We start from the raw sequence: 226,326 nt of genomic DNA, 5'->3' as shown, positions 1-226,326 counted from the left end.
CCTGCAGCTTGCCCTCGTTGTCGGCGCGCAGGTTCAGCTTCGTCACCATGCCGTTCATGGTGTAGATCATGCTGCCGAGCTGCGGGATGAAGAACGTGTTCATCACGCTCGACGACGTCAGCTGGAAATTCAGCTCGGCGCCCGCCGGTACGGTCAGCGTATTGACCGTGGCGATGCGCTGATCCGGATAGATGAACAGCCATTTCCAGTCGAGCGAGACGGCCTGGATCCGCACCGGGCTGCCGGTGCCTGGCACGGGCGCTGCGGGATCGAGCTGGTGCGAGCCGATCCAGGCGACGCCGCCGAGCAGGATGACGGTGAGCGCAGGGATCGCCCACACCACCATCTCGACGCGGCCGGAATAGACGAAGTCGGGCTGGAAACGCGCTTTCGGATTGGACGCGCGAAACCAGAACGCGAAGCCGAGGATCGCAACGATGGTCGGCACCACGATCACGAGCATGATGAAGACGGAATCGACCAGGATGGTGCTGTTGGCCGCAGCCACAGGCCCTTGCGGATCGAACAGATTCATCGGCGAGCCACTGGCGGTTGGGAAGCCCCGGGACAGAGCCTAGCGCGGGAAAGGCTCCGCAACAAACGCGATTGCCTGAAAACGGTTCCTGAACCGCAAAGGGTCAGCCATGCGCGATGGGCCGGGCGCAACATGCAATTCCACGTGATCTCAATGACATGAACGCAGAGGCGCGCCCTTCTCTCCGATTGGGGCGATTGCTAATCTGCACGAAAATACTGAATGAACAGACCGAGCCCCGGGAGTGAACCGAGATGCGCTTGAAGGACAAGGTTGCGATCGTCGTCGGCGCCGGCCAGAGCCCCGGCGAGGGCATGGGCAACGGCCGCGCCACCGCGCTTACCTTCGCGCGCGAGGGGGCCAAGGTCTTGTGCGTCGATCACCAGCTGGAATCGGCGCAGGAAACGGTTGCGATGATCACCGCGGAGCAGGGCACGGCCGCAGCCTTTAAGGCCGATGTGACCAAAGCCGCCGACATCAAAGCGATGGTCGCGGACGCGCAATCGCGCTGGGGCCGGATCGACGTGCTGCACAACAATGTTGGCGTCAGTCTCTCCGGCGGCGATGCCGAATTGCTGCAGCTGACCGAAGAGGCATTCGACCGCGTCGTCGCCATCAACCTGAAGAGCTGCATTCTCGCCGCGAAAGAGGTGATCCCGATCATGCGCGCGCAGAGAGGCGGCGCCATCATCAACATCTCCTCGATGGCCGCGATCACGACCTACCCTTATGTCGCCTACAAGGCGACGAAGTCGGCGATGATCGCCTTCACCGAACAGCTCGCCTACCAGAACGCCGAATACGGCATCCGCGCCAACGTCATCCTGCCCGGCCTGATGAACACGCCGATGGCGGTCGATACCCGCGCCCGCGAATGGCACAAGACCCGCGCCGAAGTCGAAGCCGAACGCGACAGCAAGGTGCCGCTGCGCAAGAAGATGGGCACCGGATGGGATGTCGCCAATGCCGCGCTGTTCCTGGCATCAGATGAAGCGAACTTCATTACGGGCGTGACGCTGCCGGTGGATGGCGGGGCGAGCGTGCGGCGGGGGTGAGTGCCAAAGAGACGCTGCACTTACCCTCCCCTGGAGGGGAGGGTCTGATCTTCCCCCGAAAAAGTGGAGGGGTTTAAGCGGCTTTTAGCTCCATCTCGATCGGGGCGATATATCCGATCGCGGAATGGAGCCGGGTGCGGTTGTAGAAGCCCTCGATGAAGGCGAAGATATCGCGCTGGGCCTCGGCGCGGGTCTGGTAGTCGCGATGGTGAACGAGCTCGGTCTTCAGGGTATGGAAGAAGCTCTCCATCGGGGCATTGTCGTAGCAATCGGCCTTGCGGCTCATCGATGCAACGATGCCGGCGCCCGTGAGAGCGTCGCGATAGGCGTGTGAGGCATACTGCACGCCGCGATCGGAGTGGTGGATCAATCCGGCCTGCGGCCGTTGCTGCTGGATGGCCATCGTCAACGCCGCGGATGCGAGTTCGACTTGCATGTGATCCCGCATGGCCCAGCCGACGATCTTTCGACTGAAGAGATCCATGACGGCCGCCAGATACAGCCAGCCCTCCGCGGTCGGGATGTAGGTGATATCGGCGAGCCAAACGCGGTTCGGGGCTTCCGCTGTGAAGTCGCGCGCGATCAGGTTCGGGGCGATCGGCAGGTCGTGACGGCTGTCGGTGGTGCGCACCCGGCGCGGCGGCGCCGTGATGGCGCGGATACCGTGCCGGCGCATCATCCGCTCGATCCGGCCGCGGCTGGCGCCACGGCCCTGCGTCCGCAGCACGGCATGGACGCGGGGACTGCCGTAGCGTCCGCTGCTGTCGTGATGGGCCTGCCGGATCGCAGCCAGCAGCGTGGCATTGGATTTGGTCCGCTGACTCGCCGGGCGATCGCGCCAGGCGTAATAGCCGGCCGGCGAGACCTCGAGCACGGCGCACATTAATCGTACCGGATAGGCGTCGCGATGGTCCTCGATGAAGCGGAAGCTCATGTCCGGGTTCCGGCAAAGATCGCGATCGACTTTTTTAAAATGTCGCGCTCCATGCGCAGCCGTTCGTTCTCCTGGCGCAACCGGGCGATCTCCGAAGCCTGGTCCGCCGACATCGGCGTCGCCTGCGTGGTGGGGCGCCACGCCGCCGATGCCGGCTGCTGCCCGGCCTTATCCACCCAGCGCCGCAGCACCGAGTCGCGCAGCCCGAGTTCCTTGCCTACCGACGTGATCGAGCGACCGCTCGACACCACCAGCTCAACGGCCTGGCGCTTGTACTCTTCGGTAAATGACCGACGTTGACGTTCCATTCGACACCTCCGGGCTCAATGAGCCTACTACAGATGTCCACTCATTCGGAGGAGGTTCAGTCGCCACGCATGAAGCGCAGCGCAATGCGTAGCGGGGTGGGGTGACGGTCTCTCCGCATCGAACCCTGCCCGAGTGGAGAGATCACCCCACCCCGCTCGCGCTGCGCGCGACTGGCCCTCCCTCCAGGGGAGAGTGCAGCGTCATTGCGGCACGCGCGTCACCCGCCAGATCGTGCCATTGCCGTCCTCCGACACCAGCAGCGATCCATCCTTCGCCACGGTCACTCCGACCGGCCGTCCCCACACCTCGGTATCGCTCACCACGAACCCCGTGACGAAATCCTCGTACTCCCCGGTCGGCTTGCCGCCCTTCATCTTGATGCGGATCACCTTGTAGCCGGTGCGCTTTGATCTGTTCCAGGAGCCATGCTGGGCGGCGAAGGCGTCGCCCTGGTACTCGGGCGGAAACTGCGTGCCCAGGTAGAAGGTCATGCCGAGCGAGGCCGAGTGCGGCTGGATCAGCACATCCGGCACCGTCACCTTGTCCTTGAGGTCCGGCCGCGCGCCGGCGTGGCGCGGGTCTTCGTTGCCTCCGATGTAGAACCAGGGCCAGCCGTAGAAACCGCCCTCCTTCACGCTGGTCACGTAATCGGGCACCAGATCGTCGCCGAGGCCGTCGCGCTCATTGGTCGAGCACCAGGGCAGACCGGTCTGCGGCTGGATCGCGAGGCCGACGCAGTTGCGGAGTCCGGTGGCGTAGATCTTCCGCTCCTTGCCGTCAGGATTGAACACCAGCACGGCGGCGCGCTCGGTCTCGCTGGCCCAGGCCGCGCCAAGCGGCTGCGCTTTTGACCACGCCTCCATCCCGCCCGGCGGCGTGCCCATGCCCTCTGCGACGTTGCTGAGCGAGCCGACCGACACCAGCATGCGCTTGTTGTCCGGCGTGAACACGATGTCGCGGGTGGAATGGCCGCCATCATGCGGCAGGCTTGCCACGATCGTTTCCGCCTTGCCGCGTGCCTTGAGATCGCCGGCCTGGTAGGGAAAGCGAACGACGCCGTCGGTGTTGGCGACATAGACCCATTGCGGGTTGTCGCCGTTCGGAAAAAAGGCGATGCCGAACGGCTGCCTCAGTCCGCTGGCAAACACGTCGTTGGTCACCTTGCCGCCATCGCCCGCGCGCAGCACGCGGATGTTGCCGGCCCGCGTCTCCGCGACAAAGACATCGCCATTCGGCGCGATCCGCACGACGCGTGGCGTGCGCAAGCCTTCGGCGAACAGCTCGATCTTGAATCCAGTCGGCACCTGGAGCGCAGCCTCGGGCGGACGCGGCACCACGCGCGCGGAGCTTGCAACCGACCGCGTCGCGCCGGGCCTGACCAGATCCTGTGGCCGGATCAACCTGACCGTGCCAGGCCTGTCGGCCCGCCAGTCGCCATAGGCGTCCTTGCCCTGCAGCACCGGCTCACCTCGTGCGCTGGTCGCAGCCGCGACCAGCAATCCCGCGGACAGCGCAACGAACCATAGTCTGTTCTTCACGTCTCCCTCCCGGCCTGCACGTCTCAAACGTCAATATGCGACAACCCGCAACCGTTCTGCGGCAGGTCATGCGCCTGCCGAATTCCACGTCAGCTCATGCCCGTACGATGGGCATCAGCCGCGGCCCATCGTACTGGAAAATGCGGCTGATCGGTGCGACACATTGGCGGGGCGCGACCGGCGGTTGTTCAAAGCTGCGGCATTGGTGTCGCGGCTGATGGGGTGATCATGTGGGGATCCGTCATATCGGAATGGACGAGCCTGCTGCTGCGCTGGCTGCACGTGGTTGCCGCGATCGCCTGGATCGGCAGTTCCTTCTATTTCATCGCCCTCGATCTCAGCCTCAGGCCCAAAAGCGACCTGCCTGATGGCGTGCAGGGCGAGGCCTGGCAGGTCCACGGCGGCGGCTTCTACCGGATCATGAAATATCTGGTCGCACCGAGCCAGATGCCGGACGAGCTGACCTGGTTCAAATGGGAGGCCTACACCACCTGGCTGTCCGGCTTCGCGCTGATGGTGGTGGTGTATTATCTCGAGGCCGATTTATTTCTGGTCGACAAGGCGATCCTCGACCTCACGCCATTCCAGGCCGGCCTGTTCAGCTTCTTTAGCCTCGCTCTGGCATGGCTGCTTTATGAGGCCGCGTGCCGCTCTGGGCTTGCGCAGCGCGAGCTGCCCTTCGCTATCGGCGGCTATTTGTTCCTGGTCGCGCTGACCTACGCCTTCACCCATGTGCTGAGCGGTCGTGGCGCCTTCAACCAGATCGGGGCGATCATCGGCACCATCATGGTCGCCAACGTCTTCGCGCTGATCATCCCGAACCAGAAGAAGATCGTGGCCAGCCTGATCGCGGGACAGGCGCCCGACCCGAAGCTCGGCAAGGCCAGCAAGGAACGCTCGGTCCACAACAACTATCTGACCTTGCCCGTGGTCGTGCTGATGATCAGCAACCACTATCCCCTGCTCTACGCCACGCGCTTCAACTGGATCATCGTCGCGATCATCCTGGCGCTCGGCCCCGTGATCCGCCATTTCTTCAACGCGCGGCATGCGGGGCGCAAATCGCCGTGGTGGGTGTGGGGCGTCGCAGCAATCGGCGTGATCGCGATCCTCTTCCTCTCCGCCGCCGGACCGCGCGACGTCAAGATCAGCGCGCTGCCGGCACAGCCGACGCTCGCCAATGTCGAGGAGATCGTGATGTCCCGCTGCAGCATGTGCCACGCGGCCGAGCCGGTCTGGGCCGGCATCGTCACTGCGCCGAAAGGCATATTGCTTGACGCGCCCGAGCACATCCATCGCAACATCCGCCTGATCGGGCGTGTCGCGGCCTGGTCCAATGCGATGCCGCCGGGCAATGTCACCGAGATGACCAGCGAGGAGCGCGCCATTCTCGCCGCCTATGTCGAGCAGGCGCATTGATGCCGTCCCGCGTCGGCACGGCATTTCGCGGAATGAAATTCCCGCATCTCCCACCGAATTGAAAATGACTCGACCGTCTATCCGGCGTAGACAGGAGCCGTGGCCGCCGCCGCGGCCAAAGTCAGTTGCATGCGCGGGGAAAGAACAGTGGCTCTCAAGAACGTCATCGGTATCGACCACGCCGTGGTCATGGTGAAGGATCTCGACCAGGCCGCCGAGAATTACCGGCAGCTCGGCTTCACCGTCTCCCCGCGCGGCACCCACAGCGTCCATATGGGCACCGGCAACTACACCATCATGTTCGACCCCGACTATATGGAGCTGCTCGGCGTGCTGGCTGCGACCGAGCTCAATGCCCCGGCGCGCGCCTTTCTCGACAAGCACGGCGAAGGCATCGAGCGCATCGCCTTCACCGCAATCGATTCCGCCGCCGGCGCCGAGGAGATCCGCGCACGCGGCCTGACGCCGATCGGCCCGACCGATTTCGAACGGCCGGTGACGCTGCCTGATGGCACGGTCTCGGCGGCGAGATTCCGTACCTTCATGTGGCCGACCGCGGAAGCGCCCGGCGGCGTGCGTATCTTCGCCTGCCAGCACAAGACTCGCGAGACGGTGTGGATTCCCGAATTGATGAAGCACGCCAATGCGACCAGGCGGATCAAGCAGACGCTGATCGCAACGCCCGAGCCTGCGAACGAGGCCGCGCATCTCGGCCGGCTGATCGACCGCGAGCCGAAAACGGATGCCGACGGCGCGGTCACCGTGCCCTCCGGCGGCGACCGTGCCGACTTCGTCTATCTGACGCTGGACCAACTCGGCAAACGCTATCCCGGCGTGCCGCTCGCTGGCCTCTCAGAGCGCGGCGGCGCGGCGCTGGTGCTCATCAGTGGCGATCTCGCGGCAACCGAGAAGGCGCTGGGATCAGTCGCTGTGCGCAGCGGAGCTGCGATTTGCGTGCCGCCGGCCAAGGCCAACGGCACCCTGCTCGCCTTCATTGCCGGCTGATTTGAACTAATTCTTTAACGCGTATTTACCCGGCGGCTCTAGGATTCCTGGCAGTCCAAAGCCGCCGGAGCCAAGCGCATGTTCAAAGAGGGATCGCCGATCGCCTATGACGCGCCGGCCGAACTGAAGAAGTGGCCGTCGCTGAAGGGGCAGAGGCAGAAGGACCGAGGCCCGCCCTATCTCGTCTACAACGGCACGCTCGCCGACTGTGTCCGCGAGCTGATGGGCAAGCCGATCAAAGGCATTTCGCTCTACGACATCATGACGAAGCCGCAACCGGCCTTCGACCAGACCGTGCTGTCGCCCGGCGATGCCGCCGAGATCGCGATGCGCAAGGATTTTCCGAAAGACTAATTCGAGGCGCGGCTGCCGGCCGTCTTGCCCTGCTGCCTCGAGGACGTATCCGTCGGCGCATCGAGGAAGACGACGGGTGTGCCGCGCTTCACGTTCTCGCCGAGCACACGCGCATCCCAATTGGTGAGCCTGATGCAGCCGTGAGACGCGGACTTACTGACCCTGTCGGGCTCTGCCGTTCCATGAATGCCGTAGCCCTGCGCCGACAGTCCGATCCAGTACGAACCCACCGGATTGTTCGGCCCCGGCTTGATGTCGAACGGCCTTTTGGATTTGACACTCTTGAACTTGTACTCGGGATTGTAGTGATAGGTCGGCTGCTCGTGGGTGCCGGTTACCTTCAGCGTCCCCATCGGCGTCGGACGATCCGGACTGCCGATTGTCGCCGGGTAAAACGCGATGAGACGACCGGAGCCGTCAAACGCCTTCAACGTCGCTCGCGTCTTGTCGATCTCGACCCGCGCAATGCGCGGAAGCTCCCGTTGCGCCGGAACGTTGGCCACGACGATCGTCTCGCCGGATTTGTCGAAAGCCTTCCTTGGATTGAGCGTCTTCAATAGCTCTTCGCTCATGTGGAATTTTTCCGCGAGCCCTTCGAGCGGACTGGTGTAGCTCAGCGCCTCCAGTGACTTCATCTCATCAAGCTTGGCCGGCAGCCTTTTTAGGAACGGCCCCTTCACGTCTGCGTCGGTGATCGTGTAGTTGACGACGACGGGACCTTCGCTCGCTGCGTTCAGCTGGTCCCACAGTTCCGGGGCAATCGTCTTGTCGAAAGCGATCCCGTTCTGCTCGGCGAACGCCTTCATCGCCTTCTGCGCGTTCTCGCCGAACTTGCCGTCGATCTGGCCGGGCGAGAATTGCGCACGATCGAGCAGGATCTGAAGCTTCGTCACCGAAGCGTTGAGCTTGTCGGTCGCCGGCTGCTTTTCGGGACGCGCAGCATCATTCACCGCCACTGCATCGAAATTGCCCGCGAGTGCCGGGCAGAAAAACCAGAGCGACATCACCGCGCCAAGCATCCATCGCATCATGATCGCTCGTCCCAATTCGCAAAGTGATCCGCAAAACCGCGGAGAGTTCTCTTTGGGAACACCGTAGTAACACCGACGGAACCCATGAGACCGCAGCTTTGCCGCAATCGCGCGGTTAAGAATTCCTTATTGCCGGCGCATCGCTGGCCGTTCATCCCACAGTTCGAGGTTGCCCCAGCAAATGCGATTTGTCGTCGCGGCTTGCGCCGCGTTCATGATTTTGTTGTGCGACCTCGATCCGCCGGCGTCCCGGCAAACATCAGCATCCGACGCCACTACTCTCCAGAACAATCATGCCTCGCCACTTGTTCCGGTGGTCGAACTCTTCCTCGCCAGCGTGCAGGCCATCGAGCTCGCGAATGCACACGCGGCCCTTGAGGAGAAAAGCGAGCCGCCGCGCGCGGCCGAAACCGTCGCCGAGGGTCCGGTTTCACCGACAGACCGATTCTGCCACGCGCTTCGCGAAGCCGCCGAAGCCAGCGGCATTCCGGTGCCGTTCTTCGCGCGCCTGATCTGGCAGGAGAGCCGCTTCAAGTCCAACGAGGTCAGCCACGCCGGCGCACAGGGCGTCGCGCAGTTCATGCCGGAAACGGCCGCCGAGGTCGGGCTCGATGATCCCTTCGATCCCATGGAGGCGCTGCCGGCATCGGCAAAATTCCTACGCAAGCTCCGTGACGATTTCGGCAATCTCGGCCTCGCCGCAGCCGCCTACAATGCAGGTCCCGGCCGCATCCAGAAGTGGCTTGCCAAGGAGAGCGAGCTGCCGCGCGAGACGCGCGACTATGTTCGCATCATCACCGGCACCAAGGCCGAGGACTGGACCGAGCGCGCGGAAGCGCTCGCAATCCGGATCGACTTGCCGCGCGAGGCGCCGTGCGAAGGCATCGGCAGCCTCTCGAAAGCCAGGGATGTCGCCTGGGTTCCGGTCAACCTGACGCCATCGGTCACGACCATCATCCGCAAAGCCGAACAGCTTGCCGCGCGACTGACGGCGAGCCGCGCCCGCAAGCGGTTCGCAACCATGCTCCGGAAGAACACTTCGGCGCACGGCAAGGCCCGCAGCATGATTGCAGCACGCGCGGCCGGCAAGAGCGCGAAGGCCCGCGCCATTCGCTTCGCATCGCGCGAACGGCCTTCCGGCTAGTTTTGGAGCCGCGCGAGCGCTAAAACGCTCCGTTCCACTTTCCCGGACAGGGGGGATGGACCCTGTGTCTGCACGGAACTTGCGATGCCATTGAAGAGTGCCGGGATCATCGCCTATCGGAAGCGCCGCAGGCTCGAGGTTCTCCTCGTTCATCCTGGAGGGCCGTTCTGGCGCAACAAGGATCTCGGCGCATGGTCGATCCCGAAGGGCGAATATGCGGACGAAGAAGATGGGGAAATCGCCGCGCGGCGGGAGTTTGCCGAAGAGCTTGGGCTTGAGCTGTCCGTGCCGCTGATCGCGCTTGGAGAGGTCAAGCAGCGCGGCGGCAAGCTCGTCACCGCGTTTGCTGCCGAGCTCGACATCGATACGAGCAGCCTTCGCAGCAACACCTTCGAGATCGAATGGCCGCCCCGCAGCGGCAAACGGCAGACCTTCCCGGAGGTCGACCGTGCCGAATGGTTCACGCTCAAAGAGGCGCAGGAGAGGATCAATGCAGGACAACGCCCGCTGCTTGATCGGCTACAGCGACTGGCCGGCGGCGAATAGGCGCGTCGCTTACACCGGCTTATCGCGAGCTTCGAAGGCAGCCGCGAACGAGGTGCGCTCCCTCTCCCGCTTGCGGGAGAGGGTTGGGGAGAGGGTGTCTCCACAACGGGACAATCCCCAAGAGGAAAGAGCCCTCACCCGGCGCTACGCGCCGACCTCTCCCGCAAGCGGGAGAGGTTAAGAAGAGCCAGCGGCGAGTAGGCGCGTCGCGATGACGGCTATTTCGAGCAAAGCAGACTTTCCTACTCCGCCTTGATGTTCGCGGCCGCCACGACCTCGGCAAGTTCCTTCGTCTCCTTCGCGATCTTGGCGGCGTACTCAGTCGAGCTGAGCACGCTGACCACGCCCTGCGAGCCGAGCTTCTCTTCAACCGCCGGATCCTTGGCAGCGGTGACGATCTCCCGGTGCAGCGTCTCCAGGATCGGTGCCGGTGTCGCCTTCGGCATGAAGAAGCCGACCCAGAACGAGATGTCGAAGCCGGGATAGCCGGCTTCCGCGACGGTGGGCACATCAGGCAGCGCCGGCAGCCGCTCGGCTGAGGACACCGCGAGTGCGCGCAGCTTGCCGGCCTTGACCAGCGGCACGGCGGAAAGCGGATCGAACACCGCCAGCACCTCTTGCGCGAGCAGGCCGACCTCGGACGCCGAACCGCCGCGATAAGGCACGTGGATCATCTTGATGCCGGCCTTCTGGCTGAGCAGCTCCATGGCGAGATGGGCGAGATTGCCGTTGCCGCCCGAACCGTAAGCGAGCGCGCCGGGGGCGGCCTTCGCGGCGGCGACGAGATCGGCTACGGTCTTGATGCCGGCGGTCTTGGGATTCTCCGGATTGACCACGAGCACCAGCGGCGCCGAGACTACGGTCGTGAGCGGCGCGAAGTCCTTCTCCGGATCGTAGCGGATATCTTTGAACAGCGTCTTGTTGAGCGTGATGGTGGACGAGTTGCAGGCGAGGATGGTGTAGCCGTCGCCTTCCGCACGCGCGACGCCTTCGGCGGCGATCATGCCATTGGCGCCGGCGCGGTTCTCGACCACGAAGGGCTGCCCGAGCTTGTTGCTTAAGCGATCGCCGATGATGCGCGCGACGACGTCGACCGGGCCGCCGGCGCTGAAGCCGACCATGATCTTGACCGGGCGCGCCGGATATTTCTGCGCGAGCGCCTGTGTCGTGACGCACAATCCGGCGACAATCGCCAACAGGCGAAGCGTTCGTTGCATTCGTTCCCTCCCCAGACCTCATCGCGCCGCTTGTGCATGCTTGTTGGTGCGACGCATTCGAAGGTCGATGATGAGCGGCGGCGCCGGAATTCGCAATCGCGTTTGCGCGTCGGCATTCCGCCGCGCGGCACGAAAGAGCAGCTCCGCAACAAAAAATGCGAAAACAACCCCATGCACAGTAGCCGACCGTTGTCGAAACAAGGACTTGGGCAGGACAAGGCGAATTTCTGGTATTGCGAATTCGAATTGACACGTCGGGCAAAACACCGGCATAATGGCATGATCGCAACAGCCGTGAGCGCCCAGGCCATTTCAGCCCTGCACGCCGCGAGCTGGTTGCGCGTAAGTCCTTCATCGACATCTGAAAATTGCAATCACCGCGCGGCACGCGCGCGACCGGCTTCGCGCCGCAAGCGCTCGCGCCCGCAAAGGACCTTAGGACATGACGTCAACTCCCCATCGCACCAGCACGTTACCGATCGCGGCAACGGATCGCAGCAGACCGACGCCCCGGATCAAGCTCACCCGGCGGCGCCTGGAGATCCAACATCCCGACCCGCAAGCCGGCGAGCGGCTGCTGGCTGAGGCGCTCGGCGCCGTCGATCGCGACGCGCTGCACGGCATCCTCCAACAATTGCTCAAGGCCAGCGTGATCGAGCAGAAGCCAAATGAGGCCAACCTCGCCTTCATGATCTCGATGATGACGAGCATCGCACCCAGGGATTCGGTCGAGACCATGCTGGTGGCGCAGATGGTGTCCGTCCACGTCGCGGCGATGCGCTCCGCCTGCCGCCTCGCCTTCACCGACCATCTGCAGCAGCAGGAAGGCGTCACCCGCGCATTGACCCGGCTGGCCCGCACTTTTGCAGCCCAGATCGAGGCCCTCAGCCGCCACCGCAGCAATGGCGAGCGCGCCATCACGGTGCAGAATGTGTCGGTGCAGGACGGCGGCAGCGCAATCGTGGGCAACGTCACGCAGCACGCGAACGTGATCGTGGCGGAGGCAAGCGCGACGGATAGGACTGCGAATGCAGAGAACGGCGCCAGCGCATGAGCCGCGATCACATCCGCAATACAGATGCCATGCAGTCGAGCCCACGCTGCGGCGCACGGACACGCAGCGGTACCGTCTGCCGCGCGCCGGCGAGGCAAGGCAAGGCCCGCTGCCGCATGCACGGCGGCGCACGGAGATCAGGCGCACCGAGGGGAAATCAGAATGCGCGGAAGCATGGCGCGTTCGCGCAGGACGGACTCGCGGCGCAGCGGGCGATCCGGGAGTTGCTGGGCGAGACAAGGAAGCTGCTGGCCGAGCTGAAGTCGGGCTAGCCCACCGAGGGGCGGTAGCGATTTTCAGAAATTCGACAACTCAATGATCCATCAACGGTCCATATGTTCCCATACGGTCCGTCTGTGAGCCATTGCATCGCGGCGTCGGAACTTCCCGCGCTGGCATCGCTTTGAATTCGACAAATGGAAGAATTCGCCATGACCTCCGAAACGGAACTGAAATTCCGCGTTGCGCCGCGAAACTTGTCGTCAGTGTTGCGGAAGGGCCGTTTGAGCGGGCGGCGCGGCGACCAGTGCGAACAGTCGCTCGCATCGACCTACTACGATACGACCAAGCATAAGCTCAAACGCCATGGCGTGACGTTGCGCGTCCGCAAGATCGAGGGCCGCTACGTGCAGACCGTGAAAGCCGGCGGCGCGGGCAGCGTGACGCGGGGCGAATGGGAGCACGAGGTTTCCGGTGCAAACCCCGACCTGAGCAAGACGAGGCATACGCCGCTCCAGGAGCTTGCGACCCGAAAGCTCCCTCGCAAGCTAAAGCCGGTCTTCCGGACCGACATTCATCGCATGGCGCAGGCGCGACGCGTCAGGAAGAGCCAGATTGAACTTGCGGTCGACCGCGGTCGCATCAGCGCCGGACGCCATTCGCGGCCGGTTGCCGAGCTGGAGCTGGAACTGAAGTCCGGCCATGTTGCAGACCTGTTCCGCCTTGCCCGCGATGTCGAGCGCAGAACTGGGGCAGAGCTCGATCTGCGCTCGAAGGCCGAGCGAGGTTATCTGCTCGTCGCGGGCAGTGGCGGCGGCGCGCAGCGCGCCGAGCCGATCGCGCTGAAGGCTGGGCTGTCGCCGCGCGAGGCCTTCCGGATCATCGCGCATTCGACGCTGCGTCACGTCACGGCGAATGCCGATCCGGTGCGTGACATGGACGCCGAAGGAGTCCATCAGATGCGCGTCGGCCTGCGGCGCCTGCGGGCGGCCATCTCGCTGTTCGCCGATATCTTGCCGCGCGCGAGCACTGCGCGGATCAAGGCCGAGCTGAAATGGCTCACGGGCGAACTGGCGCCTGCGCGTGAAATCGACGTGTTCCTGAACGAGAGCATCCGGCCGATCACCGAGCAGGACGTGCCGCGACGCGGCGCCCGCGCGATCCGCAAGAGGTTCTCCGGGCAACGACAGGCGGCATTCGAGCGCGCACGCGAGGCGGTGATGTCGGGGCGTTACCGCCGCCTGCTGATCGACGTGATCGAGTGGATCGAAGGCGGACGGCTTCACACCGATGACGATGGCGCGATCGCCGCCTACGCTGCGGAGATTCTCGATCGGCGCATCCGGAAGGCGCGCAAGCAGGGCAATCGACTGAACGATCTCGATCCGATGCAGCGTCACAAGCTGCGGATCAAGATCAAGAAGATTCGTTACGCCGTGGATTTCTTCGAGAGCCTCTACAGCGATGGCGACCAGAACGAGCTCGCAGCCCTGTCCGACCGGCTGAAGCAGATTCAATCCGCGCTGGGATCGCTGAACGACTTCATGGCGCATCGCGAGCTGGCGACGGAGGCCGCATTGACGGCGCCGCCTGCGCACCGCCGCGCCCAGGCTTTCGCAGCGGGCTTCATCGTCGGTGCGGAACGCAAGGCCGCGGACGGCCTGATGAAGGACGCAGCAAAGGAGCTGCATCGGTTGCGCCGGCTGCGCGCGGCGCCGAATGGACGAGCGTAGGAGAACCGACATGGGATCCGATGTGGCTTGGGTCGGCAATTGGCGAAATCAATTCGGCTCCATCTTGCGCATCACTGATGATGCGAACGGCCGCATCGCGGGGAATTTCGAGACCGCGCTCGAAGACAGCGGCTTTTACGGGCAAGCGGTGCCGGTCACCGGGTTTCACAGGGGCAATTGCATCGCCTTTGTCGCGGTAGGCTCGTCTGCGACGGGCGACCGGGCCGTCTCCTATACCGGACTGCTGCGTCACGGAAAGATGGAGACCGCCTGGTTCGTGGTCGCAGACCAGGCGCTGCGCGCGTCCAGGGAGGGCGAGCCGGCGAAGCTGAAACCGGTGAACTGGTGGCGCGCCGTGACCACGAACGTCGATACGTTCGAACGGAGCTACGGCCCATCATAAATCGTGTCCGCTTCGCTCTGCTTACGGCGCACAGCGGACTTTCTCGTGAATTCCAACCGCGTTGCGCGAAAACTCCCCGCCTACTGTCCGTCCACGGAGAAGGCGAGCAGCACGTTGCCGGGCGCGGTACCATAATTGGTGTAGCCCGAGTTGACGTAGAGGATGCCCCCGGCGATCACCGGTCCCGGTCCATCGAGCGAGCCGCCGTGTGCCGACACGCCGTTTACGGTCGCATAGTCCCGCATGGTGTCGACGTCCCAGATGATCTCGCCGCTCTTGGCGGCATAGGCCCGCAGGTGACCGTCCAGTCCGCCGGAGAACACCACACCAGGAATGGCGGTTACGGCAGCCGACTGCGCGGGGCTGCATCCCGGCCGATCACCGCAGCCCGGATGTGCCGTGTGCCAGACGATCTCGCCCGTCGCCTGGTTCATCGCATACAGCCCGCCGCCCTGACTTGGATCGAGCTTCATGGGTATCCCGAAGACCGATTTCTGCGCGCCGGCGGCGGCCGGGGGCACGGCCTTCATGCCGACATCCGACACCGCGACATAGACGTTCGCATCATCCGCAGCGGAGCCCCATTGCACGCCGCCGAGCGTGCTGCCGAGTCCAACCCGGCGCTGCCAGATGATGGCACCATCGCGGTCCGGATCGAGCGCGTACACCATGCCGGATTTCTGGCCGGCAATGAGCGCACGACGTCCGTCAGGTAGGTCGACCAGCATCGGAGAGGAGCCGAAATCGAAATCGGGACCCTTGGTGCCGGGGCAGTTAGCGCGATACTGGCTGCTGCACGCGACGTTGTAGGCATCACCCTCGGTCAGCTGCCGCGACCAGGCGAGCCGTCCGGTGCCCAGATCGAAGGCCACAAACGCGTCGGAGGTCGTGGAAGCCGGGTCCAGATAACTGTCGCCCGTCGTCGCATAGATCCGACTTGTCTTGAGGTCGACGGTCGGCGACGACCAGATGGCGCCGCCAGAGGGTCCGAAGAGTTGGACACCGATCTCGTTGAGGCGGATTGGCTGGGCCGGCGGGCTGACATAGCCGCGCCACAGCACCTCGCCGGTCCTGGCGTCGAGCGCGGCGATCAGACCGCGGAAGGTGCAGCAAGAATAGCGTGGATCGATCGCCAATACCTCTTCGACGGAGGAGACTGGCACATAAAGCACATTATTGGCCAATGTCGGCGCGCCCGTGATGACGGCCCCCGCATGCGCATCGACACGTCGCCTCCACAGCAGCTTTCCGCTCTCGGCATCGAGCGCATAAGTTTCACCGCGTTGATCGCCGAAATAGGCGGTCGTGCCCCGCTCATCCTCGCCGATGGTGATCGCGGTGCGTACGCCGAAGCCGGCGTCGAACACCCAGCGCTGGCAGCCAAGTCTGGCATCCAGCGCATAGACCTTGCCCCCCGCACTGCCCACGAAGACCCGGCCGCCCCAAACCGTCGGCTGCGCGTAGGCTCTGGTATCGCCGGGAAAGCCGAACGCCCATTTGAGCTTCAGACGCGGAACATCGTCGGGCGAAAGCTGGGCCATGGCAGCGGGTTGAAACCGGTGTTGAGCGATGTCGACGCCCCAGCCGTTCCAGCGCGGCAACGAAGCGTCCGCCAGCGCGGGGCCCCGCTCACCGCACGTGGAATCCGGCAGTGGTTGCTGCTGCTCCGGCGCTGTCCCGACGAGATAGCGAACGATGGCCTGAATTTCGCGTTGGCTCAGGTCGCGCCCCTGCTGGCTCATCATGCCGAACATCAAGGCAAAGCTCATCCGCTCAGGCCTGAATTGCCGCAGCGCGTTGGCGTCAGGCGCGCGTGTCACGCCACCCTCGTGGCACGATGCGCAGCGCGTGCGGTAGAGCGCCTCGCCACGCGAGTTTAGCGCCTCCTCCGCATGATCCGGAAGCACGCCAGTGAGCAATATGCCCACTCCAAGCAGGAGGTGTGCGGAGAGCGTGCATCCAGAGCGGCGCCTGGCCGTACCCGTCATTCTCGCCTCCCTCGCATAACTGGAGCGTGCTTCGGCAACAGAAGATCAGCGCGCGGTCGTCAACGCGTACCACGAATGAACAACCGAAGCGAGCTTGAGCGATCCAGGATTACCGGAGGGGGGTCATTCTCCCGATACGGTCCTGTCACGGGCCGCCCGCGCCGCGGCTTATCCGCTTGCGGCGGCGTCTGCCTCGCAGGCGCTTCGGGAAGCACCCGAAACGGCAGTTCTCGGGCGCAAACGGAACGTTGGCAGGAAGGGTGAGGGTCCGCAGGGAGCCAATTTCGGCGGATTCATCGGGACTTTAGGCGGATTGATGTCCGCGCTAGCGCGGCGTGATCTCATTGACGGCAGCAATCTGCAGCCCAGCCTCGTTCAGCGCTTCAGTGATCTGCTTGGCCAGCAGCTTGGCTTCTTCGGTTGCGATTTGGACGTCAGGATGTCCCTTGAAGAACGCGCAAACCGTCGTGGCGATGATGGTATTCACCTGGTGCGGATCATCCATTCTCTGCACGCGAAATTGCGAATGACGTCACCGGATCGCCAGTGCGTCAGCCTTCATCGCAATTCTCCTCTTCGACTTGATGACTTGAATTTATTCGAGGGTCGTGGGCGTATCCTTGGCATTACACTGCTGAACGGTCAGCTTCTCGATCTCCACTTCCTTCTCTATGGCCGTTAGAGAGTTGCCGATCTTGTCGACGATCCTGACCAGATCGGTACTGGAGATGCGAAGCCGCCTGCGTACGGACTTGACCTGCACTGCGTTCGTAAGATCGAGCGTTGTGCGAATGGGCCGTGGCGGTCTTGAGGACAGCATGAGTAGATCTCCTGACCGAGGTAAGAGCGACGATGTCTTTTTTGTTCCTATCGTCCGCTGACCGAAGGTCCCGAACGGCGATGAGTACGGAGAGGCGGCGATGGCAGCCGTCGCGGGCACCGCGGAGCGAGCTGCAAGAGGTTGAGATGGCCGACCTTATCCGCGCGGCGTAGCGCCATGGCCCGCTACCGCGCCGCGAACGGTTTCGAGGGTGGCGCGTTGCAACGCGGCTCGCCTCTCGGCAATGGCGTTGCTCAAGAGGTCGAGCACCAGCTCAAATGCCGCCAGCTCCTCTCCCTCGATAGCGCCGTCATCGTAGCACTCGAGCGTTTCAGCGATGATGGCGTCGGCCTCACGCTGCAGGGCCAGAAGTTCCTGATTGGATTCCGCGGTCCGCGCGCTGGACACCATGGCCAGGATTCTCTTGCGATGGCTGGTATTGTCCTCCCTTTCGTCGCGGTTCAAATAGCGGCGCAACCAGGCGCCGGCCGAGCCGATTCCGGAGAGAAGCAGGAGCCCGAACCAGAAGTAATCGCCATACCGGTCGAGGAAGGTGCGTTCATTGCCGTCAATGACGGCCGCCGCTCCCCGATGGACCTGCAGCTCGGTGTCCTTCTCGAGGTCCGGCTTGGTGATGTGCGCAGCGCCGGGTGCCAGCCGCGCAATCGTCTGGCGAACGGCAAAGAGCTGCCGGAAAAAGGCGGCGACCGTCGTTTCGGACAAGGTCTTTCTCGCCACGATGAGATGGCTGACGCTGACCGTCTCGACTTTGTCATCCGGCCAAGCTGGATCCGCATTGAAGACGCTGGGCGGAATCTCCTCGGATTCATAGCGGGGATGCTTCAGGGCGATCGCTTCCGATGTCTCGATGGCGAGAAACTTCGGCTCGCCGCGTGCCCGCGCCGTTGCGACGACGGCCTCCGCGGTAATTTTGCTGTCGAGCGGCCCGACCGCCATGAATGCGTCGAGGGTGTGATCGCGTGCCAGCTCCTGGATCTGCTCAGTGCCAAAGTGCGTCACCGCGACCTTGTCCGCCTGCACTCCGGCGGCGCTCAGGATGACGCGCAGCAACGCGGCGTTCGCCGCGGTCCGCCCGATCACGCCGACACGGCGCCCTGCGAGATCGGCGACCTCCTTGATTTTCGGCGGGCTCTTTCTTTTCGAGCCCTTGCCGGCAAGTCCAGACGGCGCCCACAGCACAACGAAGTTCTTGCGCAAGACGGCGACAGTCTGCGCCGCGGCGGGCATTTCCAGATCGCCCCGGCCGACGGCAAGGTCCGCCTTGCCGGCCCCAAGCAGGGCGAGAGACTCCACCGCCCCTTCGGTTTTGATCGGAGCCAGCCTGATCGTTCGGCTTTCGCTACCGAAGGCATCGGCCATCGCCTGAATGACTTTGTAGTCGTCGCTGCCCGGCGGTCCAACGGCGATCCTGAGAACGTCCGGCCGCAACGCATAATAGAGTGCACCCGCTGCGGCGCCAAAAACAAGAAATCCAACGGCGAGGACCAACAGTAAGGAATTGCTCCTTCTCCGCTCTCGGCGGGCCGCGTCACTGGTCGTCTGACTTGGACTCTCGGACGAGGACATTGCCGCTGCCGCCGCAGATCGAGGCGCCTCCCGCTTGGCAGGATACCACGTTTTCCCGAGCATAACGTCTTGGCGGCCGTCCTGGTTCACAACCGTCCGAGGCCTGAACGCCTGCCAAGCGCGCCGTCGTGACGGCCGGCACTCGGCAAGCGTCATGCTGATGGCCGGCTGCCTGCACCTGGTCATTCGCGCGGTGATCCAGAGAAGCCACATTCCGGAATGAGGGGGTCCCGCTGCCGCCATTGGCGCCCGCCCCGCGATCATGTACGCCGATCCGAAATCTTCTCGGGACGGGACGCCCATGACGACCGCTGCCACGAAAGACGCGGGAGATGGCACCCGCGCGCTGATCTTTGCGCTGCTCACGCTGGCCTGCGGGCACATGCTCTCGACCCTGCTGCGCACCATTCCGGCGGTCAGCCTCGACCTGATGGCGGCGGATTTCCATATCGAGCCGCAGGCGCTGGCCAGCCTCACCTCGGTCTATCCCTTCGCCTTTGCCGCGGCACAGATTCCGGTCGGCGCGGCGATGGATCGCTTCGGTGTGCGGCCGGTGGCGCTCAGCCTGCTCGCGGGAACCGTGATCGGCGCCATCGCGTCGGGGTTTGCGACCGGGCCTGCGAGCTTTGCGGTCGGGCAGGTGCTGCTCGGCGTTGCCACCTCGGGCATGCTGATGTGCCCGATGACTCTTGCCGCCAAGCAATTGTCGGCCGGCCGCTTCGGGCTATGGTCGGGCGCGATCCTCTCGATCGGCAATATCGGCATGCTGCTGTCGTCGAGCCCGCTCGCCTTCGTGGTCGACACTTGGGGCTGGCGCGCCGGGTTCTGGATCTCCGCAGCTGGCGGCATCGCGGTGGCGCTCGCCGTGTTCGCGCTGGTGCCGCACCAGGCGGCCGAGCACAAGGACGATTCCTCGCCGCTATCGCAGATGATCGAGGTGCTCCGGCTCGGACTGTCACGGCCCTTGCGCGGCCTGATCGCGCTGGCGCTGGTGTCGCTCGCGAGCTCGCTGGTGCTGCGCGGCCTGTGGGGCGGGCCGTGGCTGATGCAGGTCAAGGACCTGTCGCGGGTCGAGGCCGGCAACCAGCTCGGCGCGTTCACTCTGGCGATGATCGCCGGTCCTCTTTGCATCGGCATGATCGACCGCAGGCTGGGCCGCCGCCGCGCGCTGGTGGCGGCCTCGCATATGGTCGGGGCGCTGCTCCTGGCGCTGATGGCGTTGGGGGCGCCGCATTACGCGGTCTCCGTGCTGTTCGGCATGCCGATGATGCCGCCGCAATACGACCTCGTGCTGTTCGTGCTCATTGGCCTTGCGACCTCCGCGCAGCCGCTGCTGTTCGGCATGTCCCGGCAGCTGGTCGATGCGCAAACCGCGGGCAAGGCGCTCGCGGCCGTGAACCTCGCGTTCTTTCTCGGCGCGGCCTTGATGCAGTCGGTCACCGGTGCGGTGGCGGCACTCGCCGGGCTGCCGGCGGTGCTGCTGTTCATGGCTGCCGTGCTGGCATTCGGCGTGCTGATCTTCTTGGCTTACACCTCGCCAAGTCCATAAAGCGCGATGAGATCAGAATGAATCGTCATCGCGCTGTAGGTTATTTGTTTGAGCATGATCTTTTCGGAAAACCGCTGCACACTTTTCCGGATCGTGCTCTAGGATGACGCGCCCCGCCTGCCAAAGGAATCACTCATGCCCGTCGACACCAAGGCCGCCACCGACCGCCTCATGCGCTTCCTCTCCGTCGAGGGCGTGACGGGACAGGAGGCGGCGATCGGGCGAGAGCTCACGGCCGCGCTGAAGGAAAGCGGCGTGCCGGCGAAGGCGATCCGGCTCGACGATGCCAACACGCGCATTCCCGTGCCGACCGAGACCGGCAACCTCATCGTCGACCTGCCCGGCCGCGGCGCGCTGCACAACCAGCCGCGCATCATGTTCATGACCCACATGGACACCGTGCCGCTCTGCGCCGGCGCTAGACCCAAGAAATCGGGGCGCAAGATCGTCAACGAGGCCAAGACCGCGCTCGGCGGCGACAATCGCGCTGGCCGCGGAGCTCGAAAAGCAGAAGCTCGATCATCCGCCGATCACGCTCTTGTTCTGCGTGCGCGAGGAGAGCGGGCTCTATGGCGCGCGCCACGTCAAGCTCGACGAGCTCGGTGCGCCGGTGATGGCCTTCAACTATGACGGCGGCTTGGCCTCCAACGTCGTCATCGGCGCGGTCGGCGCCGACCGCTGGACCGTCGAGATCTTCGGCCGCGCCTCGCATGCCGGCGTGGCGCCGGAGCGCGGCATCTCCGCGACCATGATCATGGCGCTGGCGCTCGCCGAGGTGAAGGCGGGCGGCTGGTTCGGCAAGGTGGTGAAGGGCAAGCAGCAAGGCACCAGCAATGTCGGTCCCGTCACCGGCGGCGAGGGCCGCCCGGCGGGCGATGCCACCAATGTCGTCACCGACTACGTGCATGTGCGCGGCGAATGCCGCAGCCATGACGGGAAGTTCTTCAAGGAGATCACCAAGGCCTACAAGGCCGCGTTCGAGAAGGCCGCCAAGAAAGTCACCAACGCGCAAGGCAAATCCGGCAAGGTCAAGTTCAAGGCGCAGACCGACTATTATCCGTTCCGCATGAAGGAGAGCCTGCCCGTGGTCAAACGCGCGATCGCGGCGGTCTCTGCCGTGGGCGGTACTCCGAACGTCCGCGCCGCCAATGGCGGCCTGGATGCCAACTGGATGGTCCGCCACGGCATTCCGACCGTGACCTTCGGCGCCGGACAGAACGAGGCGCACACGATCGACGAGTGGATCAATCTCGACGAATATGACCGCGCCTGCGCGCTGGCGCTGCAGCTCGCGACGATGCGGTGACCCGCCCTGCACGGTGCGCGCTTGCCCGCCGGTGCGCACCGTCCTAGCCTGCAAAGAAAACGCAGGAAGGAACCATGGCGCGCATCGCAACGACCGAGACCGGATTCTACCGGGTCCCCCTCCCCATCACGCTCTCCGACTCCACCCATGGCGAGATCGCCGCGTTCGAGCTGATCACCTGCCGCATCCGTGATGCCGACGGCGCCGAGGGTGTCGGCTACACCTACACCGTCGGGCGCAATGGCGGCGCCGTCGCCGACATCCTCAAGCGCGAGATCCCCGTACTGATCGAGGGACGCGAGGCCGACGACACCGAAGCGATCTGGCATCACCTCTGGTGGGCGCTGCATTATGGCGGCCGCGGCGGGCCGGTGGTGCTGGCGCTGTCCGCGCTCGACATCGCGCTGTGGGACCTGAAGGCGCGACGCGCGAGGCTGCCGCTGTTCCGCCTGCTCGGCGGTTTCGACGCGGCCGTGCCGTGCTATGCCGGCGGCATCGACCTCGATCTCTCCGTCGACGCGCTGCTCAAGCAGACCGACGGCAATCTCGCCAAAGGATTTCGCGCCATCAAGATGAAGGTCGGCCGGCCCGACCTGAAATCCGACGTCGCGCGCGTCTCCGCGATGCGGCAGCATCTCGGCGATGGTTTTCCGCTGATGGCGGATGCCAACATGAAATGGACCGTCGAGGAGGCCATCCGTGCCGCCCGCGCTTTCGTTCCCTACGACCTCACCTGGCTCGAGGAGCCGATCATTCCCGATGACGTCGCAGGCCACGCACGGATCATGCAGGCCGGTGGCGTGCCGATCGCGGCCGGCGAGAATCTGCGTTCGCTGTGGGAGTTCAAGAACTACATCGCCAGTGGCGCGGTGTCCTATCCCGAACCCGACGTCACCAATTGCGGCGGCGTGAGTGCGTTCATGAAGATCGCGCGGCTGGCCGAAGCCTTCAACCTGCCGGTCACCAGCCACGGTGCGCACGACATCACCGTGCATCTGCTCGCGGCCTGCCCGAACCGCTCCTATCTGGAGGCGCATGGTTTCGGGCTGGACAAATATATCGAGCATCCGCTGGTGCTGAAGGACGGCATGGCGCTGGCGCCGGACCGGCCCGGCCACGGCATCGGTTTTGACTGGAACGGGCTGGCGAAGCTGGCGGGGTAGCGTTCAATCGTGGCCGCGAACGAGGTGCGCTCCCTCTCCCGCTTGCGGGCGCTACGCGCCGACCTCTCCCGCAAGCGGGAGAGGTAAGTGGGGCCGCGGCAAGATTGGGCTCATCGGCCGTCATCAGACTGATCGTTGCTGCACGCGTGCTATTCTCGTCTGCTGGATGCACAGGTCGCAGACTTCGATATGATAGCCGCAACCGACATCACCCAAGAGCTTCTATCTTGACACCCGAGCTGCACCAGAAACTGACCGCGTGGCGCCAGCACCTGCATGCGCATCCCGAATTGTCCCTCCAGGAGAAGGCCACCGCCGCCTTCGTGCAGGACCGGCTCACCGAGCTCGGCATTCCCTTCGTCTCAGGCATCGGCGGGCACGGCATCGTCGCGACCTTGATGCGCGGGCATGCGCAGAGGCGCGTCGGCCTGCGCGCCGACATGGATGCGCTGCCGATCACCGAGGACACCGGCCTGCCCTACGCCTCGACAACTCCCGGCGTGATGCATGCCTGCGGCCATGACGGGCACACCGCCTCGCTGCTCGGTGCGGCGGCGCTGCTCGCCGCCGACACCGATTGGAGCGGCACGGTCGATTTCATCTTCCAGCCGGCCGAAGAAGGCTTTGGCGGCTCGCGCGCGATGGTCGCGGCCGGGCTGTTCGACCGCTTCCCGATGGAGCGGGTGTTCGGCTTTCACAACTGGCCGGGCCTTGCCGCCGGCAGCATCGCGGTCCATGACGGCGTCGTCATGGCCTCCGGCGGGCGCATCACCATCACCATCGAGGGCCATGCCGGGCATGCCGGCATGCCGCATCTGACGCGCGATCCAGTGATGGCGGCCGGCCATTTGATCGTGGCGCTGCAATCGATCGTGGCGCGCGGCGTCGATCCGCTCGACACTGCCGTGCTCTCGCTGTGCATGATCGAAGGCGGCACCGCGCCGAACCAGATCGCCGGACGCGTCACGATCCGCGGCACGCTGCGGTATCACCGCGACGCGGTCAAGGACACCATCCTCGACGGGATCGAGCGCAGCTGCGCTGGCATCGCGACCAGCTTTGGCGTCAAGGTCACGCCGGAGATCGTCATGGGTGTCGGCGTGGTGGTCAACACACCGGCGGAAGCGGGCCTCGCCCGCATCGCCGCAGAGAAGGTGCAGGCTCCGGTGCGGCGCGACCTCGCGCCCAGCATGGCCGGTGAGGATTTTGCCCACTTTCTGCAGCAGCGGCCGGGCGCCTTTGTCTGGATCGGCAATGGCGAGTTACGCGACGGGGCCGAGCTGCACGGCCCGCGCTACGATTTCAACGACGCGATCCTGCCGGCGGCCTCCGGTTGGATGGCTGAGGTCGCCAAGACGGCGCTGGCCTCGAACTAGCTCACGAAATCTCGCGCGGCAGCTTCCAATCCGACCGCGGCTCGCAAACCTCGTCCACCCGCTTGACGTGATAGCCGGCCGGCAGAATCCGGCCACCTTCCTCGTCGGCGACCGGGACGTCGGTCACCAATCCCTCGATCAAGGCGGCTTCCCACACCTCTTTCTCGGTCGGAAAGGGACTGCCGATCTGCTTGTTGCCTTCGAACAGCGCGTACATCGGTTCCGGTCCTGCGTTGATCAAGAGCAACGTATCGGCCGCACGGACGTTCCCTTCCGGCAAATTGCAACGAATGGCACGTAAAAGATGGCGCGCGTTCTGATCGGCACCTCCGGCTGGCATTACGCCTCCTGGCGAGGCCCGTTCTTTCCCGAGGGCGTGACGCTGAAGGAGCAGCTGCGCTACTACGCCGGACAGTTCGACACCACCGAGCTGAACGGCGTGTTCTACCGCACGCCGACGCCGGAAGCGGTGAAAGGGTGGCGGGAGCAGACCGGCCGCGATTTCGTCTTCGCCTGGAAGGCGTCGAAATTCATCACGCACTGGAAGCGCCTGTCGGGCCGCTCCGTCAACAGCCTCGAGCTGCTGGAGGATCGCATCTCACGGCTGGGCCGCAAAGCCGGCCCGATCCTGTTCCAGCTCCCGCCGCAATTCGAGGCGGACGCCGACCGCCTCGCCGCCTTCTTCAAGCTGTTGTCCGGAAAACGGCGTTACAGCTTCGAATTCCGTCATCCGAGCTGGTATCAGCCGCGCATTCTGCGAATGCTGGCCGACGAGAACATCTCGCTGTGCCTGTCCGACCATCACGATGCGCCGGCACCATGGAAGCGCACGGCGGATTTCGTCTATGTGCGCGGACACGGGCCGAGCGGGCGTTATCACGGGCACTATACCAAAGCCACGCTCGCGCAATGGGCGCGGCGGATCAAATCGTGGAAGCGGCAGGGCTGCGACGTCTATGTCTATTTCGACAACGACCAGAAGAGCGCGGCACCGGCCGATGCACGGGCGCTGAAGCAGTTGCTGTAGCAGGCGGACGCCGGCTCGCCCCGCATAGCTCGACCTCTTGATTCCAGCCGTTGACGACGGGAACGGACACCCGCTGCCCCGCGCGTTCCGCGCCTCGCGGCGCGCCCCTGCGCTTGACGCACGGCGTCTTGAGAGGTCTAATAGGCATTGACAACAATTGTTCGCATTCCGAACATTTTGCAGAGCGGGCTCACAACACCGCGTCCGTCACCAGAGGAAACGTCAACGATGCAAGCCATCCTCAACGGCGAGAGCACGCTCATCGTCACGATGATCGTCGCCTATATCGCCTTCACGTCCTGGCTCACGCTGAAACTGCGCAGCCGAACCAGCGACCAGTTCATGACTGGCGCGCGCGCAATGCCGGCCGTCGTCGTCGGCGTGCTGATGATGTCCGAATTCGTTGGGGCCAAGTCGACCGTCGGCACGGCGCAGGAGACCTTCCAGTCGGGCATCGCGGCAGGCTGGGCCGTGCTCGGCGCCTCGATCGGCTTCTTGCTGTTCGGGCTGTTGATGGTGAAGAAGCTCTACAATTCCGGCGAATACACCATCTCGGCCGCGATTGCGCAGAAATACGGCAAGTCGACCATGCTCACGGTATCGGTGATCATGATCTACGCCCTGCTGCTGGTGAATGTCGGCAATTACGTCAGCGGAGCAGCCGCGATCGCCACGGCGCTGCATGTCAGCCTGCCGGTCGCGATGTGCATCATTGCTGTCGTCAGCACCTTCTACTACGTGTTCGGCGGCTTGAAGGGCGTCGCCTGGGTGACGATCCTGCACAGCGCCTTCAAGGTCGTCGGCATCCTCATCATCTTTGCGGTGGCGATGTCGCTGACCGGCGGGATTGCGCCGATGCAGGCCAAGCTGCCAGTGCACTATTTCAGCTGGGACGGCAAGATCGGCTTTGCGACCATCTTCGCCTGGACCTTCGGCACGGTCGGCGCGATCTTTTCGACGCAGTTCATTGTCCAGGCGATCTCCTCGACGCCGAGCGCCGACGACGCCCGTAAGGCGACCTTCTATGCCGCCGCGTTCTGCCTGCCGCTCGGCATCCTCCTCGCACTGATCGGTGTCGCCGCGAAATTCCTCTACCCTGATATGAACAGCCTCTACGCCCTGCCGGTGTTCCTCGAGAAGATGCCGCCGCTGGCCTCGGCCTTCGTGACCACCTCGCTCGTCGCCTCGATCTTCGTCAGCGTCTGCACGGTGGCGCTCGCGATCGCCTCGCTCGTGGTGCGCGACTTCTACGTTCCCTACTGGAAGCCGACGCCGGAGCGCGAGCTGAAGATGACCCGCGTATTCTCGGTGCTGATCGGCATCGTGCCGCTGGTCTTCGTCTTCTTCGTTCCGGAGATCCTCAAGCTGTCGTTCTTCACGCGCGCACTGCGGCTGTCGATCACGATGGTGGCGATGATGGGCTTCTATCTGCCGCTGTTTGCCAGCAACCGCGGCGCCACGGCCGGGCTGATCGGCGCGGCGGTGTCGACCACGGTCTGGTACCTGCTGGGCAACCCATTCGGCATCGACAACATGTACGTCGCCGCCGTGACGCCGTTGATCGTGATGGCGATCGAGCGCCTGGTGCTGGGCCGCTCGCCCACCGCCCCGGCGACGCCGCAGGCGGCGCAACCAAACGCCCTGTTGGAAAGGACCTCGACATGATCGCCGACATGGAGATCGTCGCCGATGGCGTCGTCCGCCCGATGGCCGGTGATCCCGAGCGGTTCGACGCCTTCATTCCCTCGCCTTGCGTGCAGAACCACGCCGCCAATCTTATGCCGCTCGCGGGCGGAGATCTGGCTTGCGTCTGGTTCGGCGGCACGCAGGAGGGTATGTCGGATATCTCCATCTACTTTTCACGCCTACCCCGTGGCGCGACACAGTGGTCGCCGCCTGAAAAGCTCTCCGATGACAAGGGACGTTCGGAGCAGAACCCGGTGCTGTTTCCCGCTCCCGACGGCACGCTGTGGCTGATGTGGACGGCTCAGCTCGCCGGAAACCAGGACACCGCGCTGATCCGCCGCCGTCTCTCGCGTAACAATGGCAAGAGCTGGGGCCCGATCGAGACGCTGTTCCCGGAGCAGCGCGGCCGCGGCACCTTCATCCGCCAGCCGCTCGTCGTGCTCGACAATGGCGACTGGCTGCTGCCCGTGTTCTATTGCCACAGCACGCCGGGCCGGAAATGGAACGGCGACGAGGACACCAGCGCGGTGAAGATCTCGTCGGATGCCGGCGCGACCTGGCGGGACGTCGACGTCCCCGGCAGCCGCGGCTGTGTGCATATGTGCATCGCGCGCCTCGACGACGGCTCGCTGCTCGCGCTGTATCGCAGCCGCTGGGCCGACAACATCTATCAGAGCAGGTCCGCGGATCACGGCCGCACCTGGTCAGCGCCGGTTGCGACCGCGCTTCCCAACAACAACTCATCTATCCAGTTTACGCGGCTCGTGAACGGCCATCTCGCACTCGTGTTCAACGACTCGAGCGCCAATGACGCAACCGGGCGTCGGCTCTCGCTCTATGACGAAATCGAAGATGATCTGCCACCGGTTCTCGCCGCCGACGGCAGCACGGCGAACGGTCGCACCGCATTCTGGGGCGCGCCGCGGGCACCGATGACGCTGGCGGTCTCGGCCGACGGTGGACGGAGCTGGACCAGGCGCAACGTCGAGACCGGCGACGGCTATTGCATGACCAACAATTCGCGCGAGCAAAGCAATCGCGAGCTATCCTACCCGACCGTCAAGCAGACCGCCGACGGCGCGCTCCACATGGCGTTCACCTTCCACCGCCGCGCCATCAAATATGTACGCGTGACCGAACCATGGGTGACGCGCGCCGCCCAGGGCTGAGATGGTGCACATGAGGCCTCACGCCCTCGTCACCGGCGCCAGCTCGGGGATCGGCGCTGCGATCGTCGAGCGGCTGCTGCGCGACGGTTGGCGCGTCACCGGGATCAGCCGCCGGCCCGGACTGTTCGAGCATCCGGCCTTCGATCATGTGTCGCTCGACCTTGCCGACGTCGGGGCCATCGCGGACGCCGTCGCGGGCATCACGCCGACCGCACTGGTTCATGCCGCCGGCATGCTTAGGGTCGGTCACCTCGGATTGCTCGACCACGAGGAGGGAGCGGCGATGTGGCGGCTGCATGTCGACGCCGCCGAGCGCCTCGCCGACGCGCTGGCACCGCGCCTGCCGAAAGGAGGGCGCATCGTCTTCATCGGCAGCCGAACCGCATCGGGTGCGTCCGGCCGCGGGCAATATGCCGCGACGAAGGCGGCGCTGATCGCGCTGGCCCGGTCTTGGGCAATCGAGCTCGCGCCGCGCGGCGTCACGGTCAACGTGGTTGCGCCGGCTGCGACCGAGACGCCGATGTTGAAGGATCCCTCGCGCGCTGATGTTGCACCAAAACTGCCGCCAATCGGCCGTTACATCCGCTCCGAGGAAGTTGCCGGCGCGGTCGCCTTCCTGCTCTCGGCGGAAGCCGCCGCCATCACCGGACAGCAGCTGGTCATCTGCGGCGGCAGCTCGCTTTGAATGCTCCGCCATCCCGGAGCTTGCACCGTGATAGCTAGATGATGCCGCCCTGCCGGAGCGCCGCGATCGCGGCCTCGTCGTAGCCGAGCTCAGTCAGGACGAGATCGGTGTGCTCGCCGAGCCTCGGCGAACGCGTTGCGATGTCGCCCGGCGTCTCCGACAGCCGCACGGCAGCGCGAGCGACCGGTGCGGGCTTCGGCAGGCCGGGATAATCGACGTCCTGCATGAAGCCGGCGGCACGGATGTGCGGATGGTCCAGCGCCTGTTGCGGGCTGAGGACAGGTCCGGTCGGGATCATCGCACGTCCCAGCGTGTCGACCGCCTCCTGCGTGGTGCGCTCGGCGCACCAGCGCGCCATCCGTTCGCTGATGATGGGGCCGTTGTTACCGCGGCTGATGTCGTCGGCAAAGCGCGGATCGTTCAGCCACTGCTCCTCCTCGCCCATCAGCCTCGCCCAACGCTTGAACAGCGGATGACCGGTGACCTGGCACAGCACCCAGCCGTCGTTGGTGCGGTAGATGTCGGCTGGAGCCGCGGTCTGGCCGAGATTGCCTGTCGGCACGCGGTTGACGTTGATGACCGCCTGCTCGATCAGCGTGGCATTGGTGAAGGACAAGGCGGTTGCGAGCAATGCGCCCTCGACGACCTGCCCGCGCCCGGATTTGCCGCGCTCGATCAGCGCGGCGAGCGTTCCGAACGCGCAGTGCAGCGCCGTACCGAAATCGACCCAGTTCACCGCGGCCCGATACGGCGGATCGCCCGCGCCCGTCATGTACACCGACCCCGACATGACCTGGCCGACGCCGTCGAAGCCGACGCGGTCGGACCAGGGCCCCGGCCCGCCGAACGCGGTCGCCGTGGTCAGGATGATGTCGGGCTTGACCGCCTTCAAGGATTCGTAGTCGAGCTTCATCGCGCGCAGGGTCTGCGGCGGCAGATTGGCGACGACCACGTCCGCGGTGGCAACCAGGCGGCGCATCACCTCCTGCCCCTCCGCCTTCATCGGATCGAGCGTGATGCACTTCTTGTTGCGGTTGACCTGGAGAAACAGCGCGCCTTCGCCATCTTCGCCCACCGGCGCCACGAAGCGATCCTCGCTGCCGTCGCGCTTTTCGACGCGAATGACCTCGGCGCCGAATTCGGCCAGCAAGGTCGCGCAATAGGGACCTGCGATATAGCGCCCGAAATCGAGAACGCGGACGCCGTCCAGAACTCCTCCCATCGATCCCTTCCCCAATGTTTTCGCCAGATTACAGGGACTGCACGCCGCAGCAAGGCGGCAATGGACATGATGCCCAGCCCGCGAGATGTGAACGGCGACCAGTTTCGGCGGACGGAAATTCTGCTCTAGTATGGCCCTAGATCCCCCAGCCGGAAGCACACATCCATGCCGCAGCCATTCGATCGATCAGCCGAAGATCTCGGGAATGCGATCCATTTCGAGCACGTCAACGTGCAGGTCCCGGATCAGCGCCTGGCGACCCTGTTTTACGTCACGGGGCTCGGGCTGACCCGCGATCCCTATCTGATGGTGTCCGACACCAACATGTGGATCAATGCCGGGCGAAGCCAGTTTCATTTGCCGAGCGGCAGGCCGCAAGTGCTGCGCGGCCATATCGGGCTGGTCATCGCGGGCCGCGAGGCGCTGCTGGCGCGGCTCGCATCGGTCGCGAAGAAGCTCGAGGGCACGGCCTTCGCATTCGCCGAGCGCAACGACCATGTCGAGGCGACCTGCCCGTGGGGCAACCGCCTGCGCTGCTACGAGCCGGACGCTGCGCGCTTCGGGCGCATCGCGCTCGGCATTCCCTATGTCGAGTTCGACGTGCCGGTGGGCTCCGCGGCCGGCATCTGCGCGTTCTATCCTGAAGTCATGGGCATGCCCGCCGACTTGCGGAACGGCGACGGCAAGGTTGCCGCGGTGAAGACGGGCCGCGACCAGCATCTGCTGTTCCGCGAGACCGATCGGCCGCAGGGCGACTATGACGGCCACCATGTGCAGATTTACATCACCGACTTCTCGGGCCCGTACCGCAAGCTGCTGGCGCGCGGCCTGATCTCCCGCGAGGACAATCAATACCAGTACCGGTTCTGCGACATCGTCGACCTCGATAGCAGCAAGCACCTCTTCACCGTCGAGCACGAGGTGCGCAGCGCCACCCATCCGATGTTCATGCGCCCGATGGTCAATCGCAATCCGGCGATCAACAACCGGAATTATGCGTACGGGCACGACGAGGCGGCCTGGGCAATGGGGCCGGACCAGTATGAGGGATAGGGAGCGCTGGCTGAACGTTTGAGCATGATCTCCGCGCAAACGCGTTCGGCGTTTGTCGCGAGGAAAACCGCTGCACACTTTGCACTAACGCTGCCCTTCGGGGCCGGATCATTCTAGCGTCCTAGCGTCAGTCGGCAGGATCAAATCCGACAGCATCCAATGAGGGCCGGCTGATCAATTCAGCTGGCACTCACGATTGGAAATTTCCGACGCGCCGCCAGGCGTTATAGGCCACCTCGCCCTTCCCAATAGGTGGGCATCCCATAATAGCGGTGAGTTCGCGTTTCCCAGTCTCGATCCTGCCAGGAGTCATCGCTGAACTCAGGCGCATCCTTCAGCTGTTGCTCGGTGATGTTGGTTCGAAAACCGTCAAGCGACGTATCAAATGTCAGAGCGCCCCAGGGAATGGGGTAGTGGCTGTGACCCAAGCCAACGAATCCGCCGAAGCTCATGACGGCATAAGCCACGCGGCCTGACACCTTGTCGATGATGAGGTGATCAACCTCACCGATATTCTTTCCATCTGCACCATACACCTTGGTTCCCTGAATATCTTCGCTCGAGATGCATTGATGATTCGGATGTGCTGTTGCGCGGGCCATGACCTTGTCTCCTTCACAAGTGGTTTTGTCGGCCTAACTCGGCCGCTCCGAGGGCGTTCCTGTCTTGGGAGAACATGTCGCAGCGCCGATCATCAACCTGTCGTCGCTGACACCGACTATGACAACCCAGCCCTGGTCGCTCCGGGGAGGCACACACATCTGGCGACAAGAGCCGGGGCGACAGGCCGACAAAGAAGCTACGAAAGGACGCCCAACGAGGACGGTGCAGGCACGCTCCACGTCGCGGGCTTCGTCGGTCTGCCACGACACTTTCGAGCGACAGCGCGCATCTCGCTGAGACCCGGACGGCCGGTCGCGCTCCGATGCGACTTCACTGCGTGACGAGGCCGCGCCAGACCCAGCAGCTCCCCAGCCAGGCCGATTTCGGGAGTGGTCTCAGGCGGGGCGGGCAATCTGGCTGGGGCGGGAGGGATCGAACCTCCGAATGGCGGAATCAAAATCCGCTGCCTTACCGCTTGGCTACGCCCCAACAGGTGACTGAGGGAACGACGGAAGATCGGGCTACCGCGGATTCCCCTCAGGTGCTGCCGGTCTATAGGGAGCGACGCGGCATTTCAACCGCCTGGAGGGCAAAATACCACACGGGCGGGCGACCCTCCCCTCCTCACTCTATATTATAGGCACGGCGATGGCCCCGCTCCCGGCCGGCGCGTCCCTCCCCGGCCATTGAGACCGCCCCCGTTTCATGGGAATACGGCGCCAATATTTGTCCACGGGAGTGAGCCATGACCTACCGCGCGCCGATCTCTGACATGCTGCTGTCGCTCAACCACGGCGCGGGCCTCAAGGCCGCCGTGGCGGCCGGCCATTACGGCGATTTCGACGCCGATATTGCCGCGGCGGTGCTGGAGGAAGCCGGCAAGTTCGCGTCCGACGTGCTGGCGCCGCTCAACAAGGTTGGCGACGAGCACGGCATCAAGCTGAGCGAGGGCAAGGTCACGACCGCGCCGGGCTGGCCGGACGCCTACAAGCGTTGGACCGAGGGCGGCTGGAACGCCGTCTCGGGCCCGGAAGGTTTTGGCGGCCAAGGCCTGCCACTTGCGATCAACGCCGCCTGCACCGAGATCTGGAGCGCCGCCAACCTCGCCTTCGGCCTCTGCCCGCTGCTGACGGCTTCCGCGATCGAGGCGCTGGAGGCGCATGGCCGCGACGAGCTGAAAAAGATCTATCTCGAGAAGCTCGTCTCCGGCGAGTGGACCGGCACGATGCAGCTCACCGAGGCGCAGGCCGGCTCCGACGTCGGCGCGCTGCGCACCCGCGCCGAGCGGCAGGCCGACGGCACCTATCGCATCAAGGGGACGAAGATCTTCATCACCTATGGCGAGCACGACATGACCGAAAACATCGTGCATTTCGTGCTGGCGCGCCTGCCTGACGCGCCCGCCGGCACCAAGGGGATCTCGCTGTTCCTCGTGCCGAAATTCATGGTCAATGCCGACGGCTCGCTGGGGCAGCGCAACGACATCTATGCGAGCGGCGTCGAGCACAAGCTCGGCATGCATGCTTCGCCGACCTGCACCATGACCATGGGCGATCATGGCGGCGCCATCGGCTTCCTGATCGGCGAAGAGAACCAGGGCATGCGCTGCATGTTCACGATGATGAACCAGGCCCGCCTCGGCGTCGGCCTCGAGGGCGTCGGTGTCGCTGATCGCGCCTATCAGCAGGCACTGTCCTACGCCCAAGAACGCAAGCAGGGCCGTGCGGTCGGCAACAAGGGCGACGGCTCGGATGCGATCTTCGTCCATCCCGACGTCAAGCGCATGCTGATGCGGATGCGGGCGCAGACCGCCGCGGCGCGCACCATCTGCTATGCGACCGCGGTCGCGATCGACGTTTCCACCCGCGCCAAGGACGCGAAGGTGCGTGCCGATGCGGCCGCACGCGCGGCGCTGCTGACGCCGATCGCCAAGGGCTATTCCACCGACATCGGCAATGAGGTCGCCTATCTCGGCGTGCAGGTGCATGGCGGCATGGGCTTCATCGAGGAGACCGGCGCTGCGCAGCACTATCGCGATGCCCGCATCACCGCGATCTACGAAGGCACCAACGGCATCCAGGCGATCGACCTCGTCACGCGCAAGCTCGCGGCCAATGGCGGTGCGGCGGTGTGGGCGCTGCTCGACGAACTCTCGGCTATCGTCAGCCAAGTCGAGGCCTCCAACGATCCCGCCTTCGGCACCACCGCCACCAAGCTGCGCGAGGCGGTGGAAGCGCTGACGCGCACCAGCAAATGGCTGTTGGAGCGCGTTGCGTCCGCGCCGAACGAGGCGCTTGCGGGAGCTACGCCCTATCTGCAGCAGTTCGGCGCCACGCTCGGCGGCTGCATGCTGGCCTCTGAGGCGCTCGCCGCCAAGGCCGACGGCACCACGGACGCCGCGCGCTACGTCTCGCTCGCCCGCTTCTTCGCCGAGAACATCACGGTGCAGGCGCCTTCGCTCGAGCGCACCGTGACGGAGAGTGCGGAGTCGGTCGCGGCGGCGGATGCGGTGCTGCTGTAGGCGCGAAGCACTGCCGCGTTTGGGATGGGAGATCTGACCTCCTCCCCGCTGTCATTCCCCGCGAATGCGGGGAATCCAGTACGCCGCGGCTTCTCGATAAGCGACTGACGCCACTGGGTACTGGATCGCCCGATCAAATCGGGGCGATGACACCGAATGTGTGGGACGAGCGTACCACACACGACCGGATTGCGCCGCGCTCCAGGCTACGAAGCTGCGACATCCGCCCTTCCCCCCGGCCGCCACAACACGACGGCCGCCGCGACGAGATCGAGCACCACGCACAGCGCGAACGCCGTCGTGTAATTGCCGGTAAAGCTCCGCACCAGGCCGACGATGCCGGGGCCGAAGGCGCTGACGATGCCGCTGATCGAGGTGCCGAGCCCCATCGCGGCCGCGAAGGCAGAAGCGCCGATCTCGCGCTGGATGATCAGAGGCGGGAACGTGATCATGTTGCCGATCGAGAAGCCATAGACGGCGCAGCACGCCAGCAGCACGGTCGGATTCGTGCTTTGGATCAGCACGAAGAGAGCCGCGGCCTGGCTCGTCATCGACGCCGCGCAGGCGAGCCGCGGATCGAGCCGGTCGACGAACAGGCCGAGCGACAGGCGGCCGATCACCGCCATCGCCGCCATGAGAGTGACGGCGAGGCCCGCGCTGGCGCGCCCGATCAGCGGCTCGAGAAACGTTACCTGATGGATGATGAAGCCCATCTGCGCCAGCAGCGCGATCGCGATCGGCAGCACCATGGTCCAGAACGCTGCGTTGGCGAGCAGCGCCTTGCGCGACTGGCCGGGTGCGGCCGCATCGCCACCGGACGGACGTCCGGCCGGTGCCAGCGAGGTCCCGGCGGGCCAACCGATGAACGTCACGACCACCGGCAGCACCAGCAGCACCATTGCGAACGTGACCGCCAGCATCGCGGAACGGAAGCCGATGCTGCCGGTCAGCGACAGCAGCAACGGGACGAGGACGATGCCGCCGCAGGTCGCACCGTTGAAGGCGAGGCTGAGCGCGAGCCCGCGGCGCCGCTCGAACCAGGAGTTCAGCACGGTCGCGATCACCACGGTGCCCATGCCGGTCCAGCCGACCGACATCAGCGCATAGGCCAGATAGAGCTGCCAGGGCGTCTGCATCAGCGCCAGCAGCACGGTCGAAGCACCGAGCGCCGACAGGCCGCACAGGATCAGCGCGCGCAATCCGATGCGGGCGAGCAGATCGTCGGTGAAGATGACGAGGACGGAGGTCAGGAGGAACGAAAAGGTGCTGGCCGCGGAGACCAGCGTGCCCGGCCAGCCATGGGCGCGCTGCAGCTCGGCGAGATAGACGCCTTGGCCGTAGAGGCCGAAGCCGAACATGAAGAAAGCCATCAGGAAGCAGGCCAGCACCACGCGCCAGCCGCGGTAGTGCAGCGAGGATTCGTCGACACCAGTTTTGGCAATCATCAATCGAGCAATCAGTCAAAGCAAACGGTGCAATGTGCGATCGTGCCCCACAACCAGCGGTTTTTCAATTGAAACATTGTAGCCATTTGTTGCAACGCGCAATAGCGAGACCCCACCGATGCGGCGGGCGCCATGTACCTGCGTCACAAGATCGGCATCGAAAAGCTTGAGCCAGCGCATTGGCACGCCTGCAAGATGATGTAGGCTGACGTTTCGTGAGTCACGCCAAAAGCAAGCGCCGCGGCGACCGCAGGGGGCTCTCATGCCGAATGGCAATATCGTCGTCACCGAAGAGCGTGGAACGCGCGTGATCACCCTGCGTCGTCCAAGCAAGAAGAACGCGATCACGCAGGACATGTATCGGGAGATGAGTCACGCGATCGACACCGCGCAGAACAACTCCGACATTCGCTGCATGATCATCACCGGCGGCTCCGGCGTGTTCACCGCCGGCGACGACATCGAAGATTTCCTGAAGGCCGACGCCTCGCAGCCCGAGATGCTGTCGAATGGCGCCAAGTTTCTCTATTCGCTCGCCCTCAATGCCAAGCCGATCATCGCCGCCGTGGACGGCGCCTCGATCGGCATGGGCACCGTGATGCTGTTCCACTGCGACTATGTGCTCGCCTCGAACGCTGCGACCTTCTCCGCACCTTATATCCATCTCGGGCTCGTACCAGTGGGTGCGGCCAGCCTGCTGATGCCGAACACGATGGGCTACCAGCGCGCCTTCGCGATGCTGGTGATGGGGCGGACTTTTTCCGCCGCGGAGGCGCACGCCGCAGGCTTCGTCAACACCGTGGTCTCGCCGGGACACACCGAGGTCGAGGCGCGCAAGGTGGCGCGCGAGATCTGCCGCTTGCCGGCCGAGGCGGTCGCGACATCGCGCCGACTGCTGCGCGCCCCGCCCGAGGAGCTCACCCGCCGCATCGACCAGGAAGGCCATCTGTTCGGCGAGCGGCTGAAGTCGGAGGAAGCGGTGGCGGCGTTCAATGCGTTCGCGAACCGGAAGAAGCGGTGAAGTGAGCACGCTGCTGCCACCCTCCCCTGGAGGTCACCCCGCCCCGGTTCGCATTTCATGCGAACCGACCCGCCCCCTCAAGGGGCGGGTGGGAGTGCGCGGCAGTCGCCGCACGCAACAGAAGGCTTCGTGAAATCTTCGCGCCGAACGTCTAATCTGGTTCCATGCGACATCTTATCCGCCTGACCGCCTTCGCGCTCGCCCTTACCTTTGCCCTCCGCGCCTCGGCCCAGACCGCCGCGCCGGTCGAGCTGCGCATTCTTGCGGTCAACGATTTCCACGGCAATCTGCGTCCGCCGCCGGGCGGCATTCGCGTCGGAGATCCCGAGGATAGAGCCAAGAAGGTGATGGTGGCGGCCGGTGGCGCCGAATACATGGCGACGCTGGTGAAGCAGCTGCGCGAAGGACACAGGAACACAATCTTCGTCGCTGCCGGCGACCTGATCGGCGCGAGCCCATTCCTGTCGGCGATGTTTCACGACGAGCCTTCGATCGAGTCGCTCTCGATGATGGGTCTTGCGATCACCTCGGTCGGCAATCACGAATTCGACGAGGGCAAGACCGAGCTCTTGCGGATGCAGAACGGCGGCTGCCATCCGGTCGACGGCTGCCAGGGGCCGCATCCCTTCACGGGCGCCAAATTCCGCTATCTCGCGGCCTCGACCATCGAGACCGCGACCGGCAAAAGCGTGCTGCCGCCGTTTGAGATCAGGGAGTTCGACGGCATCTCCGTCGGCTTCATCGGACTGACGTTGAAAGGCACCGCCGGCATCGTCTCGCCCGCCGGCATTTCCGGTCTCGAATTCCGCGACGAAGCCGAGACGGTGAATGCGCTCGTGCCGCAATTGAAGGCGCGCGGGGTGGAAGCGATCGTCGTGCTGATCCACGAAGGCGGCGAGCCTGCCGGCGACTACAACGAATGTCCCGGCATCTCGGGCCCGATCGTCGACATCGTCAAGAAGTTCGATCGCGCCGTCGACGTCGTCGTCAGCGGTCACACCCATCGCGCCTATGTCTGCAATATCGATGGACGGCTCGTCACCAGCGGCGACAAATTCGGCACGCTGGTCACCGCGATCGACCTCAAGCTCGATCCCGCAAGCCGCGACATCGTCAGCGCCAGAGCCGAGAACGTCATCGTCGCCAATGCCTCGCTGCCTAAGGATGCCGAGCAGACCGCATTGATCGAGGCCTACGACAAGCTGTCGGCGCCGATCGCGAACCGGCCGGCCGGATCGGTGACGCAGACGCTGTCGCGCATTCCGAACGAGGCCGGCGAAAGCGCGCTCGGCGACATCATTGCGGATGCGCAATTGCTTGCAACCCGCGATGCCAAGGACGGCGGCGCCGTGATCGCGCTCACCAATCCCGGCGGCATCCGCACCGACATCGTTCCCAAGGAGAACGGCGCGATAACATTTGGCGATGTCTTCGCCAGCCAGCCGTTCCGCAACCGTCTCGTCACCATGACGCTCACAGGCCGCCAGCTCAAGGACTTGCTGGAACAGCAATGGCTCGACCCGAAGCGGCCGCGGATCCTGCAGGTGTCGAACGGATTCAGCTATGCCTGGGATGCGGCGAAACCATTCGGCGAGCGCGTAATGCCGGAGAAGATGACGCTCAGCGGCAGGCCGATCGAAGCTGGAAGCGGCTACCGCGTCACCCTCAACGACTACCTCGCCGTCGGCGGCGACGGCTTTACCGTCGCCAAACAGGGCTCGGCGCCGCAATATGGCGGCTACGACGCCGACGCGCTGTTCGCGTTCTTCCGGGCGCACGGGCCGATCGGTCCGCTACCGCCCACCCGCATCCTGCGGGTGAATTGATCCGGATCAAACGGGCCGGCGCGGGACGACCCTTTGCCATTGCCGTCCAAACGCCTAGATTGGGTTTTGCATTGCGTTTTGGCGCCGGATGCGCCAAGCGACGTCAAGAGCCGTTTTCTGTGAGGCCGACCTGATGAGCACGCTCCTTCTCTCCCACAAGGCCTGCCTCGACCACGTCACGCCGCCGGGACATCCTGAGAGGCCGGATCGTCTGCGCGCGGTGGAGGAAGCGCTGTCGCACGAGCGTTTCCAGTTTCTGGCGCGCGACCAGGCGCCGGAGGGCGATCTCGATCTCGTCACGCTGTGCCACAACGAGCACTACGTCACCGAGCTGCGCCACATCGCGCCGACCAGCGGCCAAGTCTATCTCGATGGCGACACCTCGATGTCGCCAGGCACCTGGGAAGCGGTGATGCGCGGCGTCGGCGGCGCGGTCGCGGCCACCGAAGCGGTGATGGCCGGCGAACATCGCAACGCCTTCGTCGCGGTGCGCCCGCCCGGACATCACGCCGAGATCGGCAAGCCGATGGGCTTCTGCTTCTTCGACAATGTCGCAATCGCGGCGCGCCATGCGCAGCGCAAATTCGGCATCAAGCGCGCGGCCATCGTCGATATCGACGTGCATCACGGCAACGGCACGCAGGACATCTTCTGGTCGGACCCGACTGTGATGTACTGCTCGACGCACCAGATGCCGCTGTTTCCGGGCACCGGCGCCAAGAGCGAGCGCGGCGACCACGACACCATCGTCAATGCGCCGCTCGCGTCCGAGGACGGCGGGCCGGAATTCCGCAACGCGTTCGAAAATCTGATCCTGCCGCAGCTGGAAAAATTCAGCCCCGAGCTCCTCATCATCTCCGCCGGTTTCGACGCGCATTATCGCGACCCGCTGGCCTCGCTGAACCTGCGCGCCGAGGACTATGCCTGGGTGACGCGCAAGCTGATGGACCTCGCCGACAAGACCGCAGGGGGCCGCATTGTTTCGGTACTCGAGGGCGGCTATGACCTGCAAGGACTGAAAGAATCTGTTACGGCGCATGTCGGCGCCCTGATGGGCGCGTGACGGACCCGCCACATTAAGCCCGCAAAATTCTGCTTTTGCTCATGTGAAGCGAATCGGGCAATCGGAAACGGATATGGCCGAAAATACCCAAATCGACGTCTCCAGGCTCACCTTCGAGCGCGCGATCGAGGAACTCGAGACGATCGTGAAGCGGCTCGAAGACGGCAAGGTGCCGCTCGAGGAATCCGTGACGATCTATGAGCGCGGCGAGGCCCTGAAGCGCCGCTGCGAGGACCTGCTGCGTCAGGCCGAGGCCCGCGTCGACAAGATCACCACCGATGCCAGCGGCCAGGCCACCGGCACCGCACCGCTCGACGTCCAGTAAGCCAAGTTCCCCCCTTCGGTTTCTGACCGCGCTTGTCCCTTTAACAGGGCACAGGGAGCGCTGCCGGCTGCATTTTTCATGATCGCACGGCGCCGTCCCTCGAAGCGTGACGGTTCCATGGGGTGGGAGCTGGTCGGGGTCGTTCCGGATCGAGGCCTTCCGAGGGACGAAAAAGATCTGATTCTGGCAAAAAAGTCCGCCAAGAAACCGGACGAGCCCGGAACCCCTCGTCACGGGCCGCAGTTAACCAAGCCGGCCCGCCGGTTGCACCTGCATACCCCCAATCGGCCCGGCGGGTTGGCTTTGGCCCAAGCTTTGGTGTAAAGCTGCGCGGAGTGTGGCTTTTTGTAAGCCTTGCGTGGGCAATGATTACCGACGACAAGCGCTTCAAACTGCTGATGAAATTGGCTGGGACGGGCGAAGCCGATCTAAGTGACAGGGATCACAGAGACTGAACCGGAGCGCACTTAAGCTTACCTAAGCTTGAAGACGGGGCCTGGCCCCATGCAGGTGGCTCCGACGGTTTGGGGACTCGCGCTGCGCCGATATTGAGCAAACCCATCGCGCACCGGAACCTTCCGGCGCTGACAAATTGGAAATGGCCGTGAACGCATACAGTAAAACGCCGCTTCTCGACACCATCCGGACGCCGGAAGACCTGCGCAAGCTCAAGATCGAGCAGGTTCGCCAAGTCGCCGACGAGCTGCGGCAGGAGACCATCGATGCTGTCTCGGTGACCGGCGGTCACTTCGGCGCGGGTCTCGGCGTGGTCGAGCTCACCACCGCGATCCATTACGTCTTCGACACGCCGCGCGATCGGCTGATCTGGGACGTCGGCCATCAAGCCTATCCGCACAAGATCCTCACCGGCCGGCGCGACCGCATCCGCACCCTGCGCACCGGCGGCGGCCTGTCCGGCTTCACCAAGCGCAGCGAGAGTGACTACGATCCGTTCGGCGCGGCGCATTCCTCGACCTCGATCTCGGCCGGCCTCGGCATGGCCGTGGCGCGCGATCTCTCCGGCGGCAAGAACAACGTTATCGCCGTGATCGGTGACGGCGCGATGTCGGCGGGCATGGCCTACGAGGCCATGAACAATGCGGGTGCGATGAACTCGCGCCTAATCGTCGTCCTCAACGACAACGACATGTCGATCGCGCCGCCGGTCGGCGCCATGAGCGCCTATCTGTCGCGGCTCTACTCCGGCAAGACCTATCGCACGCTGCGCGATGCGGCCAAGCAGATCAACAAGCGCCTGCCCAAGATCCTCGCCAACCGCGCCAACCGCGTCGAAGAATACTCCCGCGGCTTCATGATGGATGGCGGCACGCTGTTCGAGGAGCTCGGCTTCTATTATGTCGGCCCGATCGACGGCCACAATCTCGACCACCTGCTGCCCGTGCTGAAGAACGTGCGCGACATGGAGGAAGGCCCGATCCTGGTCCACGTCGTGACCCAGAAGGGCAAGGGCTACGGCCCGGCGGAAGCATCCGCCGACAAGTATCATGCGGTGGTCAAATTCGATGTCGCCACCGGCACCCAGGCGAAAGCAAAACCGAACGCGCCGGCCTACCAGAACGTGTTCGGCCAGAGCCTCGTCAAGGAAGCGCAGAAGGACGACAAGATCGTCGCCATCACCGCGGCCATGCCGTCGGGCACCGGCGTCGACATCTTCAACAAGGCGTTCCCCGACCGCACCTTCGACGTCGGCATCGCCGAGCAGCACGCGGTGACGTTCGCCGCCGGTCTTGCGACCGAAGGCTACAAGCCGTTCTGCGCGATCTACTCGACCTTCCTGCAGCGCGGCTATGACCAGATCGTGCATGACGTCGCGATCCAGAACCTGCCCGTCCGCTTCGCCATCGACCGCGCGGGCCTGGTCGGCGCCGACGGCGCGACCCATGCCGGCTCATTCGACAACGCCTATCTCGGCTGCCTGCCGAACATGGTGATCATGGCGGCGGCGGACGAGGCCGAGCTCGTGCACATGGTGGCGACCCAGGTCGCGATCGACGACCGTCCGAGCTCGCTGCGCTATCCGCGCGGCGAAGGCCGCGGCATCGACATGCCCGAGGTTGGCATTCCGCTCGAAATCGGCAAGGGCCGCATGATCCGCCAGGGCAGCAAGATCGCCCTGCTCTCCTTCGGCACGCGCCTCGCCGAATGCGAGAAGGCGGCCGACGAGCTCGCAGCCCACGGCCTGTCGACCTCGATTGCGGACGCGCGCTTCATGAAGCCGCTCGACACCGAGCTGGTGCTCAAGCTCGCCCGCGACCACGAGATCCTGATCACGATCGAGGAAGGCTCGGTCGGCGGGTTCGGCTCGCATGTCGCGCAGTTCCTGACCGATCAGGGCGTGCTGGACAGCGGCATGGTCAAGTTCCGCTCGATGGTGCTGCCCGACGTGTTCCAGGACCACGACACGCCCGCCGCGATGTACGCCCGCGCCGGTCTCGACGCCAAGGGCATCGTCGCCAAGGTGTTCGAAGCGCTTGGCAAGGACGTCAAGGCCGAGACGGTCAAGCTGGCTTGATGGGTTTCACCTCTCCCGCTCGCGGGAGAGGTCGCGCCGAAGGCGCGGGTGAGGGTTTTTCCTCTTGGGGGTTCTCGCTTGCGGAGACACCCTCTCCCCACCCCTCCCCCGCAGGCGGGGGGAGGAGCAGAGCGCGTGCCGTGGCTCACACATCGATCCAAATTTCTTCGGCTTTACTCCCATGAAGATCTATCTGGCAGGCCCCGACGTGTTCCTGCCGGACGCGGTAGAGATCGGCCGCCGCAAGGTCGATATCTGCACGGCTCATGGCCTTACCGGCCTCTATCCCCTCGACAACGCGATCGACCTCACCGCGCCCGATGTCTCGCGGCAGATCTTTTGCGGCAACGAGGCGATGATGGACGAGGCCGACGCCATCATCGCGAACCTCACCCCGTTCCGGGGCGCTGGCGCCGATCCCGGCACCGTCTACGAGCTCGGCTACATGGCGGGGCGGCGTAATTTCTGCCTCGCCTATTCCAATGACGGCGCCGTCTATGCCGACCGCGTCGGCCGTTTCATGGACGTCGCCTCCGAGGACGGACGGCTGGTCGATGCGCAGGGACTGACAGTCGAGGATTTTGGTCTCGTCGACAACCTCATGATGATCCATGCGCTGGAACTGCACGGCTGCCCGTTGGTGACGCCGGCGCAGATGCCGGTCGATGTCTGGCACGATCTCGCCGCGTTCGAGGCTTGCGTCCGGATGGCGGCTGCGCGATTGATCGCTACATAAGCACCTCAGTCGTGCCCATGAGAGCGTGATGCCCCCTGCCCGCAAGCGCGCGGATGTATTGCTGGTCGAGCGCGGCCTGTTCGAGAGCCGGGCACGGGCGCGCGCGGCGATCGAGGCCGGCCTGGTCACGGCTGACGACAAGCCGGTTTTGAAACCGTCGGAGACGATCGCCGAGGACGCGGTGATCCAGGCCGAGCCGGCGCATCCCTATGTCTCCCGCGGCGGCGTCAAGCTCGCCGGCGCGCTTGAGCATTACCCGATTGAAATCGAGGACCATGTCTGCCTCGACGTCGGCGCCTCCACCGGCGGCTTCACCGAGGTGCTGCTGGCGAACGGGGCAAGCCTGGTGTTCGCAATCGACGTCGGCACCAGCCAATTGCATCCCTCGCTGCGCGATCATCCCAAGATCGTGTCGATGGAGGAGACCGATATAAGGTCCTACGAAGGCAAGCGTCTGCCGGCGCGGCCCGATATCGTCGTCATCGACGTCAGCTTCATCTCGCTCAAGGCGGTGCTGCCGGTGGCGTTGTCGCTGGCGGCGGCACCCATGAGCCTGCTGGCGCTGATCAAGCCGCAATTCGAAGCCGAGCGGAAGCACAACAAGAAGGGCATCATCCGCGACACCGCCGTGCACCGGGAGATCTGTGACGACATCGCGGCCTTTGCCGCTTCGCTCGGCTGCACCAACATCGAGATATTCCCCTCACCGATCACGGGCGGTGACGGCAACATCGAATTCTTCCTGGGCGCGCGCCGTGGTTGAGCGCCTGACGATTGATCATGTCGGCCATCGCGGCGACGGTGTCTGCCTCGACGCCGGCGCAGCGATCTACGTGCCCTATACGCTTGGCGGAGAGACCGTCGAGGTCGATCACGTCGCGGGCCACCATCCCGACCGCCGCAAGCTGCTCGCGGTGGACGTCGCAAGCCCCGAGCGCATTGAACCGTTCTGCCCGCATTTCGGCGTCTGCGGCGGCTGCGCCATCCAGCATTGGGCGGCTGAGCCCTATCACGCCTGGAAGCGCGGCATCGTGGTCGAGACGCTGGCGCAGGCCGGCGTCGATTGCGAGGTGGCGCCGCTGGTCGATGCGCACGGCGCCGGGCGCCGGCGCATCACGCTGCACGGCCGCTTTGGCACGCATGACGTTCTCAAGGTCGGCTTCTCCGCGACGAGCTCGCACGACGTCATTCCGATCCATCGCTGTCCCATCCTCGATCCCGCGCTCGCGGGCGCGATAGACGCCGCCTGGGCGCTGGCCGAACCGCTGACGACCAAGATGCCGGTGACGAAGCCGCTCGACATCCAAGTCACCGCCACCACCAACGGCCTCGATGTCGATGTGCGCGGCTCCGGCCGGTTGCCAACGCCGCTGGTGACGGCGCTGTCCCGCGTCGCCGAGCAGCACCGCCTGGCGCGACTGACGCGGCATGGCGAGCTGGTGCTGCAGCGCCTGCCACCAGCGGTAAAGATGGGCCGCGCTGAGGTGACGCTGCCGCCGGGCTCATTCTTGCAGGCGACCGTCGCAGGCGAAGAGACGCTGGCCGCGCTCGTCGCCGAGCGCGTCGGCAAGGCCAAGGAAATTGTCGATCTCTTCTGCGGCGTCGGCCCGTTCGCGTTGAGGCTGGCGGAGAAGGCGCGCGTGACCGCCTATGACAGCGACGCCGGCGCGATCGCAGCGCTGGCGAAAGCGGCGCGCACGCCCGGCCTGAAGCCGATCAAAGCCCAGCCGCGCGACCTGTTCCGCCGTCCCCTGATGCCGCAGGAGCTGCGCGACGTCGACGCGGTGGTGTTCGACCCGCCGCGCCAGGGCGCCCAAGCTCAGGCACTGAAGCTTGCCGCAAGCAAGGTGCCCGTCGTGGTCGCCGTATCCTGCAACGCCGCGACCTTCGCCCGCGATGCACGACTGCTCATCGACGGCGGCTATCGGCTGGAGGCGGTGGTGCCGGTCGACCAGTTCCGGCACACGCCGCATGTGGAGCTGGTGGCGCGGTTCAGCCGGTGACGCAACCCGCCCCCCAATTCCGTGCGGACTGCTATGTCGACGGCTCGAATTGCGGTTGCCATCGCAGCAGGTAGGACTGGAGCGAGCGCACCGCGATCGCCAGCAGGATGCCGACGAACATCATGACGAAGATGGCGACCATCATCTCGCTGGCATTGGCCCGCGCCTCGGCTTCGATAATGAGCTTGCCGAGCCCGCGCTCGGCACCGATGAATTCGCCGACGATGACGCCGATCAACGCAAAGGACACCGCCGGCAGCAGCGAGGCGAATACCCAGGCGAGCGCGGAGGGGATCACGACCGTGCGCAGCACGGTGAACTCGCTGGCGCCGAGCAGACGAGCGGCGGCGATCTGGTCGCGGTCGACCGCACGCGTTCCCTCGAAGGTGTTGAAGAACACCACGAAGAACACGACCAGCCAGGCGGTCGCGATCTTGGAGAGATCGCCGAGGCCGAAGATCAGGATGACGAGCGGCACCAGCGCGATGCGCGGGATCGAATTGAATGCCACGATGTAGGGCCCGAATACGCGGGCAAGGAAATCCGAACGGCCGAGGATCAGGCCAGCCGCGATTCCGCTCGCCGATCCGAACAAAAAACCCCACCAGGTGTTCTTCAGCGTGACGAGTGTCGCAAGCCACAGATTGTTGTCGTTGCCCTTGATACAGGCGGCAAAGCCGCTGGTATCGGCAAAGCAGCCAAGCCGCAGGAAGCTCTGCCAGATCAGCGACGGCTTGGCGACGAAATAGGGATCGAGGATTTTCGGCACGTAGGCCTTCGGCAGCAGCGCCTTGCTCCATTCAAAGCCCCACTGCCAGATGACGAGAACGGCCGCGAGAATGGCCAGTTGCCAGAACAGGATGACGGTGCGGCTGTTGGACATGGTCAGTCGGCCCTGGTGCGGCGGAACTCTTCGCCGAGCGAATGCCAGATGTGGGAATAAAGGCGGCCGAATTCGGCGGTCTCGCGCACGGCCACGGGATCGCGCGGACGCGGGATGGCGACGTCGAAATCTTCCTTGAGACGCCCGGGCCGCGCCGAGAGCAGGATGATGCGGCTCGCCAGCGTCAAGGCTTCGCCGAGATCGTGCGTCACGAACAGCACGGTCTGCCGCTCGCGTTCCCAGATCTCCAGCAGCGTCTTGTGCATCTCCAGCTTGGTGTGAGTATCGAGCGCGCCGAACGGCTCGTCCATCAGCAGGATCTCGGGCTCCAGGATCAGCGTGCGCATCAAGGCGACGCGCTGGCGCATGCCGCCGGACAGCATGCGCGGAAAACTCTGCGCAAAGCCCGACAGCCCGGCCTTCTCGACCGCCGAAGCGACACGCCCTGCGCGCTCGGTCTTCGGCAGTCCCGCGATCTCCAGCCCATAGCCGATGTTCCGCTCCACGGTTCGCCAGGGAAACAGCGTATCGCGCTGGAAGACATAGCCGACCCTGGGGTTGACCTTGCCGGTCTCGACCGTGTCCGCATCGATCAGGATGCGTCCGCCCGAGCGCGGCAATAGGCCCGCGACCATGTTGAGAATGGTGCTCTTGCCGCAGCCGGAGGGACCGAGCAGCGCGACGAACTCGCCTTGCTTGACCTCGAAGGAGACGTCATCCACCGCCACGAACTCGCGGCCGGACGCGTTGAAGCGCTTGGCGAGCCCCTGCACGGTAATGCGGGTGCGCGCCGCCGCTGTTTGATCCTCGTCGCGCGCGAGCGCGAGGCCCTGACCTGGCGCGGCAATCATTTGTACTTCGCCCTGGCCGCCTGGAGGAAGCTCATGTCGACGACATCCTCGTATCTGGTCTCGGGAATATCGGTTCCCTTGCGGTACCAGGGCTTGGCGCCACGTTCGAACGCGGGCTTGTCGATGACACCGTCATAGGCCCAGGTCGACTTGTCGAAGCCGAGTTCGGCGCTGACCGCGTCGGGATCGATGCCCGAGAAATATTTCGGCGTGACCAGCGCCTGCACCTCGGCGAGCGGCGTCGCCTTCACGAAAGCCATCGCGCGATGGATCGCATTGACATAGGCCTGCACCATCGCCTTGTCCTGCTCGATCGTGTCCTGGAGCGTATAGATCACCAGCACGGGCAACGTCCCGCCGAAATCCTTCTCGAACACGCCGGGCTTGGACGTGTCGTAGATCGTCCGGCCAAAGCCCTTCTTCTCGACCTCGACGATCCAGCTCGGCGGCGCCATGATGGCGTCGAACTGCTTGGTCTGGAGCGAGGGGAACATGGTGTTGGTCCCGCCGCCCGCGACCCAGTTCACCTTGCCGCCGAGCCCGCGCGCTTCGAACACATAAGTGCCGAACACCCAGGTGCCCGACCCGATGGCGGTGGCGGCGACGATCGGCTTGGCGCCATCGGTGCGCTTGTAGTCCGCGAGCTTCTCGACCGAATTGATGCCGCTGTCGTAGAGGTCCTGCCGGACCATGATGCTGGCGTAGGAGCACACCATCTCGGTCGCGAGCAGGATCTTGCAGGGCTTGCCGCGAGCACTGAGCTGGAGCGGGTGGCTGGCGTCGCCATGGGCGAACAGCGCTTGCCCCGCCGCCAGGGTCTGGCGACCGAATGTGCCGGCATTGCCGGTGACGAGCTTGGAATCGAGTCCTTCGTCCTTGAAGTACCCCTTCAGCTCCGCGATCATGCCGATGGCATAGACCGGCGACACCGGTCCGAAGGCGAGCGAGACCTGCTTGGCCTCGGCGCGCAGCTGCCCCGGCAGCAGCGATGCGCCGGCCCATGCGGAGCCCGCGATCAGCGCCTGGCGCCTGGTAATGCTCATGTGCTCCTCCTCCCTTGGTTTCTTTGTTCGATTGCGCCGATCGGTCAGGACGGCGCGACCTTGATCGTCCCTGCCTGTCGCAGCGTTTCGATCTCATTCGGCGACATGCCGATCTCGCTCAGGATCTCGCCGCTGTGCTCGCCGATCTCAGGTGGATCGTAGCGGTTGGGCAGGCGCCTTCCGTCCATGGAAATCGGCAAGAGCGGCGTCTTGGCCTCGCCGCCGTCCGGCAGCCGAATATCGGTCAGGCCGCCGGACTGGTTGAGATGCGGATCATCGAACAGATCGCCGGGCTTGTTCACCGGCGCATAGGGCAGGTCGAGCTGCTCGAGACGCGCGGCGAGATCGGCCTTGTCCCATTGCTTGAAGATCTTCGCGATCTCGGGGATCAGCCAGCCGCGATGATCGACGCGGTCGTTGCTCGTGGCAAAGCGCGGATCAGTGAGCCAGGCTTCTCGATCGAAGGCGCGACAGAACGCCGCCCATTGCTCTTCACCGACGATGGTGACGAACAGTTTCGAGCCGTCCCTGGTATCGAAGAGATCATAAACCGGCCATGGGCTGTCCTTGATCGAATACGGGATCGAGGGTTGACCGCTGACCACTTCGCACATCATGGCCTGCGCCATCAGGAACACGTTGTTCTCGTACAGCGCACTCTGGATGTAGCGACCCCGGCCGGTGCGCTGCCGCTCGGCGAGCGCAGCCTGAATTGCGATCACGCCGAACATGCCGCCCATGACATCGTTGACCGAGGCACCGGCGCGCATGGGACGGTCGGGCAAGCCGGTCATGTAGGCGAGGCCACCCATCATCTGCACGACCTCGTCGAGCGCGAGGCGGTTCTCGTAAGGCCCGGGCAAATAGCCTTTGAGCGAGCAATAGATCAGGCGCGGCGCGAAGGCCGCGACGGTCTCGTAATCGAGGCCGATCCGCTTCAGCAGGCCCGGCCTGAAATTCTCGATCAGGACGTCGCTGTTCTCGATCAGCCTGCGTGCGATCGTCTGGCCTTCCGCAGTCGACGTATCCAGCGCGATGCTGCGCTTGTTGCGGCTGTAGGTGGCGAAGAAGCCGGCGGCGGGTCCCTTGAAATAGCGGGTGCGGTCGCCTTTGGGCGGCTCGACCTTGATCACGTCGGCGCCGAGATCGGCCAGGATCAGGCCGCAGCTCGGCCCCATCACCATCTGGCTGAACTCGATGACCCGCAGGCCTGCCAGCGGACGAAGCTCCGATGGCGTCTCGCGCGCAGCCCTGGTCATGCCGCGCTCCGCAGGACCTTGGGGATGCCGGCCTCGTGCAGATGCCCCGTCAAATGTTTTGCCGGGATATGGCGGGCGAGAATCTCGCGCGTCTGCATCAGGCGGTCGAGGTCGATGCCGGTGGAGAGTCCCATGCGCTCCAGCATGAACACGAGATCCTCGGTGACGATGTTGCCGCGCGCTCCGGGAGCAAAGGGACAGCCGCCGAGGCCGGACACCGCGGCGTCGAAACGGCGGATACCCGCTTCGAGGCCGGCGATGGCATTGGCAAGGCCGGCACCGAGCGTGTCGTGCAGATGCAGCCGCAGCGTCATTTGCGATCCGACCTCGCGCCGCACGGCCGCGACGATCTGCCGGATCGATTTGGGCGTCGCATAGCCGACGGTGTCGGCAAGCCCGATCTCGTCGGCGCGGGCTTCGGCAAAAGCGCGTGCCACACGGCACACCGCCGCCTCGCTCACCTCGCCCTCCAACGAGCAGCCGAAGGAGGTGGAGATCGCGCCCATCAGTTGCGGTCGCTCTTCCACCGACCGGGCGTCGATCGCGGCGCGGACCGCACGAAATCCCTCGATCTGCTCATCGACTGTGCGGCGCACATTGGCGCGGTTGTGCGTCTCGCTTGCCGAGATGACGAAATAGACGGCGTTGACGCCTGCGGCGATGGCGCGCTCGGCGCCCTTCGGGTTCGGCACCAGCGCGCCGATGGTTGCGGACTTGTGCGTGAGCGCATGCGCCATCACCGCATCGACGTCGGCGAATTGCGGCACGACCTTTGGCGGAACGAAGGATCCGGCATCGATCTCGCGCACGCCGGCGGCCGCGATCGTGTCGATCAGCGCGCATTTGGCTTCGGTCGGAACGAAGATGTCCAGGTTCTGGAGACCATCGCGGGGAGCAACCTCGCAAATGTGGACATCGGGCGCGCGCGCCATCGGGCTCTCCCTAGATCGATTGTATATTGTTGCGTAAAAGAACAATTCATGGGACAGTCTGTCAAGCTCTAAAACTTGCGTGCACTGCAATGATCGCATCCGACAGTTCCCGACAGCGCAGCGTCAAAAACGGTTCCGAGCGCGCCGAGCACCTCGCCGGCCTGATCATGGCGCTGGCCCGGCGCGAAGGCATGAAGGCCGGAGACCGCCTAATCGAACAAAGGCTTGCGGATGCGCTGGACCTTTCACGCGCACCGATCCGGCTCGGCCTGAAGGCTTTGGAAGCAGCGGGGCTGGCGCGCGGCGAGCCGCATCGCGGCTTTGTGCTAGCAAAGAATCCCACCAGCGGCGCAGCCCAACCGGCGCTCGCGGCGGTGAGGCGCAACGAGCAGGTTTATGCGACCATCGCAGGCGACGTGCTCGCAACACGGCTACCGGCCGACGTCACCGAGGCCGAGCTGATGCGCCGCTATGGCCTCAGCCGGGCCGAGCTGCAGCGGCTGCTCGACCGGATCGCCGCCGAGGGCTGGATCGCACGTCTGCCCGGCTATGGTTGGCGCTTCGCCGAGACGGTCTCGAATCCCGAAGCCCAGGCCAAGGCCATGGCGTTTCGCGCGGTGATCGAGCCGGCGGCGATCGCGCAGCCGGGCTTTGCGCTGCCGCAGGAGGTGATCGTACGCTTGCGCGAGCGCCAACAACGCGTCTTCGAAGGCGAGCTCGAGAAGATGACGATCGGCGAGGTCTTTCACTCCGGCTGCGAATTCCACGAAGAGATCATCCGCGGCGCCGGCAATCCCTTCTTTCTCGAAGCGCTCAAGCGCGTGAACTCCATCAGACGCCTGTTCGCCTATCGCAGCTTCGCCGACCGCGACGGCATGCGGCGGCACGTGCGCGAGCATCTGCGCCTGCTCGACGTCTTGGAGACGCGGCGCTACACTGAGGCGGCCGACCTGATGGCCCGGCACCTGCAACGCCCGCTGGTGGCGGGCTTGTCGTGATGCCTGTGGGGATTGCTCAGCGACGCAAGCCGCCCAACGCCGGCGACTCGCCGGGCAGCATCGAGGAGTTGATGTCGCTGTCCATGCGTCCCGACTGCTGCTGGATGAAGCCGGCACCGAACGACAGGCTGAGATTGGAGGTCGGCTTGAACTCGACACCCGCGAACGCGCCATAACCGGGCGTGGCGCTGGAGGTCAGCGGCGCCAGCGAGCTGCCGATGCCATTGCCGAACTTCAGCGTGTCGAAGCCGGCGAAGAACGTGACGGGCATGCCGCCCGCCGTCTTGGTGTTGTAGCCAAACTGCGTGCTGTCATAGGATAGCGCGCTGAAATTGCCGGCCGAGCCGGCCTGATTGAAGCCGCTCAAACCAAAATTGCCGCGCTCGCTGCCGACGAAGAAACCGTTCGCATAGCTGGTACGCCAACCCGCATCGCCTGCATTGAAGCTCGAGAAGCCGCCGTAAGTATTGGAACTCTGCTCGGCACCACCACTGAGACCGAAAGGCCCGCCGGGAATCCAATATCGCAGCGGCGCAACTTGCGCATGAGCCGGTGCGCCGGTGAGGCAGAGCAAGGCGAGAGTTGCAAGAGCGCGTGAACGTGCGAAGTTGAACATCCAGGTTACCGTCGAGAGTTTTGCAAATTATACTCCTCGGACATCACCAATGCCAGCGGTGCGACCGCGCCGACGTCACGGCCCCGAGCCTCCCGGAAAGCTGCACCTGATGTCCCACGATCCGTTGCTCACGCGCCTGACATCCGCCTTTGCCGGAGTACCGGGCGTCGAGGCTGTCGTTCTCGGCGGCTCGCGTGCGCGGGGCAGCGGGCACTCCACGTCGGACTACGATGTCGGCCTCTATTTCAAGACGGCGATCCCGCTGGATACCGAACGGCTGCTGGCCGCCGCAAAGGACATCGCCGACGATCCCGCAGCCACGACCGTGACGCCGGTCGGCGAATGGGGCCCATGGATCGTCGGCGGCGCCTGGCTTTCAGTGGAAGGCCGCAAGGTCGACCTGCTCTATCGCAACGCCGACGCGGTCGAAGCGGCGATGGAATCCAGCCGCGCGGGCGTGGTCACCATGGATTATCAGCCCGGCCATCCGCATGGCTTCTGCTCGGCAATCTGGATGGGCGAGATCGCGTATTGTCAGCCTCTGCACGATCCGAAGGGTTTGATCGCTCAGCTCAAATCAATCGCACTTCCCTATCCGCAGGCTCTGCGCCGCGCCCTGATCCGGCGCTTCCAGTGGGAAATCCTGTTCAGCATCGAAAATGCCGAGCTCGCGGCGGCACGTGACGAGCGGACCCACATCGCGGGATGCCTCTACAGATCGCTCGCCTGCATTGCGCAGGTGCTGTTCGCCCTGAACGAACGCTATCTCATCAATGAAAAGGGCGCGCTGCAGGAGGCGGCTGGACTGCCGCTGACGATCCCGCAACTGGAGGAGCAGGCAAACACGGTCTGGCGGCTGATCGGCGACGGTGCCTTTGCGCCCGCTTGTGAGGCCTTGCGCAGGATCGACCGGCAGTTGAAGGTGCTGACATCTTAAAGGTATGGAGAATCCGGTGACATCGGATGGTCCCGTCACTTACGAACGTGCAGGCAACATCGCCCGCATCACGCTGCGCCGCCCGCCCGTCAACGCGCTCAGCCTCGAACTCATCCGCGCGGTGGTCGCGGCGCTCCGCCGCGCCGCGGACGATCCGGAGGCGCGCGTGGTCGTGCTGGCGAGCGCTATCCCTAAGCGCTTCTCGGCGGGCCTCGATCTCGACATCCTGCTCGGCAAGCCCGGCGCCGAGATCCGCGAATTCCTCCAGGCGCTCTATATCGACCTCTACGACGCGCAGTATCGGCTCGGCAAACCGTCGATCGCCGCCGTCGGCGGTGCGGCGCGGGGCGGTGGCATGACCATGGCAGTGTCCTGCGATGTGGTGCTGGCGGCCGAGAGCGCGACGTTCGGCTATCCCGAGATCGACGTCGGCGTCATCCCGGCGATCCACTATGCCCATCTGCCGCGGATCGTCGGACGTCACCGCGCCTTCGAGCTGCTGTTCACCGGCCGCGTCTTCAGCGCCGCGGAGGCGCGCGAGCTCGGCGTGGCCAACCGCGTCGTCGCCGATGCGGAGCTCGAGGCCGAGGTCGCAAGGCTCGCGGCGCAATTCGCAGGCAAATCGGCCGCAGTGCTGCGGATGGGCCGCGCCGCCTTCATGCGCCAGATCGATCTCGACTATCGGCGCAGCATTGCAAGCGCCGTCGACGATTTCTGCAATGTCGCGACGTCGGATGAGGCGCAGGAGGGCTTGAGAGCGTTCGTGGAGAAGCGGCCGCCGAAATGGTGAGGACGGCAGCTTTCAGGCGGTCTTGTCGACGGAAGACGAGGAGTCCGCCGGCGGATATTTCGTCACCGGCACCATGAAGGATTTCGTGCCGACCTGGTAGATGATCTTGCCGTTCTGCCCGTCATCGGTTGCGATCTGCGCCTGGCCGAACATGATGACGTTCTTGTAGACGGTGCCGGTGCCCTGGCGGGTGATGCCGTCGGTGGTGACGCTGACCTGGGCTTCCTTGCCGTTGACCGAGAGCACCTTGAAGCTCGCGCTCTTGCCGTTATCGCTGGAATAGCCGCCCCAGCTTCCCATGAGGCGGCTGTCGGAAGCCGGCGGGTCCTGCTTCTCGAGGTTCGCGGTCTGCTTGCCAGCGCCGCCCACCGAGAACAACAGCACCATGCTCTTGCCGTCCTTGGTGCCGACCGTGACCCCGCCGAACGTGATCAGCGAGCCATTGACCTCGGCAAAGCCGCGCTCGGTATGCCCGTTATGGGTGTACTCGACCTGCGCCCGGGCACCGCGGATGTTCACGACCTTGAAGCCGACGGGCTGGTTGTTGCCCACCCAATTGCCCTTCCATTCACCGAGCAATTTGCTCTGGTGAAAGACCCGCTCATTGGCGGGCGAAATCTGGCTGGTGCTCGACGTGACGATGGCCATGGTCTGCTCGGTGGACGGGTTCGACGCACCCGCTCTCGTTCGCGCGCCCGACATCAACGTCAAAACGGCAGTCGGAAACGAACTGAAACAACCGGATTAGGGCCATGTGCCGGTTAACGAGCGGTTAAATTCAACCGTCGGGCGAGATGAGGCGAAAGGTCCCGACGGGGTACGCTATCAGCGGCCCCAGCGGTCCGACCAGATCTTCTCGCCGATCATGCAACTGACGCGCGGCTCCTTGTCCGCAACCCGCATCACGGGGCGCTCCGGCATGCGGCCAGCGACCTCCATCAGCAGTTTGGTGCGGATCGCTTCCTTGAACTTGTCGCGGTCCTTGATCGTGATGACGAAAGAGCCGGGACCGCCGATGACGCAGTCCTCGTAGTAGAAGTCGAGATTGTCGATATCCATAGTCGAATAGGACGGCTCCTTGACCATGATCGGCAGACCGTTGATGACGATGCCCTTCTCGAGCGCGGCATCGCGCGCCACCGTGACCGGGGTGCCATTGTTGTTGGGGCCGTCGCCGGAAATGTCGATCACGCGACGCAAGCCTCGATATGGATCCTCGTCGAACAGCGGCATCGCAAACATGATCGCGCCGGAGATCGAGGTGCGCGAGGCACGCCGGATCGGCGTCTTCAAGATCTCGGCGGCGACCGCATCGGCGGTCTCGGGGCCGTCGATCAGGCGCCAGGGGATGATGATCTTCTGGTCGCTGGAGGCGGCCCACTCGAAATAGGTCACGGCGATCCGGCCGTTCGGACCGAGCTTCAGCGCCTGGAGGAATTCCTTGGACTGGATCGCCTGCGCGTAGCCTTCGCGCTGGACCGCGAGCTCGTCCATGTCCATGGAGTAGGAGACGTCGACCGCGAGGATCAGTTCGACATCGACCGTCTGTGCATCCTTGTCGGCAGCCAGCCGCTGCGGCTGATTTTGAGACGATTCAGATTTGGGCGGCTCAAATTTAGGCCCTGGCGCCGCGATGCCCGCGACGTCCCCTCCGGCAAGCACGCCGGCCACCAGCACAGCCCCGATCGAGAACAGCAAGCGCATTGCAGCGGTCTCCCGTCGTATGACGCGATGGTGACATGCAATCGCCTTGCCGCAAAGTGCGAAGATCGCTTGCGCTTCACATTCGAGTTAGGATCGCCGCTGTGTTGCCTCGCTTCGCGTGACTGGAACACGCAGCGAGACCGCCACCGTCGTTCCAGAGCTCGCGCGAAGCGCGCAGAATGACGCCTAGGGACAGCGCGGCCGGCCCACTTGTCCGGCGCAATTTCCATGCTAGGCTGGATGCACAGATGGGGATGGAGTCCCCCGACAACCGCCCGGCGGTCGATGATCGTACTGGGCTGATGACTCCTGCTTGAGGTGGGGCAATCTTTGAGCCTCTGCCTTTGGTGGGAGCATGGACCAACCCGCCGATGGCGGGTTTTTTGTTGCCTGGTGGCGAAGGCAGGAAACTGGGCCAGCAAGCCAAGGCCAGGAGAAAGTCAAGCCAAGGCCAGGAGAAAGTGAAGACGTGACCACGACGACACCGAATGCTGCGCGCGCCTCGCTGCCCAGGGGAATCTGGGTGCTCGGCTTCGTCTCGATGCTGATGGACATCTCCTCCGAGATGATCCATGCGCTGCTGCCGGTCTATCTCGTGACCGCGCTCGGGGCCTCCACGCTCACGGTCGGCTTCATCGAGGGCATTGCCGAGGCGACCGCCTCGATCACAAAGATCTTCTCCGGCGCGTTGTCGGATTGGCTCGGCCGCCGCAAGCTGCTCGCCGCGCTCGGCTACGGGCTCGCCGCCTTCACCAAGCCGCTGTTTCCGCTCGCCCCGAGCGTCGGATGGCTGGTGGCGGCGCGCTTCATCGACCGCGTCGGCAAGGGCATTCGCGGCGCGCCGCGCGATGCGCTGATCGCCGACATCGCGCCCATCGGTCTGCGCGGCGCGAGCTTTGGCCTGCGGCAATCGCTCGACACCATCGGCGCCTTCGTCGGGCCGCTCGCGGCCATCGGCATGATGTGGTGGACAGCTGACAATTTTACGATCGTGTTCTGGGTGGCGGTGCTGCCGGCCTTTCTGTCCTTCGGCCTGATCGCCTTCGCCGTGCACGAGCCGGAGCCGGATCCGAACCGCAAACCTGCAACGAACCCGCTCAATCTTGCCGCGATGCGGCAGCTTGGGGCGGTCTACTGGCGCGTCGTCGCGGTCGGTGTCGTGTTCACGCTCGCGCGCTTCAGCGAGGCCTTCCTGATCCTGCGCGCGCAGAACATCGGGCTCAACCCGATGTGGGTGCCGGCGGTGCTGGTGCTGATGAATGTCACTTATGCGCTGTCGGCCTATCCCGCCGGCGTGCTGTCGGACCGGATCAACCGGACCGGCCTGCTCGCGCTCGGTCTGATCTTCCTCGCCGGCGCCGACCTCGCGCTGGCACTGCTCCCGAGCCTTGCAGGCCTCTCGCTCGGCGTCGTGCTGTGGGGGCTGCATATGGGGCTGACGCAAGGCCTGCTCTCGGCGCTCGTCGCCGATGCCGCGCCGCCGAGCCTGCGCGGCACCGCATTCGGCTATTTCAACCTATTCACGGGTCTGGCCCTGCTGGCTGCGAGCGTGATCGCCGGCGCGTTGTGGGATGCCTATGGTCCGGCAGGCACGTTCCTGGCGGGGCTCGGCTTTGCGCTGATCTCGCTCATGGGGCTGCTTGCCGTCGGCAACGGTCTGGCAGCAGAGCAAAAATGATGACGGGGAGTTTTTCGTCGTGCTGAGTGGGGTGCTTGCGATCATGATGGGTAGCATGCTTGGCGGCTGTGCGCGCTATTTCGTGTCCGGCGCGATCGCGCGGCGGTTGGGCGAGACGTTTCCGTGGGGCACCATGACCATCAACGTCACCGGCGCCTTCCTGATCGGCATTTTCGGCGCGCTCGCGACCCATCCCGGCTCGGCCTTCGCCGCGCCCACCCCCTGGCTGTTCGCGGTGACCGGTTTTCTCGGCTGCTACACCACGGTGTCCTCATTCAGCCTGCAAACCCTGACGCTGGCGCGGAGCGGCGAGCCGCTCTCCGCACTCGGCAATGTCGTGCTCTCGGTCGGGCTGTGCCTTGCGGCCGTCAGTTGCGGCTTCCTCCTCGCGGACAGGCTTGGAGGATAGAAGCGCATGGCCGTCCCCTCCTCCGCCGAGCGCTGGCGTAGCGCGATACTCTACGCCTGGGTTGCCGCCGGCAGCATCGTCGGCGGACTGACCCGTTATCTGGTCGGTCTCGCGCTCGACACCGGACCGGGCTTTCCCTTCGCTACGCTGTTCATCAACGCCACGGGGTCGCTGATCATCGGCTTCTACGCGACGCTGACCGGCCCCGACGGCCGCATGCTGGCGCGTCCTGAGCACCGGCAGTTCGTCATGACCGGGTTCTGCGGTGGCTACACCACGTTCTCGACCTTCAGCCTGGAGACCTTCCGCCTACTCCACGGCGGCATGAAGTACACGGCACTTGCCTATGTCGCAGCGTCCGTCATCTGCTGGCTGGTGTCGGCGTGGCTCGGGCATATGATGGCGAGCCGCTACAACCGCTTGACAAGGAGTTGACCATGCAAATCCCCGCTCAGGCCGTTTTGCTCCGGATCTTCATCGGCGAGAGCGACCATTTCGATGGCAAGCCGCTCTATGAAGCGATCGTGATGACGGCACGCGAGCGGCACCTCGCCGGCGCCACCGTGCTGCGCGGTCCGATGGGCTTCGGCAAATCGAGCCGGCTGCACACTTCGAAGATCCTGCGACTTTCCGAAGACCTGCCGCTGCTGATCGAGATCGTCGACAGCGAGGACAACATCAACGCATTCCTGCCCATCCTTGATGGCATGATGTCGAGCGGCCTGATCACCTTGGAGAAGGTGCAGGTCCTGCAATATGGTGCGAAGGCCACGAGCTGATCGCTCCAGCAGGAACCCGAGCCCGCAGTGTCCGGGAGGCGGAATGAACGATACCGTTACCACACCGAAAACCAGGACGAAGACCAAGGTCGAGCGGCCGCGGCTGCACAAGGTCATCCTGATCAACGATGATTACACGCCGCGCGAATTCGTCACCATGGTGCTCAAGGCCGAATTCCGCATGACGGAGGATCAGGCCTACAAGGTGATGATCACCGCGCACAAGCTGGGCACCTGCGTCGTCGCCGTGTTCACCAAGGACGTCGCCGAGACCAAGGCGACGCGTGCCACCGATGCCGGCCGTGCCAAGGGCTATCCGCTGCTGTTCACGACCGAGCCGGAGGAATAAGGCTCAGCCCACCAGCGCATGCGTTTCTTCCGCCAGCCCGTACACGCGCTGTGCCTTGGAAAATCCTGCGATCGGAAATTCGCCGAGCTCGTGCCAGTCGTGGTGGCAGACATTGGCAAAACCTTCCGAAGCCACGACGGTCCGCCCCAGCCGCCCCGTGATCTTCTCCAGCCGGGCCGCGAGATTGACGGCGGGGCCGATGCAGGTGAAGTCCAGCCGGTTACCGCCCCCGATATTGCCGTAGAGGATGTTGCCGATGTGCAGCGCGACGCCAAAGCGGAAGCGCTCGACGACATCGCCGACCGGAAACGCGAGTTGCTCCACGCTGGCGCGCGATTCACGCGCCGCCTCCAGCACGCGCGCGCAGACATGGGCGGCATCGCCAACATATTCATCGATCGGAAACACTGCGAGCAGGCCGTCGCCCATGAATTTCAGCACCTCGCCGCCATGACCCCTGATCGCGGTGACCTGGCAGTCAAAATAATGGTTGAGGATTGCCACCACCGTCTCGGCCGGCAGCCGGTCCGACAGCGCGGTGAAGCCGCGCAGGTCCGAGAGCCAGATCACCGCCTGCATGGTGTCGGTGTGGCCACGGCGGATCTGGCCGCCGAGAATGCGTGCGCCAGCGCGGTTGCCGACATAGGTGTCGAGCAGCATCTCGGCGGTGCGTCGCAGGCTGATGATCTCGCTGACGCGCGCGAGCGGCGCTATGATGCTTCGGATCGCCGCGATGTCGTTGTCGCTGAACCCGCCGGGATGCTGCGTGATCCAGCTCGTGGCGTGGATGGAGCCATCGAGAAAAGGCACCGGCACGGCAATATAGTCGGTCGCGCCTTCGGCGCGCATGTCGTCGAGGAACGGAAATCGCTTGCTGTCGGGATCGCTCGCGCGTCCCCTGACCTCCACCCCCTGCTCGAACACGATGCGGAGCGGGCTGCGGGCGAATTCGGGCGTCTCCAGGATCTCGAAATCGACGCTGCCGATTTCGACCTCCCCACCCTGCCGCCAGATGAAATTGCGGCCGAAGATTTCCGGATGCAGCGTGCGGATGAAGATGCCGAACCGCCACAGCGGCAGGCCGGCCGCGACCAGACGTTCGCAGAAATCGGCGATCATCTCGGCCGGCTCTAGCGACGACCAGGCACCGCCGATCAGCCAGTTGCAGATGCGCTGGAGCTCGGAGCTGTTCATGCCCGCATTTGCGGACGAAGTTGTGGGCCCGTCAAGCTGCGCGGTGGGCTAGTACCGCGACACTAACGTCCCACCTGCCCGCGATCGCGCAGGAAGTGATCGGCCAGCACGCAGGCCATCATGGCCTCACCTACGGGGACGGCGCGGATGCCGACGCAGGGGTCATGGCGGCCCTTCGTGACGATCTCGGTATCAGTGCCCTTGCGATCGACGGTGCGGCGCGGCTGGAGGATCGATGAGGTCGGCTTCACCGCAAAACGCACCACCACCGGCTGTCCGGTGGAGATGCCGCCCAGAACGCCGCCGGCATGGTTGGAGAGAAAGCGCGTGCCGTCATTGCCGGTGCGCATCTCGTCGGCGTTCTCTTCGCCGGTCAATTCGGCCGCGCCAAATCCGGCGCCGATCTCGACGCCCTTCACCGCGTTGATGGTCATCATCGCGGCCGCCAGATCGGAATCGAGCTTGGCGTAGATCGGCGCGCCAAGGCCCGCTGGCACGCCTTCGGCGACGATTTCGATCACCGCACCGATCGAGGAGCCGCTCTTGCGGATGCCGTCGAGATAAGTCTCGAAGAACGCGGCCTTATCCTTGTCGGGACAGAAGAACGGATTCTTGGCGATCTCGTCCCAGTCCCACTTATCGCGGTCGATCTTGTGCGGACCGATCTGCACCAGTGCGCCGCGCACCTTGACGTCGGGCAGCACTTTTCGCGCGATCGCGCCGGCGGCAACGCGCGTGGCGGTCTCGCGCGCCGAGGAGCGCCCGCCGCCGCGATAGTCGCGCAGGCCGTACTTGGCCTCATAGGTGAAGTCGGCATGACCGGGGCGAAACTTGTCCTTGATCTCGGAATAGTCCTTCGAGCGCTGGTCGGTGTTCTCGATCAGGAGCCCGATCGGGGTGCCCGTCGTCACCTGCACGCCGGTCTCCGGATGCGCCATCACGCCGGACAGGATTTTCACCTGGTCCGGCTCCTGGCGCTGGGTGGTGAAGCGCGACTGGCCGGGCCGACGGCGGTCGAGATCGCCCTGGATGTCGGCCTCGGTGAGCGGGATCATGGGCGGACAGCCGTCGACCACGCAGCCGATCGCCACGCCGTGGCTCTCGCCGAAGGTGGTGACGCGGAACATGTGGCCGAAGGTGTTGAAGGACATCCGTCTCTACTCGTCAGTCAGTTCTGACTTGTGGTGGTAACGCGGGGGAACACCCGGGTCAAACACACACTCGGTCATTCCGGGGCGATGCGAAACATCAAACCCGCAATGACCGCGTTCCAGGCTAACTAAACTTCTCCAGCCGGCGGTCGCGGAACACGTAGACGGCGCCTTGCTCGATATAGAGCTCGGCGGCACCGGCGGGGGTCTCAATGCCCAAAGCCACCATCAGGGCCCGGCAGGTGCCGCCATGGGCGACCGCGACGGTATCGACCAGAAGCGACTCGTACCAATCGAGCATGCGCAGCTGCACGGCCGCATAGGTCTCGCCGCCGATTGGCGCGACAGTCCATTTGTCGGCGAGGCGCCTTGCATAGATCTCGGGATCGGAGGCCTCGCTTTCGGCCAGTGTCAGCCCCTCCCAGGTGCCGTAGCCGATCTCCCGCAGGCGGTCGTCGAGCGAATAATCGGCAAGCGGCAGTTCAAGCTTGCGGCGCACCAGTTCCATGGTCTGGCGCGCACGCCCGAGCGGGCTCGACACGTAGGGCAGCGCCGCCTTGTCCTTGCTGTCGCGCCTGAACAGATCGGCCAGAATACCGGCCGCGTGCACGGCCTGCCCGCGGCCGCGTGCATTCAGCGGAATGTCCTGGGCGCCCTGGAGCCGCCCGAGCGCGTTCCACTCAGTCTCGCCGTGGCGCAGGAAGTAGATCGTGGGCACGGGCATGCGGTTCGAAGGCTAGTCTTGTTCGAGCATGATCTTACCGGAAAACCGGTTCCCACTTTTCCGGATCATGCTCTACCCGCCGAGTGAGATATCCGGCGCGTCCGGGCGCTTCATGCCGAGCACGTGATAGCCGGAATCGACGTGGTGCACCTCGCCGGTCACGCCGCGCGACAAGTCGGAGAGGAAATACAGCGCGCTGCCGCCGACGTCTTCGGTCGACACGTTGCGACGCATCGGCGCGTTGTATTCGTTCCACTTCAGGATATAGCGGAAATCGCCGATGCCCGAGGCGGCGAGCGTCTTGATCGGACCTGCCGAGATCGCGTTGACGCGGATGTTCTTCTCGCCGAGATCGGCGGCGAGATAGCGCACGCTGGCTTCCAGCGCGGCTTTCGCCACGCCCATGACGTTGTAATGCGGCATCCATTTCTCGGCGCCGTAATAGGAGAGCGTGATGAGCGAGCCGCCGTCGGTCATCAGCTTCTCGGCGCGCTGCGCCACAGCGGTGAACGAGTAGCACGAGATCAGCATCGACTTCGAGAAGTTCTCCTGCGTGGTGTCGACGTAGCGGCCGTCGAGCTGCTCGCCATAGGCGATTGCGTGCACCAGGAAGTCGATCTTACCCCACTTCTCCTTCAGCACCGCGAAGGCGGCGTCGATGGTCGCGGCATCCGTGACGTCGCAATGGCCGAGCACGAGACCGCCGACCTCCGCGGCGAGCGGCTCGACGCGCTTCTTCAGCGCATCGCCCTGATAGGTGAAGGCGAGCTCGGCACCGGCCGCGCGGCATGCCTTGGCGATGCCCCAGGCGATCGATCGGTTGTTGGCAACGCCGAGGATCACGCCCCGTTTGCCCTGCATCAGACCTGAATTCTGCGCCATTTTTTCAACGTCCCATCGAGCGGGTTAAGGTCTGGAGGTACACCAGCCCTCCTTCGCGGTACAGTCCTAATACGCGGCGTTAACGCTGTTTCGAGCGCCGGAATAGCCGTTTCATTCGGGTGTTATGATCGTTGTGGCGCTCGCGCCGAACACCGGGACGTGAAAACCGCAATGAATGCGTTTCGCCAGAGTGTGGAAACCATGATCCCGGCGTTGCGCCGCTATGCCCGCGCACTCACGCGCGATGCGGATGCGGCCGACGATCTGGTACAGGATACGTTGGTACGCGCGCTGCGTTCTGAGCGTCTGTTCCTCGGGGGCGACGTCAGGAGCTGGCTCTACACGATCCTGACCAACCTCAACAAGAACCGGCGGCGCTCACTGGCCAGGCGGCCGCAATTCATGCCGCTGACGGAGAACAACCCGGATGCCAGCGGGACCGAGGCCGAAGGGCGCGACATCGAGAAGGCGCTGGCGACGCTGGTCGAGGAGCAGCGTTCGGTGCTGCTGCTGGTGATGCTGGAGGGCATGAGCTATCGCGAGGTCGCCGACATTCAGGGCGTGCCGATCGGCACCGTGATGTCGCGCCTGGCGCGCGCCCGCGCCCACGTCAAAGCCTCGCTGGAGGGCGCGCGCCCGGCGCTCAGGCGGGTGAAATGATGGCAGGGCTGATGCATTGCGTGTTGTCCGCCCACATGCCGATGGAGCGGGCGACGTTAAGCCACGAAGGACATTTTGGGCCGCAGAGCCAGAGACGACCGATATGAACGACCGCAACATTCCGATCACCGAAGACGAGCTGCACGCCTATGTCGACGGCGAGCTGCCGGCCGAACGTCGCGCCGACGTCGAGGCCTGGCTTGCCGCCCATCCTGACGAGGCCGAGCGTGTGCAATCCTGGCGCGTCATGGCTGAGATGCTGCACGCCCGCTACGACGCCGTCGCCCAGGAGCCGGTGCCGGCACGGCTGGAACTCGAGCGGCTGGAGCGACGCCCCCGGCAATGGCTCTATGGCGCCGCCGCGGCTGTGCTGGTTGCTTTCGTCGCCGGCGGCACGGCCGGCTGGGTCGCGCATGGCGCCGCCAACGCGCCCTCGACCTTCCAGAGCTTCACAGCCGACGCGCTCGACGCCCACCGTCTCTACGTCGTCGAGGTCCGCCACCCCGTCGAGGTCGGCGGCAACGAGCGTGACCATCTCCAGGCCTGGCTGACCCGGCGCTGCGGCTGGACCGTGTTCGCGCCGAACCTGGAGGTGAGCGGGCTGAAGCTCGTCGGCGGCCGGCTCTTGCCGGGGCCGAAAGGTCCCGCGTCGTTCCTGATGTATGAGGGCGCCTCAGGCGAGCGGTACACGATCTACACCGCCAAGACCGAGAATGGTGCGACGCAGATGCGCTACGCCAAAACGGACAAGGACGGGGCGCTGTTCTGGGCCGAGCGCGGCGTCGGTTACGTCGTCAGCGGCGGCGCCGACCGCGACCGGCTGACCAAGGTGGCGCAGGCCGTTTACGACCAGGCAGAGAAGCACGGCACCTAGACAACCCCTGCAAGCGCGATGCCTCGATTCCGACATCGAAAATTTGGAATCAGGACATCGGCGCGTCTCAGAATCGCACCGGATGATCACGCGAAAATGAGCAGCGTTCGATCCGCCGATCGACGCAGGCGGCCTCGATTGGGGTTTTTGGTACCGCGCTGGTCCCCCTCTCGAGGCCGCACCTTCTTATCGGCTGCCCCGCCGGACAGTCGACGCGCCTCAAACGTCAGCGTTGAAGCGCGACCGCGCTTCAGGCGTATGTTGAGCATCATCCTTTCGGGAAGAGAATGCTCCGATCGTCGAGGCGGCCTCGGATAGCGCCCTAGCCGAGCCCGCTACGCGGATTGTAGGGATGTTGGTCCCGCCACTTTTCCATCAATGTCTCAAGCTCGGCATCGTTCCCGTCCGGTAGCATAATCCTGATGACGACGAAGAGGTCTCCGGCTCCGCCGGCCTTCGGCAGCCCCTTGCCCTTGAGGCGGAAGGTTCGGCCGCTGGATGTGTTTTTAGGGACCGAGAGCTCCACAGCATTGCCGAGGGTGGGGACGCGGACCTTGCCGCCGAGCACCGCCTCGTAGAGCGTGACCGGCAGATCGATCCGCAAGTCCGTGCCCTCGACCTTGAAGTGGGGGTGGGGCGCGATGTTGATGGTGATCAGGAGATCGCCGGGCGGATGGCCCTGCGCACTCTCGCCCTGGCCCCTCAGCCGGATCTGCTGGCCTTCGGCGACGCCGGCCGGAATCTTGACGTTCAGCTCCTTGCCCGTGGGCAGCCGGACGCGTTTCTCGCCGCCCTTGACCGCCTCTTCCAGAGAGACGGACATGGCAACGTTCACGTCGAGATCGAGCCCGATCCCGCCGGTGTCGAAGTCGAACTGGGCGCCGCCGCCGGCCCCGGGCCGCGCGCCACGCATCCCACCGCCGAACATGCTGTTGAGGATATCCTCGAACGCGCCGCCGCCCGGGCTGGCACCCGCACCGCCGCTCCGGAACGTATAGCTCTCGAACCCGCCGGGGCCCGCGCGCCCGCGCGGCCCGCCGCCCCCCGGAAAGCCCTGGAAGCGCGGCTTGCCCTCGGCGTCGATCTCGCCGCGGTCGAACTGCTTGCGCTTGTCCTCGTCGCCGAGAATCTCGTTGGCCGAGTTGATCTCGGCGAAGCGCTCGGCGGCCTTCGGGTCACCCTTGTTGCTGTCGGGATGATGCTTCTTGGCAAGCTTGCGATAGGCGCTCTTGATGGCGGCAGCGTTGGCGCTCCGCGGCACCCCCAAGACCTCATAGGGGTCGCGCATCCGTCACGTCTCCTTCACGGAATCGAATTGTTCAAAGGGCTCCCCGCCCCACCTGCGGATCATGTGGGGAGAGAGTGGCATTTTTGCAACTAGGGCCCGCCGGATCCTAGCTCCGCCACGGCTTTAGCGTATGAATCTCCCAACGGCCACGGCTGCTTTGGCAGCCGGCGCCCTGGAGCCAGCTTTCGGTATTGCCGTTGACGTAGCTCGCCAGAAAGTCGCGGCACTTGCGGCCGTCCTCCGCGGCATAGGATTGGGCGATCGGGGTGACCGAGCCCCGCGCCCCGGTCTCCGGATTCTCCCAGTGCTGGCTGGAATCCTTGTCGCCCTTGCTGAGGACGTCGGAGGCGGCGTTGCGGGCGAAGGCGAGATCGGTCTCGGTCGGCGGGGCGTCCTTCGCCGGCCGCGCGATCGATCCGGTCAGGTCGCTGTCGTCGGCCTTGGCATAGGCACTGCTGTCGTTGCGCGAAAAGCTGCAACCGCCGGCACCAAGCCCGATTAGAATCATCGTCATGACGAAGCCGGACGGACGGATCACCGATAGGCCAACGCGTCCCCATGCCCTATATAGGGCGGTAGCGGACAATAGCGCGTTTTGGGCCGCGGGACGCAACTCGGACTCCAGACATGACCGACACGACATCGATGAAACACCAGACACCCTTAACATCCGGTGATTTCACCGCCGCCGACGAGCCATTTGCGTTGTTCGAGTCCTGGCTGAACGAGGCGATCAAGAGCGAGCCGAACGATCCGAACGCAATGGCGCTCGCGACCGTCGACCCGGACGGGCTTCCGGACGTGCGCATGGTGCTGATGAAGGGTTTCGATACCGAGGGTTTCGTCTTCTACAGCCACATCGCCAGCCAGAAGGGCCGCGAACTCGCCGCAAATCCTAAGGCAGCATTACTTTTTCACTGGAAGTCGCTGCGCCGTCAGGTCCGCATCCGCGGCAACGTGACGCCGGTGACCGACGCCGAGGCCGATGCCTATTTCGCCACCCGCCCCAAGCAGGCCCAGATCGGCGCCTGGGCGAGCAAGCAATCCGAGGCGCTGGAGAGCCGCTTCGCCTTCGAGCAGGCCATCGCCAAAGTCGCGGCCAAATACGTCATCGGCGAGGTGCCGCGGCCGCCGGGCTGGAGCGGCTGGCGCATCACGCCGGTGCGCATCGAGTTCTGGCACGACCGCCCATTCCGCCTGCACGACCGCATCGAATTTCGCCGTGACGCGGCCGGCCAGAAGTGGTCCAAGACGCGGATGTATCCTTGAGCCTTGTGGGCCGACCTGAAAGATGTCCATGCCGCATTCGTCCAATGTGCCGCGTCGTACGCTGCTCCTGACCGGAGCCAGCCGCGGCATCGGCCACGCCACCGTGATCCGTTTCTCCTCGGCCGGCTGGCGCGTCATCACCTGCTCACGGCATGCCTTCCCGGAGGACTGCCCGTGGGATGCAGGCCCCGAGGACCATATCCAGGTCGACCTCGGCGATCCCGTGGATACGGCGCGCGCGATCTCCGAGATCCGCCGCCGGCTCGAGGGCGGCACGCTGCATGCGCTGGTCAACAACGCCGCGATCTCGCCGAAGGGCGCGGGCGGCGCGCGGCTCGGCTCGGTCGACACCGATCTCGACACCTGGACGCATGTCTTCAACGTCAACTTCTTCGCGCCGATCATGATGGCGCGCGGGCTGATCGAGGAATTGAAGGCGGCCAGGGGATCGGTCGTGAACGTCACCTCGATCGCAGGCTCGCGCGTGCATCCCTTCGCGGGCGCCGCCTACGCGACGTCCAAAGCCGCGCTCGCCGCGCTGACGCGCGAAATGGCTTCCGACTTCGGCCGCATCGGCGTGCGCGTCAACGCGATCGCGCCCGGCGAGATCGACACCTCGATCCTCTCGCCCGGCACCGAGAAGATCGTCGAGCAGCAAATCCCGATGCATCGCCTCGGCACGCCCGACGAGGTCGCCAAGATCATCTACGTGCTGTGCACGGACACGAGCTCCTACGTCAACGGCGCCGAGATCCACATCAACGGCGGCCAGCACGTTTGATCCGCTCTCGTCGCTGCGCGGCAATGACGGAGCAATGGGCGATCTCGTCGGCAACCAACCCGCCTCTCAGACACGCGTTCGCATTCTCGCGGCGTCTTTCGCCCGAGCTTTGCTTCATCTCTCCACCCTCGAAGCCAAGAGGGCGCAGGGAAGGCCGGGTGCTGACCTGGCACCCGCGGTCCGCTGCGCGAAAAGCACACGCAGGAAGAACCGCACAGCAGCATACAGGTGTAGCCAATCACTCGGCCTTCCCTGCGCGATGGTCGGACGGCGTATGCCGCGCTCTCCCGGGAGCCGAGTTCCTTCTGGCCTCCCTCACGCCTGCGAAAGTCACCGGCACCGCGCCGGTTGACGCGATTGCCGCATCCGCAAGAGCTTGACCGTAGCAACGACGGCCAGGACCACACGGTTTTGCCGTACGCACGGCCCGCCATTTCGCCGCAGTTTTCCCAGCCCTGTCGACGGAGCCGGAAACTTACAGGCGAGACGAACCTGACAGCGCCGTCCGTCCGCACGAAGCCCTGGGCTCACGGAGAGCAATCCGCCCTGCCCTGGCTGTTCGCGCCCGACGCTGCTGCGTCCACCGCAAGCCCGGCTCGCGAAACATGACGACCACATGATCGCCCCTCAAGGATGAGCCGGGATGGGCGACACATACGACAAATCCGAATTTCGGTAAAGCGGAATATTTTTGCACCAGCCTCTTGACAGCGATTGTTGCCGTCGCGCGATGTTTTGCAGGACGGACAAACGTGACCATTTTTGGACACGCTCAATTCAGCAGAATTTTTAGCGTTGCATGTCTTCTTGTTTACAACCTCCTAGGGCCGCGGCTAGGTACGCCCGGAGGTGGTGGAGGACGGCTGATGCCTTTCCCGGTGCCTCTTATGTGAGGAAGCTATGCTGTGTGTTTTGCAGATCGTGGGCCGGTCGCTTGAGACCGGCATTGCTAACCAGCTGACCGTTCCCTTCTATCGAAAGGAAGTATCGGATGATGGGCGCGAGCAGTTGTTCTACGATGTCGCTGATGCATCGAGCCGTACTGAGCTTATGAGACAAATCAAGCAGTTCATCGCCGAAAAATCGGGAGGGCTTTGCATACGCGCTTCAGCACCCAGGTGAAGTAGAAGCCCCGAATCTCGACGTTGGAATCATCATGGATGGACCGCCGGTAAAAGGCGCGACATTCGACGGCGAACTCATTGCAATGCTTGCAGAGTTCGGCATCACAGTTTCGGTTTCAGCTTATCAAGCTTCGCCAAGAGAAGAATAGGCGGTGCAAGTGCCCTCAATCGGCGCCTGCCAATGATGCCTTCAACTGCGGACAATAGTAACAGCGCTCGTCCTCCCCTTGGAGAGTTGACGAAGGCCTCCCCATGCCACTCATGTAGGAGCATCCAATGCTTTGTGTTTTGCAAGTCGAAGGACACAATCTGGAGAATGCCATATCCCAGCATTTCGCCGCGTCGTTCTATCGCAAGGATGTCTCGAGGGACGGGCGTGACCTGCTGTTCTACGACGTCGCCGACGCGTCGAATAGATCAGAGCTATCGCTGCATATTCGGCAGTTCATCGACGAGAATAAAGCGGCGCTCGCATATGCGCTTCAGCATCCTGAAGACGTCGAAATGATGAACCTGGATATCGGCATCGTGATGGACGGACCGCTGTCAAAGTCGATAAGTCTCGATCGCGCGCTTGTTGCAGAATTGGGCAGATACGGGATCTCGGTGTCGGTCTCCGCCTATCAGGGAGAAATTGTCCTGAGCGATGACCAACGTTGACAGACCGCATTCGATGGCAAGCCGATTGCAATGCTTGCAGAGTTCGGCATCACAGTTTCGATTTCAGCTTATCAAGCTTCGCCAAGCGAAGAATAGGCGATGCAATTGCGGCGACAGTCCACGAATTGCGGTGAACGGCCCCCTCAATCGGCGCCTGCCAATTTGAGTGTGCTGCGCGACGTCGGAGAGCATCTCGCTTCGTCCGGCCGCGACGGCGCCATCGCCGAGACCATCGTCTCGACGGCGCATATCGTGAAGCGCTAGCTGATTTGCCGAAAGACGGAAGCTAGGCGATCCAGACAACGCCGCCGCAAGACCTGGATCGCCCGCCTTCCTTCCGTTCCTCAATCGAGTCGAATCCGACGCGACCGTTCGCGCAGCCGCGGAGCGGCGGCGTTCAATGCAGTCGAGCAGTCGTCGTCGTTTTCGCCGTCGAGCAGCGGAGCACCACAGTGCCGGCACAGGCGTGCCGACGACGACGGCGCCTTGCCGCTCGTCACGACCTGACGATAGTTCGCCAGATCGATGACGTTGCGGGGCGTCGTTATGTGTTTTTCAACCATGGCTGTTCCTCGCGGCTAACACGCTGCTTATCGCAGACAAGTTTCGCGCAAACGTTCAGCCCACCGCTCAAATTTTACCGGAGGAATTGGGGCACAGAGCACACATCACGGCACCGCCGCAATCCCGCTCTATTCTGCGACACGATCGACCGTGTCTTTGCGAACCGCGTAAGGTCTCGGTAGCTATTTTCCGAGAGCGCGGGAGATCAGAGCCACTTCTTCCACTTGAAGATCCAGTACGGGACGATCGCTGCCACCAGCATCATCACCAGCGCCATCGGATAGCCGTGGATCCATTCGAGTTCCGGCATCACCTTGAAGTTCATGCCGTAGATCGAGGCGATCAGCGTCGGCGGCATCAGGACAACAGCCATGACCGAGAACAGCTTGATGATGTTGTTCTGCTCGAGATTGACGACGCCGAGCATGGCGTCGAGCACGAAGGTGATCTTGTTGGAGAGATAGGAGGCGTGATCGGTCAGCGAGGCCACGTCGCGCTGCATGGTCTTGAGCTGCTCGCGCATGTCCTTCGACCATTTCACGCCTTCGACCACTGCGGACAAGAAGGTCACGACGCGGCCGATCGACACCAGGCTCTCCCGAACCTTCGACGTCAGATCGCCCTTGCGGCCGATCGAGATCAGGATCTGGGAATATTGCTTGGCGTGGCCGTGGCGCTCACTCTCGGGCTCGAAGATGTCGTGCGAGACCTGGTCGATCTCGGCGCCGCAGCGCTCCAGAATGTCGGCGCAGCGGTCGATCACGGCGTCCAGGAGTTCCATCAGCACCATCTCGCCGGTGATGGAAGGCGTGCAGGAGCGACCGAGCTTGGCCTCGACCAGGGCGAACGGCTTCGGCAAATCGTAGCGGACCGTCACCAGGCGGTGGTCGCCGAGGATGAAGGTCACCGCCGTGGTCCGGGGCATGTCGGTATCGGAGTGGCACATCAGCGTCGCGGTCATGTAGCGCGCGCCGTTCTCGATATAGAGCCGGCTTGAGATCTCGATCTCCTGCATATCTTCCCGGGTCGGGATGGCGATGCCCGCCAGCCGCTCCACCGCCTTGTCCTCGGCCGCGCTCGGGTTGACGAGGTCGATCCAGACCGCGCTCTCCGGCAGCGCGGTGAGATCTTCGATGACGGCCTTCTTGAGGGAGGCCTCGGAGGGAACAAACACCGAAAACATGACAGCTCCAGAGAACCTGCGACAGAATGACAGCCCTTAGCCCGATTCTGACAAGTTCACGATGACAACCGGATTAACGAAGCGTTGGTATTTATGGCGGGGTCGCGGCTCAACTGTGGCGCGGAATCGACAGTTCGGAGCCGCCTGCCGCAAAATCCACACAGCGCCGCAAAACTTGCGGCAGAAAAGCCACAGCTGGGGTCTTGCAGCGCGGGATAAAGGCTTCAGTGCTGGAATTGTGGCAGATTTCAACGATAATGGGATTAACGGAGTCGAGGAACTTGGGCGCTAAGCTCAGGCCTTCCGCACGGTATTGTTTCGATTGGAACCACAAACCATGTCGTCGCTGAAAGTTAAATTGGGGATCTTGGCCGCCGGCCTGATGCTGTCGGGCTGCATGCAGGCCACGCATTATGAGGCGACCGACACCAAAGCCTTCAAGCCGAAGGACAAGGAACTCCTCGCCAAGGTCCGGTACGAAAACACCCCCGTCGCCGAGCCGTTCCGCCGCGCCATCGTTGAGTATCACCGCAAGGAATCGCCGGGCTCGATCGTGGTCGATTCCGACAACCACTACCTCTATTACGTCCTGGAGGGCGGCAAGGCGATCCGCTACGGAATCACCGTCGGCGAAGAGGCCATGGCCTGGTCCGGCATTGCCAAGGTCGGCAGCATGACCGAATGGCCGGCCTGGCATCCGACGCCGGGCGAGATTTCGCGCCTGGGCGTGCCGACTTATGTCGCGCCGGGTCCGGATAATCCGATGGGTTCCCGCGCCATGTACCTCTATTCGGGCGGCAAGGACACGCTGTTCCGCATCCACGGCACCAACCAGCCAGAATATATCGGCGCCTCGATCTCGTCGGGCTGCATCCGCCTGACCAACGAGGACGCGATCGACCTCTACAACCGCGTCAAGGTCGGCACTATCGTCGTGGTGCTCGAGCCGAAGCATGGCGACTCGCCGTATAATTCGCGCCTGGCGCTCGGCAGCAGCCAAACCGGCCAGGCCGGCAGCTACTGATCGCATCCTGATCTCTGACATCCAAAAGCGCCGGTCTTACCGGCGCTTTTTTGTTGCCGGCTTGTGCGACCGGGCTTTGCTGCCATCAGCAGACGGCTTGTCCGCAGGCGCAGGGGGATTCTCCGCCGTCCCTTCGTCGGCGTCCTCCTTCGCGTCGGGCTTGGCCGCGACCTCGCGCGGCGGAGCCCCCTCGGGGCGCTCCGCCGGCAACAGCGGGGCGACCTGCGGCAGGGGATCCCAGACGTTCCACTGGCAGATCCGGTAGTCATTGCGCCGCTGCGCCAAATCGAGGTGGATGTGGTCCTCGTGGTACCAGTCCGAACCCGGGCCGAGCACGGTGGAGAAGCGCGCGCACACCGAATGCAGCACACGCTCGCGCACGTCGCGCGACATGGTGCGGTCGGTCAGGCCGATCGACTGCCCGTTGGCGAGCTTGATGGCGCGGACGTCGAGAGCGTTGGCCTTGCCGTGCTCGGACAGCATCGCGCCGACGACGCGGTTGCGGCCGCGACACTCGAAGCTGTCGAAATTGTCGAGGTCGCTGATGGTCGAGCCGAGGCTCGCAGCCAGCGGCACCATGTCCTTGCGCACCCAATCGGCGACCGCGGACGCCATGGTGCAGCGGAGGATCGCCGCCGGCTTGACCGCCACCTTACGCTTGTCCGGCAGCACGATGGCCTCTAACCGCACCAGATCCTCACCGCCGCAGGCGCCGGGGCCGCGGATATCCGGAATGGACGGCGCGATCGCGATCTCCTCGGTCAGCGCCAGCCGGCAGGCCGAGGCCTGCTTCTCGGGCGGCGGCGCGGCCTCGGCGGGCTTGTCGGCGCTTGGCTCGTCCTCGGATGGCTTGCCTTCTGGCTCCGGCGCCCCCTCGTCCGACGCCTTGGGGGCCTGTTCGGGGCGCGGTTTTGGCAGTGGAATCTTGGCGTGACGAACGGCTGCGCGCGGTCGTGGTGTACCAAGGCCGAAGATATCCCATGGCGCAGGATATTTCCGCGCCTCAGCCCTCTCGGCGAACACAAGCGACAGCGCGAGCGCGGCGGTAACCATTGCCGCCCCGGTGGACATATAGCCGCGACAAGACCATTTGCGGCGAAAGTCCGGCAGGCTAAAACTCATCACAATTGTTTGGCCCAAGGCTGAGAGCGATAACGCGCCCAGCGACTTCTCGGAGGAACGTCAGAATGCTCGGTTTGATGCAAGATTGGCCCCTGCTCTGCCACCGGATCATCGAACACGCCGCCAGAATTCATGGCAAGCAGGAGGTGGTCACACGCTCGGTCGAGGGGCCGATCCATCGCACCAACTACGCCGAGATCCACCAGCGCGCGCTCAAGGTCTCGCAGATGCTGGAGCGCGACGGCATCAAGCTCGGCGACCGTGTCGCAACGATCGCCTGGAACACCTGGCGCCATCTCGAGGTGTGGTACGGCATCATGGGGATCGGCGCCATCTGCCATACCGTCAATCCCCGCCTTTTCCCCGAGCAGATCGCCTGGATCATCAACCATGCGCAGGACCGCATCGTGATGACCGACATCACCTTCGTTCCGATCCTGGAGAAGATCGCCGACAAACTTCCGAGCGTGGAACGCTATGTCGTGCTCACCGACAAGGCGCATATGCCGGAAACCACGCTGAAGAATGTGGTCGCCTACGAGGACTGGATTGCGCAGGCCGACGGCAAATTCAAATGGAAGGACTTTGACGAGAACACGGCAGCCGCGATGTGCTACACGTCGGGCACGACGGGCGACCCGAAGGGTGTGCTGTATTCGCATCGCTCCAACGTGCTGCACGCGCTGATGGCCAACAATGTCGACGCGCTCGGCACCAGCGCCTCCGAGACGATGCTGCCGGTGGTGCCGCTGTTCCACGCCAACAGCTGGGGCATCGCCTTCTCCGCGCCTTCGCAGGGCACCAAGCTGGTGATGCCCGGCGCCAAGCTCGACGGCGCCTCGGTCTACGAACTGCTCTCGACCGAGAAGGTGACACACACTGCGGGCGTGCCGACGGTGTGGCTGATGCTGCTCCAGCACATGGCCGCCAACAATCTGAAGCTGCCCGACCTGAAGATGGTGATCTGCGGCGGCTCGGCGATGCCGCGCTCGATGATCAAGGCCTTCCTCGACATGGGCTCGAACGTCCGTCACGCCTGGGGGATGACCGAGATGAGCCCGATCGGCACCGTCGCGGCGCTGAAGCCGCCGTTCCAGAACGCGACCGGCGACGCCAGGCTCGACGTGCTCCAGATGCAGGGCTATGCGCCGTTCGCGGTGCAGATGAAGATCACCGACGATGCCGGCAAGGAGCTGCCCTGGGACGGCAAGACCTTCGGCCGCCTCAAGGTGGCCGGCCCAGCCGTCGCCAAGGCCTATTACCGGCTCGACGCCAACATCCTCGACGAGGAAGGTTTCTTCGACACCGGCGACGTCTCGACCATCGACGAGGACGGCTACATGCGGATCACCGACCGCTCCAAGGACGTGATCAAGTCCGGCGGCGAGTGGATCTCCTCGATCGATCTCGAAAACCTCGCAGTCGGCCATCCGGCCGTGGCCGAAGCCGCCGTGATCGGCGTGTTCCACCCGAAATGGGATGAGCGGCCGCTCCTGATCGTGCACCTCAAGCAGGGCCAGCAGGCCACGCGCGAGGACATCCTGAAGTTCATGGACGGCAAGATCGCCAAGTGGTGGATGCCCGACGATGTCGTCTTCGTCGAGGGCATTCCGCACACCGCGACGGGCAAGATCCTGAAGACGGAGTTGCGCGACCAGTTCAAGGATTACCGCTTCCCGAACGCGGCGGCGTAAGACGGTGCCACCCTCCCCTGGAGGGGGAGGGTGAACGACCCTTGAATTTGCCCTCGGGCCGTGGTCTCAACGGCGCATAGCCGCGCCAGATCGGCCGGCGTCGTCCGCAACACCCGGCAGAGCTCACCCGATGGCCCGCAGGTTTTCCGCTCCCTATCAGTCGGAGCCCGTGTCCAGCCTCGCGAGCTGGGCGCGTAATCTGGCCGTGTTCGCGGTGGTGGCGGTGGTGGTCTCGATCATCATCGTCCGCTTCGACTTCCTGGAGATGAAACCGGCGCTGATGGCCTTCTTCGGCGGGCTCGCGATTGCCGGCCTCTCGATCCTGTTCGGGCTCGCCGGCTTTGCCGCGATCTGGCAGAACGGCTCGCGCGGCATGGCGCGCATCCTGCTCGCTTTCCTGATCGATGCGCTGATCCTCGCCTATCCCACCTATCTCGCCCTGCAATATCGTAAGCTGCCGGCGATCCACGACATCACCACCAACCCGATCGACCCGCCGCGCTTCGACGCGCTGGCGCCCATACGCACCGGCGATGGCACCAACACCGCGGTCTATGCCGGTCTCTATTCGGCCGAGCAGCAGCGCCAGTTTTACCCCGACATCGAGCCGATCGAGCTGGAGATCCCGGCTGACCGCGCCTATGCGATCGCGCGCCAGCTCGTCACCAAGCGCAAATGGCTCGTCATCGACGAGCGTGCGCCGCAGCCGCCGCGCCGTATCGGTCGCATCGAGGCGGTGGCGCGCACGCCGATCATGGGGTTCCGCGAGGACATCTCGATCCGGGTCGTGCCTGATGGCGATGATTCCCGCGTCGATATCCGCTCCGCCTCGCGCTATTTCGAGAGCGACCTCGGCAGCAACGCTGCCCGCGTCAAGAAATTCATTGATGATCTCAACACCGCCGCCGATGCCGATGCGCTCAAGCCGGTGAAGAAGACGCCGGTCGCGCCGCCAAAGGCGCCGGCAAAGACGGTGAAGAAGTAGCGGCTGTCATTCCGGGGCGGTCCGCAGCATCGAACCCGGAATCCATCGGGCCGCAGCGTCGGTGGATGAATGGATTCCGGGTTCGATGCTGCGCATCGCCCCGGAACGACAGTGGGACACTAGGCGCTAGCCATCCGATACGTTCCGCCGATCACGGGATCGCCATCCGTCGCGACCACGCCGCGTGCGACCAGGTCTTCCAGATGCGCCAGCACGGAGTAGCCAGCGGCGGTCGTCAGCCTGGGATCGATCCCGATATAGATCGCGCGCACCATGGTCGGGATGTCGGCCTCGCCCTTGGCGAGGCGATGCAGGATCGAAGCCTCGCGCGCCTTGCGATGACGGATCAGGAAACGCACGAAGCGCGGACCGTCCGGAATCTCCGGGCCATGGCCGGAGAAGTAGAGGTCCTCCTCGCGGGACGCGAGGCGGTCCAGCGACTCCATATAGTCGATCATCGAGCCGTCGGGCGGCGCCACGATCGATGTCGACCAGCCCATGACGTGATCACCGACGAAGTTGAATTTTCGCTCGGGCCAGGCAAAGGCGAGATGGTTTGCGGTGTGGCCGGGCGTTGCCACCGCCTCGATCCGCCAGCCGGCGCCTTCGACGACGTCGCCATGGGCGATCCTGACATCGGGCGCGAAATCGCGATCGGCGCCGGATTCCGGATTGTGCTTCTCGCTCTCGAAGCGCGGGCGCGAGGCCCGGTGCGGGCCTTCGGCATAAACAAGCGCGCCGGTCGCCTGCTTGAGCCGCGCGGTGTTCGGCGAATGGTCGCGGTGGGTGTGGGTGACGAAGATATGGCTCACCGTCTCACCGCGCACGGCATCGAGCAGCGCTGCCGCATGCGCCGCATCGTCCGGGCCGGGGTCGATGATTGCGACATTGCCGGTGCCGACGATGTAGCTGACCGTACCGGTGAAGGTGAACGGGCTCGGATTGTTACAGAGCACGCGCCGCACGCCGGGGCGGACTTCCTCGACGATTCCGGGCTTCAGCGGAAAGTTGCGGTTGAACGGGACGTCGTCATTGTCGGACATGGGACTTCCTGTGCGTACCGCCACACTCTTCGTCGTCCCCCGCGAAAGCGGGGTATTCAGTACGCCGCGGCGCCTGTGACGAAGGCGAGGTCTCTGGGATACCGGATCGCCCGCCCCAGTGCGCATTGCGCACAAGGCGGGCGATGACAGCTCAGCAAAACAACCGCCACGGAATGCGTGACGACTAGAAGAACGCCTGAATGCCCGTGATCGCGCGGCCCAGGATCAGGGCGTGGACGTCGTGGGTGCCCTCATAGGTGTTGACCGTCTCGAGGTTATGGACGTGGCGCATCACGTGATACTCGATCGAGATGCCGTTGCCGCCGTGCATGTCGCGGGCGGTGCGGGCGATGTCGAGCGCCTTGCCGCAATTGTTGCGCTTCATGATCGAGATCATCTCGGGCGCGAACTTGCCCTCGTCCATCAGGCGGCCGACACGAAGCGAGCCCTGCAGGCCCAGCGCGATCTCGGTCTCCATGTCGGCGAGCTTCTTCTGCACCAGCTGGGTCGCGGCGAGCGGCTTGCCGAACTGCTTGCGGTCGAGCGTATACTGGCGGGCGCGGTGCATGCAGTCCTCCGCGGCCCCTAACGCACCCCAGGAGATGCCGTAACGGGCGCGGTTGAGACAGCCGAACGGGCCCTTCAGGCCGGAGACGTTGGGCAGCAGCGCGTCCTCGGGAACCACCACACCGTCCATCACGACCTCGCCGGTAATGGAGGCGCGAAGCGACAGCTTGCCGCCGATCTTCGGCGCGGAGAGGCCCTTCATGCCCTTCTCCAGCACGAAGCCGCGGATCTGGTTGTCGTGCGCCGCCGACTTGGCCCAGACCACGAACACATCGGCGATCGGCGCGTTCGAGATCCACATCTTGCTGCCGGTGAGGCGATAGCCGTCCGAAACCTTTTCTGCGCGGGTCTTCATGCCGGCCGGGTCGGAGCCGGCGTCGGGCTCGGTCAGGCCGAAGCAGCCGACCCACTCGCCGCTGGCGAGCTTCGGCAGGTACTTCTTGCGCTGGTTCTCGTCGCCATAGGCATAGATCGGATACATCACCAGCGAGGACTGCACCGAGTTCATCGAGCGATAGCCGGAATCGACCCGCTCGATCTCGCGCGCGACGAGGCCATAGGCGACGTAGCTCGCATTGGCACAGCCATATTCCTCGGGCAGCGTGATGCCGATCAGGCCGAGCTCACCCATTTCGTTGAAGATCTCGCGATCCGTCTTCTCTTCGAGATAGGCCTGGGAGACACGTGGCAGCAGCTTGTCCTGGGCGTAGGCGCGAGCGGTGTCGCGCACCATGCGCTCGTCTTCGGTGAGCTGCTCGTCGAGCAGGAACGGATCGTCCCACTGGAAAGAAGCCGCAGCCGGCTTGTCCTTGGCCTGAGGGCGCACGCTCATGAAACGTCCTTTCGCGTCTGGTTCCGTCATAAATTGCCCGACAAATTAAAGCGCCGCGGCAACAAGTGCAATTGCATCCTGGTTTCGGTCATTCCGGGGCGAGGCGAAGCGTCGAACATCTCCTCGCCTCTACACTGCGTGTCAGCTTTCGAGCTGCTCGTTGGCGACGATCTCGATGCCGAAGCCCGACAGGCCTTTGTAGTCGTGCACCGAAGAGGTGAGGTGCCGGATCGAGGTGACGCCAAGATCGCGCAGGATCTGCGCGCCAACGCCGACCTCGCGCCACTGGCGGTTGCGGTCGGCTTCCGTGGACGTCTCGTCCGGCAGCGGCTCCACGGGCACACCGGCTGCGCCATCACGCAGGTAGACCAGCACGCCTCGGCCGGATTTCTTGAAATGCTCGAGCACCGCCGCCATGCGCTTGTGGCCGGTGAAAGCGTCCTTGACGATGTTCGGCTTGTGAAAGCGCGTCAGCACGTTCTTGCCGTCACCGACGCCATTGTAGACGAAGGCGACGTGGGCGATGGAATCGAACGGCGAGCGATAGGCATAGCCCTGCAAGGGCCCGATCGGGCTCTCGGTGACGAAGGTCGAGACCCGCTCGATCAGCTTCTCGCGCCCCTGGCGGTAAGCGATCATGTCCGCGATGGTGACGTGCTTGAGCTTGTGCTCGGCGGCGAAGCGGGCGACTTGCTCGCCCTTCATCACGCTGCCGTCGTCGTTCATGAGCTCGCTGATGACGCCGACCGGCGGCAGGCCGGAGAGCTTGCAGAGGTCGACCGCGGCCTCGGTATGGCCGGAGCGCAGCAGCACGCCGCCATCCTTGGCGATCAGCGGGAAGATGTGGCCCGGGCGGGCGAAGTCGTTGGCGCCGACATTGGGATTGGACAGCGCCCGGCAGCACGAGGCGCGCTCCTCGGCGGAGATGCCGGTGCCGCCGTCGGGCTTGTAGTCGATCGAGACCGTGAATGCCGTGGTGTGCGCGGAATCGTTGTGGGCGACCATCGGGTCGAGCCGCAGGCGGCGCGCGTCCTCCGTGGTCACGGGCGCGCAGACGATGCCGGAGGTGTGGCGGATGATGAACGCCATCTTCTCGGCGGTGCAGAGCGAGGCAGCGACGATCAGATCGCCCTCGCCCTCGCGATCCTCATCATCGGTGACGACGACGAGCTCGCCCCGGGCAAAGGCCTGCAAGACTTCCTGAATGCTATCGGGCATTTCCCAATCTCTATCGGTTATGGCCGGGAGGCTTAGCCGGACTTGAGCCGGGGCGCTAGTCTTCCCAGCGCAACCACATATGCCAGACGGCAGGCCTGCCAGGGTGGTTCAGGCTTGCACCGAAGACACCAGGGATATAGGCACCGACCGCCGGAAAGGAAGGCGGCCGGGCGCGGTCACGGCAGCACTTCGCGCCGCTCGCCGAGCCTCTGATCGAGCTCGGCGCGCTTGTCGGCCAGAAGGCCGGCCTGGGCGGCTTCGATCACCGTGAACAGCTCGTGGGCGTCGCTGAGCCGGGTCACGGTGACATAGCTGGCGCCGGCCTCGTAGAGCTCGCTGACATCGGCCAGGAGGTCGGCGGTCGCCACGATCAGGGCGGTGGGGTTGAGCGCGCGGACGTGGCGGACCAGCTTCTCGTTGGTGGCGCCCTTCAGCAGCGAATCCGGCACGCTGAGAATGATCATCTCGGACTTGCCGACGCCGGCATGGAGCAGCGTGTCGACATTGCTGATGTCGCCATAGATCACGTGCAGGCCGCGCGAGAGCAGGGTCTGGTACACATTGGGGTTGAAATCGACCACCGTGATCTGCTCCAGCAGCACCGGGGCCTGCCGTTCGATCTCGGCCAAAAGCGCGCTCGCCGCACGGAAAAAGCCGAGGATGACGATGCGGCGGGCCTCGCCATGGCCGCCCCCATGGGCCTCCTCGGCATGCCCGCTGCCATGATCGAGGTCGCGCAGGCCGATCCGCTTCAGGGGGCCGATCATCCAGCGGGTGATCTCGTCACTGCGCGTCATCACGAAGGTCGAGAGCACGGCCAGCACCACGAAGGCGAAGGAGGCCGCGTTCGCCGTCTCCGGCGCGATATGGTGGTCGGCGATGCCGGTCTGGATCACCACCAGGGAGAACTCGGAGATCTGGGCGAGGTTGAGGGCCGGCAACAGGCTCGCGCGAAGCCCCTGCTTCATCAGGTAGAGTGGGATGAAGGTGGTGATGAGGCGGCTCACCACGGTAAACGCCGCGATCATCAAGGCCAGCCCGATGACGGAGAGACCGGGCACGGGAATGGTCATGCCGAGCGCGACGAAGAACAGCGTGATGAAGAAGTCGCGGAGCGTCGTGACCTTGGCGGTGACGTCGAGCGCGTAAGGAAAGGTCGAGAGCGAGACGCCGGCGATCAGCGCGCCCATCTCGCGCGACAGCGACAGCCGCTCCGCAGTTTCGGCGACGAGGAAGCACCAGGCGAGCGCGCCGAGCAGGATCAGCTCAGGGCGGCGTGCGATCTGGTGGAACAGGCGTGGCAGCACGTAGCGGCTGACCAGAAGCGCGGCGGCGACCAGCACCGCGACGCGGCCGATCGAGAGCAGTATGACGCTGACTTGCAGATTGGCCAGGCTCGGCTGCACCGCCAGGAACAGGATGGCGAAGATATCCTGGAGCACCAGCACGCCGAGGGTGATGCGGCCCGGCAGCGTGTCGAGCTCGCGCTTCTCGTAGAGCACCTTGACGATGATGACGGTGCTCGACAACGCGCAGGCGACGCAGAGATAGACCGCATCGAAATGCCCGCCGCCGAGCGACAGGCCGATGCCGACGAAGAACAAGACCCCGAGCAGGCAGCCCCCGAGCAGCTGGCCGCCCGCCGCGAACAGGATCACCTTTCCCGCCCGCACGATCTTCTTCAGATCGATCTCCAGCCCGATCATGAACAGCATGAAGATCAGGCCGAGCTCGGAGATGACGCTGATCGATTCCTGCGATTTGACCCAGCCGGCGCCGAATGGACCTATGCAGAAGCCGGCGATAAGGTAGGCCAGGATCAGGGGTTGCCGGGAGAAATGGGCAAGCAGGCCCAGCATCCAGGCAAACAGAATACAGAGAGTGATGTCGCGAATGAGCTCGTGCATGCCAAATTGGTCCGTTTTGCCGCACCCTAGAGACGGGTTGCGGTGCGGCAAGCGAGCAATTCGTCACATGCGGAAAGGGCTCCTCGCGGCAATGCTGCTATGCCCCCTCGCCTACGCCGCGCCCGCCGCCGCGCAATCCAAGGTCAGTATCGAACAGAACTTTGCTGATTCGCTAACCGCGCTGCCGAAGGAAGAACTCGCCGTCTCCGGCGGGTTCTACGTGCCCGCCTATTCCAGCGTCGCGATGAGCCAGGGCAAGCTGCGTGTCGACTTCTCGGTGACGCTGAGCGTGCACAACGCCTCCGAGACCCGGCCGCTGGTGGTCAAACGCATCGCCTATTTCGACACCGCAGGCAAGCAAGTCGAGAGCTATCTGAAGGCGCCGGTCGCCTTGAGGCCGCTCGCCACCGTGTCGATCTTCATTCCGACCGACGACGTCCGCGGCGGGACCGGAGCCAATTTTCTCGTCGACTGGGCCGCAACAAGCGAGATCGCCGAGCCTGTGGTCGAGGCCTTGATGGTTGGCGGCGTCGCCAATGCGCATTACGCTTTCATCAGCCAGGGACGTCCGACCCGGACGGCCAGCAAGAAGTAAGACAGGCCGGTGCAACGCCGGCCACCAACAAGAACAAGACGAGGAACGCCCATGACCTCCAGCTTCGATTTCGCGCCCCTGTTTCCCGCAGGGCTGCCGGCCCCCTCTGCGCGCTGGACGGGCCTTGCCAAATACAGCTTCGTCGGCGGCAACAACGATTCCGAGCAGGTGCCGCTCGAGGGCCTGATCGAGGCGACGAACCTGGCGCTGCAACGCGAGGGCCGCTCGCTTGCCACTTACGGGCTGGCGCACGGTCCCCAGGGTTACCTGCCCTTGCGCGAATTCCTGGTGACAAAGCTCAAGCGCGATGCCGGCATCACGTGCACGGTCGACGATCTCCTGATCGTCTCGGGCTCGCTCCAGGCGCTCGATCTCGTCAACGCCACGCTGCTGACGCGCGGCGATACCGTGATTTTCGAACAGGAGAGCTATCAGGGCGCGCTGACGCGCCTGGCGCGGCTCGGCGTCAATGTGGTGGGCATTCCCCTCGACAAGGACGGCATGCGCATGGACGTGCTGGCTTCCACGCTAGCCGACCTGAAGAGCCGCGGCATCCGGCCGAAATACATCTACACCATCCCGACTGTGCAGAACCCGACCGGCAGCATCATACCGGAGAACCGGCGCACGGAGCTGCTGCGCTTGTCATCGGAATATGGCGTGCCGATCTTCGAGGACGATTGCTATGCCGATCTCGTCTGGTCGGGACAGCGGCCACCTGCGATCCATGCGATGAGCCGAAACGGCGGCGTGATCCATATCGGCTCGTTCTCGAAATCGATCGCGCCGGCACTGCGCGTCGGCTTCGTCGTGGCGCCCTGGGATGTGATGTCGCGGATGCTGGCCCTGAAGACGGATGCCGGCTCCGGCGCGCTGGAGCAGATGGTGCTCGCCACCTATTGCAAGCCGCATTTCTCGACCCACGTGCCGGCCCTGACGAAGGCGCTGCGCACCAAGCTCGATACGCTGATGGAAGCCCTCAACGAGCAGTTCGGGACGGCGGCCGAATTCGAGGAGCCCAAGGGCGGCATCTTCCTGTGGGTGAAGCTGCCCGACCAGGTCGATACGCTCAAGCTCTATCAGGCCGCGCTCGCCGCCGGCGTCTCGATCAATCCGGGGCCGGAATGGTCGACCAACAAGAACCATTCCAGCTCGCGGCTAAGGCTGTGCTTTGCGAGCCCGACGCATCAGCAGATCCGCGAGGGGATCGCCGTGCTGGCCGAGGTCTGCCGCAAGGAATTTGGCGTGCCGGCCCGTAGCGCCAATGTGGAGAAGCGGGCCTGATATTAAGCCGCCTGATATTAAGCCACTTGGGGCTGGCTGCCGTGGATCGCGGAGGCCAGTCGCAGCAACAGGACGATCGAGACGTTGCCCTTGCCGGCCTCGATCTGGGCGATGTACCGCTCGGAAATCCCGGAGCGGCGGGCCAGCTCACGGCGCGACAGGTCGCAGCGCGTGCGCGAGGACCTTAAGCGCTCGCCCAGTTCGGCCAGAAACGCGGTCTCGGAATAAGGCGGCACGGCGCAGCTCCCCGGGAGCACTTCGCCCGCAAAATCCACGACTTGATTCAGCATTGGTCTATCCACGTTCGCCTTCGGGAAGCACATCCTACTCCGGAAACGGCCGGCCTCATTGACGCGGATCAAATTCGCGCGCGATCGGCAGCTGGCGTGGACGGCCGTGCGCGGGATGCTACACTTTGGAATTCTTCGAGGCGGGGCTTGCCAGGACATGACGGGTTGTTTGAGCCGCTGGATCGCGGCTGCGCTGCTGTGGATCGCACTCGCGTCCGCGGCGCGTGCCGAGACGCTTGCGGCGACAGTCGAACAATGGGGCCTGCTCGGCTCTTGGGCGGTCGACTGCGCGGTTCGGCCCGACCGCGACAAGCGCGCGCTCTTGACCTACGAGATCAGGAAGGACGGCCGGGTGATGTACGGGCGCAACTTCGGCGACGCCAGGGACGAGAACGAGGTCGTCTCCGCCACGGTCAATGCCGAGGGCCTGCTCAATGTGATGGTGTTCTTCCCCTCGCTGCATCAGATGCGCGAATTTGGACTCCTCTTGCAGAAGGATGGCAGCCTGCGCGCGATCTACAATCGCTGCGAGCGCGGCGAGTACACGATCAGGGACGGCAAATACGTCGCGACCGGCGCGCCGACACCGGCGCAGCAACGCTGCGATTAACAGCCGTTCAGAATTCTCCCGCAGTTCCTCCGGAACGTTCGCGTGCACGCGCGGTTTAGATGTGCATTCGATTGGAGGAGAGACATCATGAAGAGGCTTGGTTATGTGGTTGCGGCTCTCGGCGCGCTGGTGATCGCGGCGCCGACGCTGGCGAGCGCCGAGACGGTGGTGATCAAACGCGGTCATCATCACGGCCCGTACGGCGCCCGCGCCGAATATCGCATGCACCATGACTACGGCTGGCATCGCGGCTGGCACCATCGCGGCGACAGGGTCGTCGTGATCAAGCGCAGTCACCGCCACCACTGGGACTAACGCGCAACGCAACATGGAGATGGCCCCTCACGGGGCCATCTCTTTGCGTTCGAAAGCACTCGGCGGCTAATCCCACGTCGGCGCGAAGCCGGGATTGACGCAGCGCCTGTCCTTCGGCGCGCGGCGATCTTGTTGCGGTCGGCGTCGTCGAGCGTGATCTTCAGGGCATCGAGGTTGGCCTTTTGGCTCTCGCGCCGCGAGGCCTTTGGAATCGCCGCGACGCCGTTCTGATCGAGCAGCCATTTCAGCGCGACCTGCGCAGCGGTCGCATTGTGCTTGATCCCGATCTCGCTCAGCACCGGATCTGTTGCGAAGCGCCCCTGCGCCAGCGGGCAATAGGCGACGAGCGGGATCGACTTGGCGTTGAGATAGGCCAGCACCTTCGATTGATCGAGCATGGCATGATATTCGATCTGGTTGCAGGCGATCGGCGCCTTGATGTCCTCGACGGCGATCTTGAGCAGCGCCGTCGTAAAGTTCGCAACGCCGATCGCCCGTGTGCGTCCCTCCTCCTTCAGCTTCATCAGGGTCTCGAACACAGCGCCCCAATTGGCGGCTCTCGACGGCCAGTGCACGAGATAGAGGTCGACATGGTCGAGCCTGAGCTTGTTCAGGCTGGCGTCGAAAGCCCGACGGATCGCCTCCGGTGCCAGATTCTCGTGCCAGACTTTTGTGGTGACGTGCAGCTCGCCGCGCGGCAGGCGGGAAGCGGCGATGGCCGAACCGATCGAGTCTTCGTTGGCATACATCTCGGCGGTGTCGATGTGGCGATAGCCGATCGACAGCGCACTCTCGACCGCGGCGCGGCAGACGTCGCCCTGCATGCGGAAGGTGCCGAGGCCGAGCTTGGGCATGCTGATGCCCTGTGTATTCAGATAGTCCATGAAACAGGCTCCTGACGTCATTCATCCCGCCGGACGCGCGGTGACAGACTCTTCGGTGATGGAAAGGAAGTGGTGGGAATAGCGACCATAGCGCGGGCGGCGCCGGGCAGCCAATCAAGATCGGGTTAGCTTTGGGGCGCACGATGCTTCCCCATCGTCATGGCCGGGCTTGACCCGGCCATCCACGCCTTGCCCCGCGGCACAAAGAACGTGGATGCCCGGGACAAGCCCGGGCATGACGATTAGGGCTCAGTGCGGTCGTCCCTCACGAATGCTGCGCCACCACAGCCGGTCGGGCCGGCGGCCGCGGCACGATATCGACCGACCAAAGGTCACGGTTGTCGACGTCCTTCAGGGCCACGGTCATCACGCCGGTCGGGCCGTCGATATCGACCTTGCCGAAGAACTGCAGGCCGAAGCAGGGAGCGAGATTCTCGCCCTGCGCCGCGCTGCAGCCGTTCTGGTACATCGCCACCGGACCAAACGTATTGTCGAGCTCGCCCGGCCCCCAGGTGCCGGCATGCAGCGGGCCGGAGACGAACTCCCAGAACGGATCGAAATCCTGGAATTGCGCCTTGTTCGGATCGTAGTAGTGCGCGGCGGTGTAGTGCATGTCGGCGGTGAGCCAGACGATATTGCGGATTCCAGCGCGCTTGATGAACGCCAGCAGATCGGCAATCTCGTGCTCGCGCCGGTCGGGCGGCCCATTGCCGAGCGCAACGGCGTCGAGGCTGATCAGGCCGATCGGCAAATCGGCCGCGATCACCTTCCAGGTTGCGCGCGAGGCGGCGAGCTCGCGCTTGAGCCAGGCGAGTTGCTCAGCGCCGAGAATCCAGCCGCGATGGTCGTTTCCTTTGTTCCAGGTCTCATCGCGATAGCTGCGCATGTCGATCATGAAGACGTCGAGCAGAGGGCCGTAAGCGATCTTGCGATAGACCCGGCCCCGTTGCGCGCCGTTGTCGCGGATCGGCATGAAGTCGAAGAAGGCGCGGCGGGCGCGCGCGACCATGAGCGGCGTGCCGTCGTCCTCATAACCGGCAGCGTCGTAGCTGCCGGTCGGCGACCAGTCGTTGGTGACCTCGTGATCGTCCCATTGCGCGAACATCGGCACCTCCGCATGGAAGGCGCGGAAGTGTTCGTCGAGGTGGTTGTATTTGTAATTGCCGCGGAATTGCGCCAGCGTGTGCGCGACCGCGGATTTTTCCTCGGTGACGATGTTGCGCCAAATTTCGCCGTTCGGCAGCTTCTGCTCGGAGGGAATGGTGCAGTCGGCGTAGATGTGGTCGCCGGAGTGGATAAAGAAATCCGGGCGGTTGTCGAGCATGGTGCGATAACTGCGATACCCGCCGCGCGAGACATCGATGCCCCAGCCCTGCCCCGCGGTATCGCCGGACCACAGGAACGAGATCGACCGGCCCGCGGCCGGCGCTGTGCGGAAATGGCCGATGCGGCTCTCGCCGGCGATACCGGTCGCAATATCGTCGAAGCGCACGCGATAGAAGATGTCCTGCCCGGGCGGCAGATCGTTCAGCAGCAGCTTTGCAGTGAAGTCGGCATCGGGCAGCGCATCTCGCGAAGCCGACGCAATGATCGTCTTAAAACTCTCGACGGTCGAACACTCCACCTGCATCCGCGCCGGCCGGTCGGCGCGCGCCCAGATCACGGCGGCGCCGTCAGAGACATCGCCGGACTGGATGCCGCTCGTGATCTGCGGACGATCGGCGGCGCGGCTGAGATGCGGCTTTGCGAGCGTCCCAAGCGAGGCGATGGCGAGGCTGGAGGTCGAGCGAACCAAAAATTGCCGCCGGGTCCATGCCCGCGCGGCGCGGAGCGTTGCCATTCAGGAAACCTTCGTCGAATCGCGACGGAAGGTGCCTGCGCTCCTTGACTTCCAGCTTACGGTTTCTTGACTCCGCGCCTACGGTTTTGCGACGCAGTGATGACGCCTATGAGCTAGCGCTTCCAGTTGCAGATGCCGCCGGAGCGGCACGGCCAGGTCTGGATGCGCGTGTCCCTTGCCTGCGCGTCCAGCGGATTGCCGTGACGACGTGAGAGTTTAGTGCGCGCCGCACCGCGCGGCTGGGCGCTCCGGGCATGGCCGACCTTGGGCTCGGCCACGTGCACGCGTTCAGCGGCAACCTTCCTCGGCACGTCGATCGGCTCGGTGCGCGCCTGCGCCTCGTTGCCGCCGCGTGCCTCCAAAGCGACCGGCGCGAATTTCGTCTCCGGACCGAGCCGCTTCGGCGATAGCACAGCCTTGGACAGATCGAGACCGAGATATTCGTCAGGCTTGTAGTCGTCAGCGCGCGCGATGCCCGCCCCTGCGAGCACGAGGGCCACGGCAATTGCAAAGGGAACGCTTTTCAGGACCACGGACGCCTCCTGAAATCGATTATGAAAGGGGCAATTTACCCGTATTTAGGAGGCGTCGCGCGCAATTCCAGCGGCCAATTGCCGCCGTGGTTAAGAAGTTTGGCGATGTCAGGCGACCTTTCGCGTCGTCCCTGTCCCATCCAGGAACCCGATCAGGCGGCTGCGGATGATGGTTTCCGCCTCGCTCATGATGCGGTCGACGAGTTCCTTGCAGGAGGGAATGTCGTGGATGAGGCCTGCGACCATGCCGCAGCTCCAGGCGCCCGCGTCCATCTGACCATCCAGCATGATCCTGGGATAGACACCCGCGACCTGGTCGTGAATGTCGTCGATCGTGAGCTTGGCGCCCTTCTCGCGCTCGATCTCGAGCAGACGGTCGACATTGGCGTTCTTCAGGACGCGCTCGGTATTGCGCAGCGCCCGCATGATCAGGCGGGTGTCGAGCTCGGTGGCGGTGACCAGCGCGTTCTTGACGTTCTGATGCACCGGCGCTTCCTTGGTGGCGATGAAGCGCGTGCCCATGTTCATGCCGGCTGCGCCCAGCGACAACGCCGCGACGAGGCTGCGCCCGTCGGCCATGCCGCCGGAGGCGACGAACGGGATCTTCAATTCTTCCGCAGCGCGCGGCAGCAGGATCATGTTGGGAATGTCGTCCTCGCCGGGATGGCCGCCGCATTCAAACCCGTCGACGCTGACGGCGTCACAGCCGATCCGCTCTGCTTTCAGCGAGTGGCGGACTGAAGTGCACTTATGGATGACCTTGATGCCGGCCGCCTTCAGCGCCGGCATGTATGCTTCCGGGCTGCGGCCCGCGGTCTCAACCGCCTTGATTCCACCTTCGATGATGGCCGCGATGTATTCCGGATAAGGCGGCGCCGAGAAGGTCGGCAGGAAGGTGAGATTCACGCCGAACGGCTTGTCCGTCATGTCGCGGCAGCGCGCGATCTCCTTGGCCAGCAGCTCGGGCGTCTTCTGCGTCAGCCCGGTGATAATGCCAAGCCCGCCGGCATTGGAGACGGCGGCAGCCAGCTCGGCAAAGCCGACGAAATGCATGCCGCCCTGGATGATCGGGTGCTCGATGCCGAACAGTTCGGTGATCGCGGTCTTCACTTAGTTTCTCCTCCCGGAATTTTGCCTGGTGTCAGGTTCAGTCTAGCCGCAGTCTCGTGCCACGGTCACCATTTCTCTCCGGACGGGTGGAGGGCGCGTCAGTGCCCCCGCGCCGGCGCGCTCAAATCGATCGGGCGCAGCACCGCCGCCGTGGGAATCATCAGTACAGCGACGATCGCGAGCATCCAGAACACGTCGATATAGGCGAGCAGATCGATCTGCTGCTGCAAGGTGCGGCCGACCCAGGCGATCGCCTGTGACGCCGCATCGCTCGCATTCGAGCCCTGGGCCTGGAAGTAGCGCGTCATCGCGTCGATGGTCTGCTGGTAGCCGAGATCCGAGGGCGCAGCGTGCTCGATCAGACGGCTCTGATGGAATTGCTGGCGCTGAGCCAGGAGCGTCTGCGCCAGCGCAACCCCCATCGAGCCGCCGATATTGCGCGCGACATTGATTAGGGCGGAGGCCTGGTTGGTCTTCTCGGGTGGCAAGCCGTCATAGGATGCCGTCGTCACCGGAAGGAACAGGAACGGAAGAGCGACCGCGAGATAGATTCGCGCCAGCGCGGCATAGCCGTAGGTGATCTCCCCGGTAAGCCCGGTCAGATGCCACATGGAAAGTGCGGCAGTCGCAGCGCCGAACATGATGAGATATTTGGGCTGCACGATCGTGACTAGTCGCCCCGCCACCGGCATCAACATCATCGTCACGACGCCGCTCGGCGACAGCACCAATCCTGCAAGCATGGCGGTATAGCCCAGCTCCGTCTGCAAAAGCTGCGGCAATAGCTGCGTCGTTGAGATCAGCACCGCGAATGTGCCGAGCATGACCAGGAAGCAGGACCCGAACTGGCGCCTGCCGATCAGGCGGATGTCGACGATCGGATCATCCCGCATCAACTCCCATGGGATCAATGCGAGCAGGCAGAAGGCGGCAAGAAGTGCAAAGAACAGGATCATGTTCGATCCGAACCAATCATTGCGCTGACCTTCGTCAAGCACGAATTCGAGCGCGCCGAGCCCGATCGCGACCAGCAGGAAGCCGATGTAGTCGACGCGCAGGCCTCTGCTCAGCAGCTCCGCCCTCTCCTCTTCCGCGCCCGACGGCTCCTTGACCAGCGTGCCGACCAGGAACAGCGAGATCAGACCCATCGGCACGTTGATCAGGAACACCCAATGCCAGGAATAGGTGTCGGTGATCCAGCCGCCGAGCGTCGGGCCGATCACTGGGGCGACCACGACGGCGACGCCATAGATGGCGAAGGCCTGGCCGCGTTTTTGCGGCGGAAACGAATCGGCAAGGATCGCCTGCTCGCTGGTGGCCATGCCGCCGCCGCCGAGGCCTTGAAGGATGCGAAACAGCACCAGCGACTGCAAACTCCAGGCAGATCCGCACAACAGCGAGGCCACCGAGAAAGTCGCGACGCAGATCATGTAGAAGCGCTTGCGTCCCATCACGGTCGATAGCCAACCCGAGATTGAGAGCACGACGGCATTGGCAACGAGATAGCTGGTGATGACGTAGGTACTCTCGTCGATGCCGACCGCGAGCCCGCCGGCGATGTGGCGCAACGCGACGTTGGCGATGGTGGTGTCGAGCACCTCCATGAAGGTCGCGATCGAGACCACGAAGGCGATCAGATAGGGATTGTGCCCGCCGGCCGCAGAGCGCTCCGGCGACCAGCCGGCGGTCCCGCCCTGCGTAACGTCCGTCATCGCACCCTGGTCCATGGCACGACCGACATGCCGGGACCAACAGGCAGATCGGCCGGCCAGTTGTCGACCACGATCTTCACCGGCACGCGCTGCACCACCTTGACGTAATTGCCGGTGGCGTTCTCCGCCGGCAGCAGGCTGAACGCGGTGCCCGAGCCCGGTTGCACGGAATCGACGTGGCCGGTCAGCTTGCGGCCGGGATAGGCATCGATGCGGAGCTCGACCGGCTGGCCCGGACGCATGTCGTTGAGCTGCGTCTCCTTGTAATTGGCGACGATCCAGACCTCGTCGGGCACGAACATCATCAGGCTCTGGCCGGCGGTGACGAATGTGCCCTTGGCGCCGCTCAGCTTGACGACGCGGCCGGACTGCGCGGCAACGACGCTGGTATATTGCAGGTTCAGCTTGGCCTGATCGAGCTGCGTTTGCGATTGCTCCAGCTGCGCCTTGGCGCCTTCGAGCTGCGCTTGCAGCGATTTGATGCCGAGTTGTGCCGCCGTGACTGCGGTCCTCGCGCGCTCTGTGTTGGCTTGCTGGGCTTGAAGATCGGAACGGGTCTGCTGCTGGCGCTGCACGGTGCCGGCGCCCTTCTCGACCAGATCCTGCGCCCGCGCAAATTCTTCCTGCGAGAACTGAAGCTGGGCTTGCGCCTGCTCGAGCTGAGCCTGGGCCTGCTTGATCTGCTCCTCCTGCGAAACGATCTGCGCCTCGACATTGTCGATGTTCGCCTTGGAGACCGCGACCTGCGCGTTGGCCTGGTCGACCGCGATCCGGTAGTCGCGCTCGTCGATCTTGGCGAGCAAATCTCCTGCATTGACGTGCTGGTTATCCGTGACCGGAACGTCAGTCACGTAGCCACCCACCTTCGAAGCCACGGAAAAGCTGCGCGCGGCGACGAAAGCGTCGTCGGTGGATTCGTAATGGCGGATCTCAAGCCAATAAAGCAAACCGCCGACCAGCGCCGCGATCAGCACAATGGCGCCGCCAGTTGTGAGCAGCCAATGCTCGCGAAGCCGCGCGCGCAACGGCGGCGCCGGCTTGTCCGGCTGGTCTTTGACGTCGCGGGCTTGATCAGGATTCGTGGTCGAAGCTTCCTTCGCCCTCTGCGGCTGCTCCGCGGACGGCCCACGCTCCCGGGTTTGAGCATCCACGCTGAACACCTTTTCTCGGGACTACCGGCCGCGAGCCGATTGAGCCGAGCTCGCGCGCCGGGAGCCCAACCACAGCGCAGAAGCATGGTTCCGTCTTGCTGGAACGCCGCTGCCATTCGTGAACACGGTGCTGCAAAAAAGCGCGGCGCCGGCGTGCCACGCTTCGATGGTCTTACGGGAAAATGCGCACCACTAGTGCGTCTTGGTCTCGTGCCACTTCTCGAGATCGGGCTTTACTTCTTTGTTCGAGACCTGTTCTTTCTCCGGATTGCCCTTCCAGGGCTTGTCCGTCTGTCTGTGCGAGCCCCAGTCGTTCCGATCCCGGGGATCGTCGGTGGGCCGTTCCTTGCTCATCGCATCGTCCTTTTGCTACACGAAGGGGACGCCGTAATAGGCATTGATACCGCGTACAGCAGCGTCATCGCTCCAGTTCCACTCGGTCTTTTCGCCGTATTTTGGAGCGCTTTCCAGATCCTTCGCGGTAATTGCGGTAACATAGCCGCCAAGCTCGGTGTCGTATTTCAGCGACTGCCAGGGCAATGGGTAGTGATCATTGCCGAGGCCGAGAAATCCGCCGAAACCAAGCACTGCGTAAGAGACCTTGCCAGTGATCTTGTCGATCATCACGCGTTCGATTGAACCGATCCTGTTTCGATCGGCCCCGTAGACCGATGTTCCCTCGACCTTGTCGCTCCCGATCAGGCGGCCCATCTCGTTCCGGTCCAGTTCGCCCTGATTCAGCATCGTAATTCTCCACTCAGCCATTTAAGAATCAACCGCGAGGGGTCAGCGATCGTTCCGGCGCGTGTTCCGCAAGCGCCAGGGAACATCGCCGTAGACAACAGGTTCTGAGGCTAACTGGGTTCGAACCTGGAGAGCCACGCGCAATGTCTCAGACCGTCTCCGACTTCATCGTTCGGCGCCTGCATCAATGGGGCGTGCGCCACATCTTCGGTTATCCCGGAGACGGCATCAACGGCGTGTTCGGCGCGATGAGCCGGGCCGAAGGCAAGATGAGTTTCGTGCAGGCGCGGCACGAGGAGATGGCGGCGCTGGCGAGCGATATGCCTGTCGTGCTGGAAGTGAAAACCGATCCCGAGGTGCCGCCGCTGCCGCCGCACATCACCTTGCAGCAGGCGAAGAACTTCTCGCTCGCTCTGATGAAGGGCGATCCGAACGAGAGCGGGATGATCAAGGGAGCTGCGCGGCAGGTGCTCGAATCGATTCTGCCCGGAAAGCAATGAGGTGAACCATGAGTGACTTCCGCGACATTCAGCACGGCGTCAACGACCCCGTCGACGGCGTCGACGTGAAGTGGCGTTTCAACGACAACCGGACGCCGCATGAGCGGGCACAGCGTCATGCCGACGTGCGTGCCGACGCCACCGCCGCACCGGCCGAGGCGTTTCTGCCCGAGCGGCTTCGACGCAAGCCGACCGATCCCATCAATCCGCGCACGGGGCGCAATCCCACGGACTAGTCCGCTAGGAACCTCGGCCCTTGCGGCGTGTTGATCGGCGCAACATGGCGCGGCAAGTGGCTGCGCAACCAATTAGAGGGATCGGACTATGAAACGAACCATTGTCGCCGTTGCTTGCGTGCTTGTTGCAGGCCCCGCATTGGCCCAATCGCTGGGCGAGAAGACCGGCGTCAATTCGGCGCTCGGCGTCGCGCCAACGACCGCCGACTTCGTCAAGGAGGTCGCCATCAGCGACATGTTCGAGATCGAGTCGAGCAAGCTCGCCGAGCAGAAGGGCAATGCGCAGGAGAAATCCTTCGCCCAGCAGATGGTGACCGATCACACCAAGACCAGCGGCGAGCTGAAGGGACTGGTTGGCAACGGCAAGGTCCAGGCGACGCTGCCGACGGCGCTCGACAGCTCGCACCAAAGCAAGCTCGACAAGCTCAAGAGCGCAACCGGTAAGGACTTCAGCTCGGACTACAATTCCTACCAGGTCAGCGCCCATCAGGACGCCGTCTCCCTGTTCGACCGCTATGCCAAGGGCGGCGATAATGCCGCACTGAAGGATTGGGCCGGCAAGACGCTGCCGGCGCTCAAGCACCATCTCGACATGGCCAAGGAGCTCGGTAAGGCGCCGAGCGTCGGTCAGTCCAAGTAGGTCTCGACCGGGGACGCCGACTCTGCCGGCGTCCTCCTCGTCTCAGCAACGATGCCCTTCTCCGCACGTTGGATCACAGAATCGCGGAGATCCTCATGGCGCAGCAAGACAAGACCTCGATATCCCGCCGGCACGTCGTCCACGCCGCGAGCCAACGTTCGCGGCGGCTTCGCTGGCCGCCTCGACGGCTAAAGGAGATACGTCCATGGCTGAGCACGACCTGATCAATCCCGTCAGCCGCTATCCGAAGCCGCCGTTCAAGAAGCAGGCGCAGCCCTGGCCGGGCCTTGCCGGCAAGATGGAGCCGCGGCCGGATCATGGCGAGACCAGCTACAAGGGCTCCGGCCGGCTCGCCGGCCGCAAGGCATTGATCACCGGCGGCGATTCCGGCATGGGCCGCGCTGCCGCGATCGCTTATGCGCGCGAAGGCGCCGATGTCGCCATCAACTATCTTCCGGCGGAAGAGCCCGATGCGCAGGAAGTGATCGCGCTGATCAGGAAGGAAGGACGCACCGGGCTCGCGATCCCCGGCGATCTCAAGGACGAGGCCTTCTGCAAGCAGCTGGTCGAGCAGGCCGTGCAAGGCCTCGGTGGGCTCGATATCATCGTCAACAACGCAGCGCGGCAGCAGACGCGCGCCTCCATCCTCGACGTCTCGTCGGAGGACTTCGACGCCACCATGAAAACGAACGTCTACGCGCCGTTCTGGATCATCAAGGCAGCGTTGCCGCATCTCAAGCCGGGCTCCTGCATCATCGGCACGACCTCCGAGCAGGCTTACGATCCCTCGCCGGATCTCTATGATTATGCGCAGACCAAGGCGGCGACGATGAACTATGTGAAGTCACTGGCCAAGCAGCTCGCCTCCAAGGGCATCCGCGTCAATGGCGTCGCGCCCGGACCGATTTGGACGCCGCTCCAGGTCTCCGGCGGCGCCACGATGGAGAAGCTGGAAAAGTTCGGCGGCATGACACCGCTCGGTCGTCCCGGCCAGCCGGTCGAATTGGCCTCGATCTACGTGCAGCTTGCCGCGGCTGACGCAAGCTATGCAACCGGGCAAGTGTATGGCTCCGCCGGCGGAGCCGGACAGCCATAGTCGCGGCGCGGCGGGCTGATACCACGCGATTGAAACTGAGGAACCTTCTTTGTCTCCGAGTTTTACAAAACTGACAATGGAGGACTTCTCGCCGGCGGACCGATGGCGCTCGTAGCAATCAAACCCACCCGGATCGACGCGGCGATCGCGAACGAGATCGCGCACAACACCACTTCGGGACTCGAGCATGTCGCCCAGACATTGACCTGGGGTGCCGACGAGCATGTGCTCGTCGCGCTCGCCACGGCAGGATGGCTCTACACCCGGCTACAGCAACCGCAGAAGCGTCGCATCGCCGATCACTTGCTGATGGTATCGCTGGCGACGGCCGTGCTGCCGCATGCTCTGAAATCCTTGTTTGATCAGACGAGGCCGGACCGTCTGACGGTTAGCGGCCACCGGCGCGGGATTCCCTATTCGGGGCGCCCGCGGGATGCGTTTCCCTCAGGTCACGCCGTGCACATGGGCGCCCTCGCCTCGGCCGCCGGCCTGTTGCCGCCGGTCCCGCGCCGCTTGGTGCGCTGCCTTGCCGTGGCCTTGTCGTTGACGCGCGTCGTGGTGCTTGCACATTGGGCCAGCGACGTGGTGGCGGGCTTCACCCTTGGCATCGTCGTCGAGCGATTATTCAGGCCGTTCACGCTGGCAAAGTCACGGCAGCAGCGGCCTCCAGCCTCGCGGGGATGGCCATGACGGAATATCTCGTGCGCTTCGTCGCCGGCGGTCTGATCGTCTCCGCGTTCGCGATCGTCGGCGACATGCTGCGGCCGAAGAGCTTTGCCGGGCTTCTCGGTGCGGCGCCGTCGGTCGCACTCGCCACGCTTGGCATCGCCGTCGTTCAGCATGGGCCGCAATATGCCGCGGCCGAGAGCTGGACCATGATCTATGGCGCGGTCGCCCTCGGCTGCTACAGCCTCGCCGTCTGCCACCTCCTGATGCGATTTCGTCTCGCCACGCTGCCGGCCACCATCCTCGCATTTGCGGTTTGGCTCGTGGTCGCCTTCGGCTTGCTAGCCGGGTTCGGAGGCGCCGCCTGATGCTGGTCAAGCTGTCATCATCCGCGCTGAAGCAGACGCATTGGTATGAATACGCGGTGCGCTTCGTGCTGGGCGGCCTCGCGACGGTAGCGGCAGGCCTGATCGGCAGCCATTTTGGCGTCGCGATCGGCGGCCTCTTTCTCGCGCTTCCCGCCGTCTTCTGCGCCAGCGCGACGCTGATCGAGCGCCATGAACGCCGCGCCAAGGAAAAAGCCGGCCTCAGCGGGCGAAGACGCGGGCAGCAGGCTGCAGCGTTGGACGCGGCGGGCGCCGGCCTCGGAAGTATCGGCCTCGCAGCGTTCGCAGCGGTCTTCTACGTCGTGGTGTCGGCGAGCATCACCGAAGCATTCGCCGCCGCCATCCTGGCCTGGGCCATGGTGTCCGTGTCGGCGTGGTGGTTGAGGCGGAAGCTTCGCGTCACCTCGGGCCGCCGGCAGCCCGAACACGGGACGCGATCAGCGAGAGGCTGGAGTTTCTTGCCGTAGCATCAGGAAATCGTACATCTCGGCGGCAGTCTGGAGCTGTTCGAGGCGCGCAACAAGGCAATCTCGTTGCTGCCCGTCCGGTAGCTTCGCCATCTCGTGCTCGAGCCGCAGCCTCTGCGCCTCGAGCCGTTGCTCAAATGTGTGTGGCTCAGAGCGTCTTCGCATTTTCCGTCCTCGGTGGCTGCAGGCCCGGGCTGTTCGCCCAGCGCTCCACCTCCTCGATCACCTTCTGATGGCTGGGGCGCACGGGCTTCGATGCTTCTGCCTCTTCGGAAAGCTTGCGGGGCAATTGCGGGGCAACCTGACGTCGTCTGTCATCGCCTCTCTCCCTTCGCAGGGGAAATGCGCCAGCGCACGACTGGTTTCAATATTAACTTATTGATTTTATTTGCTATTCTTACTCATTTGGTGATTATTTCGATTCTTGTGGAACTCCCGCCAAATTCGTCGATTGAGTAAAATACTCAACTTGCTCAATTTGCGTGTTCGACCATGAATGACCTTCGCGCCGAGCGCCTTCAGGTTATGCTCTCGCTAGAAGAATTGGCCGCCATCGATGATTTCCGATTCAAACACCGCATGCCGACACGGGCGGCAGCTGTCCGCGAACTCCTCAAGTTCGGGCTCGCCGCCGTGGGCGTCGATGCGGCAGCCGGCGTGAAGTCGAGCAGCTTCGGCGTATTTGGCCGCGGACCTGACGGACATACTCAGGGCGATCCCGACGGCGGGACCGAGAACTAAGCCATAGGACGCTCCACAAACAAACGACCCTGGCACGGGGGTGCCAGGGCCGTCCTTGGAGATTGCTTCCGGCGCACCGGGGGCATGACAACCGGAAGCAATCCGTCGACTCTTCGCGCGGGAATTCGTTCCTCGTAAAGCGCTAACCCGTAGCGTCGCTCGAACCGTCCGGCATCGCGCCGGAGCCTGGCGTCTTACTATCATCGCTCAGCTTGGGATCGCGTGTCGCCTCCCGCGACGGCGAACCTTTAGGATCCGTCTTGTGCACGGACTGCGCACGCCGCTTATCGCGCGGCTGCTCCTCCGCCCGCTTGTCCTTGACGATGCCGTGATCGGAATGGGCCATGATCTGCTCTCGCCTCTCCTGATGTTTCGGAGCGGTTACGCGCTGGCACGTCGATTGTTCCGGGCGAGAGCACCCCGACGCTAGCTGTGTGCCGCGTGGACCGCAGCCGATGCATTTTCCAGATGCACCTGCCGTACCGTCGTTACCGTCGCGAAGGCGACCGAAACGCCAAAAGCGAGAATCAGTGAAAGAAGAGCCAGACGTGGAGTCATTGCGAAACCTCCTTCTGGAATCGAAAATCAACGCGATCGACTGTTCACGGATGATCCTGGATTGGTCTCTTGCATTCCGTGCGCGGTCTCACACACGGCTTCACGAGGACGACTATCTGTCCTGTTTTTGAGGGATATGGATCGTCACGGGCGGGATTTCTCCATCGAGCCAATCCTGTTCCGTCGCAAGCGCCGTCCAGGCGTCCGCCATGCGCGAATAGCGCCTGTAAGCGGGTTTCCCTTCCGCGCGCTCGGCGAGCTGAAGACAGTTGTCGGCGTTGTCTCTGAAAATGTCAGACTGTTTCATGCGAAAGACGTGGGGACGGAACTCTCGGGTCGCAATGCCCTTACCGGATCGTAACGTTCGGGGAACTTTGCACGTCATCCGTCATTGATACCGATGCGAGTTCTCGTCGCCATAGTCCTGGTGTTCATCAGCACCGCGGCCCCTGCCGACAGCACTGGCGAGCGAAACCTTGGCGACCGCATGCCGAGCGCAACCGACGTCATCGGCGGCCTCTACGCCTTCAGCCGCTTCCAACAAGGTCTGCTGGAGAGTACCGACCTGAAGGGCAAACCTTGCTGCGCTGCGGGCTGAAGAAGCAGCCAAGCGCGACAAGGCGCTGAAACAGATTCAAGAGACGATCGGTGCTGAGCCCCGCGTCAACAAGGCGGCGTCGGCAAGCGCGAGCCTCGTCGAACCCGAAATTTCGGACGGACCGACTTACGTCAGAAGCTTTTATGCCTCGCAGATTCCCGAATACGAAGCGGTTATCAACTTGCTTGAACGCTACCTGAAGGCGCCCGACAATGCTGCGCTTGCAGCGTTCGCGCGCGAGCAGCTTCCGATGCTGCGGGCACAGGTCAAGGCTGCCGAGCGCACCATGGCGGACAAGTAGCCTTTACTTGTCATTCGGATGATACTGCTGACTCTGCGGCCGCACGGTCCGGTCGCTCTCAGGCATTCTGTCCCGGCCTGCATCGCCATTGTCATCCTTGCCGCCCGAGGTCGAGGTGCCGCTGCCGCTCGGGTTCGATCGGGTCGCCGTTCCCGTGGTGGACGGATCCGCGCGAGGCGTGGCCGAGCTCGCGGCGGGATCGCCGGTCACGGCCCCCCGGCCACTGGGCGCCCCGCCCTGCGCGAAGGCCGATCCGGCAAGCAACACGACCACGATCGCAGCCAATCCAGCTTTCATCTGCGCTCTCCCTGACTTTGCGGGCTAACCGCAGGGCTCCTGCTGCGTTCCGCGAGGAGTGGTCCGCGAGGCACCGACCAATGGGGGCCGCCGAGGCCAAATTCTTTGGAACTTGCGTGGAACTAGTCCGATTATTTGCGGTTAGTACAACCGGGCTGAGCAAAGCAGGTTCCATTTCCCTGCGCCGCAACCTTGGCGCTTGATTTCGAATTTGGCTGACGCTCTATTTTGACCAAACGCGTCTTGCCTGGGATTCGGCCGACGCCTGCGGGGGAATCAGTATGAGCGACCTCGATCCCGGCACTGCATCACGCTCCCGTCGTCGCGTCCCAAAGCCCAAACCCAACGGTACGTCGGAGCAGGATTCCCGGGCGGAATTGCTGCTCTCCTTGCAGGCAATGCGTAGCGGCGATTTCTCCGTGCGGATGAGTGGCGACTATCTCGGCATCGACGGCAAGATCGCCGACACTTTTAACGAAATCATAGCGGCCAACCAGCGCATGGCGCAGCAGCTCGAGCTGGTCGGCCAGGTGGTGGGCCGCGAGGGCAAGACCCGCCAGCGCGTGAAGTTCGGCCTCGCCTCGGGCTCCTGGGCCGACATGGAAGGGTCCGTCAACACGCTGATCGACGACCTGTTGTGGCCGACCCGCGAAGTGACGCGTGCAGTCGCCGCGGTGGCGCAAGGCGACCTGCTCCAGACCGTCAAGCTCGACGTCGACGGCCGCCCCCTGCGCGGCGAGTTTTTGCAATCGGCGACCATCGTCAACACCATGATCAAGCAGCTCGGCGTGTTCACCTCCGAGGTGACGCGCGTGGCGCGCGAGGTCGGCACCGAAGGCAAGCTCGGCGGCCAGGCCCAGGTGCCCGAGGTGACCGGCGTCTGGAAGGACCTCACCGAGAGCGTCAACTCGATGGCGAACAACCTGACCAACCAGGTTCGCAACATCGCCGAAGTGACGATCGCGGTCGCCAATGGCGACCTGTCGAAGAAGATCACCGTCGACGTCCGCGGCGAGATTCTCCAGCTCAAGGAAGCCATCAACACGATGGTCGACCAGCTCCGCTCGTTCGCCTCCGAAGTGACGCGCGTGGCGCGCGAGGTCGGCACCGACGGCAAGCTCGGCGGCCAGGCGATCGTGCCCGGCGTCGCCGGCACCTGGAAGGACCTCACCGACAGCGTCAACGCGATGTGCGGCAACCTGACCGCACAGGTGCGCAACATCGCCAACGTGACCACCGCCGTGGCGCGCGGCGACCTCTCGCGCAAGATCACCGTGGACGTGCGCGGCGAAATCCTGGAGCTGAAGGACACCATCAACACCATGGTGGACCAGCTCAACTCGTTCGCTTCGGAAGTGACGCGCGTGGCGCGCGAGGTCGGTACCGAAGGCAAGCTCGGCGGCCAGGCCCAGGTGCCCGGCGTCGCCGGCACCTGGAAGGACCTCACCGACAACGTCAACTTCATGGCGTCGAACCTGACCGCGCAGGTCCGCAACATCGCCGACGTCGCCACTGCGATCGCCAGCGGCGACCTCTCGAAGAAGATCACCGTCAACGTCTCGGGCGAGATCCTTCAGCTGAAGGAGACGCTCAACACCATGGTCGACCAGCTCAACGCCTTCGCCGGCGAAGTGACGCGCGTCGCCCGCGAGGTCGGCACCGAGGGGCGGCTCGGCGGTCAGGCCAACGTGCTCGGCGTCGCCGGCACCTGGAAGGACCTGACCGAGAGCGTCAACTCGATGGCCTCGAACCTGACCGCGCAGGTCCGCAACATCGCGGAGGTGACGACGGCGGTCGCCGGCGGCGACCTGTCGAAGAAGATCACCGTGGACGTGCGCGGCGAGATCCTGGAGCTGAAGGACACCATCAACACCATGGTGGACCAGCTCAACGCCTTCGCCGGTGAAGTCACGCGCGTCGCGCGTGAGGTCGGCACCGAAGGCAAGCTCGGCGGCCAGGCCGTCGTGCGCGGCGTCGGCGGCACCTGGAAGGACCTCACCGACAGCGTCAATTCGATGGCCTCGAACCTGACCGGACAGGTCCGCAACATCGCCGAAGTCGCGACCGCGGTGGCGAAGGGCGATTTGTCGAAGAAGATCACGGTGAACGTCTCGGGCGAAATCCTTCAGTTGAAGGAAACGCTCAATACCATGGTGGACCAGCTCAACGCCTTCGCCGGCGAGGTGACGCGCGTGGCGCGCGAGGTCGGCACCGACGGCAAGCTCGGCGGCCAGGCCGGCGTGCCCGGCGTCGCCGGCACCTGGAAGGATCTGACCGATTCCGTGAACTCGATGGCGGGCAATTTGACCGCCCAGGTGCGCAACATCGCCGAAGTCGCGACCGCGATCGCCGGCGGCGACCTCTCGCGCAAGATCACCGTGGACGTGCGCGGCGAGATCCTTCAGCTCAAGGATACCCTGAACACAATGGTCGACCAGCTCAACCGCTTTGCGGGCGAGGTGACGCGCGTCGCGCGCGAGGTCGGCACCGAAGGCCGCCTCGGTGGTCAAGCCAACGTGCCCGGCGTCGCCGGCACCTGGAAGGATCTCACCGACAGCGTGAACTCGATGGCGGGTAACCTCACGGCCCAGGTCCGCAACATCGCCGAAGTCACCACCGCGGTGGCGCGTGGCGACTTGTCCCGCAAGATCACGGTGGACGTGAAGGGCGAAATCCTCGAGCTGAAGAACACCATCAACACCATGGTGGACCAGCTCAATGGCTTTGCCGGCGAAGTCACGCGCGTCGCCCGCGAGGTCGGCACCGAAGGCAAGCTCGGCGGTCAGGCCGAAGTGCCCGGCGTCGCCGGCACCTGGAAAGACCTCACCGACAACGTCAACTTCATGGCCTCCAACCTGACGGCCCAGGTCCGCAACATCGCCGAGGTCGCGACCGCGATCGCCGGCGGCGACCTCTCGAAGAAGATCACGGTGGACGTGCGCGGGGAAATCCTTCTCTTGAAGGACACGCTGAACACCATGGTCGAGCAGCTCCGCTCCTTCGCCGCCGAGGTCACGCGCGTGGCGCGCGAGGTCGGCACCGAGGGCCGGCTCGGCGGTCAGGCCGTCGTGCCCGGCGTCGGCGGCACCTGGAAGGACCTCACCGACAACGTCAACCTGCTCGCCGCGAACCTCACCACGCAGGTCCGCAACATCGCCGAAGTCACCACGGCCGTCGCGCGCGGCGACCTCTCGCGCAAGATCACCGTCGACGTGAAGGGCGAAATCCTCGAGCTGAAGAACACCATCAACACCATGGTGGACCAGCTCAACGCCTTCGCCGGCGAAGTCACGCGCGTGGCGCGCGAGGTCGGCACCGAAGGCAAGCTCGGCGGACAGGCGCAGGTACCCGGCGTTGCCGGCACCTGGAAGGACCTCACCGATACCGTGAACCTCATGGCCGCGAACCTGACCGAGCAGGTGCGCGGCATCGTCAAGGTCGTGACTGCGGTCGCCAACGGCGACCTCAAGCAGAATCTGACGATGAAATCGCGCGGCGAGGTCGCGGCCCTCGCCGACACCATCAACAACATGACCGAGACGCTCGCGACCTTCGCCGATCAGGTGACGTCGGTGGCGCGCGAGGTCGGCGTCGAGGGCCGCCTCGGCGGCCAGGCCAACGTGCCCGGCGCCGCCGGCACCTGGAAGGACCTCACCGGCAACGTCAATCTGCTCGCGGCCAACCTGACCTCGCAGGTGCGTGCGATCGCGGAAGTCGCGACCGCCGTGACCAAAGGCGACCTGACGCGGTCGATCCAGGTCGATGCCCGCGGCGAAGTCGCGGAGCTGAAAGACAACATCAACACGATGATCACGAATCTCCGTCTGACGACGGACGTGAACACGGAGCAGGACTGGCTGAAGACCAACCTCGCGAAATTCACCAACATGCTCCAGGGCCAGCGCGATCTCACGACTGTCGGCCGGCTGCTGCTCACCGAATTGTCGCCGCTGGTGAACGCGCATACCGGCGTGATCTACCAGGTCGAGAACGAGGACAATTCCCAGCTCCTGCTGCTGGCGTCCTACGCCAGCGACGGTATCTATCCCTATCAGCGCGTGCTTCAGTTCGGCGAAGGCCTGATCGGCCAGTGCGCCCTCGACAAGCGGCCGCGCCTGGTCGCCGACATTCCATCCGACGTGGTGCCGATCAACTCGGCACTGCTCCGCGTCGCACCGAAGAACCTCGTGGTGCTGCCGGTGCTGTTCGAGGGCCAGGTCAAGGCCGTGATCGAGCTTGCTTCGCTGATATCGTTCACGACGTCGCAGATGACGTTCCTGGAGCAGCTCACCGACTCCATCGGCATCGTGCTCAACTCGATCGAGGCGACGATGCAGACCGAAGGCCTGCTCAAGCAGTCGCAGCAGCTCGCCGGCGAGCTCCAGACCCAGCAGCGCGAATTGCAGCAGACCAACGACCAGCTCGAACAGAAGGCGCAGCAGCTCGCCGAGCGCAACGTCGAGGTCGAGCGCAAGAACCAGGAAATCGAGCAAGCCCGCCGTGCGCTGGAGGAAAAAGCGACCGAGCTCGCACTGACCTCGAAATACAAGTCTGAATTCCTCGCCAATATGAGCCACGAGCTGCGCACGCCGCTGAATTCGATCCTGATCCTCGGACAGCAGCTCACCGACAATCCGGACGGCAACCTCTCGGCCAAGCAGGTCGAATTCGCCCGCACCATCCACGGCGCCGGCACCGACCTGCTCAATCTCATCAGCGACATTCTCGATCTCTCCAAGATCGAGTCCGGCACGGTGACAGTCGACGCCGAGGAAATCCTGACCGCGAACCTGCTCGAGACCGTCGGCCGGCCGTTCCGGCACGAGGCGGACAACCGCAATCTGGCGTTCAAGATCGACATCGATCCGAATCTTCCGCGCAGTATCGTGACCGATTCCAAGCGCCTGCAACAGGTGCTGAAGAACCTGCTCTCCAACGCCTTCAAGTTCACCGCCGAAGGCGAGGTGCGGCTGAAGGTCGCCGGTGCGGTCGGCGGCTGGGGGACGGATCACCCGGTGCTGAACTCCGCGCCGGCCGTGATCGCGTTCGAAGTGACCGATACCGGCATCGGGATTCCCCTGGAGAAGCAGAAGCTGATCTTCGAGGCGTTCCAGCAGGCGGACGCCGGCACCAGCCGTAAATATGGCGGCACGGGCCTCGGGCTTGCGATCAGCCGCGAGCTCGCAAGCCTGCTCGGCGGCGAAATCCACCTGCGCAGCTCGCCGGGCAAGGGCTCGTCATTCACGCTTTACCTGCCGTTGAAATATTCCGGCCCGACGCTCGCGCCGCGCGCGGCGCCTGCGCCACAGCAGTACAGCCAGCCGCCGGCACTGCAGTCGGCCGCGCCCGACCAGCAGCGCGTCATCGAGCAGCTTCCCGATGACCGGCTCAACCTCGAGCCCGGCGACACCATCCTCCTTATTGTGGAGGACGATCCGCACTATGCGCGCGTGCTCGTCGATCTTGCCCGCGACAAGGGCTTCAAGGTCCTGGTTGCGGCCCGCGGCGCCGAAGCGCTGGAGCTCGCCAAGCAGTACCAGCCGACGGCCGTCTCTCTCGACGTGTTCCTGCCGGACATGCTGGGCTGGACCGTGCTGAGCCAACTCAAGCACAATCCTCTGACCCGCCATATTCCCGTGCAGATCATCACGCTCGACGAGGACCGCCAGCACGCGTTGGCGCGCGGTGCGTTCTCCTTCGTCAACAAGCCGACGACGACCGAAGGCGTCTCCGCCGCGCTGACGCAGATCAAGGAATATGCGCGGCCGCGGCGCAAGCGACTCCTGATCGTCGAGGACAACGAGGCCGAACAACTCTCGATCCGCGAGCTGCTGCACCACGACGACATCGAGATCGTGACGACGGATACCGGTGCCGGCGCGCTCTCGACGCTGCGTCAATCCCCATGCGACTGCGTGGTGCTCGACCTGCGGCTGCCCGACATGAGCGGCTTCGAGGTGCTCGACGAGATCCGCAACGACGAGGCGCTGTCGAACGTCCCGGTCGTGGTGTTCACGGGCCGCGAGCTTTCGGCGGAAGAGGATGCGGAACTCCACACCATGGCGCGCAGCATCGTGGTCAAGGGAGTGGAATCGCCGGAGCGCCTGCTCGACGAGACCGCGCTGTTCCTGCACCGTGTCATCACGGAACTACCGATCGAGAAGCAGCGCATGTTGGAGAAGCTGAACAGTTCCGACGAGGACCTGATCGGCAAGACGGCCCTGCTCGTCGACGACGACGCCCGGAACATCTTCGCACTGTCGAGTGTGCTGGAACGGCGCGGCATGAAGGTGCTGACGGCCACGACCGGCAGCGAGGCGGTCGCGCTTGTCGAATCCAATCCGGAAATCGCCATCGTGCTGATGGACATCATGATGCCGCAGATGGATGGCTATCAGACCATGGGTGTGATCCGCGAGAACCCGGCCTTCGCGCGGCTACCGATCATCGCGCTGACCGCCAAGGCGATGAAGGGCGACCGTGAAAAATGCCTGGAAGCCGGCGCGTCCGACTACCTCGCCAAACCCGTCAACACCGATCAATTGCTGCTTGCGATCCGCATGTGGCTGCACCGCTGAGTTGGATCCGCGAATGGACCAAGAGAAGGTCAACATCCTGCTCGTCGACGACCAGCCAGCCAAGCTGCTGGCCTATGAGGTGATCCTGAAGGATCTCGGCGAGAACCTCGTGATCGCCTCGTCTGGACGCGAAGCGCTGGAGGTTCTACTCAAGACCGAGATCGCGGTCATCCTGGTGGACGTCTGCATGCCCGAGCTCGACGGTTTCGAGCTCGCCGCGATGATCCGCGAGCATCCGCGCTTCCAGAAGACAGCAATGATCTTCATCTCGGCCATTCAGGTGAGCGATATCGACCGGTTGCGTGGCTACGAGATGGGCGCAGTCGACTACGTTCCGGTGCCCGTCGTGCCGGAGGTGCTGCGCGCCAAGATCAAGGTGTTCTCCGAACTCTATCGCAAGACCCGCGAGCTCGAACGACTGAACCAGGAGCTCGAGGACCGCGTCCGCGCACGCACCGCCGAGCTGGAAAACTCCACCGCCAAGCTTCGCGAAAGCGAGCAGCGGCGCAGCATGGCGATCGCCGCCGGCAAGATGGGCTCCTGGGATTGGGACTGGATCACCGGCGACTGGATGTGGGACGAGGGGCAATATCGCATCTTTGGGGTCAGCCCGGAGAGCTTCGAGGTCAACCCGGCCAACGTTCAGGCGCTGTTGCATCCCGATGATGTCGATCAGTTGCGCAAGGCGATCTCCGAGTTCAACAAGGGCGCACGCGCCTACGAAACGGAATTCCGCATCGTGCGGCCCGACGGTGATGTGCGCTGGTGCGTCGGCACCGCGGCGGCAACGGTTGACGAGAGTGGTCGCGTGGTTCGTGTCAGCGGCGTCACCGTCGACATCACCGAACGCAAGCGTGCCGAGGAGCGGCAGAATCTCCTTGCGCGGGAAGTCGATCATCGCGCCAAGAATGCGCTGGCGCTGGCGCAATCGATCGTGCGCCTTACCCGCGCCGACGAGGTCAAGGCCTACGTCAATGCCGTCGAGGGGCGCATCAATGCGCTCGCGCGCGTGCACACGATCCTGTCGCTGTCGAGTTGGCAGGGCGCCGAGCTCTCCAAGCTGATCGACGAGGAGCTTGCGCCCTATTCGCTAGGCGGCCAGATCAAGCTTGCCGGGCCCGAGGTTCAGTTGCTGCCGGCGACCGCCCAGACGCTGGCGCTGGCGCTGCACGAGCTCTTCACCAATTCGGCCAAGTATGGCGCACTGTCGACGCGATCCGGTCGGCTCATGATCGGTTGGCAGACCGAGGACGACCGCCTCACACTGACCTGGGAGGAATCCGGCGGCCCGCTAGTCAGGACGCCGAAATCCCGCGGCTTTGGCACGCGGAGTCTGCTTGCAAGCGTCGAGTCCCAGCTTGGCGGACAGGCGCAATTCGATTGGCGCGCCGAGGGCTTGTTGTGCCGTCTGGAGGTGCCGTTGACACGCAAGCCGGTCGCGACGACGGCACCCGGCAAATTCGATGCCGCCGCCGCGGCCGAATTGCAGCGCGCATCTGGTTAGAGCGTTTTACAGCGAAGTGGTGACCGGTTCGCGTCAAGAAAGCGCGTCAAGCGAAGAATCGAGAGCTACCGTTCCGATTCAATCGGAACGGAAAGCGCTCTAGCCGGACGCCGCGCTCGTCATGCGCTGCTCCGTCCGGGGATCGCGCGCGACGCGTCCTTCGAGCCAAGCCTCCGTTCGAGCGAGATCGCGTAGCGCCTTCGCATAGTGGCGAGCCGCGCTTCGTTCCGCGCCGCGCGGGAGCTTGCGCGCCTTGCGCAGGATGTCCGCGGCCGCGTTGCGATAGGCCAGCGAGCGGTACAGAAAGACTACCTTGCCCATATCGATATTCCCGTGTTGACAGCGCTCATCTTCGCAAGCCGGGCATGAACGTCGGATGAAGCTGACGATGACAATTCCTTCATCCTGATGGAACCAATGGCGATCGCGCGCGTTTGCCTGCCAGATCGGGACATAGTTCCATGCGCGCGAAAAAGTCGTCGAACCTGATCTCTCCCACCGGCCTTATCAAGCTGATGACACATGCGATGATGGGTGCAGCCCTCGGCCTCGCCTTCAGCCTCGCACTCATTCTGACCAATCCAGCCGTCGCCAACCTGCTGAGCCATGGCGGAAGCCAAGCCGCTATTGTCTTCGCTCTCACGCTGGTGACGACCTTCGCGATCGGCGCGACGCTCACCGGCATCGTGTTCATCCTCGAAGAGAACAAGCAATCTTGAAGCGTGCGCGACGTGTGGAGAAGCTTTGTTGGGAACTCCTGCGAGGAACGGCCGTTGGCCGCCTGCGTCAATTTAACCCAGGGAGTTCCCCCATATGAAGACAGTCAAGCTCGTCCTCACCGCAATGTTGGCAACGGGCCTCGCCGCCGCGCCGTTCGCCGTGCAGGCGAAGTCGCACAAGGCCAAACATGGATCCTCGATGTCATCGTCGCAGACCACGGGCGCGAATACCAAGTCCTCCAAGGGTGCCGATCCCTCCGGTCAAGGCGGCTCTGGCCCCGGCTCCGACCAGGGCGGCACGATGACGAACAAGGGCGGCATGAGCAACACCAAGTGAGCTCTGGCTGGCAGGGTGAGAGTCCCGCGTTCAGCGCGGGGCTCTTCACTCGAGGACGACGATTCATCTTGCCCTCTCCCTCGCGCTCTAGGCTAGCGCCACATGGTCGGCGCGCTGATCCTCCGACAGCATCGACAATCTCCAGCATGTCGCTTGCGCGAACGCCTTAGCTGCGTCGGATGTCAGTGATGTTAAGACAGCTTGCCGCGGAATTCGTCTTAACGAGATGCTCGAGCTGCGCCCGCTTGCGCGCGATCAGGAGTTGGGCCGCAGCGTCGTCGAGGCCCTCGCGCTGCAATTGCCGGATGGCGGAGCCCAGTTCGAGAATCTCGGCGCGCAATTTCAGGATCCGGTAGTTGTCCGGGTCTTCCTCCACCGCGCGGCCCCCGATGTCTCAGCGGCGGGCCAACACGCGCGCCGGCTTGTCGACATTCTTCAAGGAGCGAAGACGCATCCGGTCGCGAACGTCGGGCAGGACATCGCCGCCCCCGGCCGACTTCCATTCGTCGATAAGCAGGTTGATCTTCCGGCGCAGATTGATCTGCGCCAGAGCTTGTTCGCTGCAGTCGCAATCGCGATTGATGAGAGCGCGCACAGACGCCTCGACATCGGCCATTTCCAGCCTCAAAGCGCTAATTTTACGCCGAATTTCATTAATTCTGTTGTCCATGGCTTGTTAGAACAAAATAAGAACATATAGTCAAGCCAGATTTCAAGGACGGAGGAGCGACATGCAGGTCCAGGCCAAATACGACGCCAGGGTTTTTCTTGGCGAGCAGATGACACGGGCGCAGGGATTGAGGTTGAAGCGGCTGAGCGAAGAGGCCTATCAGCCGGCACAATATGCGCGAGATCTGTCCTCTGCCGAGGCTGCGCGGCGCATTCAGGTGCTGGAGGCCGAGATCGAGCTGGCGAATTCGTTCTGAGCCGCCTTCATCGCCCGGAACATTGCACGCGTGCTGTCGGAACCATGCCAGTGTCGAATGGTTCTCCCTCCGCCAAGGGAGAACAGGCATGGCACGCAAGGCAAAGAAGCGCCGCTACTCGCGCAGCTCCGGCAGCGATGTCGAAAGCGAGATGCGGCGCTACAAGAAAGGTACCGCGAAGAGCGGACGTGGCGGTCGCGGCGGACGCGTGAAGAGCCGCAAGCAGGCGATCGCGATCGGGCTGTCGAAGGCCCGCAAGAAGGGCAAGAAGGTCCCGAAGAAGGCCTCGAAGCGGAAGACGTCCAAGAAGAAGACGTCCAGGAAATCTTCCAAGAAATCTTCCAAGAAATCGTCGAAGCGCAAATCCAGCAAGCGGTCGCGCTGACCTCAGTCAGATCATGCTGCCCGGCATGAAGCAGCGGATCGAAATCCCGAACGCAGTCTTCACCGGCCACACCATGGTGCGGCCGGCGCGGTTCGGCTCGGTGATCACGGCTTCATCCGGCACCTCGACCCATTGCCCGTCCAACCGCACACGGTAGTGCCCGTTGTGCGATTCCCAATCTGGGTCGGAGACAGCAAAGCCGTCCGCATCCGAGCAGCACGGACCGAGGTGGCTGCGCAGGCTGTCGAACCATGGCTTCAGGGGCGAGTTCGCATAGCGGCCATCGTCGCGCCCGAAGGCGTTTCCGGCCGGCAGCACGAACCACGCCACGAGCAGCGTACTCATCAGCGAGAGCTTCAATCGATCCATGTCGGCACCGATCAATGTGAACCAGCGGCCAGTTCCACAAAGCGGCCGGAGGTTCGAAGGTTCCACGCTCGCGAGCCCACTCCGCGGCTGCGTTGCCGCCGAGCAGATGCCCGACCAGAAAGTGTGATGGCCGAACACGGCTTTTTCGGACGAACCGGGTCACCCTCCCTGCCGTTAACGAGAATGTTATCGGGTGACCTGTGGGAATCTTGAGTGCGAATGCGAAAGACGGCCCAAGGGGCCGCCTTTTTGAATTGTACCGATCGAGGTTCGCCTTACGCGAGTGGCACCGCGACGAACCGGGTGGCATCCGCGCTTCTGATCTGCAACAGCACGCTGCGCTTGCCGGACGATTTGGCCTGCGCCAGCTCCGAGCGCACCTCGCCGACATCGCTGACGGCCTTGCCGCCGACATTGAGGATGACGTCACCGGTCTTGATGCCGCGCTGCGCGGCCGGCCCTTCCGGATCAACCTCGGTGACGACGACACCCTTCTGGCCGGCGCCCTGCACATCGCCGGCCGGAGCCAGACCAAGCCCGAGGCGCGGCGTGCCGGCGCCCGGCTGCACCGTGCCGTCATAAGCCTTGCCCTGAGCCTGCCGTTCGTTCGGCAGTTCGCCGAGCGCCAGCGTCACCGTCTTGCTCGCGCCCTTGTGGAAGATGTCGAGCTTGACTGAGCTGCCGGGCGCCAGGGTGGCGATGGTGCGGGCGAGATCGCGGGAATCCTTGACTGCCGTGCCGTTGACGGCGGTGATGACGTCGCCCGCCTCGATGCCGGCCTTCGCCGCCGGGCTGTCGGGTTGCGGATTGTCGACGATCGCGCCGCGCGCCTGCTTCAGTCCGAGACTATCGGCGATTTCCGACGTCACCGGTTGCACCTGCACGCCGAGCCAGCCGCGGGTGACCGCGCCCTTGTCCTTCAACTGCGCCACCACCAGTTTTGCGGTCGTGGCCGGAATGTCGAAGCCGATGCCGACCGAACCGCCGGAGGGCGAGAAGATCGCGGTGTTCACGCCGATCACGTTGCCGTTCATGTCGAAAGCGGGACCGCCGGAATTGCCCTTGTTGATCGGCGCGTCGATCTGGATGAAGTCGTCATAAGGACCATTGCCGATGTCGCGGCCGCTGGCCGACACTATGCCGGCGGTGACGGTGCCGCCGAGCCCGAAGGGATTGCCGACCGCGACCACCCAATCGCCGATGCGCGGCTTCTGGTCGGAGAATTTGACGAACGGAAAGTCCTTCTTGCCGTCGACCTTGATCAGCGCGAGATCCGTCTTCGGATCGGTGCCTACGACCTTCGCGGTGTAGGTCGTGCCGTCGTCCATGGTCACCTGCACGGACTCGGCGTGATCGACGACGTGGTTGTTGGTCACGGCATAGCCGTCGGCGGAGATGAAGAAGCCCGAGCCCTCGCCCGTGATCATCTGGTGGCGCTGACGCGGCATGCCGTTCATGCCACCATCCGGGAAGCGGAAGCCGAACTGTCGCGAGAACTGGTCGAACGGCGAGTCTTCGTCCGAATCCATCCGGTTATGTTGCAGCATCGCGCTCTTGTCGCTGTCCTGGTCGATTCTGACCCGCACCGAGATGACGGCGGGTTTGACCTTGGCCACGAGATCGCTAAAGCCCGGCGGGGTCGCAGCCGTTTCCGCGGCCTGGGCCGGCGCGACGAAGGAGGTCAGGCCGAATGGCGAAGCACCGGGAGCAGCCGCCAGCACGGCCGCGCCGAGCGCGGCTGCGGTGCCGAGCAGCGTGAGCCTGCGCGGCCTCAAGATCTTGCGGGACGTGGGGGTGTCGGAATTGACGCGATCGTTCATGTCGAAATGTCCATGTTGAGCAGGTGTCGCCTTGCGCGTAACATGGGCGTTGCCACCTTACGGCGTCCCGTCCAGGCGATTAAATCTTGGCAAAGGATTGGGACCGGGCCCCGCGGCGAGTTCGTCGCTGCACATTGATGCAGCTCAACTCAGGTCCTTCGTGCAGTGAAAAACTGCGTCACCGGATGATGTTCATCGGAGGCGCCATGTACAAAGACATTCTCGTCCACATCCCGACCGAGCGTCCGATGCGTCCCGCGATCAATGGCTCGATCTCGCTCGCGGCGCACCTCAACGCCCATCTCGACGCGGTCGCGGTCGGCTATATCGCAACCAGTGCGGCTTACGTCGTGGAGGGTGGCGCCGCCGCGGCGGCCGTGTTCGAGCTGGAACGCGAGCGCGCAATGGAGCGGGCCGAGGCCGCGCTCGCAATATTCAGGAGCGAAGCGGTGAACGCGGGCATCTCCCACGCCTGCCACCCGCTCGGCGCGATCCCGATGGATGCAGCCGGCACGCTCGGCGAGATGGCGCGACTACACGACCTCAGCATCGTGCTCCAGCCCGATCCGACGCAAGGCTCGTTCGACAACGACATGCCCGGCGAGATCCTGTTCCAGGCGGGCGGCCCGGTGCTGTTCCTGCCGTACACCTTCCGCGGGACCTTCAAGGCGAACCGGATCGGCATCTGCTGGGACGGCAGCCCCCTCGCTGCCCGCGCAATGCGCGACGCAGCCCCGTTCCTGGCCCGCGCCGAGGCAATCGTGATCATCACGATCAACGAAGCCGATGTGGCCTGCGGCGAAGCTTCAGCGACCAATCTGGCAAGACATCTCGGCCGGCGCGGGCTCTCGACCCGCACGGTCGGCCTGTCGGCCACGCGCGCCGACATCCAGCCCACGATCCTGTCTCTGGCGGCCGATGAGAGCCTCGATCTCCTGGTGATGGGCGGCTACGGCCATTCGCGATTGCAGGAGCGCTTTCTCGGCGGCGTCACCCGCGGCATGCTGGAGGCCATGACGATTCCGACGCTGATGTCGCATTGAGCCGAGCCGGCCCGCCGCTGCTACGCCGCGGCAGGTGTCTTCAATGGCCCGGCTTCAGCGACGTCCTCGCCGCCTTGTGCGTTGCACGCGTCGAAATGCGCCTTGAGCTCGACTTCCGCGAGATATTCGAAATGTTCGGCCTGGCCGAGGAGCTCCCAATTCTGGAGCGGCCGGTAAGCGGCCTGCTGACGACAGAGGGACGCCAGCGCCCGGTAGCGACGTACGTTCTCCATGAGACCCTCCCTCGCATTCACAGGGCTTATTGCCCCGATTTGCGTCAGGCCGATGGCGGTCATGCAAAAGTTTTGCTGCGCCCGCCGCGGCGCCGACTTCGGCTAGTTCTAGCAAATGCGCAAGGAAGCCAAAGTTCCAGTCGAAGCGGACTCTCGCTCTGAATTCCCGCCGCGCCCATCAAGGGCTAGGCATAGAGGCGACGCTCGACGGTCACGCCGACGAGATCGAGATAGCTCCTCACGGCTGCCGAATTAGAGCACGAGCTGAGCGGGCCCGAGCAGTGGATCAGCTCCGCGCCAGCCATGGGCAGCATTCCAATGGAGATATTGCATGTGCTTCCACGCCTCTGCAGTTATTAAACCACAGATTGTAGCGCGGCGCATTAATCGAACGCGTGCTTCGGCGCTCTTGGTTACCCTGGCATGAAGGGTGTTGCCGATTCGCGTTGGATTCTCCGTAGGACCCCGGAGAAAAATGCGCGCTATGAAGCGATCGATACCTCGGCGTAATCGCCTGGGTGATGCTCTCCGTAGTCTACCGGACGCGCGCACTTTCTCCGACGCGCAGCGGCCGCGCGGCATTATCTTTCTGCGAATGGCCGCAATATTGGATGCGTATTCGGCGGCGCTCTTGCCGCGAAACACGGCGGACCCCGCCACGAGCGTATCGGCGCCCGCTGCAGCCACGGCAGCGGCATTGTCGCGCGTGATACCTCCATCGACCTCGAGCCGGATCGGCCGGTCGCCGATCATGGCCTTGATCCGTGCGATCTTCGCCAGCTGGGAGTCGAGGAAGGACTGGCCGCCGAAGCCGGGATTGACCGTCATTACCAGCACGAGGTCGAGGCGATCGAGCACATATTCGATCGCGCTCTCCGGCGTTGCGGGACACAGGCTAACGCCGGCTTTCCTGCCGAGCGCGCGGATCGCCTGAAGCGAACGGTCGAGATGCGGGCCGGCTTCGGCGTGCACCGTGATGACGTCCGCACCGGCCTTCGCGAACGCCTCGAGGTAAGGATCAGCAGGCGCGATCATGAGATGCACGTCGAAGACTTTCTTCGTGAGCGGCCGGATTGCCTTGATGACGTCCGCGCCGAAGCTGATGTTCGGCACAAAGTGTCCGTCCATGACGTCGCAATGGATCCAGTCGGCCCCGGCCGTATCGATCGCCGCGATCTCCTCGCCGAGACGCGCGAAATCCGCGGCCAGGATCGAAGGAGCAATGATCATCTCTCTCGTCATGATTTTGCACTCCGCGAGTCGGCGCCGCCGCTGAAGACGCGGCTCGCCAGGACGTCCATGGGATCGATGGTTTCGAGGTCGGCGACGTCGAGCATGCGATCGAGATCGGACACCAGGCGATCGGCCTGCCGCAGGCGAATGCGGTCGACGGCGTTGCGGATCGAGCGCGCATTGGAGAAGAACGGCTGGGTCCGGCGCAGCGCGATGTATTTTTCGAACGCCTCGCGCGCCGCTGCCGAGAAGCGATAGCCGCGCTCCTTCAGCATCAGCTCGGCGATGACGAGCAGCTCGGCTTCGGCATAGTCCGGAAATTCGATGTGATGCGCGATGCGCGAGCGGAAGCCGGGATTGGAGGCGAAGAAGCTCGTCATCCGCTCGCCATAGCCGGCGAGGATCACGACCAGATCCTCGCGCTGGTTCTCCATCACCTGGAGCAGGATTTCGATCGCCTCCTGGCCGTAGTCGCGCTCGTTGTCGGGACGATGGAGATAATAGGCCTCGTCGATGAACAGCACGCCGCCCATCGCCTTCTTCAATATCTCCTTGGTCTTCGGGGCGGTATGGCCGATATACTGGCCGACGAGATCGTCGCGCGTGACCGAGATCACCTGCCCTCGTCGCACGAAGCCGAGGCCGTGCAGGATCTTGGCCATGCGCAGCGCCACCGTGGTTTTGCCGGTGCCGGGATTGCCGGTGAACGACATGTGCAGCGTCGGTGGCGCGGAGGCCAATCCAGCGCGCTGCCGAATGCGCTCGATCAACAGCAGCGAGGCGATCTGGCGCACGCGGTTCTTTACCGGCTTCAATCCGACCAGCTCCTGCTCGAGCTGTTGCAGCGTGTCGGTGATCCCAGCCGCTTCGGCCTCCTTGCGGAGATCGAAACTGGTCTCGCTGTGTTCGGTCGTCGTTGCGTGGGGCACATCGAGCATCGGCACCTCGAAGAAAAGGGCTTCGCCGCGGGGGGAGCGGCGAAGCAGTGGTCCGCCAAGGATGCGGAGCAGGGAGAGCTCCGCGCGGAAGCGGATGCCTTAAGTTGACGCGTGCGCGGCCGGTCGGCGCACGGTGGTGTAACGGATCGCGCGGCCGCCCACCTCCTGCCGCACCAGCTCGAGCTCCGCTTCCTGCTTCGGCCGGTTGACGAGGAAGGAGATGCGCACCGATTCCCAGCCGTGGCTGGAATCGAAGCCGCTGATGCGGATGTAGCGGTCGCCATACACCCTGCGGCACTCAGCGAGCTCCATCATCACGCCGGCAGCATCCTGGAGATCGAACATCGGCAGGCCCCACATCTCCCAATAAGTGTTGCGGGGATGCGGATCGTCGGTGAACTCGATGTTCACCGCCCAGCCTTTGGCAAGGCAGTACTGCACTTGGCTGTAGATCTGGTCATCGGTCAGATCAGGCAGGTATGAGAAGCAGCCCTGGGTCAGTTTCATGTGAATCTCCTCAAACGGTTTCCAGCGCCGTCGGCACGAAGTCCGGCGTGTCGGTGGATTGATAGTTGAAGGTGACGTCCTTCCAGACTTCGAGCGCGGCCTTCAGCGGCGTGCAGGTCTCGGCCACCTTGGCGAGGATCTCCGGCCCTTCGTGGACGTAGTCGCGGCCCTCGTTGCGGGCGAGGATCATCGCTTCCAGCGCCACGCGATTGGCGGTCGCGCCGGCCGCAATGCCCATGGGATGGCCGATGGTGCCACCGCCGAATTGCAGCACGACGTCTTCACCCAAGAGGTCGAGCAGCTGGTGCATCTGCCCGGCATGGATGCCGCCGGAGGCGACCGGCATCATCTTGTTCAGGCTCGCCCAGGACTGGTCGAAGAAGATGCCGTGTTCTAGCTTCGTCGGATTAAAATCTTCGCGGCAGACGTCGTAATAGCCGCGCGTGGTGTTCGGATCGCCCTCGAGCTTGCCGACCACGGTGCCAGCATGGATGTGGTCGACGCCGGCGAGCCGCATCCACTTGGCGATGACGCGGAACGACACGCCGTGGCTCTTCTGCCGCGTATAGGTCGAGTGGCCGGCGCGATGGAGATGCAGGATCATGTCGTTGCGCCGCGCCCACTTCGCCATGGACTGGATCGCGGTGTAGCCGATCACGAGGTCGATCATGACCACGACCGAGCCGAGCTCCTTGGCGAACTCAGCACGCTCGTACATGTCCTCCATGGTGGCCGCGGTGATGTTGAGATAGGTGCCCTTGACCTCGCCCGAGGCCGCCTGCGCGCGGTTGACGCCCTCCATGCAATAGAGGAAGCGGTCACGCCAGTGCATGAAGGGCTGCGAGTTGATGTTCTCGTCATCCTTGGTGAAGTCGAGCCCGCCCTTCAGCGCCTCGTAGACTACGCGGCCGTAATTGCGCCCCGAAAGACCGAGCTTGGGCTTGATGGTCGCACCCAGCAAAGGGCGGCCGAACTTGTCGAGCCGTTCACGCTCGACCACGATGCCGGTCGCCGGTCCCTGGAACGTCTTCACATAGGCGACCGGGAAGCGCATGTCCTCCAGACGCAGCGCCTTGAGCGGCTTGAAGCCGAACACGTTGCCGATGATCGAGGCCGAGAGGTTGGCGATCGAGCCTGGCTCGAACAGGTCGAGGTCATAGGCGATGTAGGCGAAGTAAGAGCCGGGCGAGCCGGGGACCGGATCGACGCGGTAGCACTTGGCGCGGTATTTCTCCGCGGCGGTTAACCGATCGGTCCACACCACGGTCCAGGTCGCGGTTGAGGATTCACCGGCGACCGCAGCCGACGCCTCGATCGGGTCGACCCCCTCCTGCGGGGTGACACGAAACAGCGCGATGACGTCGGTGTCCTTTGGCGTGTAATCGGGCTCCCAATAGCCCATGCGCTTATATTCCATCACGCCCGAGCGATATCTTTCCTTGCCGCGAACGGTTCCTGCGTGTGCGTTCATGACTCTCTCCTGCTCTTCTCTCTGAATGACTAGGCAGCGACCGGTTCGCGGGCGTCGATGCGCGGATCAAGTTCGCCGGCGCGATAGCGCCGCGCCATCTCGCTCATCGGGACGACCTTGATCTTGCTGGCGTGGCCTGCCGTGCCGAACTGCTCGAAGCGCTCGCGACAAAGCTCGCGCATCGCATCCATCGCCGGCTTGAGGAACTTTCGTGGATCGAACTCGGAGCGCGCTTGCGCGGCGACCTTGCGGAATACCGCAGTCATCGCAAGACGGCAGTCAGTGTCGATATTGACTTTGCGCACGCCGCTTCGGATGCCGCGCACGATCTCCTCGACCGGCACGCCCCAGGTCTGCGGCATCTCGCCGCCGAACTGGTTGAACATGTCCTGCAGCGGCTGCGGCACCGAGGACGAACCGTGCATCACGAGATGCGTGTTCGGCAGCCGGCGATGGATCTCCTCGACCACCCGCATCGCCAGGATGTCGCCATCCGGCTTGCGGCTGAACTTGTAGGCGCCGTGCGAGGTGCCCATCGCGATCGCCAGGGCATCGACCTTCGTCGCGCGGACAAAATCGACGGCCTGGTCCGGATCGGTCAGCAGCTGATCGTGACTGACCTTGCCCTCGACGCCGTGACCATCCTCCTGCTCGCCGCCGCCGTGCTCGAGCGAGCCGAGCACGCCGAGCTCGCCTTCGACGGATGCGCCGACCCAATGGGCGAGGTCGACGACACGGCGGGTGATCGCGACATTGTAGTCATAATCGGCCGCCGTCTTGGCGTCGGCCTTGAGCGAGCCGTCCATCATGACCGACGTGAAGCCATGGGCTATGGCGGAGGCGCAGGTCGCCTCGTCATTGCCGTGGTCCTGGTGCATGCAGAGCGGAATGTCGGGATAGGTCCGCTCCAGCGCATCGATCATGTGCGAGAGCATGAGATCGCCGGCATAGCTGCGCGCACCGCGCGAGGCCTGCATGATGACCGGCGCATCGACCTCGGCCGCCGCCTGCATGATCGCGATGCCCTGCTCCATGTTGTTGATGTTGAACGCCGGCACCGCGTAGCCGTGGCTGGCGGCGTGATCGAGCAATTGACGAAGGGTGATACGAGCCACGATTAATCCTCCTTATTGTTTCTTGCGGGCGATCGCCCGCCGGGCGGCTTCCGCAATGCTTTGCGGTGTGATGCCGAACTCGCGGTACAGCACGGGCGCCGGCGCCGAGGCGCCGAAGCCGCGCATGCCGACGAACTCGCCCTCAGTGCCGATCCAGCGCGGCCAGTCACCCGCTACGGCCGCCTCGATGCCGACACGCGGTGCAGTACCGAGCACCGTGGCGCGGTAGTCGTCCGGCTGCTCCTCGAACAGCGCGAAGCAGGGTGCAGAGACGACGGCGGCGCGGATGTGCTCGGTCGCGAGCAGGCGGGCCGCCTCCAGCGCGATCGACACTTCCGAGCCGGTCGCGATCAACGTCACGTCGCGGCCGCCGTCAGGGGAGACGACGAGATAGGCGCCGCGCGCGACGCGATTTCTGCCGCGGACATCGCTGCGGAAGGTCGGCAAGGCCTGACGCGACAAGCACAACACGGACGGACGGCTCTCGGAGCTGAGTGCGCAATCCCAGGCTTCCAGCGTCTCCACCGCATCCGCGGGGCGGAACACCAGAAGGTTCGGGATCACCCGCAGTGCGGCGACATGCTCGACCGGCTGGTGCGTCGGGCCGTCCTCGCCGAGGCCGATGGAGTCGTGAGTCATCACATGAATCACGCGCAGCCGCATCAGAGCCGCAAGGCGAATCGCCGGCCGGCTGTAGTCGGAGAAGGCGAGGAAGGTGCCGCCATAGGGGATGAAGCCACCATGCAGCGCGAGGCCATTCATCGCGGCAGCCATGCCGTGCTCGCGAATGCCGTAGTGGATGTAGTCGCCGGCGAACGCCCCGCGCGTGACGGGAGCCTGCACCTTGGCATGCGTGAGGTTCGAATGCGTGAGGTCGGCGGAGCCGCCGACCAAGCCCGGAATCGCCCCGGCGATGCCGTCGAGCACCTGTTGCGAGGCCTGGCGCGTTGCGATCTTCGGACGCTCGCTGGCGAAGCGCTCGCGCAACTTCGCCGCAGCCAGCGCATAGGCGCCCGGCAAGGCGACGGCCTTACCCTCGACGAACAGGTCGCGCTGCTCGGGCGTCGCACGTTCATAGCGATCGAGCCAGGCGAGACGGGCGACCTGCCCGCGCTGTCCGATCATCCGCCACGCCTTCGAGATCGGGAGCGGCACCACGAAAGGCTGATAGTCCCAGCCCAGCGTCCGGCGCGCGGCCGCGGTCTGCTCAGTGCCGAGCGGCGCACCATGCGCCTTCTCGGTGCCCTGTCTATCAGGCGCGCCATAGCCGATGATGGTGCGGCAGGCGATCAGCGACGGTTTTGTGGTCTCACGCTCCTCCGCGATCGCCTGTGCAATGGCTTCGGGATCGTGTCCATCGACACGGCGCACCGACCAGCCGGAGGCGGCGAAGCGGGCGAGTTGGTCGTCGGAGGTCGCGAGCGAGGTCGGCCCGTCGATGGAAATGCCGTTGTCGTCGAAAAGCACGATCAGACGCGCGAGCTGGAGATGACCGGCGAGCGAGATCGCCTCCTGGCTGATACCTTCCATCAGGCAGCCGTCACCGGCGATCACATAGGTGAAGTGATCGACGAGGCGGTCGCCATGCCGCGCATTGGCCATGCGTTCGGCGAGCGCCATGCCGACCGCCGTCGCAATCCCCTGCCCCAGCGGTCCAGTCGTGGTCTCGACGCCCGGCGTGTGGCCGTATTCCGGATGTCCCGGCGTCTTGGAGCCCCATTGCCGGAACGCCTTGATGTCGTCGAGGCTGACATCGCCGCCGGTCAGATGCAGCAGCGCATAGAGCAGCATCGAGCCGTGGCCCGCTGACAGCACGAAGCGGTCGCGGTCGGGCCAGTTGGGATGGGCCGAGTCGAATTTGAGGAAGCGCGAGAACAGCACGGTCGCGACGTCGGCCATGCCCATGGGCAGGCCGGGATGGCCCGACTGCGAGGTCTCGATGGCGTCCACCGCGAGGAAGCGGACGGCGTTGGCGAGATCGTTATGCGTGACCGCCGTAAGGTCGGCTTCGGCATGAACCGAGATATTCATCGGATCCTCCCGTTGTTGTCGTTGCTGTGCATCACTTCAGGTTCCGCTTGCGCTCGATCAGCTGCATGATCAGCGGCGTCAGGATGAGTTGCATCGCGAGATCGAGCTTGGCGCCGGGGCAGACGATCGAATTGGCGCGCGACATCCAGCTTTGCGGCAGCATCGAGAGCAGATAGGGGAAGTCGATGCCACGTGGATTCTTGAAACGGATCACGACCATCGATTCGTCCGGCGTCGGGATCCAGCGCGCGATGAACGGATTGGAGGTGTCCACCGTCGGCACGCGCTGGAAGTTGATGTCGGTCTCGGTGAATTGCGGGCAGATGTAGTGGATGTAATCCGGCATCCGCCGCAGGATGGTGTCGGTGACAGCCTCGGTCGAATAGCCGCGCGCGCTGCGATCACGGTGCAGCTTCTGGATCCATTCGAGATTGATCACGGGCACGACGCCGATCTTGAGGTCGGCATAGCGCGCGACATTCACCTTGTCCGTGACGACGGCGCCATGCAGGCCCTCGTAGAACAGCAGGTCCGAATTCTCCGGCAACCGCTTCCACTCGGTGAAGGTGCCGGGTGCCGCGCCATGCAGCGCGGATTCCTCGGCATCGTGGACGTAGTGACGCGTCGTCGCCGTGCCGGTCTCGCCATAGTCGCGGAACGCGCGCTCCAGCTCCTCGAACAGATTGGTCTCAGGGCTGAAATGGCTGAAGTGCTTGTTGCCGCGCTCGGCCTCCTTCGCCATCTGCGCGCGCATCTCGGCGCGGTCGTAGCGATGGAACGCGTCGCCCTCGATGTAGACGGCGTTGACCTTCTCGCGGAAAAATATCTGCTCGAAGGTCTTCTTGACCGAGGTAGTGCCGGCGCCGGAGGAGCCGGTGATCGAGATGATCGGATGCTTCCTGGACATGGGACGCCTCGCTCAGAGCCGGAAGAATCCGCGCCGCGCGAACAGCGGTGCGGAGACGCTGGCAACCAACAGGGGATCGCAATGCAATTCCTCGACCCGCCGCACCTCGTTGCTCGAGCCCATGATCAGCGGCACGCGCTGATGCAAGCTTTGCGCAGACAGCTCGAGGATGCGCTCGCGCCCGGTCGTGGCCGAGCCGCCGGCCTGCTCGATGATCATCGCCATCGGGTGCGCCTCGTAGGTGAGGCGCAGGCGGCCGTCGCCATAGCCGGGTCGCGCGTCCGAAGGATAGAGGAACACACCGCCGCGGGTGAGAATGCGATAGGCCTCCGCGACCAGCGAGCCGATCCAGCGCATGTTGAAATCGTGGTTGGCGGGCCCGTCGACCCCGGCGAGGCATTCGTCGATGAAGGCGCGCACCGGCGCATCCCAGTGCCGGCGATTGGACGCGTTGATCGCGAACTCCTCGCAGGCCTCGGAGATCTGCACGCCGCTGCGCGCGAGGCGGAAGCAGCCCGCCTTACGGTCAAGCGTGAAGATGTCGACGCCGTCGCCGAGCGTCAGCACCAGCGAGGTCTGCGGGCCGTAGGTGACGAAGCCCGCCGCGAGCTGCGCCGAGCCGCGCTGATGGAAGGCGAGTGAGAGATCATCGGGTGCCGGCAGGATCGAGAAGATCGTGCCGACGGTCATGTTGATGTCGATGTTGGAGGAGCCGTCGAGCGGATCGATCGCGACGCAGATGCGCCCCTGACGGTCGACGATCTGGGCCTCGCGCATCTCCTCCGACGCTAGCGCCGCGATCGGCAGCCTGACGAGGCAGCGGCGCAGGATCGCATCAGCCTGGACGTCGAGATCGCGCTGGACATCGCCGTCGCTGTTGCGGCCCGTCGTCAGGCCCGAGGCGTCGGCGAGATCGCCGGAGGCGATGAGATCGGCGATCTCGACCGCTGCTGCCGCGATGGCATCGACTGCGGCCGCCACGGCGAGCGCATGCAGTGCGGTCTCTGAGTACCGTTGAAGGTGGTCGTCCAGCCTGAGTTGCCCGGTCATCTGCGTCCATCCCCTTGCTGGCGCCGCATCCATTTCCCTCCCCCTTGGAGGGTCGATGCGGTCCGTCCCAGCACGACGAGATTGACAGGGCCGGCTTAATAAGGAAAATTTCTATTCATAATGAGCCTCAAAGAATTTTCTTATAATGGCCCCGGCCATGCGGCGGCCCAGCTCCGGCATCTGACGATCCGGCAGCTGCGCTCACTCGCGGCGCTTTCGGCCAAGGGCAGCGTGACGGCGGCGTCCAGCCATCTCGGGCTGACCCAACCGGCCGTGACCCAGCAGCTTCGGCAGCTTCAGGACCTCGCCGGCCTGCCGCTGGTGCAGCGGACCGGTGACGGCATGCTGCTGACGGAGGCTGGCAAGGAGGTGCTGGCGCTGGCCGAACGGGTCGAGGCCGCGATCATGGACTGCCAGGGCTCGCTCGACCTGCTGGCGGGACGGACCGGCGGCACGGTGCAGCTCGGCGCGGTCTCGACCGCAAAATATTTCGTGCCGCACGCGATCGCGGCATTCTCGAAGCGCTATCCCAAGATCGAGATCAAGCTCACCATCGGCAACCGCGAGGAGATCCGCGAGGCCATGCACGGCTACGACCTCGATTTCGCCGTGATGGGTCGGCCACCGGCCGACGTCACGGTCGACGTCCGTCAGCTCGGGCGCAATCCGCACATCATCGTCGCGCGCAAGGGACATTGGCTGGAGAAGGATTCCGGCCTCAACCTGACCGACCTCGTGCACGAGACCTTCCTCACCCGCGAGCCGGGCTCGGGCACGAGGACGCTGATGGAAGGCATGTTCCAGAAGTCGGATCTCGAGCCGATCATCGGCATGGAGATGAGCAGCAACGAGACCATCAAGCAGGCGGTGATCGCCGGGCTCGGCATCGCCTTCATCTCGGCGCACACCGTGGCGCATGAGCTCGCCGAGGGCCGACTCATCGTGCTCGACGTCGCCGGCCTGCCGATCGTCCGGCAATGGTACGTGATCCGCCGCAGCGACAAGGTGCTGCTGCCGCCGGCGCAGGCGATGTTCGATTTTCTGGGTTCGGAAGGCTCGAACTATCTGCCCGAGGTGCCCGAACTCGGCGGGCGATAGGCAGCCAGCGCTCAGCTCATCAGCTTCATGGCGATCGTCGCGATCAGAACCACGATGATCTGGAGCAGGCGCTCGGTCGTGAAGATGCGGTTGAAGGTGATCATCGCTTGCCCCGGCCGACGTGAAGGATCTCGTTGAGCCGTTGCTAGCACAGGCGCGCGCCGAGACAACTCCGAAATCGCCGCGTGGTGTCCCGTGCACGATCCGACGATCGCACCTTCGGCAAGGTGGACCGAGGCCGCGCCGATGGTTAACGATCAGGCCGCGAGTGGGGCCGCGTGGTCCGTGCGGGCCGCGAAATAGGCTTCCAGCTCCGACAGCGCCCGCGCTTCCCAATCCCTCGCCTGCTCCAGCAGCGACCAGCTCTGGCCCGGGCGGAATGCAGCGGTCTGGCGATAGAGCGATGCGATGCCGCGGTAGCGGCGCACGTTCTCCAAGATGGCGTGCCCGGTTATTTGGCTGTTCATGTCCGAAAACTCCCTCGTCATTCCCGCGGGAGAAACTGCGGCCAAATCTTTTTCGAAAAGTTAGCGGCGCGCGGCAAGCTCGCGGATGGTTGCCGAACTGTTGCGCGCGCGCAACGCGTACGGTCGTGCAAAGCCGACTTATTGCGGATTCGTTGCCGCGCTCTCGCCCGGGCGCTTCAGCCCGCAGCGGCTGACGATCGCCATCGTCTCGCGGCAGAGATCGGCGAGGCCGATCAGCAGCACGGCCAGCAGGCAGAACAGGTTGATGGAATCGGTGTTCGCGCTGGTCAGCGAATTGAACTCGAAGAAGGGCGGCATGAACGCCCACCACACCAGCGGAATGGTCAGCAGCGTGGCGAGGGTCGCCGCCGGCACGCCTGCGACAAGCCCGAGCACGAAGAGGCCGGGCAGGAACGCCGCGAAATAGAGTTTTGCGCCGAGCGCGACACAGATCCCCTGAAGCATCGCCGACATCGCGACGGCCACGAATCCGAGCAAAAACGCCTGCCACGACCACGGCCGTACCTGCGGTACGCCAAACAGCCCCGTACGCCTCATCAGCCTCCCCCTGCCGCCTGTTAACCAGGTCCGCTTGCGACCAAAGTACTACAGCGGCGGCCGGACCGCGAGCCGGAAATTGCGGGCTCGCGGCGTTGATAAACGGGCCGTATCGCACCATTCCGGCCATGCCGGCGGCTACTCGGTGGCCGCATAGAGCAAGCCGGCCACCGGCAGGGCAAGGCCAATGGCCGATGCGAGCGTCCAGCCGCCTTGCGCGAAGGCGAAGGCGCCGAGCGCGGAGCCGGCGGCGCCGGCGGCGAAGAACGTCGCCATGTAGAGGCCGTTGAGGCGGCTGCGGTGCTCGTGCCCGAGCAGGAAAATGGCGCGGAAGCCGAGCACGACGTTGCCCTGCACGCCGATATCGATGGCGATCGCGGCCACGACTAGGCAGGCGAGGTTCAGCAGCGATCCGGCCGCACCGACATGCGTGATCAGAAAGCCGACGGCCGCGAGCAGCATCGCGATCAGTGTGGCGATGCGGCTATGGCCGCGATCGGCGAGCCGTCCTGCGATCGGCGCCGCGAACACGCCGACGCCGCCGGCGAGCGCGAACAGCGCGATGCCGCGTTGGGTGAAGCCGTATGCGCCCGCGAGCTGGAGCGGCGCCACCGTCCAGAACAGCGTGAAGCAGCCGAACAGGCTCGCCTGGTAAAGCGCGCGGCGGCGCAGCAGCGGCGTCGTGCGCACCAGCTGCGGCATCGACAGCAGCAACGCGCCATAATGCATCCGCGCGACCGGCTTGCGCTGCGGCAGCGTCACCCAGAGCATAGCTGCGAGCACGATCATCAGCCCGGCCGAGCCGAAGAACACCGCGTGCCACGACAGCGCCGCCGTGACGAAGCTCGACACCGGGCGCGCCAGCATGATGCCGAGCATCAGGCCGGTCGAAACGTTGCCGACGACGCGGCCGCGGATGGCCTCGGGCGCCAGATGCGCGGCATAGGGAATGATGATCTGCACCGCAACCGAGCCGAGCCCGATGAACAGCGCGGCGATCAGGAACGGCAGCGCGTGGGTCGCGAACGCCGCGGCAAGCAGTGCTGCCGCGCCGAGCGCGATCACCGAGCAGATCAGCGAGCGGTTCTCGACGAGATCGCCGAGCGGCACGATGAAGAGAAGCCCCAGGCCATAGCCGATCTGCGTCATGGTGACGATCAGCCCGGCGGCGGCATGCGACAGGCCGAGCGCGGTGCTGATCGGCGCGATCAGCGGCTGGGCATAATAGATGTTGGCGGCGACCATGCCACAGGCCGCGGCAAGCACGAAGGTCAGGCGCTGCGACACCGCATCCGGTCCGGGCGCGGTCTCGATCGTGGCATTCATCGTCATTCGCATAGACTCCAGAAATAGGGAATGAATATTCCCTATTATGACAAAAAATTCAGGCGAGCAGTTTCATCGCGACGGCGACCAGACGCATCCCGTCGAGCGGCAGGCGCGCCTTGCCGACGACGCGCATGCCCTGCGTGATGCAGATCATCAGCCGCGCGGTGTCGTCGGCGGCGACATGGCGGGGAATTGAGCCATCGGCCTGCCCCTTGCGAATGAGGCCGGCGATGAAGCTTTCGTTTGTCTTGAGCTGCGCATTGACGCGGGCGCCGACCACCGGATCGAGCGCGGACAGTTCGACCGCGCTGCCGACGACAAGGCAGCCGCGCCGCCCCTCGGTGCCCTGGGAATGCTCGACATAGGACAGGAGCACGTTGCGGATTTGCTCGCGGCCGTTCGCGCCGCGCGCCGCAGCGCTGTGCGTCTGCTCCTGGCGCAGCGTGGTGTAGCGTTCGAAGGCGGCCAGGAACACGGCATGCTTGTCGCGAAACGCCTTGTAGACGCTCCCGGTCGCCAGCCGCATCGCCGCGGTGAGTTCGCCGATCGAGGTGGCATGATAACCGCGCTCGCGAAACACGCGCACGGCCCTGTCGAGCGCGGTATCCATGTCGAACTCCCGGGGACGGCCGGGCGGACGGGCGGCAGACTGAGATCGGCGGGCAGCTTTTTGCATCGCGGCATGATAGGGAATGAACGTTTCCGAATAAAGACACTTGGTTGTGAACGCTACTTTAGCGTTGTCATTGCGAGCGCAGCGAAGCAATCCAGAATCAGTCCGCGGAGGGATTCTGGATTGCTTCGTCGCAAAGGCGCCTTGCAATGACGGAGCGAGGGGCATCGGCTTCGTCCTCCAAATGACGCTGTCATTCCCGCGAAGGCGGGGAATCCAGTAGGCCGCGACCTCTCGGCTCAATCGCTGCCGCCTCGGAATACTGGATCGTCCGGTCGAGCCGGGCGATGACAGCGAGTGTGTGGCGTGCGCGTGCCCCAATCTCGTCATTGCGAGCGCAAGCGAAGCAATCCAAAATCCCTCCGCGGCAAGATTCTGGATTGCTTCGTCGCAAGGGCTCCTCGCAATGACGGAGCAAGGGGCAATGGCGTCGTTCTCCAATTCGCATCTGCGTTGCAAACACGCCTTCGCATTCTCGCGGCGCGTTTCGCCCGAGCTTTGCTTGATCTCTCCCCCCTCTAAAGCCAAGAGGGCGCAGGGAAGGCCGGGTGCCGGCGGCACCCGCGGTCCGCTGCGCGAAAAGCACACGCAGAGAAGACCGCACAGCGGCATACAGGTGAAGCCCAACACACGGCCTTCCCTGCGCAGTGGTTTGACGGCTTATGCCGCGCTCTCCTGGGAGCCGAATTCCTTCTGGCCTCCCTCGCCCTCGTAGAAGTCACGGCACCCGCGCCGGTTGACGCCAATGCCGCATCCGCCAAGGCTTGACCGTAGCAACGACGGCCAGGACCACACGGTTTTGCCGTACGCGCGGTTCGCCTGCGCCGCAGGGTTCGACGGCGTTGTGCACGTTGCCATCGAAATGCTGGCACGACGAACCTGACAGCGCCGTCCGTCCGCACGAAGCCTTAGGGCTCACGGAGAGCAATCCGCCCTGCCCTTAACCTCGCGCCCGACGCTGCCGCGTCCACCGCAAGCCCGGCTCTGCGATCATCACGACACATGATCGCCCCTCAAGGGTGAGCCGGGATAAGCGACACATACGCCAAATCCGAATTTCGGTAAAGTGGAATATTTTTGACCGCGCCGCTTGACACCGTACCGGGTGTTTTGCCCGTCGGGCAACGAAGCTCCATCGTCCTGGCCTCCGCCAGGACGACATCGGAGAAGCAGCATCGCAAGGTAAGGCACGAGGCCAATCACGCCTTCGGCGGCACCGGCGTCCCATCCGCCATCGTCGTCACGCCCTTCCGCTCCACGATCATCCCATAGGCCCGTGGCTGGCGGTGGACGTCGAAATTGAAGGTGGTGCGCTTGTAGGAATTGCAGAGATCGAGATCGCAGCGGGCGATCGCGATCTCGTCGCCGTTCGTCGTGCAACTCGCAACGATCTCGCCCGAGGGCGCGATGATGCAGCTGCCGCCGATGTGCTCCACGCCCTCCTCGATGCCGGCCTTGGCGACGCCGACCACGAAAGTGCCGTTCTGATAAGCGCCGGCCTGCATCACCAGATGGTTGTGAAACAGCGAGAGATGGTCGTGCTCGGGTGCGGGCGGATTGTGCACTGGCGTGTTGTAGCCGATCAGCACCATCTCGACGCCCTGCAGGCCCATCACCCGGTAGGTCTCGCTCCAGCGGCGGTCGTTGCAGATCGCCATGCCCATCACGCCGCCGAAGGCGCTGGTCACACCAAAACCTGCGCCAGGCTCGAAATAGCGCTTCTCCAGATGCTGGAATTTGCGCCACGGCTCGTGCTCGGCATGGCCGGGCAAGTGCACCTTGCGATATTTCAAGACGATCGCGCCGCTTCTGTCGACCAGGACGGAGGTGTTGTAGCGCCTGAGAATCCCTGCCTCGACCGCCAGCTCGGCATAGCCGAGATAGAACCCGATGCCGAGTTCGCGCGCGAGGTCGAACAGGCCTCGCGTCTCCGCCCCCGGCATTTCGCGCTCGAAGAATTTGTCGATTTCGGCCTGATTCTCGAAATGCCAGCGCGGAAAGAACGTGGTTAGCGCGAGCTCGGGATACACGATCAGGTCACAGCCGTCTGCGTGCGCCCGGCGCATCATGGCCATCAACCGCGCCACCACCTCGGTCCTCGTCTCGCTTTTCGCGATCGGGCCAAGCTGACCGGCCGCAACATTCACAAATCTCGCCACGCGTCTTTCCTTTATTCGCTTTGCGGTTCGCCGATACCGCGGCAACACCCACGACCTTGCCGGTTGGAATCAAATTCTGTGCCTGCAGGTCTCATCATGCGATCGCGTGCAAAAACAAGGGAACTTCGTTGCCAATCTGCAACGGTTCCCCACCGTCTGAAGCCGGACAAAAGAAACTCCCATTCCGGCCACGAACCGCTCTCACAACGCCGTGAGACCAGCAGGGGAAATACGATGCGTGCACAGCGCGTTTGGAAAGTGAATGGGGCCGCCAGCATCGGGCAGCTCCAGTCGAGACTGGACGAGCTAAACAAGCGGCTCGGCCAACTCGAAAGCCAGCATCCCGAGAGCTGGAAGATCGAAGAGCTGAGATCGAGCGCGCTCAGCCTGTCGCGCGAGATCGACGACATCCGCTGCGCCGAGGCGACGGCCGCCCTGAGCGAGCTGCTGCGCAAGTAATCAGGGCAAGTCATCAGGCCTTTCGCGATTCGCGCGTGCCGCAAGGAACCAACCTCGCGCACCACCATTTCCATGCTGAACATGGAGCAAGATCATGACCAGGCACCTGACGCGGGCCCATCTTGCGCGCGGCGTCACCGGCGCGATTTCCACGCTGGTCCTATGCGCGGCGGCTGCATTCACCATCGCGCGCCACTTCGCGCCGTGAGGGATTTCGCATGACGTCCGACCCCGAGGAGTCGGTGAGGCTGCAAGGCTATGGCGAGATGACGTTGCGTACCGCGATCGCGACGCTGATGGCGCTCGCGCCGCGCGACCGATCCGACGCCGCCATCTTCCGCGTCCGCGACGGCTCGCGCCTGGCCACACGCGAGATCACCGACCTCGCCTCGGAATGGGGCATGACGCCGCTGGCCGACGTCAGGTCGCCAAGTCTCGTCCCGGCCCCGCACTGGCCCGACATCGTCCGCGGCATGGTGCGCGAGGCGCCGCTGCCGTCGCTGATGGTGGCGTTTTTGGTCGGCGTGCTGGTGGCGCGGCGGTGATCTCGCTGTGTCTTGCGGCCCAGGCCGTTGCCGTGGGCGACGCGGGCCAAATTGCCGAAACAGGCGGCCGGTCAACCAACCCAACCATTGGCGCGCAGCCAGAGCACCGACCTCACGCCGCGGCGCGGCCCGATTTCGCGCGTTGCTCCAGCGCGTTTATCGTCGACACGAGATTCTCACGTCGCGCGCGAAGGTTCATCGCGAGCAACGGATAGGACGGGTCCTTCACGTCAAACACCCCGGCCTTGGCCTCTTCTTCGAGGATATCGGAGTTCATGAGCTGAACGCGCCACCACAGATCCGCAATCAGCGCGCTGAGCCGAAGCTCTCCATTGGAGCCGAAACGGGACACTTCTTTCATTGTTTTTGCCTCAACCTGAAACAGTCCCTCCGCTAGGGGCTGCCTTTGGTCATGACTGAGCAAACGGAGTGCCAGGGCTGCGGGCCGGTCAGATGCGCCAACCTGCGCGACCTCGTGGCCTGCACAGGATCGACCGCAATCGGCGTGGACGGAAAACGCCTTGATCCGCGCGAGCCATGCCACGCGCACAGACGTCCCTGCTTGGGCCAAATCGGCCGTGGACCCGCCCCGAAAATCGTTGCAAAAAGGCACTCCCGAGGCGCCGGCGGCCGGTCTGCCAGAATACGTCGACTTTTGGAAGAATGGTCGGAGTGGCAGGATTCGAACCTGCGACCCCTGCGTCCCGAACGCAGTGCTCTACCGGGCTGAGCCACACTCCGACAAGAAGGCGGCTTATAGCGTCGGGTTTCGCGCACCGCAAGCGGCCGAGTTGAGGAATTTTATCCCTGTGAAAACGGGTCTTGAAACGCTGATTTTACCGGCCGGAGAGGCTGCCGCCGCGGCCGCGGCCCGGGCGCTCGCGACCGGTGGTCTGGTCGCGTTTCCGACCGAGACGGTCTATGGGCTCGGGGCGGATGCCGCCAATGCCGCCGCGATCGCCCATCTCTACGCCGCCAAGGGGCGGCCCGCGTTCAATCCGCTGATCGCCCATGTCGCGGACGTTGCCGCTGCGCGGCGGATCGGCCGGTTCGATGCACGCGCCCTGAAGCTCGCGGAGGCGTTCTGGCCGGGGCCGCTGACGCTGGTGGTGCCGAAGACGGACGACTGCCCGGTGGCCGATCTCGCCACCGCCGGCCTCGACACGGTCGCGATCCGCATCCCCGCCCATCCGGTGGCGCAGGCGATCCTGCGCGCTTTTGGCGGGGCGGTGGTGGCGCCGTCCGCAAACATCTCCGGCCATGTCTCGCCGACGTTGGCCGCCCATGTCGAAAGCGACCTTGCGGGGCGGATCGATCTGATCATTGACGGCGGCTCCGTCGAGGTCGGCGTCGAATCGACGATTGTCGGCTGCTTCGAGACCTTGATGCTGCTCCGCCCTGGCGGGCTGTCGCGTGAGCGAATCGAGGCCGTGCTCGGCGCGCCCTTGGCGCGGCCGCCCGCGGAGGCCGAGAGCGAGGACAGCCAGCCGCTGGCGCCGGGCATGCTGGCCTCGCATTATGCGCCGCGCGCGGCCGTACGGCTCAATGCGCGCGAGGTGGCGCCGGGCGAAGCGCTGCTGGCATTCGGCCCGGTGCACCCGCCTGGCGCTGAAGCCGCCGCTGTCATGAATTTGTCGCCCGCCGGTGATCTCGATGAAGCCGCTGCCAATCTGTTCGGCTATCTTCGCGCCCTCGATGCCAGAGGGCCACGCGCGATCGCCGTGATGACGATCCCCGAAGAAGGACTCGGCGAAGCGATCAACGACCGGCTGCGCCGGGCTGCGGTTGGGCGATAAGAAGCTTGAGAAGAGACAACACCATGAACGTCAATCAATCCGCTACCCCGCCGCTTGCGCCCGAGTTGATCGAACAATTTCGCAAGATCGTCGGCGAGCGCCACGCGATCACCGATGCCGCCGACATCGAGGCTTACGTCACCGAGGAGCGCAATCTGTTTCACGGCCGCTCGCCGCTGGTGCTGCGTCCGGGCTCGACGGCGGAGGTCTCGGAGATCTGCAAGCTCGCCTCCGCGCACAGGATCGCGCTGGTGCCGCAGGGCGGCAACACCGGGCTCGTCGGCGGGCAGACGCCGCACAATGGCGAAGTCGTGGTGTCGTTGCGCCGGCTCGACAAGATCCGCGAGGTCGACACCGCCTCCAACACCATGACCTGCGAGGCCGGCGTCGTGCTGCAAATCGCGCAGCAGAAGGCGGCGGAGGTCGACCGGCTGTTCCCGCTCTCGCTCGGCGCGGAAGGGAGCTGCACCATCGGCGGCAATCTCTCGACCAATGCCGGCGGCACCGCTGCGCTCGCCTATGGCGTCGCGCGCGAGATGGCGCTGGGGTTGGAGGTGGTGCTGGCCGACGGGCGCGTGCTGAACGTGCTGTCGAAGCTGAAGAAGGACAACACCGGCTACAACCTGCACAACCTCTTCATCGGCGCCGAAGGCACGCTCGGCATCATCACGGCGGCGACTTTGAAACTGTTTCCGAAGCCGCGGGCGGTCGAAACGGCCTTTGTCGGGCTGAAGTCGCCGGCGGCGGCGCTCAAACTGCTCACGATCGCGCAAAGCGAGGCCGCCAATGCGCTGACGAGTTTCGAGCTGTTGTCGCAGATGGCGGTCGATTTCTCGATCCGCCACGGCATCGACGTGCGCGATCCGCTCGCAGAAAAGCATCCCTGGTACGTGCTGATGGAATTGTCCTCTCCGAGCGAGGATGCGCGCACGCCGCTGGAGACGATCCTGACCCGCGCCATGGAAGAGGAGATCGTCGACGATGCCGTGATCGCGGCCAACCTCACCCAGCGCGCCGGCTTCTGGAAGCTGCGCGACGAGATGTCGGCGGCACAGAAGCCGGAAGGCGGCTCGATCAAGCACGACATCTCCGTGCCCGTCGCCGCCGTGCCCGCCTTCATCGCCGAGGCCGATGCCGCCGTGGTGAAGCTGATCCCCGGGGCGCGGCCGGTGCCGTTCGGCCATCTCGGTGACGGCAATCTGCACTACAATGTCAGCCAGCCGGTCGGCGCCAACAGTGCGGATTTCCTGGCGGGCTGGCACGAGATGAACGCGGTCGTGTTCGAGATCGTGCTGCGCATGGGTGGCTCGATCTCGGCCGAGCACGGCATCGGCGTGCTCAAGCGCAACGAGCTGCCCGAGGTAAAGGACAAGACCGCGATCGAGCTGATGCGGTCGATCAAGGCGATGCTCGATCCGCTGGGAATCATGAATCCGGGGAAGGTGCTGTGAGCGCCATTACGATCGACGCCATCACGGATGCCGACATCGAGCCCGTCGTCGCGCTGTGGCAGCGCTGCGGCCTGACCCGGCCCTGGAACGATCCGCATGCCGACATCGCGCTGGCGCGGCGGCGCGACAATTCCACCGTGCTGCTCGGCCGCGACAATGGCGCGACCGTCGCCACAATCATGGTCGGCCATGACGGCCATCGCGGCTGGGTCTATTACGTCGCCGTCGATCCCGATAGCCAGAAGCGCGGCTACGGCCGCGTCATCATGACAGCGGCCGAGGACTGGCTGCGGGCGGCCGGAATTCCGAAGCTCCAGCTCCTGGTCCGCCGCGAAAACGCGCAGGCCAATGCGTTCTACCAGTCACTGGGCTTCGAGGAATCCACCTCGGTGATGTTCCAGAAGTGGCTCAACGGCCGCGCCACGACTTCAAGCAACTGAGATCGAGCCATGACCATTTCCGACCGCGTCCGCATCAAGGACGTCCGCGTGCTCTCCGACAATTGGACCCCCCTGAAGAACACCACGTTCGAGTACCGGCGCGCCAATGGCGAGTGGCAGACGCAGCACCGGGAAACCTATGAGCGCGACAACGCCGCGGCCGTGCTGCCCTACAACCGCGCCCGGCGCACGGTGATCCTGGTGCGCCAGTTCCGTCTGCCCGCCTATATCCGCGGCTACGACGATCTGCTGATCGAAGCGGCCGCCGGCGTGCTCGACGATGCCGCCCCCGAGGTGCGCATCCGCGCCGAGGCCGAGGAGGAAACCGGTTATCGCCTGCACGACGTCCACAAGGTGTTCGAGGCCTTCATGAGCCCCGGCGCCATCACCGAGAAACTGCATTTCTTCATCGCCGAATATGAGCCGGAGATGCGGGTCAGCGACGGCGGCGGCCTCGAACATGAGGGCGAGGACATCGAGGTGCTGGAGCTTTCCATCGACGAGGCGCTGGCGATGATCGCAGACGGCCGCATCATCGACGCCAAGGCGATCATGCTGCTTCAGTATGTGGCACTGCAGGTGTTCAGGTAGGTGACGCTCTTCACCCTCCCCTGGAGGGGGAGGGTCGATCGCGCGCAGCGCGAGCGGGATGGGGTGATCTTTCTACTCGGGCACTGTTGGATGTGGAGAGACCGTCACCCCACTCCGTCTCACATTTCGCTACGCTCCATGTGAGCCGACCCTCCCCCTCCAGGGGAGGGAAGAGTCCGCGCCGCATCATCCTCATCTGCAATTCTGGCCTGCGCCACCCCACTCCCCGTTGAGCAACTTGAAAACTATCTCTAGTCTGGGCCCTAACCAAGAACCAGGAGACGCGCCCATGTCCGCTCCGCGCGACGACGAATTTGGCTTTGCGCCCGACTACGATTCGCCCGTGCCCTACATGCAGCGCACGCGCGACTATTACGCGGCGATCGGCTACACCACGCCGTATCGCTGGGCGCATTACACGGAGGCACCGTTCCAGCCGCTGAAGAAGCCATTGGCGCAGTCGCGCGTGACGATCATCACGACCGCGGCGCCGTTCGATCCGGCCAAGGGCGATCAGGGGCCGGGCGCGGCGTATAATGGCAGCGCGAAATTCTACCAGGTCTATGACGGCGACACGTCGAAAGAGCACGACCTTCGCATCTCGCACATCGGCTACGACCGCAAGCACACCAGCGCGACCGACAGCGGCACCTGGTTTCCGCTGCCGCAGCTCCTGAAGGCCAGCGCCGCTGGCCGCATCGGCGAGGTCGCGCCGCGTTTCTTCGGCGCACCGACCAACCGCAGCCATCGGGTCACGCTGGATACCGACGCGCCGGAGATCCTGGCGCGCTGTCTTGCCGACAAGGTCGACATCGCGGTGCTGGTGCCGAACTGCCCGGTCTGCCACCAGACCACCGCGCTGGTGGCGCGGCACCTGGAGCGGAACGGCATTCCGACCGTGATCATGGGCTGCGCCAAGGACATCATCGAGCACGCGGCCGTGCCGCGCTTCCTGTTCTCCGATTTCCCGCTCGGCAATTCCGCCGGCAAGCCACACGACATCACCTCGCAGGCGCAGACGCTCGAGCTCGCGCTAAAACTGCTGGAGACCGCAAGCGGTCCGCAGACGACGATGCAGTCGCCGCTGCGCTGGAGCGAGGATGCCTCCTGGAAGCTCGACTACAACAACGTGGCGCAGCTTTCGCCGGAAGAGCTGGCGCGGCGCCGCGCCGAATTCGACAAGCAGAAGGAGATCGCGCGCGGCAACCGCGCCGCCTGACGTCCTCCGATAACGAAGAAAAAGGGAGAGCGACGTGACGCGACCGTTCGAGGGCGTGAAGATCCTGGACTTCACGCAAGTGCTGGCCGGTCCCTATGCGAGCTATCAGCTCGCGCTGCTAGGAGCCGACGTCATCAAGGTCGAGCGGCGCGAGGGCGAGGACATGCGCCGCACGCCGCTCAGCCGCGAATGGGCCGAGCGCGGGCTGGCGCCGGCATTCCAGGCCATCAACGGCAACAAGCGCAGCCTGACGCTCGATCTGCAGAAGCCGGAGGCGATCGCGATCGTGAAGAAGCTCGCAGAGACCGTCGACGTCGTGATGGAGAATTTCCGCCCCGGCGTGATGGACAAGCTCGGCATCGGCTACGAGGCGCTCTCGGCGATCAATCCGAAGCTGATCTATTGCGCCGTATCAGGCTTCGGCCAGACCGGCCCGGACCGCTTGCGGCCCGGCTATGACGGCAAGATGCAGGCGCTGTCCGGGATCATGGCGATCACCGGCCATCCCGAGACGGGACCGACGCGCGCGGGCTTTGCGGTGTGCGACGTGCTGTCGGGCGCGACCGCTGCGTTTGGCGTGTCGAGCGCACTGTATCAGCGCGACCGCACCGGCAAGGGCCAGCTCGTCGACGTCTCCATGCTCGAGGCGACGATGGCGTTTCTGTCAGGGCAGATCGCGGACTGGTCGGTCGCCGGCCACCGTCAAACACTTTCGGGCAACCAGGCGGTGAGCCGCAGGACCACGGCCAACCTGTTCAAATGCGGCGACGGCCACATCCTGCTCGCGGTCAACAACGAGAAGCAGTACCGCGCGCTGATGAGCACACTCGGCCGCGAGGACACGCTGAGTGATCCGCGCTTTGCTGACTGGTTCTCCCGCAACGAAAACGAGGGCGCGCTCCGCGCCATCATCGAGGAAGCGCTGGCGGCAAGGCCGGCACGCGAATGGGAGACGATCCTGGAAGACGCCGGCGCACCCTGCGCCAGCATTTGGAAGGTCGAGGAGGTGATCGACCACCCGCAAATCAAGGCACGCGGCGCGATCCAGGAGCTGGACACGCCCTATGGGCGCCTGCGCTTTGCCGGCAGCGGGTTCAAGCTCGCCCATGGCGGCGGCAAGCTGGATCGCATGGCGCCAGAGCTGGGCGCGGATACGGATGCGGTGCTGGGCGAGCTGGGGTTCGATGCGGCGGAGATCGCAGCGCTGCGGGCAAGGGAAATTGTGTGAAACACCGCTGCCGTAGGGTGGGCAAAGGCGCAACGCGCCGTGCCCACCACCTATCGATTGCTTGGCGCACGATGGTGGGCACTGCTTCGCTTTGCCCACCCTACGGCATCGGCGATCAGAACAACGACCCCTGCCCGTCATCCACCGAGGTAACCGCAGCCTTCCGCGCCACCTTCTTCGGCTTCACCACCTCCGCCTCCATCTCCTCAGCACTGATCGGCAAGAGCAACTGCTCGTCGTCATTGGCGACGCGGTTGACGCGGGTGGAGACGGGGTGCCAGGCGAACTCGCCAATGCGCGGGGCGGCCATCAGCGGCAGGATCGCGTCGATTTCGTCGCTGCGGCAGTCGAGCCAGCGCTCGAAATCGCGCGGGCTGATGGTGACGGGCACGCGGTCATGCAGCGCGGCGAGATCCTCGCCTGCCGCCGCCGTGACGATCGCGACCGTGTCGAGTTCCTCGCCGTTCGGGCCGACCCAGGTCTCGAACACCGCAGCAAAGCCGAGCGGCGCGCCGTCGGCGCGATGGATGAAGAAGGGCTGATTGCGGCCACCCTCCGCCTTCCACTCGTAATAGCCGTCCGCCGGGATCAGGCCGCGCCGGCGGCGAATCGCCTTTTTGAAGGCGGGCTTCTCCAGCGCCGTCTCGGAGCGGGCGTTGATCAGGAGCGTAAATCCGCGGGGGTCCTTGACCCAGCTCGGCAGCAGGCCCCAACGCATCAGGCGGAAATGGCGTGCGCCGTTCTCGATCAGCACGACCGGAATCGGCTGCGTCGGGGCGACGTTGTACCGGGGCGGGAAATTCGGCTGCTCGACATAGCCGAACAGTTGCCGCAAAGCCGCGGGGGCCGAAGTTATGACGAAGCGTCCACACATCCTGGGGTATCTATATAGGGTCCGTTCAGGTCCTTTTAACCCCGAACGTTAACACTGCGGCCGATGAGCTCAACGGTCTCCCAGCCCGCGCGGACGCATGTACAGACGGGCCCCGAGGCCGCCGCCTGGGCCGAGCGGCTGCGCGTCGCCAACATCAACCCGCGGACCGGGCTTGCCACCGACTATCTCAACCATTTCAATGAAGCCGTGATGCTGCTGGAAATGGTCCCCGACATGCCGGAATGCGCGGAAGATTTTCTGACCTGGACGCCACTGTCCTATGCCGAGCATTTCACCGCGTCGAATTTCAGGGCGCGCGACCTCGCCATCGAGGCCTATGAGAAGGCCGATCCCAACGTGCGCGCCCAGTTCGACCACATCACGGATACCATGACGTCGATCCTGACCGCGGTCGGCTCGGCCATGCGCGAGGTCGAGAAGGACACGACGCGCGTCCGGCTCGCCGAGCAGGCCACGGCCTGGGTCAAGCCGCTGATCGCGGCCTGCGGCGGCATCATCAATGGCGGCGCCGAAGCCGACATCGACACCATCATGGCGAACTGAGCCGTGGTTTCGGCGGTCCAGCCTGCTCACCCCCAGATTGCGGTCAGTGCCGCGATTTTTCGCGACGGCAAGGTGCTTCTAACCCGCCGCGCCCGCTCGCCCGCAAAAGGGTTCTATTCGCTGCCCGGCGGCCGGGTCGAGTTCGGCGAATCGCTGCACCAGGCCCTGCTGCGCGAGGTCGATGAGGAGACCGGGCTCGCCATCGAGATCATTGGTCTCGCCGGCTGGCGCGAGGTGCTGCCGGCGGCGGCCGGAGCCGGTCATTACCTGATCATGTCCTTTGCCGCCCGCTGGGTAGCCAAGGAACCCGTTCTCAACGACGAGCTCGACGACTACCGCTGGATTGCCCCGGACGCGTTGGCAGGCCTCGTCGACCTCAAGCTGACCGGGGGGCTGGAGGAGGTCATCCAGTCGGCGCGGCGTCTGATTGGGGCTTAGAGCGAGCCGCGAGCTCCGCTGCACCTCTTCCGCTTGCGGGAGAGGTCGACGCGCGGGAGCGCGGCGGGTGAGGGTTTTCTCCTCTTGGGGATTCTCGCCCGCGGAAGCACCCTCTCCCCACCCCTCCCCCGCAAGCGGAGGAGGGAGCGCACCGCTCCCGTGGCTCGCCTTGCGTCCATTGAGCGAAGGGGGCATACACCCGGCGATGTCCACGCGATTTCTGGCCATTTTTGTCCTGATTCTCGCCTGCGCCTCCGTGCCCGCCCGGGGCCAGGAGGGGGCAGCGCCGTTTGACGGCGATTTGCAGCGGCTGGCGGAGATCCTCGGCGGGCTGCACTATCTGCGCGGCATCTGCGGGTCCAACGAGGGCAACAAATGGCGCAACGAGATGCAGGCGCTAATCGATGCCGAAACCCCCTCCGGCGAGCGCCGCACCCGCATGATCGCCGGCTTCAACCGCGGCTATAACGGCTTCCAGCAGACCTATCGGAGCTGCACGCCGGCGGCCACGGTGGCGATCCGCCGCTATATCGAGGAAGGCTCGAAGATCTCGCGCGATCTCACGGCGCGCTACGCGAACTAGACTCTTTCTTTCAATCGCGCCCTGCGCTGCTAGTCCCTCATCCTGAGGAGCCGCGAAGCGGCGTCTCGAAGGATGAAGAGCCCGGCTGCAACAGCGTGGGCCTCTATGGTTCGAGACGGTGCTGCGCGCCTCCCCACCATGAGGGTTTGGCGGTAGCTGGAACTCTGTCATCGATTTTGTTCACAGCCGTTAACCGTTCTTAAAGATGTGGCCTAGCGGTCGTTAACGCCCGTGCTACACCTCTCGCACAGCGCATCGCCGTGGATCGCGCCCCAGCCCTGATCGAGTTTCATGAGCCAGCCGATTTCCTACGCCCCCGCCCGCGCGCCACTGCCCGATCACGAGCAGAAACAGGCCGCACTGAGCTATCTCAATGAGGCATGGGCCGAGGCGCGCCATGAAGGTGTCGACGGCGACTGCCTGGCTCAGGCGAGCCTGTTCGCGGCCTTTGCCGAACTCGTCGGCACCTACGGCGAGGACGCGGTGGCGAAATTCGTCGAGGGCTTTCCCGGCCGCATCCGCAACGGCGAATTCTCGGTCAGCCTCTCCAGGCAATAACCCTTTTCGAAAAATGACCCCGCCACGGGACGGGGCCAGTTCACGGATGAATGACTTTGCGAAGTGCTCGCGAAGTCTGCCGCGATTTATCGCACGGAAGCGATTGAACGCGGACAAGCATTAGTCTGGCGATGACCGGGAGACGTTCCCGATGCGATCGGGAATGCACGCCCAGGGATCAGGGCTCGACTTTCAGAGTCGCCTTCATATTGGGATGATAGCGACAGTAGTAGCCGACCGTTCCCGCCTTCTTCAAAACGAACGTCGCTGACTTCTTCGGCAGCAGAGGGACGTCGAAATCGCCATTGGTCGCGGTGGCGGTGTGGGCGAAGATGTCCTTGTTGATCCACTCAACGGTGTCGCCGACCTTGGCCGAGATTTCGGCCGGCGAGATCACGAGATTATCCATCGTGATTTGAATGGTCGCCGCACGTGCCGGGACGACCACTGACAGGACCATGACCGCAAGCGCGATCGAAGCGAGGCGTCCCGGCTTCATCGCACCCTCCTATTTCAGCTCGGCCGCGACGTGCTCGGCGTGCTGCTGATGGCCCTGGAAGATCTTCAGGCCGGTCTGCAACAGGCTCTTCAGCTCGTTATTGCTCGCGGACGGAATGAGCTGGGTCTCCAACGCGCTATTGACCGTCTTGTGGTAGGCGACCTCGTTCTGGACATAGGCCTTGTCGAAGGCGCCGCCGCTCAGCTTGTCGAGCTCAGCCATCTTGTCGCTCGCCTGCTTCGACAGCGCCCGGCTGGTGTCGTTATCTTCAGGCGTGACGTTCAGCTTCTTGACCAGCGCGAGCGCCTGCTTGTTGACGGCCTCGTGGTCGCGCAGCATGTCCTCGGCGAACGCCTTGACGTCCTTGTTCTTGGCTTTCTTCTGCGCCTGCTTGGCCGCGTTGATGTCGATCACGCCCGCGGTGTAGGCAATATGGGCGATCTGCGGATCGGTGGGCTTGTCGGCTGCGCGAGCGCCCTGCAGCAGCGCAGGACTCGACAGCAGGACGGCTGCGGCGATCGCCGCGCTCGATCGGAAGAACATGGCTTGATACTCCTGTGGTGCCGGACGTTTGGGCCGGCGCGTTGCTTCACAGGAGTTGGATGGGCATTTCGCGCAAACGTTCCCGAAAATTTTAGCTGCCGAAGCCGAGCCGCTTCAGCACTGCTTCAGTCAAGCGCTCACAGCGCCACCCGGCGAACGGGAACGCATCCATCACCACCGGGCCGATCTCCTTCTCGACGTTCTCGCGCAGCATGGTGCGGGCGCGGTGCAGCCGCGTCTTCACGGTCTCGGGCTTGACGGCGAGCAGATCGGCGGTCTCCTCGATACTCATGCCTTCCATGACCCGGGCGACGAACACCATGCGGAAGACATCCGGCAACTCGTCGATGGCGCGTTCGACGACGCGCTGGATTTCACGTTGGGCCATTGTCCTTTCCGGATCACCTGCGGGAGAAACGGGAAACTTGATGATCTGCGCGTCGAGCGCGGCATCTGGTATCGCGCCAAGTTCGACATCGGGCTTTCGGCTGCGTACCCGGCCGAGCGCCTCGTTGATGGCGATGCGCGACAGCCAGGTCGACAACCCGGCCTCGCCCCGGAAGCCATCGAGACGGGTGAACGCGCGGACGTAGGTTTCCTGCACCACGTCCTCGGCTTCGCTGTCGCTGCGCAGGATTCCGCGCGCGAGGCGATAGAGCCTGCGGTTGTTGGCCTGCATGATCTCGCGCAAGGCGGCTTCGTCTCGGCCCCGCGCCCGGTCGATCAGCTCGGCTTCCAATGTCCTGGCGCCGGCGGACAGGCCGGCTGCGGTCCGTTGCATGGCTGTTACCTGCTTGTTTCGCTTCGTTCCGGACATTGGATGCAGGCCCAAACGAAAGGTTCCCAACATTCTTACTCGGGGCTCCGACCCTCCCGTGGAGGGGGAGGGTCGCTTCGCATGGAGCAAAGCGCAATGCGAGGTGGGGTGATCTCTCCAAACGGGCACCGCCAATGGCGAAAGACTGTCACCCCACCCCGCTCGCGCTGCGCGCGACCGACCCTCCCCCTCCAGGGGAGGGTAAGTAAGCACCCTAATCCGTCTCGATCGGCAGCGCCGGATCCCGCGCCCATTCGCCCATGGAGGCGTCATAGAGCGTGAGCTTATCGTAGCCGAGCTGCGTCAGCATGAGCAGGTCGATCGTCGCCGAGATGCCGCCGCCACAATACAGGATCACATTTTTATCGCGCGTAACGCCTTGGGCGGTGAATTTGGCCTCGGCTTCTGCAAGCGTCGTCAGCGTTTTGTCGGCATTGGTGAGCGACGCCGCTGGGACGTTGACGCTGCCCGGCACACGGCCGGGCCGGCCGTAGCGGCTCGGCTCGAGACCCTGATGAAATTGCGGACCGAGCGCGTTGACGATAACGGTCGCGGGATCGCCGATCCGGGCCTTCACGATGTTCTTGTCGACGAAATAGCCTGGGCGCGGCGCGGCCTTGAACGTCGCGGCAGGATAGCCCTTCGGCGCACCTCTCTCGACCGGCCGCCCCTCGTCCTTCCATTTGTCGAAACCGCCGTCGAGCACACGCGCATCGACGCCGAGCGAGCGCAGCATCCACCAGAACCGCGTCGACCACATCATCGTGCCGATGCTGTAGAGCACGATGGTCTTGGATGCATCGAGGCCGTGCCGGCCGAAGGCAGCCTGCAACTGGGCCACATCGGCCATCATGAAAAACTGTTGCGCGGAGGTGTCGGAGAACTCGCCCTGCAGGTCGAGGAAATCGGCGCCGGGAATGTGGCCGGCCGCAAACGTCTTGTCGCCGGGCACCGCTCGATACGGCACGTCGCTGCCCGGCGGCACCGGCTCGTTGTACGTCGTGCAGTCGTAGAGGCGGAGGTCGGGATCGCCGAGCAGGCCTGCGAGTTGCTCGGTGGTGATGAGGGGTTGAGTCATTGAATGCTCTCCCATGCTTCCTCAATGTCGTCCCGGCGAAGGCCGGGACCCATACCGCGTGACCTATCGGTGGACGGAGATATTCGTACCGAGAGAAGGCCCAGCAACGACTAGTCTCCGCCAAACGTCTCCCTGTGGTTATGGGTCCCGGCCTTCGCCGGGACGACACCGAGTGTGGAGCGGCCTACGCCTTCAGCGTCTCCAGAAACCGCACCGGCTCGCCTTGCGAGGCCGTCACCAGCTCGCCCTGCCACATCACGCGGCGGCCGCGGATGAAGGTGCCGACGGGCCATCCGGTGACGCGGACGCCGTCATAGGGGGTCCAGCCGGCTTTGGATGCGACCCATTTGTTGGTGATGGTCTCGCTGCGCTTCAGGTCGACGATGGTGAAGTCGGCGTCGTAACCGGCGGCGATGCGGCCCTTGCAGGCCATGTTGTAGACGCGCGCGGGGCCGGCGCTGGTGAGATCGACGAACCGTGCCAGTGACAGCCGGCCGGCATTGACGTGATCGAGCATGATCGGCACCAGCGTCTGCACGCCGGTCATGCCGGAGGGCGAGGCCGGATAGGTCTTCTGCTTCTCGTCCAGCGCATGCGGGGCGTGGTCGGAGCCGAGCACGTCGATGATGCCCTGCTCGATGCCACGCCAGATTCCGGCGCGATGTTCGGCGCCGCGCACCGGCGGATTCATCTGCGCCAGCGTGCCGAGCCGCTCGTAGCATTCGGGCGCGGCCAGCGTCAGATGATGCGGCGTCGCTTCGCAGGAGGCGACGTCCTTATGGTCGCGCAGGAACTCGATCTCTTCCTTGGTCGAGATGTGCAGCACATGGATGCGCTTGCCCGTCTCATGCGCGAGCTTGACCAGGCGCTGCGTCGCCATCAGCGCCGCGGTCTCGTCGCGCCAGACCGGATGCGACCGCGCATCGCCCTCGATGCGCAGCGATTTGCGGTCGTTGAGGCGGTACTCGTCCTCGGCGTGGAACGCGGCGCGGCGGCGGATGACCTGGAAGATGCGCCGCAGGCTCTCGTCGTCCTCCACCAGCAGCGCGCCGGTCGAGGAGCCAATGAACACCTTGACGCCGGCGCAGCCGGGCGCGCGCTCCAGCACCGGCAGATCCTGCACATTCTCGCGGGTGCCGCCGATGAAAAAGGCGAAATCGCAATGCATGCGGTGACGAGCGCGCTTCACCTTGTCGGTGAATTCGGCTTCCGTCACCGTGAGGGGCGAGGTGTTCGGCATCTCGAACACGGCGGTGACGCCCCCCATCACGGCGCTGCGCGAGCCGGTCTCAAGGTCTTCCTTGTGCGTCAGCCCGGGCTCGCGGAAATGCACCTGCGTATCCATCACGCCGGGCAGGATGTGCAGGCCCTTGCAGTCGATCACCTCCGCGGCGCTGGCTTGCGACAGCGCGCCGATCTCGGCGATGCGGCCACCCGTGATGCCGATATCGCGCAGGCCCTCGCCGTCCTGGTTGACCACGGTGCCGCCTTTGAGGATCACGTCGAAACGCTGGGTCATGGGGCCTCTCTCATCCCCAAGCGCAGGGCTCGAGGTCTTGTCGTTTTTGCCTTGCGGGCTTACGTTCCGGAGCAACATGTCGCAAGAGATTTTCGCATGAAATCAGCGTTTCTTCCCGACCGGGGCGTGGTCAAGGTCGCGGGCGAGGATGCGCGCAACTTCCTCAACGGCCTCGTCACCACCGATGTCGACAGGCTCAAGCCGGGCCTGGGGCGATTCGGCGCGCTGCTGACGCCGCAGGGCAAGATCATCGTCGATTTCCTGATCACGGAGGTGCCCGCCGGCCATGGCGGCGGGTTCCTGATCGATTGCCCGAAAGCGCTGGCCGAGGGCCTCGCCACCAAGCTGAAATTCTACAAGCTGCGCGCCAAGGTCACGGTGGAAAACCTCTCCGATGCTCTGGGCGTGCTCGCAGCCTGGGACGGCCAGCCTGCCGCTCAGCCCGACCTCGGCTTCGCCGATCCGCGCCACAATGAGCTCGGCTATCGCATCCTGATCCCCGAGGATCTCAAGCAGAAGCTGTCCGATCTCATCGGCGCCGAGCTGGTCGATGCCGCCGAATACGAGGCTCACCGCATCGCGCTCGGCGTACCGCGCGGCGGGCTCGATTTCATGTACAGCGACGCCTTCCCGCACGAGACCAATATGGACCGGCTTGCCGGCGTCGATTTCGACAAGGGCTGCTATGTCGGCCAGGAGGTCGTCTCGCGCATGCAGCATCGCGGCACCGCGCGCACCCGCAGCATCAAGGTGCTGATCGAGGGGCCCTCGCCCGAGATTGGTGCCACCATTCTCGCCGGCGACAAGCCGGTCGGCACCATCGGCTCGACCGCCGGCGGCAAGGGCATCGCGCTGGTGCGCGTCGACCGCGTCGCCGATGCGCTCGATGCGGGCCAGCCGCTCACCGCGGGCGGCCTCGCGCTGACACTCACCGAACCCGACATCGTCCGCATTCCATCGAAGCAACCCATCGCATGAGCCGCGCCCCTCGCCTGCATCCCGACGGAAAGACCCGCTGTCCCTGGCCGGGCGAAGATCCGCTCTATGTCGCCTATCACGACACCGAATGGGGCGTACCTGAGTATGACGACCGCGCACTCTACGAAAAGCTGATCCTCGACGGCTTCCAGGCCGGCCTCTCCTGGATCACGATCCTGCGCAAGCGCGACAATTTCCGCAAAGCCTTCGACGATTTCCAGCCAGAAAAGATCGCGCGCTACAACGACAAAAAGGTGCACGCGCTGATGAACGATGCCGGCATCGTGCGCAACAAGGCCAAGATCGACGGTACGATCCTGAGCGCAAAATCGTATCTGGAGATCATGGAGAAGGGACCGGGCTTCTCGAAGCTGTTGTGGGACTTCATGGACGGCCGCCCCAAGGTCAACAATTTCAAGACCAGCGCGAGCGTACCAGCCTCGACGCCGCTGTCGGTGCAGATCTCCAAGGAGCTGTCCTCGCGCGGCTTCAAGTTCGTCGGCCCGACCATCGTCTATGCCTTCATGCAGGCGACCGGCATGGTCAACGACCATCTGGTCGACTGCCATTGTCACGCGACCTGCGGCAAGACGCAGCGCAAGCCGCGCCTCAAGGCCAAATGACAGCTGAGAAGAAGACCGCGCGCGATGCGCAGTCCCGCGCCTGGCAGCGCATGCTGTCGGGCCGGCGGCTCGATCTGCTCGACCCCTCCCCGCTCGACGTCGAGATCGCCGACATCGCGCACGGGCTGGCGCGCGTGGCCCGCTGGAACGGCCAGACCATCGGCACCCACATCTTCTCGGTCGCGCAGCATACGCTGCTGGTGGAGACCGTGATGCGGCATGAGATGCCGCGCGTCGACCAGCGCGTGCGACTCGCAGCCCTGCTGCATGACGCACCCGAATATGTCATCGGCGACATGATTTCGCCGTTCAAGGCCGTGCTCGAGGGCCATTACAAAACGGTCGAGAAACGCCTGCTCAGCGCCATCCACATCCGCTTCGGGCTGCCGCCGGTGCTGCCGGAGGAGATCACGCAGGCGATCAAGGCTGCCGATCGCGGCGCGGCTTATCTGGAGGCGACCGAGCTTGCCGGTTTCAGCGAGAGCGAGGCACGGCGCCTGTTCGGCAAGGATCCCGGCCTACCCGACAGCGTCCGGCGCGACTATCTCACGCCCTGGACCGCGGCGCGGGCCGAGAAGCAGTTCCTGGAGCGGTTTGGCGCGGTGATTGCGTAGGGCAGTGGTGCCTCGATCTCTGTTGTCGTCCCGGCGCAGGCCGGGACACATACTCCGGGAAGGGGTTTTGCGAAGACTGGGAGTTGCCACCGCCTCAGTCACGCCGGCCGGTGGTTATGGGTCCCGTCCTGCACCGGGACGACAATGTGGGATGCTTTGCCCACCCTACGGCCGCTCGCTATAATCGGCGCCAAAAAGGTCCGCCATGATCCACGTCTGTTCCCTCGCCGCACTTCCCGAAACCGTCCGCCTCACTGGCGCCAGCCACGTGCTGACGGTGATGGCCAATGTCGAGCAGGTGGCGCGGCCCGTGTCCGTGCTGCCGGCCAACCATCTCAAGGTGTCGATGGACGACATTACCGAGGAGATGGACGGCTTCGTCGCACCGTCAGAGACGCATATCGAGCAGGTGTTGAATTTCGTGCGGGGCTGGGACCGCAGCGCGCCGCTGGTGGTGCATTGCTACGCCGGCATCAGCCGCTCCACCGCCAGCGCGTTTGCAGCGGTATGCGCGCTCAATCCGAACCGCGACGAGATCGAGATCGCCAAGAAGATCCGCGCGGCCTCGCCGATCGCTTCGCCGAACCGGCGCATCGTCGGCCTCGCCGATCGTGCATTGGGACGCAACGGCCGCATGCTGCGCGCGCTCGACGAGATGGGCCCGGGCGCGATGATGGTCGAGGGCCGCCCCTTCGTGATCGAGCTCGAATGAGTCGGGAGCCGAATAGCAGCCGCGACGGGACTGCGCCCCCTCTCCCGCTTGCGGGAGAGGCACAGGCGGCCTTCGGCCGCCGTCCTTTAAGAAGACGCCGATGCGAAGCATCGGCTATGGGTGAGGGTGCTTCCGCATCGGGGCACCCCCAGCGTGGAGAGAGCCCTCACCCGCCGCTGCGCGCCGACCTCTCCCGCAAGCGGGAGAGGTTACAGCGAGCATGCGGAGAGACCGGCTCAATCAGCCGGCATATCTTGTTCACAACACCAGCGACCTCAGCCGCATGAGCGAGATGCTGCTGACGCCGATCGAGATTGGCCTGACTGCCGCGATCGTCGCGATCGAGGACCACGAACCGCAGATCCTCACCGCACGCGCCGGTGACGGGCTTGCCGGCCTGCCGTTCGGGCCGTTCGATGCGCTCGCCCATCGCACCTTCGAGATCGGCCTGCGCGCCTGGGTCGAGCAACAGGCGGGCCTGCGGCTCGGCTATGTCGAGCAACTCTACACGTTCGGCGACCGCGGCCGTCATGCCGAAGCCGCCCACACCGGCGCGCACATGGTGTCGATCGGCTATCTGGCGCTGACGCGCGCCGTCGATGGCGAGCTCGCCGCGACCGGCGCGAGCTTCGAGCCATGGTATCGCTTCTTCCCCTGGGAAGACTGGCGCGAGCAGCCGCCAGAGATCATCGCCCGCGACATCATCCCGGCGCTGATGAAATGGGCCGAGGAGGAGACGCCGGAGACGACGCGCGCGCTGCCGCGGAAGGATCGCGTGCGGTTCTATTTCGGTCTCGACGGTGCGCCCTGGGACGAGGAGCGCGTGCTCGACCGCTATGAGCTCCTGTACGAGGCCGGGCTGATCGAGGAGGCGCGGCGCGACGGCAGGCCTGCGGCATTAGCGCGCAAGACGCTTCCCGCGCTTGGGACCTCGATGCGGTTCGATCACCGGCGCATCCTCGCCACAGCCATCGCGCGGCTGCGTGCAAAACTGAAGTATCGTCCTGTCGTCTTTGAACTTTTGCCCGCCGAGTTCACACTCACGGAATTGCAGCATACGGTGGAGGCCATCTCCGGCCGCCACCTGCACAAGCAGAATTTCCGCCGCCTCGTCGAAACGGAAGCTCTGGTCGAACCGACCGGGGCGATGTCGACACAGACCGGCGGACGCCCGGCGGCGCTCTATCGCTTCCGCCGCGACGTGCTCCAGGAGCGGCCCGCGCCGGGCTTGCGCGTACGCTCCCGGCGCTGAGCATGATCCGGAAAAGTGCGTAAGCGGTTTTCCGAGCAAGGTCATGCTCCAAACTAAGATTGTAAGATTTCGCGATCGGCCCTGCCCGCCGGTTGCCCGGAGGCTTCATGTTCGACGGCCCGTTTGACGTCTTTGCGTTGATCATTGCGATCGCCGCCTTCCTCGTCGCGATCAAGGCCTCCAGTCAGGCAGCCGAACTGCGCCGCCGACTAAGCTCGCTCGAAGAGACGTTTGACGCGCAGCGGCGGGTTCAGCCGCCGCCACTCACGCCGACGTGGGAGCAGGCGCCCGCGACGGCTGCGGCGGAGCCGCCGCCGCTTGCGCCGGAAGCTGAGCCGGCACCGCCACCCGCCACCGAAGCTGTTTCGCCACCGCCGCTCGAAACGAGCACCGAGGCCGCTGCACCGCCTCCGCTGACTGCATCCGCACCCGGCTTCGAGGAGCGACTCGGCACGCGCTGGGTGGTGTGGATCGGCGGGCTCGCACTCGCGCTCGGCGGCTTCTTCATGGTGCGCTATTCGATCGAGGCCGGCCTTGTCGGCCCCGGCGTGCGCGTATTCCTCGGCGGCCTGTTCGCGCTGGCGCTGCTAGGTGCCGGCGAATGGACGCGGCGCAAGGAAAGCATCTCGACGATCCAGGCGCTGCCGATCGCCAACATCCCAGCGATCCTCACCGCGGCCGGCACGGCGGTGGCGTTCGCGACCATCTATGCAGCCTATGCGCTCTACGGTTTCCTCGTGCCCGCCACCGCCTTCGTGCTGCTCGGCCTCGTCGCGCTCGGCACGCTGGCCGCTGCGCTGCTGCATGGGCCCGCGCTCGCGGGCCTTGGCGTCGTCGGCGCGTTCGTGACGCCGGTCCTCGTCTCCAGCGGCAAGCCGGACTATTGGGCGCTCTACATCTATCTCGCGATCGTGACCGCCGCGAGCTTCGGCCTCGCCCGCATCCGGCTGTGGCGTTGGCTCGCGGTGACCACCATCGTCTTCGCGGTGCTCTGGACTTTCATGGGGCTCGAGCCCGAATTGCAGGTGGCGCCGCACGCCTTCCACGTCATTGCGGGCTTCACGCTCGCTTCCCTCCTCGTCGTCTGCGGCTTCATGTTCGGCCCAACCATCGAGGACGGCGAGATCGAACCGGTGTCGTCGAGCTCGCTCGGCGCCTATCTGTTCGCAGCCATGATCATCGTGCTGTCGAGCGCGCATGCCGATCTGGCGCTGATCGCCTTCACGCTACTCGTCGGCGCGACCCTGCTCGTCGCCTGGCGTGGGCCGGCAGCAACCGGTGCGCTGGGCGCGGCCGCGGCAACCGTCTTCATCGTGTTCGCCGAATGGGCGGTGCGGGCCAATCCCGACATGCTGGTGCTGCCGGGCGGCCCGCTGCCGGGTGTCGGGCCAGCAGCGATCGGCAGCTCCGTGACGCTGCATCTGGTGATGGCCGCGGTCTTCGCCGCCGGCTTCGGCATCGCGGGCTTCCTCGCGCAGGGCCGGTCGAATTCGGCTGTCATTCCCGTGGTGTGGTCGGCCGCGGCGGTCGCCACACCGATCGCGATCCTGGTTGCGCTCTATGCGCGCATCGCCCATCTCGACCGCTCGATCCCGTTTGCGATCCTCGCCGTGCTGCTCGCCGCCACCTTTGGTGCTGCGACCGAATCGCTCACGCGCCGCGAGACCCGGCCGGGCATCATGATCTCCACGGCGCTGTTCGCGACCGGCACGCTCGGCGCGCTGGCGCTGGCGCTGACCTTCGCGCTGGAGAAGGGCTGGCTCACCATCGCGCTCGCGCTGATGTCGCTCGGCACCGCCTGGATCTCGATGCAGCGGCCCATCCCGTTCCTGCGCTGGCTCGCCGCCATCTTTGCCGGCATCGTCACCGCTCGGATAGCCTACGATCCGCGCATCGTCGGCGATGCCGTCGGCACCACACCGATCTTCAATTGGCTGCTTTGGGGCTACGGCCTGCCGGCGGCATCGTTCTGGGGCGCGAGCATCTTCCTGCGCCGCCGCGCCGACGATCCGCCGCTGCGCATGGTCGAGACCGCCGCGATCCTGTTCACCGCGCTGCTCGCCTTCATGGAGATCCGGCACTTTGCGACCGGTGGCGACATGATCTCGCCGCCGTCGCTGCTCGAGTTCGCGCTGCAGGTCTGCGTCACGCTCGCGATGGCGATCGGGCTGGAGCGCCTGCGACTGCGCAGCCACAGCATCGTGCACAATGTCGGCGCGATCGCGCTCAGCGCGATCGCCGCGCTCATAAGCGTGTTCGGCCTGCTGATCCTGGACAACCCGCTGCTGTTCTCCAGCGTCAATGTCGGCGGCCTCGTGTTCAACCTGCTGCTGCTCGGCTACGCGCTCCCCGCGATGCTGATGCTGCTGCTGTCCTACGCCGTGGCGGGACATCGCCCCATCGCCTACGCCAATACGATCGCGGGCGGGGCACTGGTGTTTGCGCTCACCTACGTGACGTTGGAGATCCGCCGCTTCTATCACGGCCCGGTCCTGCTCTACGGCGGCACCACAGGCGCGGAGCAATACACCTATTCGATCGGCTGGCTCGCCTTCGGCGTGGTGCTGCTCGGCGTCGGCATCCTGGTCAATTCGGAGCGCGCGCGGCTGGCCTCTGCCGCCGTCATCGCGCTGACGATCCTCAAAGCCTTCGTCATCGACGTGTGGACGCTGACAGGCGTCTATCGCGCGCTGTCGTTCATGTGCCTCGGCGTCGTGCTGGTGGCGATCGGCTGGCTCTACCAGCGCATCCTGTTCCGGCGACAGGTCGCACCGCCGCCGGTTCCACAGACGGGCAGTTGAGGATCAGGCGGCGCGGACCGACTCCAGGAACTGCGCGACTTCGACCTTCAGGCGGGTGCTGTCGGTCGCCAGCGATTTGGCCGCCGACAGCACTTCGGTCGAGGCCGAGCCGGTCTCGGTCGCGCCGCGCTGCACGTCGGTGATGTTCATCGAGACCTCCTGCGTGCCGACCGAAGCCTGCTGCACGTTGCGTGAGATCTCCTGGGTGGCCGCGCCCTGTTCTTCGACGGCGGCGGCGATCGCCGCCGAGACCTCGGACAGCCGCTCGATGGTGCCGCCGATCTCCTGGATGGCGCTGACGGATTCCTGCGTGGCGGCCTGGATGCCCGACACCTGCGCTCCGATCTCGCCGGTCGCTTTCGCGGTCTGCTCGGCGAGCGCCTTCACTTCCGAGGCAACGACGGCGAAGCCGCGGCCGGCCTCGCCGGCGCGTGCCGCCTCGATGGTCGCGTTCAGCGCCAACAGATTGGTCTGGCCGGCGATGGTGTTGATGAGCTCGACGACGTCGCCGATGCGGGCCGCCGCCTGCGACAGCGCGTTGACGCGCTCGTTGGTCCGCGCCGCCTGTTCGACGGCTTCCGCGGCCATCCGCGCCGAATCCTGAACGCGGCGGCTGATCTCGGTGATGGAGGAGGACAGCTCCTCCGAGGCGGAGGCCACGGCCTGGACGTTGGTGGAGGCCTCCTCGGAGGCAGCTGCGACGACGGTCGCGAGCTTCTGGCCGCGCTGCGCCGTGTTGGTCAGCGTCGTCGCCGATGCCTCCAGCTCGGTCGAGGCCGACGACACGGTCCCGACCACTTCACCGATCATCGCTTCGAACTTGCGGGTGATGGCGTCGACGCGGCGGCCGCGCTCGATCTTGGCCTCGGCGTCGCGCGCCGCTGCCTCGTCGGCGATTTTCTTGGCGATCAGCGCCTCCTTGAAGATCTGCAGCGCATCGGCCATCGAGCCGATCTCGGTCTTCTCGCCGCGATGCGGCACCTCGGCCGAGAGGTCGCCTTCGCCGAGCGACTGCATCGGACGGATGATCGAAGCAATGCCGCGGGAGACGTCGCGCACGAGATAATAGGCGGCGCCGATCGCGATCACGACCGAGAGCAAGATGATGCCGACCAGCACGCGGAAGATCGTGGCGTAGCTGTCGGCCGCCTGCTTCGTCTCCAGCTCGGCGCCCTGATTGTTCAACTCGATGCCCTTCTGGAGCAGGGGATCGGCGGCCTGGGCCATCTTCGCGACCTTGGTCTGCAACAGCTCGTTGGCATCGGTCGGGAAGCGACCGACGCTCTTGCGCGACAGCGCCATCACGTCCTGAACGCCATTCAGATACTCAGCCCACGCCTTGGCCCATTGTCCGTAGAGCGAGCGCTCCTCGGCAGCGGTGATCAGCGGCTCGTAGACCTTGCGGGTCTTCTCGATGCGTTCGCGCAAGGAGGCCAGGCGCTTCTCGGCGGCTTCCTTGCCTTCAGCTGTGTCCTGCATCAGGTGCAGACGCAGCGCGACGCGCAGCTCGTTGATGTCGGCGCGCATGGAGCCGAGCGCACGCACGCTCGGCAACCAGCTCTGCGCAATCTCGACGGTGTGGGCGTTGATGTTCTGCATCGTGCCGATCGCCGTCACGCCGACACCGGCGAGCGAGAGCACGAGGACCGACAACACGGTCAGCAGCTTGAAGACGATCGACAACTTCGACATCACACGAATCCCGATGATAGCTGGCAGCGCGCACGTCGCCTGCGCCACAGCGTCACGACGGACGACCGGGCGGAGGTCAGTTCAACAATGCTGGCTGGTTCTTATTCCGTAGAATTGCGCCCTATATTCGCAAGCAGGCGTTAACATGGTCCTACGTAAAACTATTGGACGTCCCGACAATCGCTATTTTCCCCGACCATCCGCTGCAGCTGCACAGATCTCGCGCGGCGCCGTGCTTCATGCATAGCAACATCGCCAGGGCCGACGTCGTCACGCGGCCCGCACCGACTCCAGGAAACGCGCCACTTCGCTCTTCAGCCGGTTGCTCTCCTGCGAGAGCGACTGGGCCGCCGAATGCACCTGCGCAGAAGCAGCCCCGGTCTCGCCGGCGCCGCGCTGGACATGGCCTATGTTCGCCGAGACCTCCGAGGTGCCCTGCGCGGCGTTTTGGATGTTGCGGGAGATCTCCTGCGTCGCAGCGCCCTGCTCCTCGACCGCGGCGGCGATGGTCGACGAGATCTCCGACATGCGCGCTATGGTGTCACCGATCTCCTTGATCGCGCCGACGGAGTCCTCCGTCGCGGCCTGGATCGCGCCGATGTGCTGGCCGATCTCGCCCGTCGCCTTGGCGGTCTGCTCGGCAAGCGCCTTCACTTCCGTCGCCACCACGGCGAAGCCCTTGCCGGCCTCACCCGCCCGCGCCGCCTCGATCGTCGCATTCAGCGCCAGCAGGTTGGTCTGGGCGGCGATGGTGTTGATCAGATCGACCACGTCGCCGATGCGGCCGGCCGCTTTTGTCAGCTCGGCGACGCGCGCATTGGTACGTTGCGCTTGTTCCACCGCAACGTCGGCGACCCGCGCCGATTCCTGCACCTGACGGCTGATCTCAGTGATCGAAGAGGTCATCTCTTCACTTGCAGCCGACACCGACTGAACGTTGGCGGAGGCCTCCTCCGAGGCCGCAGCCACAGCCGTGGCGAGCCCGTTGCCGCGCTCGGCGGCCTCAGTCAGCGTGTTGGATGATGCTTCGAGCTCGGTTGCCGCCGATGACACGGTCTCGACGATCTCGCCGACCGCGCCCTCGAAGGCATCGGCAAGCCGCTGCATGTCCGCCTTGCGCTGTTCACGCCCACGTGCATCGGCCTCCGCCTGCTCGACGCGCAGCCGCTCGGCCTCCGCCATGCCGGTCCTGAACACCTCGACCGCGCCGGCCATCTCGCCGATCTCGTCCCTGCGTCCGACACCGGGAACGGCTATCGAAAGCTCGCCGCGCGCCAGCCGCGTCATCGCGCCCACCATGGCGCCGAGCGCGTTCGAGATCGAGCGTCCGAGCAGGAAGCCGACCGCCGCGAGCACGACGACGGTAACGCCGAAGGCGACCATCATCCACAGACGTACGGCATCGCGGGTCGCGGCCTCGGCAACATCGGTCTGCTTGTACATGGCATCGACGGCGCTCTGCACTTCCGCCATGACAGGCTCAAGCTCGCGAAACGTCTTCATCATGCTGGCGTCGAGGGCCGCAGTCTGCTGCGCGGTCTCCGCCCAGGCCGCGAACTCGGACTGGTATTTCTGCAGCTTGGCGGTGATGTCGTTCATCACCGCCGTAGGGACCGCGACGACTTCTATCGCCTTGGAGAATTCGGCCGCCGCCTTCTTCATCTCGGCAATGTATTTTGGATCGCGCCGCAGCATGAAATCCTTCTCGTGCCGGCGCATCATCAGCATCCAGCTCGTCGTCCGCGGATCGTCGATCTGCTTCAGCTTGGTCTCGATGTCGTGCGCCGCGGCGCGGAGCGAGCCGGACAGGCCGAGCGTCTCGTTCAGGCCGAGCCTGGTCTCGGCCGCCACCAGGGCGCCGAAATCCGAGGCATAGCGCTTGAAGCCGGTCTGGACCTGCTTCATCCTGTCGGACAGCGCACTCATGCCGCCAGTCGTCAACAACCGCTCCACATCGTCGAAATCACGGTTGATCGGTCCGATCAGCTCGGCATGCGCCTTGGCGGAGCTTTCGTTTCGCCGCTGCTGGAAATTCTTCTCGTTGCGGCGCGCTTCCAGCATTTCGATCGAAAGCTGCTTGTCGAGATCAGCGATCGCGCGGGCGCGGTTGGCAACCTCGCGCGACGCATCCTGGGAGAGGCTGCCGATCTCGTAGATTGCACCGAAGGCGGCGAGACCGATAAGGCCGAAGAGTCCGATCGCCATGACCTTATGGGTGAGGCGAATGGAAATGCCGCTCATTGAATGTGCTCCAACGACTGAGACGCAATACATGAAGGGCGACTCAGCGCCCGGAATATTGCGGAGATCATGCCTGCATCGCTTTTCCGGAAGGTTAACCCTGCGCGCATCGGTCGCGGCGTCGAAACACGAACGCGCGCAACCATCGCAGCTTCGCGCGCGGCGGTTGCAGATCGGGGTCTGCTCAAGACGCCACCGTCAGCCGGCGCGCACAGAGCCGAGAAACTTGCCGACCTCGAGCTTGAGGCGGTTGCTGTCACCGGACAGCATTTGCGCGGCAGACAGGACTTGCGAGGACGCCGAGCCGGTCTCGCTTGCGCCGCGCTGCACGTCAGTGATGTTGGACGACACCTGATAAGTGCCTTCTGCAGCCTGCTGCACATTGCGGGAAATTTCCTGCGTCGCGGCGCCCTGCTCTTCCACGGCCGCCGCAATCGTCGAAGAGATCTCCGACAGCTTCTCGATGGTGTCGCTGATGTCCCTGATCGCGCCGACCGAATGTTCGGTCGCGGTCTGGATGCTGGAAATCTGCTGCCCAATCTCGCCGGTTGCCTTGGCCGTCTGCTCGGCCAGGGCCTTGACCTCGGAGGCAACCACCGCAAACCCCTTGCCCGCTTCGCCGGCGCGGGCGGCCTCGATCGTGGCATTGAGTGCGAGCAGATTTGTCTGGCCAGCGATCGAATTGATCAACTCGATCACGTCGCCGATGCGCGTCGCCGCCTTGGACAGCTCGCTGACCCGCTCGGTCGTGACACGAGCCTGGCCGACCGCTTCGTTGGCCATGCGCGCGGACTGCTGAACCTGACGACTGATCTCGTTGATCGATGAGGACAGTTCTTCGGTCGCGGATGCCACCGACTGCACGTTGGTCGAGGCCTCTTCGGAGGCGGCAGCAACCACCGTGGTCAACTCCTGCGCGCGCTCGGCGGTCGAGGTGAGCGTCGAAGCCGAGGCCTCGAGCTCGGTCGAGGCCGAAGAGACGGTCTCGACGATCTCGCCGATGGCGGATTCGAAACTGTCGGCGAGCTTGTGCATCTCGGCCTTGCGTCGCGCGGCCGCGATCTGGTCCTGCCTGATTTTGGCTTCGGCCTCCTCTTGCGCCTTCTGCTCGGACACGATCTTGAACTTCTCGACGGCAGCGGCAACGCCGCCCACCTCGTCCTTGCGACCAAGCCCGGGTAGCACCACTGAAAAATCGCCGCCGGCGAGCTTGTCCATGGCCACGGTGAGCGCGCGGATGGGCCGCGCGATGCTGAGGAAGGAGAGGAGCCAGGAGCCGATCAGAACGAGCGCCGCGAAGGCGCCGACCGCCGTTCCGATCTGCTCGCTCGATCTCATCTGAGCGGCAGCCGCGGCGTTGTCCTCGTCGGATTTGTGTCTCGCATAGTCGGCGATCTGGCTGATCAGCGCGTCGAGTTGTGCTGCGATCGGCAGGGTAACCTCCCGCGCGATGCGAATGCCTTCGTCATTGAGCTTCGCGGCGCGCGTCGCGCCGTCTGGGCCAGACGCGGCGACAGCGACGGCTTCGCCGCGCACGCCGGCAATCTGCTGCGCAGCTTTGCCATAGTCCGCCGCGAGCGATCCCAGTTTCTCCATGCGGACACGATTCTCCGCCGCGTGAGAAAGCCTCAGCATCGCCTCGACCAGCATGCTCATCGAATTCTGCTGATCGCCGAGACTCTGGCTGGCCTTGTGAAGATCGGCCGCGCTATTGGCGAGACGAAGGTCTCGCACTGCGAGTTGCATGCCGCGAACTGCAACTTCGGCCCTGATTGCGTCGCGCGCGATCTCCTGCTGTGCAAGTGCGCTTTGGCTGGTCTCGCGGATGCTCGCATTGCCGAGCATCTGGCTCGCAATCATGGCTCCAACCAGGAGCACTCCGAGAGCCGAAGCGATCGCCAGCTTGGTCCCGATCCGCATATCCTGAAAAAGGCTCAACATGGTACGTTTCCCAAGCAACGAGCTGCCAAGTCATTGCTGGCCGCTTGGACGTTGATCGCCCTTACCGTGAAAGCCTATCGGTCAGAGTTCCCCTTTTGGTTAATGAGCGCCCTCGCAGAAATACTGATTTTGCGCGCTAAATAATTGAAATTGAACGAGGATAGTCTCGTCATAGTTGTAAATTGCAGCTTGAAGTCGGACCTAGGACGTTTTGCATCCGACAGCCTCTCCAACCAGGCTGACGCGAAAAATCGGCTGCTTGTTCTCGTCAAGCAGCTCCATGCGCCACTCGGCATTCGGCTTCAGGCCGCGGGCGATGCCGCCGAGCAGATTGGCGCAAACCTCGGTCATCTCGGTCCAGGCCGCTGCGCGATCCTCGAACTCGTAAGGTTGGTCGGCAGCGCCGGAATAGCGGCCGGTGCTGATGCGGAAAAAGTACAGCGACATCGTTGAACCCTTGCGTAGGGCCGCGTGCCCCGGCCGTACGCAAACTGGGACGCGAACAGCTACCAACGCATGAAAGCCGCCGTCCGTATGACTACGGCGCGGCGGCTTCGTGTTCGATAGGGATATTTCAACGACAAAGTGCGCGGCCTGCCCCACGCAGCCAGCTCACTGAGTCGAACGGCGCAGCTCCAACGGGGCCTCGGTCTTCGCGGGTTCCGACTTCACCGGCTCGAGGCGACCGCTCTCGACACGCGGCGTCTCGACCCGCGCGGCGACCTCTGTGTTGGGCGCGCCGATCGAACCTGTGCGCTCCGATGAGCGCAGCGAGCGCGGACGCGCGACGGCGCGCGCCATCAGCATCTGATTGCCGCCCTGATGGTGGAAGTCGCAATAGGCGAAGCCCATGCCCGACACCGAGCCGCGGAAGCTGCGTTCGTCGGTCTTTTCCAGGTTGAAACAGGGCTCGAACGGAATGCCCTTGATCGAGGCGCAGACGTTCTGGCCGCGAATCTGGAGCGTGTTGCCGGGCAGGCGGAGATGTTTCACCGGGCCTGCGCCGGAGAACTGCACCGCGCCGGCGGCGCCGAGGTCGTCGAGGATGCGGCCAGCACCGCGGGTGCCGTCGAAACAGGTGAAAGCAAACACCTTGCCGGCGACGAAGCGGCGCGCCTCGTCTGCATTCATGCTTCCGGCAATGGCCGGCGCAAACGTCGCTGCCGCCGTGACAGCCCCCAACACAATACGCGCAAGCATGCTCAACTCCGAACCAACCCCGCGGCGGGCGATGCCTTATCTCTCTTTACCCGCTGCTTACCATACTAACCATGGCAAGATTGGAGCAGGTTGGTTGGTAAAGTCTGAACGCCGTCAGACTATTTTTACCACGATGCGCCCGCGGACCGCGCCGGCCAGAATTTTCGCGCCCCAGTCGGACACCTCGGCAAGCGGAATTTCATGAGTGATTTCAGCTAGTTTCGTCCGGTCGAGATCGGACGCCAGGCGCTGCCAGGCGGCTTTCCGCGGCTCGATCGCGCACATCACCGAATCGATGCCGAGAAGGCACACTCCGCGCAAAATGAACGGCGCGACGGAAGATGGCAGGTCCATGCCGGCCGCCAGGCCGCACGCCGCTATCGCTCCACCGTATTTTGTCATCGACAGGAGGTTGGCGAGCGTGGTCGAGCCGACGCTATCGACGCCACCCGCCCAGCGCTCCTTGGCCAGCGGCTTCGCCGGTGCCGACAATTCGTTGCGGTCGATCACTTCGGCTGCGCCCAGGTGCTTCAGATAGTCTGCCTCCGAGGCCCGACCGGTCGAAGCGATGACGTGATAGCCGAGCTTCGACAGCACCGCGGTCGCAACCGAGCCGACGCCACCGGCGGCACCCGTCACCACCACCGGGCCACTCTTCGGCGAGATGCCGTGCTTCTCCAGCGCCAGGACGGACAGCATCGCGGTGAATCCGGCAGTGCCGATCGCCATGGCGTCGCGCGCCGACAGGCCCTGCGGTAGCGCGACCAGCCAGTCGCCCTTCACCCGCGCCTTCTCGGCATAGGCGCCGAGATGGGTTTCGCCCATGCCCCAGCCGGTGCAGACCACCTTGTCGCCCGCCTTCCACTGCGGGTGCGAGGACGCTTCAACCGTGCCGGCGAAATCGATGCCGGCGATCATCGGGAAGCGGCGCACCACCGGCGCCTTGCCGGTGAGCGCGAGGCCGTCCTTGTAGTTCAGCGTCGACCATTCCACACGCACGGTGACGTCGCCGTCCATCAGCTCGGCTTCGTCGAACTGCGTCAGCTGCGCGGTGGTGCCCTTGTCCGCCTTGTCGATCCGGATTGCCTTGAACGTGGCCACGACTGAACTCCCTGACTTGTTTGTCGGGAATGTTTAGCCGATCAGGCCGGCTGCGCAACCGCCCGTGCGACCGGTTTCTCCACGATCGGGAGATTGATCAGTGCGGAGAGCACGCCAAACAGGATCGAGAGCCACCAGATCGGCGTGTAGGAACCGAAGCGCTCGAACACGACGCCGCCGAGCCAGACACCGAGGAAGCCGCCGACCTGATGGCTGACGAAGGCAAAGCCATAGAGCGTTGCGAGCCAGCGCGTGCCGAACATCAGCGCCACCAACGCCGAGGTCGGCGGCACCGTCGACAGCCAGGTCAGGCCGGAGATCGCACCGAATGCGATCGCCGAGAACGGCGTGATCGGGAACGAGATGAAGGCGAGCGTCGCGAGCGCGCGCGTGAAATAGATCGTCGAGAGGATGTAGCGCTTGGGCACAGTGTTCTGGAGGTAGCCGACACTCAACGAGCCCATGATGTTGAACAGGCCGATCGCCGCGATCACCCAGCCGCCGGTTTGCGCCGAGATGCCGCGATCGACCAGGAAGGCCGGCAGATGCACCGTGATGAAGGCGAGCTGGAAGCCGCAGGTGAAGAAGCCGAGCACCAAGAGCACGTAGGAGCGGTGATCGAAGGCTTCCGCCAGCGCCCTGGTGAAGGTCTGCTCATCCGCAGGCGCCGCGGTCGCCGCGCTTGCGACCGGCGGCGTCGAGAGCGCCAGCGACAGCGGGATGATCAGCAGCATCAGGAAGCCGAACACGGAGAGCGCCTGCTGCCAGCCGAAATTGTCGATCAGCGCGACGCCGATCGGCGCGAACAGGAACTGTCCGAACGATCCCGCCGCGGTGCCGGCGCCGAGCGCAAGGCCGCGCTTCTCGGCCGGCAGGAGCTTGCTGAACGCCGACAGCACCAGATTGAACGAGCAACCGGCGAGGCCGAAGCCGATCATGACGCCGGCGCCGATGTCGAGCGACAGCGGGGTCGAGGAGTAGCGCATCAAGAGCAGGCCGCCGGCATAGAGCAGAGCGCCGACGCACATCACCCGGAACAGGCCGAAGCGATCGGCGACCGCGCCGGCGAGGGGCTGGCCCAAGCCCCACAGCAGGTTCTGCACGGCGATCGCGAGGCCGAACACGTCGCGGCCCCAGGCGAACTCATGACTCATCGGCTGCACGAAGAAGCCGAGCGCCGAGCGCGGACCGAAGCCGAGCATGCCGATCGCGCAGCCGCATAGAATGATGACGGCCGGGGTGCGCCAGGTCGAGGAACGTGAGACCGGAGCGAGCTCGCCTATCTGTGTCGACATGGTGTTCCTCGTCTGTCGTTGGCGGATTCGCAAATAGGAAGCCACGAGTCAGGTCGTTTAATGCATCTGCATGAAAATCCCAAGTCAAAAGCGGTTGCATTCCACGAGGAGCTGTCGCGAGAGCATTGCGTTTCACGCGGCCTCGCCCGGCTCACGCCGGGCGATTTGACGGGAATGTGTGCGATGGGGCCTAGCGATCTTCGGCGGAGCGTGTTATCTTAGATTTACTCACATTGAGCATATTTGAGCCTCGATGACATCCAGCTCCGGCCTTCGGCCGGATTACTCGGGCTCAAAATATACTCATATTGAGCATAATTGGCATGCAAGGGAGGCTTCGATGCCGATCACTGGAATCTACGGTCCCGACGACTTCGCCAACCGGCCGCACGGTCGAATCAATGGCCAAGTCAATGTCCAAGACATCAGCTCCCCTCGCGCCGCGCCCTCCCGAGCGGGATCCGCGCTGCCAATGCCCTCGCTGGACTGGACGCCCGAGGTCGAGCGCGCCACTGCATCCCTTTACGAACGCGTGAAGCACGTGATCCCGCCGATCGAGTGGCCGCTGCTAGCGCCGACCATCAAGGCGATCAACGAGCTGAAGCGCGCCCGGAACGCCGTGATCCTCGCGCATAACTACCAGGCGCCGGAGATCTTCCATTGCGTCGCCGACATCGGCGGCGACTCGCTCCAGCTCGCGGTCGAGGCGACCAAGGTGAAGGCCGACATCATCGTCCAGTGCGGCGTGCACTTCATGGCGGAAACGTCGAAGCTGCTCAACCCGGACAAGACGGTGCTGATCCCGGATTTACGGGCCGGCTGCTCGCTCGCCGCCAGTATTACCGGCGCAGACGTTCGCCTGCTCCGCGAAAGATTCCCCGGCGTGCCGGTCGTCGCCTATGTCAACACCTCAGCGGAGGTGAAGGCCGAGGTCGATATCTGCTGCACCTCGTCCAACGCGGTGCAGGTGGTCGAGAGCCTGAACGCGCCAAGCGTGATCTTCCTGCCCGACCGCTATCTCGCTACCTACGTGGCCTCCAAGACCGACGTGAAGATCATCGCCTGGAAGGGCGCCTGCGAGGTGCACGAGCGCTTCACCGGCGACGAGCTGCGCAACCTTCGCGATGGCGATCCGACGGTGCAGATCATCGCGCATCCCGAATGCCCGCCCGACGTGCTGGCGGAGGCCGATTTCACCGGCTCGACCGCGCACATGATCAACTGGGTGCGTAACAAGCGGCCGCGACGGCTGGTGATGATCACGGAGTGCTCGATGGCCGACAACGTGCGGGCGGAGCTGCCCGACGTGGAGATGCTGCGCCCCTGCAATCTCTGCCCGCACATGAAGCGCATCACGCTTGCCAACATCTTGGAAAGCCTGCGGACGCTCCGCGAGGAAGTGACGATCGACCCCGCGCTCGCGATGCGCGCACGGCACTCGGTCGAGCGGATGATCAATTTGAAGAATTAGCAACACACTCGGTGTCGTCCCGGCCTAGTGCGCGATTGCGCACGGGGGCCGGGACCCATAACCACCGAACGATGTGGTTTGCGAAGAACGTCGTTACAGAGCTTCGCAAAACAACAACCGCCGCGGCGTATGGGTCCCGGCTTTCGCCGGGACGACGGCGGAAAGCTTGGAGAGAACTATGACGAACACGATCCACAATCTCACCCGCGCCACCGACGACGTCGTCATCATCGGCGGCGGCCTCGCCGGACTGTTTTGCGCGCTGAAGCTCGCGCCGCGGCCGGTGACGTTGATCTCGGCGGCGCCGCTCGGACAGGGCGCATCATCGGCGTGGGCGCAAGGCGGCATCGCGGCGGCGGTGGCCGAAGGCGATACGCCGGAAGCGCATGCCGCGGATACGATTGCCGTCGGGGGCGGTCTCGTCGATGAAGCCGTTGCACTTGGCATCGCGCGGGAGGCGGCGCCGCGAATCCATGACCTTCTCGCCTATGGCGTCCCATTCGATCGCGACCTCGAAGGAAAGCTCGCAGTGGGACGCGAAGCCGCACACTCGGCCCGGCGCATCGTGCATGTGCGCGGCGATCGGGCCGGCGCCGCGATCATCGCAGCGCTGAGCGAGGCCGTGCGCCGCACGCCGTCGATCCGCATCATCGAAGGTCTCGTCGCCGAAGCACTGCTGAGCGAGGACGGCGCCGTCACGGGCCTCCAATTACGCGAGGCCGGCAATCCCGCTGCGCGGCCGATCATCCTCGCCTCGCGCGCGATCGTGCTGGCCACCGGCGGCCTCGGGCATCTCTATGCCGCCACCACCAATCCGCTCGAGGCCTGCGGCTCGGGCCTTGCGATCGCCGCTCGCGCCGGTGCCGTGATCGCCGATCCCGAATTCATGCAGTTCCATCCGACCGCCATCATGGTCGGGCGTGATCCGGCGCCGCTTGCGACCGAGGCGCTGCGCGGCGAAGGCGCGACGCTGATCAACCGCCACGGTGAGCGCTTCATGCCGGCGCGCCATCCGCTCGCCGAGCTCGCGCCGCGCGACATCGTGGCCCGCGGCGTCTTCGCCGAGATCGCGGCCGGGCGCGGCGCCTTCCTCGATGCGCGACAGGCGCTGGGGACGCGCTTCGCCGAAAAGTTTCCGACCGTGTATGCGAGCTGCATCGCCGCCGGAATCGATCCCGCGACAGAGGCGATCCCGATCGCGCCGGCCGCGCATTACCACATGGGCGGCATCGCAGTGGACGCGCGCGGCCGCAGCTCGATCGACGGGCTTTGGGCCGACGGCGAAGTGTCCTCCACCGGCGCGCATGGTGCCAATCGGCTGGCGTCGAATTCGCTGCTGGAGGCCGTGGTCTACGCCGCGCGCATCGCTGAGGACATCGACGGCTGCGCCGCCGCCGCGCCTGCCCGGCTTCCGGACGCGCTGGTGACGGCGCACGGCGGTGCGCCCGATGCTGCGGCCGTGAAGCGGCTGCGGGCGGTGATGACCGCACGCGTCGGCGTGATCCGCCACAGTGACGGGCTTGCCGAGGCCGTCCACAGCTTCGCTGCGCTCGAACGCGAGGCTACGAGCATCGCGCTACGCAACATGGCGACGTCCGCGTTGCTCGTCGCGGCCGCGGCCTGGAGCCGGCAGGAGAGCCGCGGCGCGCATTTCCGCTCCGACCATCCGGCGGAAGTCCCTGCCCTGGCGCAACGAACGATGACCACGCTCGCCGCAGTGCGCGAGGTGGCCGACGGCCTCGCCGATCACTCAATGCCGCACAGCGCGCAACCCATCATGGCCTGACGGAGTTCTCATGATCACCGCAACCTCACTGCTCTATCCCGACGCCTTTCTCTCGCCGCTCGCCATCGACGAGGCCGTGCAGCGCGCGCTCGACGAAGACCTCGGGCGCGCCGGCGACGTCACCTCGCTGGCGACGATTCCGGAAGCCACGACGGCGCAGGCGATCCTGGTCGCGCGCCAATCCGGCGTGATCGCCGGATTGCCGCTGGCGCTGGCGACGCTGCAAAAGCTCTCACCCGACATCGAGGTCCGCGCGCATATCCGCGACGCCGCGCGGGTTGCCCGCGGACAGCAGGTGTTGACGATCTCCGGGCCTGCGCGCGCCATTCTCGCGTCGGAGCGGACCGCGCTGAACTTCGTCGGCCGCCTGTCGGGCGTCGCGACACTGACGGCCGACTATGTCGCGCGCACCGAAGGCACGAAAATGCGCATCTGCTGCACGCGGAAGACCACGCCGGGATTGCGGGCGCTGGAGAAATATGCCGTGCGCTGCGGCGGCGGGTTCAATCACCGCTTCGGCCTCGACGATGCGATCCTGATCAAGGACAACCACATCGCGGTGGCCGGCGGCATCCGGCCCGTGCTGGAGCGCGCCCGCGCTCATGCCGGCCATCTCGTCAAGATCGAGATCGAAGTGGACACGCTTGCGCAACTGCGCGAGGTGCTGGCCACCGGACTGGCCGACGTGGTGCTGCTCGACAACATGGATACCGCGACGCTGCGCGAGGCGGTGAGGCTCACCGAGGGCCGCCTCAAACTGGAGGCGTCCGGCGGCGTCACGCTGGACTCGATCGCGGCGATCGCGGCCACCGGCGTCGACTACGCTTCCGCCGGTGCGCTGACGCATTCGGCGCCGAATTTCGACTGTGCGCTGGATATCGAGGCGTGATTGGAACACTAACGCCTCCACAACGCCATGGCCGGGCTTGTCCCGGCCATCCACGTCTTGCGGCACAGCGCGAAGAACGTGGATGCCCGGGACAAGCCCGGGCATGACGGTCTTTCGTGAAGGCGCTACCGCCGCTCGCCCATCTCCGCGGAACTCTTGGCTTCCTGCGCGAGCGCGGCGGAAAGCGCCGCGGTCTGCGCGGGCGTGCCCCAGCTCGGCTCCTCGCTGCCGTCGCCCCAGTTGCGCGGCCGATAGAAGGTGTGCACGCCGGTCTTGTACATCTTCTTCATCTCGGCGACCCAGGACGGGCGCACCCAATAGGCGTGGTAGTGCGTCGACTTGCCGACCTCGGGCAGCCAGATCTGGCCATCGAGCATCGCCTTCGAAATCTTCTTCGCGCGCTCCCACATCTCGGGCTCGCGGATCACGTCCGGATTGTTGTCGCAGGCAAAGGTGAACTGGCAGGCGAAATGGCGGTACTTGTTCTGGTAGACGACGCCGCACACGGTGTCGGGATATTTGCCGGAGAAGACGCGGTTCATCACCACCTGCGCCACCGCGATCTGGCCGCGCACGGCCTCACCGCGCGATTCGAAATAGACCGCTTCGGCGAGACACTTCTCGGACTTGGCGCGCGACTTGTCGTCGAGCGCGAGCCGCTCTGCCGGCGACCTGGCGCGCTGGTTGTCGGCGTTGACCTCGCCCTTCGGCGCGACGCTCTCACCGCTTTCGACGTCCTTGGCAATCTCCGCTGTCGGCGGCGACAGCGAGGCCGTCACCTTCATATCGGGATCAGGTATCACGATCAGCGGCTCGGCCCCGGGCTGCCAGCTCTCGATGCTTTCGAGATTGCCGCCGAGCGAGGAGCTGCCGAAGAACAGGTTCGACGTCTTGACGGTGAAGGGATCGCGCGCCGGCGCGGTGGCCTGCTTCGGCGCTTCCGGCGGCTGCACCGCAAACGCGCGCGCGCTATCGCTCGCCTGCGGCGCATTGGTATATTGCGGCAGCGGCGGCGCACGCAGCGCTTCCTGGAGCTCGGGATCGAGCGCGGCCGCGGACTCCGGCGACATCGGCTGCGGTAGCGTGGCGGTCTTGGCGCCGAACACGGAGCTGTTCGACGTCGCAGGATCTTCCTGCGCGGGCGCTGCCGGCGGCGCAGCCGCATCGGGAGACGTCGTCGGCGTCACGATCGCGAGACGATCACCCTTCATGGAGCGATCGACCCTGGGAAAATCGGCGGCCTGGTAGCGCGGCGGCGCCTGCAGCGCCGGATTGCGGCTGATCGCGCCGGTGACGTCGCGGCCATCGATGCTGGCGAGGCGAACCATCGCGCTCTGCGGAACCGAGGTGCCGATCGGCCGGGAAAAACTGTAGGTGGCGAGCTGGATCGAGGACGCCGCGGAATACACCTGCTTCTGCCACCGCTCGGCGACGCCGGGTTGGCGCGCCAGCAGCGAGGCAATGTCCTGATAGCCGGTCTCTCTCGGCATCAATGCGAAGATGCAGAGACCGATGCCGAAGGACGCGAACCGCGCGCCCTTCGGATGGTTACGCAACACTGACATCGATACGCTCACGCTACGCTTACGCCAGAACAATCGAACGGCAGTACGTCCGTGCAATTCGATCTTTATCGTAAGTATCTAATTTAGGTTGCCGGGGCGTTAATCGACGTGGCGCGCACGGCACACTCAAGCGAACACAGGTGTTTTCACGGAGTGATCGCGCGTGTTGGTAAATCCGAGCGAGGTGAAGCGGTAAATAATGGGTCAACGCATATGGTGAAGGAACTCTTGCACGCACGTATCATTACGGGACGTGTGGCGAGTTCCGTTGTTGGCGTTTGCGCAAAGCGTTTCCACATAACCGATGTCATGCCCGCGAAGGCGGGCATCCAGTACGCCGCGGCTTCTCGATTCAGACACTGCCGTCTCGGCGTACTGGATGCCCGGTCAAGCCGGGCGATGACACTGAGTGTGTGGCGCGAGGCACATGCAACACGATCGTCATTGCGAGGAGCACTTGCGACGAAGCAATCCAGAATCGCTCCGCGGAAAGATTCTGGATCGCTTCGCGGAGCCTGTCATCGGGCCGCGCTTCGCGCGGACCCGTTGGCTCGCAATGACGGTGTGGATACAGCACGGCGCAAAATGAAAGAGGCGGGGTTGGGCCCCGCCTCTTCGCATTCAACATTTGACCTCGTCGCTTACGCCTGGCTCGCGATCTCCTTGCCGAGCGCGGCTTGCGCCGCAGCGAGGCGGGCGATCGGTACGCGGTAGGGCGAGCAGGAGACGTAGTCGAGGCCGATCGTGTGGCAGAAGGCGACGGAAGCGGGATCGCCGCCGTGCTCGCCGCAGATGCCGACCTTGAGCGAGGACCGCGTCTTGCGGCCGCGCGCGACGCCGATCTTGACGAGCTCACCGACGCCTTCCTGGTCGAGCGCGATGAAGGGATCGACCGAGAGGATGCCCTTCGCAACGTAAGGACCGAGGAAGCTCGCCGCGTCGTCGCGGCTGATGCCGTATGTGGTCTGCGTGAGATCGTTGGTGCCGAACGAGAAGAACTCGGCGGACTGCGCGATCTCGGCCGCGAGCAGACAGGCGCGCGGCAGCTCGATCATGGTGCCGACCTGATAGGCGAGCTTCGTATTGGTCTCGCGCATCACCGCCTGCGCGGTGGCATCGATCCGCGCCTTGACGAGGTCAAGCTCGGCCTTGGTCGCGATCAGCGGCACCATTACCTCGAGACCGACGGCCTTGCCGGTGCGCTTCTGCGCCTCGACCGCCGCCTCGAAGATCGCACGCGCCTGCATCTCGGCGATTTCAGGATAGGCGATCGCGATGCGGCAGCCGCGGAAGCCGAGCATCGGGTTGAACTCTGAGAGCTCGCGGGCGCGGTCGGCGAGGCGCCGCGGGTCGGTGTTCATGGCGCGCGCCACTTCCTCGACCTCGGCATGGGTGTGCGGCAGGAATTCATGGAGGGGAGGATCCAAAAGCCGGATCGTGACGGGCAGGCCCTTCATGATCTCGAACAGCTCGACGAAGTCGGCGCGCTGCATCGGAAGCAGCTTTGCGAGCGCGGCACGGCGCGACTGCTCGTCTTCGGAGAGGATCATCTCGCGCACCGTGCGGATGCGCGTCTCCTCGAAGAACATGTGCTCCGTGCGGCACAGGCCAATACCTTCCGCGCCGAACTTGATCGCGGTGTGCGCGTCCTCCGGCGTATCGGCATTGACCCGCACGCCGATCTTGCGGACCTGGTCGGCCCAATTCATCAGCGTGCCGAACTCGCCGGACAGCTCCGGCTCGATCATCGGCATGCGGCCGGCGAGCACCTGGCCGAGCGAACCGTCGATGGTGATGACGTCGCCGGTCTTGAAGGTGCGCGAGCCGATGCTCATGGTGCCGCGGCCGTAATCGACGCGGATGGTGCCGCAGCCGGAGACGCAGGGCTTGCCCATGCCGCGCGCGACCACCGCCGCGTGCGAGGTCATGCCGCCGCGCGTGGTCAAGATGCCTTCGGCGGCATGCATGCCATGGATGTCTTCCGGGCTGGTCTCGATGCGGACCAGGATCACCTTGCGTCCGTCGGCCTGAAGCTTGGCCGCTTCATCCGAGGAGAACACAATCTCGCCGGAGGCAGCGCCGGGCGAGGCCGGCAGGCCGGTCGCGATCACGTCGCGCTTGGCATTGGGATCGATGGTCGGATGCAGGAGCTGATCGAGCGAAGCCGGATCGATCCGCGTCACCGCTTCCTTCTTCGAGATCAGGCCCTCATTGGCGAGCTCGACCGCGATGCGCAGCGCCGCTTTCGCGGTGCGCTTGCCGCCGCGGGTCTGGAGCATCCAGAGCTTGCCCTGCTCGACCGTGAACTCCATGTCCTGCATGTCGCGGTAGTGCTTCTCGAGCAGCGTGTAGATCCGCGTCAGCTCCTTGAAGGCCTCCGGCATCGCCGATTCCATCGACGCCTTGTCGGAGCCCGATTCCTTGCGTGCCTCCTCAGTGATGTCCTGCGGCGTGCGGATGCCCGCCACCACGTCCTCGCCTTGCGCGTTGATCAGGAACTCGCCGTAGAGCTTGCTCTCGCCGGTCGAGGGATTGCGCGTGAAGGCAACGCCCGTCGCCGAGGTCTCGCCCATGTTGCCGAACACCATGGCCTGCACGTTGACCGCGGTGCCCCAGGATTCCGGAATGTCGTGCAGCTTGCGGTAGGTCACCGCGCGCGTGTTCATCCAGGAGGAAAACACTGCGCCGATCGCGCCCCAGAGCTGGTCGTGCGGATCCTGCGGGAATTCCTTGCCGGTCTCGCGGGCGACCGCGTCCTTGTACTTGCCGACCAGCTCGACCCAGTCGTCGGCGGACAGATCGGTGTCGAGCGTATAGCCCTGGCTGTCTTTGAAGGTGTCGAGGATTTCCTCGAAATGATGATGCTCGAAGCCGAGCACCACGTCCGAATACATGGTGATGAAGCGGCGATAGCTGTCATAGGCGAAGCGACGGTCACCCGACAGCTCGGCCAGCGCTTCCACGGTCTGGTCGTTGAGGCCGAGATTGAGCACGGTGTCCATCATGCCCGGCATCGAGGCGCGCGCGCCGGAGCGCACGGAGACGAGCAGCGGGTTCTTGGTGTCGCCGAACACCTTGCCGGTCAACTTGCCGACATGATCCAGCGCCTTCTCAACCTGCGACTGCAGTTCCTTCGGATAGGTTTTGCCGTGTGCGTAGAAATAGGTGCAGACCGAGGCCGGGATGGTGAAGCCCGGAGGCACCGGCAGGCCCAGATTTGCCATCTCAGCGAGGTTGGCGCCCTTGCCGCCGAGCAGGTCACGCATTTCCGAGCGGCCCTCGGCCTTGCCGTCACCGAACGTGAACACCCATTTGCCGGCCTTGGCCGCTGCTGGCGCCGCCTTCGCGGGCGCAGCCTTCTTCGGTGCGGGCTTCGCAGCGACCTTCGGCAGAGCCGCCTTGGTCACGGCCTTTGCCGCCGGCTTGGCGGCGGACTTGGCAGCGGGCTTGGCGACCGGCTTCGGCGCTCTCTTGGCCAGCGCCTTGCGGGCCGGCGGCGCGGCCTTCGCCGCGGCGGAGGACTTTGATTTCGCTGGGATTTTCGCTGGCATTTTCTTCGGCTTCGAAGCGGCTTTGGCCATAGCTTGCACACAACCTGCGAGAGGAATGGGAAATCGCGGGCCTTACACCATTTTGGGCGGGCCCGCGCAAGACGGACAGTTCCGAAAAGTGAACGCCTAGAAGCGGAGCCACTTCAGGAGCCCAAGCCCGATCGCGCCATTCACGATGAGGAAGATCGCGACGATCAGATTGAGGAGTCGCGGCATGATCAGGATGAGCACGCCCGCAATCAACGACAGGATCGGCGAAATGTGGGCGACGGTGATGTGCATGAATTATCTTTCTGTGGAGGTGGACGAATCGCGGGCGGATCATAGCGGCCCCGGTTCCGCGAGTAGAGACGCGCAAGACCGATGCGAGTTCCCGGCTTCGCGAAAACTGCCCGAAATTGCCGCGGATACGGCAGGCCCTTTCCCGGAACATTGCGAAGTCGCATGCATTGGCAACCGAATGCGCCACTGGCGCTTGCCGAACATCACTTCGAAGGAGTTGCCCATGCGAAACAGGATTCTTGCGCTCGCGGCGCTGTGCGTTGCGATCGGCTCGCCCCTCGCGGCACAGGCGCAAAGCGATGTCACGGTGGGACGCGCGCCCGCCGTGGTCGACAGCAGCCCGACCATTGCGGCCGACCAGCGGGTAGCCTTCCGCGACTATGTCGTCGAACAACGTGTGCCGCCCTTCCGCATCCCGGATCGCGTGGTGGTCGGCGCCATCTTACCCGAGAGCGGCATCACCTATTATGACGTGCCGCAACGTTTCGGCGCCACCACCTATCGCTACACCGTCGTGAACGGCGAGACCGTGCTGGTCGAACCGCGCTCACGCCGCATCGTCGAGGTGCTGAACTGAGATCGACGACCTGAGATCGACTAGATGTCCGGCGCGCCACATCAGGCGGCGCGAGCAGTGTTAATCGGACATCAGGCCCCGCCCGGTCCTCCCCCCGCCGGGTGGGGCTTTTTTGCGCCACACCAATAGCCGCCATTCCGGGACACGCCGAAGGCGTGGACCCGGAATCCATCGGGCCGCAGCGCATGAGGATGAATGGATTCCGGGCTCGCGCTCCGCGCGCCCCGGAACGACAGCCTCCTGCGCGACTCAATCCTGGATCTTCGAGAAATCCGCCACCGCCCGCGTGGCGCTGCGGATCTCGTTCAGCAGCTTCAACCGGTTCTCGCGCACCTGCGCATCGTCGTCATTGACGCGAACCTTGTCGAAGAACGCGTCGACCGGCGGACGCAATTTCGCCATCGCGCTCATCGCGGCAGCAAAGTCTTCCTTGGCGACGGCAGCGCTCGCTTCCGCCGTCACCTCATCAATAGCTTTCGCCAGCGCCTTCTCCTCGTCGAGGCTATAGAGCATGGCATCCGGTGCGCCATGGTACAAACGCTTGTCCTTCTTCTCCTCGATCGAGAGGATGTTGCTGGCGCGCTTGGTGCCGGCGAGCAGGTTCTTGCCATCGTCGCTATCGAGGAACTTGCCGAGCGCCTCGACTCGGCGGACGATCATCAGGAGATCGTCCTGGCCGCCGAGCGCGAACACGGCATCGACGAGATCGTGCCGCGCCCCCTGCTCGCGGAGTTGGACTTTCAGGCGGTCGGCGAAGAAGGCGAGCAGGTCACTCGGAAGCTTTTGCGCATCGGCCGGCTTGACCGACAAGCCGGCGAGTGCGGACGCCGCCACCTCCATGAGCGACAAACGCAACGCGTTCTCGGCAATCAGCCTGATCACCCCGAGTGCTGCCCGCCGCAGTGCATACGGATCCTTGCTGCCCGTCGGCTTCTCGTCGATGACCCAGAAGCCGACGAGCGTATCGATCTTATCCGCGAGCGCCACAGCCACGCTGACCGAATCTGTCGGCACGCGATCGGCAGGACCTTGCGGCTTGTAATGCTCCTCGCAGGCAGCAGCGACGGATGCATCCTCACCCTGTGCCAACGCGTAATACTTGCCCATCAGGCCCTGCACTTCCGGGAATTCGCCGACCACTTCGGTCAGCAGATCCGCCTTGGCGAGATGTGCGGCACGCATCGCCTTGGCGACATCGGCTCCGACCAGCGGCGCGATCTCGGCGGCGAGGCGTTCGATACGCTTGATGCGCTCCGCCTGCGTGCCGAGCTTCTCGTGGAACACGATCTGCTCGAACTTCGGCAGCCGATCCTCGAGCTTCGTCTTCAGATCGGTCTCGTAGAAGAATTTTGCATCGCTGAGCCGCGCGCGGATCACGCGCTCGTTGCCGCCGATGATGGTCGCACCGCCATCGGTGGCCTCGATGTTGGCGACCAGGATGAACTTGTTGGCGAGTTTGCCCGTCTTGGGGTCGCGCACTACGAAGCACTTCTGGTTGTTGCGGATGGTGGCGCGGATCACCTCGTCGGGAGTTTTCAAGAACTCCTGCTCGAACGAGCCCATCAGCACGACCGGCCATTCGACGAGGCCTGCGACCTCATCGAGCAGGTTCTGGTCCTCGACCAGCTCGAAGCCTTGCGCGAAGGCAAGCTGCTTGGCGTCGGTCAGGACCGCGTCCTTGCGCCTGTCAGGGTCGAGCACGACCTTCGCATTCAGGAGCTTGGCTTCGTAGTCCGCGAAACGGCGGACAGAAATAGCTGATGGCGCGAGGAAGCGATGGCCGTAGGTGGTCTGGCCGGCCTCGATGCCATCGACCGAGAATTTTACGACATCGGGCTCTTCGGTCTCGAGGCCGAAGGTCGCGGTGATCGCGTGCAGCGGACGCACCCAGTTGAGCGAGCCGGCCTTGGCCGAGCGCGCGCCCCACCGCATCGATTTCGGCCAGGGGAAGGTGCGGATGATGACGGGCAGGATTTCCGCGAGCACGTCGATGGCGTCGCGGCCGGTCTTCTCGATCAGCGCGATGTAGAAGTCGCCCTTCGGGTCGCGCTGGATCTTGGCTTCGTCCAGCGATTTCAGACCGGTCGCTTTCAAAAAGCCCTGCACGGCCGCATCGGGGCCGCCGACTTTCGGTCCGCGGCGCTCGGTCTTGAGATCAGGCTGGCGCGCAGGGATGCCGTGCACGGTGAGCGCAAGGCGGCGCGGCGTCGCGAAGGCTTTCGCGCCCTCATAGACGAGGCCTTCGGCGACGAGCTTGTCCGTGACCAGGCGGCGCAGATCGTCGGCCGCCTTGGCCTGCATGCGCGCGGGGATTTCTTCCGAGAACAGTTCAAGCAACAATTCGGGCATCAGGCCGCTCCACCGGCTTCGGTGTGCACCCAGGCTTCGCCGCAGGCTTTCGCCAGCTCGCGGACCCGGAAGATGTAGCTCTGTCGCTCCGTCACCGAAATCACGCCGCGCGCGTCGAGCAGGTTGAAGACATGGCTCGCCTTGATGCACTGGTCGTAAGCCGGCAGCGCCATCAGATGCGCCTCGCGCTTCTCGTCCTTCCAGCCAGCATCGAGGTATTTCTTGCAGGCCGTTTCGGCCATCTTGAATTGCTCGAACAGCATCGCGGTGTCAGCGTGCTCGAAATTGTGCCGCGAATATTCCTGCTCGGCCTGGAAGAACACCTCCTTGTAGGTGACCTTCTCGGCGCCCTCACGACCGTTGAAGTTCAGATCCATGATGCGGTCGACGCCTTGCAGATAGCAGGCCAGCCGCTCGAGCCCGTAGGTGAGCTCGCCCGCGACCGGCGCGCATTCGACGCCGGCGACCTGCTGGAAATAGGTGAACTGGCTGATTTCCATGCCGTCGCACCAGCACTCCCACCCCAGGCCCCAGGCGCCCAGCGTCGGGCTTTCCCAGTCGTCCTCGACGAAGCGGATGTCGTGCACGGCGGAATCGATGCCGATGGCCGCGAGCGACTTCAGGTACAGCTCCTGAAGGTTCGGCGGCGACGGCTTGAGGATGACCTGGAACTGATAATAGTGCTGGAGCCGGTTCGGGTTCTCGCCGTAGCGGCCGTCCTTGGGCCGGCGGGAGGGTTGCACATAGGCGGCATTCCACGGCCTCGGACCGAGCGCGCGCAGGGTCGTCCCGGGGTGGAAGGTGCCGGCGCCAACTTCCATGTCGTAGGGCTGAAGGATCACGCAGCCGTAATCCGCCCAGTAGCGCTGCAAGGCCAGGAGCAGGCCCTGGAACGAGCGTTCCGGGCGCATATGGGCGGGCAATGAGGCGTCCATCGTCAGATCAGGCTCTCGCGGGGGGTTGAATCGCGCGGGACCGTATCGACGGCGGGGATGGGAATCAAGGCGAAGGGGGCTTTCTTACCTCGCCCGCCTGCGGGAGATGTCGGCGCGAAGCGCCGGGTGAGGGCTTGGGGTCCTCGCTCGTGGAGAGACCCTCTCCCCAGCCCTCCCCCGCAAGCGGGAGAGGGGGCGCACCTTGCGCGCGGGAAGAGCTAGCCCGGCCGGTAAGCTCCGGTCACGGGGTCACGTTTCAGCGTCTGGATGTCCCCCATAGGGGCGGCCTCGGTGACGCGCGACAGGCGCATCTCCTCCAGCTCCTGGTTGATCCGGACAGCGGTCTTGTAGGCCCAGCGGACCACGGCAAGCCCGCCCAGGACGCCCGCGAAAGCGACGAACGGCGGCATCGGTCGATCCTTGTCTAGTGCTCAGCCCCCACACGTATTGTTGCGCAGATGGACCTGCACCGCAATCGGAGCGTCGAGGGGCCAAATGGCGCGGGAGCGCGAGCCCTAGAACCCGAATTTCGCCCAAATCGCCCGCGTCTCGACCGCCGAGATCAGCTCGTCCGGCAGGCCGGCCATTGATTCCAGGGCCGAAAGCTGCCCCGCGCCGGGCGCTTTCCGGCCCAGAAGGCCGGAGAGGAGCCCGGTCGGCTGCGCGATCACGGGGGTGAGAACCTTCTCGCCATAGCGGGCACGAAGAGTTGAGCGGATATCACCGATGCCGTCGGCGAGCCCCAGCGCGATCGCGCTCTCGCCGGCCCAGTATTCTCCCGTGAACAGGGTGTCGTCCGCGCCCTTCAGCCGCGCGCCGCGGCTGTCCTTTACCAGCGAGATGAAGATCTGGTGGATCTCGCGCTGGATCGCCTTCAGCTTGGCGACGTCATCCGGGTTTTCCGGAAGGAACGGGTCGAGCATCGCCTTGTGGGCGCCGGCGGTGTAGAGGCGCCGCTCGACGCCGAGCCGCCTGATCGCCTCCTGGAAACCAAAACTGCCACCGACCACGCCGATCGAGCCGAGGATCGAAGAGGGATCGCAGATGATCTCATCGCCGGCACAAGCGATCATGTAGCCGCCCGAGGCCGCAACGTCCTCGACGAAGACCAGCACGGGCAGCTTCTTCTCCGCCGCGAGCTGCTTGATGCGCAGGTAGATCTGGCGCGACTGCACCGGTGAGCCGCCGGGCGAATTGATCACCAGCGCCACCGCCTTGGCGTTCCGATACGAAAACGCCCGCTCCAGCACCCGTGCGACGGTCGCGAGCGTCATGCCCGGACGCAGCGGCGTCACTGCGCCGATTACGCCGGATAGCCGCACCACCGGCACGATTGCCGCGCCGGGCCGGAAACGCGCCGGCAGATATTGCATGAGCTTGTCGGCCAGGCCGGAACTCTCACGATCGTTCAATTGTTCGGCCATGCCGTTACCTCTGCTTAACCATTTCTTATCACGCGACTGTCATTGGAAGTGCCTGGAACGTGTTTTGCAGATTTTCCGTTGGGAGGCTGCAATGAGGCAGCGGAGAACGCCATGAAAATCTATTTGCTGATGCTGCTGATCGGTGCGCTATTCATGGCGATCCGTCTGACGACGCCGCAGGAACAGCAGTCGGAATCGCTTCCGCAGTAGGCCGTCACAGCTCCGCCAGCGGCAACACCGCCCTCCCCTCCAGAATCTCCTTCACCTCTTTCTTAGGGACGCCTGACTCGTCGTTGAGCATGAGGCCCGGCAGCAGTCGCGTCGGCGCCCGGCCGCCTTTGACTGCGCGCACCAGCACCCGGATCGCGGGACGTCCGGCTTCCCCATGAACCGGAAGAATCGACCGGCTGCCGAAGCCGCGTGACAGCGCTGCCAGGACGTCGGCGATCCCATCTGCACGCCAGATCAATGTCAGCACGCCATTCGATCGCAGGATGCGCCGCGCCGCATGCACCCATGCATTCAGCGTCTCCTCGCTCGCGACATGGGCGGTGTGACGCGCCTGGTCCGGCGACCCGCGATGCCGAGCCGGATCGTTGAAAGGCGGGTTCATCAGCACCACGTCGACGCTGTCGGGCGCGAGCCCATGTGCCGCAAACGCCTGGGCATCGGCCGTGACGTCGAGCACGATCGCCTCGGCGGCAATTCCATTCGCCGCGGCGTTGGCCCGCGCAAGCTCCGCCAGCTCCGGATCGATCTCGACCAAGCTGAGGTTGATCCCCGCCACGCGCCGGGCGAGCGCGAGGCCCGCCGCGCCGATGCCGGCGCCGAGATCGACCACGCGATCGCCTGCCCTGGCCTCGGTCGCCGCCGCGAGCAGGATGGCGTCGTGCCCGGCGCGATGGCCGGACCGCTTCTGCTTCAGGCGTAACTGCCCGCCGAGAAAGGCGTCCTCGGTGATATCAGCCGGCGCCTCAATCATCGCCGCGCAGTTCGTGGCTGAGGCCAGCCTCGGTGAGGAGCTGACGGGCCTCTAGGGCGTCGTCTTCATGGACCAGGATACGGCGCGGCAAAATGCCGAGCGAGCCCTCGATGATGCTCATGTTCTGGTCCAGCACCAGATGATGGATGTTGGCACCGTCGAGCAGTGCGCCGATCGCCGACACCAGCACCATGTCGTTGGTCCGAACCAGTTCACGCAAAACGCAGGTCTCCTGCCTGAAAAAGGGGGAAAGCGACAAATGTCAATGGTTCCGCGGCACTTGCCGCGTCCGCCGCCAGTTTCTATTGTCTTTCCATCAGAATAGCCCTTCCGGGGCAAATATTGGAGACCGGCGTGGCCGTCATCGTACCTTTCGAAACTCCCGGCGCGTCGATCGAAGAGCTGGTTACCCTTGTCGCCGGTGACATGGAGCGCGTCAACGCCACGATCCTGTCGCGGACCGGTTCGGATGTAACCATGATCCCGGAGGTCGCCAACCATCTGATTTCCTCCGGAGGAAAACGACTGCGGCCGATGCTGACGCTCGCCATGGCCAACCTCGCCGGCTACACCGGCGACGGCCACATCAAGCTCGCCGCCTCCGTGGAGTTCATGCACACCGCGACCCTGCTCCACGACGACGTCGTCGACGAGAGCGAGATGCGCCGCGGCAAGCTGTCGGCGCGCATGCTCTGGGGCAACGAGGCGAGCGTGCTGGTCGGCGACTTCCTGCTCGGCCAGGCTTTTCGCATGATGGTAGAGGTCGGCTCGCTGCGCGCGCTCGACATCCTCTCCGCGGCCGCCGCCACCATCGCCGAGGGCGAGGTGATGCAGCTCGCGGCTGCCAAGAACACCGCGACCACTGAGGACGAATATCTCGCCGTGATCCGCGGCAAGACCGCCGAGCTGTTCGCGGCCGCCTGCGAGGTCGGCCCTGTCATCGCCAACCGTCCGAAGGCGGAGCAGACCGCCTGCCGCTCGGTCGGCATGAATCTCGGCATCGCCTTCCAGCTCGTCGATGACGTGCTCGACTATGGTGGCAAGAGCGCCAAGCTCGGCAAGAACACCGGCGACGATTTCCGCGAGGGCAAGATCACCCTGCCGGTCGTGCTCGCCTTCCGCCGCGGCAACGACACCGAGCGCGCCTTCTGGATCCGGGCGCTGGAGCGCGGCGAGATCGGCGATCCCGATCTCGACCACGCCATCGGCCTGATGAACAAGCACCGCGCCCTCGAGGACACGCTGAGCCGCGCCCAGCACTACGGCGCCATGGCGGTCGACGCGCTGGCGCTGTTCCCGCCCTCGCCGATGAAGAGCGCGCTGGAGCAGGTGGTGGCGTTCTGCCTGGCGCGGTCGCATTAGGCGCGCCTCTACGGCACACACCGGCGACACCGGTGAGATCCGCCCACCGCTGCCTCCACATCGTCATTGCGAGCGCAGCGAAGCAATCCAGAATCCCTCTGCGGAAATAGTCTGGATTGCTTCGCTCCGCTCGCAATGACGGAGTGTGGTGCACGACCATCTTTCGCCAACTCGCATTTCAACTTACCCCACAGCCCCCGCGGTCGCGCCGCTTCCTTACCGGCCTCCACCCGCGCTCACCTAGTAACTTGCATTTTGAAAGTAACTACCCTACCTTCCCGCCATGCAGCCCAAATCCCCTTCCATCCTGGAATGCCCGGTCGGCCGCGCCGTGGAGACGGTCGGCGAATGGTGGAGCATCCTGATCCTGCGGGATGCGTTTCAGGGCGCGACGAAGTTCGACGAGTTTTCGCAAAGCCTCGGCATCGCGCCGAACATCCTGTCGCGGCGGCTCGCCCATCTTACCGAGAGCGGCATGTTCGTTCGCCGCCGCTATCATGAGCGGCCGCCCCGCTACGAATATGTGCTGACGGATAAGGCGCGAGATTTCTTCCCCGTGATCGTGGCGCTGCTCGCCTGGGGCAACAAGCATCTCGCTCCCAAAGGCGAATCTATCCTGCTGGCGAACCGAAGCGACGTTCGCCCGCTCGATCCTGTCGTCGTCGACGCCGCCGACATGCGTCCGATCACGCTCACCAATGCAGTCGTCATCGCAGGCCCCCGCGCCAGCCGCGGGATGCGCGCGCGGCTCGCTTCGCTCAAAGCCATGAACCCGGCCGTCGCGCCGGCTGGAGACTGACATGCGTCGTATCGTTGTGACCGGAATGGGCGCAGTGTCGCCGCTTGGCTGCGGTGTCGAACTGTCCTGGCGCCGGCTGCTGGCCGGTCAAAGCGGGCTGCGCCCGCTGCCGGAATGGGCGCAGGCACTGCCGGCGCGCATTGCCGGGCTCGTGCCCGACAGGGCCGATGACACCGAAGGCGGCTTCGATCCCGCACAGGCGGCCGCGCCAAAAGACCAGCGCAAGATGGACCGCTTCATCCTGTTCGCGCTGCTCGCCACCGCAGAAGCGGTGACGCAAGCCAAATGGATGCCGCAAGACGCAGCGGCGCAGGAACGGACTGCGACGATCATCGCCTCCGGCGTCGGCGGCTTTCCGGCGATGGCAGAGGCGGTGCGCATCACCGAGCAGCGCGGCGCGCGCCGGCTCTCGCCGTTCACGATCCCCTCGTTCCTCGCCAATCTCGCCGCCGGCCACGTCTCGATCAAATACGGCTACAAGGGAGCGCTGGGCACGCCCGTCACGGCCTGCGCCGCCGGCGTGCAGGCGATCGGCGATGCCGCGCGGATGATCCGCGCCGGCGAAGCCGACGTTGCGATCTGCGGCGGTGCGGAAGCCTGTATCGATATCGTCAGCCTCGGTGGCTTTGCAGCCGCACGTGCACTGTCGAGCGGCTACAACGACGAGCCCGCGCGCGCCTCGCGCCCGTTCGATCGGAAGCGCGACGGGTTTGTGATGGGCGAAGGCGCCGGCATCCTGGTGATCGAGGGGCTGGAGCATGCGCTGGCGCGCGGTGCAACGCCGATCGCGGAGATCGTCGGCTACGGCACGAGCGCGGATGCCTATCACATGACATCGGGTCCGCCCGATGGCGACGGCGCCCGCCGCGCCATGGAGATCGCGCTTCGGCAGGCGGATCTTGCGCCCACGGATTTGCAGCACCTGAACGCGCATGCGACGTCGACGCCGGCCGGCGACGAGAGCGAGCTTGGTGCGATCGGCGCGCTGTTCGGCCGTAACCGCGGCATTGCCGTGAGCGCGACCAAATCGGCCACCGGCCATCTGCTTGGCGCCGCCGGCGGTCTCGAGGCGATCTTCACGGTGCTCGCTTTGCGCGACCAGATCGCGCCGCCGACACTCAATCTCGAAAACCCAGATCCTGGCGCTGATGGCATCGACATCGTCTCCGGCGCAGCGCGGCCGATGCCGATGCAAAGCGCCATCTCCAACGGCTTCGGCTTTGGCGGGGTCAATGCCAGCGTGATCTTCCGCCGGATGGGCTAAACGAGGGCCTTGCAATCGCGTCAGGCTTCGTTACCAAAACAGCATGATCACGACGAATTTCTGGCTGTTCCTGGCAGCAGCCTGTCTCATTGCCGCCATTCCAGGTCCCGGCATTTTCTATGTCGCGGCACGGACCTTGTCGGAGGGACGCATCAGCGGCTTTGCATCAACCGCGGGCACGGCGCTGGGCGGACTGGTTCATGTGGTGGCGGGCAGCCTCGGCATCTCCGCGATCATCCTGGCCAGTGCCGAACTGTTCGCGGCCGTAAAATTCGTCGGCGCGCTCTATCTGGTCTGGCTCGGTATCAAGACGTTCCGCAGCGCCGGCCGGACGCTGTCGCTCGAGAGCGAGCCCGTCGGCGACAAGCGCGCTTTCCGCGACGGCGTGCTGGTGGAGGCGCTGAACCCGAAGACCGCGGCGTTTTTCCTCGCCTTCATTCCGCAATTCCTGGATCCCGCGGGATCGAACCCCACGCTGCATTTCATCGTGCTCGGCGCGATCTCGGTGATCTTGAACACGCTCGCCGATGTGGCGGTGGTGCTGATGGCATCAGCAACGCGCAAGCAGCTGATCGGAAGGCCGCATCTGATGCGGCGACTTACGCAAGGCTCGGGCGTCTTCATCGCCGGCCTTGGCCTGTCGCTCGCACTGGCGCGGCGGCCGGCAAATGGCTAGCGCCCCGCAAAGCCGCTATTATGAATCGCACGGCCTGCGGCTGCATTATGCCGACTGGGGCAATGACGGCGCGCCCGTCGCCATCCTGGTCCATGGCGGCCGCGATCATTGCCGCAGCTGGGACGTCATCGCAGAATCGTTGCAGCCGCACTTTCACGTGCTCGCACCCGACCTGCGCGGACACGGCGATTCCGAATGGACCCGAGGCGGCAGCTACGCGCTGACGGAATATGTGTACGATCTTGCCCAGCTCGTCCGCAGCATCGCAGCGCCTCAGGTGACGCTCATCGGCCATTCGATGGGCGGCATGGTCAGCCTGATCTTTTCAGGATCATTCCCCGAGCTGGTCGCGAAGCTCGTCGTCCTCGACGGCGTGACCATGTTGCCGGATACGCCGAAGCCGCCGGTGCATGAGCGCATCGGCAAATGGATCGCCCAGCTCGACAAGCTGCATGACCGCACGCCGCGCCGCTATGCGAGCCTCGAGGCCGCAGCCGCGCAGATGATGCTGCACAACAAGCGCCTCGCCCGCGACCTCGCGCTGCATCTCGCCACGCATGGCGCGCGGCGGAACGAGGACGGCACCTATAGCTGGAAGTTCGATCCCTACCAGCGCGCCAGCGCGCCGCACCGGCTCTGGCCGGACGACCACGTCGCGCTGTGGTCACGCATCGCCTGCCCGACGCTGCTGCTCAACGCCGGCGAAAGTTTTCTGGCGGGCGCAAAGGCAGCAGGCCTGGAACGGTATTTTCGGAACGCGCGCATCGAGACCATCGCCGGGGCGGGACACTGGCTGCAGCATGACCGGCCGCAGGAGGTGCTGGGCGCGATCCGAAATTTTCTTGGGCTGGCAGCGGTCAGCAGCTAACTCAACTGCCGTAGGGTGGGCAAAGGCGCAACAGCGCCGTGCCCACCATGCATCCAGATTGCACGAATAAGTTCGTGGGCACGCTTCGCTTTGCCCACCCTACGGCACCGTCTTCGCAGAAATACCTAGCTCAACGTCCCCGCATGCACCCACCAGCCGGGGTGATCGCGCCGGATCTTTTCGGCGGCGGTATGGGCCTCGGCCGGCGCGCCATAGATCGCAAAGCACGTCGCGCCGGAGCCGGACATGCGGGCGAGCTTGACGCCGGCGGAATCGCGCAAGGCTTGCAGCACCTCGCCGATGACAGGTTCGATGCGCATCGCGGGCGCTTCGAGATCGTTGGGGACGGTCTCGAGAACGTCGACCCAGTCAGCGATCGACGCCCCCTCCTCCGGCCAGGCCGGGGCGCGGATGACGTCGGTGACGCCGACCAGGAGCTCGCCGTTGCGCAGGCCCAGCGCCTTGAACACGTCCTTGGTCGCGACCGGCACGCGCGGATTGACCATGACGCAGGGCATGCTCGGCAACGCGAGCGACAGCAGCTGCTCGCCGACCCCGGTCATGTCACAGGCGCGCGATTGGAGACACACCGGCACGTCCGCGCCGGTCGCGAGCGCGACCTTCTGAACGCGGGAATCATCGAGCGACAAATCGTTGAGACGCGCCAAGAGCCGCAGCGCCGCCGCGGCATCCGCCGAGCCGCCGCCGATGCCGGCTGCAACCGGGAGCACCTTGTCGAGCACGAAGGCGCCCAGCTTCAGGCCGGGCACAGCCTCGGCGAGAAGCTTGGCGGCCTTGAGCACGAGATTGTCGGCGGTGTCGCCGCAAGCTGCCGCCAGCGGTCCGGTGGCGGTGAGCTTCAGTTCGCCACCCGGCTCGAGCGTCAGCCGGTCGGCGCAGTCGGCAAACGCAACCACGCTTTCGAGATCATGATAGCCATCGGCACGACGGCCGACGACGCGAAGGCTCAAATTGACCTTCGCCCGTCCCTCTTCAATCAACGCCGACATCGGCGACACGCCCCCAATAAACCTCAGCCGCCCTTGCCGTCGTCCTTCTTCTTCTCGGCCTGCGCCGCCGAAGAGTTCGAATTGTCGTCCGAGAGCCCGTTGGCGATCTTGGCCTCGATCTTCGGCAGTTCTTCCGGCTCGGGCTTGAGATCGCGCGCATGCGACCACTGGAATTTGGCTTCCAGCGTGCGGCCGACGCGCCAGTAGGCGTCGCCGAGGTGATCGTTGATGGTGGGATCCTCGGGCTTGAGATCGATCGCGCGCTCGAGGTTCTTCACCGCCTCCTCGTAATTGCCGATGCGGTAATAGGCCCAGCCGAGGGAGTCCACGATATAGCCGTCGTCGGGACGCTGCTCGACGGCGCGCTTGATCATCTTCATGCCTTCGTCGAGATTCACGCCCTGGTCGATCCAGGAATAGCCGAGATAGTTGAGGACGTGCGGCTGATCGGGCTGCAGCTCGAGCGCTTTCTTCATGTCGGATTCGGCCTTGGCCCACTGCTTGGAACGCTCCTCGCAGATGCCGCGATAGTAGTACCAGACGCTGTTGGCCTTGTCGTTGCCGGCCGGCAGCACATCGATGCCTTGCGAATAGGTCGCACCGCAATCGCCGAACTTCTTGCGGCCGCGCTCGATGTTGCCGAGCGCCATGATGGCTTCGAGATCCTTGGAATCCTCCGACGTGACGCCCTTGAGGATCTTGATCGCCTCGTCGGTGCGGTCCGCGGAATCGAGGTCAATGGCGAGCTGGATCTGCGCGTTGCGCTTGAGCGGCGAGGACGAGGGCACGCGCTCGTAGACCTTGATCGCCATCTGCGGCCGCTTCACCGATTCATAGAGATCGGCGAGCGAGAGCAGCGCCAGCGGATGGCTGGGCTGGAGGTAGAGCGAGAGCTGGAGATAGACCAGCGCCAGATCCTCGCCGCCACGGCGGGTCAGCGTGGCGCCGATGCCGTAGAGCGCTTCGGCGGCGCCGGCTTGCGCGGAATCGACGAGCGGCGGCATCTTCTTCCCGGCCTTGGTCTCGCGCAGGCCTTCCACGATCAGCGGATGGCGGGCGAGCTTCTTGTCGAAAGCCTGGTACACGGTGGTCGCGGCGGCGGAATCCTTGTTGCGCGACAGCCAGCGCGCATAGGCCTCGGTGACGCGCAGCATGGAATCGTCGAGCTTGTAGGCGCGCTCGAAGCGGGTGCCGGCATCCTTCTCCTTGCCGGAGAGCTCGAGGATCATGCCCGCGTGGAGGTCCTTGAACAGCGGATACCATTCCGGACCGGCCAGCTTGTCGATGGTGGCAACACCGCCCTTGGCGTCGCCCGCACCATAGGCGGCCCAGCCCGACAGCAGCGTGGCGACGAGATCGGTGATCGGACCGCGGATCGACTGGTTGATGTTGGTTTGCGCCGTCGCATACTTCTTCAGCTTGAGATCGTGCACGCCGACGACGAGCCGCGCGACGCGGTTGGTCTTGTCGATGGTGAGGATGCGCTCGGCGAGCTTGACGGCCTCGTCGATGTCGCCGTCGGCGACCGAGGAGATGAAGGCGCGGTCGAGCAGTTCGTTGTTCTTCGGATCGGTGCGCAGGGCCGAGCGGTAGAACGCGGCGGCGGAGGAGGCGTCGCGCTCGACGCTGGCGTGGCGGGCGGCGAGATAGCTGCCGGCGCCGGTGAGCGACTTCAGATCGTTCCGGGTCGGAAACTGCGCCGCCGTGTTTTCCGGGTGATCCGGCGTCTGCGCCAGGACCGCGCCGGGGACCGCGACGAACGCGGTGCCCATGAGAGCGATGGCGGCAGCAGTCCAGCGGTTGAAACGATTTGAAAACATCAGGGCTCGCCTTGAGTTGGTAGTGCCTGGGTCTGCAGCAGAAGGCCGTATCGCATGCGAACGCGGCCGGTCGCATCGGGACCCGGAACCGTCAGGCCGACAATGCCGCTTTTGGCGCTTCGCCGCAAGGATTCGGACCGGGCGATCCCCGCCGCACGCCCCAAATCGGTCAGATGAATCGGCCAAGAGCGCCCCAAGACGCTGCTACTATGGCCTTATCGTGGCCGCGGGCCGCTCCCGCGGCCCGGTTCTCACGCGAACGTGCGTCACATTGCCGGGGTCGCGTAACCTTGGTTACATCGGCCCAGGCTGCATGTTCCCCGGCTTACATCGCCTCGTAATTCGGGCCACCACCGCCCTCCGGGGGAACCCAGGTGATGTTGCCGTTGGGGTCCTTCACGTCGCAGGTTTTGCAGTGGACACAATTCTGGGCGTTGATCTGGAAGCGCGGGCCAGAACCCTCCTCAATCCACTCATAGACGCCGGCCGGGCAATAGCGGTTCGAGGGACCGGCGAACACGTCGTGCTCCGAGGTCTTCTGGAGGTTCATGTCCGTGACCTTCAGATGGATCGGCTGATCCTCCTCGTGATTGGTGTTGGACAAAAACACCGAGGACAGCTTGTCGAAGGTGATCTTGCCATCCGGCTTCGGGTAGTTCTTCGGCGCGTGGCTCTTGGCCGGATCGAGCGTGGCGCGGTCATGCTTGCGATGCGACTGCGTGCCGAACAGCGATGCGCCGAACAGCGTGTTGCACCACATGTCAAAGCCGCCCAGCGCGACGCCGAGCACGGTGCCGAACTTCGACCACAGCGGCTTGACGTTGCGGACCAGGAACAAATCCTTGCCGACCGACGACGTGCGCCAGGCATTCTCGTATTCGACGAGCTCGTCATTGGCGCGCTCGGCGGCGATCGCCGCGGCGACATGTTCGGCGGCGAGCATGCCGGTGCCCATTGCATTGTGCACGCCCTTGATGCGCGGCACGTTGACGAAGCCGGCCGCGCAGCCGATCAGCGCGCCGCCGGGGAAGCTCAGCTTCGGCACCGACTGGTATCCGCCCTCGGTGATGGCGCGTGCGCCGTAAGCTAGCCGCTTGGCGCCTTCGAAAGTGCCGCGGATCGAGGGATGGGTCTTGAAGCGCTGGAATTCGTCAAACGGCGACAGATAAGGATCGTCGTAATTCAGATGCACGACGAAGCCGACGGCGACGAGATTGTCGTCATAGTGATAGAGGAACGAGCCGCCGCCGGTCTTCATGTCGAGCGGCCAGCCGAAGGAATGCTGGATCAAGCCCTTCTGGTGCTTGGCGGGATCGATCTGCCAGACCTCCTTGAGGCCGATACCGAATTTTGGTGGCTCGGCCTTGGCGTCGAGTGCGAATTTGTTGATGAGCTGCTTGGTCAGGCTGCCGCGGGCGCCTTCGGCAAACAGCGTGTACTTGCCGAGCAATTCCATGCCACGGGTGAAGGAATCTTTCGGCTTGCCGTCGCGGCCGATGCCCATGTCGCCGGTGGCGATGCCCTTGACCTTGCCCTCCTCGTCATAGAGCACTTCGGCCGCAGCAAAGCCCGGATAGATCTCGACGCCGAGTGCCTCGGCCTTGCGCGCCAGCCAGCGGCAGACATTGCCGAGCGAGCCGATGTAGCAGTGATGATTGTCCATCAGCGGTGGCATCATGAAGCCCGGCAGCTTGATCGCGCCAGCGCCCGTCATCCAGTAGAAGCGGTCGTCCTTCACCTGCGTCTTCAGCGGGCAGTCGGAATCCTCGCGCCAGTCCGGGATCAGCTTGTCGAGCCCCGCCGGGTCGATCACGGCGCCGGAAAGAATGTGCGCGCCGACCTCGGAGCCTTTCTCCACCACGACGACGTTGAGATCGGCGTTGAGCTGCTTCAGCCGGATCGCGGCCGACAGGCCGGAGGGGCCGGCGCCGACGATGACGACGTCGAATTCCATGGATTCGCGCGGGGGAAGTTCTTCGGTGCTCATCTGATCTCAGCCCTTGAGACGGTCCTTGGTCGATTGCGCCCTCTTGTTTCCGATTTTTCCGGGTAGGACAACCTCGGAATCGCGTTCTGCCGGGATGCAAGGCCGCCCAAGGTGATATAATAGTCAAACTTTCCCATGATCCCCGAGCCCGCACCCACCGTTCGTGAGCTTCTCGCCTTCTATCTGGAGGCCGGTGTCGACTGCACGCTCGCGGAGGAACCGATCGACCGCCTGGCGGAATTAGATGCCCCGCCGCCGGCCGAGCGCGTGGCACCGCCGGTCGAGCCATCGCGGCCGGTCGCCGCGCCGACGGTCATGCGCGGCGAAGCCGCCCCTGCGCCCGACGTCGCGATCGCTTCCGCACGCGAGGCTGCGCGGACCGCGCCGACGCTGGAGGCGCTGCGCGAGCTGATGCAGAGCTTCGAGGGCTGCGCGCTGAAGCATACCGCGACGCGGCTGGTGTTCGCCGACGGCAATCCTAGGGCGCGCATCATGTTTGTCGGCGAGGCGCCCGGGCGCGACGAGGACATCGAGGGACTGCCCTTCGTCGGACGCAGCGGCAAGCTGCTCGACCTCATGATCGGCGCGATCGGGCTCAACCGCACCACCGCCTACATCGCCAACGTCATTCCCTGGCGGCCGCCCGGCAATCGTACGCCGACGCCGCAGGAGACCCAAATCTGCCTGCCCTTCATCCAGCGCCAGATCGAGCTGGTGAATCCGGACGTGCTGGTGACGCTCGGCAATCCCTCGACGCAGACGCTGCTGTCGACGCGCGAAGGCATCATGCGCACCCGCGGCCGCTGGTTCGACTACGACACCGGTCAGCGCACCATCCGCGCGCTGCCGACATTTCACCCGGCGTACCTGCTCCGCTCGCCGTCCTACAAGCGGCTGGCCTGGCAGGATCTGCGCGCGGTCGCAAAGGTGCTGGCGGGCACGTGAGGGGCGGAATGCTCCCTCCCCGTCATTGCGAGCGCAGCGAAGCAATCCAGGCTGCCACCGCGGAAAGACTCTGGATTGCTTCGCTCCGCTCGCAATGACGACGGAGAGACCGCGCTAAGTCCCCTTCGGCCGCACGATGGCCCAGCCGATGCGCAGCAGTTGCTGGCGGCCGTTCACCAGCCATTCGAAGGCGCGCGGGACTTCCGGCACGATGCCGGGGAAGCGCTTGAGGATCTCCGGCGGCGGGGTGCCGGCGGTATCCGAGGCGCGCCAGACCACGACGCCGCCGGTCTCGCTGAACCTGGCCTGATTCATCCACGGCGTGCGCGCCGGGTCGGCGTCGATGAAGAGATGCGGCCGCCCGGAATGCAGCGTGATCAGGCTCGCAAGCTGGGTCTCGCCGGCGACCGCGCGCAGGCGATGGTTGGTGCGGCGGGCGAAGCTCTCGTCGAAGAAATCGGAGATCGCGTGCGCCGGCATCGAGGTCGCGATCTCGCCGGTGCCGGTCCAGGGCATGACCAGGACGGCGAGCACGACGCCGATGGCGGGCGCCACGACGGCGGCGGCCCATACCATGCGCAGCATCCGCGCGCGGCGCATCGCGATGAGATCCCCTGCGGCAACCACCACGACAAGCCCGGACATGACGAGCACGACACCGGCGCCGCCGGCGGCGGATTCCAGCCCAAGCAGACCGGAGATCAGCACCGCGCCGAGCGGCGGCGCCAGCGCGAAGAAGTAGACGAAGTTGCGCGCGAGCGGCTCGACCGGCGGGCGATAGATGATGGGCGCTTCCTCGCCCTTGTCGGCGAACATCCCAGTGTTGAGGAAGGTCAGCGCCGGAATCGCCGCCGCCCCAACCACGAGCCCGCCGAGCAGCCAGGCTGCGTGCAGAGCGCGGGCGCTAAGCTCCGAAACCTGCGGCAAGGCCGGCATGGTCAACGTCTCGGCCCGCATCAGCCAGACCGCGTAGGGTAGCGCCAGCACGGCAACGACGATCAGCGCAAACAGCGGATCGAGCCCCCACAGCGTCCTGCGGCCGCGCGCGGTCGAGATCGCGAAGACGACGATCAGCAGGAGGAGGAAGATTGCGGCGGGCGTCGTGAGCAACAACAGGCCGGCTTCGATCGACCAAGCGAACCAGGCATTGCCGCGGCGCTGGCCGATGATCTGCCAGGAGTGCAGCAGCAGCAGCGCCCAAAGCGGTCGCGCCAGCACCAGCGGGCCGAAGTCGAGCGCGGGCGAGGAGAAGGCCAGCACGGTCATGGTCAGCAGCACGGCGAGCACGGCCTGCTGGGAGCCGACCACGGCGCGAGACAGATGAAAGAGCGCGATGAAGGTCGCGATCTCGCAGAGCTGGGCGAACACATAGACGCCGAACATGTGACCGCCGGCGGCGCGATAGGCAATGTCGGCGAGCCAGATCGGCAAGGGAGGGCCGAGATCGGTGCCGACTTGGTACTCGCGGCCGAAAGCCAGCAGCGTCGCAAGGGTGCCGGGCGGGCTGCGGTAGAACACCAGCGCCACGAACAGCCACATCGCCGCCTGAAGCAACACGGCGATCCACACGATCAGCCGCGGCCGGGCGCGAATGAGCTCGATGACCAGGGAGGTAAACCGCATGCAAGGTCCGAAAGATGCAGCCAACCCGTCCAGCCGGCCCTATTCGCTCACATCTGTTTTGATAAAGGGCGCTGCGCGTCGTGGCAACTTCGGTCTGCTGCCTCTCCCCGACAGTGTCTCTTCTCCCCTCTCCCCGCTGGCGGGGAGAGGCAAAGAGGCCGCAGCGAAAAACGGAGTCCTAGAGACCTGTGGAGGGGCCGGTTTCGACACCCGCCTCCACCTCCATCTCGACCTCGGTGACGGAGAACAGATCCTGCACCGGCTCGATGGTCCAGGGCATATGCTTGGCGCGGGCGGCCGCGACGGGGGCGAAGAAGCGGCGGTGGTGGATGGAGGGGCCGAGGCGGTCGAGGGCGTCGAGATGCTCGGGCACGGCGTAACCCTTGTGCTGCTCGAAGCCGTAGCCGGGGCAGTCTTGCGCCAGCGCGCACATCAGCCGGTCGCGCGTGACCTTGGCGACGATAGAGGCTGCCGCGATCGACAGCACGATGCCGTCGCCACCGATCACGGCCTCGCAGTCGCATTCCGTATCGAGCCGGTCGCGGCCGTCGACGAAGACGTGGCGCGGCGTCTCGGGCAACGCCACCACGGCACGCTTCAGCGCCCACAGCGAGGCGCGCAGGATGTTGTCACGGTCGATCCGCGCGGGCGAAGCCACGACAACCGAGACCTGCGCGCTGGCGCAGATCTTGTCGAACAGCTTTTCGCGCTCCTCTACTGTCAGCCGCTTGGAATCGTCGATGCCACGCGGAATGCGGTCGGGATCGAGAATCACCGCGGCCGCCACCACTGGGCCGGCCAGCGGGCCGCGGCCGGCCTCGTCGCAGCCCGCGACCGGCCAGACGCCGCGCTTGATCAGCGCGCGCTCCCGACGGAAGCTCGGCGGCGCTACGGCGATGATGCCTTTCGGGCCCGCACTCTTGCCGGCTAAAGCCTCAACTTCCGAAGGCTTAGTTTCCGACTTCTCGGCTTGCGACGGCTTGGCTTCCGGCGTCTTGGCTTCCGAGGCCTTGGCAGGCGCGGCCTTCTTCGCACCGTTCTTTTTTGGCGCGTCTTTGGCCGGCTTCTTGGCGGACTTGTCCCGAATCATGGCCGGGATCGTGCGCAAGGGACTTCGCCAGCGCAACTAGGAACCCCAGATAATTCCCGTTATTCAGGTCGTCCCCTACTCCGCCAGATGCACCCGCCGATCGTCACCGACATCGATGCCGGGCGCGACCACGACCTCCCACGGATGGCCGTCGGGGTCCGTGAAATAGCCTGCATAGCCGCCGTAATCGGTCTCGTGCGCCGCTTTCAGCCGCGTTGCGCCCTTGTCGACAGCGAAAGCCAGCACCGCATCGACCTCCGCGCGCGTCCGGCAGTTCCAGGCCAGCGTCATCCCACGAAAGGTCGACGGCCTCGGATTGTCCGGCAACGCCGCGTCGGCAGCGAGTTGATCCCAGGGATACAAGGCGAGCACCGGACCACCGGTATCATAGAAGGCGACCGCCTCACCGGTCGCCTTCAGCCGGCGCGAGAAACCGAGCGAGTCGTAGAAAGCGATGCTGGCGCGGATGTCGCTGACACCGAGCGTGATGACGGTCAGCCGCGGCACCGGCACGGTGAGTTCCTTGGCCATGCTACGCCTCGTCCACTTCCCGATCAGAACAGGCTGAGCTGATCGCCGTTCCGCTTCGGCCGCGCGAAGTGATCCGTGGTCAGCTTGGAGCGCCGTTTGTTGAGGCCTAGCCTGTCACAGGCGATCTCGAAGCGGCGGCCGATGGTCCAGGCCATCGGGCCGGTTCCTTTCATCCGCTCGCCCCATTTTGCATCGTAGTCACGGCCACCGCGCATGTCGCGGATCAGCGTGAAGACGTGGCGATAACGGTCCGGATAGTTCGCCATCAGCCATTCGCGGAACAGATCGCGCACCTCGAGCGGCAGCCGCAGCAGCACGTAGGAGGCTTCCTTGACGCCGGCATGGGCTGCGGCGTCGAGGATGCGCTCGATCTCGGAATCGTTTAGCGCGGGGATCACAGGTGCGACCATCACCGTGGTCGGAATACCGGCGTCGGAGAGCTGCTTGAGCGCCTCCAGCCGCTTCGGCGGCGTGGAGGCCCGCGGCTCCATGGTGCGCGCAAGTTTTGGGTCGAGTGACGTCACCGAGATCGCGACCTTGGCGAGGTTGCGCTTCGCCATGCGCGCGAGAATGTCGATGTCGCGCACCACCACCGCCGACTTGGTGACGATGCCGACGGGATGGCCGGTGCGCTCCAGCACCTCGAGGATGCCGCGCATGATTTTGCGCTCACGCTCGATCGGCTGATAGGGATCGGTATTGGTGCCGATCGCGATCATCCGCGGCTCGTAGCCTGAGGCTGCGAGCTCCTTCTCGAGCAGCGCCGGCGCCTCGGGCTTCACGAACAGCTTCGACTCGAAGTCGAGCCCGGGCGACAGGCCGAGATACGCATGGGTCGGCCGCGCGAAGCAATAGACGCAGCCGTGCTCGCAGCCGCGATAGGGATTGATCGAGCGGTCGAAGCCGATGTCGGGAGAATCGTTGCGAGTGATCACCTTGCGTGAGGTGTCGACGGCGACCGTGGTCTTGAACGGCGGCAGTTCCTCCAGGCTCTGCCAGCCATCGTCGAAGGCGACGCGCGCCTCGGCCTCATAGCGGCCGCTGGCATTGGACTGGGCACCCCGCCCTCGCCGGCGCGCACGGTCGATGGCGACGCCAAGCTCGGGAAAATCGGCAGGAAAATCAGAAGGCGCACCCGCCGGCTCGGAGGGCGCCGTGACCGGCGGGTGCTTGAGGGCACGAGAAGATGCTCGACTCATGAAGCCAACATAGCACCCAAACGGAACAAATCAAGAACAAAAACAAAAAACGCGAAAACAACCCCATGCACAGTAGCGCTGCCCAAACTTTCGGCGCGCACCCTTGACCTCACGCAACACGGGCGGCGCGGCGATCCCGTTTCATGGCGAAGGGATCAATCGCGCCGGAACAATGTTGGTGACGATCGCTGGGTGAAGGTCGGCAAGAACATGACAAGTCAACGACAATTGCGCGCCGCAAGCAGCGAACTCGATCTCCTCGATCGCTACTGGCGTGCCGCCAACTATCTCTCCGTCGGGCAAATCTATCTCCTCGACAATCCGCTGCTGCGCGAGCCGCTGCGGCCCGAGCACATCAAGCCGCGCCTGCTCGGCCATTGGGGCACGACGCCCGGTTTGAACTTCATCTATGCCCATCTCAATCGCGTCATCCGGGCGCTTGACCTCAACGTGATCTACGTCTGCGGCCCCGGCCATGGCGGCCCGGGCATGGTCGCCAACACCTACCTGGAAGGCAGCTACAGCGAGATCTATCCCGACATCGCCCGGGATGCGGACGGATTGCGCAAGCTGTTCAGGCAGTTCTCTTTCCCCGGCGGCATTCCGAGCCATGCGGCGCCGGAAACGCCGGGCTCGATCCACGAGGGCGGCGAGCTCGGCTATGCCCTGGTGCACGCCTATGGCGCAGCATTCGACAATCCCGACCTCATCGTCGCCTGCGTCGTCGGCGACGGCGAGGCCGAAACCGGCCCGCTCGCGGCGTCCTGGCACTCCAACAAGTTCCTCAACCCTGCCCATGACGGCGCGGTGCTGCCGATCCTGCATCTCAACGGCTACAAGATCGCCAATCCAACCGTGCTCGGGCGGATGCGGGACGACGAGATCCGCGCTCTCTTCCGCGGGCTCGGCCACGAGCCGCTGTTCGTCGCGGGCGACGATCCCAAATTGATGCACCAGGCCATGGCGGATGCGCTCGACGTCGCGCTCGCCAGCATCCGCTCGATCCAGCAGCACGCCCGCGACGGGCGCAGAAACGTCGAGCGACCGCGCTGGCCGATGATCGTGCTGCGCAGCCCCAAGGGCTGGACCGGCCCGAAGGAGGTCGACGGCAAGAAGGTCGAAGGTTTTTGGCGCGCGCATCAGGTGCCCGTTGCGAGCTGCCGCGAGAACCCGGCGCATCTGAAGCTGCTCGAAGACTGGATGCGCAGCTATGAGCCGGACAAGTTGTTCGACGCCGGCGGCGCGTTCATTCCCGAGCTTCAGGCGCTGGCGCCCGAAGGCCAGCGGCGGATGGGCGCCAATCCGCATGCCAATGGCGGGCTGTTGAAAAAAGAGCTGAAGCTGCCGGACTTCCGCAGCTTCGCAATCGAGGTGCCGCAGCCTGGCGGCATGGTGGCGGAAGCCACCCGCGAGCTCGGCAAATTCCTGCGCGATGTCGTCCGCCTCAATGCCGAGGCGCGCAACTTCCGCATCATGGGCCCGGACGAGACGGCATCAAACCGGCTCGATGCGGTGTTCGAGACGACCGAACGGGTCTGGATGGAGCCGATCGAATCTTACGACGTGCATCTCGCGCAGGACGGCCGCGTGATGGAGGTCCTCAGCGAACATCTCTGCCAGGGCTGGCTCGAAGGCTATCTGCTGACCGGCAGGCACGGCTTGTTCTCCTGCTATGAGGCCTTCATCCACATCGTGGATTCCATGTTCAACCAGCACGCCAAATGGCTGAAGGTGACGCGCGATCTGCCCTGGCGGCGCCCGATCGCCTCACTCAACTATCTCCTGACCTCGCATGTCTGGCGCCAGGACCATAACGGCTTCAGCCATCAGGACCCTGGTTTCGTCGATCTCGTCGCCAACAAAAAGGCCGATATCGTCCGGATCTATTTCCCGCCTGATACCAACACGCTGCTGTGGATCGCCGATCATTGCCTGCGCACCTACAACCGCATCAATGTGATCGTCGCCGGCAAGCAGCCGGCGCCGCAATGGCTGTCGATGCAGGAGGCGGCCACGCATTGCGATGCCGGCATCGGCATCTGGACCTGGGCGGGCACGGAGGACACAAACGCAGAGCCCGACGTGGTGATGGCCTGCGCCGGCGACGTGCCGACACTGGAGACGCTCGCCGCCGTCGACCTCTTGCACAAGGCGCTGCCTGACCTGAAGATCCGTGTCGTCAACGTCATCGACCTCATGACGCTGCAACCGAAGGAGCAGCATCCGCACGGCCTGTCCGACCGCGATTTCGACAGCCTGTTCACATCAGACAAGCCGGTGATCTTCGCCTACCACGGCTATCCTTACCTCATTCACCGGCTGACCTATAACCGCACCAACCATGCCGGCATGCATGTGCGCGGATTCGCCGAGGAAGGCACCACGACGACGCCGTTCGACATGGTCGTGCTCAACGAGCTCGACCGCTACCATCTCGCCATCGAGGCGATCGAGCGCGTGCCGGGGCTTGCGACCAGGGCTGCGCAGGTCAAGCAACAGTTCCGCGACAAGCTGATCGAACATTCCCGCTATGTCCGCGAGCATGGCGAGGACATGCCTGAGGTCCGCGATTGGGTCTGGCCAAACAGCGCCGGCGGCAACACGCCGGCCAAAGCCGGCGACTGAAGCCATGTCGGATACCGTCCTTGTGCTCAACTCGGGATCATCGAGCATCAAGTTCGGCCTGTTCGAGCTGCCGGCGTCCGGCCCCGACCTGCTCTGCAACGGCTTGCTCGACGAGCACGAGGCAGCGCCCCGGCTCGTGGTGAAGAGCCCAGCGGGCGAGACAATGTTCGAGGCGCGGAAGGACGCATCCGATACGAACAGTGATCATCTGTTCGCCGAGGTGCTGGCGTTCATCGACGAGCGTTTTGGCGAGCATCGTCTGCGCGCCATCGGTCACCGCATCGTCCACGGCGGTCCGGATTACTCCGGCCCGATCGAACTGACGGACGACGTCTACGCCAAGCTGGCGGCGCTGGCGCCGCTGGCTCCGCTGCATCAGCCGCGTTGCCTCGAGCCGGTTCGCACCATCCAGGCGATCCGCCCCGGTCTGACGCAGATCGCCTGCTTCGACACCGCCTTTCATCACAGCATGGCCCAGCCCGCGAGCCGTTTCGCCATTCCGAGGCGCTATGAGGAGCGCGGCGTCCGGCGCTACGGGTTTCACGGCCTCTCCTTCGAATATGTCGCGGGGCGCCTCGCGGCAATCGCGCCGCAGCTCGTCGCAAAGCGCACCGTCATCGCGCATCTCGGCAACGGGGCGAGCCTGTGCGCGCTGCGCGATGGCCGCAGCGTCGACACCACGATGGGACTGACACCGCTCGATGGCCTCGTGATGGGCACGCGCTGCGGCGCCATCGATCCCGGCGTGCTGCTCTATCTGCAACAGCACCAGAACATGTCCAGCGAGGATATACAGCATCTGCTCTACAACGAGTCCGGCCTGCGCGGCGTCTCCGGCATCTCCGCGGACATGCGCACGCTACTCGCAAGCAGCGAGGCTGCGGCACGCGAGGCGGTCGATCTGTTCGTTTTCCGAGCGGCGCAGCAGATCGCGATGATGGCGACCACGCTTGAAGGATTGGACTGCCTGGTCTTCACCGGCGGCATCGGCGAGCATGCGAAGGAGATCCGCAGCGCGATCGGCGAACGTCTTAGGTGGCTCGGTGTGAGCATCGATGCCGCGGCGAATGATGCCGCGCGCGAGCGCATCAGCGGGGGCGATAGCGCTGTTGAGGTGTTCGTCATTCCAACGAATGAGGAACTAACGATCGCGCGGCATTGTGCGGCGGTACTGCAGACAATAGAGTCTTATCCGATTAGCCCGTGATGGCCGCCAATCCGTCATTGCGAGCAATCCAGACTGGCTCTGCGGCGGGACTCTGGATTGCTTCGCTCCGCTCGCAATGACGACGAATGCGGCAAAGCAACGCATCACAACGCACCGGCGATTATGCGGCGACAACCCCTCACCGAAGTGAGCTTGTGTCGACCAGCGTCGCCGCCCTCTCCCACAAGGGGAGAGGGCACAGTAACGCGTCTCGCTCGCGAACAAAATTCAGCTTGGCTAATGCGTCCCCGACCATATCTGAAAGCACCCGATCGCGACCTCGATCACGATCAGCACCACGACCGCGATTTCGAGGCGGAGCGAGCGCTGGGTGTCGATGATGTCGGTCAATGCGTTGGCGGTCTCCGACACCGCTGTGAGCTTGCGCTCGAGCGTGTCGAGGCGCTCCTTCAGCTCATACTCGTCCTCGAGCCGGGCGTAGAGCCGATCGAGCTCGGGCTTCTCCCAGAGCACGTCGGGTTTCTCGGCGACGGCAACACGGCCCGCGACACGCTGCTGGACAAGAAGCGCATTGCCGATCAGCTGTAAAATGCCCTTGCGCCGCCGCGGCGTGCGGCCACGCTCGGCGAGCTCCCGCGCAAACGGCTCGATCACGTCGAAGACCGCCGCGACGCGCCGCTCGTCGCGCGCCAGCGACGTGCTCTTGGCGAGCGCATCCGCGATCAGAAGCAGCCGGTCGTCGGAGAATTTGGCGAGGCAGATCGGCCCGCCCGGCTGGATCGCCTCGACATTCTCGTCCTTGCAGAGCTGCGCCTGCGCGGTCTCTTCCTCATGAGGACTGAACTCGCCGATCACCCGCGGCTTCAGGCTGTCGATCAACACCTTCTCCTCCGAGGGCAGAAGACCGATCAGCACCACGACGCCGTAGCGGAAAATCACGACAAGGCCGGCGTGGACGCGGAAGGCAGCCGGCGTCGAGGAGACCAGCGTGCCGATCTCGAGGCCGGAGGCATTAATGCGGTCGCCCAACATCAGGGCGCGAACCCGCAGGGTCGGCGCGGCGTCCTGCTTCGGCGTTGCTGCCGTCGCGTTGACGGCGAGTTGATCGGCATTCATGCAAAGCCTCCGTCAGCACACCAATCGGCACCCAAGTCGCACATCGTTCCCGCTCGATGTTTGGTTGCAGTCCGTCCTCTCCTTGGACGGTTGCGAACTGCCCTGCACCGCGCAACATCGGGCTCCGGGTTAATACGGACCGGACGAGCTTGTGCCGAAACATTCGACCAAAATACCATCCCGCGCGCGACACATTTGGCTGCGAGTTTACCATTGCATGCCGAAGCCCCGCCGAAAAAGTTGCACTCGGCAACGCCACGTGTTTATGACAACATCATGAAAAGCTACGCTTCTTCCGAAGTGCAGATATTGAAGCTTCAATCATGCTGAGCGTCATCATTCCGACCGAAGGCGTCGAGCAGACGGCAGTCGCAACGCTGGCCGCGCTCGTCCCCGGCGCCGCGGCCGGCATCATCCGGGAAGTGATCCTGGTCGACGGCACCCGCAACGGCGTTATCGAGCGCGTCGCCGACGTCGCAGGTTGCCGCTTCATCGGCTTCGAGGGCTCTTCGCAAGGGGCCGCGCGCGCCGCCGGCGCCCTCCAGGCCCGTTCGCCGTGGCTGATGTTCCTCCCCGCTGGCGCGGTGCTGGAAACCGGCTGGATCGAGGAGACCACCCAGTTCATCCAGGCCGTGTCGAGCAGCGGCCGCGATCGAGCGGCGGTGTTTCGCTATGCGCGCTCGCCCTACGCCGACACCGGGCTCGGCGACATCCTCCGCGCCGTGGCGCGCAAGCTCGTCGGCCCGTTTGGCGATCAGGGGCTTTTGATCGCGCGCGATCATTATGACCGGATCGGCGGCTACCCGCCCCAGGCCCGCCGGTCCGAGGCACGGCTGCTCCGGCGGCTCGGCCGCTCGTCCCGGACCATGTTGCGCAGCCGGATCGTCATGGTCGGCTGAAGCCTCCAATACTTGCCAAAGTCAAATAATTGTTTGACAATGGCAAGTATCGAGGTGACCCATGTCCTTTGAAGCTACCGACGACCACATCGGAGCGGTCCGCGCCTTCAACCGCTTCTATACCCGCAAGCTTGGTGTGCTCGACCAGCACCTTGGAAAGAGCCCGTTTTCGCTCAGCGAGGCCCGGGTGCTCTATGAACTCGCGCATCGCGACGACCTGGCAGCCAAAGAGATCGGAAACGAGCTTGGTCTTGACCCCGGCTATCTCAGCCGCATCGTACAGAGCTTCGACGAAAAGGGGCTGATCACGCGAAGACCCCTGCCCGCAGATCGCAGGCAATACCAGCTCAGCCTCACCGCCAAGGGCCGCCAGGCCTTCGCCAAGCTGAACCTAGGCTCGCAAAACGATGTTGCCGCCATGCTGGCTCAGCTTTCGGCCAGCGATGCAACGCGGCTCACGCAGGCTATGGCGACCATCGAGGCTGTGCTGGAGCAACGTCGAAGCCAGCCCGCGGCTTTCATGCTGCGCAGCCATCGCGTCGGTGACATGGGCTGGGTCATCTCCCGACAGGCCGCCGCCTACGCCGCGGATTACAACTGGGATATCAGCTACGAGGCGCTGGTCGCCGAGATCTGTGCACAGTTCATCAGAAACTACGACGCCGCGCGCGAGCACTGCTGGATCGCGGAAGTAGGTGGCGAGCCGGTCGGCTCGATCTTTCTGGTCAAGGCCTCGGATGAGATCGCCAAGCTGCGCCTCTTGCAGGTGGAGAAGAAAGCACGAGGGCTCGGCGTCGGCCGCGCACTGGTCGAGCAATGCATCCAAGGCGCACGCGAGAGGGGCTACAGCAAGATGACGCTGTGGACGCAGAGCATCCTCGTCGCCGCGCGCAGCATCTATCAAAGTGCAGGCTTCAAGCTCGTGAAGGAAGAGAAGCACCACAGCTTCGGTGCCGATCTGGTCGGCGAGACCTGGGAGCTGGATCTCTGATCTCGCAGCGGGCGGCATGCGCATGATTGCGCCCTCGCCCCTTGCGGGAGAGGGCATCTCCGCTGGCGGCGGATACGAACTCGGTTGGGTGAGGGTCTCTCGCCGCGAGTCTGGAATCGTAGGGTGGGCAAAGGCGCATTAGCGCCGTGCCCACCGATCTAGCATTGCGACAGGAGTGGTGGGCACGCTTCGCTTTGCCCACCTACGATACTGATGGTGTGGAGAGACGCCGGAGAGCTATCCGTGCTTACACCGTCGCGCCCTGCGCCTTCGGTCTCCGCAGATGCTCATCTAACCGCGGCATGATCTCGACGAAATTGCAGGGCCGCGTGCGGTAGTCGAGCTGAGCGGCAAGGATGCCGTCCCAGCCGTCGCGGCAGGCGCCGGGCGAACCTGGCAGGCAGAAGATGTAGGTCGCGCCGGCGACGCCCGCAGTGGCGCGGCTCTGGATCGTCGACGCGCCGATCTTGGCGTGGCTCAGCATATGGAACGCGATCGAGAAACCATCCATGCGCTTCTCGAACAGCGGCTCGATCGCCTCCGGCGTGACGTCGCGCCCGGTGAAGCCGGTGCCGCCGGTGGTGATGACGACGTCGATGCCGGCATCCGCGATCCAGCGGCGGATCACGTTGCGGATCGCCTCGATGTCGTCGGTGACGATCTCGCGCGCGGCGAGCTTATGGCCGGCAGCTAGGAGACGGTCGGCCAGCGTCTGGCCCGACTTGTCGTCGGCGAGGGCGCGCGTGTCTGATACGGTGAGCACCGCGATGTTGAGCGGGATGAATTGCTTTGTCTCGTCGATGGAGGCCATTGTATCGCACCTTCTATCCCGCCCACCGCCGTCATCCTTCGAGGCTCGCCGAAGCGGCGAGCACCTCAGGATGACGCCACTACTTCTGAATCCTCAGAAGCGCAACCGCGCAACATAATTCGTGCCGCGCTGCGTCCGGGGCACGAAGCCTTCGTTACAGCGCCCCGGCACCGAACGTGTTGCAGGCCTGCACCGATCCCTGCTGGTAGCCGGTCATGAACCACTGCTTGCGTTGCGCCGCCGAACCGTGGGTGAAGGAATCGGGCACGACGCGACCCGTCGCCTGGCGCTGGAGCGTATCGTCGCCGATCGCGCTCGCCGTGGTCAGCGCGGCGTCGATGTCGCCGGGCTCCAGGAAGTTCGGACGCTTCTTGGCCTCGCGGTTGACCCAGACGCCGGACAGGCAGTCGGCCTGCAATTCCACCTTCACCTGAAGCGCATTCGCCTCGGCCTTGCTGCCGGCCTGCTGCTGCAGCCGCGTCACGCGCGGAATGATGCCGAGCAGGTTCTGGATGTGATGGCCGGCCTCATGCGCAATGATGTAGGCGGTGGTGAAGTTACAGGCGGACTTGCCGGAGCAGCCACGGAAGCGCGTCTCGACCTCTCGGAAGAAGCCGGTGTCGAGGAAGATGGTGCGATCCGGCGGACAATAGAATGGCCCCATCGCCGATTGCGCCATGCCGCAGCGGCCGCCATTGGTGGCGTTGCGGAACAGTACGATCTTCGGACCGGTATAGGACTGGCCGCTGGCCTGGAAGATCTCGCTCCAGCGATCGTCGATCTCGCCGAGAATGCCGGAGATCATGCTGCCCATCTCGTCGGTCGGCGCGCCGCGCTTGCCGGAGGAGGCCTGGCGGTCGGTCTGGTAGGTCGGCGCATGGCCGCCGCCGGTGAGGATCTCGGCGCCGCCGATCAGGATGCGCGGGTCGATGCCGAAGGCGTAGCCGACCAGGCCGAGTATGATGATGGTACCGATGCCGAGCCCGCCGCCGCCCATCGGCAGCCCGAACCCGCCTCCTCCGCCGCCGCCAAACCCACCACCTTCGTCGCGACGATCCTCGATGTCGTCGCTGCGGCGGAAGTCATCGTAACGCATGGCGGCCTTTCCCCTGGGGGTCCCTGGTTTAGTCGGCTTCGTCGGGCACATGAGCGCCAAAGCTCAACGCGCCACACAGGTAAAATTTCCGTTGCGTTTATCAATATCGTGGCCGGCAAAAATTGCCTAGTGCGACACCATGCCGATGCCAGCAATTTTTTCCGAGGGTCGAGCAATTTTTTCCGAGAGAAATTTGGATCTTTTCTGAAGCCTCAACTGCTCGCGTGAGGCGAAGAAGCACGAAATGCACTGTAAAACACGGCGAATGCGCGCAACGTCCCGCACACGAGGCGCGATGCGGAGGCTGCTCACGAAAGCGGCGGGTTAAGTCGATTTTTACTTTGCCGCTTCAATGTAGCGGTCAGTCGGTTGTTTGGTCCCGCGTCGCCGACAGCGTCGCCTGAGTCAGAGTTCTTGAGTCATGGTAGAGTCGCGTCGCGGGGCGTCTGCAAGGGCGCCCCGCACAAATTTTGAGTCCCCTTCGCATCGCATCATCCTCGGCGATTGCGTCGCCGAGATGTCGAAGCTTCAGGCCGGTTCGGTCGACCTCGTGTTCGCCGATCCGCCCTACAATCTCCAGCTCAAGGGCGATCTCAAGCGTCCTGACGAATCCCATGTCGATGCCGTCGACGACGAATGGGACAAGTTCGATTCGTTCTCCGCCTATGACGATTTCACCCGCGCCTGGCTGCTTGCCGCCCGCCGCGCGATGAAGCCGTCGGCGACGATCTGGGTGATCGGCTCCTATCACAACATCTTCCGCGTCGGCGCCATCATGCAGGACCTCGGCTTCTGGCTCCTGAACGATATCGTCTGGCGCAAGACCAACCCGATGCCGAATTTCCGCGGCCGCCGTTTCACCAACGCGCACGAGACCATGATCTGGGCCGCGCGCGACGAGAAGGCCAGGGGCTACACGTTCAACTACGAGGCCCTGAAAGCCGCGAACGAGGACGTGCAGGCGCGTTCCGACTGGCTGATCCCGCTCTGCACCGGCGAGGAGCGCCTCAAGGGCGCCGACGGCAAGAAAGTTCATCCGACGCAGAAGCCGGAAGGCCTGCTCGCGCGTGTGCTGCTGTCCTCATCCAAGCCCGGCGATCTCGTGATCGATCCCTTCAACGGCACCGGCACCACCGGCGCGGTCGCAAAGCGTCTCGGCCGCTCCTATATCGGATTCGAGCGTGACAAGACCTATGCGAAGGCGGCCGAAGCCCGCATCGCGGCGGTCGAGCCGCTGCCGGAACAGAGCCTCGCCCCATTCATGACCGCGCGCGAGGCGCCGCGGGTCGCATTCTCCGAGCTGATCGAGCGCGGCATGATCATGCCCGGCACGAAACTGTTCGACGCCAAGAAGAAACTCGGCGCCCTCGTGCGCGCCGACGGCGCCATCATGTTCGGCGACAAAGTCGGCTCGATCCACCGCATCGGCGCCGTGGCGCAAGGCTCGGCCGCCTGCAACGGCTGGACCTTCTGGCACGTCGAGACCAAGAAGGGCCTCAAGCTGATCGACGAGCTGCGCGCCGAGATCCGCGCCGGCATGGCGGCGGAGTAAGGTCCCTCCATCGTCATTCCGGGGCTCGCGCAGCGAGAACCCGGAATCCATCGAACCACAGCGCAAGCCGCCCAATGGATTCCGGGCTCGCGCCAAGAGGCGCGCCCCAGAATGACGGCGGCGGTGCTTGAACGCCGCCCCCGCCAGGACTAGATTCGCCCGATCAGTCTCGTCCCGACCGGTCCTCCCATGCGACGACAGTCCGAGACATTGCTGCTGGTGCCGCTGCTGCCGATCTTCCTGCTCGGCATGTTTCCGATGTTCCTGATTGCGCTCTTGGGATTTTTCGGCCTCGCCTTGTTCGGCGTGCTCGTGGTCTGTGTCGGGCTCGCCAGCAGCAACGAGGCCCACGACAATTTCAATCACGACGTCATCGTGCACGGTTACGCGCGCGGAACGGAGCGCAAGGCGCGGGCGTCCGATATGCATCTCGCCACGCGACTCGGCCTGCGCCTGGAAGCGGTCGGCGCGGCGATGATCATTGCGGCGGCGATCGGCCTCTGTTACGCCGCCTGATCTGCGCTGCGCGCAGATACCGCCCGGCAAACTCGCCGGTTGCGCTTCCGAAAGGTTCGGGCAAGACAAGCGGCCTCGCTGCAATGATGCTGCGCTCGCTCTCGGCAACAACCCCCTGGGGAGATGATCGATGCTCAAATTCTATTTCAACGGATCGCCGAACCCGACCAAGGTCGCGCTTTATCTCGAAGAGTCCGGCCTGCCCTTCGAGCCGGTCGCGGTCGACACCCGCAAGGGCGAGCAATTCACGCCGGAGTTCCTCAAGATCAATCCGAACGGCAAGGTGCCGGCGATCGATGACAATGGCACCATCGTGTTCGACTCGAACGCCATCCTGCTCTATCTCGCCGAGAAGACCGGAAAATTCCTGCCCGCCGCCAGCGTGCGCGGCGAGACGCTGTCGTGGCTGATGTTCATCGCGACCGGCGTCGGGCCCTATTCGGGTCAGGCCGTGCACTTCAAGCATTTTGCGCCGAAGGACCAGAACCACGACTACGCCCACAACCGCTACCAGTACGAGACCGACCGCCACTACAGGGTTCTCGACGGTCACCTCAAAGGCCGCCGCTACATGGTCGGCGATGACTATTCGATCGTCGACATGGCGCTGTGGGGCTGGGCGCGGATGGTGCCGTTCAAGCTCGGCGACGACGCCTTTGCCCGATACCCGAACGTGAAGCGGCTGGTGGACGAGATCTCGGCGCGGCCCGCGGCGGCGCGCGCGATCGCCTTGAAGGACAAGTTCACCTTCAAGGCCGAGATGGACGACGAGGCGAGAGCCAACATGTTCAAGCACATGAAAACGAAAGCGGCCTGATCGCGCGCCGTTCTTCGAGGCCACGCGCATGCGGGTGGCCTCTTGCTTTTAAAGCTCAGGCGGCGTGAACCGTCTCCAGGAACCTGGCGACTTCGACCTTCAAGCGGTTGCTGTCGGCCGACAGCGAGCGCGCCGCCGAGAGCACCTGCGATGAGGCCGAGCCGGTCTCGGAGGCCCCGCGCTGCACGTCGCCGATATTGGTCGAGACGCGCTGGGTCCCGTGAGCGGCCTGCTGCACGTTGCGCGAGATTTCCTGCGTGGCGGCGCCCTGCTCTTCCACGGCGGCGGCGACCGCTGAGGAAATCTCCGACAGCCGCTCGATGGTGCCGCTGATCTCCCTGATGGCGCCGACCGATTGCTCGGTGGCGGCCTGGATGTTGGCGATCTGCTGGCCGATCTCGCCGGTCGCCCTCGCCGTCTGCTCCGCGAGCGCCTTGACCTCGGAGGCGACCACGGCAAAGCCGCGGCCGGCTTCGCCCGCGCGCGCGGCCTCGATGGTGGCGTTGAGCGCGAGGAGATTGGTCTGGCCGGCGATGGTGCTGATCAGCTCGACCACGTCGCCGATCCGGGCGGCCGCCTTGGAGAGCTCGCCGACGCGGTCATTGGTCCTGCTCGCCTGCCCGACGGCCTCGCCCGCGATGCGGGCGGATTCCTGCACCTGGCGGGCGATCTCGCTCACCGAGGAGGACAGTTCCTCGGTGGCGGATGCGACCGCCTGCACGTTGGCGGTGGCTTCCTGCGATGCGGATGCCACTTCGGTCGACAGATCCTGGGCGCGCGAGGCGGTCGTGGTCAGCGTGCCGGCGGAGGCTTCCAGCTCGTTCGACGCCGCCGACACGGTGTTGACGATCTCGCCGACAGCCTGCTCGAACTGGTCGGCGAGCCTGACCATGTCGGCCTTGCGGCTCTCGGCCTGCCGCGCCTCGAGCTCGGCCTGCTCGGCCCGCATGTGCTCGGTCTCGATCATGTTGTCCTTGAACACCTGGATCGCCTTGGCCATGTCGCCGACCTCGTCAGCCCTGCCGCGGCCGGGAATCTCGACCTCGAGATTGCCGCCGGCAAGCCGCCCCATCGCGTGCGTCATCGAGGTCAGGGGACCGACGATGCTGCGGGCGATCAGGAAGGCGACGATGCCACCGAACAAGATGGCGAGCCCGCCGGCGATCTCCTGAACGGTCGTCGTGCTGGCGATCACGGCTTCGGCATTGTTGCGCGAGTCCCGGTAGTCCTTCTTCAGGGTCGTTTCCGCGGCCTTGAGCTTGCCGATACTGTCGACGATGAGGGGCGCGAGGTTCTTATGATAGATCTCGTCGGCCTGAAGCATCGCGGCGGACGTCGTCTCGAATGCCGATTTGTAGATTCCGAGCGAGGTCTTCACCGGCGCGATCGTGGCGCGCAAATCCGCGGCCTGCGGGCTTTTCTCGATCGCCGCGAGCCGTTGCGCAGCCCTGTCCACACTCGCCCTGAAATTCGCCGGTCCCTGCGCGTCGCGCAGGGCCAGGAAACGCCAGTTTGCGACCCGGACAAGGAGGATCCTGGATTCGAGGTCGGCGACCAGGGCCGCGGTGTCTTCATCGACGGCGGCGCGCGCCGCATCGACCAGCTTGCCCATCTTGACGGCCAGCTCCTCCCCGCTCGGCAGCAGCGTCGCCTTGCCCGTTCTCGCCTCGTTGACGGCATCCCCGAGATTGTCACGCAGGCGTCGCATCTTGGCGATGTCGCCGATGAGGCCGTTGTAGAGCGCTCGCCGCTCCTCCGAGAGCGTGCCCTTCGCCCCGACCTGCAACAGCTCGGTCGCCGCGGTCTCCCGCTCTTGCGCCTCTTTCATTGCGGGTTCGTTGGCGTCGTAGATGTAACGCAGATTAGCGCGCTGGATCGCCTGAAGATGGGTCGATATCTCCAGCACCCGCGCCGTGCTGTCCGAGAGCGCGGATTGTCTTGCGACCTGATCCTGCACCGCCCGCAAATTCCAGACGGCGACCACCGCCATCACCAGACCGACCGCCACGAGGGCCATGAAGCCTGCGTACAGGCGTCCCCTGATCCGCAAACGAAACTTCGGCATTCCCACTGTCCACCCAGATGCATTTCACTTCGAGCGGCCGAACGATTCCGGCGATCGTCACCGGCCACCCCGGCAGCCGCGTGTCGCGTCTTTGCGACTCACGCTGCACCGCGACACAATGGGGGACACTCGTTAATTGAACCTTCCAATTGTTCGCGCAGAGCTGCGGCAGCGCCGACAAAACCTGCTGATTTTGTCGGCAGTTGCTCCCGCTCCCTACTTCCGCCGGACAGGCTTCTTCAGCTCGTACGCAATTTCCGCCCGGGTCATCCCACAGTCCTGAAGCTCCCGTTCGGTCATGGCGGCGAGCTGACACCGTGCCCGAGACCGCTCGCGCCTGATACGAACCATCTCGACCAGCGTCTGCCAGGCCCGCACGATCATCACCGGCTCTGACGGACGAGATCGGCCGGCGGACGTGATGCAGCTCAATCCACTCAGCTCGCAGCCCTCACGCCCGCTTGCGGAAAAGGACCGAGCGCCCTCTCGGTCAGGACCGAGTCGCAATATTCCCGGATCTCCTTGATCTTGCCGTCCTCCAGGCGAAACACGAGACAATAGTCGTTGTCGTAACGGACGCCTTCGGGCGTGACGTTGTCGCCCTTGGCTTCCACCACGACGATGTCGCCATCGGCAATGAAGCGGTGGGCGACCGTGCGCGTGCGGTCACGCAGGCGGGTGCGGACATATCCGTGCAGATCGTTGAGGATCGCCTCCTTGCCCGAAAAGGTGCGCGACCAGGAATATTGCCCGGTCACGACCCATTTGGCGTCGTCGGCAAGGCTCGCGGTGAATAGCGCGCGGTCACGCGCGGCGGGGTCAGGGTTGGCGGCGGCGGCAAAGATATCCTGCATCAGCTTCTTGTTGGCGCTCGCGCTCATGGCGGCATCTCCGTTTTGGTGGCAACACGGAGAACATCGCCGCTCAACGGGAATTCTTCAAATCGATAGCGAATATGATATCTATTCACCTCATGAATTTGAATTCGCTTGACCTCAATTTGCTGACCGCCCTCGACGCATTGCTGCGCGAGGCCAATGTCAGCCGCGCCGCACTTCGGATCGGCCTGTCGCAACCGGCGGCGAGCCATGCGCTCCAGCGCCTGCGCGACATCTTTGGCGATCCGCTTTTGGTGCGCACCGGCGCACGGATGGAGCTGACGCCCCGGGCCGAGGCGCTCCGCGCACCGCTCGCCCACGCGCTCGACCAGGTGCGCGGGTTGTTCGTGCCTGAGGATTTCGACGCGGCGCGCAGCGAACGGCAATTTCGCCTGATGATGCCGGACTTGGCGGTCGAGCTGTTGATGCCGCCGTTGATGGAGAAGGTGACGCGCCTTGCGCCCAACGTCCGCATCGAGATCGTGCCGTGGCGCGGATCTGCGATCTTCCACGCCGAGTTCGCCCGCACCATTGACCTCGTGATCTCGATCGGCAACGCCTTCAAGGGCTTTCACCGCCAGCTGCTTTACACCGACAGCGACGCGCTGGCGGTGCGGCGCGGCCATCCGATGGCTGCGAAGCTCACGCGGCGCGAAACGTTCCTGGCCGCACGCCATGTCGGCGTCATCATCCGCGGCAGCGCTGAGGACCTGATCGACACATGGCTGCGCAGCAAGGGCATCGAGCGGCACATCTCATTGGTGGTGGCAGGCTATCTCGAAGCGCTGCACGTCGCCGCCCGCACCGATCTCGTCGCCTTCGTGCCGCGAAGGCTGATCGCGGCGCTGTCGAAGCAGCTCGGCCTCGTCACGGTGACGCCGCCGCTCGACCCTGGGATCGACGAGCAGTTCATGTTCCATCCGACGCGCGCGCAGATGGACCCCGGCTCGATCTGGCTGCGGCGGCTGATGCTGGCGACGGGACGGGAGTTGGAGCAAGCCAAGCGCAAGCTCTCGTAGGGTGGGCAAAGCGGAGCGTGCCCACCGCTCTTACAATCGTGGGAAGATGGTGGGCACGACACTTCGCGCCTTTGCCCACCCTACAAGAGCCTGAGTGTGTGGCCGCGCGCTACGCCTTCTGCGCGTCCATCACCTTGCGCACCGCGGGCCGATCCGACATGCGCTTGAAATGATCGGCGATCTTCGGCGTCGCGTTGATGTCGACGCTGTCGCCTTCGAGCCAGGTCGAGAGCGTGTAGAGATAGGGATCGCAGATCGTGAACTGCTCACCCATCACCCAGGGCCCTCTGAACATCTTCTGCTCGATCAGGGCAAAGCAGGCCGCCATGGTCTTCGGGACCATCGCCTTCATGTCGGCGAACGAGCTCTCCTGCGTCGCCCAGCGCGCGCCGCGCATCTTGTGGGCATGGTTGATGTGCACGGTCGAACAGAGATAGGAGTTGAACGACTGCACCTGGGCGAAATCGAAGGGATCGTCGAGCGGCGCGAGCTTCGCCTTGGGAAAGGTCTGCGCGATATAAGCCAGCATCGCCGGCGTCTCGGTCAGGATCCCGCGATCGGTCACCAGGGCCGGCACGCGGCCCTTCGGGTTGATCGCGAGATAGTCCGGACTGTTCTGCTGGTTGTCCTTGAAGCTCAGCCGCTCGGCCGTGTAGTCGGCGCCAACCTCCTCCAGGGTGATGTAGGTGGCGAGCGCGCAGGTGCCGGTGGCGTAATAGAGCTTGAGCATGTCGGACCTCCTAGGAAAGCTGGAAATTAGCGGCTGTCGGCCGTCAGGTCCATAGCACGAGCCCCTCTTCGCAGTTGCCCACCGCCGCCCGCCTATGCCAAGACGCCCGCAGTCGGAGGGGTTTTGTCATGACGGTACTCATCGCCGGTGGCGGCATCGGCGGGCTGACGCTTGCGCTCAGCCTGCACGGAATCGGCGTTCCCGTAAAAGTGTTCGAGAGCGTCGCCGAATTGAAGCCGCTCGGCGTCGGCATCAACGTGCTGCCGCATGCGGTGCGCGAGCTGATCGAGCTCGGCTTGATGGACAAGCTGGATGCCAGCGGCGTGCGCACCCGCGAGCTCGCCTATTTCTCCAAGCACGGCAAGCCGATCTGGAGCGAGCCGCGCGGGCTGGAGGCCGGCTACAAATGGCCGCAATTCTCGATCCATCGCGGCACGCTCCAGCAACTCCTGCTCGACACCACGGTCGAGCGACTCGGCCGCGAGAACATTCTCACCAGCCATCATCTGACCGGCTGGACCGAGACGGCGGATGGCGTGCGCGCCGACTTCATCGACAAGGCGACCGGCAAACCCGCCGGGACCTACGACGGCGCGATCCTGATCGCCGCCGACGGCATCCATTCCGCCGCGCGCGAAAAGCTGTACCCGGGCGAAGGCGCGCCGATCTGGAACGGCCGCATCCTCTGGCGCGGCGTCACGCCTGCGAAGGCCTTCCTCAGCGGCCGCACCATGATCATGGCTGGTCACGAAATCCTGAAATTCGTCTGCTACCCGATCTCGAAAGAGCCGGATGCGGCGGGCAATCACCTCATCAATTGGGTGGCCGAGCGCCACATGCCGCCGACCTATCAATGGCGCCGCGAGGACTATAACCGCACCGCGCGGCTGGAGGAGTTTCTGCCCTGGTTCGAGAGCTGGACGTTCGACTGGCTCGACGTGCCCGGCCTGATCAAGAACTGCCCGCACGCCTATGAATATCCACTGGTCGACCGCGATCCGGTGTCGCAATGGACGTTTGGCCGCGTCACGCTGATGGGCGATGCCGCACATCCGATGTACCCGATCGGATCGAACGGCGCCTCGCAGGCGATCCTCGATGCCCGCGTCATCACGCGCGAAATCCTGGCCCATGGACCGACGCAAGCCGCGCTGCTCGCCTATGAGGCCGAGCGGCGGCCCGCGACCACCGACCTCGTCCTGCTCAACCGCAAGAATGGCCCTGAGCAGGTGATGCAGCTGGTCGAGGAGCGCGCGCCCGACGGCTTTGAGGTCGTCACCGACGTGCTATCGCAGCAGGAGCTGGAAGACATCGCCGCCAATTACAAGCGCGTCGCGGGATTCCAGGTCGAGGCGCTGAATGCGAAGCCGGCGATCGTGAACGCAGGCGCGACGCGCGCGGGGGCGTGAGGTTTTGCTGATCGTCGAGCCGCGGACTCCTCTTCACCTCGCCCCGCTTGCGGGGAGAGGTCGGATTGCATCGAAGATGCAATCCGGGTGAGGGGGTACAGGTCTCTCGACAATCTCCCGTGTGGAGAGAAGCCCCTCACCCCAACCCTCTCCCCGTAAGAACGGGGCGAGGGAGTGAGAGAGCGGTGCACACCTCACTTCACCACCCTCGCCGCCTCCAGCAGCCGCTCGCTCGCGCTCGCCGTCGCCAGCACGGTGCCGTCCTCCGCCGTCAGCTTGCCCTCGACGAACGCAATGGTCTTGCCGAGCTGCGTCACCCTGGCCTCACCGATGATCGGGCCGGGCTTTGCCGGGCTGAGGAAATTCACGGTCATGCTGATGGTGGTGGTGTAGAGCCGGCCCTCGCTCATCACCAGCACGGCGGGACCCATGGTGTCGTCGAGCATGGCCGAAAGCATGCCGCCCTGGATGAAGCCCGCCGGATTGCAAAATTCAGGCTTGCCCTCGAAGCCGAGCTTGATCCAGCCCTCCTGCGGGCGGGCATCGAGCAGGCGCCAGCCCAATAGCTCGGCGCAGGGCGGCTTTCGAAAGTTGTCCAGCGCAGTCTTGACCATACGAACCTCCGTTGCCGTCGAAGGGGATAACGCAGTCCTGCTGCCAGCATGATGTCAGCAGGGTTGGACGCTAGAGATCCAATCCATGCGCGATGACCTTGCGCATGACGTTGGGGAGCGCTTCGCCGGCAAGCGTGGCGATCGGCACCCAGCGCATGCCCTCGGGCGCGCGGGTGCGGACCTCCGCCTTCGCCGTGTAGACGATCAGCTCCAGCGGAAAATGCGTGAAGACGTGGGTGACGACGCCCACCTTGCGCTGCCAGCGCGTCAGCCCCTTCAGCTCCGGCGCCTGCTGCTTCGCCGCCGCGTCGTCCTGACCGGCGAGCCAATCTGAGCCCGGCACCTCCGTCATGCCGCCGAGCAGACCCTTTTCGGGTCTTGAGCGGACGAGCAGTTCGTCGCCGCGCGTGACGACGAAGGCAGCACCGCGGCGGAGCGTTCCGCTCTTCTTCGGCGCCTTGCGCGGAAATGTTTCCTGCGTGCCCTGCGCACGCGCGATGCAATCCTCGTTGAGCGGACACAGCGAGCAGGCCGGCTTCTTCGGCGTGCAGATCGAGGCGCCGAGATCCATCAGCGCCTGCGCGCTGTCGCCGGCCCGGGAGGCGGCCAGCAGCGTCGCGGCCAGCTGCTGGATCAGCGGCTTGGCCTGCGGCAGCTCCTCCTCGACCGCGAACAGGCGCGACACCACCCGCTCGATATTGCCGTCGACCGGCATGGTGCGGCGATCGAACGCGATCGCGGCGATCGCGGCCGCCGTGTAAGGCCCGATGCCCGGCAGCGCGCGCAGGCCTTCCTCTGTGTCGGGAAAGACGCCGCCATACTCGCGCGTCACCGCGACCGCGCAGGCATGGAGGTTGCGCGCCCGCGAGTAGTAACCGAGCCCGGCCCACATTCGCAGCACGTCGTCGAGCGAGGCCCGCCCCAGCGCCGTGACGTCAGGCCAGCGCGCGACGAATTTTTCGAAATAGGGCCCGACCGCCTTCACCGTCGTCTGCTGGAGCATGATCTCCGACAGCCAGATACGGTAAGGGTCCGACGCCTCGCCAGGCGCTGCCCGCCAAGGCAGTCGGCGGCGGTGGCGGTCGTACCAAGCGAGTAGGAGTTTCGGGCGCGATGAGGCTTTCGACTGAACTGGTTCCGACTTGGCCATGAGGGCAGATCTGGGGCTCATGGCTACACTGTAGCGGCAACGCGCCGGTCTCTCCACGTCATGCCCGCGCCTGTCGCGGGCATCCACGTCTTTCTTCGCGGCAAGACGTGGATGGCCGTGACAAAGCCCGGCCATGACGGCAGCAGTTCCTGAGGCATCGCGCACGGTGCTATAAGGGCCCGATGTCCAAATTCCCACCCAAGCCCGGTCCCATCAGCGCCAAGCCGCTGTCGCTCCTGCTCAACGACGTCTTTGCCGAGGCCTATGCCAAGCAGGGCTTTGCGGCGCGCGAGCTGGTGACGCGGTGGGCGGAGATTGCAGGGCAGGAGATCGCGGCCCATGCCGAGCCCTTGAAGATGCAATGGCCGCGGCCGGTGGAGGGCCAGCCGCAGGAGCCGGCGACGCTGGTGCTGCGGGTCGAAGGGCCGATGGCGCTGGAGATCCAGCATTCGGCCGATGTGATCCTGGAACGGGTCAACCGCTTCTTCGGCTGGAGCGCGGTCGGCAAGCTGGCCTTCCGCCAGGCCCCCCTGTCGCGCCCCCGGCGGCGGGTGCGGCCCGGCCCGCCGGATCCCAAAGCGGTGGCCAAGGTGGCGGAGAGCCTGGGCGACATCGAAGATGAACAGCTCAAGACGGCGCTCGCGCGGCTCGGGGCCGCCATCAAGCGAAATTGAGCCTCATTCCCTAGCTAATCTGGACCCCGACTTGCCGCTCGCCATTGCCTCAAACGACGTTTCAAGCTAGCGACAGGCCGCCCGAGCGGGAACTCGCTAGACCCCTGGGGCGACACCTTGCCAATCCGGGAGCCGACCTTGATCATCACCCGCCGCGCCTTCACCACGATGCTGTCGCTGACCGGGCTTGCTGCGCTCGCCGGGCTCTCGCCGCTGCGGTTCATCTCCGAGGCCATGATCCCTGAAGCAATGGCGCAATCCGCCGCGGATGTGGCCAAGCCGGTGTCTTTGCCCGACATGGCGCTCGGCCCGAAGGATGCCGCCGTCACCATCACCGAATACGCCTCGATGACCTGCCCGCACTGCGCGGCCTTCAACGAGCAGGTGTTCCCCAAGATCAAGAAGGAATACATCGACACCGGCAAGGTGCGTTACATCTTCCGCGAGTTCCCGCTCGACATCAAAGCCGCCGCCGGCTCGATGCTGTCGCGCTGCATCGCCAAGGACGACGCGCCGAAATATTTCGCCGTCACCGACATGCTGTTCCGCCAGCAGAGCGACTGGGTGATGAAGAACACCACCGAGACCCTGACGCGGATCGGCAAGCAGGCCGGCCTCACCCAGCAGCAGGTCGAGGCCTGCCTGAAGGACCAGTCGCTGCTCGACAAGATCGCCGCGGACCAGAAATACGCCAGCGACGTTCTGAAGGTTGACTCGACGCCGACCTTCTTCATCAACGGCGAGAAGATCAAGGGCGAGGCCTCGTTCGAGGAGTTCGCCAAGAAGATCAATCCGCTGCTGAAGAGCTGATTCGCAACGCCACAATCCTGATTCGCGCATCTAAAGCCGTATCATTCCCGGCATAAATCCCTTGGGAAAAGCGGCTCTCGCCGGTTGCCCTCGCGGCGCACCACGGCCATTGTCCGCCGCACGAGCCGCCTCGCGCGACTCGCCCAGACAGCGACAACGCCTTCCATGGTATTGTCCCGGCAGGGGATTCGCGCCTGCCAACAGAGATGCGTGCTTATGAAAATCACCCGCCTGCGCCTTCACGGTTTCAAGTCCTTCGTTGAGCCCACGGACTTCGTTATCGAGCCCGGCCTGACCGGCGTGGTCGGACCCAATGGCTGCGGCAAGTCGAATCTCGTCGAGGCCCTGCGCTGGGCGATGGGTGAGACCTCGTACAAGTCGCTGCGCGCCGCCGACATGGACGCGGTGATCTTTGCCGGCTCCGGCAACCGTCCCGCGCGCAACCATGCCGAAGTGACGATGACGATCGACAATGCCGATCGCACCGCGCCCGCGGCGATGAACGACAGCCAGCTTCTCGAAATCTCCCGCCGCATCGAGCGCGAGGCCGGCTCGGTCTATCGCATCAACGGCCGCGACGTGCGCGCCCGCGACGTGCAGATCCTGTTCGCCGACGCCGCCACCGGCGCGCGCTCGCCGGCGCTCGTCCACCAGGGCAAGATCGGCGAAATCATCCAGGCCAAGCCCGAGCAGCGCCGCCGTGTGCTGGAAGACGCCGCCGGCGTCGCCGGCCTGCACGCCCGCCGTCACGAGGCCGAGCTGCGGCTGAAGGCGGCCGAAACCAACCTCACCCGCGTCGAGGACGTGATTGGCCAGCTCTCCGGCCAGATGGAAGGCCTGAAGAAGCAGGCCCGCCAGGCCGTGCGCTACCGCGAGGTCGCGGCCAAGGTGCGCAAGGCCGAAGCCACGCTGTTCCATCTGCGCTGGATCGGCGCCCATGCCGACGTCAACGAGTCCGGGCAGACCCATGATGTCGCGGTCCGCGAAATGGCCGAGCGCACCCAGCACCAGGCCGAAGCCGCCCGCATCCAGGCCATTCGCGCCGCCGAGATGCCGGCGCTGCGCGATGCCGAAGCGCGCGCCGCGGCCGGGCTCCAGCGCCTCACCAATGCCCGCGAGCAGCTCGACCGCGAGGAGGAGCGCGCCAAGGAGCGCGTCGCCGAGCTCGAGCGCCGTCTCGCGCAGTTCGAAGGCGACATCTCGCGCGCCCAGCAGCAGACCATGGACGCCGACGTCGCGCTGCAGCGGCTCGACACTGAGGACGCCGAGCTGAAGGAAGAGATCAAGTCGCGCGTCGAGAAGCGCTCCGGCGTCGACGAGCGCGTCGCGGAAGCCGAGGCGGTGCTGACCGAGACCGAGCAGCGCTTCGCCGAGCTCACAACCGCGCTCGCCGACCTCACCGCCAAGCGCAACCAGCTTGAAGCCAATGTCCGCACCCATCGCGACAAGCTCGCCCGGCTCGACCAGGAGATCGCGAGTGTCGCGGCGGAAGAGCAGAAGCTTGCGCAGGAGACCGGCGGCTTCGGCGATCTCGACGAGCTGACCGCCCTGGTCGAGACCGCGGAGCAGACGCTGGCCGCTTCGGAAGCCGCGGCGCAGGCGAGCGAAGCCGCCCATGTCGCCGCGCGGCAGACGCTGGAATCCTCGCGCTCGCCGCTGGTCGAAGCCGACAAGCGCGTGCAGCGGCTCGAGACCGAGGCGCGCACGATCTCGAAGATCGTCAACGGCGAGACCAAGAATCTGTGGCCGCCGATCATCGACGGCATCACCGTCGACAAGGGTTTTGAGAAGGCGATCGGCGCCGCGCTTGGCGACGATCTCGACGCGCCGGTCGATCCGTCGGCGCCGATGCGCTGGACCAATGCCGGCGTCACCGACGGCGATCCGGAGCTGCCCGAGGGCGTCGTTCCGCTCGCCAACCATGTTCAGGCGCCGGCCGAGCTGGCGCGCCGTCTGGCGCAGATCGGCGTGGTGCCGCGCGAGCGCGGCGCCGAGCTGGTCTCGCAGCTCAAGACTGGCCAGCGGCTGGTCTCGCCGGAGGGCGACGTCTGGCGCTGGGACGGCTTTGTCGCCGCGGCCCACGCCCCGACCGGTGCCGCGCGGCGGCTTGCCGAACGCGCCCGCCTCGTCGACATCGAGAACGAGCTGGAGCAGGCCCGCATCGACGCGCAGATCAAGCGCCAGGCGCTGGAGAACGCCGAGTCCGAACTGCAGATGGCGGCCAGCACCGAAGGTGCCAGCCGCGAAGCCTGGCGGGCCGCGCAGCGCGAGCTCAACGTTGCCCGCGAGCGCCACGCTGGTGCCGAGCGCGAGATCAGCCGCCACGCCGCACGCAAGGCGACGCTGTCGGAAGCGCACAGCCGCCTCGCCGCCGACCGTGCCGAGGCCGAGGCGGCCTACGAATACGCCGAAGCAGGCATCAGCGAACTACCGTCGAGCGAGGACACCGAGACCCGTCTCGCCGCCGTCCGCAGCGACATCGAGGCCCATCGCCGCATCGCCGCTCAGGTCCGCGCCGAGGCGCAGGCGCTGGCCCGCGAGGCGGAGCTCGCCGACCGCCGCGTGCAGGCGATCCTGGCCGAGCGCACCGAGTGGCAGAACCGCAAGGAGAGCGCGGCCTCTCACATCGACACCATCCAGGCCCGCATCGCCGAACTGACGATCGAGCGCAGCGAGCTCGAAAACGCGCCGGCCGTGTTCGCCGAGAAGCGCAGCGCGCTGATCACCGAGATCGAATACGCCGAGAACGATCGCCGCATGGCCGCCGATGCGCTCGCCACCGCGGAAACCGCAATGGCCGAGACCGACCGCGTCGCGAAGCTGACGTTAGAGGCGCTCTCCAGCGCCCGCGAGGCCACCGCCCGCGCCGAGGAGCGCATGGAAAGCGCGCGGCGCCGGCTCGAGGACATCGAGCGCGAGATCCGCGACATGCTCGAAGTCGAGCCGCAGGCCGTCGCCGGCCTCGCCGAGATCGAGCCCGGCGCCGAGCTGCCGCCGCTGCACGACATCGAGGAAGACCTCGAAAAGATGCGCCGCGACCGCGAGCGCCTGGGCGCAGTCAACCTGCGCGCTGAGGAAGAGCTGCGCGAGGTCGAGACCCAGCACACCGGCCTCGTCACCGAGCGCGACGATTTGGTGGAGGCCATCAAGCGGCTGCGCCAAGGCATCCAGAGCCTCAACAAGGAAGCGCGCGAGCGGCTCCTGACCTCGTTCGAGATCGTCAACAACCACTTCAAGCGCCTGTTCGTCGAGCTGTTCGGCGGCGGCGAGGCCGCGCTGCACCTGATCGAGAGCGACGACCCGCTGGAAGCCGGTCTCGAAATCATCGCCAAGCCGCCGGGCAAGAAGCCGCAGACGCTGTCCCTGCTCTCCGGCGGCGAGCAGGCGCTGACCGCGATGGCGCTGATCTTTGCGGTGTTCCTCACCAACCCCTCGCCGATCTGCGTGCTGGACGAAGTCGACGCGCCGCTCGACGACCACAACGTCGAACGGTACTGCAACCTGCTGCACGAGATGACCGGCTCGACCGACACCCGTTTCATCATCATCACGCACAATCCGATCACGATGGCGCGGATGAACCGGCTATTCGGCGTCACCATGGCCGAGCGCGGCGTCTCGCAGCTGGTGTCGGTGAGCCTCGCAGAGGCCGTGGACATTCTCGACCAGAACGTGGCGTGATATCTCTGCCGTCATTCCGGGGCTCGCAAAGCGAGAACCCGGAATCTCGCGCCACAACCATTGACGTCATCATCCGCCTTGTGCGCAAATTGCGCACTGGAGCGGATGATCCAGTACGCCGCGGCTTCTCGGTTGACGGCTACCCTCTCGGAATACTGGATGCCCCGCCTGCGCGGGGCATGACCGCGGATGATGATCTCACCCAACCTCCCCGCCGAACTCAAAGCCGCCCTCGAGGCCAAGCTCCAGGGCTTTTCGCGCACCGACGCCGCACAACGATCGCAGAAAATATCGACCACCTATCGCGCCGGCGGCGGCTCCGGCACGATCAAGTCGGAGGCCGATGCCCTCGCCTACGCGCTGGCGCGCATGCCGGCGACGTATGCGGCGGTGGCCGCGAGCCTGAATGCACTGACTGAGATCGCGCCGGACTTCGCTCCGGAAACATTGCTGGACGTCGGCGCAGGTCCGGGCACCGCCAGCTGGGCCGCTGCCGAGGCGTTTCCGTCGCTGCAAGATTTCACCCTACTCGACGCCAACAGCACGCTCAGCCGGCTGGCGCTCGAACTGGCGCGCGACAGCTCGCGATTGTCGGACTGCCGTTATCTGCCCGGTGACGCGGGCGGTAACCTCGCCGAGGTCTCGCAAGCCGATCTCGTTGTTGCCAGCTACATCATCGGCGAGCTCAGCGAGGCAGATCAGCGCAAGCTCGCGGAGGCGATGTGGGCGAAAGCGCGCCACGCGCTGGTGGTGATCGAGCCCGGTACGCCCGCCGGCTACGCGCGCATCCTCGCCCTGCGCCAGCAGCTGATCGCGGCAGGCGCCTATGTCGCCGCACCCTGCCCACACGAAAAACCGTGCCCGCTCATCGCGCCCGACTGGTGCCATTTCTCCCAGCGCCTGCCGCGCTCGCGGGCGCACCGGCAGATCAAGGGCGCCGAGGTGCCATTCGAGGACGAGCGCTTCATCTACGTCGCCCTGACCCGCACCCCGCCCGCCGCGCGCGCCGCTCGCGTGCTGGCGCCGCCGGATGTCAACAAGGCCGAGATCAATGCAAAGCTCTGCACCGAGGCTGGGGTCGCGCTGACCAAAGTCCCACGACGCGACAAGGCGGCCTATGCGGACGCCCGGCGCTGGCGCTGGGGCGATGCGATCATGTCCGAAAGTTAACCTCGTCCGGCACTTTGGCCTTGAACTTGGGTGGTTCCTGATCCGACCAAGCCTTACCTCCCCTCTGCGCCGGGCTCTCGCTTCGCGCCAATTTGGTCTACCCTAGCGCCCGCCTTCTTCCCCCTTCAGGAGTTCTCCATGTCGACCGGCTGGATCGTTCTCGGCGTCATCGTCGTCCTCGTGTTCCTGGCCTTCAGCGCCTACAACCGCCTGGTGGCGCTGAGCCAGCGCGTCGGCCAGGCCTTTGCCGACATCGACGTCCAGCTCAAGCAGCGCCACGACCTGATTCCGAACCTGGTCGAGACGGTGAAGGGCTACGCCTCGCACGAGCGCGGCACGCTCGACGACGTCATCAAGGCGCGCAACTCGGCGATGTCGGCGCAGGGACCGGCGCAGGTATCCGCGGCCGAGAACCAGCTCTCCGGCGCGCTCGGCCGGCTGATCGCGCTGTCGGAGGCCTATCCCGACCTCAAGGCCAACGCCAATTTCCAGCAGCTGGCATCCGAGCTCTCCGACCTTGAGAACAAGATCGCGGCGAGCCGCCGCTTCTTCAACAATGCGGTCCAGGAATACAACACCGGCATCCAGCAGATGCCCGCTGCGCTGTTCGCCGGCATGTTCGGCTTCACCAGGAAGGAGTTCTTCGATCTCGGTACCAGCCGTACCGAGGTCGAGGCGGCGCCGCAGGTGAAGTTCTGATTTGATCCGATAGGCCGGCAGGGCACCCGCGTCATGGCCGCGTATGGTCTCTACACGCACATCGCCTCGAACAAGTTTCGTTCGATGCTGCTGCTCACCGGCCTGTTCATGCTGGTCTACGTGCTGGTCTATGCCGGCGCGCTGGTTGCCGAAGTCGTCATCAACGGCAATGGCACGGTGGCCTACTATCTGAGCCGCGCCTTCGCCGACCTGCTCAAAGCCGCGCCCTTCGCGACCATTGCGGCGATCGCCTGGATCGCGATCGCCTATTTCTTCCACCAGTCGATGATCGACGCCGTGACCGGCGGCCACGACGTCACCCGGCAGGAGGAGCCGCGGCTCTACAACCTGCTCGAAAACCTCTGCATCTCGCGCGGCATCACCATGCCGAAGCTGAAGATCATGGAGAGCCCGGCGCTGAACGCGTTCGCGACCGGCCTCAATCCGCGGCAATATTCCATCACCGTCACCACCGGTCTCCTCGATGCGCTGAACGACAAGGAGATCGAGGCGGTGCTGGGCCACGAGCTGACCCACATCAAGAACGGCGACGTGCAGCTCATGGTGGTCGCCGTCATCATCGCCGGCGTGGTCGGCTTCTTCGGCGAATTGTTCTTCCGCCTGTTCACGAGCCTCGACTGGAGCCCCAGCTCCGGCGGCTCGTGGTCCTCAGGCTCCTCCTCGTCGTCGCGGTCGTCCTCGTCGTCGAGCGACAGCAAGAGCTCCGGCGGCGGCGCAATCATCGTCATCATCATCGCGGTCGTGCTGATCGTGCTGGCTTGGCTGCTGTCGCAGGTGGTCAAGCTCGCGCTGTCGCGGTCGCGCGAATATCTCGCCGACGCCGGCTCGGTCGAGCTGACGAAAGACCCCGACGCCATGATCTCGGCGCTGCGCAAGATCGAGGGCCGCGGCGAGCTGCCGGGCGCGACCTCGGCGGTGATGGAGCTCTGCGTCGACAACCCGCGCGAGGGCTTTGCCGATCTGTTCGCGACCCACCCCTCGGTGCAGTCCCGGGTCGACGCGCTGGTCAAGTTTGCCGGCGGCCGCGACCCCGGCCCCCTGCCGACGCTCACGGACGAGACGGAGGAGCTGGGGGCGCAAGCCGACCGGCAGCAGGACGCCCCGCCGCCGTTGCGCCATGGCCCGTGGGATGACGCCGACGCATCGGCCAGCCCACCGCCCGTGCCCGCCCCAGTCCCTCCGGAACCGCCCCCAGCGACCCGGCGGCCAATCCAATGGGTAATTCTATGGGTAACTCTATGGGTCCTTGGGGCCGCCATTGAGCACCTGATTCCCGCCACACGCGGCGAGTTTCACCGCGATTGGGAAAAACCTCGGGAATTGCCGTAACTGGGGCCTACGGAATTGAATTCTCCCTTGTTTCTGCCATGTTCGCGCCCAACAGCAGACTTGGGACATCGATTTGGGGCCCGGCCGATTGCGACCTCGCGATCGGGGGCGCGCGTTAGGGGACAGCAATGGCAAAGCCGGCAGTGGTTGTGGTGGGCGCGGACAAGGGCGGGGTCGGCAAGACCACGGTGTCGCGTACCTTGCTCGATTATTTTTCCGCCAACAACGTGCCGACGCGTGCGTTCGACACGGAGTCGCCGCGCGGAACCCTGAAGCGCTTCCACCCCGACATCACCGAGATCGTCGACATGACGACCACGGCCGACCAGATGAAGATCTTCGACACGCTCAACGCGGTGAGCCCGTCGGTGACCGTCATTGACGTCCGCGCCGGCCTGCTCTCGCCGGCGCTGGCTTCGCTCCGCGACATCGGCTTCCTCGACGCCGCCAAGGCCGGCCAGATCACCTTCGCGGTGTTCCACATCCTCGGCCCCTCGATCGCCTCGCTGGAGGAGATCGCCGAGACCGCGGGCTTCATGAACGGCGCAAAATATTTCCTGGTGAAGAACTTCATCAACGACACCCAGTTCTTCCAGTGGGACCAGTCGACCTACAATTCCTACTTCCACCGCATCAAGGACGCGACCGAGCTGACCATCCCCAAGCTCAATGAAATGGCCTATGAGCAGGTCGAGGTCTCCTCCGTCCCGTTCCTGAAATTCGTCGCCAACAAGGGCATGAACGACGACGCCGCGAACTATTCGTTCGTGCTGCGCGGCTATGTCCGGCATTGGCTCGCGAATGTCTGGAGCGAGTTCGACCGGATCCGGCTGACCGACATCGTCGGTTCGAAACCCGTCACCCGCAACAGCGAAAAATAGTTGCGCAAGCAGGGCTGATACGGCTGGATTGGGCGACAAGTTCGCTCAGATAATGCGTAATGCCCGCGACACCCGTCTACATCATCTGCTCGCCCCGCCCGCAGGTCGGCAAGACCCTGCTGGCGCGGCTATTGAGCGAATTCCTGCTGCTCAAGAATGGTGACGTCGCGGCCTTCGACGTCAACCTGAAGGAGCCGTCGCTGCTGGATTACTTGCCGAAGATCACCGAGACCGCCGACGTGATCGACACCTACGGCAAGATGCAGCTGATGGACCGTGTCATCGTCGATGATGGCCTTGCCAAGGTGATCGACCTCGGCTTCCACGCCTTCGACGAGTTCTTCAAGATGACCGACGAGATCGGTCTCTTGAAGGAGGCGGCCCGCCGTCACGTCGCGCCTCAGATCCTGTTCGTCGCCGACACCGACCGCGTTTCGGCCCGCGCGCACGAGATGCTGCGCGCGCAGATCCCGCGCATGAACCTGATCACGGTCGACAACGAATATGTCGTGCGCGGCGAGCTGCCGCTCGCAATGGCCGGCGGCCGGCTGTTCCGCCTGCCCGCGCTCCCCGGCTTCCTCAAGACCTATATCGACCGGCTGACCTTCTCTTTCACCGGCTATCTGCGCCAGGAGAAGGACTCCTCGACCGAGCTGCACCAATGGACCCGGCGGAACTATATCGCCTTCCGGGAGCTCGAGCTGAACCTGATTCTGCAGCGATCGTAGCCTGGAATTACCCGGGCTCTATATTGGTCAATGCCCCTCGAACGTCATCAGCGTGCGCACGGGCACTTCCATGGCGCGCAGCTTGGCGGCGCCGCCGAGTTCGGGCAGATCGATAATGAAGCAGGCCGCAACGACATTGGCGCCGATCTGGCGCAACAGCTTCACCGCGCCCTCCGCGGTGCCGCCGGTGGCAATGAGATCGTCGACCAGGATCACGCGCTCGCCGGGCAGGATGGCGTCGACATGCATCTCCATCTCGTCGATGCCGTATTCGAGGGAGTAAGCGATGCGCACGGTGGTGTGCGGCAGCTTGCCTTTCTTGCGGATCGGCACGAAGCCGGCCGAGAGCTGATGCGCCACTGCGCCGCCGAGGATGAAGCCGCGCGCCTCCATGCCGGCGACCTTGTCGATCTTGTTGCCGGCCCAGGGATTGACGAGCTCGTCGACCGCGCGGCGGAAGGCGCGCGCATCCGCAAGCAAGGTCGTGATGTCGCGGAACATGATCCCTGGCTTGGGATAGTCGGGAATGGTGCGGACGCTCGCCTTCAGATCGTGGTCAAAGGTCATTGGTGCCTCTCAATCAACGCGCGCATCCAGCCGGAACGCGTTTTCAACAATACGCAGCCCCACCTCGCCGCCAAGCGACATCAGCGATTCCGGGTGGAATTGCACGCCGGCGACGGGCAGGGTCTTGTGCTCGAGCGCCATGGCGACGCCGTCCTCGGTACTGGCGGTGACGTTCAGAACTTCGGGCATGCTGTCGCGCTCCACGAACAGCGAGTGATAGCGGCCGATGACGATCTCGTTCGGCAGATTGCGCATCAGGCGGCCGCCGCGCACCTGCACCCGCGAGGGCCGGCCGTGGGCGGGATGGGTGAGCTGGCCGAGTTCGCCGCCAAAATATTCGCCGATCGCCTGCACGCCGAGGCAGACGCCGAACACCGGCAGCCTCTTCTCCAGGGCCGCATCGATGGTCCTCTTGATCGCGAAATCCTCCGGCCTGCCGGGGCCGGGCGACAGCACCAGCAAATCCCACTTCTTCTGCTTGAGCATGTCGAGCGCATGCACATAGCGGACCACGGTAACGCTGGCACCGACCTGGCGGAAATAGTCGGCGAGCATATGGACAAAACTGTCGTCGTGATCGATCAGCAGCACCTGCTTGCCGCTTCCGGTGGCATCGGGCGCAAAGGTCGACAGCGGCTTTGGCGGATCGCCGCGCAGCGCCTGGAACAGGGCGGCGGCCTTGACCTGGCATTCGCGGTCTTCCGCGGCGGGATCTGAATCGAACAGGCAGGTCGCGCCGACACGCACTTCAGCCAAGCCATCCTTCATGCGGATGGTGCGGATGGTAAGACCAGTGTTGATGCTGCCGTCGAAATTCACCGCGCCGATCGCGCCGGCATACCAGCGCCGCGGCGAGCGCTCGTGATCCTCGACGAACTGCATCGCCCAGAGCTTTGGCGCGCCTGTTACCGTCACCGCCCAGGCGTGGGTGAGGAAGGCGTCGAGCGCGTCGAAGCCGGGGCGCAGCATGCCCTCGACGTGGTCGACGGTGTGGAACAGCTTCGAATAGGTCTCGATCTGCCGCCGCGCCAGCACCTTGATGGTGCCGGGCACGCAGACGCGCGCCTTGTCGTTGCGGTCGACGTCGGTGCACATGTTGAGCTCGAACTCGTCCTTCTCCGAGTTCAGGAGCTGGCGGATCTGCTCGGCATCGCCGATCGCATCGGTGCCGCGTGCGATCGTGCCTGATATCGGGCAGGTCTCGACGCGGCGGCCGTCCGAGCGCACGAACATCTCCGGCGAGGCCGAGACGAGAAACTCGCCCTCGCCGAGATTCATCAGCGCGCCGTAGGGCGAGGGGTTGATGACGCAGAGGCGCTGGAACACTTCGGCCGGCGAGCGGTCGCAGGGCTCGGCGAAGAGCTGGCCCGGGACCGCCTCGAACAGATCGCCACGCGCGAAGGCTGCGCGCGCCGTCTCGACGGTGGCCTGATATTCGCCGGGCGCGTGATCGGCAAAGCCCTGGCGCGGCGTCTTCAGATATGGGCTGTCGGCCGTCTCGCGCGGCAGGCCTTCGGTCGACTTGCCCTTCCAGGCGAAATCGTAAGTGAGCACCACGCCGCGGCCGGTAGCGCGGTCATAGGCCAGCAGGCGATCGGGCACGTAGAGCACGATGTCGCGCTGGTCGCTCTCTCGCGCCCGCTTCTGCACGAGATCTTCGATCTGGAAGACGAGGTCGTAGGCAAAAGCGCCGAACAGGCCGAGCAGCCCGTCGTCATTGGCGGAGAAGGCGGCGACGAGATCGCGCACCAGCGACATCACGCTGGCACGCCGGGTGCGCTGGTCCTCCTCGACCGGCGCATCGCCGCGGATGATGTGACCTGTAAGCCGCGTGGCTGTCTTCTCGGAGATCACCACGCAGGGCTCGCGCAGGACCTCAGTGAGAAAGGTGATCAGCACCTGCCCGCGTTGGTTCAGCGCTTCCAGCTTGAAATTGACGCCTGATGTCTCGAGCTTGAGCGGCGGGTCGGAGAAGCCGAGATCGAAGCTCTCGTAGCGGCCGGGCACAGTCGTGCCCGAGGACAGCACCACGCCGCGGCGGCGGTCGAGCAGGCTAACGAGATCGTCGAGCCGGCTCGCGCCGCCGGTGAACTGCTCGGCCACGCGCGTGATCGCGAGACCTGCACGGGTCACATAGTCGCTTCTGGCCGGGAGGGCAAAGACTGTCCTGTTCATGTCGTCCTCTTACGAAACTTGCCGAGGGAACGCCACACAGGACAAACGATCAGGCCGCCGCACTGCGTTGGCGACCTCAGACGATTTGGGAAAGGAAAATCGCACGGCCACCTCGTTAGGAGGTGCGCCACCAGAGACGGGCTGGGTGGACGGCGGTGCTCATGGGGCGGATACTCACCATGGCGCGGGGGCGGCGTCAAGGGCGGCGCCAAGGGCTGTTGCCCGGATGGAGCGCAGCGTAATCCGGGGTCATGCCACGAGACAATCCCCGGATTACGCTTCGCTCCATCCGGGCTACGGGCTATCAGCCGAGATGCTTTCGGAAAAACTCCGTCGCCCTGCCCCAGGCGAGCTCGGCGGCCTCGCGGTCGTGCACGGCCTGGCGCTGCTCGTTGACGAAGGCGTGCTCGGCGTCATAGCGGAACAGCTCCAGCGACTTGCCGGCGGCCTTCATGGCCTTTTCGAAGCCATTGACCAACTCCGGCGTGCACCAATCGTCCTTGTTGGCGAAGTGAGCCTGGAGCGGGATCTTGACGTCGGCGGGCTTGGCCGCCTGCTCCGGCGGGATGCCGTAGAACACGACGCCGGCCGCGAGCTCCGGGATCTTGGTCGCGCCGATGATGGTGACGGCGCCGCCGAGGCAGAAGCCTGTTAGTCCGACCTTGGCGCCGTTGCGCGACAGATATTGCGTGGCGCCGCGCACGGTCTGCGTGGTGACGTCCATGAAGTCGAGCGAGTTCATCTCCTTGTTGGCGCTGTCCGCGTCGTGATAGGGCACCACCTTGCCCTTGTAGAGATCGGGCGCCAGCGCGTCGAAGCCGGCGAGCGCAAAGCGATCGCACAGGCCTTTGATCTGGTCCGACAGGCCCCACCATTCCTGGATCACAACCACGCCCGGCGCGTTGCCGCGCCCGGCATTGGCGAGATAGCCCGAGGCGTCCTTGCCATCCGGGCGCTTGAAGGTGATGGTGGTTCCCATGGTGTCCTCCGATGAGTTTTGGGGGAGCGGTTGTGGGTATTCTGGCGGGTGCAAGAGGATGACGCAATCCACACTCACGTCATTCCGGGGCGCCCGCAGGGGCGAACCCGGAATCCGTCGGGCTACGGCGTTGGTGGAGGAATGGATTCCGGGCTCGATGCTGCGCATCGCCCCGGAATGACAGCCCAACAAAAAAGCCCCCTCGCGGGGGCTTCTTCATTCTCGTCTCGCGCCACTCAGTGCGAGCCGGCCCAGACCTTCTTCTTGGTGAAGTACATCAGGCCCGCGAAGATGATCAGGAACACGAACACCTGGAAACCGAGGCGCTTGCGCGCTTCCATGTGCGGCTCTGCGGTCCACATCAGGAACGTGGTGACGTCCTTGGCGTATTGCGCGACCGTGGTCGGCGAGCCGTCATCGTAGGTCACCTGGCCGTCGCTGAGCGGCTTCGGCATCTTGATGGCGTGACCCGGGAAGTACTTGTTGTAATAGGAGCCTTCCGGGATGGTGACGCCCTCGGGCACCTTCTCTTCAAAGCCCTGAAGCACGGCCGCGACGTAATCCGGACCCTGTTCCTGGTACTGGGTGAAGAAGTCGAAGATGAACCAGGGGAAGCCGCGCTTATACGAGCGCGCCTTGGTGATCAGGGACAGGTCCGGCGGTGCCGCACCGCCGTTCGCCGCACGCGCGGCCTGCTCGTTCGGGAATGGCGAGGGGAAATAATCCGCCGGCCGGCCCGGACGCTCGAACATGTCGCCGGCATCGTTCGGGCCGTCCTTGACCTTGTACTCGGAGGCAAACGCCGTCGCCTGCGCCACCGAATAGCCGGGGCCGCCGGCTTCCGCGAGGTTGCGGAAGGCGATGTAGGACAGGCCGTGGCAGCTGGCGCAGACTTCCTTGTAGACCTTCAGGCCACGCTGGAGCGCGCCGCGGTCGAACTTACCGAAAGGGCCCGAGAACGACCATTTGTTGGCCGGCGGCTGGTCGCTGCCTTCGGACGCTTTCGCGCTGTCGATCGAACCCGCGAACAACGAACCGGCGAGCGCCAGCACGATCGCGGTCGACACCATCGGCGTCGATCTGCTCCCGGTTTTGGCCAGCACAGCATCCGAGATCGAGTTCGGAACCGGTCGCGGCTTCTCGATGCGCGCGAGCAGCGGCAGCACGATCAGGAAGTAGGCGAAGTAGCACACCGTCAGCACCCGGCCGGCAATCACGTAGATGCCTTCCGGCGGCTGCGCGCCGAGATAGCCGAGCAGGATGCAGACCACGACGAAGATCCAGAAGAACTGCTTGGCCAGCGGACGATACTTCGACGACCTCGTCCTGGCGCTGTCGAGCCAGGGCAGGAAGGCAAGGATGATGATCGCCCCGAACATCGCGATGACGCCCGCGAGCTTGTTCGGGATCGAGCGCAGGATCGCGTAGAACGGCAGGTAATACCATTCCGGCACGATGTGCGGCGGCGTCACGCCCGGATTCGCCGGGATGTAGTTGTCGGCGTCGCCGAGATAGTTCGGCATGTAGAAGATGAACCAGGCGTAGAGCAGCATGAAGCAGGCGACGCCGAACATGTCCTTGATGGTCGCGTGCGGCGTGAACGGCACCGTGTCCTTTTCCGTCTTCGGCTCGACGCCATCAGGATTGTTCTGACCGGCGACGTGCAGCGCCCAGACGTGGAGGACGACAACGCCCGCGATCAGGAACGGCAGCAGATAGTGCAGCGAGAAGAAGCGGTTCAGCGTCGGGTTACCGACCGAATAGCCGCCCCACAACAGTGTCACGATGCTCTCGCCGACATAGGGAATGGCGGAGAACAGATTGGTGATGACCGTGGCGCCCCAGAAGCTCATCTGGCCCCAGGGCAGCACGTAGCCCATGAAGCCCGTCGCCATCATCAACAGGTAGATGATGACGCCGAGGATCCACAGCACCTCGCGCGGCTCCTTGTACGACCCGTAATAGAGGCCGCGGAACATGTGGACGTAGACGGCGACGAAGAACATCGAGGCGCCAACCGCGTGCATGTTGCGCAGCAGCCAGCCGTAGTTCACGTCACGAACGATCAGCTCGACCGACTTGAAGGCGAGATCGGCTTGCGGCGTGTAGTGCATCGCCAGGATCACGCCGGTCAGGATCTGCATCGCCAGCATGAAGGAGAGGATGGCGCCGAAGGTCCACCAATAGTTCAGGTTGCGCGGGGTGGGATAGGCGACGAAGGAGGAGTGGATGAGACCAAAGATCGGCAGACGCCGCTCGATCCATTGCAGGGCCGGATTGCTCGGCTGGTAGTCGGATGGTCCGCTCATGATGCGATCCTGAGGAAATAATACGACGA

At 64.8% G+C, this 226,326-nt stretch carries 215 protein-coding genes, 2 tRNA genes, 5 pseudogenes and 1 riboswitch (1 of these 223 only partly in view); of the genes and pseudogenes, 111 read left to right on the top strand and 111 right to left on the bottom strand.

Annotated features, from left to right (window positions below; translation table 11 throughout):
• Positions 1–535 carry the 5' portion of a cytochrome ubiquinol oxidase subunit II gene (locus LRP30_RS11475; protein ID WP_249760371.1) on the bottom strand. Its footprint begins 299 nt before the window's first position, so only the first 535 of its 834 coding nucleotides appear in the window; the start codon lies at positions 533–535; its stop codon lies off the left edge, out of view.
• 254 nt (positions 536–789) lie between these two features.
• Between LRP30_RS11475 and LRP30_RS11470 the strand changes: the two genes are divergently transcribed.
• Complete coding sequence (locus tag LRP30_RS11470) at positions 790–1,590, top strand: SDR family NAD(P)-dependent oxidoreductase (protein ID WP_091893725.1); 801 nt, start codon at positions 790–792, stop codon at positions 1,588–1,590.
• A gap of 73 nt (positions 1,591–1,663) precedes the next feature.
• On the opposite strand, the gene LRP30_RS11465 is transcribed toward LRP30_RS11470, so the two are convergent.
• Positions 1,664–2,832, bottom strand: a protein-coding gene (locus tag LRP30_RS11465) for an IS3 family transposase (RefSeq protein WP_249757655.1) whose coding sequence is annotated in 2 segments (ribosomal slippage) — positions 1,664–2,544 and positions 2,544–2,832 — 1,170 coding nt in all. Because the reading frame shifts where the segments join, the coding sequence is not laid out codon by codon here.
• 201 nt (positions 2,833–3,033) lie between these two features.
• Positions 3,034–4,371 carry a sorbosone dehydrogenase family protein gene (locus LRP30_RS11460; protein ID WP_249760370.1) on the bottom strand — a complete coding sequence of 446 codons (1,338 nt, stop codon included), beginning with the start codon at positions 4,369–4,371 and terminating at the stop codon, positions 3,034–3,036.
• Between the two features lie 228 nt (positions 4,372–4,599).
• Here LRP30_RS11460 and LRP30_RS11455 point away from each other — a divergent pair, with 228 nt between their 5' ends.
• From LRP30_RS11455 to LRP30_RS11445, 3 genes are all read left to right on the top strand, one after another.
• Positions 4,600–5,790: a urate hydroxylase PuuD gene (locus LRP30_RS11455; protein WP_249760369.1), complete on the top strand. Its 1,191-nt coding sequence runs from the start codon at positions 4,600–4,602 to the stop codon at positions 5,788–5,790.
• 147 nt (positions 5,791–5,937) lie between these two features.
• Positions 5,938–6,795, top strand: a complete 858-nt coding sequence (locus LRP30_RS11450) for a VOC family protein (RefSeq protein WP_249760368.1) — start codon at positions 5,938–5,940, stop codon at positions 6,793–6,795.
• 78 nt (positions 6,796–6,873) lie between these two features.
• Positions 6,874–7,149, top strand: a complete 276-nt coding sequence (locus LRP30_RS11445) for a hypothetical protein (protein ID WP_128935257.1) — start codon at positions 6,874–6,876, stop codon at positions 7,147–7,149.
• On the opposite strand, the gene LRP30_RS11440 is transcribed toward LRP30_RS11445, so the two are convergent.
• A complete protein-coding gene (locus LRP30_RS11440; protein ID WP_249760367.1) occupies positions 7,146–8,180 on the bottom strand; it encodes a L,D-transpeptidase family protein in 1,035 nt (344 codons plus the stop codon). The two genes, LRP30_RS11445 and LRP30_RS11440, sit on opposite strands and share 4 nt — an antisense overlap.
• A gap of 181 nt (positions 8,181–8,361) precedes the next feature.
• On the opposite strand from LRP30_RS11440, the gene LRP30_RS11435 reads away from it, so the two are divergent.
• Complete coding sequence (locus LRP30_RS11435) at positions 8,362–9,324, top strand: lytic transglycosylase domain-containing protein (RefSeq protein WP_249760366.1); 963 nt, start codon at positions 8,362–8,364, stop codon at positions 9,322–9,324.
• A gap of 84 nt (positions 9,325–9,408) precedes the next feature.
• The gene (locus LRP30_RS11430) at positions 9,409–9,870 is read left to right on the top strand and encodes an NUDIX domain-containing protein (RefSeq protein ID WP_128939594.1); all 462 of its coding nucleotides are present in this window, start codon (positions 9,409–9,411) and stop codon (positions 9,868–9,870) included.
• Positions 9,871–10,112: 242 nt separating this feature from the next.
• Here the strand turns inward: LRP30_RS11430 and LRP30_RS11425 are convergent, their stop codons facing one another.
• Entirely contained in the window at positions 10,113–11,087 is a 975-nt protein-coding gene (locus tag LRP30_RS11425) for a tripartite tricarboxylate transporter substrate binding protein (protein ID WP_249760365.1), read from the bottom strand.
• Between the two features lie 442 nt (positions 11,088–11,529).
• On the opposite strand from LRP30_RS11425, the gene LRP30_RS11420 reads away from it, so the two are divergent.
• From LRP30_RS11420 to LRP30_RS11405, 4 genes are all read left to right on the top strand, one after another.
• A complete protein-coding gene (locus LRP30_RS11420; protein WP_249760364.1) occupies positions 11,530–12,141 on the top strand; it encodes a hypothetical protein in 612 nt (203 codons plus the stop codon).
• Positions 12,138–12,413 carry an HGGxSTG domain-containing protein gene (locus LRP30_RS11415; RefSeq protein WP_249760363.1) on the top strand — a complete coding sequence of 92 codons (276 nt, stop codon included), beginning with the start codon at positions 12,138–12,140 and terminating at the stop codon, positions 12,411–12,413. The genes LRP30_RS11420 and LRP30_RS11415 overlap by 4 nt, the downstream gene beginning before the upstream one ends.
• Before the next feature lie 159 nt (positions 12,414–12,572).
• The gene (locus LRP30_RS11410; protein ID WP_249760362.1) at positions 12,573–14,093 is read left to right on the top strand and encodes a CYTH and CHAD domain-containing protein; all 1,521 of its coding nucleotides are present in this window, start codon (positions 12,573–12,575) and stop codon (positions 14,091–14,093) included.
• 10 nt (positions 14,094–14,103) lie between these two features.
• Positions 14,104–14,496 (top strand): avidin/streptavidin family protein, encoded by a 393-nt coding sequence (locus LRP30_RS11405; protein ID WP_249760361.1) that lies wholly within the window; start codon positions 14,104–14,106, stop codon positions 14,494–14,496.
• Between the two features lie 80 nt (positions 14,497–14,576).
• Here the strand turns inward: LRP30_RS11405 and LRP30_RS11400 are convergent, their stop codons facing one another.
• From LRP30_RS11400 to LRP30_RS11385, 4 genes are all read right to left on the bottom strand, one after another.
• The gene (locus LRP30_RS11400; RefSeq protein WP_249760360.1) at positions 14,577–16,484 is read right to left on the bottom strand and encodes a PQQ-binding-like beta-propeller repeat protein; all 1,908 of its coding nucleotides are present in this window, start codon (positions 16,482–16,484) and stop codon (positions 14,577–14,579) included.
• 325 nt (positions 16,485–16,809) lie between these two features.
• Positions 16,810–16,989 carry a hypothetical protein gene (locus tag LRP30_RS11395; RefSeq protein ID WP_249760359.1) on the bottom strand — a complete coding sequence of 60 codons (180 nt, stop codon included), beginning with the start codon at positions 16,987–16,989 and terminating at the stop codon, positions 16,810–16,812.
• 90 nt (positions 16,990–17,079) lie between these two features.
• A complete protein-coding gene (locus LRP30_RS11390) occupies positions 17,080–17,304 on the bottom strand; it encodes a DUF3606 domain-containing protein (RefSeq protein ID WP_249760358.1) in 225 nt (74 codons plus the stop codon).
• A 156-nt stretch (positions 17,305–17,460) separates the two neighbouring features.
• Positions 17,461–18,891, bottom strand: a complete 1,431-nt coding sequence (locus LRP30_RS11385) for a TAXI family TRAP transporter solute-binding subunit (RefSeq protein WP_249760357.1) — start codon at positions 18,889–18,891, stop codon at positions 17,461–17,463.
• Between the two features lie 301 nt (positions 18,892–19,192).
• Here LRP30_RS11385 and LRP30_RS11380 point away from each other — a divergent pair, with 301 nt between their 5' ends.
• The 4 genes and pseudogenes from LRP30_RS11380 to LRP30_RS11365 all read left to right on the top strand — a co-directional run bounded on the left by LRP30_RS11380 (position 19,193) and on the right by LRP30_RS11365 (position 24,285).
• The gene (locus tag LRP30_RS11380; protein WP_249760356.1) at positions 19,193–20,440 is read left to right on the top strand and encodes an MFS transporter; all 1,248 of its coding nucleotides are present in this window, start codon (positions 19,193–19,195) and stop codon (positions 20,438–20,440) included.
• Positions 20,441–20,575: 135 nt separating this feature from the next.
• Positions 20,576–21,746 (top strand): annotated as a pseudogene (locus LRP30_RS11375) (M20/M25/M40 family metallo-hydrolase).
• 74 nt (positions 21,747–21,820) lie between these two features.
• Entirely contained in the window at positions 21,821–22,909 is a 1,089-nt protein-coding gene (locus LRP30_RS11370; protein WP_249760355.1) for a mandelate racemase/muconate lactonizing enzyme family protein, read from the top strand.
• A 227-nt stretch (positions 22,910–23,136) separates the two neighbouring features.
• Positions 23,137–24,285, top strand: a complete 1,149-nt coding sequence (locus LRP30_RS11365) for an amidohydrolase (protein ID WP_249760354.1) — start codon at positions 23,137–23,139, stop codon at positions 24,283–24,285.
• A 1-nt stretch (position 24,286) separates the two neighbouring features.
• On the opposite strand, the gene LRP30_RS11360 is transcribed toward LRP30_RS11365, so the two are convergent.
• Complete coding sequence (locus tag LRP30_RS11360) at positions 24,287–24,502, bottom strand: hypothetical protein (RefSeq protein ID WP_249760353.1); 216 nt, start codon at positions 24,500–24,502, stop codon at positions 24,287–24,289.
• Positions 24,503–24,589: 87 nt separating this feature from the next.
• Here LRP30_RS11360 and LRP30_RS11355 point away from each other — a divergent pair, with 87 nt between their 5' ends.
• The 4 genes from LRP30_RS11355 (at position 24,590) to LRP30_RS11340 (ending at position 28,852) form a co-directional block, all read left to right on the top strand.
• A complete protein-coding gene (locus LRP30_RS11355) occupies positions 24,590–25,312 on the top strand; it encodes a DUF72 domain-containing protein (protein ID WP_128944033.1) in 723 nt (240 codons plus the stop codon).
• Between the two features lie 228 nt (positions 25,313–25,540).
• The gene (locus LRP30_RS11350) at positions 25,541–26,977 is read left to right on the top strand and encodes a sodium:solute symporter family protein (protein WP_249760352.1); all 1,437 of its coding nucleotides are present in this window, start codon (positions 25,541–25,543) and stop codon (positions 26,975–26,977) included.
• Positions 26,974–28,167 (top strand): exo-alpha-sialidase, encoded by a 1,194-nt coding sequence (locus LRP30_RS11345; RefSeq protein WP_249760351.1) that lies wholly within the window; start codon positions 26,974–26,976, stop codon positions 28,165–28,167. The genes LRP30_RS11350 and LRP30_RS11345 overlap by 4 nt, the downstream gene beginning before the upstream one ends.
• Before the next feature lie 10 nt (positions 28,168–28,177).
• Positions 28,178–28,852 carry an SDR family oxidoreductase gene (locus LRP30_RS11340; RefSeq protein WP_206734290.1) on the top strand — a complete coding sequence of 225 codons (675 nt, stop codon included), beginning with the start codon at positions 28,178–28,180 and terminating at the stop codon, positions 28,850–28,852.
• A 34-nt stretch (positions 28,853–28,886) separates the two neighbouring features.
• Here the strand turns inward: LRP30_RS11340 and LRP30_RS11335 are convergent, their stop codons facing one another.
• Complete coding sequence (locus tag LRP30_RS11335) at positions 28,887–30,074, bottom strand: CoA transferase (RefSeq protein WP_249760350.1); 1,188 nt, start codon at positions 30,072–30,074, stop codon at positions 28,887–28,889.
• Positions 30,075–30,239: 165 nt separating this feature from the next.
• Here LRP30_RS11335 and LRP30_RS11330 point away from each other — a divergent pair, with 165 nt between their 5' ends.
• Entirely contained in the window at positions 30,240–31,127 is an 888-nt protein-coding gene (locus LRP30_RS11330; protein WP_249760349.1) for a hypothetical protein, read from the top strand.
• 224 nt (positions 31,128–31,351) lie between these two features.
• On the opposite strand, the gene LRP30_RS11325 is transcribed toward LRP30_RS11330, so the two are convergent.
• Both LRP30_RS11325 and LRP30_RS11320 read right to left on the bottom strand, forming a co-directional pair.
• Entirely contained in the window at positions 31,352–31,729 is a 378-nt protein-coding gene (locus tag LRP30_RS11325) for a PRC-barrel domain-containing protein (RefSeq protein ID WP_128935279.1), read from the bottom strand.
• A gap of 415 nt (positions 31,730–32,144) precedes the next feature.
• Positions 32,145–32,219 (bottom strand) — tRNA-Gln (locus LRP30_RS11320).
• Positions 32,220–32,475: 256 nt separating this feature from the next.
• Between LRP30_RS11320 and LRP30_RS11315 the strand changes: the two genes are divergently transcribed.
• Complete coding sequence (locus LRP30_RS11315; protein WP_249760348.1) at positions 32,476–34,251, top strand: acyl-CoA dehydrogenase; 1,776 nt, start codon at positions 32,476–32,478, stop codon at positions 34,249–34,251.
• A gap of 206 nt (positions 34,252–34,457) precedes the next feature.
• Here the strand turns inward: LRP30_RS11315 and LRP30_RS11310 are convergent, their stop codons facing one another.
• Positions 34,458–35,696: an MFS transporter gene (locus LRP30_RS11310; protein WP_249760347.1), complete on the bottom strand. Its 1,239-nt coding sequence runs from the start codon at positions 35,694–35,696 to the stop codon at positions 34,458–34,460.
• 15 nt (positions 35,697–35,711) lie between these two features.
• Positions 35,712–35,876, bottom strand: coding sequence for a hypothetical protein (locus LRP30_RS11305; protein WP_164934634.1), 165 nt, complete (start codon positions 35,874–35,876; stop codon positions 35,712–35,714).
• Between the two features lie 82 nt (positions 35,877–35,958).
• Here LRP30_RS11305 and LRP30_RS11300 point away from each other — a divergent pair, with 82 nt between their 5' ends.
• From LRP30_RS11300 to LRP30_RS11265, 8 genes are all read left to right on the top strand, one after another.
• Positions 35,959–36,717 carry an enoyl-CoA hydratase-related protein gene (locus tag LRP30_RS11300; RefSeq protein ID WP_128939580.1) on the top strand — a complete coding sequence of 253 codons (759 nt, stop codon included), beginning with the start codon at positions 35,959–35,961 and terminating at the stop codon, positions 36,715–36,717.
• 164 nt (positions 36,718–36,881) lie between these two features.
• On the top strand, positions 36,882–38,543 hold the full coding sequence (locus LRP30_RS11295; RefSeq protein WP_249760346.1) for a bifunctional metallophosphatase/5'-nucleotidase: 1,662 nt from the start codon (positions 36,882–36,884) through the stop codon (positions 38,541–38,543).
• Positions 38,544–38,676: 133 nt separating this feature from the next.
• Complete coding sequence (locus LRP30_RS11290; RefSeq protein WP_249760345.1) at positions 38,677–39,606, top strand: histone deacetylase family protein; 930 nt, start codon at positions 38,677–38,679, stop codon at positions 39,604–39,606.
• A gap of 73 nt (positions 39,607–39,679) precedes the next feature.
• On the top strand, positions 39,680–39,931 hold the full coding sequence (locus LRP30_RS11285) for an exodeoxyribonuclease VII small subunit (RefSeq protein ID WP_008551229.1): 252 nt from the start codon (positions 39,680–39,682) through the stop codon (positions 39,929–39,931).
• 604 nt (positions 39,932–40,535) lie between these two features.
• Entirely contained in the window at positions 40,536–42,464 is a 1,929-nt protein-coding gene (dxs, locus tag LRP30_RS11280) for a 1-deoxy-D-xylulose-5-phosphate synthase (RefSeq protein WP_249760344.1), read from the top strand.
• 181 nt (positions 42,465–42,645) lie between these two features.
• Positions 42,646–43,200 (top strand): nucleoside 2-deoxyribosyltransferase, encoded by a 555-nt coding sequence (locus LRP30_RS11275; protein WP_249760343.1) that lies wholly within the window; start codon positions 42,646–42,648, stop codon positions 43,198–43,200.
• Between the two features lie 28 nt (positions 43,201–43,228).
• Entirely contained in the window at positions 43,229–43,963 is a 735-nt protein-coding gene (locus tag LRP30_RS11270) for a TlyA family RNA methyltransferase (RefSeq protein ID WP_249760342.1), read from the top strand.
• Positions 43,956–45,203 carry a methyltransferase gene (locus LRP30_RS11265; protein ID WP_249760341.1) on the top strand — a complete coding sequence of 416 codons (1,248 nt, stop codon included), beginning with the start codon at positions 43,956–43,958 and terminating at the stop codon, positions 45,201–45,203. The genes LRP30_RS11270 and LRP30_RS11265 overlap by 8 nt, the downstream gene beginning before the upstream one ends.
• A gap of 31 nt (positions 45,204–45,234) precedes the next feature.
• Here LRP30_RS11265 and LRP30_RS11260 read toward each other — a convergent pair whose 3' ends face one another.
• The 5 genes from LRP30_RS11260 to LRP30_RS11240 are packed head-to-tail and all read right to left on the bottom strand — an operon-like array spanning position 45,235 to position 50,171.
• On the bottom strand, positions 45,235–46,086 hold the full coding sequence (locus LRP30_RS11260; RefSeq protein WP_128935289.1) for an ABC transporter permease: 852 nt from the start codon (positions 46,084–46,086) through the stop codon (positions 45,235–45,237).
• A 2-nt stretch (positions 46,087–46,088) separates the two neighbouring features.
• Positions 46,089–46,937, bottom strand: coding sequence for an ABC transporter ATP-binding protein (locus LRP30_RS11255; protein ID WP_249760340.1), 849 nt, complete (start codon positions 46,935–46,937; stop codon positions 46,089–46,091).
• A complete protein-coding gene (locus LRP30_RS11250; RefSeq protein WP_249760339.1) occupies positions 46,934–47,980 on the bottom strand; it encodes an ABC transporter substrate-binding protein in 1,047 nt (348 codons plus the stop codon). The genes LRP30_RS11255 and LRP30_RS11250 overlap by 4 nt, the downstream gene beginning before the upstream one ends.
• Before the next feature lie 44 nt (positions 47,981–48,024).
• Positions 48,025–49,239, bottom strand: coding sequence for a CaiB/BaiF CoA-transferase family protein (locus LRP30_RS11245; RefSeq protein WP_249760338.1), 1,215 nt, complete (start codon positions 49,237–49,239; stop codon positions 48,025–48,027).
• Positions 49,236–50,171, bottom strand: a complete 936-nt coding sequence (locus LRP30_RS11240; RefSeq protein ID WP_249760337.1) for a hydroxymethylglutaryl-CoA lyase — start codon at positions 50,169–50,171, stop codon at positions 49,236–49,238. Before LRP30_RS11240 ends, LRP30_RS11245 begins: the two co-directional genes overlap by 4 nt.
• A gap of 89 nt (positions 50,172–50,260) precedes the next feature.
• On the opposite strand from LRP30_RS11240, the gene LRP30_RS11235 reads away from it, so the two are divergent.
• Entirely contained in the window at positions 50,261–51,169 is a 909-nt protein-coding gene (locus LRP30_RS11235; RefSeq protein ID WP_244551254.1) for a GntR family transcriptional regulator, read from the top strand.
• 16 nt (positions 51,170–51,185) lie between these two features.
• On the opposite strand, the gene LRP30_RS11230 is transcribed toward LRP30_RS11235, so the two are convergent.
• Positions 51,186–51,785: a hypothetical protein gene (locus LRP30_RS11230; protein WP_249760336.1), complete on the bottom strand. Its 600-nt coding sequence runs from the start codon at positions 51,783–51,785 to the stop codon at positions 51,186–51,188.
• 109 nt (positions 51,786–51,894) lie between these two features.
• On the opposite strand from LRP30_RS11230, the gene LRP30_RS11225 reads away from it, so the two are divergent.
• Complete coding sequence (locus LRP30_RS11225; RefSeq protein WP_249760335.1) at positions 51,895–52,722, top strand: nucleotidyltransferase domain-containing protein; 828 nt, start codon at positions 51,895–51,897, stop codon at positions 52,720–52,722.
• Positions 52,723–52,738: 16 nt separating this feature from the next.
• Entirely contained in the window at positions 52,739–53,512 is a 774-nt protein-coding gene (locus LRP30_RS11220) for an enoyl-CoA hydratase-related protein (protein ID WP_249760334.1), read from the top strand.
• A gap of 12 nt (positions 53,513–53,524) precedes the next feature.
• Here LRP30_RS11220 and LRP30_RS11215 read toward each other — a convergent pair whose 3' ends face one another.
• Positions 53,525–54,160 (bottom strand): hypothetical protein, encoded by a 636-nt coding sequence (locus tag LRP30_RS11215; protein ID WP_249760333.1) that lies wholly within the window; start codon positions 54,158–54,160, stop codon positions 53,525–53,527.
• A 177-nt stretch (positions 54,161–54,337) separates the two neighbouring features.
• The gene (locus LRP30_RS11210) at positions 54,338–55,216 is read right to left on the bottom strand and encodes a DUF1194 domain-containing protein (RefSeq protein WP_128935298.1); all 879 of its coding nucleotides are present in this window, start codon (positions 55,214–55,216) and stop codon (positions 54,338–54,340) included.
• Positions 55,217–55,457: 241 nt separating this feature from the next.
• Positions 55,458–55,535, top strand: a riboswitch (Fluoride riboswitch).
• Positions 55,536–55,685: 150 nt separating this feature from the next.
• Between LRP30_RS11210 and LRP30_RS11205 the strand changes: the two genes are divergently transcribed.
• Genes LRP30_RS11205 through clpS form a run of 5 tightly spaced genes read left to right on the top strand, consistent with a single transcriptional unit; the run spans position 55,686 to position 58,431 of the window.
• A complete protein-coding gene (locus tag LRP30_RS11205; protein WP_249760332.1) occupies positions 55,686–56,894 on the top strand; it encodes an MFS transporter in 1,209 nt (402 codons plus the stop codon).
• 19 nt (positions 56,895–56,913) lie between these two features.
• Positions 56,914–57,303: a fluoride efflux transporter CrcB gene (gene crcB / locus LRP30_RS11200; RefSeq protein WP_128935300.1), complete on the top strand. Its 390-nt coding sequence runs from the start codon at positions 56,914–56,916 to the stop codon at positions 57,301–57,303.
• A gap of 6 nt (positions 57,304–57,309) precedes the next feature.
• A complete protein-coding gene (crcB, locus tag LRP30_RS11195; protein ID WP_128955339.1) occupies positions 57,310–57,738 on the top strand; it encodes a fluoride efflux transporter CrcB in 429 nt (142 codons plus the stop codon).
• Positions 57,739–57,740: 2 nt separating this feature from the next.
• A complete protein-coding gene (locus tag LRP30_RS11190) occupies positions 57,741–58,082 on the top strand; it encodes a DUF190 domain-containing protein (RefSeq protein WP_128935302.1) in 342 nt (113 codons plus the stop codon).
• A 43-nt stretch (positions 58,083–58,125) separates the two neighbouring features.
• Positions 58,126–58,431 (top strand): ATP-dependent Clp protease adapter ClpS, encoded by a 306-nt coding sequence (gene clpS / locus LRP30_RS11185; RefSeq protein WP_091893614.1) that lies wholly within the window; start codon positions 58,126–58,128, stop codon positions 58,429–58,431.
• Positions 58,432–58,434: 3 nt separating this feature from the next.
• Here the strand turns inward: clpS and LRP30_RS11180 are convergent, their stop codons facing one another.
• The 4 genes from LRP30_RS11180 to fabI all read right to left on the bottom strand — a co-directional run bounded on the left by LRP30_RS11180 (position 58,435) and on the right by fabI (position 62,382).
• A complete protein-coding gene (locus LRP30_RS11180) occupies positions 58,435–59,625 on the bottom strand; it encodes an adenylate/guanylate cyclase domain-containing protein (RefSeq protein WP_249760331.1) in 1,191 nt (396 codons plus the stop codon).
• 62 nt (positions 59,626–59,687) lie between these two features.
• Positions 59,688–60,776: a chorismate synthase gene (gene aroC, locus LRP30_RS11175; RefSeq protein WP_249760330.1), complete on the bottom strand. Its 1,089-nt coding sequence runs from the start codon at positions 60,774–60,776 to the stop codon at positions 59,688–59,690.
• 124 nt (positions 60,777–60,900) lie between these two features.
• Complete coding sequence (locus LRP30_RS11170; RefSeq protein WP_249760329.1) at positions 60,901–61,500, bottom strand: histidine phosphatase family protein; 600 nt, start codon at positions 61,498–61,500, stop codon at positions 60,901–60,903.
• Between the two features lie 72 nt (positions 61,501–61,572).
• Complete coding sequence (fabI, locus tag LRP30_RS11165) at positions 61,573–62,382, bottom strand: enoyl-ACP reductase FabI (protein ID WP_128935306.1); 810 nt, start codon at positions 62,380–62,382, stop codon at positions 61,573–61,575.
• 171 nt (positions 62,383–62,553) lie between these two features.
• Between fabI and LRP30_RS11160 the strand changes: the two genes are divergently transcribed.
• Both LRP30_RS11160 and LRP30_RS11155 read left to right on the top strand, forming a co-directional pair.
• Complete coding sequence (locus LRP30_RS11160; protein WP_091893603.1) at positions 62,554–63,042, top strand: sigma-70 family RNA polymerase sigma factor; 489 nt, start codon at positions 62,554–62,556, stop codon at positions 63,040–63,042.
• A 103-nt stretch (positions 63,043–63,145) separates the two neighbouring features.
• Entirely contained in the window at positions 63,146–63,916 is a 771-nt protein-coding gene (locus LRP30_RS11155; protein ID WP_249760328.1) for an anti-sigma factor, read from the top strand.
• A gap of 322 nt (positions 63,917–64,238) precedes the next feature.
• On the opposite strand, the gene LRP30_RS11150 is transcribed toward LRP30_RS11155, so the two are convergent.
• Both LRP30_RS11150 and LRP30_RS11145 read right to left on the bottom strand, forming a co-directional pair.
• Complete coding sequence (locus LRP30_RS11150) at positions 64,239–65,204, bottom strand: J domain-containing protein (RefSeq protein WP_128935308.1); 966 nt, start codon at positions 65,202–65,204, stop codon at positions 64,239–64,241.
• Positions 65,205–65,310: 106 nt separating this feature from the next.
• Positions 65,311–65,718 (bottom strand): RT0821/Lpp0805 family surface protein, encoded by a 408-nt coding sequence (locus LRP30_RS11145; protein WP_164934631.1) that lies wholly within the window; start codon positions 65,716–65,718, stop codon positions 65,311–65,313.
• Positions 65,719–65,831: 113 nt separating this feature from the next.
• Between LRP30_RS11145 and pdxH the strand changes: the two genes are divergently transcribed.
• From pdxH to LRP30_RS11125, 4 genes are all read left to right on the top strand, one after another.
• Positions 65,832–66,473 carry a pyridoxamine 5'-phosphate oxidase gene (gene pdxH / locus LRP30_RS11140; protein WP_128935310.1) on the top strand — a complete coding sequence of 214 codons (642 nt, stop codon included), beginning with the start codon at positions 65,832–65,834 and terminating at the stop codon, positions 66,471–66,473.
• Positions 66,474–66,501: 28 nt separating this feature from the next.
• A complete protein-coding gene (locus LRP30_RS11135; RefSeq protein WP_128935311.1) occupies positions 66,502–67,254 on the top strand; it encodes an SDR family oxidoreductase in 753 nt (250 codons plus the stop codon).
• Positions 67,255–68,154: 900 nt separating this feature from the next.
• Positions 68,155–68,376 carry a hypothetical protein gene (locus tag LRP30_RS11130; protein WP_249760327.1) on the top strand — a complete coding sequence of 74 codons (222 nt, stop codon included), beginning with the start codon at positions 68,155–68,157 and terminating at the stop codon, positions 68,374–68,376.
• Between the two features lie 278 nt (positions 68,377–68,654).
• A complete protein-coding gene (locus tag LRP30_RS11125) occupies positions 68,655–69,038 on the top strand; it encodes a hypothetical protein (protein WP_249760326.1) in 384 nt (127 codons plus the stop codon).
• A gap of 344 nt (positions 69,039–69,382) precedes the next feature.
• Here the strand turns inward: LRP30_RS11125 and LRP30_RS11120 are convergent, their stop codons facing one another.
• Both LRP30_RS11120 and LRP30_RS11115 read right to left on the bottom strand, forming a co-directional pair.
• Complete coding sequence (locus LRP30_RS11120) at positions 69,383–69,601, bottom strand: hypothetical protein (protein ID WP_249760325.1); 219 nt, start codon at positions 69,599–69,601, stop codon at positions 69,383–69,385.
• A gap of 206 nt (positions 69,602–69,807) precedes the next feature.
• The gene (locus tag LRP30_RS11115; protein ID WP_128935313.1) at positions 69,808–70,785 is read right to left on the bottom strand and encodes a magnesium transporter CorA family protein; all 978 of its coding nucleotides are present in this window, start codon (positions 70,783–70,785) and stop codon (positions 69,808–69,810) included.
• 337 nt (positions 70,786–71,122) lie between these two features.
• Here LRP30_RS11115 and LRP30_RS11110 point away from each other — a divergent pair, with 337 nt between their 5' ends.
• On the top strand, positions 71,123–71,809 hold the full coding sequence (locus LRP30_RS11110) for a L,D-transpeptidase (RefSeq protein WP_128935314.1): 687 nt from the start codon (positions 71,123–71,125) through the stop codon (positions 71,807–71,809).
• Positions 71,810–71,845: 36 nt separating this feature from the next.
• Here the strand turns inward: LRP30_RS11110 and LRP30_RS11105 are convergent, their stop codons facing one another.
• Positions 71,846–72,931 carry an extensin family protein gene (locus LRP30_RS11105; RefSeq protein WP_249760324.1) on the bottom strand — a complete coding sequence of 362 codons (1,086 nt, stop codon included), beginning with the start codon at positions 72,929–72,931 and terminating at the stop codon, positions 71,846–71,848.
• A gap of 65 nt (positions 72,932–72,996) precedes the next feature.
• On the opposite strand from LRP30_RS11105, the gene LRP30_RS11100 reads away from it, so the two are divergent.
• Both LRP30_RS11100 and LRP30_RS11095 read left to right on the top strand, forming a co-directional pair.
• On the top strand, positions 72,997–74,625 hold the full coding sequence (locus tag LRP30_RS11100; protein WP_128935316.1) for a fatty-acid--CoA ligase: 1,629 nt from the start codon (positions 72,997–72,999) through the stop codon (positions 74,623–74,625).
• Positions 74,626–74,755: 130 nt separating this feature from the next.
• Positions 74,756–75,610 carry a DUF1499 domain-containing protein gene (locus tag LRP30_RS11095; RefSeq protein ID WP_128935317.1) on the top strand — a complete coding sequence of 285 codons (855 nt, stop codon included), beginning with the start codon at positions 74,756–74,758 and terminating at the stop codon, positions 75,608–75,610.
• Positions 75,611–75,729: 119 nt separating this feature from the next.
• On the opposite strand, the gene LRP30_RS11090 is transcribed toward LRP30_RS11095, so the two are convergent.
• The 4 genes from LRP30_RS11090 to LRP30_RS11075 all read right to left on the bottom strand — a co-directional run bounded on the left by LRP30_RS11090 (position 75,730) and on the right by LRP30_RS11075 (position 81,177).
• Positions 75,730–76,653, bottom strand: coding sequence for an MBL fold metallo-hydrolase (locus LRP30_RS11090; protein ID WP_128935318.1), 924 nt, complete (start codon positions 76,651–76,653; stop codon positions 75,730–75,732).
• 184 nt (positions 76,654–76,837) lie between these two features.
• Positions 76,838–78,052 (bottom strand): acyl-CoA dehydrogenase, encoded by a 1,215-nt coding sequence (locus LRP30_RS11085; RefSeq protein WP_091892433.1) that lies wholly within the window; start codon positions 78,050–78,052, stop codon positions 76,838–76,840.
• A gap of 141 nt (positions 78,053–78,193) precedes the next feature.
• Complete coding sequence (ribB, locus tag LRP30_RS11080) at positions 78,194–79,270, bottom strand: 3,4-dihydroxy-2-butanone-4-phosphate synthase (RefSeq protein ID WP_091892435.1); 1,077 nt, start codon at positions 79,268–79,270, stop codon at positions 78,194–78,196.
• Between the two features lie 176 nt (positions 79,271–79,446).
• Complete coding sequence (locus LRP30_RS11075) at positions 79,447–81,177, bottom strand: cation:proton antiporter (protein WP_128935319.1); 1,731 nt, start codon at positions 81,175–81,177, stop codon at positions 79,447–79,449.
• Between the two features lie 67 nt (positions 81,178–81,244).
• On the opposite strand from LRP30_RS11075, the gene LRP30_RS11070 reads away from it, so the two are divergent.
• The gene (locus LRP30_RS11070; protein WP_249760323.1) at positions 81,245–81,772 is read left to right on the top strand and encodes a DUF3124 domain-containing protein; all 528 of its coding nucleotides are present in this window, start codon (positions 81,245–81,247) and stop codon (positions 81,770–81,772) included.
• A 51-nt stretch (positions 81,773–81,823) separates the two neighbouring features.
• Positions 81,824–83,056, top strand: coding sequence for a PLP-dependent aminotransferase family protein (locus tag LRP30_RS11065; protein ID WP_249760322.1), 1,233 nt, complete (start codon positions 81,824–81,826; stop codon positions 83,054–83,056).
• Positions 83,057–83,073: 17 nt separating this feature from the next.
• On the opposite strand, the gene LRP30_RS11060 is transcribed toward LRP30_RS11065, so the two are convergent.
• A complete protein-coding gene (locus LRP30_RS11060) occupies positions 83,074–83,346 on the bottom strand; it encodes a helix-turn-helix domain-containing protein (RefSeq protein WP_128935322.1) in 273 nt (90 codons plus the stop codon).
• Between the two features lie 157 nt (positions 83,347–83,503).
• Here LRP30_RS11060 and LRP30_RS11055 point away from each other — a divergent pair, with 157 nt between their 5' ends.
• Positions 83,504–83,956 carry a hypothetical protein gene (locus LRP30_RS11055; RefSeq protein WP_249760321.1) on the top strand — a complete coding sequence of 151 codons (453 nt, stop codon included), beginning with the start codon at positions 83,504–83,506 and terminating at the stop codon, positions 83,954–83,956.
• Between the two features lie 87 nt (positions 83,957–84,043).
• On the top strand, positions 84,044–84,271 hold the full coding sequence (locus LRP30_RS11050) for a hypothetical protein (protein ID WP_128935323.1): 228 nt from the start codon (positions 84,044–84,046) through the stop codon (positions 84,269–84,271).
• Positions 84,272–84,337: 66 nt separating this feature from the next.
• Here the strand turns inward: LRP30_RS11050 and LRP30_RS11045 are convergent.
• From LRP30_RS11045 to LRP30_RS11010, 8 genes and pseudogenes are all read right to left on the bottom strand, one after another.
• Positions 84,338–85,155, bottom strand: a pseudogene (locus LRP30_RS11045) (aldo/keto reductase).
• A 265-nt stretch (positions 85,156–85,420) separates the two neighbouring features.
• Complete coding sequence (locus tag LRP30_RS11040; protein WP_249760320.1) at positions 85,421–86,995, bottom strand: alkaline phosphatase D family protein; 1,575 nt, start codon at positions 86,993–86,995, stop codon at positions 85,421–85,423.
• 113 nt (positions 86,996–87,108) lie between these two features.
• Complete coding sequence (locus LRP30_RS11035) at positions 87,109–87,528, bottom strand: hypothetical protein (RefSeq protein WP_249760319.1); 420 nt, start codon at positions 87,526–87,528, stop codon at positions 87,109–87,111.
• A gap of 108 nt (positions 87,529–87,636) precedes the next feature.
• Positions 87,637–88,638, bottom strand: coding sequence for a nitronate monooxygenase family protein (locus tag LRP30_RS11030; protein ID WP_249760318.1), 1,002 nt, complete (start codon positions 88,636–88,638; stop codon positions 87,637–87,639).
• A gap of 98 nt (positions 88,639–88,736) precedes the next feature.
• Positions 88,737–90,350 carry a DHA2 family efflux MFS transporter permease subunit gene (locus tag LRP30_RS11025; RefSeq protein ID WP_249760317.1) on the bottom strand — a complete coding sequence of 538 codons (1,614 nt, stop codon included), beginning with the start codon at positions 90,348–90,350 and terminating at the stop codon, positions 88,737–88,739.
• Positions 90,347–91,501: an HlyD family secretion protein gene (locus LRP30_RS11020; RefSeq protein ID WP_249760316.1), complete on the bottom strand. Its 1,155-nt coding sequence runs from the start codon at positions 91,499–91,501 to the stop codon at positions 90,347–90,349. The genes LRP30_RS11025 and LRP30_RS11020 overlap by 4 nt, the downstream gene beginning before the upstream one ends.
• A gap of 192 nt (positions 91,502–91,693) precedes the next feature.
• Positions 91,694–91,855, bottom strand: coding sequence for a hypothetical protein (locus tag LRP30_RS11015; protein ID WP_164934628.1), 162 nt, complete (start codon positions 91,853–91,855; stop codon positions 91,694–91,696).
• A gap of 15 nt (positions 91,856–91,870) precedes the next feature.
• A complete protein-coding gene (locus tag LRP30_RS11010) occupies positions 91,871–92,245 on the bottom strand; it encodes a PRC-barrel domain-containing protein (RefSeq protein ID WP_128935330.1) in 375 nt (124 codons plus the stop codon).
• Between the two features lie 143 nt (positions 92,246–92,388).
• Between LRP30_RS11010 and LRP30_RS11005 the strand changes: the two genes are divergently transcribed.
• The 8 genes from LRP30_RS11005 to LRP30_RS10970 all read left to right on the top strand — a co-directional run bounded on the left by LRP30_RS11005 (position 92,389) and on the right by LRP30_RS10970 (position 96,977).
• The gene (locus LRP30_RS11005) at positions 92,389–92,745 is read left to right on the top strand and encodes a thiamine pyrophosphate-binding protein (protein WP_249760315.1); all 357 of its coding nucleotides are present in this window, start codon (positions 92,389–92,391) and stop codon (positions 92,743–92,745) included.
• Between the two features lie 8 nt (positions 92,746–92,753).
• Positions 92,754–92,981 (top strand): hypothetical protein, encoded by a 228-nt coding sequence (locus tag LRP30_RS11000; protein WP_128935332.1) that lies wholly within the window; start codon positions 92,754–92,756, stop codon positions 92,979–92,981.
• 88 nt (positions 92,982–93,069) lie between these two features.
• Positions 93,070–93,621 carry a DUF4142 domain-containing protein gene (locus LRP30_RS10995; RefSeq protein ID WP_249760314.1) on the top strand — a complete coding sequence of 184 codons (552 nt, stop codon included), beginning with the start codon at positions 93,070–93,072 and terminating at the stop codon, positions 93,619–93,621.
• A 205-nt stretch (positions 93,622–93,826) separates the two neighbouring features.
• Positions 93,827–94,717: an SDR family oxidoreductase gene (locus LRP30_RS10990; protein ID WP_249760313.1), complete on the top strand. Its 891-nt coding sequence runs from the start codon at positions 93,827–93,829 to the stop codon at positions 94,715–94,717.
• A gap of 102 nt (positions 94,718–94,819) precedes the next feature.
• Positions 94,820–95,407 (top strand): phosphatase PAP2 family protein, encoded by a 588-nt coding sequence (locus LRP30_RS10985; protein ID WP_249760312.1) that lies wholly within the window; start codon positions 94,820–94,822, stop codon positions 95,405–95,407.
• Positions 95,404–95,751: a DUF3147 family protein gene (locus LRP30_RS10980; protein WP_249760311.1), complete on the top strand. Its 348-nt coding sequence runs from the start codon at positions 95,404–95,406 to the stop codon at positions 95,749–95,751. The genes LRP30_RS10985 and LRP30_RS10980 overlap by 4 nt, the downstream gene beginning before the upstream one ends.
• The gene (locus tag LRP30_RS10975; RefSeq protein ID WP_128939548.1) at positions 95,751–96,236 is read left to right on the top strand and encodes a DUF3147 family protein; all 486 of its coding nucleotides are present in this window, start codon (positions 95,751–95,753) and stop codon (positions 96,234–96,236) included. The genes LRP30_RS10980 and LRP30_RS10975 overlap by 1 nt, the downstream gene beginning before the upstream one ends.
• A gap of 492 nt (positions 96,237–96,728) precedes the next feature.
• Entirely contained in the window at positions 96,729–96,977 is a 249-nt protein-coding gene (locus LRP30_RS10970; protein WP_164934626.1) for a hypothetical protein, read from the top strand.
• Positions 96,978–97,119: 142 nt separating this feature from the next.
• Here LRP30_RS10970 and LRP30_RS10965 read toward each other — a convergent pair whose 3' ends face one another.
• Positions 97,120–97,323: a hypothetical protein gene (locus LRP30_RS10965; protein WP_128935339.1), complete on the bottom strand. Its 204-nt coding sequence runs from the start codon at positions 97,321–97,323 to the stop codon at positions 97,120–97,122.
• 324 nt (positions 97,324–97,647) lie between these two features.
• Positions 97,648–97,842 (bottom strand): hypothetical protein, encoded by a 195-nt coding sequence (locus tag LRP30_RS10960; protein ID WP_091892476.1) that lies wholly within the window; start codon positions 97,840–97,842, stop codon positions 97,648–97,650.
• A gap of 93 nt (positions 97,843–97,935) precedes the next feature.
• Between LRP30_RS10960 and LRP30_RS10955 the strand changes: the two are divergent.
• Positions 97,936–98,434, top strand: a pseudogene (locus tag LRP30_RS10955) (DUF4142 domain-containing protein).
• Positions 98,435–98,437: 3 nt separating this feature from the next.
• Here the strand turns inward: LRP30_RS10955 and LRP30_RS10950 are convergent.
• The gene (locus tag LRP30_RS10950) at positions 98,438–98,731 is read right to left on the bottom strand and encodes a hypothetical protein (protein WP_249760310.1); all 294 of its coding nucleotides are present in this window, start codon (positions 98,729–98,731) and stop codon (positions 98,438–98,440) included.
• A 281-nt stretch (positions 98,732–99,012) separates the two neighbouring features.
• Between LRP30_RS10950 and LRP30_RS10945 the strand changes: the two genes are divergently transcribed.
• Together LRP30_RS10945 and LRP30_RS10940 are read left to right on the top strand one after the other, a co-directional pair.
• Positions 99,013–105,309, top strand: coding sequence for a HAMP domain-containing protein (locus LRP30_RS10945; protein ID WP_249760309.1), 6,297 nt, complete (start codon positions 99,013–99,015; stop codon positions 105,307–105,309).
• A gap of 13 nt (positions 105,310–105,322) precedes the next feature.
• Complete coding sequence (locus LRP30_RS10940; RefSeq protein ID WP_128943171.1) at positions 105,323–106,813, top strand: HWE histidine kinase domain-containing protein; 1,491 nt, start codon at positions 105,323–105,325, stop codon at positions 106,811–106,813.
• A 99-nt stretch (positions 106,814–106,912) separates the two neighbouring features.
• On the opposite strand, the gene LRP30_RS10935 is transcribed toward LRP30_RS10940, so the two are convergent.
• Positions 106,913–107,134 (bottom strand): hypothetical protein, encoded by a 222-nt coding sequence (locus LRP30_RS10935; RefSeq protein WP_128939543.1) that lies wholly within the window; start codon positions 107,132–107,134, stop codon positions 106,913–106,915.
• Positions 107,135–107,274: 140 nt separating this feature from the next.
• Here LRP30_RS10935 and LRP30_RS10930 point away from each other — a divergent pair, with 140 nt between their 5' ends.
• Complete coding sequence (locus tag LRP30_RS10930; RefSeq protein WP_091892489.1) at positions 107,275–107,532, top strand: hypothetical protein; 258 nt, start codon at positions 107,275–107,277, stop codon at positions 107,530–107,532.
• Positions 107,533–107,626: 94 nt separating this feature from the next.
• Entirely contained in the window at positions 107,627–107,869 is a 243-nt protein-coding gene (locus LRP30_RS10925; RefSeq protein ID WP_128939542.1) for a hypothetical protein, read from the top strand.
• Between the two features lie 166 nt (positions 107,870–108,035).
• Here LRP30_RS10925 and LRP30_RS10920 read toward each other — a convergent pair whose 3' ends face one another.
• Positions 108,036–108,245, bottom strand: coding sequence for a hypothetical protein (locus LRP30_RS10920; RefSeq protein WP_249760308.1), 210 nt, complete (start codon positions 108,243–108,245; stop codon positions 108,036–108,038).
• Positions 108,246–108,263: 18 nt separating this feature from the next.
• Positions 108,264–108,485, bottom strand: coding sequence for a hypothetical protein (locus LRP30_RS10915; RefSeq protein WP_249760307.1), 222 nt, complete (start codon positions 108,483–108,485; stop codon positions 108,264–108,266).
• Between the two features lie 115 nt (positions 108,486–108,600).
• Here LRP30_RS10915 and LRP30_RS10910 point away from each other — a divergent pair, with 115 nt between their 5' ends.
• Together LRP30_RS10910 and LRP30_RS10905 are read left to right on the top strand one after the other, a co-directional pair.
• Positions 108,601–108,795, top strand: coding sequence for a DUF3072 domain-containing protein (locus tag LRP30_RS10910; protein ID WP_128935346.1), 195 nt, complete (start codon positions 108,601–108,603; stop codon positions 108,793–108,795).
• A gap of 88 nt (positions 108,796–108,883) precedes the next feature.
• Positions 108,884–109,180: a DUF6496 domain-containing protein gene (locus LRP30_RS10905; RefSeq protein WP_128935347.1), complete on the top strand. Its 297-nt coding sequence runs from the start codon at positions 108,884–108,886 to the stop codon at positions 109,178–109,180.
• A gap of 6 nt (positions 109,181–109,186) precedes the next feature.
• Here LRP30_RS10905 and LRP30_RS10900 read toward each other — a convergent pair whose 3' ends face one another.
• Positions 109,187–109,525, bottom strand: a complete 339-nt coding sequence (locus tag LRP30_RS10900) for a hypothetical protein (protein ID WP_164934625.1) — start codon at positions 109,523–109,525, stop codon at positions 109,187–109,189.
• 299 nt (positions 109,526–109,824) lie between these two features.
• Positions 109,825–111,369 (bottom strand): Do family serine endopeptidase, encoded by a 1,545-nt coding sequence (locus LRP30_RS10895; protein ID WP_249760306.1) that lies wholly within the window; start codon positions 111,367–111,369, stop codon positions 109,825–109,827.
• Positions 111,370–111,575: 206 nt separating this feature from the next.
• Here LRP30_RS10895 and LRP30_RS10890 point away from each other — a divergent pair, with 206 nt between their 5' ends.
• Positions 111,576–112,412, top strand: coding sequence for a universal stress protein (locus LRP30_RS10890; protein WP_249760305.1), 837 nt, complete (start codon positions 111,576–111,578; stop codon positions 112,410–112,412).
• 20 nt (positions 112,413–112,432) lie between these two features.
• Here LRP30_RS10890 and LRP30_RS10885 read toward each other — a convergent pair whose 3' ends face one another.
• The 9 genes and pseudogenes from LRP30_RS10885 to LRP30_RS10845 all read right to left on the bottom strand — a co-directional run bounded on the left by LRP30_RS10885 (position 112,433) and on the right by LRP30_RS10845 (position 121,897).
• Positions 112,433–112,645: a hypothetical protein gene (locus LRP30_RS10885; RefSeq protein WP_128935351.1), complete on the bottom strand. Its 213-nt coding sequence runs from the start codon at positions 112,643–112,645 to the stop codon at positions 112,433–112,435.
• A gap of 535 nt (positions 112,646–113,180) precedes the next feature.
• Positions 113,181–113,887: pseudogene (gene rpe / locus LRP30_RS10880) on the bottom strand (ribulose-phosphate 3-epimerase).
• Complete coding sequence (cbbX, locus tag LRP30_RS10875; protein ID WP_164934624.1) at positions 113,884–114,816, bottom strand: CbbX protein; 933 nt, start codon at positions 114,814–114,816, stop codon at positions 113,884–113,886. Before cbbX ends, rpe begins: the two are co-directional and overlap by 4 nt.
• 99 nt (positions 114,817–114,915) lie before the next feature.
• Entirely contained in the window at positions 114,916–115,323 is a 408-nt protein-coding gene (locus LRP30_RS10870) for a ribulose bisphosphate carboxylase small subunit (protein ID WP_091892515.1), read from the bottom strand.
• A gap of 10 nt (positions 115,324–115,333) precedes the next feature.
• On the bottom strand, positions 115,334–116,794 hold the full coding sequence (locus LRP30_RS10865; RefSeq protein ID WP_128943177.1) for a form I ribulose bisphosphate carboxylase large subunit: 1,461 nt from the start codon (positions 116,792–116,794) through the stop codon (positions 115,334–115,336).
• A 29-nt stretch (positions 116,795–116,823) separates the two neighbouring features.
• Positions 116,824–117,909, bottom strand: coding sequence for a class II fructose-bisphosphate aldolase (fba, locus tag LRP30_RS10860; RefSeq protein WP_091892520.1), 1,086 nt, complete (start codon positions 117,907–117,909; stop codon positions 116,824–116,826).
• Positions 117,910–117,921: 12 nt separating this feature from the next.
• Positions 117,922–119,940, bottom strand: coding sequence for a transketolase (gene tkt / locus LRP30_RS10855; protein WP_249760304.1), 2,019 nt, complete (start codon positions 119,938–119,940; stop codon positions 117,922–117,924).
• A gap of 31 nt (positions 119,941–119,971) precedes the next feature.
• Positions 119,972–120,847, bottom strand: a complete 876-nt coding sequence (locus LRP30_RS10850) for a phosphoribulokinase (protein ID WP_249760303.1) — start codon at positions 120,845–120,847, stop codon at positions 119,972–119,974.
• Positions 120,848–120,859: 12 nt separating this feature from the next.
• On the bottom strand, positions 120,860–121,897 hold the full coding sequence (locus LRP30_RS10845; protein ID WP_249760302.1) for a class 1 fructose-bisphosphatase: 1,038 nt from the start codon (positions 121,895–121,897) through the stop codon (positions 120,860–120,862).
• 120 nt (positions 121,898–122,017) lie between these two features.
• Between LRP30_RS10845 and LRP30_RS10840 the strand changes: the two genes are divergently transcribed.
• Complete coding sequence (locus tag LRP30_RS10840) at positions 122,018–122,995, top strand: LysR family transcriptional regulator (protein WP_128943181.1); 978 nt, start codon at positions 122,018–122,020, stop codon at positions 122,993–122,995.
• Between the two features lie 257 nt (positions 122,996–123,252).
• Here the strand turns inward: LRP30_RS10840 and LRP30_RS10835 are convergent, their stop codons facing one another.
• The 5 genes from LRP30_RS10835 to LRP30_RS10815 form a co-directional block, all read right to left on the bottom strand.
• Positions 123,253–123,462 (bottom strand): hypothetical protein, encoded by a 210-nt coding sequence (locus LRP30_RS10835; RefSeq protein ID WP_249760301.1) that lies wholly within the window; start codon positions 123,460–123,462, stop codon positions 123,253–123,255.
• Positions 123,463–123,600: 138 nt separating this feature from the next.
• Positions 123,601–124,020 carry a DUF4118 domain-containing protein gene (locus LRP30_RS10830; protein ID WP_249760300.1) on the bottom strand — a complete coding sequence of 140 codons (420 nt, stop codon included), beginning with the start codon at positions 124,018–124,020 and terminating at the stop codon, positions 123,601–123,603.
• 138 nt (positions 124,021–124,158) lie between these two features.
• Entirely contained in the window at positions 124,159–125,352 is a 1,194-nt protein-coding gene (locus LRP30_RS10825) for an MFS transporter (protein WP_249760299.1), read from the bottom strand.
• A gap of 52 nt (positions 125,353–125,404) precedes the next feature.
• Positions 125,405–126,025, bottom strand: coding sequence for a TetR/AcrR family transcriptional regulator (locus tag LRP30_RS10820; RefSeq protein ID WP_249760298.1), 621 nt, complete (start codon positions 126,023–126,025; stop codon positions 125,405–125,407).
• 1,196 nt (positions 126,026–127,221) lie between these two features.
• A complete protein-coding gene (locus LRP30_RS10815; RefSeq protein WP_249760297.1) occupies positions 127,222–128,181 on the bottom strand; it encodes an N-carbamoyl-D-amino-acid hydrolase in 960 nt (319 codons plus the stop codon).
• Positions 128,182–128,415: 234 nt separating this feature from the next.
• Here LRP30_RS10815 and LRP30_RS10810 point away from each other — a divergent pair, with 234 nt between their 5' ends.
• Both LRP30_RS10810 and LRP30_RS10805 read left to right on the top strand, forming a co-directional pair.
• On the top strand, positions 128,416–128,640 hold the full coding sequence (locus LRP30_RS10810) for a hypothetical protein (protein ID WP_091892541.1): 225 nt from the start codon (positions 128,416–128,418) through the stop codon (positions 128,638–128,640).
• Between the two features lie 218 nt (positions 128,641–128,858).
• Complete coding sequence (locus tag LRP30_RS10805) at positions 128,859–129,185, top strand: hypothetical protein (protein WP_128935365.1); 327 nt, start codon at positions 128,859–128,861, stop codon at positions 129,183–129,185.
• A 112-nt stretch (positions 129,186–129,297) separates the two neighbouring features.
• On the opposite strand, the gene LRP30_RS45215 is transcribed toward LRP30_RS10805, so the two are convergent.
• Both LRP30_RS45215 and LRP30_RS10795 read right to left on the bottom strand, forming a co-directional pair.
• Positions 129,298–129,729 (bottom strand): hypothetical protein, encoded by a 432-nt coding sequence (locus LRP30_RS45215; protein ID WP_346016212.1) that lies wholly within the window; start codon positions 129,727–129,729, stop codon positions 129,298–129,300.
• A gap of 120 nt (positions 129,730–129,849) precedes the next feature.
• A tRNA-Pro gene (locus LRP30_RS10795) sits at positions 129,850–129,926 on the bottom strand.
• 68 nt (positions 129,927–129,994) lie between these two features.
• Here LRP30_RS10795 and LRP30_RS10790 point away from each other — a divergent pair.
• From LRP30_RS10790 to LRP30_RS10765, 6 genes are all read left to right on the top strand, one after another.
• Positions 129,995–130,981: an L-threonylcarbamoyladenylate synthase gene (locus LRP30_RS10790; protein WP_249760296.1), complete on the top strand. Its 987-nt coding sequence runs from the start codon at positions 129,995–129,997 to the stop codon at positions 130,979–130,981.
• 23 nt (positions 130,982–131,004) lie between these two features.
• Positions 131,005–132,432, top strand: a complete 1,428-nt coding sequence (locus LRP30_RS10785; protein WP_249760295.1) for an FAD-binding oxidoreductase — start codon at positions 131,005–131,007, stop codon at positions 132,430–132,432.
• Positions 132,429–132,872: a GNAT family acetyltransferase gene (locus LRP30_RS10780; RefSeq protein ID WP_249760294.1), complete on the top strand. Its 444-nt coding sequence runs from the start codon at positions 132,429–132,431 to the stop codon at positions 132,870–132,872. Before LRP30_RS10785 ends, LRP30_RS10780 begins: the two co-directional genes overlap by 4 nt.
• Positions 132,873–132,881: 9 nt before the next feature.
• Positions 132,882–133,463 (top strand): NUDIX domain-containing protein, encoded by a 582-nt coding sequence (locus tag LRP30_RS10775; RefSeq protein WP_128943192.1) that lies wholly within the window; start codon positions 132,882–132,884, stop codon positions 133,461–133,463.
• Positions 133,464–133,752: 289 nt separating this feature from the next.
• Positions 133,753–134,682 carry a glycine reductase gene (locus LRP30_RS10770; protein WP_128943193.1) on the top strand — a complete coding sequence of 310 codons (930 nt, stop codon included), beginning with the start codon at positions 133,753–133,755 and terminating at the stop codon, positions 134,680–134,682.
• A gap of 34 nt (positions 134,683–134,716) precedes the next feature.
• A complete protein-coding gene (locus tag LRP30_RS10765; RefSeq protein ID WP_128943194.1) occupies positions 134,717–135,910 on the top strand; it encodes a CoA transferase in 1,194 nt (397 codons plus the stop codon).
• A 115-nt stretch (positions 135,911–136,025) separates the two neighbouring features.
• On the opposite strand, the gene LRP30_RS10760 is transcribed toward LRP30_RS10765, so the two are convergent.
• Entirely contained in the window at positions 136,026–136,784 is a 759-nt protein-coding gene (locus LRP30_RS10760; RefSeq protein ID WP_249760293.1) for an SOS response-associated peptidase, read from the bottom strand.
• 63 nt (positions 136,785–136,847) lie between these two features.
• Here LRP30_RS10760 and LRP30_RS10755 point away from each other — a divergent pair, with 63 nt between their 5' ends.
• The 4 genes from LRP30_RS10755 to LRP30_RS10740 all read left to right on the top strand — a co-directional run bounded on the left by LRP30_RS10755 (position 136,848) and on the right by LRP30_RS10740 (position 138,927).
• A complete protein-coding gene (locus LRP30_RS10755) occupies positions 136,848–137,348 on the top strand; it encodes a hypothetical protein (protein ID WP_128935520.1) in 501 nt (166 codons plus the stop codon).
• Between the two features lie 3 nt (positions 137,349–137,351).
• On the top strand, positions 137,352–137,786 hold the full coding sequence (locus LRP30_RS10750; protein ID WP_249760292.1) for an NUDIX hydrolase: 435 nt from the start codon (positions 137,352–137,354) through the stop codon (positions 137,784–137,786).
• Between the two features lie 205 nt (positions 137,787–137,991).
• Positions 137,992–138,369, top strand: a complete 378-nt coding sequence (locus tag LRP30_RS10745; protein ID WP_128935522.1) for a TIGR02301 family protein — start codon at positions 137,992–137,994, stop codon at positions 138,367–138,369.
• Between the two features lie 291 nt (positions 138,370–138,660).
• A complete protein-coding gene (locus LRP30_RS10740; RefSeq protein WP_091892566.1) occupies positions 138,661–138,927 on the top strand; it encodes a hypothetical protein in 267 nt (88 codons plus the stop codon).
• 178 nt (positions 138,928–139,105) lie between these two features.
• Here LRP30_RS10740 and LRP30_RS10735 read toward each other — a convergent pair whose 3' ends face one another.
• The 5 genes from LRP30_RS10735 to LRP30_RS10715 form a co-directional block, all read right to left on the bottom strand.
• On the bottom strand, positions 139,106–139,426 hold the full coding sequence (locus LRP30_RS10735) for a cupredoxin family copper-binding protein (RefSeq protein ID WP_128935523.1): 321 nt from the start codon (positions 139,424–139,426) through the stop codon (positions 139,106–139,108).
• Positions 139,427–139,435: 9 nt separating this feature from the next.
• Positions 139,436–139,969, bottom strand: coding sequence for a DUF4142 domain-containing protein (locus tag LRP30_RS10730; protein WP_249760291.1), 534 nt, complete (start codon positions 139,967–139,969; stop codon positions 139,436–139,438).
• A gap of 91 nt (positions 139,970–140,060) precedes the next feature.
• A complete protein-coding gene (locus LRP30_RS10725; RefSeq protein WP_164939094.1) occupies positions 140,061–140,750 on the bottom strand; it encodes an RNA polymerase sigma factor in 690 nt (229 codons plus the stop codon).
• Positions 140,751–141,000: 250 nt separating this feature from the next.
• Positions 141,001–141,864 (bottom strand): sulfurtransferase, encoded by an 864-nt coding sequence (locus LRP30_RS10720; protein ID WP_249760290.1) that lies wholly within the window; start codon positions 141,862–141,864, stop codon positions 141,001–141,003.
• A gap of 184 nt (positions 141,865–142,048) precedes the next feature.
• The gene (locus tag LRP30_RS10715) at positions 142,049–143,383 is read right to left on the bottom strand and encodes a dihydroorotase (RefSeq protein ID WP_249760289.1); all 1,335 of its coding nucleotides are present in this window, start codon (positions 143,381–143,383) and stop codon (positions 142,049–142,051) included.
• Positions 143,384–143,479: 96 nt separating this feature from the next.
• Here LRP30_RS10715 and LRP30_RS10710 point away from each other — a divergent pair, with 96 nt between their 5' ends.
• The 6 genes from LRP30_RS10710 to LRP30_RS10685 all read left to right on the top strand — a co-directional run bounded on the left by LRP30_RS10710 (position 143,480) and on the right by LRP30_RS10685 (position 150,363).
• Positions 143,480–144,361, top strand: coding sequence for a folate-binding protein (locus LRP30_RS10710; RefSeq protein ID WP_249760288.1), 882 nt, complete (start codon positions 143,480–143,482; stop codon positions 144,359–144,361).
• Positions 144,358–144,984 carry a DNA-3-methyladenine glycosylase I gene (locus tag LRP30_RS10705; RefSeq protein ID WP_128935529.1) on the top strand — a complete coding sequence of 209 codons (627 nt, stop codon included), beginning with the start codon at positions 144,358–144,360 and terminating at the stop codon, positions 144,982–144,984. The genes LRP30_RS10710 and LRP30_RS10705 overlap by 4 nt, the downstream gene beginning before the upstream one ends.
• Positions 144,981–145,598, top strand: coding sequence for an HD family hydrolase (locus tag LRP30_RS10700; RefSeq protein WP_128935530.1), 618 nt, complete (start codon positions 144,981–144,983; stop codon positions 145,596–145,598). The genes LRP30_RS10705 and LRP30_RS10700 overlap by 4 nt, the downstream gene beginning before the upstream one ends.
• 205 nt (positions 145,599–145,803) lie before the next feature.
• Positions 145,804–146,310 (top strand): protein-tyrosine phosphatase family protein, encoded by a 507-nt coding sequence (locus tag LRP30_RS10695; protein WP_128935531.1) that lies wholly within the window; start codon positions 145,804–145,806, stop codon positions 146,308–146,310.
• A 283-nt stretch (positions 146,311–146,593) separates the two neighbouring features.
• Positions 146,594–147,562, top strand: a complete 969-nt coding sequence (locus LRP30_RS10690; RefSeq protein WP_128935532.1) for an NAD regulator — start codon at positions 146,594–146,596, stop codon at positions 147,560–147,562.
• A 107-nt stretch (positions 147,563–147,669) separates the two neighbouring features.
• Positions 147,670–150,363, top strand: coding sequence for a DUF2339 domain-containing protein (locus LRP30_RS10685; RefSeq protein WP_249760287.1), 2,694 nt, complete (start codon positions 147,670–147,672; stop codon positions 150,361–150,363).
• A gap of 3 nt (positions 150,364–150,366) precedes the next feature.
• On the opposite strand, the gene LRP30_RS10680 is transcribed toward LRP30_RS10685, so the two are convergent.
• The 7 genes from LRP30_RS10680 to LRP30_RS10650 form a co-directional block, all read right to left on the bottom strand.
• Positions 150,367–152,055: a methyl-accepting chemotaxis protein gene (locus LRP30_RS10680; RefSeq protein WP_249760286.1), complete on the bottom strand. Its 1,689-nt coding sequence runs from the start codon at positions 152,053–152,055 to the stop codon at positions 150,367–150,369.
• A 270-nt stretch (positions 152,056–152,325) separates the two neighbouring features.
• A complete protein-coding gene (locus LRP30_RS10675) occupies positions 152,326–154,296 on the bottom strand; it encodes a HAMP domain-containing methyl-accepting chemotaxis protein (protein ID WP_249760285.1) in 1,971 nt (656 codons plus the stop codon).
• 198 nt (positions 154,297–154,494) lie between these two features.
• The gene (locus LRP30_RS10670; RefSeq protein WP_249760284.1) at positions 154,495–156,237 is read right to left on the bottom strand and encodes a HAMP domain-containing methyl-accepting chemotaxis protein; all 1,743 of its coding nucleotides are present in this window, start codon (positions 156,235–156,237) and stop codon (positions 154,495–154,497) included.
• A 201-nt stretch (positions 156,238–156,438) separates the two neighbouring features.
• The gene (locus LRP30_RS10665; protein WP_091892596.1) at positions 156,439–156,684 is read right to left on the bottom strand and encodes a hypothetical protein; all 246 of its coding nucleotides are present in this window, start codon (positions 156,682–156,684) and stop codon (positions 156,439–156,441) included.
• A gap of 165 nt (positions 156,685–156,849) precedes the next feature.
• Positions 156,850–157,437, bottom strand: a complete 588-nt coding sequence (locus LRP30_RS10660; protein ID WP_128935537.1) for a hypothetical protein — start codon at positions 157,435–157,437, stop codon at positions 156,850–156,852.
• Positions 157,438–157,551: 114 nt separating this feature from the next.
• Positions 157,552–158,538: an MDR family oxidoreductase gene (locus LRP30_RS10655; RefSeq protein ID WP_249760283.1), complete on the bottom strand. Its 987-nt coding sequence runs from the start codon at positions 158,536–158,538 to the stop codon at positions 157,552–157,554.
• A gap of 41 nt (positions 158,539–158,579) precedes the next feature.
• Positions 158,580–159,833 carry an MFS transporter gene (locus tag LRP30_RS10650; RefSeq protein WP_249760282.1) on the bottom strand — a complete coding sequence of 418 codons (1,254 nt, stop codon included), beginning with the start codon at positions 159,831–159,833 and terminating at the stop codon, positions 158,580–158,582.
• A gap of 340 nt (positions 159,834–160,173) precedes the next feature.
• On the opposite strand from LRP30_RS10650, the gene nadA reads away from it, so the two are divergent.
• The 3 genes from nadA (at position 160,174) to nadC (ending at position 163,979) form a co-directional block, all read left to right on the top strand.
• The gene (gene nadA, locus LRP30_RS10645; RefSeq protein ID WP_249760281.1) at positions 160,174–161,304 is read left to right on the top strand and encodes a quinolinate synthase NadA; all 1,131 of its coding nucleotides are present in this window, start codon (positions 160,174–160,176) and stop codon (positions 161,302–161,304) included.
• 178 nt (positions 161,305–161,482) lie between these two features.
• Entirely contained in the window at positions 161,483–163,090 is a 1,608-nt protein-coding gene (locus tag LRP30_RS10640; RefSeq protein WP_249760280.1) for an L-aspartate oxidase, read from the top strand.
• 10 nt (positions 163,091–163,100) lie between these two features.
• Positions 163,101–163,979, top strand: a complete 879-nt coding sequence (nadC, locus tag LRP30_RS10635) for a carboxylating nicotinate-nucleotide diphosphorylase (RefSeq protein WP_249760279.1) — start codon at positions 163,101–163,103, stop codon at positions 163,977–163,979.
• Positions 163,980–164,104: 125 nt separating this feature from the next.
• On the opposite strand, the gene LRP30_RS10630 is transcribed toward nadC, so the two are convergent.
• The 3 genes from LRP30_RS10630 to LRP30_RS10620 all read right to left on the bottom strand — a co-directional run bounded on the left by LRP30_RS10630 (position 164,105) and on the right by LRP30_RS10620 (position 169,377).
• Complete coding sequence (locus LRP30_RS10630) at positions 164,105–165,544, bottom strand: cell wall hydrolase (RefSeq protein WP_249760278.1); 1,440 nt, start codon at positions 165,542–165,544, stop codon at positions 164,105–164,107.
• A gap of 641 nt (positions 165,545–166,185) precedes the next feature.
• Entirely contained in the window at positions 166,186–169,125 is a 2,940-nt protein-coding gene (ppdK, locus tag LRP30_RS10625; RefSeq protein WP_249760277.1) for a pyruvate, phosphate dikinase, read from the bottom strand.
• Between the two features lie 96 nt (positions 169,126–169,221).
• On the bottom strand, positions 169,222–169,377 hold the full coding sequence (locus tag LRP30_RS10620) for a DUF3096 domain-containing protein (RefSeq protein ID WP_008562090.1): 156 nt from the start codon (positions 169,375–169,377) through the stop codon (positions 169,222–169,224).
• A gap of 223 nt (positions 169,378–169,600) precedes the next feature.
• On the opposite strand from LRP30_RS10620, the gene LRP30_RS10615 reads away from it, so the two are divergent.
• On the top strand, positions 169,601–169,954 hold the full coding sequence (locus LRP30_RS10615) for a DUF1236 domain-containing protein (RefSeq protein ID WP_128935546.1): 354 nt from the start codon (positions 169,601–169,603) through the stop codon (positions 169,952–169,954).
• A 249-nt stretch (positions 169,955–170,203) separates the two neighbouring features.
• On the opposite strand, the gene glyS is transcribed toward LRP30_RS10615, so the two are convergent.
• The 6 genes from glyS to LRP30_RS10585 form a co-directional block, all read right to left on the bottom strand.
• Entirely contained in the window at positions 170,204–172,303 is a 2,100-nt protein-coding gene (gene glyS, locus LRP30_RS10610; protein ID WP_249760276.1) for a glycine--tRNA ligase subunit beta, read from the bottom strand.
• Positions 172,303–173,238, bottom strand: a complete 936-nt coding sequence (locus tag LRP30_RS10605; protein ID WP_128942628.1) for a glycine--tRNA ligase subunit alpha — start codon at positions 173,236–173,238, stop codon at positions 172,303–172,305. The genes glyS and LRP30_RS10605 overlap by 1 nt, the downstream gene beginning before the upstream one ends.
• A gap of 218 nt (positions 173,239–173,456) precedes the next feature.
• Complete coding sequence (locus LRP30_RS10600) at positions 173,457–173,648, bottom strand: hypothetical protein (RefSeq protein ID WP_091892621.1); 192 nt, start codon at positions 173,646–173,648, stop codon at positions 173,457–173,459.
• Between the two features lie 105 nt (positions 173,649–173,753).
• The gene (locus tag LRP30_RS10595; RefSeq protein WP_128935549.1) at positions 173,754–174,662 is read right to left on the bottom strand and encodes a S49 family peptidase; all 909 of its coding nucleotides are present in this window, start codon (positions 174,660–174,662) and stop codon (positions 173,754–173,756) included.
• Between the two features lie 214 nt (positions 174,663–174,876).
• Positions 174,877–175,644, bottom strand: a complete 768-nt coding sequence (locus LRP30_RS10590) for a methyltransferase (RefSeq protein ID WP_249760275.1) — start codon at positions 175,642–175,644, stop codon at positions 174,877–174,879.
• A complete protein-coding gene (locus LRP30_RS10585; RefSeq protein WP_080135683.1) occupies positions 175,637–175,864 on the bottom strand; it encodes a DUF2007 domain-containing protein in 228 nt (75 codons plus the stop codon). Before LRP30_RS10585 ends, LRP30_RS10590 begins: the two co-directional genes overlap by 8 nt.
• 134 nt (positions 175,865–175,998) lie before the next feature.
• Between LRP30_RS10585 and LRP30_RS10580 the strand changes: the two genes are divergently transcribed.
• From LRP30_RS10580 to LRP30_RS10560, 5 genes are all read left to right on the top strand, one after another.
• The gene (locus tag LRP30_RS10580) at positions 175,999–177,006 is read left to right on the top strand and encodes a polyprenyl synthetase family protein (RefSeq protein WP_249760274.1); all 1,008 of its coding nucleotides are present in this window, start codon (positions 175,999–176,001) and stop codon (positions 177,004–177,006) included.
• Positions 177,007–177,289: 283 nt separating this feature from the next.
• Complete coding sequence (locus tag LRP30_RS10575; RefSeq protein WP_128943216.1) at positions 177,290–177,805, top strand: helix-turn-helix domain-containing protein; 516 nt, start codon at positions 177,290–177,292, stop codon at positions 177,803–177,805.
• Between the two features lies 1 nt (position 177,806).
• Positions 177,807–179,069, top strand: a complete 1,263-nt coding sequence (gene fabF, locus LRP30_RS10570; RefSeq protein ID WP_249760273.1) for a beta-ketoacyl-ACP synthase II — start codon at positions 177,807–177,809, stop codon at positions 179,067–179,069.
• A gap of 43 nt (positions 179,070–179,112) precedes the next feature.
• Positions 179,113–179,745: a LysE family translocator gene (locus LRP30_RS10565; RefSeq protein WP_249760272.1), complete on the top strand. Its 633-nt coding sequence runs from the start codon at positions 179,113–179,115 to the stop codon at positions 179,743–179,745.
• Positions 179,738–180,613 carry an alpha/beta hydrolase gene (locus tag LRP30_RS10560; RefSeq protein ID WP_249760271.1) on the top strand — a complete coding sequence of 292 codons (876 nt, stop codon included), beginning with the start codon at positions 179,738–179,740 and terminating at the stop codon, positions 180,611–180,613. Before LRP30_RS10565 ends, LRP30_RS10560 begins: the two co-directional genes overlap by 8 nt.
• A gap of 125 nt (positions 180,614–180,738) precedes the next feature.
• On the opposite strand, the gene LRP30_RS10555 is transcribed toward LRP30_RS10560, so the two are convergent.
• The 3 genes from LRP30_RS10555 to LRP30_RS10545 all read right to left on the bottom strand — a co-directional run bounded on the left by LRP30_RS10555 (position 180,739) and on the right by LRP30_RS10545 (position 185,430).
• On the bottom strand, positions 180,739–181,623 hold the full coding sequence (locus tag LRP30_RS10555) for a 4-(cytidine 5'-diphospho)-2-C-methyl-D-erythritol kinase (RefSeq protein ID WP_164934378.1): 885 nt from the start codon (positions 181,621–181,623) through the stop codon (positions 180,739–180,741).
• Between the two features lie 23 nt (positions 181,624–181,646).
• Positions 181,647–183,443: a tetratricopeptide repeat protein gene (locus LRP30_RS10550; RefSeq protein ID WP_249760270.1), complete on the bottom strand. Its 1,797-nt coding sequence runs from the start codon at positions 183,441–183,443 to the stop codon at positions 181,647–181,649.
• A gap of 325 nt (positions 183,444–183,768) precedes the next feature.
• Entirely contained in the window at positions 183,769–185,430 is a 1,662-nt protein-coding gene (locus LRP30_RS10545; protein ID WP_249760269.1) for an electron transfer flavoprotein-ubiquinone oxidoreductase, read from the bottom strand.
• Between the two features lie 135 nt (positions 185,431–185,565).
• On the opposite strand from LRP30_RS10545, the gene LRP30_RS10540 reads away from it, so the two are divergent.
• Positions 185,566–186,375 (top strand): uracil-DNA glycosylase, encoded by an 810-nt coding sequence (locus LRP30_RS10540; RefSeq protein ID WP_249760268.1) that lies wholly within the window; start codon positions 185,566–185,568, stop codon positions 186,373–186,375.
• A 114-nt stretch (positions 186,376–186,489) separates the two neighbouring features.
• Here LRP30_RS10540 and LRP30_RS10535 read toward each other — a convergent pair whose 3' ends face one another.
• The 4 genes from LRP30_RS10535 to LRP30_RS10520 all read right to left on the bottom strand — a co-directional run bounded on the left by LRP30_RS10535 (position 186,490) and on the right by LRP30_RS10520 (position 190,818).
• Positions 186,490–187,998, bottom strand: a complete 1,509-nt coding sequence (locus tag LRP30_RS10535; RefSeq protein WP_249760267.1) for a glycosyltransferase family 39 protein — start codon at positions 187,996–187,998, stop codon at positions 186,490–186,492.
• A gap of 178 nt (positions 187,999–188,176) precedes the next feature.
• The gene (locus tag LRP30_RS10530) at positions 188,177–189,088 is read right to left on the bottom strand and encodes a ribonuclease HII (protein ID WP_249760266.1); all 912 of its coding nucleotides are present in this window, start codon (positions 189,086–189,088) and stop codon (positions 188,177–188,179) included.
• Positions 189,089–189,163: 75 nt separating this feature from the next.
• Positions 189,164–189,619 (bottom strand): VOC family protein, encoded by a 456-nt coding sequence (locus LRP30_RS10525; RefSeq protein ID WP_249760265.1) that lies wholly within the window; start codon positions 189,617–189,619, stop codon positions 189,164–189,166.
• A 23-nt stretch (positions 189,620–189,642) separates the two neighbouring features.
• A complete protein-coding gene (locus LRP30_RS10520) occupies positions 189,643–190,818 on the bottom strand; it encodes a PA0069 family radical SAM protein (protein WP_249760264.1) in 1,176 nt (391 codons plus the stop codon).
• A 210-nt stretch (positions 190,819–191,028) separates the two neighbouring features.
• Between LRP30_RS10520 and LRP30_RS10515 the strand changes: the two genes are divergently transcribed.
• The gene (locus LRP30_RS10515) at positions 191,029–193,443 is read left to right on the top strand and encodes a phosphoketolase family protein (protein WP_249760263.1); all 2,415 of its coding nucleotides are present in this window, start codon (positions 191,029–191,031) and stop codon (positions 193,441–193,443) included.
• A gap of 4 nt (positions 193,444–193,447) precedes the next feature.
• Positions 193,448–194,650 carry an acetate/propionate family kinase gene (locus LRP30_RS10510; RefSeq protein ID WP_249760262.1) on the top strand — a complete coding sequence of 401 codons (1,203 nt, stop codon included), beginning with the start codon at positions 193,448–193,450 and terminating at the stop codon, positions 194,648–194,650.
• Positions 194,651–194,887: 237 nt separating this feature from the next.
• On the opposite strand, the gene LRP30_RS10505 is transcribed toward LRP30_RS10510, so the two are convergent.
• Complete coding sequence (locus tag LRP30_RS10505; RefSeq protein ID WP_128938027.1) at positions 194,888–195,727, bottom strand: RMD1 family protein; 840 nt, start codon at positions 195,725–195,727, stop codon at positions 194,888–194,890.
• A 323-nt stretch (positions 195,728–196,050) separates the two neighbouring features.
• Between LRP30_RS10505 and LRP30_RS10500 the strand changes: the two genes are divergently transcribed.
• Both LRP30_RS10500 and LRP30_RS10495 read left to right on the top strand, forming a co-directional pair.
• Positions 196,051–196,626: a glycosyl transferase gene (locus tag LRP30_RS10500; RefSeq protein ID WP_249760261.1), complete on the top strand. Its 576-nt coding sequence runs from the start codon at positions 196,051–196,053 to the stop codon at positions 196,624–196,626.
• A gap of 61 nt (positions 196,627–196,687) precedes the next feature.
• Entirely contained in the window at positions 196,688–197,617 is a 930-nt protein-coding gene (locus tag LRP30_RS10495) for a helix-turn-helix domain-containing GNAT family N-acetyltransferase (protein WP_128938029.1), read from the top strand.
• 247 nt (positions 197,618–197,864) lie between these two features.
• Here the strand turns inward: LRP30_RS10495 and moaB are convergent, their stop codons facing one another.
• Both moaB and LRP30_RS10485 read right to left on the bottom strand, forming a co-directional pair.
• Positions 197,865–198,428 (bottom strand): molybdenum cofactor biosynthesis protein B, encoded by a 564-nt coding sequence (gene moaB, locus LRP30_RS10490; RefSeq protein WP_128938030.1) that lies wholly within the window; start codon positions 198,426–198,428, stop codon positions 197,865–197,867.
• Between the two features lie 154 nt (positions 198,429–198,582).
• Positions 198,583–199,524 carry a neutral zinc metallopeptidase gene (locus LRP30_RS10485; RefSeq protein ID WP_091894186.1) on the bottom strand — a complete coding sequence of 314 codons (942 nt, stop codon included), beginning with the start codon at positions 199,522–199,524 and terminating at the stop codon, positions 198,583–198,585.
• A gap of 421 nt (positions 199,525–199,945) precedes the next feature.
• On the opposite strand from LRP30_RS10485, the gene LRP30_RS10480 reads away from it, so the two are divergent.
• From LRP30_RS10480 to LRP30_RS10470, 3 genes are all read left to right on the top strand, one after another.
• Positions 199,946–201,076, top strand: coding sequence for a site-specific DNA-methyltransferase (locus LRP30_RS10480; RefSeq protein ID WP_128935570.1), 1,131 nt, complete (start codon positions 199,946–199,948; stop codon positions 201,074–201,076).
• 189 nt (positions 201,077–201,265) lie between these two features.
• Complete coding sequence (locus LRP30_RS10475; RefSeq protein WP_249760260.1) at positions 201,266–201,592, top strand: hypothetical protein; 327 nt, start codon at positions 201,266–201,268, stop codon at positions 201,590–201,592.
• Between the two features lie 130 nt (positions 201,593–201,722).
• Positions 201,723–202,409, top strand: coding sequence for a glutathione S-transferase family protein (locus LRP30_RS10470; RefSeq protein ID WP_249760259.1), 687 nt, complete (start codon positions 201,723–201,725; stop codon positions 202,407–202,409).
• A 55-nt stretch (positions 202,410–202,464) separates the two neighbouring features.
• Here LRP30_RS10470 and LRP30_RS10465 read toward each other — a convergent pair whose 3' ends face one another.
• The 3 genes from LRP30_RS10465 to LRP30_RS10455 all read right to left on the bottom strand — a co-directional run bounded on the left by LRP30_RS10465 (position 202,465) and on the right by LRP30_RS10455 (position 205,355).
• On the bottom strand, positions 202,465–204,474 hold the full coding sequence (locus LRP30_RS10465; RefSeq protein WP_249760258.1) for a methyl-accepting chemotaxis protein: 2,010 nt from the start codon (positions 204,472–204,474) through the stop codon (positions 202,465–202,467).
• Positions 204,475–204,690: 216 nt separating this feature from the next.
• Complete coding sequence (locus tag LRP30_RS10460) at positions 204,691–204,825, bottom strand: DUF1127 domain-containing protein (protein ID WP_245508483.1); 135 nt, start codon at positions 204,823–204,825, stop codon at positions 204,691–204,693.
• A gap of 86 nt (positions 204,826–204,911) precedes the next feature.
• Positions 204,912–205,355, bottom strand: a complete 444-nt coding sequence (locus tag LRP30_RS10455; protein ID WP_128935574.1) for a nuclear transport factor 2 family protein — start codon at positions 205,353–205,355, stop codon at positions 204,912–204,914.
• 92 nt (positions 205,356–205,447) lie between these two features.
• Here LRP30_RS10455 and LRP30_RS10450 point away from each other — a divergent pair, with 92 nt between their 5' ends.
• Entirely contained in the window at positions 205,448–206,371 is a 924-nt protein-coding gene (locus tag LRP30_RS10450) for a LysR family transcriptional regulator (protein ID WP_091894200.1), read from the top strand.
• Positions 206,372–206,480: 109 nt separating this feature from the next.
• Here LRP30_RS10450 and LRP30_RS10445 read toward each other — a convergent pair whose 3' ends face one another.
• Positions 206,481–207,101 (bottom strand): glutathione S-transferase family protein, encoded by a 621-nt coding sequence (locus LRP30_RS10445; protein ID WP_128935576.1) that lies wholly within the window; start codon positions 207,099–207,101, stop codon positions 206,481–206,483.
• A gap of 128 nt (positions 207,102–207,229) precedes the next feature.
• Between LRP30_RS10445 and LRP30_RS10440 the strand changes: the two genes are divergently transcribed.
• Entirely contained in the window at positions 207,230–208,510 is a 1,281-nt protein-coding gene (locus LRP30_RS10440) for a flavin-dependent oxidoreductase (RefSeq protein ID WP_249760257.1), read from the top strand.
• A gap of 194 nt (positions 208,511–208,704) precedes the next feature.
• Here the strand turns inward: LRP30_RS10440 and LRP30_RS10435 are convergent, their stop codons facing one another.
• Together LRP30_RS10435 and mutY are read right to left on the bottom strand one after the other, a co-directional pair.
• On the bottom strand, positions 208,705–209,124 hold the full coding sequence (locus LRP30_RS10435) for a PaaI family thioesterase (protein WP_128935578.1): 420 nt from the start codon (positions 209,122–209,124) through the stop codon (positions 208,705–208,707).
• Between the two features lie 70 nt (positions 209,125–209,194).
• Positions 209,195–210,295, bottom strand: coding sequence for an A/G-specific adenine glycosylase (mutY, locus tag LRP30_RS10430; RefSeq protein WP_249760256.1), 1,101 nt, complete (start codon positions 210,293–210,295; stop codon positions 209,195–209,197).
• Positions 210,296–210,456: 161 nt separating this feature from the next.
• Between mutY and LRP30_RS10425 the strand changes: the two genes are divergently transcribed.
• From LRP30_RS10425 to LRP30_RS10390, 8 genes and pseudogenes are all read left to right on the top strand, one after another.
• Positions 210,457–210,948, top strand: a complete 492-nt coding sequence (locus LRP30_RS10425) for a DciA family protein (protein WP_249760255.1) — start codon at positions 210,457–210,459, stop codon at positions 210,946–210,948.
• 138 nt (positions 210,949–211,086) lie between these two features.
• Positions 211,087–211,758, top strand: a complete 672-nt coding sequence (locus tag LRP30_RS10420; protein WP_091894218.1) for a DsbA family protein — start codon at positions 211,087–211,089, stop codon at positions 211,756–211,758.
• A gap of 216 nt (positions 211,759–211,974) precedes the next feature.
• Positions 211,975–215,439, top strand: coding sequence for a chromosome segregation protein SMC (gene smc, locus LRP30_RS10415; RefSeq protein WP_249760254.1), 3,465 nt, complete (start codon positions 211,975–211,977; stop codon positions 215,437–215,439).
• A 189-nt stretch (positions 215,440–215,628) separates the two neighbouring features.
• Complete coding sequence (locus LRP30_RS10410) at positions 215,629–216,609, top strand: small ribosomal subunit Rsm22 family protein (protein ID WP_249760253.1); 981 nt, start codon at positions 215,629–215,631, stop codon at positions 216,607–216,609.
• A gap of 138 nt (positions 216,610–216,747) precedes the next feature.
• Positions 216,748–217,308: a LemA family protein gene (locus LRP30_RS10405; RefSeq protein ID WP_128943715.1), complete on the top strand. Its 561-nt coding sequence runs from the start codon at positions 216,748–216,750 to the stop codon at positions 217,306–217,308.
• Between the two features lie 33 nt (positions 217,309–217,341).
• Positions 217,342–218,591 (top strand): annotated as a pseudogene (locus LRP30_RS10400) (M48 family metallopeptidase).
• 195 nt (positions 218,592–218,786) lie between these two features.
• Positions 218,787–219,539, top strand: coding sequence for a hypothetical protein (locus LRP30_RS10395; protein WP_128935584.1), 753 nt, complete (start codon positions 218,787–218,789; stop codon positions 219,537–219,539).
• 59 nt (positions 219,540–219,598) lie between these two features.
• Entirely contained in the window at positions 219,599–220,267 is a 669-nt protein-coding gene (locus LRP30_RS10390) for a hypothetical protein (RefSeq protein ID WP_249760251.1), read from the top strand.
• Between the two features lie 27 nt (positions 220,268–220,294).
• Here LRP30_RS10390 and LRP30_RS10385 read toward each other — a convergent pair whose 3' ends face one another.
• The 4 genes from LRP30_RS10385 to fbcH all read right to left on the bottom strand — a co-directional run bounded on the left by LRP30_RS10385 (position 220,295) and on the right by fbcH (position 226,297).
• Positions 220,295–220,834, bottom strand: a complete 540-nt coding sequence (locus tag LRP30_RS10385) for an adenine phosphoribosyltransferase (RefSeq protein WP_249760250.1) — start codon at positions 220,832–220,834, stop codon at positions 220,295–220,297.
• Positions 220,835–220,843: 9 nt separating this feature from the next.
• Positions 220,844–223,009 carry an anthranilate synthase component I gene (locus tag LRP30_RS10380; protein ID WP_128935587.1) on the bottom strand — a complete coding sequence of 722 codons (2,166 nt, stop codon included), beginning with the start codon at positions 223,007–223,009 and terminating at the stop codon, positions 220,844–220,846.
• A gap of 304 nt (positions 223,010–223,313) precedes the next feature.
• Positions 223,314–223,988, bottom strand: coding sequence for a dienelactone hydrolase family protein (locus tag LRP30_RS10375; RefSeq protein ID WP_249760249.1), 675 nt, complete (start codon positions 223,986–223,988; stop codon positions 223,314–223,316).
• A 236-nt stretch (positions 223,989–224,224) separates the two neighbouring features.
• Entirely contained in the window at positions 224,225–226,297 is a 2,073-nt protein-coding gene (gene fbcH / locus LRP30_RS10370) for a cytochrome b/c1 (RefSeq protein ID WP_128935589.1), read from the bottom strand.
• Positions 226,298–226,326: the final 29 nt, after the last annotated feature.

The organism is Bradyrhizobium sp. C-145 (assembly GCF_023375135.1).
Classification (GTDB): Bacteria; Pseudomonadota; Alphaproteobacteria; order Rhizobiales; family Xanthobacteraceae; genus Bradyrhizobium; species Bradyrhizobium zhanjiangense.
This window is presented reverse-complemented; position numbering and strand designations above follow the sequence as displayed.

Bases quoted from the DNA above. Each gene is read 5' to 3' on its own strand.
- LRP30_RS11470 (WP_091893725.1), top strand. From the start codon at position 790: ATGCGCTTGAAGGACAAGGTTGCGATCGTCGTCGGCGCCGGCCAGAGC.
- LRP30_RS11455 (WP_249760369.1), top strand. From the start codon at position 4,600: ATGTGGGGATCCGTCATATCGGAATGGACGAGCCTGCTGCTGCGCTGG.
- LRP30_RS11445 (WP_128935257.1), top strand. From the start codon at position 6,874: ATGTTCAAAGAGGGATCGCCGATCGCCTATGACGCGCCGGCCGAACTG.
- LRP30_RS11440 (WP_249760367.1), bottom strand. From the start codon at position 8,180: ATGATGCGATGGATGCTTGGCGCGGTGATGTCGCTCTGGTTTTTCTGC.
- LRP30_RS11435 (WP_249760366.1), top strand. From the start codon at position 8,362: ATGCGATTTGTCGTCGCGGCTTGCGCCGCGTTCATGATTTTGTTGTGC.
- LRP30_RS11430 (WP_128939594.1), top strand. From the start codon at position 9,409: ATGCCATTGAAGAGTGCCGGGATCATCGCCTATCGGAAGCGCCGCAGG.
- LRP30_RS11425 (WP_249760365.1), bottom strand. From the start codon at position 11,087: ATGCAACGAACGCTTCGCCTGTTGGCGATTGTCGCCGGATTGTGCGTC.
- LRP30_RS11420 (WP_249760364.1), top strand. From the start codon at position 11,530: ATGACGTCAACTCCCCATCGCACCAGCACGTTACCGATCGCGGCAACG.
- LRP30_RS11415 (WP_249760363.1), top strand. From the start codon at position 12,138: ATGAGCCGCGATCACATCCGCAATACAGATGCCATGCAGTCGAGCCCA.
- LRP30_RS11410 (WP_249760362.1), top strand. From the start codon at position 12,573: ATGACCTCCGAAACGGAACTGAAATTCCGCGTTGCGCCGCGAAACTTG.
- LRP30_RS11405 (WP_249760361.1), top strand. From the start codon at position 14,104: ATGGGATCCGATGTGGCTTGGGTCGGCAATTGGCGAAATCAATTCGGC.
- LRP30_RS11400 (WP_249760360.1), bottom strand. From the start codon at position 16,484: ATGACGGGTACGGCCAGGCGCCGCTCTGGATGCACGCTCTCCGCACAC.
- LRP30_RS11395 (WP_249760359.1), bottom strand. From the start codon at position 16,989: ATGGATGATCCGCACCAGGTGAATACCATCATCGCCACGACGGTTTGC.
- LRP30_RS11390 (WP_249760358.1), bottom strand. From the start codon at position 17,304: ATGCTGTCCTCAAGACCGCCACGGCCCATTCGCACAACGCTCGATCTT.
- LRP30_RS11385 (WP_249760357.1), bottom strand. From the start codon at position 18,891: ATGTCCTCGTCCGAGAGTCCAAGTCAGACGACCAGTGACGCGGCCCGC.
- LRP30_RS11380 (WP_249760356.1), top strand. From the start codon at position 19,193: ATGACGACCGCTGCCACGAAAGACGCGGGAGATGGCACCCGCGCGCTG.
- LRP30_RS11370 (WP_249760355.1), top strand. From the start codon at position 21,821: ATGGCGCGCATCGCAACGACCGAGACCGGATTCTACCGGGTCCCCCTC.
- LRP30_RS11360 (WP_249760353.1), bottom strand. From the start codon at position 24,502: ATGTACGCGCTGTTCGAAGGCAACAAGCAGATCGGCAGTCCCTTTCCG.
- LRP30_RS11355 (WP_128944033.1), top strand. From the start codon at position 24,590: ATGGCGCGCGTTCTGATCGGCACCTCCGGCTGGCATTACGCCTCCTGG.
- LRP30_RS11350 (WP_249760352.1), top strand. From the start codon at position 25,541: ATGCAAGCCATCCTCAACGGCGAGAGCACGCTCATCGTCACGATGATC.
- LRP30_RS11345 (WP_249760351.1), top strand. From the start codon at position 26,974: ATGATCGCCGACATGGAGATCGTCGCCGATGGCGTCGTCCGCCCGATG.
- LRP30_RS11340 (WP_206734290.1), top strand. From the start codon at position 28,178: ATGAGGCCTCACGCCCTCGTCACCGGCGCCAGCTCGGGGATCGGCGCT.
- LRP30_RS11335 (WP_249760350.1), bottom strand. From the start codon at position 30,074: ATGGGAGGAGTTCTGGACGGCGTCCGCGTTCTCGATTTCGGGCGCTAT.
- LRP30_RS11330 (WP_249760349.1), top strand. From the start codon at position 30,240: ATGCCGCAGCCATTCGATCGATCAGCCGAAGATCTCGGGAATGCGATC.
- LRP30_RS11325 (WP_128935279.1), bottom strand. From the start codon at position 31,729: ATGGCCCGCGCAACAGCACATCCGAATCATCAATGCATCTCGAGCGAA.
- LRP30_RS11315 (WP_249760348.1), top strand. From the start codon at position 32,476: ATGACCTACCGCGCGCCGATCTCTGACATGCTGCTGTCGCTCAACCAC.
- LRP30_RS11310 (WP_249760347.1), bottom strand. From the start codon at position 35,696: ATGATTGCCAAAACTGGTGTCGACGAATCCTCGCTGCACTACCGCGGC.
- LRP30_RS11305 (WP_164934634.1), bottom strand. From the start codon at position 35,876: ATGCGCTGGCTCAAGCTTTTCGATGCCGATCTTGTGACGCAGGTACAT.
- LRP30_RS11300 (WP_128939580.1), top strand. From the start codon at position 35,959: ATGCCGAATGGCAATATCGTCGTCACCGAAGAGCGTGGAACGCGCGTG.
- LRP30_RS11295 (WP_249760346.1), top strand. From the start codon at position 36,882: ATGCGACATCTTATCCGCCTGACCGCCTTCGCGCTCGCCCTTACCTTT.
- LRP30_RS11290 (WP_249760345.1), top strand. From the start codon at position 38,677: ATGAGCACGCTCCTTCTCTCCCACAAGGCCTGCCTCGACCACGTCACG.
- LRP30_RS11285 (WP_008551229.1), top strand. From the start codon at position 39,680: ATGGCCGAAAATACCCAAATCGACGTCTCCAGGCTCACCTTCGAGCGC.
- LRP30_RS11275 (WP_249760343.1), top strand. From the start codon at position 42,646: ATGAAGATCTATCTGGCAGGCCCCGACGTGTTCCTGCCGGACGCGGTA.
- LRP30_RS11270 (WP_249760342.1), top strand. From the start codon at position 43,229: ATGCCCCCTGCCCGCAAGCGCGCGGATGTATTGCTGGTCGAGCGCGGC.
- LRP30_RS11260 (WP_128935289.1), bottom strand. From the start codon at position 46,086: ATGTCCAACAGCCGCACCGTCATCCTGTTCTGGCAACTGGCCATTCTC.
- LRP30_RS11255 (WP_249760340.1), bottom strand. From the start codon at position 46,937: ATGATTGCCGCGCCAGGTCAGGGCCTCGCGCTCGCGCGCGACGAGGAT.
- LRP30_RS11250 (WP_249760339.1), bottom strand. From the start codon at position 47,980: ATGAGCATTACCAGGCGCCAGGCGCTGATCGCGGGCTCCGCATGGGCC.
- LRP30_RS11245 (WP_249760338.1), bottom strand. From the start codon at position 49,239: ATGACCAGGGCTGCGCGCGAGACGCCATCGGAGCTTCGTCCGCTGGCA.
- LRP30_RS11240 (WP_249760337.1), bottom strand. From the start codon at position 50,171: ATGGCGCGCGCGCCCGATGTCCACATTTGCGAGGTTGCTCCCCGCGAT.
- LRP30_RS11235 (WP_244551254.1), top strand. From the start codon at position 50,261: ATGATCGCATCCGACAGTTCCCGACAGCGCAGCGTCAAAAACGGTTCC.
- LRP30_RS11230 (WP_249760336.1), bottom strand. From the start codon at position 51,785: ATGTTCAACTTCGCACGTTCACGCGCTCTTGCAACTCTCGCCTTGCTC.
- LRP30_RS11225 (WP_249760335.1), top strand. From the start codon at position 51,895: ATGTCCCACGATCCGTTGCTCACGCGCCTGACATCCGCCTTTGCCGGA.
- LRP30_RS11215 (WP_249760333.1), bottom strand. From the start codon at position 54,160: ATGGCCATCGTCACGTCGAGCACCAGCCAGATTTCGCCCGCCAATGAG.
- LRP30_RS11210 (WP_128935298.1), bottom strand. From the start codon at position 55,216: ATGCGCTTGCTGTTCTCGATCGGGGCTGTGCTGGTGGCCGGCGTGCTT.
- crcB (WP_128955339.1), top strand. From the start codon at position 57,310: ATGGCCGTCCCCTCCTCCGCCGAGCGCTGGCGTAGCGCGATACTCTAC.
- LRP30_RS11190 (WP_128935302.1), top strand. From the start codon at position 57,741: ATGCAAATCCCCGCTCAGGCCGTTTTGCTCCGGATCTTCATCGGCGAG.
- clpS (WP_091893614.1), top strand. From the start codon at position 58,126: ATGAACGATACCGTTACCACACCGAAAACCAGGACGAAGACCAAGGTC.
- LRP30_RS11180 (WP_249760331.1), bottom strand. From the start codon at position 59,625: ATGAACAGCTCCGAGCTCCAGCGCATCTGCAACTGGCTGATCGGCGGT.
- aroC (WP_249760330.1), bottom strand. From the start codon at position 60,776: ATGTCCTTCAACACCTTCGGCCACATGTTCCGCGTCACCACCTTCGGC.
- LRP30_RS11170 (WP_249760329.1), bottom strand. From the start codon at position 61,500: ATGCCCGTGCCCACGATCTACTTCCTGCGCCACGGCGAGACTGAGTGG.
- fabI (WP_128935306.1), bottom strand. From the start codon at position 62,382: ATGGCGCAGAATTCAGGTCTGATGCAGGGCAAACGGGGCGTGATCCTC.
- LRP30_RS11160 (WP_091893603.1), top strand. From the start codon at position 62,554: ATGAATGCGTTTCGCCAGAGTGTGGAAACCATGATCCCGGCGTTGCGC.
- LRP30_RS11155 (WP_249760328.1), top strand. From the start codon at position 63,146: ATGAACGACCGCAACATTCCGATCACCGAAGACGAGCTGCACGCCTAT.
- LRP30_RS11150 (WP_128935308.1), bottom strand. From the start codon at position 65,204: ATGCGCGACCCCTATGAGGTCTTGGGGGTGCCGCGGAGCGCCAACGCT.
- LRP30_RS11145 (WP_164934631.1), bottom strand. From the start codon at position 65,718: ATGACGATGATTCTAATCGGGCTTGGTGCCGGCGGTTGCAGCTTTTCG.
- pdxH (WP_128935310.1), top strand. From the start codon at position 65,832: ATGACCGACACGACATCGATGAAACACCAGACACCCTTAACATCCGGT.
- LRP30_RS11135 (WP_128935311.1), top strand. From the start codon at position 66,502: ATGCCGCATTCGTCCAATGTGCCGCGTCGTACGCTGCTCCTGACCGGA.
- LRP30_RS11130 (WP_249760327.1), top strand. From the start codon at position 68,155: ATGCTGTGTGTTTTGCAGATCGTGGGCCGGTCGCTTGAGACCGGCATT.
- LRP30_RS11125 (WP_249760326.1), top strand. From the start codon at position 68,655: ATGCTTTGTGTTTTGCAAGTCGAAGGACACAATCTGGAGAATGCCATA.
- LRP30_RS11120 (WP_249760325.1), bottom strand. From the start codon at position 69,601: ATGGTTGAAAAACACATAACGACGCCCCGCAACGTCATCGATCTGGCG.
- LRP30_RS11115 (WP_128935313.1), bottom strand. From the start codon at position 70,785: ATGTTTTCGGTGTTTGTTCCCTCCGAGGCCTCCCTCAAGAAGGCCGTC.
- LRP30_RS11110 (WP_128935314.1), top strand. From the start codon at position 71,123: ATGTCGTCGCTGAAAGTTAAATTGGGGATCTTGGCCGCCGGCCTGATG.
- LRP30_RS11105 (WP_249760324.1), bottom strand. From the start codon at position 72,931: ATGAGTTTTAGCCTGCCGGACTTTCGCCGCAAATGGTCTTGTCGCGGC.
- LRP30_RS11100 (WP_128935316.1), top strand. From the start codon at position 72,997: ATGCTCGGTTTGATGCAAGATTGGCCCCTGCTCTGCCACCGGATCATC.
- LRP30_RS11095 (WP_128935317.1), top strand. From the start codon at position 74,756: ATGGCCCGCAGGTTTTCCGCTCCCTATCAGTCGGAGCCCGTGTCCAGC.
- LRP30_RS11090 (WP_128935318.1), bottom strand. From the start codon at position 76,653: ATGTCCGACAATGACGACGTCCCGTTCAACCGCAACTTTCCGCTGAAG.
- LRP30_RS11085 (WP_091892433.1), bottom strand. From the start codon at position 78,052: ATGAGCGTGCGCCCTCAGGCCAAGGACAAGCCGGCTGCGGCTTCTTTC.
- ribB (WP_091892435.1), bottom strand. From the start codon at position 79,270: ATGCCCGATAGCATTCAGGAAGTCTTGCAGGCCTTTGCCCGGGGCGAG.
- LRP30_RS11075 (WP_128935319.1), bottom strand. From the start codon at position 81,177: ATGCACGAGCTCATTCGCGACATCACTCTCTGTATTCTGTTTGCCTGG.
- LRP30_RS11070 (WP_249760323.1), top strand. From the start codon at position 81,245: ATGCGGAAAGGGCTCCTCGCGGCAATGCTGCTATGCCCCCTCGCCTAC.
- LRP30_RS11065 (WP_249760322.1), top strand. From the start codon at position 81,824: ATGACCTCCAGCTTCGATTTCGCGCCCCTGTTTCCCGCAGGGCTGCCG.
- LRP30_RS11060 (WP_128935322.1), bottom strand. From the start codon at position 83,346: ATGCTGAATCAAGTCGTGGATTTTGCGGGCGAAGTGCTCCCGGGGAGC.
- LRP30_RS11055 (WP_249760321.1), top strand. From the start codon at position 83,504: ATGACGGGTTGTTTGAGCCGCTGGATCGCGGCTGCGCTGCTGTGGATC.
- LRP30_RS11050 (WP_128935323.1), top strand. From the start codon at position 84,044: ATGAAGAGGCTTGGTTATGTGGTTGCGGCTCTCGGCGCGCTGGTGATC.
- LRP30_RS11040 (WP_249760320.1), bottom strand. From the start codon at position 86,995: ATGGCAACGCTCCGCGCCGCGCGGGCATGGACCCGGCGGCAATTTTTG.
- LRP30_RS11025 (WP_249760317.1), bottom strand. From the start codon at position 90,350: ATGACGGACGTTACGCAGGGCGGGACCGCCGGCTGGTCGCCGGAGCGC.
- LRP30_RS11015 (WP_164934628.1), bottom strand. From the start codon at position 91,855: ATGAGCAAGGAACGGCCCACCGACGATCCCCGGGATCGGAACGACTGG.
- LRP30_RS11010 (WP_128935330.1), bottom strand. From the start codon at position 92,245: ATGCTGAATCAGGGCGAACTGGACCGGAACGAGATGGGCCGCCTGATC.
- LRP30_RS11005 (WP_249760315.1), top strand. From the start codon at position 92,389: ATGTCTCAGACCGTCTCCGACTTCATCGTTCGGCGCCTGCATCAATGG.
- LRP30_RS11000 (WP_128935332.1), top strand. From the start codon at position 92,754: ATGAGTGACTTCCGCGACATTCAGCACGGCGTCAACGACCCCGTCGAC.
- LRP30_RS10995 (WP_249760314.1), top strand. From the start codon at position 93,070: ATGAAACGAACCATTGTCGCCGTTGCTTGCGTGCTTGTTGCAGGCCCC.
- LRP30_RS10990 (WP_249760313.1), top strand. From the start codon at position 93,827: ATGGCTGAGCACGACCTGATCAATCCCGTCAGCCGCTATCCGAAGCCG.
- LRP30_RS10985 (WP_249760312.1), top strand. From the start codon at position 94,820: ATGGCGCTCGTAGCAATCAAACCCACCCGGATCGACGCGGCGATCGCG.
- LRP30_RS10980 (WP_249760311.1), top strand. From the start codon at position 95,404: ATGACGGAATATCTCGTGCGCTTCGTCGCCGGCGGTCTGATCGTCTCC.
- LRP30_RS10975 (WP_128939548.1), top strand. From the start codon at position 95,751: ATGCTGGTCAAGCTGTCATCATCCGCGCTGAAGCAGACGCATTGGTAT.
- LRP30_RS10970 (WP_164934626.1), top strand. From the start codon at position 96,729: ATGAATGACCTTCGCGCCGAGCGCCTTCAGGTTATGCTCTCGCTAGAA.
- LRP30_RS10965 (WP_128935339.1), bottom strand. From the start codon at position 97,323: ATGGCCCATTCCGATCACGGCATCGTCAAGGACAAGCGGGCGGAGGAG.
- LRP30_RS10960 (WP_091892476.1), bottom strand. From the start codon at position 97,842: ATGAAACAGTCTGACATTTTCAGAGACAACGCCGACAACTGTCTTCAG.
- LRP30_RS10950 (WP_249760310.1), bottom strand. From the start codon at position 98,731: ATGAAAGCTGGATTGGCTGCGATCGTGGTCGTGTTGCTTGCCGGATCG.
- LRP30_RS10945 (WP_249760309.1), top strand. From the start codon at position 99,013: ATGAGCGACCTCGATCCCGGCACTGCATCACGCTCCCGTCGTCGCGTC.
- LRP30_RS10940 (WP_128943171.1), top strand. From the start codon at position 105,323: ATGGACCAAGAGAAGGTCAACATCCTGCTCGTCGACGACCAGCCAGCC.
- LRP30_RS10935 (WP_128939543.1), bottom strand. From the start codon at position 107,134: ATGGGCAAGGTAGTCTTTCTGTACCGCTCGCTGGCCTATCGCAACGCG.
- LRP30_RS10930 (WP_091892489.1), top strand. From the start codon at position 107,275: ATGCGCGCGAAAAAGTCGTCGAACCTGATCTCTCCCACCGGCCTTATC.
- LRP30_RS10925 (WP_128939542.1), top strand. From the start codon at position 107,627: ATGAAGACAGTCAAGCTCGTCCTCACCGCAATGTTGGCAACGGGCCTC.
- LRP30_RS10915 (WP_249760307.1), bottom strand. From the start codon at position 108,485: ATGGCCGATGTCGAGGCGTCTGTGCGCGCTCTCATCAATCGCGATTGC.
- LRP30_RS10910 (WP_128935346.1), top strand. From the start codon at position 108,601: ATGCAGGTCCAGGCCAAATACGACGCCAGGGTTTTTCTTGGCGAGCAG.
- LRP30_RS10905 (WP_128935347.1), top strand. From the start codon at position 108,884: ATGGCACGCAAGGCAAAGAAGCGCCGCTACTCGCGCAGCTCCGGCAGC.
- LRP30_RS10900 (WP_164934625.1), bottom strand. From the start codon at position 109,525: ATGAGTACGCTGCTCGTGGCGTGGTTCGTGCTGCCGGCCGGAAACGCC.
- LRP30_RS10895 (WP_249760306.1), bottom strand. From the start codon at position 111,369: ATGAACGATCGCGTCAATTCCGACACCCCCACGTCCCGCAAGATCTTG.
- LRP30_RS10890 (WP_249760305.1), top strand. From the start codon at position 111,576: ATGTACAAAGACATTCTCGTCCACATCCCGACCGAGCGTCCGATGCGT.
- LRP30_RS10885 (WP_128935351.1), bottom strand. From the start codon at position 112,645: ATGGAGAACGTACGTCGCTACCGGGCGCTGGCGTCCCTCTGTCGTCAG.
- cbbX (WP_164934624.1), bottom strand. From the start codon at position 114,816: ATGCTCGATGTGCCCCACGCAACGACGACCGAACACAGCGAGACCAGT.
- LRP30_RS10870 (WP_091892515.1), bottom strand. From the start codon at position 115,323: ATGAAACTGACCCAGGGCTGCTTCTCATACCTGCCTGATCTGACCGAT.
- LRP30_RS10865 (WP_128943177.1), bottom strand. From the start codon at position 116,794: ATGAACGCACACGCAGGAACCGTTCGCGGCAAGGAAAGATATCGCTCG.
- tkt (WP_249760304.1), bottom strand. From the start codon at position 119,940: ATGAATATCTCGGTTCATGCCGAAGCCGACCTTACGGCGGTCACGCAT.
- LRP30_RS10850 (WP_249760303.1), bottom strand. From the start codon at position 120,847: ATGTCCAGGAAGCATCCGATCATCTCGATCACCGGCTCCTCCGGCGCC.
- LRP30_RS10845 (WP_249760302.1), bottom strand. From the start codon at position 121,897: ATGACCGGGCAACTCAGGCTGGACGACCACCTTCAACGGTACTCAGAG.
- LRP30_RS10840 (WP_128943181.1), top strand. From the start codon at position 122,018: ATGAGCCTCAAAGAATTTTCTTATAATGGCCCCGGCCATGCGGCGGCC.
- LRP30_RS10835 (WP_249760301.1), bottom strand. From the start codon at position 123,462: ATGAACAGCCAAATAACCGGGCACGCCATCTTGGAGAACGTGCGCCGC.
- LRP30_RS10830 (WP_249760300.1), bottom strand. From the start codon at position 124,020: ATGAGGCGTACGGGGCTGTTTGGCGTACCGCAGGTACGGCCGTGGTCG.
- LRP30_RS10825 (WP_249760299.1), bottom strand. From the start codon at position 125,352: ATGACGATGAATGCCACGATCGAGACCGCGCCCGGACCGGATGCGGTG.
- LRP30_RS10820 (WP_249760298.1), bottom strand. From the start codon at position 126,025: ATGCAAAAAGCTGCCCGCCGATCTCAGTCTGCCGCCCGTCCGCCCGGC.
- LRP30_RS10810 (WP_091892541.1), top strand. From the start codon at position 128,416: ATGCGTGCACAGCGCGTTTGGAAAGTGAATGGGGCCGCCAGCATCGGG.
- LRP30_RS10805 (WP_128935365.1), top strand. From the start codon at position 128,859: ATGACGTCCGACCCCGAGGAGTCGGTGAGGCTGCAAGGCTATGGCGAG.
- LRP30_RS10785 (WP_249760295.1), top strand. From the start codon at position 131,005: ATGAACGTCAATCAATCCGCTACCCCGCCGCTTGCGCCCGAGTTGATC.
- LRP30_RS10775 (WP_128943192.1), top strand. From the start codon at position 132,882: ATGACCATTTCCGACCGCGTCCGCATCAAGGACGTCCGCGTGCTCTCC.
- LRP30_RS10770 (WP_128943193.1), top strand. From the start codon at position 133,753: ATGTCCGCTCCGCGCGACGACGAATTTGGCTTTGCGCCCGACTACGAT.
- LRP30_RS10760 (WP_249760293.1), bottom strand. From the start codon at position 136,784: ATGTGTGGACGCTTCGTCATAACTTCGGCCCCCGCGGCTTTGCGGCAA.
- LRP30_RS10755 (WP_128935520.1), top strand. From the start codon at position 136,848: ATGAGCTCAACGGTCTCCCAGCCCGCGCGGACGCATGTACAGACGGGC.
- LRP30_RS10745 (WP_128935522.1), top strand. From the start codon at position 137,992: ATGTCCACGCGATTTCTGGCCATTTTTGTCCTGATTCTCGCCTGCGCC.
- LRP30_RS10740 (WP_091892566.1), top strand. From the start codon at position 138,661: ATGAGCCAGCCGATTTCCTACGCCCCCGCCCGCGCGCCACTGCCCGAT.
- LRP30_RS10735 (WP_128935523.1), bottom strand. From the start codon at position 139,426: ATGAAGCCGGGACGCCTCGCTTCGATCGCGCTTGCGGTCATGGTCCTG.
- LRP30_RS10730 (WP_249760291.1), bottom strand. From the start codon at position 139,969: ATGTTCTTCCGATCGAGCGCGGCGATCGCCGCAGCCGTCCTGCTGTCG.
- LRP30_RS10725 (WP_164939094.1), bottom strand. From the start codon at position 140,750: ATGCAACGGACCGCAGCCGGCCTGTCCGCCGGCGCCAGGACATTGGAA.
- LRP30_RS10720 (WP_249760290.1), bottom strand. From the start codon at position 141,864: ATGACTCAACCCCTCATCACCACCGAGCAACTCGCAGGCCTGCTCGGC.
- LRP30_RS10715 (WP_249760289.1), bottom strand. From the start codon at position 143,383: ATGACCCAGCGTTTCGACGTGATCCTCAAAGGCGGCACCGTGGTCAAC.
- LRP30_RS10710 (WP_249760288.1), top strand. From the start codon at position 143,480: ATGAAATCAGCGTTTCTTCCCGACCGGGGCGTGGTCAAGGTCGCGGGC.
- LRP30_RS10705 (WP_128935529.1), top strand. From the start codon at position 144,358: ATGAGCCGCGCCCCTCGCCTGCATCCCGACGGAAAGACCCGCTGTCCC.
- LRP30_RS10700 (WP_128935530.1), top strand. From the start codon at position 144,981: ATGACAGCTGAGAAGAAGACCGCGCGCGATGCGCAGTCCCGCGCCTGG.
- LRP30_RS10695 (WP_128935531.1), top strand. From the start codon at position 145,804: ATGATCCACGTCTGTTCCCTCGCCGCACTTCCCGAAACCGTCCGCCTC.
- LRP30_RS10690 (WP_128935532.1), top strand. From the start codon at position 146,594: ATGAGCGAGATGCTGCTGACGCCGATCGAGATTGGCCTGACTGCCGCG.
- LRP30_RS10685 (WP_249760287.1), top strand. From the start codon at position 147,670: ATGTTCGACGGCCCGTTTGACGTCTTTGCGTTGATCATTGCGATCGCC.
- LRP30_RS10680 (WP_249760286.1), bottom strand. From the start codon at position 152,055: ATGTCGAAGTTGTCGATCGTCTTCAAGCTGCTGACCGTGTTGTCGGTC.
- LRP30_RS10675 (WP_249760285.1), bottom strand. From the start codon at position 154,296: ATGAGCGGCATTTCCATTCGCCTCACCCATAAGGTCATGGCGATCGGA.
- LRP30_RS10670 (WP_249760284.1), bottom strand. From the start codon at position 156,237: ATGTTGAGCCTTTTTCAGGATATGCGGATCGGGACCAAGCTGGCGATC.
- LRP30_RS10665 (WP_091892596.1), bottom strand. From the start codon at position 156,684: ATGTCGCTGTACTTTTTCCGCATCAGCACCGGCCGCTATTCCGGCGCT.
- LRP30_RS10660 (WP_128935537.1), bottom strand. From the start codon at position 157,437: ATGCTTGCGCGTATTGTGTTGGGGGCTGTCACGGCGGCAGCGACGTTT.
- LRP30_RS10650 (WP_249760282.1), bottom strand. From the start codon at position 159,833: ATGTCGACACAGATAGGCGAGCTCGCTCCGGTCTCACGTTCCTCGACC.
- nadA (WP_249760281.1), top strand. From the start codon at position 160,174: ATGCCGATCACTGGAATCTACGGTCCCGACGACTTCGCCAACCGGCCG.
- LRP30_RS10640 (WP_249760280.1), top strand. From the start codon at position 161,483: ATGACGAACACGATCCACAATCTCACCCGCGCCACCGACGACGTCGTC.
- nadC (WP_249760279.1), top strand. From the start codon at position 163,101: ATGATCACCGCAACCTCACTGCTCTATCCCGACGCCTTTCTCTCGCCG.
- LRP30_RS10630 (WP_249760278.1), bottom strand. From the start codon at position 165,544: ATGTCAGTGTTGCGTAACCATCCGAAGGGCGCGCGGTTCGCGTCCTTC.
- ppdK (WP_249760277.1), bottom strand. From the start codon at position 169,125: ATGGCCAAAGCCGCTTCGAAGCCGAAGAAAATGCCAGCGAAAATCCCA.
- LRP30_RS10620 (WP_008562090.1), bottom strand. From the start codon at position 169,377: ATGCACATCACCGTCGCCCACATTTCGCCGATCCTGTCGTTGATTGCG.
- LRP30_RS10615 (WP_128935546.1), top strand. From the start codon at position 169,601: ATGCGAAACAGGATTCTTGCGCTCGCGGCGCTGTGCGTTGCGATCGGC.
- glyS (WP_249760276.1), bottom strand. From the start codon at position 172,303: ATGCCCGAATTGTTGCTTGAACTGTTCTCGGAAGAAATCCCCGCGCGC.
- LRP30_RS10605 (WP_128942628.1), bottom strand. From the start codon at position 173,238: ATGGACGCCTCATTGCCCGCCCATATGCGCCCGGAACGCTCGTTCCAG.
- LRP30_RS10600 (WP_091892621.1), bottom strand. From the start codon at position 173,648: ATGCCGCCGTTCGTCGCTTTCGCGGGCGTCCTGGGCGGGCTTGCCGTG.
- LRP30_RS10595 (WP_128935549.1), bottom strand. From the start codon at position 174,662: ATGGCCGAACAATTGAACGATCGTGAGAGTTCCGGCCTGGCCGACAAG.
- LRP30_RS10590 (WP_249760275.1), bottom strand. From the start codon at position 175,644: ATGATTGAGGCGCCGGCTGATATCACCGAGGACGCCTTTCTCGGCGGG.
- LRP30_RS10575 (WP_128943216.1), top strand. From the start codon at position 177,290: ATGCAGCCCAAATCCCCTTCCATCCTGGAATGCCCGGTCGGCCGCGCC.
- fabF (WP_249760273.1), top strand. From the start codon at position 177,807: ATGCGTCGTATCGTTGTGACCGGAATGGGCGCAGTGTCGCCGCTTGGC.
- LRP30_RS10565 (WP_249760272.1), top strand. From the start codon at position 179,113: ATGATCACGACGAATTTCTGGCTGTTCCTGGCAGCAGCCTGTCTCATT.
- LRP30_RS10560 (WP_249760271.1), top strand. From the start codon at position 179,738: ATGGCTAGCGCCCCGCAAAGCCGCTATTATGAATCGCACGGCCTGCGG.
- LRP30_RS10555 (WP_164934378.1), bottom strand. From the start codon at position 181,623: ATGTCGGCGTTGATTGAAGAGGGACGGGCGAAGGTCAATTTGAGCCTT.
- LRP30_RS10550 (WP_249760270.1), bottom strand. From the start codon at position 183,443: ATGTTTTCAAATCGTTTCAACCGCTGGACTGCTGCCGCCATCGCTCTC.
- LRP30_RS10545 (WP_249760269.1), bottom strand. From the start codon at position 185,430: ATGAGCACCGAAGAACTTCCCCCGCGCGAATCCATGGAATTCGACGTC.
- LRP30_RS10540 (WP_249760268.1), top strand. From the start codon at position 185,566: ATGATCCCCGAGCCCGCACCCACCGTTCGTGAGCTTCTCGCCTTCTAT.
- LRP30_RS10535 (WP_249760267.1), bottom strand. From the start codon at position 187,998: ATGCGGTTTACCTCCCTGGTCATCGAGCTCATTCGCGCCCGGCCGCGG.
- LRP30_RS10530 (WP_249760266.1), bottom strand. From the start codon at position 189,088: ATGATTCGGGACAAGTCCGCCAAGAAGCCGGCCAAAGACGCGCCAAAA.
- LRP30_RS10525 (WP_249760265.1), bottom strand. From the start codon at position 189,619: ATGGCCAAGGAACTCACCGTGCCGGTGCCGCGGCTGACCGTCATCACG.
- LRP30_RS10520 (WP_249760264.1), bottom strand. From the start codon at position 190,818: ATGAGTCGAGCATCTTCTCGTGCCCTCAAGCACCCGCCGGTCACGGCG.
- LRP30_RS10515 (WP_249760263.1), top strand. From the start codon at position 191,029: ATGACAAGTCAACGACAATTGCGCGCCGCAAGCAGCGAACTCGATCTC.
- LRP30_RS10510 (WP_249760262.1), top strand. From the start codon at position 193,448: ATGTCGGATACCGTCCTTGTGCTCAACTCGGGATCATCGAGCATCAAG.
- LRP30_RS10505 (WP_128938027.1), bottom strand. From the start codon at position 195,727: ATGAATGCCGATCAACTCGCCGTCAACGCGACGGCAGCAACGCCGAAG.
- LRP30_RS10500 (WP_249760261.1), top strand. From the start codon at position 196,051: ATGCTGAGCGTCATCATTCCGACCGAAGGCGTCGAGCAGACGGCAGTC.
- LRP30_RS10495 (WP_128938029.1), top strand. From the start codon at position 196,688: ATGTCCTTTGAAGCTACCGACGACCACATCGGAGCGGTCCGCGCCTTC.
- moaB (WP_128938030.1), bottom strand. From the start codon at position 198,428: ATGGCCTCCATCGACGAGACAAAGCAATTCATCCCGCTCAACATCGCG.
- LRP30_RS10485 (WP_091894186.1), bottom strand. From the start codon at position 199,524: ATGCGTTACGATGACTTCCGCCGCAGCGACGACATCGAGGATCGTCGC.
- LRP30_RS10480 (WP_128935570.1), top strand. From the start codon at position 199,946: ATGGTAGAGTCGCGTCGCGGGGCGTCTGCAAGGGCGCCCCGCACAAAT.
- LRP30_RS10475 (WP_249760260.1), top strand. From the start codon at position 201,266: ATGCGACGACAGTCCGAGACATTGCTGCTGGTGCCGCTGCTGCCGATC.
- LRP30_RS10470 (WP_249760259.1), top strand. From the start codon at position 201,723: ATGCTCAAATTCTATTTCAACGGATCGCCGAACCCGACCAAGGTCGCG.
- LRP30_RS10465 (WP_249760258.1), bottom strand. From the start codon at position 204,474: ATGCCGAAGTTTCGTTTGCGGATCAGGGGACGCCTGTACGCAGGCTTC.
- LRP30_RS10460 (WP_245508483.1), bottom strand. From the start codon at position 204,825: ATGGTTCGTATCAGGCGCGAGCGGTCTCGGGCACGGTGTCAGCTCGCC.
- LRP30_RS10455 (WP_128935574.1), bottom strand. From the start codon at position 205,355: ATGAGCGCGAGCGCCAACAAGAAGCTGATGCAGGATATCTTTGCCGCC.
- LRP30_RS10450 (WP_091894200.1), top strand. From the start codon at position 205,448: ATGAATTTGAATTCGCTTGACCTCAATTTGCTGACCGCCCTCGACGCA.
- LRP30_RS10445 (WP_128935576.1), bottom strand. From the start codon at position 207,101: ATGCTCAAGCTCTATTACGCCACCGGCACCTGCGCGCTCGCCACCTAC.
- LRP30_RS10440 (WP_249760257.1), top strand. From the start codon at position 207,230: ATGACGGTACTCATCGCCGGTGGCGGCATCGGCGGGCTGACGCTTGCG.
- LRP30_RS10435 (WP_128935578.1), bottom strand. From the start codon at position 209,124: ATGGTCAAGACTGCGCTGGACAACTTTCGAAAGCCGCCCTGCGCCGAG.
- mutY (WP_249760256.1), bottom strand. From the start codon at position 210,295: ATGAGCCCCAGATCTGCCCTCATGGCCAAGTCGGAACCAGTTCAGTCG.
- LRP30_RS10425 (WP_249760255.1), top strand. From the start codon at position 210,457: ATGTCCAAATTCCCACCCAAGCCCGGTCCCATCAGCGCCAAGCCGCTG.
- smc (WP_249760254.1), top strand. From the start codon at position 211,975: ATGAAAATCACCCGCCTGCGCCTTCACGGTTTCAAGTCCTTCGTTGAG.
- LRP30_RS10410 (WP_249760253.1), top strand. From the start codon at position 215,629: ATGATGATCTCACCCAACCTCCCCGCCGAACTCAAAGCCGCCCTCGAG.
- LRP30_RS10405 (WP_128943715.1), top strand. From the start codon at position 216,748: ATGTCGACCGGCTGGATCGTTCTCGGCGTCATCGTCGTCCTCGTGTTC.
- LRP30_RS10395 (WP_128935584.1), top strand. From the start codon at position 218,787: ATGGCAAAGCCGGCAGTGGTTGTGGTGGGCGCGGACAAGGGCGGGGTC.
- LRP30_RS10390 (WP_249760251.1), top strand. From the start codon at position 219,599: ATGCCCGCGACACCCGTCTACATCATCTGCTCGCCCCGCCCGCAGGTC.
- LRP30_RS10385 (WP_249760250.1), bottom strand. From the start codon at position 220,834: ATGACCTTTGACCACGATCTGAAGGCGAGCGTCCGCACCATTCCCGAC.
- LRP30_RS10380 (WP_128935587.1), bottom strand. From the start codon at position 223,009: ATGAACAGGACAGTCTTTGCCCTCCCGGCCAGAAGCGACTATGTGACC.
- LRP30_RS10375 (WP_249760249.1), bottom strand. From the start codon at position 223,988: ATGGGAACCACCATCACCTTCAAGCGCCCGGATGGCAAGGACGCCTCG.
- fbcH (WP_128935589.1), bottom strand. From the start codon at position 226,297: ATGAGCGGACCATCCGACTACCAGCCGAGCAATCCGGCCCTGCAATGG.